The 226,138-nt window shown below is 68.2% G+C and carries 208 protein-coding genes, 3 tRNA genes, 2 pseudogenes and 1 riboswitch (1 of these 214 cut by a window edge); of the genes and pseudogenes, 78 read left to right on the top strand and 135 right to left on the bottom strand.

From position 1 onward, the window contains the following. The first annotated feature begins 12 nt into the window (after window positions 1–12). Window positions 13–453 (top strand): NUDIX hydrolase, encoded by a 441-nt coding sequence (locus tag ACZZZF_RS06740; protein WP_072590905.1) that lies wholly within the window; start codon window positions 13–15, stop codon window positions 451–453. Window positions 454–472: 19 nt separating this feature from the next. Here the strand turns inward: ACZZZF_RS06740 and ACZZZF_RS06745 are convergent, their stop codons facing one another. After that, on the bottom strand, window positions 473–853 hold the full coding sequence (locus ACZZZF_RS06745) for a VOC family protein (protein WP_053095417.1): 381 nt from the start codon (window positions 851–853) through the stop codon (window positions 473–475). A 279-nt stretch (window positions 854–1,132) separates the two neighbouring features. Beyond that, the gene (locus ACZZZF_RS06750; RefSeq protein ID WP_463497685.1) at window positions 1,133–3,004 is read right to left on the bottom strand and encodes an FAD-dependent monooxygenase; all 1,872 of its coding nucleotides are present in this window, start codon (window positions 3,002–3,004) and stop codon (window positions 1,133–1,135) included. Between the two features lie 132 nt (window positions 3,005–3,136). Between ACZZZF_RS06750 and ACZZZF_RS06755 the strand changes: the two genes are divergently transcribed. Continuing rightward, on the top strand, window positions 3,137–3,838 hold the full coding sequence (locus ACZZZF_RS06755; protein ID WP_463497688.1) for an IclR family transcriptional regulator: 702 nt from the start codon (window positions 3,137–3,139) through the stop codon (window positions 3,836–3,838). A gap of 92 nt (window positions 3,839–3,930) precedes the next feature. On the opposite strand, the gene ACZZZF_RS06760 is transcribed toward ACZZZF_RS06755, so the two are convergent. Beyond that, a complete protein-coding gene (locus ACZZZF_RS06760) occupies window positions 3,931–5,310 on the bottom strand; it encodes an MFS transporter (protein WP_053095414.1) in 1,380 nt (459 codons plus the stop codon). A gap of 154 nt (window positions 5,311–5,464) precedes the next feature. Here ACZZZF_RS06760 and ACZZZF_RS06765 point away from each other — a divergent pair, with 154 nt between their 5' ends. Genes ACZZZF_RS06765 through ACZZZF_RS06800 form a run of 8 tightly spaced genes read left to right on the top strand, consistent with a single transcriptional unit; the run spans window position 5,465 to window position 13,947 of the window. Next, window positions 5,465–6,919, top strand: a complete 1,455-nt coding sequence (locus ACZZZF_RS06765) for a fumarylacetoacetate hydrolase family protein (RefSeq protein WP_320491365.1) — start codon at window positions 5,465–5,467, stop codon at window positions 6,917–6,919. Next, window positions 6,916–7,602 carry a GntR family transcriptional regulator gene (locus ACZZZF_RS06770; RefSeq protein ID WP_053095412.1) on the top strand — a complete coding sequence of 229 codons (687 nt, stop codon included), beginning with the start codon at window positions 6,916–6,918 and terminating at the stop codon, window positions 7,600–7,602. Before ACZZZF_RS06765 ends, ACZZZF_RS06770 begins: the two co-directional genes overlap by 4 nt. Further along, window positions 7,599–9,095, top strand: coding sequence for a 5-carboxymethyl-2-hydroxymuconate semialdehyde dehydrogenase (gene hpaE, locus ACZZZF_RS06775; protein WP_463497690.1), 1,497 nt, complete (start codon window positions 7,599–7,601; stop codon window positions 9,093–9,095). Before ACZZZF_RS06770 ends, hpaE begins: the two co-directional genes overlap by 4 nt. 13 nt (window positions 9,096–9,108) lie before the next feature. After that, a complete protein-coding gene (gene hpaD / locus ACZZZF_RS06780) occupies window positions 9,109–10,272 on the top strand; it encodes a 3,4-dihydroxyphenylacetate 2,3-dioxygenase (protein WP_053095410.1) in 1,164 nt (387 codons plus the stop codon). Window positions 10,273–10,322: 50 nt separating this feature from the next. Then, window positions 10,323–11,108 (top strand): fumarylacetoacetate hydrolase family protein, encoded by a 786-nt coding sequence (locus ACZZZF_RS06785; protein ID WP_463497693.1) that lies wholly within the window; start codon window positions 10,323–10,325, stop codon window positions 11,106–11,108. Next, a complete protein-coding gene (locus ACZZZF_RS06790) occupies window positions 11,093–11,896 on the top strand; it encodes an HpcH/HpaI aldolase family protein (protein ID WP_463497696.1) in 804 nt (267 codons plus the stop codon). The genes ACZZZF_RS06785 and ACZZZF_RS06790 overlap by 16 nt, the downstream gene beginning before the upstream one ends. A gap of 58 nt (window positions 11,897–11,954) precedes the next feature. After that, window positions 11,955–13,202 carry an MFS transporter gene (locus ACZZZF_RS06795; protein ID WP_230101191.1) on the top strand — a complete coding sequence of 416 codons (1,248 nt, stop codon included), beginning with the start codon at window positions 11,955–11,957 and terminating at the stop codon, window positions 13,200–13,202. A gap of 22 nt (window positions 13,203–13,224) precedes the next feature. Beyond that, the gene (locus ACZZZF_RS06800) at window positions 13,225–13,947 is read left to right on the top strand and encodes a DUF6882 domain-containing protein (RefSeq protein ID WP_463497699.1); all 723 of its coding nucleotides are present in this window, start codon (window positions 13,225–13,227) and stop codon (window positions 13,945–13,947) included. A gap of 20 nt (window positions 13,948–13,967) precedes the next feature. Here the strand turns inward: ACZZZF_RS06800 and ACZZZF_RS06805 are convergent, their stop codons facing one another. Further along, window positions 13,968–14,444, bottom strand: a complete 477-nt coding sequence (locus ACZZZF_RS06805; protein WP_072590897.1) for a DUF4188 domain-containing protein — start codon at window positions 14,442–14,444, stop codon at window positions 13,968–13,970. A gap of 65 nt (window positions 14,445–14,509) precedes the next feature. Between ACZZZF_RS06805 and ACZZZF_RS06810 the strand changes: the two genes are divergently transcribed. Both ACZZZF_RS06810 and ACZZZF_RS06815 read left to right on the top strand, forming a co-directional pair. Further along, on the top strand, window positions 14,510–15,070 hold the full coding sequence (locus ACZZZF_RS06810; protein WP_261987829.1) for a TetR/AcrR family transcriptional regulator: 561 nt from the start codon (window positions 14,510–14,512) through the stop codon (window positions 15,068–15,070). Between the two features lie 61 nt (window positions 15,071–15,131). After that, window positions 15,132–15,686, top strand: coding sequence for a hypothetical protein (locus ACZZZF_RS06815; protein ID WP_056277411.1), 555 nt, complete (start codon window positions 15,132–15,134; stop codon window positions 15,684–15,686). Window positions 15,687–15,788: 102 nt separating this feature from the next. On the opposite strand, the gene ACZZZF_RS06820 is transcribed toward ACZZZF_RS06815, so the two are convergent. Then, window positions 15,789–16,667, bottom strand: a complete 879-nt coding sequence (locus tag ACZZZF_RS06820) for a bifunctional methylenetetrahydrofolate dehydrogenase/methenyltetrahydrofolate cyclohydrolase (protein ID WP_056277410.1) — start codon at window positions 16,665–16,667, stop codon at window positions 15,789–15,791. After that, window positions 16,664–17,938, bottom strand: coding sequence for a serine hydroxymethyltransferase (glyA, locus tag ACZZZF_RS06825; protein WP_053095402.1), 1,275 nt, complete (start codon window positions 17,936–17,938; stop codon window positions 16,664–16,666). The genes ACZZZF_RS06820 and glyA overlap by 4 nt, the downstream gene beginning before the upstream one ends. Window positions 17,939–17,973: 35 nt before the next feature. After that, window positions 17,974–18,058, bottom strand: a riboswitch (ZMP/ZTP riboswitch). Between the two features lie 52 nt (window positions 18,059–18,110). Between glyA and ACZZZF_RS06830 the strand changes: the two genes are divergently transcribed. The 6 genes from ACZZZF_RS06830 to ACZZZF_RS06855 all read left to right on the top strand — a co-directional run bounded on the left by ACZZZF_RS06830 (window position 18,111) and on the right by ACZZZF_RS06855 (window position 25,674). Next, window positions 18,111–19,640, top strand: a complete 1,530-nt coding sequence (locus ACZZZF_RS06830; protein ID WP_463497701.1) for a family 20 glycosylhydrolase — start codon at window positions 18,111–18,113, stop codon at window positions 19,638–19,640. Further along, entirely contained in the window at window positions 19,637–20,803 is a 1,167-nt protein-coding gene (gene nagA, locus ACZZZF_RS06835) for an N-acetylglucosamine-6-phosphate deacetylase (protein WP_053095400.1), read from the top strand. Before ACZZZF_RS06830 ends, nagA begins: the two co-directional genes overlap by 4 nt. Window positions 20,804–21,231: 428 nt before the next feature. Next, complete coding sequence (locus ACZZZF_RS06840; RefSeq protein ID WP_463497704.1) at window positions 21,232–23,511, top strand: sigma-70 family RNA polymerase sigma factor; 2,280 nt, start codon at window positions 21,232–21,234, stop codon at window positions 23,509–23,511. Window positions 23,512–23,541: 30 nt separating this feature from the next. Continuing rightward, on the top strand, window positions 23,542–23,913 hold the full coding sequence (locus ACZZZF_RS06845) for a YrdB family protein (protein ID WP_053095398.1): 372 nt from the start codon (window positions 23,542–23,544) through the stop codon (window positions 23,911–23,913). Then, window positions 23,910–25,274 (top strand): FAD-binding oxidoreductase, encoded by a 1,365-nt coding sequence (locus tag ACZZZF_RS06850; RefSeq protein WP_463497707.1) that lies wholly within the window; start codon window positions 23,910–23,912, stop codon window positions 25,272–25,274. The genes ACZZZF_RS06845 and ACZZZF_RS06850 overlap by 4 nt, the downstream gene beginning before the upstream one ends. Beyond that, complete coding sequence (locus tag ACZZZF_RS06855; RefSeq protein ID WP_187250104.1) at window positions 25,267–25,674, top strand: NUDIX hydrolase; 408 nt, start codon at window positions 25,267–25,269, stop codon at window positions 25,672–25,674. The genes ACZZZF_RS06850 and ACZZZF_RS06855 overlap by 8 nt, the downstream gene beginning before the upstream one ends. Window positions 25,675–25,686: 12 nt before the next feature. Here the strand turns inward: ACZZZF_RS06855 and nagB are convergent, their stop codons facing one another. The 5 genes from nagB to ACZZZF_RS06880 form a co-directional block, all read right to left on the bottom strand. Beyond that, on the bottom strand, window positions 25,687–26,466 hold the full coding sequence (gene nagB, locus ACZZZF_RS06860) for a glucosamine-6-phosphate deaminase (RefSeq protein ID WP_053095395.1): 780 nt from the start codon (window positions 26,464–26,466) through the stop codon (window positions 25,687–25,689). Then, on the bottom strand, window positions 26,459–27,424 hold the full coding sequence (locus ACZZZF_RS06865) for an ROK family protein (protein ID WP_171821895.1): 966 nt from the start codon (window positions 27,422–27,424) through the stop codon (window positions 26,459–26,461). The genes nagB and ACZZZF_RS06865 overlap by 8 nt, the downstream gene beginning before the upstream one ends. A 58-nt stretch (window positions 27,425–27,482) precedes the next feature. Next, entirely contained in the window at window positions 27,483–28,670 is a 1,188-nt protein-coding gene (locus ACZZZF_RS06870; protein ID WP_056277392.1) for an ROK family transcriptional regulator, read from the bottom strand. 79 nt (window positions 28,671–28,749) lie between these two features. Next, entirely contained in the window at window positions 28,750–32,004 is a 3,255-nt protein-coding gene (locus tag ACZZZF_RS06875) for a family 20 glycosylhydrolase (protein ID WP_463497710.1), read from the bottom strand. After that, window positions 31,995–33,212, bottom strand: coding sequence for a type III PLP-dependent enzyme domain-containing protein (locus tag ACZZZF_RS06880; protein WP_463497712.1), 1,218 nt, complete (start codon window positions 33,210–33,212; stop codon window positions 31,995–31,997). Before ACZZZF_RS06880 ends, ACZZZF_RS06875 begins: the two co-directional genes overlap by 10 nt. Window positions 33,213–33,237: 25 nt before the next feature. On the opposite strand from ACZZZF_RS06880, the gene ACZZZF_RS06885 reads away from it, so the two are divergent. Continuing rightward, on the top strand, window positions 33,238–33,645 hold the full coding sequence (locus ACZZZF_RS06885) for a RidA family protein (protein WP_053095391.1): 408 nt from the start codon (window positions 33,238–33,240) through the stop codon (window positions 33,643–33,645). A gap of 100 nt (window positions 33,646–33,745) precedes the next feature. Continuing rightward, a complete protein-coding gene (locus ACZZZF_RS06890; protein ID WP_230101198.1) occupies window positions 33,746–35,260 on the top strand; it encodes a L,D-transpeptidase family protein in 1,515 nt (504 codons plus the stop codon). A gap of 116 nt (window positions 35,261–35,376) precedes the next feature. On the opposite strand, the gene ACZZZF_RS06895 is transcribed toward ACZZZF_RS06890, so the two are convergent. Next, window positions 35,377–37,596 (bottom strand): NADP-dependent isocitrate dehydrogenase, encoded by a 2,220-nt coding sequence (locus ACZZZF_RS06895; protein WP_372984382.1) that lies wholly within the window; start codon window positions 37,594–37,596, stop codon window positions 35,377–35,379. Between the two features lie 179 nt (window positions 37,597–37,775). Here ACZZZF_RS06895 and ACZZZF_RS06900 point away from each other — a divergent pair, with 179 nt between their 5' ends. The 7 genes from ACZZZF_RS06900 (at window position 37,776) to ACZZZF_RS06930 (ending at window position 46,466) form a co-directional block, all read left to right on the top strand. Further along, window positions 37,776–38,234: a GNAT family N-acetyltransferase gene (locus tag ACZZZF_RS06900; RefSeq protein WP_053099400.1), complete on the top strand. Its 459-nt coding sequence runs from the start codon at window positions 37,776–37,778 to the stop codon at window positions 38,232–38,234. A 212-nt stretch (window positions 38,235–38,446) separates the two neighbouring features. Further along, window positions 38,447–39,460, top strand: coding sequence for a LacI family DNA-binding transcriptional regulator (locus tag ACZZZF_RS06905; protein ID WP_463497715.1), 1,014 nt, complete (start codon window positions 38,447–38,449; stop codon window positions 39,458–39,460). A gap of 123 nt (window positions 39,461–39,583) precedes the next feature. Then, on the top strand, window positions 39,584–40,891 hold the full coding sequence (locus ACZZZF_RS06910; protein ID WP_072590886.1) for an ABC transporter substrate-binding protein: 1,308 nt from the start codon (window positions 39,584–39,586) through the stop codon (window positions 40,889–40,891). Between the two features lie 58 nt (window positions 40,892–40,949). Continuing rightward, entirely contained in the window at window positions 40,950–41,915 is a 966-nt protein-coding gene (locus tag ACZZZF_RS06915) for a carbohydrate ABC transporter permease (RefSeq protein ID WP_157538122.1), read from the top strand. Continuing rightward, window positions 41,915–42,802 (top strand): carbohydrate ABC transporter permease, encoded by an 888-nt coding sequence (locus ACZZZF_RS06920; RefSeq protein ID WP_463497718.1) that lies wholly within the window; start codon window positions 41,915–41,917, stop codon window positions 42,800–42,802. The genes ACZZZF_RS06915 and ACZZZF_RS06920 overlap by 1 nt, the downstream gene beginning before the upstream one ends. Next, window positions 42,802–45,036, top strand: coding sequence for an alpha-xylosidase (yicI, locus tag ACZZZF_RS06925; RefSeq protein ID WP_463497721.1), 2,235 nt, complete (start codon window positions 42,802–42,804; stop codon window positions 45,034–45,036). The genes ACZZZF_RS06920 and yicI overlap by 1 nt, the downstream gene beginning before the upstream one ends. Next, window positions 45,033–46,466: a GH1 family beta-glucosidase gene (locus tag ACZZZF_RS06930; RefSeq protein ID WP_363521970.1), complete on the top strand. Its 1,434-nt coding sequence runs from the start codon at window positions 45,033–45,035 to the stop codon at window positions 46,464–46,466. The genes yicI and ACZZZF_RS06930 overlap by 4 nt, the downstream gene beginning before the upstream one ends. Before the next feature lie 54 nt (window positions 46,467–46,520). On the opposite strand, the gene ACZZZF_RS06935 is transcribed toward ACZZZF_RS06930, so the two are convergent. Next, window positions 46,521–47,324 (bottom strand): hypothetical protein, encoded by an 804-nt coding sequence (locus ACZZZF_RS06935; protein ID WP_056277366.1) that lies wholly within the window; start codon window positions 47,322–47,324, stop codon window positions 46,521–46,523. 300 nt (window positions 47,325–47,624) lie between these two features. Here ACZZZF_RS06935 and ACZZZF_RS06940 point away from each other — a divergent pair, with 300 nt between their 5' ends. After that, window positions 47,625–48,473: an endonuclease domain-containing protein gene (locus ACZZZF_RS06940; protein ID WP_463497723.1), complete on the top strand. Its 849-nt coding sequence runs from the start codon at window positions 47,625–47,627 to the stop codon at window positions 48,471–48,473. A gap of 125 nt (window positions 48,474–48,598) precedes the next feature. Here the strand turns inward: ACZZZF_RS06940 and ACZZZF_RS06945 are convergent, their stop codons facing one another. From ACZZZF_RS06945 to ACZZZF_RS06975, 7 genes are all read right to left on the bottom strand, one after another. After that, window positions 48,599–50,413 carry an ABC transporter ATP-binding protein gene (locus ACZZZF_RS06945; RefSeq protein ID WP_053099015.1) on the bottom strand — a complete coding sequence of 605 codons (1,815 nt, stop codon included), beginning with the start codon at window positions 50,411–50,413 and terminating at the stop codon, window positions 48,599–48,601. After that, window positions 50,410–52,341, bottom strand: a complete 1,932-nt coding sequence (locus ACZZZF_RS06950; protein WP_463497726.1) for an ABC transporter ATP-binding protein — start codon at window positions 52,339–52,341, stop codon at window positions 50,410–50,412. Before ACZZZF_RS06950 ends, ACZZZF_RS06945 begins: the two co-directional genes overlap by 4 nt. A 271-nt stretch (window positions 52,342–52,612) precedes the next feature. Next, window positions 52,613–53,110 (bottom strand): methylated-DNA--[protein]-cysteine S-methyltransferase, encoded by a 498-nt coding sequence (locus ACZZZF_RS06955; RefSeq protein WP_463497729.1) that lies wholly within the window; start codon window positions 53,108–53,110, stop codon window positions 52,613–52,615. Next, window positions 53,107–54,606 carry a DNA-3-methyladenine glycosylase 2 family protein gene (locus tag ACZZZF_RS06960; RefSeq protein WP_463497732.1) on the bottom strand — a complete coding sequence of 500 codons (1,500 nt, stop codon included), beginning with the start codon at window positions 54,604–54,606 and terminating at the stop codon, window positions 53,107–53,109. Before ACZZZF_RS06960 ends, ACZZZF_RS06955 begins: the two co-directional genes overlap by 4 nt. Window positions 54,607–54,760: 154 nt before the next feature. After that, the gene (gene purH / locus ACZZZF_RS06965; protein ID WP_053099011.1) at window positions 54,761–56,368 is read right to left on the bottom strand and encodes a bifunctional phosphoribosylaminoimidazolecarboxamide formyltransferase/IMP cyclohydrolase; all 1,608 of its coding nucleotides are present in this window, start codon (window positions 56,366–56,368) and stop codon (window positions 54,761–54,763) included. A gap of 40 nt (window positions 56,369–56,408) precedes the next feature. After that, window positions 56,409–56,996: a phosphoribosylglycinamide formyltransferase gene (purN, locus tag ACZZZF_RS06970; protein WP_056277354.1), complete on the bottom strand. Its 588-nt coding sequence runs from the start codon at window positions 56,994–56,996 to the stop codon at window positions 56,409–56,411. A gap of 43 nt (window positions 56,997–57,039) precedes the next feature. Continuing rightward, on the bottom strand, window positions 57,040–58,434 hold the full coding sequence (locus ACZZZF_RS06975; RefSeq protein ID WP_400340474.1) for a cell division protein PerM: 1,395 nt from the start codon (window positions 58,432–58,434) through the stop codon (window positions 57,040–57,042). A 91-nt stretch (window positions 58,435–58,525) separates the two neighbouring features. Here ACZZZF_RS06975 and ACZZZF_RS06980 point away from each other — a divergent pair, with 91 nt between their 5' ends. Continuing rightward, complete coding sequence (locus tag ACZZZF_RS06980) at window positions 58,526–59,983, top strand: NCS2 family permease (RefSeq protein WP_053099008.1); 1,458 nt, start codon at window positions 58,526–58,528, stop codon at window positions 59,981–59,983. A gap of 138 nt (window positions 59,984–60,121) precedes the next feature. Here the strand turns inward: ACZZZF_RS06980 and sucD are convergent, their stop codons facing one another. Together sucD and sucC are read right to left on the bottom strand one after the other, a co-directional pair. Continuing rightward, complete coding sequence (gene sucD, locus ACZZZF_RS06985) at window positions 60,122–61,024, bottom strand: succinate--CoA ligase subunit alpha (protein ID WP_056277351.1); 903 nt, start codon at window positions 61,022–61,024, stop codon at window positions 60,122–60,124. Window positions 61,025–61,051: 27 nt separating this feature from the next. After that, window positions 61,052–62,218, bottom strand: a complete 1,167-nt coding sequence (gene sucC / locus ACZZZF_RS06990; protein ID WP_053099006.1) for an ADP-forming succinate--CoA ligase subunit beta — start codon at window positions 62,216–62,218, stop codon at window positions 61,052–61,054. A gap of 164 nt (window positions 62,219–62,382) precedes the next feature. Here sucC and ACZZZF_RS06995 point away from each other — a divergent pair, with 164 nt between their 5' ends. From ACZZZF_RS06995 to ACZZZF_RS07030, 8 genes and pseudogenes are all read left to right on the top strand, one after another. Then, window positions 62,383–62,796 carry a YbaB/EbfC family nucleoid-associated protein gene (locus ACZZZF_RS06995; RefSeq protein WP_056277348.1) on the top strand — a complete coding sequence of 138 codons (414 nt, stop codon included), beginning with the start codon at window positions 62,383–62,385 and terminating at the stop codon, window positions 62,794–62,796. After that, complete coding sequence (locus ACZZZF_RS07000; protein WP_053099004.1) at window positions 62,796–63,125, top strand: type VII secretion target; 330 nt, start codon at window positions 62,796–62,798, stop codon at window positions 63,123–63,125. The genes ACZZZF_RS06995 and ACZZZF_RS07000 overlap by 1 nt, the downstream gene beginning before the upstream one ends. Continuing rightward, window positions 63,122–64,582, top strand: a complete 1,461-nt coding sequence (locus ACZZZF_RS07005) for a glycohydrolase toxin TNT-related protein (protein ID WP_463497735.1) — start codon at window positions 63,122–63,124, stop codon at window positions 64,580–64,582. The genes ACZZZF_RS07000 and ACZZZF_RS07005 overlap by 4 nt, the downstream gene beginning before the upstream one ends. Further along, complete coding sequence (locus ACZZZF_RS07010; protein ID WP_056277343.1) at window positions 64,579–64,863, top strand: hypothetical protein; 285 nt, start codon at window positions 64,579–64,581, stop codon at window positions 64,861–64,863. The genes ACZZZF_RS07005 and ACZZZF_RS07010 overlap by 4 nt, the downstream gene beginning before the upstream one ends. Beyond that, the gene (locus ACZZZF_RS07015) at window positions 64,860–65,303 is read left to right on the top strand and encodes a glycohydrolase toxin TNT-related protein (protein WP_072590867.1); all 444 of its coding nucleotides are present in this window, start codon (window positions 64,860–64,862) and stop codon (window positions 65,301–65,303) included. The genes ACZZZF_RS07010 and ACZZZF_RS07015 overlap by 4 nt, the downstream gene beginning before the upstream one ends. After that, the gene (locus ACZZZF_RS07020; protein WP_053099000.1) at window positions 65,300–65,560 is read left to right on the top strand and encodes a hypothetical protein; all 261 of its coding nucleotides are present in this window, start codon (window positions 65,300–65,302) and stop codon (window positions 65,558–65,560) included. Before ACZZZF_RS07015 ends, ACZZZF_RS07020 begins: the two co-directional genes overlap by 4 nt. 91 nt (window positions 65,561–65,651) lie before the next feature. Then, window positions 65,652–66,314, top strand: coding sequence for a TetR/AcrR family transcriptional regulator (locus tag ACZZZF_RS07025; RefSeq protein ID WP_053098999.1), 663 nt, complete (start codon window positions 65,652–65,654; stop codon window positions 66,312–66,314). Window positions 66,315–66,389: 75 nt separating this feature from the next. Then, window positions 66,390–67,624: pseudogene (locus ACZZZF_RS07030) on the top strand (acyl-CoA dehydrogenase family protein). A 30-nt stretch (window positions 67,625–67,654) separates the two neighbouring features. Here ACZZZF_RS07030 and ACZZZF_RS07035 read toward each other — a convergent pair. Then, entirely contained in the window at window positions 67,655–68,140 is a 486-nt protein-coding gene (locus ACZZZF_RS07035; RefSeq protein WP_053098997.1) for a hypothetical protein, read from the bottom strand. 41 nt (window positions 68,141–68,181) lie between these two features. Between ACZZZF_RS07035 and ACZZZF_RS07040 the strand changes: the two genes are divergently transcribed. Both ACZZZF_RS07040 and ACZZZF_RS07045 read left to right on the top strand, forming a co-directional pair. Then, a complete protein-coding gene (locus ACZZZF_RS07040) occupies window positions 68,182–69,633 on the top strand; it encodes a phytoene desaturase family protein (protein ID WP_463497738.1) in 1,452 nt (483 codons plus the stop codon). A gap of 50 nt (window positions 69,634–69,683) precedes the next feature. Further along, window positions 69,684–70,727: an ATP-dependent DNA ligase gene (locus ACZZZF_RS07045; RefSeq protein WP_463497741.1), complete on the top strand. Its 1,044-nt coding sequence runs from the start codon at window positions 69,684–69,686 to the stop codon at window positions 70,725–70,727. Between the two features lie 3 nt (window positions 70,728–70,730). Here the strand turns inward: ACZZZF_RS07045 and ligD are convergent, their stop codons facing one another. The 4 genes from ligD to ACZZZF_RS07065 form a co-directional block, all read right to left on the bottom strand. Then, a complete protein-coding gene (gene ligD, locus ACZZZF_RS07050) occupies window positions 70,731–71,783 on the bottom strand; it encodes a non-homologous end-joining DNA ligase (RefSeq protein ID WP_056277321.1) in 1,053 nt (350 codons plus the stop codon). Between the two features lie 41 nt (window positions 71,784–71,824). Beyond that, window positions 71,825–72,958 (bottom strand): SseB family protein, encoded by a 1,134-nt coding sequence (locus ACZZZF_RS07055; protein WP_400340464.1) that lies wholly within the window; start codon window positions 72,956–72,958, stop codon window positions 71,825–71,827. 26 nt (window positions 72,959–72,984) lie between these two features. Then, on the bottom strand, window positions 72,985–75,447 hold the full coding sequence (locus tag ACZZZF_RS07060) for an ATP-dependent helicase (RefSeq protein WP_400340462.1): 2,463 nt from the start codon (window positions 75,445–75,447) through the stop codon (window positions 72,985–72,987). Window positions 75,448–75,545: 98 nt separating this feature from the next. Next, window positions 75,546–78,389 (bottom strand): lamin tail domain-containing protein, encoded by a 2,844-nt coding sequence (locus ACZZZF_RS07065; RefSeq protein ID WP_400340460.1) that lies wholly within the window; start codon window positions 78,387–78,389, stop codon window positions 75,546–75,548. Window positions 78,390–78,554: 165 nt separating this feature from the next. On the opposite strand from ACZZZF_RS07065, the gene ACZZZF_RS07070 reads away from it, so the two are divergent. Beyond that, complete coding sequence (locus ACZZZF_RS07070) at window positions 78,555–78,950, top strand: YccF domain-containing protein (protein WP_053098990.1); 396 nt, start codon at window positions 78,555–78,557, stop codon at window positions 78,948–78,950. Between the two features lie 29 nt (window positions 78,951–78,979). Then, window positions 78,980–79,441: a hemerythrin domain-containing protein gene (locus ACZZZF_RS07075; RefSeq protein WP_400340458.1), complete on the top strand. Its 462-nt coding sequence runs from the start codon at window positions 78,980–78,982 to the stop codon at window positions 79,439–79,441. Window positions 79,442–79,447: 6 nt separating this feature from the next. On the opposite strand, the gene ACZZZF_RS07080 is transcribed toward ACZZZF_RS07075, so the two are convergent. Further along, entirely contained in the window at window positions 79,448–80,434 is a 987-nt protein-coding gene (locus ACZZZF_RS07080) for a glycerophosphodiester phosphodiesterase family protein (RefSeq protein ID WP_056277746.1), read from the bottom strand. 87 nt (window positions 80,435–80,521) lie between these two features. Here ACZZZF_RS07080 and ACZZZF_RS07085 point away from each other — a divergent pair, with 87 nt between their 5' ends. Together ACZZZF_RS07085 and ACZZZF_RS07090 are read left to right on the top strand one after the other, a co-directional pair. Continuing rightward, entirely contained in the window at window positions 80,522–81,448 is a 927-nt protein-coding gene (locus ACZZZF_RS07085) for a Bax inhibitor-1/YccA family protein (RefSeq protein WP_053098988.1), read from the top strand. A 159-nt stretch (window positions 81,449–81,607) separates the two neighbouring features. Continuing rightward, window positions 81,608–81,880: a GlsB/YeaQ/YmgE family stress response membrane protein gene (locus tag ACZZZF_RS07090; protein ID WP_053098987.1), complete on the top strand. Its 273-nt coding sequence runs from the start codon at window positions 81,608–81,610 to the stop codon at window positions 81,878–81,880. A gap of 77 nt (window positions 81,881–81,957) precedes the next feature. Here ACZZZF_RS07090 and ACZZZF_RS07095 read toward each other — a convergent pair. The 11 genes and pseudogenes from ACZZZF_RS07095 to ACZZZF_RS07145 form a co-directional block, all read right to left on the bottom strand. Then, window positions 81,958–83,246 (bottom strand): annotated as a pseudogene (locus ACZZZF_RS07095) (RNA polymerase sigma factor). Window position 83,247: 1 nt separating this feature from the next. Next, the gene (locus ACZZZF_RS07100) at window positions 83,248–83,676 is read right to left on the bottom strand and encodes a YciI family protein (RefSeq protein ID WP_053098985.1); all 429 of its coding nucleotides are present in this window, start codon (window positions 83,674–83,676) and stop codon (window positions 83,248–83,250) included. A 113-nt stretch (window positions 83,677–83,789) separates the two neighbouring features. Beyond that, on the bottom strand, window positions 83,790–84,728 hold the full coding sequence (locus ACZZZF_RS07105; protein WP_400340453.1) for an L-lactate dehydrogenase: 939 nt from the start codon (window positions 84,726–84,728) through the stop codon (window positions 83,790–83,792). Window positions 84,729–84,809: 81 nt separating this feature from the next. Further along, entirely contained in the window at window positions 84,810–86,396 is a 1,587-nt protein-coding gene (gene guaA, locus ACZZZF_RS07110; protein WP_072590861.1) for a glutamine-hydrolyzing GMP synthase, read from the bottom strand. Further along, on the bottom strand, window positions 86,393–86,863 hold the full coding sequence (locus ACZZZF_RS07115) for a DUF3817 domain-containing protein (RefSeq protein WP_053098982.1): 471 nt from the start codon (window positions 86,861–86,863) through the stop codon (window positions 86,393–86,395). The genes guaA and ACZZZF_RS07115 overlap by 4 nt, the downstream gene beginning before the upstream one ends. A gap of 40 nt (window positions 86,864–86,903) precedes the next feature. Continuing rightward, window positions 86,904–87,881, bottom strand: a complete 978-nt coding sequence (locus ACZZZF_RS07120) for a class I mannose-6-phosphate isomerase (protein WP_400340451.1) — start codon at window positions 87,879–87,881, stop codon at window positions 86,904–86,906. Continuing rightward, window positions 87,878–89,074, bottom strand: a complete 1,197-nt coding sequence (locus ACZZZF_RS07125; RefSeq protein ID WP_400340450.1) for an ADP-dependent glucokinase/phosphofructokinase — start codon at window positions 89,072–89,074, stop codon at window positions 87,878–87,880. Before ACZZZF_RS07125 ends, ACZZZF_RS07120 begins: the two co-directional genes overlap by 4 nt. A 30-nt stretch (window positions 89,075–89,104) precedes the next feature. Continuing rightward, a complete protein-coding gene (locus ACZZZF_RS07130; RefSeq protein ID WP_053098979.1) occupies window positions 89,105–89,968 on the bottom strand; it encodes a ketose-bisphosphate aldolase in 864 nt (287 codons plus the stop codon). Between the two features lie 46 nt (window positions 89,969–90,014). Continuing rightward, entirely contained in the window at window positions 90,015–90,860 is an 846-nt protein-coding gene (locus ACZZZF_RS07135; protein ID WP_053098978.1) for a carbohydrate ABC transporter permease, read from the bottom strand. Window positions 90,861–90,862: 2 nt separating this feature from the next. Further along, window positions 90,863–91,786: a carbohydrate ABC transporter permease gene (locus tag ACZZZF_RS07140; protein WP_053098977.1), complete on the bottom strand. Its 924-nt coding sequence runs from the start codon at window positions 91,784–91,786 to the stop codon at window positions 90,863–90,865. Window positions 91,787–91,869: 83 nt separating this feature from the next. Beyond that, a complete protein-coding gene (locus ACZZZF_RS07145) occupies window positions 91,870–93,165 on the bottom strand; it encodes an ABC transporter substrate-binding protein (RefSeq protein WP_056277298.1) in 1,296 nt (431 codons plus the stop codon). A 249-nt stretch (window positions 93,166–93,414) separates the two neighbouring features. Between ACZZZF_RS07145 and ACZZZF_RS07150 the strand changes: the two genes are divergently transcribed. After that, window positions 93,415–94,221: a DeoR/GlpR family DNA-binding transcription regulator gene (locus tag ACZZZF_RS07150; protein ID WP_053098975.1), complete on the top strand. Its 807-nt coding sequence runs from the start codon at window positions 93,415–93,417 to the stop codon at window positions 94,219–94,221. 9 nt (window positions 94,222–94,230) lie between these two features. On the opposite strand, the gene ACZZZF_RS07155 is transcribed toward ACZZZF_RS07150, so the two are convergent. The 6 genes from ACZZZF_RS07155 to ACZZZF_RS07180 form a co-directional block, all read right to left on the bottom strand. Next, a complete protein-coding gene (locus ACZZZF_RS07155) occupies window positions 94,231–94,581 on the bottom strand; it encodes a hypothetical protein (RefSeq protein ID WP_463497744.1) in 351 nt (116 codons plus the stop codon). Next, window positions 94,578–94,718 carry a hypothetical protein gene (locus ACZZZF_RS07160; protein WP_162253849.1) on the bottom strand — a complete coding sequence of 47 codons (141 nt, stop codon included), beginning with the start codon at window positions 94,716–94,718 and terminating at the stop codon, window positions 94,578–94,580. The genes ACZZZF_RS07155 and ACZZZF_RS07160 overlap by 4 nt, the downstream gene beginning before the upstream one ends. Further along, window positions 94,715–94,924, bottom strand: coding sequence for a WXG100 family type VII secretion target (locus ACZZZF_RS07165; RefSeq protein WP_400340444.1), 210 nt, complete (start codon window positions 94,922–94,924; stop codon window positions 94,715–94,717). The genes ACZZZF_RS07160 and ACZZZF_RS07165 overlap by 4 nt, the downstream gene beginning before the upstream one ends. A gap of 128 nt (window positions 94,925–95,052) precedes the next feature. Beyond that, entirely contained in the window at window positions 95,053–99,681 is a 4,629-nt protein-coding gene (locus tag ACZZZF_RS07170; RefSeq protein WP_463497747.1) for an ExeM/NucH family extracellular endonuclease, read from the bottom strand. Window positions 99,682–99,926: 245 nt separating this feature from the next. Then, window positions 99,927–100,685, bottom strand: a complete 759-nt coding sequence (locus ACZZZF_RS07175; protein WP_082298004.1) for an SURF1 family protein — start codon at window positions 100,683–100,685, stop codon at window positions 99,927–99,929. A gap of 57 nt (window positions 100,686–100,742) precedes the next feature. Further along, the gene (locus ACZZZF_RS07180; protein ID WP_053098967.1) at window positions 100,743–101,858 is read right to left on the bottom strand and encodes a GuaB3 family IMP dehydrogenase-related protein; all 1,116 of its coding nucleotides are present in this window, start codon (window positions 101,856–101,858) and stop codon (window positions 100,743–100,745) included. 76 nt (window positions 101,859–101,934) lie between these two features. Here ACZZZF_RS07180 and ACZZZF_RS07185 point away from each other — a divergent pair, with 76 nt between their 5' ends. Next, entirely contained in the window at window positions 101,935–103,014 is a 1,080-nt protein-coding gene (locus tag ACZZZF_RS07185; protein ID WP_463497750.1) for an FAD-dependent oxidoreductase, read from the top strand. Between the two features lie 2 nt (window positions 103,015–103,016). Here the strand turns inward: ACZZZF_RS07185 and ACZZZF_RS07190 are convergent, their stop codons facing one another. The 8 genes from ACZZZF_RS07190 to ACZZZF_RS07225 all read right to left on the bottom strand — a co-directional run bounded on the left by ACZZZF_RS07190 (window position 103,017) and on the right by ACZZZF_RS07225 (window position 111,265). Then, entirely contained in the window at window positions 103,017–104,705 is a 1,689-nt protein-coding gene (locus ACZZZF_RS07190; RefSeq protein WP_463497753.1) for an ABC-F family ATP-binding cassette domain-containing protein, read from the bottom strand. 65 nt (window positions 104,706–104,770) lie between these two features. Further along, complete coding sequence (locus ACZZZF_RS07195; protein WP_056277283.1) at window positions 104,771–106,555, bottom strand: sensor histidine kinase; 1,785 nt, start codon at window positions 106,553–106,555, stop codon at window positions 104,771–104,773. Beyond that, on the bottom strand, window positions 106,552–106,899 hold the full coding sequence (locus ACZZZF_RS07200; protein WP_053098963.1) for a response regulator transcription factor: 348 nt from the start codon (window positions 106,897–106,899) through the stop codon (window positions 106,552–106,554). Before ACZZZF_RS07200 ends, ACZZZF_RS07195 begins: the two co-directional genes overlap by 4 nt. Next, complete coding sequence (locus tag ACZZZF_RS07205) at window positions 106,896–107,039, bottom strand: hypothetical protein (protein WP_171821987.1); 144 nt, start codon at window positions 107,037–107,039, stop codon at window positions 106,896–106,898. Before ACZZZF_RS07205 ends, ACZZZF_RS07200 begins: the two co-directional genes overlap by 4 nt. Next, window positions 107,036–108,523, bottom strand: a complete 1,488-nt coding sequence (locus ACZZZF_RS07210) for a glycosyltransferase family 2 protein (RefSeq protein WP_400340435.1) — start codon at window positions 108,521–108,523, stop codon at window positions 107,036–107,038. Before ACZZZF_RS07210 ends, ACZZZF_RS07205 begins: the two co-directional genes overlap by 4 nt. Continuing rightward, window positions 108,523–109,236 carry a PHP domain-containing protein gene (locus ACZZZF_RS07215; RefSeq protein WP_072590852.1) on the bottom strand — a complete coding sequence of 238 codons (714 nt, stop codon included), beginning with the start codon at window positions 109,234–109,236 and terminating at the stop codon, window positions 108,523–108,525. Before ACZZZF_RS07215 ends, ACZZZF_RS07210 begins: the two co-directional genes overlap by 1 nt. After that, window positions 109,233–110,222, bottom strand: a complete 990-nt coding sequence (locus tag ACZZZF_RS07220; RefSeq protein WP_230101012.1) for an ATP-grasp domain-containing protein — start codon at window positions 110,220–110,222, stop codon at window positions 109,233–109,235. Before ACZZZF_RS07220 ends, ACZZZF_RS07215 begins: the two co-directional genes overlap by 4 nt. Then, window positions 110,222–111,265 carry a response regulator gene (locus ACZZZF_RS07225; protein WP_053098960.1) on the bottom strand — a complete coding sequence of 348 codons (1,044 nt, stop codon included), beginning with the start codon at window positions 111,263–111,265 and terminating at the stop codon, window positions 110,222–110,224. The genes ACZZZF_RS07220 and ACZZZF_RS07225 overlap by 1 nt, the downstream gene beginning before the upstream one ends. A 217-nt stretch (window positions 111,266–111,482) precedes the next feature. Here ACZZZF_RS07225 and ACZZZF_RS07230 point away from each other — a divergent pair, with 217 nt between their 5' ends. Then, on the top strand, window positions 111,483–111,896 hold the full coding sequence (locus ACZZZF_RS07230) for a hypothetical protein (RefSeq protein WP_463497755.1): 414 nt from the start codon (window positions 111,483–111,485) through the stop codon (window positions 111,894–111,896). A 61-nt stretch (window positions 111,897–111,957) separates the two neighbouring features. On the opposite strand, the gene guaB is transcribed toward ACZZZF_RS07230, so the two are convergent. Further along, on the bottom strand, window positions 111,958–113,460 hold the full coding sequence (gene guaB, locus ACZZZF_RS07235; RefSeq protein ID WP_053098958.1) for an IMP dehydrogenase: 1,503 nt from the start codon (window positions 113,458–113,460) through the stop codon (window positions 111,958–111,960). 300 nt (window positions 113,461–113,760) lie between these two features. Between guaB and ACZZZF_RS07240 the strand changes: the two genes are divergently transcribed. From ACZZZF_RS07240 to ACZZZF_RS07255, 4 genes are read left to right on the top strand one after another with little or no spacing between them, the layout of a single operon-like run. Next, on the top strand, window positions 113,761–115,077 hold the full coding sequence (locus ACZZZF_RS07240) for a branched-chain amino acid ABC transporter permease (RefSeq protein ID WP_042539449.1): 1,317 nt from the start codon (window positions 113,761–113,763) through the stop codon (window positions 115,075–115,077). A 5-nt stretch (window positions 115,078–115,082) separates the two neighbouring features. Further along, entirely contained in the window at window positions 115,083–116,060 is a 978-nt protein-coding gene (locus ACZZZF_RS07245; RefSeq protein WP_053098957.1) for a branched-chain amino acid ABC transporter permease, read from the top strand. 46 nt (window positions 116,061–116,106) lie between these two features. Then, window positions 116,107–117,072, top strand: a complete 966-nt coding sequence (locus ACZZZF_RS07250) for an ABC transporter ATP-binding protein (protein ID WP_053099395.1) — start codon at window positions 116,107–116,109, stop codon at window positions 117,070–117,072. Further along, entirely contained in the window at window positions 117,069–117,833 is a 765-nt protein-coding gene (locus ACZZZF_RS07255) for an ABC transporter ATP-binding protein (protein WP_463497757.1), read from the top strand. Before ACZZZF_RS07250 ends, ACZZZF_RS07255 begins: the two co-directional genes overlap by 4 nt. Window positions 117,834–117,974: 141 nt before the next feature. On the opposite strand, the gene ACZZZF_RS07260 is transcribed toward ACZZZF_RS07255, so the two are convergent. The 3 genes from ACZZZF_RS07260 to groES form a co-directional block, all read right to left on the bottom strand. Further along, window positions 117,975–119,252 carry an ABC transporter substrate-binding protein gene (locus ACZZZF_RS07260; RefSeq protein ID WP_053098955.1) on the bottom strand — a complete coding sequence of 426 codons (1,278 nt, stop codon included), beginning with the start codon at window positions 119,250–119,252 and terminating at the stop codon, window positions 117,975–117,977. A gap of 144 nt (window positions 119,253–119,396) precedes the next feature. Further along, window positions 119,397–120,335, bottom strand: coding sequence for an EamA family transporter RarD (gene rarD / locus ACZZZF_RS07265; protein WP_295103624.1), 939 nt, complete (start codon window positions 120,333–120,335; stop codon window positions 119,397–119,399). Window positions 120,336–120,478: 143 nt separating this feature from the next. Then, window positions 120,479–120,775 carry a co-chaperone GroES gene (groES, locus tag ACZZZF_RS07270; protein WP_039394204.1) on the bottom strand — a complete coding sequence of 99 codons (297 nt, stop codon included), beginning with the start codon at window positions 120,773–120,775 and terminating at the stop codon, window positions 120,479–120,481. Between the two features lie 143 nt (window positions 120,776–120,918). Between groES and ACZZZF_RS07275 the strand changes: the two genes are divergently transcribed. Beyond that, a complete protein-coding gene (locus tag ACZZZF_RS07275; protein ID WP_463497760.1) occupies window positions 120,919–122,127 on the top strand; it encodes a class I SAM-dependent methyltransferase in 1,209 nt (402 codons plus the stop codon). Window positions 122,128–122,141: 14 nt separating this feature from the next. On the opposite strand, the gene ACZZZF_RS07280 is transcribed toward ACZZZF_RS07275, so the two are convergent. The 11 genes from ACZZZF_RS07280 to coaA form a co-directional block, all read right to left on the bottom strand. Then, window positions 122,142–123,365, bottom strand: coding sequence for a hypothetical protein (locus tag ACZZZF_RS07280; RefSeq protein WP_463497763.1), 1,224 nt, complete (start codon window positions 123,363–123,365; stop codon window positions 122,142–122,144). Then, entirely contained in the window at window positions 123,349–124,410 is a 1,062-nt protein-coding gene (locus ACZZZF_RS07285) for a hypothetical protein (RefSeq protein ID WP_463497766.1), read from the bottom strand. Before ACZZZF_RS07285 ends, ACZZZF_RS07280 begins: the two co-directional genes overlap by 17 nt. 3 nt (window positions 124,411–124,413) lie before the next feature. Then, a complete protein-coding gene (locus ACZZZF_RS07290) occupies window positions 124,414–124,926 on the bottom strand; it encodes a hypothetical protein (protein WP_056277261.1) in 513 nt (170 codons plus the stop codon). After that, complete coding sequence (tsaD, locus tag ACZZZF_RS07295; RefSeq protein ID WP_053098949.1) at window positions 124,926–125,996, bottom strand: tRNA (adenosine(37)-N6)-threonylcarbamoyltransferase complex transferase subunit TsaD; 1,071 nt, start codon at window positions 125,994–125,996, stop codon at window positions 124,926–124,928. The genes ACZZZF_RS07290 and tsaD overlap by 1 nt, the downstream gene beginning before the upstream one ends. After that, on the bottom strand, window positions 125,993–126,499 hold the full coding sequence (gene rimI, locus ACZZZF_RS07300) for a ribosomal protein S18-alanine N-acetyltransferase (protein ID WP_053098948.1): 507 nt from the start codon (window positions 126,497–126,499) through the stop codon (window positions 125,993–125,995). The genes tsaD and rimI overlap by 4 nt, the downstream gene beginning before the upstream one ends. Then, window positions 126,496–127,119, bottom strand: coding sequence for a tRNA (adenosine(37)-N6)-threonylcarbamoyltransferase complex dimerization subunit type 1 TsaB (gene tsaB / locus ACZZZF_RS07305; RefSeq protein ID WP_295104128.1), 624 nt, complete (start codon window positions 127,117–127,119; stop codon window positions 126,496–126,498). The genes rimI and tsaB overlap by 4 nt, the downstream gene beginning before the upstream one ends. 20 nt (window positions 127,120–127,139) lie before the next feature. Further along, window positions 127,140–127,637, bottom strand: a complete 498-nt coding sequence (gene tsaE / locus ACZZZF_RS07310) for a tRNA (adenosine(37)-N6)-threonylcarbamoyltransferase complex ATPase subunit type 1 TsaE (RefSeq protein WP_053098946.1) — start codon at window positions 127,635–127,637, stop codon at window positions 127,140–127,142. Continuing rightward, the gene (alr, locus tag ACZZZF_RS07315; protein WP_056277250.1) at window positions 127,634–128,740 is read right to left on the bottom strand and encodes an alanine racemase; all 1,107 of its coding nucleotides are present in this window, start codon (window positions 128,738–128,740) and stop codon (window positions 127,634–127,636) included. The genes tsaE and alr overlap by 4 nt, the downstream gene beginning before the upstream one ends. After that, window positions 128,737–129,096 carry a holo-ACP synthase gene (locus ACZZZF_RS07320; protein ID WP_053098944.1) on the bottom strand — a complete coding sequence of 120 codons (360 nt, stop codon included), beginning with the start codon at window positions 129,094–129,096 and terminating at the stop codon, window positions 128,737–128,739. Before ACZZZF_RS07320 ends, alr begins: the two co-directional genes overlap by 4 nt. 111 nt (window positions 129,097–129,207) lie before the next feature. Then, window positions 129,208–131,055 (bottom strand): glutamine--fructose-6-phosphate transaminase (isomerizing), encoded by a 1,848-nt coding sequence (gene glmS / locus ACZZZF_RS07325; protein WP_463497768.1) that lies wholly within the window; start codon window positions 131,053–131,055, stop codon window positions 129,208–129,210. A gap of 56 nt (window positions 131,056–131,111) precedes the next feature. Next, on the bottom strand, window positions 131,112–132,056 hold the full coding sequence (coaA, locus tag ACZZZF_RS07330) for a type I pantothenate kinase (protein ID WP_053098942.1): 945 nt from the start codon (window positions 132,054–132,056) through the stop codon (window positions 131,112–131,114). Window positions 132,057–132,092: 36 nt separating this feature from the next. Here coaA and ACZZZF_RS07335 point away from each other — a divergent pair, with 36 nt between their 5' ends. Then, complete coding sequence (locus ACZZZF_RS07335; protein WP_463497771.1) at window positions 132,093–133,037, top strand: Ppx/GppA phosphatase family protein; 945 nt, start codon at window positions 132,093–132,095, stop codon at window positions 133,035–133,037. A gap of 34 nt (window positions 133,038–133,071) precedes the next feature. On the opposite strand, the gene glmM is transcribed toward ACZZZF_RS07335, so the two are convergent. From glmM to ACZZZF_RS07375, 8 genes are all read right to left on the bottom strand, one after another. Next, window positions 133,072–134,430, bottom strand: coding sequence for a phosphoglucosamine mutase (gene glmM / locus ACZZZF_RS07340; RefSeq protein ID WP_053098940.1), 1,359 nt, complete (start codon window positions 134,428–134,430; stop codon window positions 133,072–133,074). 14 nt (window positions 134,431–134,444) lie between these two features. Next, window positions 134,445–134,930, bottom strand: a complete 486-nt coding sequence (gene rpsI, locus ACZZZF_RS07345; protein ID WP_042539158.1) for a 30S ribosomal protein S9 — start codon at window positions 134,928–134,930, stop codon at window positions 134,445–134,447. 27 nt (window positions 134,931–134,957) lie between these two features. Beyond that, window positions 134,958–135,404: a 50S ribosomal protein L13 gene (rplM, locus tag ACZZZF_RS07350; RefSeq protein ID WP_045253410.1), complete on the bottom strand. Its 447-nt coding sequence runs from the start codon at window positions 135,402–135,404 to the stop codon at window positions 134,958–134,960. 177 nt (window positions 135,405–135,581) lie between these two features. Beyond that, window positions 135,582–136,250: an endonuclease/exonuclease/phosphatase family protein gene (locus ACZZZF_RS07355; protein WP_053098939.1), complete on the bottom strand. Its 669-nt coding sequence runs from the start codon at window positions 136,248–136,250 to the stop codon at window positions 135,582–135,584. Between the two features lie 19 nt (window positions 136,251–136,269). After that, window positions 136,270–137,547 (bottom strand): hypothetical protein, encoded by a 1,278-nt coding sequence (locus ACZZZF_RS07360; protein WP_463497774.1) that lies wholly within the window; start codon window positions 137,545–137,547, stop codon window positions 136,270–136,272. 14 nt (window positions 137,548–137,561) lie between these two features. Further along, entirely contained in the window at window positions 137,562–138,410 is an 849-nt protein-coding gene (truA, locus tag ACZZZF_RS07365) for a tRNA pseudouridine(38-40) synthase TruA (protein ID WP_463497777.1), read from the bottom strand. Window positions 138,411–138,465: 55 nt separating this feature from the next. Then, complete coding sequence (locus ACZZZF_RS07370) at window positions 138,466–140,004, bottom strand: APC family permease (RefSeq protein WP_463497780.1); 1,539 nt, start codon at window positions 140,002–140,004, stop codon at window positions 138,466–138,468. Between the two features lie 90 nt (window positions 140,005–140,094). Then, window positions 140,095–140,469, bottom strand: a complete 375-nt coding sequence (locus tag ACZZZF_RS07375) for a winged helix-turn-helix transcriptional regulator (RefSeq protein ID WP_463497781.1) — start codon at window positions 140,467–140,469, stop codon at window positions 140,095–140,097. A 94-nt stretch (window positions 140,470–140,563) separates the two neighbouring features. On the opposite strand from ACZZZF_RS07375, the gene ACZZZF_RS07380 reads away from it, so the two are divergent. Then, window positions 140,564–141,409, top strand: a complete 846-nt coding sequence (locus ACZZZF_RS07380; RefSeq protein WP_056277233.1) for an SDR family oxidoreductase — start codon at window positions 140,564–140,566, stop codon at window positions 141,407–141,409. An 85-nt stretch (window positions 141,410–141,494) separates the two neighbouring features. Here the strand turns inward: ACZZZF_RS07380 and ACZZZF_RS07385 are convergent, their stop codons facing one another. From ACZZZF_RS07385 to ACZZZF_RS07415, 7 genes are all read right to left on the bottom strand, one after another. After that, entirely contained in the window at window positions 141,495–141,848 is a 354-nt protein-coding gene (locus tag ACZZZF_RS07385; protein ID WP_056277230.1) for a hypothetical protein, read from the bottom strand. Beyond that, window positions 141,845–142,468: an Asp23/Gls24 family envelope stress response protein gene (locus ACZZZF_RS07390; RefSeq protein WP_053098932.1), complete on the bottom strand. Its 624-nt coding sequence runs from the start codon at window positions 142,466–142,468 to the stop codon at window positions 141,845–141,847. The genes ACZZZF_RS07385 and ACZZZF_RS07390 overlap by 4 nt, the downstream gene beginning before the upstream one ends. Next, the gene (locus ACZZZF_RS07395) at window positions 142,465–143,031 is read right to left on the bottom strand and encodes an RNA polymerase sigma factor (protein WP_463497783.1); all 567 of its coding nucleotides are present in this window, start codon (window positions 143,029–143,031) and stop codon (window positions 142,465–142,467) included. The genes ACZZZF_RS07390 and ACZZZF_RS07395 overlap by 4 nt, the downstream gene beginning before the upstream one ends. Before the next feature lie 123 nt (window positions 143,032–143,154). Beyond that, complete coding sequence (locus ACZZZF_RS07400; protein ID WP_463497784.1) at window positions 143,155–143,622, bottom strand: Asp23/Gls24 family envelope stress response protein; 468 nt, start codon at window positions 143,620–143,622, stop codon at window positions 143,155–143,157. Window positions 143,623–143,781: 159 nt separating this feature from the next. After that, a complete protein-coding gene (locus ACZZZF_RS07405) occupies window positions 143,782–144,975 on the bottom strand; it encodes a M20 metallopeptidase family protein (protein ID WP_053098930.1) in 1,194 nt (397 codons plus the stop codon). Then, entirely contained in the window at window positions 144,972–146,414 is a 1,443-nt protein-coding gene (locus ACZZZF_RS07410) for an MFS transporter (RefSeq protein ID WP_463497787.1), read from the bottom strand. The genes ACZZZF_RS07405 and ACZZZF_RS07410 overlap by 4 nt, the downstream gene beginning before the upstream one ends. After that, window positions 146,411–147,019, bottom strand: coding sequence for a TetR/AcrR family transcriptional regulator (locus ACZZZF_RS07415; RefSeq protein WP_463497789.1), 609 nt, complete (start codon window positions 147,017–147,019; stop codon window positions 146,411–146,413). The genes ACZZZF_RS07410 and ACZZZF_RS07415 overlap by 4 nt, the downstream gene beginning before the upstream one ends. Before the next feature lie 107 nt (window positions 147,020–147,126). Between ACZZZF_RS07415 and ACZZZF_RS07420 the strand changes: the two genes are divergently transcribed. After that, window positions 147,127–147,738 (top strand): TetR/AcrR family transcriptional regulator, encoded by a 612-nt coding sequence (locus ACZZZF_RS07420; RefSeq protein WP_463497790.1) that lies wholly within the window; start codon window positions 147,127–147,129, stop codon window positions 147,736–147,738. Then, a complete protein-coding gene (locus tag ACZZZF_RS07425) occupies window positions 147,739–149,418 on the top strand; it encodes an MDR family MFS transporter (protein WP_463497792.1) in 1,680 nt (559 codons plus the stop codon). A gap of 60 nt (window positions 149,419–149,478) precedes the next feature. On the opposite strand, the gene ACZZZF_RS07430 is transcribed toward ACZZZF_RS07425, so the two are convergent. The 10 genes from ACZZZF_RS07430 to ACZZZF_RS07475 form a co-directional block, all read right to left on the bottom strand. Further along, a complete protein-coding gene (locus ACZZZF_RS07430) occupies window positions 149,479–149,661 on the bottom strand; it encodes a hypothetical protein (RefSeq protein WP_187250039.1) in 183 nt (60 codons plus the stop codon). Window positions 149,662–149,859: 198 nt separating this feature from the next. Beyond that, window positions 149,860–149,933: transfer RNA gene (locus ACZZZF_RS07435), tRNA-Met, on the bottom strand. A 34-nt stretch (window positions 149,934–149,967) separates the two neighbouring features. Continuing rightward, window positions 149,968–150,039 (bottom strand) — tRNA-Thr (locus ACZZZF_RS07440). A gap of 67 nt (window positions 150,040–150,106) precedes the next feature. Then, complete coding sequence (locus ACZZZF_RS07445) at window positions 150,107–151,390, bottom strand: M23 family metallopeptidase (protein WP_463497794.1); 1,284 nt, start codon at window positions 151,388–151,390, stop codon at window positions 150,107–150,109. 123 nt (window positions 151,391–151,513) lie between these two features. Continuing rightward, on the bottom strand, window positions 151,514–152,290 hold the full coding sequence (locus tag ACZZZF_RS07450; protein WP_463497796.1) for an inositol monophosphatase family protein: 777 nt from the start codon (window positions 152,288–152,290) through the stop codon (window positions 151,514–151,516). 14 nt (window positions 152,291–152,304) lie between these two features. Then, window positions 152,305–153,324, bottom strand: coding sequence for a hypothetical protein (locus ACZZZF_RS07455; protein WP_157538099.1), 1,020 nt, complete (start codon window positions 153,322–153,324; stop codon window positions 152,305–152,307). Between the two features lie 78 nt (window positions 153,325–153,402). After that, the gene (locus tag ACZZZF_RS07460) at window positions 153,403–154,197 is read right to left on the bottom strand and encodes an enoyl-CoA hydratase/isomerase family protein (protein ID WP_463497798.1); all 795 of its coding nucleotides are present in this window, start codon (window positions 154,195–154,197) and stop codon (window positions 153,403–153,405) included. 46 nt (window positions 154,198–154,243) lie between these two features. Then, entirely contained in the window at window positions 154,244–154,735 is a 492-nt protein-coding gene (locus tag ACZZZF_RS07465) for an FBP domain-containing protein (RefSeq protein WP_053098921.1), read from the bottom strand. A gap of 261 nt (window positions 154,736–154,996) precedes the next feature. Next, window positions 154,997–157,639, bottom strand: a complete 2,643-nt coding sequence (locus ACZZZF_RS07470; RefSeq protein ID WP_463497799.1) for a LuxR C-terminal-related transcriptional regulator — start codon at window positions 157,637–157,639, stop codon at window positions 154,997–154,999. Window positions 157,640–157,759: 120 nt separating this feature from the next. Beyond that, window positions 157,760–158,467 carry a FadR/GntR family transcriptional regulator gene (locus ACZZZF_RS07475; RefSeq protein WP_400340394.1) on the bottom strand — a complete coding sequence of 236 codons (708 nt, stop codon included), beginning with the start codon at window positions 158,465–158,467 and terminating at the stop codon, window positions 157,760–157,762. Window positions 158,468–158,605: 138 nt separating this feature from the next. On the opposite strand from ACZZZF_RS07475, the gene ACZZZF_RS07480 reads away from it, so the two are divergent. Genes ACZZZF_RS07480 through ACZZZF_RS07490 form a run of 3 tightly spaced genes read left to right on the top strand, consistent with a single transcriptional unit; the run spans window position 158,606 to window position 161,073 of the window. Then, complete coding sequence (locus tag ACZZZF_RS07480) at window positions 158,606–160,015, top strand: GntP family permease (RefSeq protein ID WP_372984322.1); 1,410 nt, start codon at window positions 158,606–158,608, stop codon at window positions 160,013–160,015. A 10-nt stretch (window positions 160,016–160,025) separates the two neighbouring features. Then, window positions 160,026–160,541, top strand: a complete 516-nt coding sequence (locus tag ACZZZF_RS07485; RefSeq protein WP_372984381.1) for a gluconokinase — start codon at window positions 160,026–160,028, stop codon at window positions 160,539–160,541. Between the two features lie 31 nt (window positions 160,542–160,572). Beyond that, complete coding sequence (locus ACZZZF_RS07490; RefSeq protein ID WP_053098917.1) at window positions 160,573–161,073, top strand: hypothetical protein; 501 nt, start codon at window positions 160,573–160,575, stop codon at window positions 161,071–161,073. Here the strand turns inward: ACZZZF_RS07490 and ACZZZF_RS07495 are convergent. The 3 genes from ACZZZF_RS07495 to ACZZZF_RS07505 are packed head-to-tail and all read right to left on the bottom strand — an operon-like array spanning window position 161,063 to window position 162,704. Further along, window positions 161,063–161,536 (bottom strand): heme-binding protein, encoded by a 474-nt coding sequence (locus ACZZZF_RS07495; RefSeq protein ID WP_400340391.1) that lies wholly within the window; start codon window positions 161,534–161,536, stop codon window positions 161,063–161,065. The genes ACZZZF_RS07490 and ACZZZF_RS07495 overlap by 11 nt on opposite strands. Continuing rightward, window positions 161,529–162,425, bottom strand: a complete 897-nt coding sequence (locus ACZZZF_RS07500) for an FHA domain-containing protein (RefSeq protein WP_463497800.1) — start codon at window positions 162,423–162,425, stop codon at window positions 161,529–161,531. Before ACZZZF_RS07500 ends, ACZZZF_RS07495 begins: the two co-directional genes overlap by 8 nt. Window positions 162,426–162,437: 12 nt before the next feature. Next, window positions 162,438–162,704: a hypothetical protein gene (locus tag ACZZZF_RS07505; protein ID WP_053098914.1), complete on the bottom strand. Its 267-nt coding sequence runs from the start codon at window positions 162,702–162,704 to the stop codon at window positions 162,438–162,440. Between the two features lie 218 nt (window positions 162,705–162,922). On the opposite strand from ACZZZF_RS07505, the gene ACZZZF_RS07510 reads away from it, so the two are divergent. Beyond that, the gene (locus ACZZZF_RS07510; protein ID WP_463497801.1) at window positions 162,923–163,516 is read left to right on the top strand and encodes a fasciclin domain-containing protein; all 594 of its coding nucleotides are present in this window, start codon (window positions 162,923–162,925) and stop codon (window positions 163,514–163,516) included. A 377-nt stretch (window positions 163,517–163,893) separates the two neighbouring features. Here ACZZZF_RS07510 and ACZZZF_RS07515 read toward each other — a convergent pair whose 3' ends face one another. From ACZZZF_RS07515 to ACZZZF_RS07525, 3 genes are read right to left on the bottom strand one after another with little or no spacing between them, the layout of a single operon-like run. Continuing rightward, the gene (locus ACZZZF_RS07515) at window positions 163,894–164,265 is read right to left on the bottom strand and encodes a hypothetical protein (RefSeq protein ID WP_463497802.1); all 372 of its coding nucleotides are present in this window, start codon (window positions 164,263–164,265) and stop codon (window positions 163,894–163,896) included. A 54-nt stretch (window positions 164,266–164,319) separates the two neighbouring features. Beyond that, on the bottom strand, window positions 164,320–165,294 hold the full coding sequence (locus ACZZZF_RS07520; RefSeq protein ID WP_463497803.1) for a hypothetical protein: 975 nt from the start codon (window positions 165,292–165,294) through the stop codon (window positions 164,320–164,322). Further along, window positions 165,291–165,899 carry an RNA polymerase sigma factor gene (locus tag ACZZZF_RS07525; RefSeq protein WP_463497805.1) on the bottom strand — a complete coding sequence of 203 codons (609 nt, stop codon included), beginning with the start codon at window positions 165,897–165,899 and terminating at the stop codon, window positions 165,291–165,293. The genes ACZZZF_RS07520 and ACZZZF_RS07525 overlap by 4 nt, the downstream gene beginning before the upstream one ends. 51 nt (window positions 165,900–165,950) lie before the next feature. On the opposite strand from ACZZZF_RS07525, the gene ACZZZF_RS07530 reads away from it, so the two are divergent. After that, a complete protein-coding gene (locus ACZZZF_RS07530) occupies window positions 165,951–166,445 on the top strand; it encodes a hypothetical protein (RefSeq protein WP_053098909.1) in 495 nt (164 codons plus the stop codon). A gap of 544 nt (window positions 166,446–166,989) precedes the next feature. On the opposite strand, the gene ACZZZF_RS07535 is transcribed toward ACZZZF_RS07530, so the two are convergent. Then, window positions 166,990–167,074 (bottom strand) — tRNA-Tyr (locus tag ACZZZF_RS07535). 86 nt (window positions 167,075–167,160) lie between these two features. After that, the gene (locus ACZZZF_RS07540; RefSeq protein WP_463497807.1) at window positions 167,161–168,090 is read right to left on the bottom strand and encodes a carbohydrate kinase family protein; all 930 of its coding nucleotides are present in this window, start codon (window positions 168,088–168,090) and stop codon (window positions 167,161–167,163) included. Window positions 168,091–168,175: 85 nt separating this feature from the next. Here ACZZZF_RS07540 and ACZZZF_RS07545 point away from each other — a divergent pair, with 85 nt between their 5' ends. After that, entirely contained in the window at window positions 168,176–168,766 is a 591-nt protein-coding gene (locus ACZZZF_RS07545; RefSeq protein ID WP_463497808.1) for a hypothetical protein, read from the top strand. Window positions 168,767–168,858: 92 nt separating this feature from the next. On the opposite strand, the gene rpoC is transcribed toward ACZZZF_RS07545, so the two are convergent. The 6 genes from rpoC to ACZZZF_RS07575 form a co-directional block, all read right to left on the bottom strand. After that, window positions 168,859–172,734: a DNA-directed RNA polymerase subunit beta' gene (gene rpoC / locus ACZZZF_RS07550; protein ID WP_053098902.1), complete on the bottom strand. Its 3,876-nt coding sequence runs from the start codon at window positions 172,732–172,734 to the stop codon at window positions 168,859–168,861. 85 nt (window positions 172,735–172,819) lie between these two features. Beyond that, window positions 172,820–176,323 carry a DNA-directed RNA polymerase subunit beta gene (gene rpoB / locus ACZZZF_RS07555; RefSeq protein ID WP_053098901.1) on the bottom strand — a complete coding sequence of 1,168 codons (3,504 nt, stop codon included), beginning with the start codon at window positions 176,321–176,323 and terminating at the stop codon, window positions 172,820–172,822. A gap of 267 nt (window positions 176,324–176,590) precedes the next feature. Further along, complete coding sequence (locus tag ACZZZF_RS07560; RefSeq protein ID WP_463497809.1) at window positions 176,591–178,291, bottom strand: ABC transporter ATP-binding protein; 1,701 nt, start codon at window positions 178,289–178,291, stop codon at window positions 176,591–176,593. After that, entirely contained in the window at window positions 178,288–179,253 is a 966-nt protein-coding gene (locus tag ACZZZF_RS07565; protein ID WP_463497811.1) for an ABC transporter permease, read from the bottom strand. Before ACZZZF_RS07565 ends, ACZZZF_RS07560 begins: the two co-directional genes overlap by 4 nt. A 34-nt stretch (window positions 179,254–179,287) precedes the next feature. After that, window positions 179,288–180,292 (bottom strand): ABC transporter permease, encoded by a 1,005-nt coding sequence (locus tag ACZZZF_RS07570; RefSeq protein WP_463497813.1) that lies wholly within the window; start codon window positions 180,290–180,292, stop codon window positions 179,288–179,290. 86 nt (window positions 180,293–180,378) lie between these two features. Then, on the bottom strand, window positions 180,379–182,052 hold the full coding sequence (locus ACZZZF_RS07575) for an ABC transporter substrate-binding protein (protein WP_463497815.1): 1,674 nt from the start codon (window positions 182,050–182,052) through the stop codon (window positions 180,379–180,381). Window positions 182,053–182,222: 170 nt separating this feature from the next. On the opposite strand from ACZZZF_RS07575, the gene ACZZZF_RS07580 reads away from it, so the two are divergent. Then, window positions 182,223–183,143 (top strand): sugar kinase, encoded by a 921-nt coding sequence (locus tag ACZZZF_RS07580; RefSeq protein WP_187250014.1) that lies wholly within the window; start codon window positions 182,223–182,225, stop codon window positions 183,141–183,143. A gap of 69 nt (window positions 183,144–183,212) precedes the next feature. On the opposite strand, the gene ACZZZF_RS07585 is transcribed toward ACZZZF_RS07580, so the two are convergent. Genes ACZZZF_RS07585 through ACZZZF_RS07605 form a run of 5 tightly spaced genes read right to left on the bottom strand, consistent with a single transcriptional unit; the run spans window position 183,213 to window position 188,716 of the window. Next, window positions 183,213–184,079 (bottom strand): MurR/RpiR family transcriptional regulator, encoded by an 867-nt coding sequence (locus ACZZZF_RS07585; RefSeq protein ID WP_056277179.1) that lies wholly within the window; start codon window positions 184,077–184,079, stop codon window positions 183,213–183,215. 14 nt (window positions 184,080–184,093) lie between these two features. Beyond that, complete coding sequence (locus ACZZZF_RS07590) at window positions 184,094–185,605, bottom strand: glycoside hydrolase family 3 N-terminal domain-containing protein (protein WP_463497817.1); 1,512 nt, start codon at window positions 185,603–185,605, stop codon at window positions 184,094–184,096. Beyond that, entirely contained in the window at window positions 185,602–186,435 is an 834-nt protein-coding gene (locus tag ACZZZF_RS07595) for a carbohydrate ABC transporter permease (protein ID WP_053098893.1), read from the bottom strand. The genes ACZZZF_RS07590 and ACZZZF_RS07595 overlap by 4 nt, the downstream gene beginning before the upstream one ends. Continuing rightward, window positions 186,432–187,409 carry a carbohydrate ABC transporter permease gene (locus tag ACZZZF_RS07600; RefSeq protein WP_053098892.1) on the bottom strand — a complete coding sequence of 326 codons (978 nt, stop codon included), beginning with the start codon at window positions 187,407–187,409 and terminating at the stop codon, window positions 186,432–186,434. Before ACZZZF_RS07600 ends, ACZZZF_RS07595 begins: the two co-directional genes overlap by 4 nt. Window positions 187,410–187,423: 14 nt before the next feature. Next, window positions 187,424–188,716: a sugar ABC transporter substrate-binding protein gene (locus tag ACZZZF_RS07605; protein ID WP_053098891.1), complete on the bottom strand. Its 1,293-nt coding sequence runs from the start codon at window positions 188,714–188,716 to the stop codon at window positions 187,424–187,426. Window positions 188,717–188,938: 222 nt separating this feature from the next. On the opposite strand from ACZZZF_RS07605, the gene ACZZZF_RS07610 reads away from it, so the two are divergent. The 3 genes from ACZZZF_RS07610 (at window position 188,939) to ACZZZF_RS07620 (ending at window position 190,982) form a co-directional block, all read left to right on the top strand. Beyond that, a complete protein-coding gene (locus ACZZZF_RS07610) occupies window positions 188,939–189,799 on the top strand; it encodes a spermidine synthase (RefSeq protein ID WP_463497819.1) in 861 nt (286 codons plus the stop codon). Between the two features lie 100 nt (window positions 189,800–189,899). Then, complete coding sequence (locus ACZZZF_RS07615) at window positions 189,900–190,427, top strand: hypothetical protein (RefSeq protein ID WP_056277172.1); 528 nt, start codon at window positions 189,900–189,902, stop codon at window positions 190,425–190,427. A 66-nt stretch (window positions 190,428–190,493) separates the two neighbouring features. Next, a complete protein-coding gene (locus ACZZZF_RS07620; protein WP_053098888.1) occupies window positions 190,494–190,982 on the top strand; it encodes a SprT-like domain-containing protein in 489 nt (162 codons plus the stop codon). Window positions 190,983–191,033: 51 nt separating this feature from the next. On the opposite strand, the gene ACZZZF_RS07625 is transcribed toward ACZZZF_RS07620, so the two are convergent. The 11 genes from ACZZZF_RS07625 to ACZZZF_RS07675 all read right to left on the bottom strand — a co-directional run bounded on the left by ACZZZF_RS07625 (window position 191,034) and on the right by ACZZZF_RS07675 (window position 200,918). Continuing rightward, on the bottom strand, window positions 191,034–191,552 hold the full coding sequence (locus ACZZZF_RS07625) for a DUF3054 domain-containing protein (RefSeq protein ID WP_463497821.1): 519 nt from the start codon (window positions 191,550–191,552) through the stop codon (window positions 191,034–191,036). A 137-nt stretch (window positions 191,553–191,689) separates the two neighbouring features. Further along, the gene (locus ACZZZF_RS07630; RefSeq protein ID WP_463497823.1) at window positions 191,690–192,346 is read right to left on the bottom strand and encodes a 2-phosphosulfolactate phosphatase; all 657 of its coding nucleotides are present in this window, start codon (window positions 192,344–192,346) and stop codon (window positions 191,690–191,692) included. 80 nt (window positions 192,347–192,426) lie between these two features. Then, window positions 192,427–193,899 (bottom strand): ABC transporter permease, encoded by a 1,473-nt coding sequence (locus ACZZZF_RS07635; protein WP_463497825.1) that lies wholly within the window; start codon window positions 193,897–193,899, stop codon window positions 192,427–192,429. Continuing rightward, complete coding sequence (locus ACZZZF_RS07640) at window positions 193,896–194,657, bottom strand: ABC transporter ATP-binding protein (RefSeq protein WP_056277163.1); 762 nt, start codon at window positions 194,655–194,657, stop codon at window positions 193,896–193,898. Before ACZZZF_RS07640 ends, ACZZZF_RS07635 begins: the two co-directional genes overlap by 4 nt. A 94-nt stretch (window positions 194,658–194,751) precedes the next feature. After that, window positions 194,752–195,387 (bottom strand): response regulator, encoded by a 636-nt coding sequence (locus tag ACZZZF_RS07645; RefSeq protein ID WP_053098884.1) that lies wholly within the window; start codon window positions 195,385–195,387, stop codon window positions 194,752–194,754. Further along, a complete protein-coding gene (locus ACZZZF_RS07650; RefSeq protein WP_463497827.1) occupies window positions 195,384–196,559 on the bottom strand; it encodes an ATP-binding protein in 1,176 nt (391 codons plus the stop codon). Before ACZZZF_RS07650 ends, ACZZZF_RS07645 begins: the two co-directional genes overlap by 4 nt. Window positions 196,560–196,622: 63 nt before the next feature. Further along, window positions 196,623–197,414 (bottom strand): class I SAM-dependent methyltransferase, encoded by a 792-nt coding sequence (locus tag ACZZZF_RS07655; protein ID WP_463497829.1) that lies wholly within the window; start codon window positions 197,412–197,414, stop codon window positions 196,623–196,625. A gap of 42 nt (window positions 197,415–197,456) precedes the next feature. Next, complete coding sequence (locus ACZZZF_RS07660; protein ID WP_056277153.1) at window positions 197,457–198,617, bottom strand: AMP-binding protein; 1,161 nt, start codon at window positions 198,615–198,617, stop codon at window positions 197,457–197,459. 16 nt (window positions 198,618–198,633) lie between these two features. Then, window positions 198,634–199,545, bottom strand: coding sequence for a 1,4-dihydroxy-2-naphthoyl-CoA synthase (locus ACZZZF_RS07665; protein ID WP_053098880.1), 912 nt, complete (start codon window positions 199,543–199,545; stop codon window positions 198,634–198,636). A 79-nt stretch (window positions 199,546–199,624) separates the two neighbouring features. Beyond that, window positions 199,625–200,584, bottom strand: a complete 960-nt coding sequence (locus ACZZZF_RS07670; protein ID WP_400340359.1) for a permease prefix domain 1-containing protein — start codon at window positions 200,582–200,584, stop codon at window positions 199,625–199,627. Between the two features lies 1 nt (window position 200,585). After that, complete coding sequence (locus tag ACZZZF_RS07675) at window positions 200,586–200,918, bottom strand: PadR family transcriptional regulator (protein ID WP_082586537.1); 333 nt, start codon at window positions 200,916–200,918, stop codon at window positions 200,586–200,588. Window positions 200,919–200,996: 78 nt separating this feature from the next. On the opposite strand from ACZZZF_RS07675, the gene ACZZZF_RS07680 reads away from it, so the two are divergent. Both ACZZZF_RS07680 and ACZZZF_RS07685 read left to right on the top strand, forming a co-directional pair. Beyond that, complete coding sequence (locus ACZZZF_RS07680; RefSeq protein WP_463497831.1) at window positions 200,997–202,016, top strand: GNAT family N-acetyltransferase; 1,020 nt, start codon at window positions 200,997–200,999, stop codon at window positions 202,014–202,016. 58 nt (window positions 202,017–202,074) lie between these two features. Next, window positions 202,075–203,052, top strand: coding sequence for an o-succinylbenzoate synthase (locus ACZZZF_RS07685; RefSeq protein ID WP_463497833.1), 978 nt, complete (start codon window positions 202,075–202,077; stop codon window positions 203,050–203,052). A 19-nt stretch (window positions 203,053–203,071) separates the two neighbouring features. Here ACZZZF_RS07685 and ACZZZF_RS07690 read toward each other — a convergent pair whose 3' ends face one another. Continuing rightward, entirely contained in the window at window positions 203,072–203,695 is a 624-nt protein-coding gene (locus ACZZZF_RS07690) for a TetR/AcrR family transcriptional regulator (protein WP_053098875.1), read from the bottom strand. Between the two features lie 121 nt (window positions 203,696–203,816). On the opposite strand from ACZZZF_RS07690, the gene ACZZZF_RS07695 reads away from it, so the two are divergent. The 3 genes from ACZZZF_RS07695 to ACZZZF_RS07705 all read left to right on the top strand — a co-directional run bounded on the left by ACZZZF_RS07695 (window position 203,817) and on the right by ACZZZF_RS07705 (window position 209,245). Next, the gene (locus ACZZZF_RS07695) at window positions 203,817–206,618 is read left to right on the top strand and encodes an MMPL family transporter (protein WP_463497835.1); all 2,802 of its coding nucleotides are present in this window, start codon (window positions 203,817–203,819) and stop codon (window positions 206,616–206,618) included. Beyond that, entirely contained in the window at window positions 206,615–208,498 is a 1,884-nt protein-coding gene (locus ACZZZF_RS07700) for a YhgE/Pip domain-containing protein (RefSeq protein WP_463497837.1), read from the top strand. The genes ACZZZF_RS07695 and ACZZZF_RS07700 overlap by 4 nt, the downstream gene beginning before the upstream one ends. 165 nt (window positions 208,499–208,663) lie before the next feature. Next, window positions 208,664–209,245, top strand: coding sequence for a 2'-5' RNA ligase family protein (locus ACZZZF_RS07705; protein WP_083569431.1), 582 nt, complete (start codon window positions 208,664–208,666; stop codon window positions 209,243–209,245). 15 nt (window positions 209,246–209,260) lie between these two features. Here ACZZZF_RS07705 and ccsB read toward each other — a convergent pair whose 3' ends face one another. From ccsB to ACZZZF_RS07730, 5 genes are all read right to left on the bottom strand, one after another. After that, window positions 209,261–210,247 (bottom strand): c-type cytochrome biogenesis protein CcsB, encoded by a 987-nt coding sequence (gene ccsB / locus ACZZZF_RS07710; protein WP_053098871.1) that lies wholly within the window; start codon window positions 210,245–210,247, stop codon window positions 209,261–209,263. A 4-nt stretch (window positions 210,248–210,251) separates the two neighbouring features. Then, on the bottom strand, window positions 210,252–212,087 hold the full coding sequence (resB, locus tag ACZZZF_RS07715; RefSeq protein WP_463497838.1) for a cytochrome c biogenesis protein ResB: 1,836 nt from the start codon (window positions 212,085–212,087) through the stop codon (window positions 210,252–210,254). 28 nt (window positions 212,088–212,115) lie between these two features. Then, entirely contained in the window at window positions 212,116–212,895 is a 780-nt protein-coding gene (locus tag ACZZZF_RS07720) for a cytochrome c biogenesis CcdA family protein (protein WP_053098870.1), read from the bottom strand. A gap of 16 nt (window positions 212,896–212,911) precedes the next feature. Then, window positions 212,912–213,565, bottom strand: a complete 654-nt coding sequence (locus ACZZZF_RS07725) for a TlpA family protein disulfide reductase (protein WP_082297998.1) — start codon at window positions 213,563–213,565, stop codon at window positions 212,912–212,914. 64 nt (window positions 213,566–213,629) lie between these two features. Continuing rightward, a complete protein-coding gene (locus tag ACZZZF_RS07730) occupies window positions 213,630–214,034 on the bottom strand; it encodes a MerR family transcriptional regulator (protein ID WP_053098869.1) in 405 nt (134 codons plus the stop codon). Window positions 214,035–214,095: 61 nt separating this feature from the next. Here ACZZZF_RS07730 and ACZZZF_RS07735 point away from each other — a divergent pair, with 61 nt between their 5' ends. Further along, the gene (locus ACZZZF_RS07735; protein ID WP_463497840.1) at window positions 214,096–214,995 is read left to right on the top strand and encodes an NAD(P)/FAD-dependent oxidoreductase; all 900 of its coding nucleotides are present in this window, start codon (window positions 214,096–214,098) and stop codon (window positions 214,993–214,995) included. Between the two features lie 30 nt (window positions 214,996–215,025). On the opposite strand, the gene ACZZZF_RS07740 is transcribed toward ACZZZF_RS07735, so the two are convergent. Both ACZZZF_RS07740 and ACZZZF_RS07745 read right to left on the bottom strand, forming a co-directional pair. Further along, window positions 215,026–215,655 carry a histidine phosphatase family protein gene (locus ACZZZF_RS07740; protein ID WP_394195283.1) on the bottom strand — a complete coding sequence of 210 codons (630 nt, stop codon included), beginning with the start codon at window positions 215,653–215,655 and terminating at the stop codon, window positions 215,026–215,028. A gap of 1 nt (window position 215,656) precedes the next feature. After that, entirely contained in the window at window positions 215,657–216,031 is a 375-nt protein-coding gene (locus tag ACZZZF_RS07745) for a DUF5684 domain-containing protein (RefSeq protein ID WP_053098866.1), read from the bottom strand. Window positions 216,032–216,147: 116 nt separating this feature from the next. On the opposite strand from ACZZZF_RS07745, the gene aspS reads away from it, so the two are divergent. After that, the gene (aspS, locus tag ACZZZF_RS07750; RefSeq protein ID WP_053098865.1) at window positions 216,148–217,929 is read left to right on the top strand and encodes an aspartate--tRNA ligase; all 1,782 of its coding nucleotides are present in this window, start codon (window positions 216,148–216,150) and stop codon (window positions 217,927–217,929) included. A 264-nt stretch (window positions 217,930–218,193) separates the two neighbouring features. Here aspS and ACZZZF_RS07755 read toward each other — a convergent pair whose 3' ends face one another. After that, the gene (locus ACZZZF_RS07755) at window positions 218,194–219,021 is read right to left on the bottom strand and encodes a sulfite exporter TauE/SafE family protein (RefSeq protein WP_056277117.1); all 828 of its coding nucleotides are present in this window, start codon (window positions 219,019–219,021) and stop codon (window positions 218,194–218,196) included. A gap of 169 nt (window positions 219,022–219,190) precedes the next feature. Between ACZZZF_RS07755 and ACZZZF_RS07760 the strand changes: the two genes are divergently transcribed. The 5 genes from ACZZZF_RS07760 to ACZZZF_RS07780 all read left to right on the top strand — a co-directional run bounded on the left by ACZZZF_RS07760 (window position 219,191) and on the right by ACZZZF_RS07780 (window position 223,407). Beyond that, a complete protein-coding gene (locus tag ACZZZF_RS07760; RefSeq protein ID WP_463497842.1) occupies window positions 219,191–220,330 on the top strand; it encodes an ABC transporter substrate-binding protein in 1,140 nt (379 codons plus the stop codon). Beyond that, window positions 220,327–221,277: an ABC transporter permease gene (locus tag ACZZZF_RS07765; protein ID WP_285365078.1), complete on the top strand. Its 951-nt coding sequence runs from the start codon at window positions 220,327–220,329 to the stop codon at window positions 221,275–221,277. The genes ACZZZF_RS07760 and ACZZZF_RS07765 overlap by 4 nt, the downstream gene beginning before the upstream one ends. Beyond that, window positions 221,274–222,068, top strand: a complete 795-nt coding sequence (locus tag ACZZZF_RS07770; protein ID WP_463497844.1) for an ABC transporter permease — start codon at window positions 221,274–221,276, stop codon at window positions 222,066–222,068. The genes ACZZZF_RS07765 and ACZZZF_RS07770 overlap by 4 nt, the downstream gene beginning before the upstream one ends. Beyond that, window positions 222,065–223,144 carry an ABC transporter ATP-binding protein gene (locus ACZZZF_RS07775; RefSeq protein WP_056277111.1) on the top strand — a complete coding sequence of 360 codons (1,080 nt, stop codon included), beginning with the start codon at window positions 222,065–222,067 and terminating at the stop codon, window positions 223,142–223,144. The genes ACZZZF_RS07770 and ACZZZF_RS07775 overlap by 4 nt, the downstream gene beginning before the upstream one ends. Before the next feature lie 86 nt (window positions 223,145–223,230). Next, on the top strand, window positions 223,231–223,407 hold the full coding sequence (locus tag ACZZZF_RS07780) for a YegP family protein (protein WP_072590798.1): 177 nt from the start codon (window positions 223,231–223,233) through the stop codon (window positions 223,405–223,407). A gap of 84 nt (window positions 223,408–223,491) precedes the next feature. Here the strand turns inward: ACZZZF_RS07780 and ACZZZF_RS07785 are convergent, their stop codons facing one another. The 3 genes from ACZZZF_RS07785 to ACZZZF_RS07795 are packed head-to-tail and all read right to left on the bottom strand — an operon-like array spanning window position 223,492 to window position 225,891. Beyond that, entirely contained in the window at window positions 223,492–224,247 is a 756-nt protein-coding gene (locus ACZZZF_RS07785) for an amino acid ABC transporter ATP-binding protein (RefSeq protein WP_053098859.1), read from the bottom strand. Beyond that, the gene (locus ACZZZF_RS07790; RefSeq protein ID WP_053098858.1) at window positions 224,244–225,041 is read right to left on the bottom strand and encodes an amino acid ABC transporter permease; all 798 of its coding nucleotides are present in this window, start codon (window positions 225,039–225,041) and stop codon (window positions 224,244–224,246) included. Before ACZZZF_RS07790 ends, ACZZZF_RS07785 begins: the two co-directional genes overlap by 4 nt. Before the next feature lie 34 nt (window positions 225,042–225,075). Continuing rightward, window positions 225,076–225,891: a transporter substrate-binding domain-containing protein gene (locus ACZZZF_RS07795; protein ID WP_053098857.1), complete on the bottom strand. Its 816-nt coding sequence runs from the start codon at window positions 225,889–225,891 to the stop codon at window positions 225,076–225,078. A gap of 239 nt (window positions 225,892–226,130) precedes the next feature. Here ACZZZF_RS07795 and ACZZZF_RS07800 point away from each other — a divergent pair, with 239 nt between their 5' ends. Next, window positions 226,131–226,138, top strand: the beginning of a protein-coding gene (locus tag ACZZZF_RS07800) for a hypothetical protein (RefSeq protein WP_463497846.1). Its footprint extends 652 nt past the window's final position; only the first 8 of its 660 coding nucleotides appear in the window; the start codon lies at window positions 226,131–226,133; its stop codon lies off the right edge, out of view.

Here is a 226,138-nt window from a genome sequence, read left to right on the forward strand (position 1 = left end):
TAGCCTTCCGAGATGCCTGCCATCCGCAACATCGCCGTCGGCCTGCCCGTCAAGGACGGACACCTGCTCGCGCTCGAAGGGCACGACGCCTCGCGCGGCCTGGACTTCCTCCGGGCGATCGGCGGCGGGATCGAATTCGGTGAGACCGCCGCAGAAGCTCTCGGTCGCGAGTTCATGGAGGAGCTCGGCGTCACTCTCGAGGGCGCCGAGCCACTCGGCGTCTTCGAGAACATCTTCACGTACGAAGGCGCGCCCGGTCACGAGATCGCCCATGTGTTCGCGGTGACATCCGCCGAGCTGGATGCGGTGCCCCTCGACGCCGAGCTTCACATCCTCGACGAGGGCAGCCCGGTGCGCTGGGTGCCGATCGACGACATCCGTGCCGGCACCCGCGTCCTGTTCCCCGAGGGCGCACCGGAAGCGCTGCTCACCCTTGTCGAGCGTGTCCGGTGAGCGTCCGGATCACAGCACGTCAGGACTGCGCGCCGTAGTCGGGAAGCTCCTGCAGTGTCCAGGTGTTGCCGTCGGGGTCGTCGAAGGTGACGAAACGGCCCCACGCCTGCTCATCGACCCCCTGCGCCTCGACGCCGAGGCCCGTCAGGTGCGCCAGCGCCTCATCGGCATCCGGAACGACCACCTGGATCGTGTTCTGCTGCCCAGGGAGCAGTCCCTCGCCCAGGTTGGTGCCGAAGGCGATCGAGCAGGCCGACCCCGGCGGTGTCATCTGCACGAACCTCAGGCCCTCGTAGGGCACCTGATCATGATCGGCGTGGAAGCCGATCCTCTCGTAGAACTCCTTCGACCGGTCGACATCCGAGACCGGGACGAAGATCAATTCGATCTTCCACTCCATCGCGCATTCCTCCTGTCGGGGCGCCTTCGCCCATCGGCCCTCAGAGTACGCGGGGCCTCCGACACCCGCCAGAGGCTCTCGCCGGAAGCAGTCTGCGCTCGTCACTGACGCCCGATGGGGAGGAGATCTGCGATCGGGAGGGCGTCCTGCGCAGGAAGCACCTCCCGATCGCAGATCCCCTCCGGATCGCAAATCCCCTCCCGGATCGCGCCCGCCTGGACCACGACCTCCGGATCGCAAATCCCCTCCCGGATCGCAGATCCCCTCCGGATCGCAGGCTCAGGATGCCGGCAGCAGCGCCCCCTCGAAGAACGACGCCAGCTCTTCCGTCGCGTCGAGGGGCAGTATCGCGGCGACGTACTGATCGGGCCGCACCACGACGATGACGCCGTCGCGCGACAGCTCCCGCGCCTCGAAGATGTCGGTCTCGGTCCACTTCGACGGGCCGGCCGCGTAGACCTTCTCCCAGTCGGTGAGCCCGAGCGGACCGGTCTTCGGCTGGAACAGCGCAGGCGCCGAGGTGACCTCGACCTCCTCGTGCGGCTGCTGGTAGATCGCCTTGACGTCGAAGACGGCATCGGTGTCGGCATCCGCAGGCGTGAACCGGGAGAGCACCGGAGCCGCCGACTCGGCCCACGCGTCGAGCGTCGCCGCATCGCGACCCGCGAACGCGTAGACGCGCCAGCGCCCGTCCGCCTTGGCGTGGTGCCCGAGATGGACCGCGTTGCCGTCGCCCACCCGCACGACCTCGGCCGACTTGAAGCGCTTGCCGAGGGGGAAGCCGCCCGCGAGTGCCTGATGTGCGTCCGAGCCGGTGATCATCGACGAGGTGTACTGCGTCATGAAGCCGGAGGGGAACTCCGCCGTCGCCAGGTAGTACGTCGCGAGGTCCGTGGGGTCGGTGATCTCCGACGGCTTGCGCGCCATCAGGGTCGACCACTCCCGATCGAAGTCGATGAGCTGCTGCGCGACGGGCCGACGCTCGGCGCCGTAGGTCGCGAGCAGCGCCTCGGGCGCCCGACCGGTCAGCACCGATCCGAGTTTCCAGCCGAGGTTGAACCCGTCCTGCATCGACACGTTCATGCCCTGGCCGGCCTTCGCGCTGTGGGTGTGGCAGGCATCGCCTGTGAGGAACACGTGCGGCGTGCGACCCGACCCGTCGATCACGTCGTCGAACCCGTCGGTGACCCGGTGGCCGACCTCGTAGACGCTGTGCCACGCGACCTCCTTCACGTCCAGCGTGTAGGGGCTGAGGATCGCGTTCGCCTTGGCGATGATGTCCTCGATGGGCGTCTGCCGCACTTGGTGGTCGTCGTCCTCGGCGACCTCGCCGAGGTCGATGTACATCCGGCTGAGGTACCCGCCCTCCCGTGGGATGTGCAGGATGTTGCCCGCCTCCGAGTTGATCGCGCACTTGGTGCGCCAGTCGGGGAAGTCGGTGTTCACGAGGACGTCCATGACACCCCAGGCATGCGCGGCGCTGCCACCGACGTGCGTGCGGCCGATCGCCTGGCGCACGCCGCTGCGTGCGCCGTCGCAGCCGACGACGTACTTCGCGCGGATCGTGCGCTCTTCGCCGGTCCGCTCCCCTGCGACGTAGCGCAGGGAGACCTCGACCGGGTGCTCGCCCTCGTCGTGCACGGTGAGTCCGGCGAATTCGATGCCGTAGTCGGGCGCGATGCGGCCGGGACCGTTCGACGCCGCCTCGGCGAAGTAGTCGAGCACGCGTGCCTGGTTGACGATGAGGTGCGGGAACTCGCAGATGTCGTAGGCATAGTCCGCCGTCCGCGACGTGCGGACGATCTCGTCGGGCTTCTCGGGATTCGGACCCCAGAAGTTCATCCAGCCGATGTTGTACGCCTCGGCGATGATGCGCTCGGCGAATCCGAACGCCTGGAACGTCTCGACGCTGCGCGGCTGGATGCCGTCGGCCTGTCCGAGCACCAGACGGCCCTCGCGCTTCTCGATGATGCGCGTGGAGATGTCGGGATACTGCGACATCTGCGCCGCGAGCAGCATGCCGGCGGGACCCGAGCCGACGATCAGCACATCGATCTCGTCGGGGAGGTCGGCGGGCCGGTCCGCGCCGAGCCCCGCGGCGTCCTTCACGCGGGGGTCTCCGGAGACATAGCCGTGGTGGTGGAACTGCATCGTCGTCGATTCCTTCCGGACTTCTCTGTCAGGTATTGCCTTCGAACGGCACGTGTTCTATATTCGAACACTACGTTCTACTATTGAACACAGCTTAGGGACGGTCGTCTCGAAACGCAAGGGAGCGCACGCATGCCCGAAGGCACTCCGGCCTCGCAGACCCTGAGCCGCGGCATCCGCATCCTGGAGGTTCTCGCCGATGCGCGGATCCCCCTCACGATCGACGAGATCGCCGCGCGACTCGACGTGCATCGCTCGGTCGCCTATCGCCTGCTGCGCACCCTGGAAGACCACCGACTCATCGGAAGGGACGCCTCAGGCGCCGTGACCCTGGGACCGCGCATGGCCGCGCTGGCAGCGGGCGTGGCTCACGATCTGCAGGCCGAGGCCATCCCCGAGCTGACCGCGATCGCCAACGAGCTCGGCATGACCTGCTTCCTCGGCGTGCTCGACGGCGATGACTGCATCACGCTCGCGAGCATCGAACCCCGCCACGCGATCGCGAGCGTCGCCCAGCGACCGGGCGCCAGGCACTCCGTCACGGTCGGAGCGCCCGGCAAGGCGATCCTCACGCAGCTCCCGGTGTCCCAGTGGCCCGGAGAACCGGGGGCGACACTGCGCGCAGAGGTCGACCGGGCTCGCGCCCGCGGATATGCGACGAGCCATGACGAGGTCATCCCCACCGTGCAGTCCGTCGCCGTGCCCCTCGTGCTGCGCGGCCAGCGGCCCGCGGCGATCGCGGTCGTCCACGTCGCGACCGCCCTCGACGACGCCGAGATCGCGGACCGCCTGAGGCGCTCGGCATCCGCGATCCGCGACGCGCTCGCCGGCTGAGCGCTCGGCGGCGGAGAACCGGACCGACGCTCTCCTGCACACGCACGAGCGCACGCCCGCCAGGCGGACGTGCGCTCGTGCGTGGATGCGGGTCAGGCCCTGGCGAGCCCGCGGATCGGGCTCACGGACTGCTCCTCCTCGTGATCCGGCCCCAGCGGGATGCCCGAGCGATCACGCAGCAGCAGCGTCGCCACGAGGCCGAGCAGCGTCATGCCGGCGAGGTACCACGTGACGGCCTGCGTCGAGCCGGTCGCCTGCACGATGGCGGTCGCGATGGTCGGCGCGAACGCACCGCCGGCGATGGCGCCGATCGCATACGAGATCGAGACGCCCGAGAAGCGGATGCTGGCGGGGAAGAGCTCGGTGTAGAGCGCCGCCTGCGGCCCGTAGGTGAAGCCGAGACCGATCGTGAGGATCGCGAGGCCGGCGAACAGCAGTCCGACCTGGCCGGTGTTCACGAGCGGGAAGAGCGTGAACACACCGACGAGCTGCATCACCCAGCCGATGATGTAGGTGGTGCGCCGACCGATGCGGTCCGACAGCCACCCGGCGATGAGCGTCGTGATGAGCCAGGTGACGGCCGAGCCGGTGACCGCCCACAGCACCGGTCCGCGCTCGAGACCGATCGGGCCCTCGGGGTTGGTGGCGTAGCCCTGGATGTATCCGCCGGTTGTCATGTACCCGACCGCGTTGTTGCCGGCGAAGACGAGGGCGGCGACGATGACGAGCAGGAGGTGCTTGCGGAACAGCTGCACGATCGGCATGCTCGCCTTCTCCTTGCGCTCGGCGAGCTCGATGAACACCGGGCTCTCCTCGACCTTGCGGCGCACGTAGTAGCCGACCAGGATCAGGACGACGCTGAGCAGGAACGGGATGCGCCAGCCCCACTGGATGAACTGGTCTCCGGGGGCGATCGCCGTCATCAGCGCCATCACTCCCGACGCGAGCAGCAGACCGAGCGGCACACCGATCTGGGGCGATGCGCCGAAGATCCCGCGCTTCTTCTTCGGGGCGTGCTCGACGGCCATCAGCACCGCACCGCCCCACTCGCCTCCGGCCGAGATGCCCTGCAGGATGCGCAGCAGCACCAGCAGGATGGGTGCGGCGATCCCGATGGCGTCGTAGGTCGGCAGGACTCCGATGAGCGCGGTCGCCGCTCCCATCAGGATCAGCGTCCACATGAGAACGGTCTTGCGTCCGAGCTTGTCGCCGTAGTGTCCCGCGAGGAACGCTCCGAGCGGGCGGAAGAGGAAGCTGACGCCGACGGTGGCGAAGGCGATCAACGCGCTGTTCGCGCCGAGCGGCTCGAAGAAGAGCTGCCCGAAGACCAGCCCGACCGCCGTGGCGTAGATGAAGAAGTCGTACCACTCGACCGTGGTGCCGACGACGGTGGCGAACACGACCCGGCGCCGATCGGCCGGTGTCGCGATGGTTCCGGTGGGTGTGAACCCAGCCTGTGACTGCCCGCTCATAGGGGTGTCTCCTTTGATTGTGACCGCATTGTCACGGCTCGCGTCCGAGGTGTGTCGAGTTGCTTGCCGAGGGGTGACACGATGATATATGATTTCGAATACGACGCACAAGGCGTCGACGTGAAGCGCGAGGAGGCGCCCCGTGACGGCATCCATGACCCGCCCCGGCAAGATCATCGCGATCCATCTGAGCTACGCCTCCCGTGCCGACCAGCGCGGCCGGCGCCCCGCAGCTCCCTCCTACTTCTTCAAGCCGGCGAGTTCCGTCGGTGTCTCCGGGGGCACGGTCGAGCGCCCGGCCGGCACCGAGCTGCTCGCCTTCGAGGGCGAGATCGCGCTCGTCATCGGCACCCCTGCCCGCCGCGTCTCGCTCGATGACGCGTGGAGCCATGTCGGCTGGGTCACCGCCTCGAACGACCTCGGCCTCTACGACCTGCGCGCCAACGACAAGGGATCCAACGTGCGATCCAAGGGCGGCGACGGCTACACGCCTCTCGGTCCCGAGCTGATCGACGCCCGCGCGGTCGACCCCGCGGCCCTGCGTGTCCGGGCCTGGGTCAACGGAGACCTGCGTCAGGACGACACCACCGCCGGCCTCATCTTCCCCCTCGCCCAGCTGGTCGCCGACCTCTCTCAGCACTTCACGCTCGAACCCGGCGACGTCATCCTCACCGGCACGCCGGCGGGTTCCTCCGTGATCGTCCCCGGCGATGTGGTCGAGATCGAGGTGGATGCTCCGGATGCCGAGGGCTCCCCCTCCTCGGGACGCCTGGTGACCACCGTCACGCAGGGCGATGTGCCCTTCGACGCCGAGGTCGGCTCGCTTCCCGCCGTCGACGATCTGCAGCGCACCGAGGCATGGGGCTCCCGCGAAGACGCGGGTCTGCCGCCTGAGGCCACGTCCGCGCTGTCCCCCGAGCTCCGCGCCAAGCTGATGGAAGCTCCGACAGCAGGCCTCTCGTCGCAGCTGCGCAAGCGCGGACACCACTCGTGCTTCATCGATGGCGTCTCTGCGAACCTCCCCGGCAGCAAGATCGTCGGCACAGCCAAGACGCTGCGCTTCGTGCCGTTCAGAGAAGACCTGTTCGCGAGCCATGGCGGCGGATACAACGCCCAGAAGCGGGCGTTCGATGCCGTCGGCGAGGGCGAGATCATCGTGATCGAAGCGCGCGGCGACGCGACCACCGGAACACTGGGCGACATCCTCGCGCTCCGCGCCCGCGCCCGCGGCGCCGCCGGAGTCGTGACCGACGGCGGTGTGCGCGACTTCGACGCGGTCGCCGAGATCGGCCTCCCGGTCTTCTCGCAGGGCGCTCATCCCTCCGTCCTCGGACGCAGGCACGTGCCGTGGGACTCCGACGTCACCATCTCGTGCGGCGGCGCCACGGTCCAGCCGGGCGACATCATCGTGGGCGACGGCGACGGCGTCATCGTGATCCCTCCCTCGCTCGCCGAGCAGGTCGCAGACGATGCTCTCGCGCAGGAGATCGAGGACGCGTGGATCGCCGAGCAGGTCGCCGCCGGACATCCGGTCGACGGCCTCTTCCCGCTCAACGCCGCGTGGCGGGAGAAGTACGAAGCCGCCACCGGCACCGGTGCCGGCTCATGACGACGGTGGCGAACTCCAGCAAGTCGGAGCAGGCGTACGCCTGGATCCGCTCACGGATCTCGGGACACGTCTTCGGCCCCGGTTACCGTCTGGTGCTGGGATCGTTGGCGGAAGAGCTCGGGATGAGCGTCGTGCCGGTGCGTGAAGCGATCCGCCGGCTCGAAGCCGAGGGCCTCGTGACGTTCGAGCGCAACGTGGGCGCGCGGGTGACCCTCGTGGACGAGAGCGAATACGCGCACACGATGCAGACGCTCGGGCTGGTCGAAGGCTCGGCCACCGCCCTCTCCGCTCCCTTCCTCGACGCCGAGGCGCTCGACGCCGCGGAGGCGGTGAACGAGCGGATGATCCAGATGCTCGGTCATCTCGACGCCCACGCGTTCACCGAGCTCAACAGGCAGTTCCATTCGCTGCTCTTCGAACCCTGCCCGAATCCGCACCTGCTCGACCTCGTGCACCGCGGCTGGGCGCGGCTGTCCGGCATCCGGGATTCGACCTTCGCCTACGTGCCCGGCCGGGCTCAGCACTCGGTCGAGGAGCACGCGCAGATCCTCGAGCTGATCCGAACAGGCGCCGACCCGCTCGAGATCGAGCTCGCCGCCCGCAACCACCGCCTGCGCACGAGGGACGCCTTCCTCGACGCGCTGCACACCCGTTCTCACCACAACTCAGGAGACGAGTCATGACCGATTCCCGCATCCCCGCAGACCTGCCCGACCACATCCAGCACTACATCGACGGAGCGTTCGTCGACTCCGTCGACGGTGACACGTTCGATGTGCTCGATCCGGTGACGAACAAGACCTACACGACCGCAGCCGCCGGCAAGAAGGCCGACATCGAGCTTGCCGTCGCCGCTGCCACGCGCGCGTTCAACGCCGGCCCCTGGCCTCGGATGCTGCCGCGGGAGCGCTCGCGGGTGCTGCACAGGATCGCCGACATCGTCGAGTCGCGGGATGCCCGCCTCGCCGAGCTCGAGTCGTACGACTCCGGCCTGCCGATCACCCAGGCGCTCGGCCAGGCCCGCCGCGCGGCCGAGAACTTCCGCTTCTTCGCCGACCTGATCGTCGCCCAGTCCGATGACGCTTTCAAGGTCCCCGGCAAGCAGATGAACTACGTCAACCGCAAGCCGATCGGCGTCGCCGGCCTCATCACGCCGTGGAACACGCCGTTCATGCTCGAGTCGTGGAAGCTCGGCCCCGCACTCGCGACCGGCAACACCGTGGTGCTCAAGCCCGCCGAGTTCACGCCGCTCTCCGCCTCGCTCTGGGCGGGCATCTTCGAGGAGGCCGGGCTGCCGCAGGGCGTGTTCAATCTCGTGAACGGCCTCGGCGAAGACGCCGGAGACGCCCTCGTGAAGCACCCCGACGTGCCGCTCATCTCGTTCACGGGCGAGAGCTCGACCGGACAGCTGATCTTCGGCAACGCCGCACCGTTCCTCAAGGGCCTGTCGATGGAGCTCGGCGGCAAGTCCCCCGCCGTCGTCTTCGCCGATGCCGATATCGAGGCCGCGGTCGACGCGACGATCTTCGGCGTGTTCTCCCTCAACGGCGAGCGCTGCACCGCCGGCTCCCGCATCCTCGTCGAGCGCTCCATCTACGAGGAGTTCGTCGAGCGCTACGCCGCCCAGGCGAAGCGCGTGAAGGTCGGCTACCCGCACGACCCGGCCACCGAGGTCGGCGCGCTCGTGCACCCCGAGCACTACGACAAGGTGATGAGCTACGTCGAGATCGGCAAGACCGAGGGCCGCCTCGTCGCCGGCGGCGGCCGCCCCGAGGGCTTCGACGAGGGCAACTTCGTCGCGCCGACGGTGTTCGCCGATGTCTCCCCCGATGCCCGCATCTTCCAGGAGGAGATCTTCGGCCCCGTCGTCGCCATCACCCCGTTCGACTCCGACGACGAGGCGCTCTCGCTCGCGAACAACACGAAGTACGGCCTGGCCGCCTACATCTGGACGAACGACCTGAAGCGCGCCCACAACTTCGCGCAGTCCGTGGAGGCGGGCATGGTGTGGCTGAACAGCAACAACGTGCGCGACCTGCGCACCCCCTTCGGCGGCGTCAAGGCTTCGGGCCTGGGCCACGAGGGCGGCTACCGCTCGATCGACTTCTACACCGACCAGCAGAGCGTGCACATCACGCTCGGCGGCGCGCACAACCCGACCTTCGGCAAGAACTGAGCAAGGACCCGACATGACCGACAAGACTGCGAAGACGCTGACCTCCTCGGGCTACTACGTGAGCCAGGAGGCTCCGATCGAGACCGCCAACCCGATCGCGACGCCCGAGAGCACTCCCCCGGACGTGCTGCGCTGCGCCTACATGGAGCTGGTCGTCACCGACCTCGCGGCCTCGCGGGTGTTCTACGTCGACGTCCTGGGGCTGTATGTCACCGAAGAGGACGACGAGGCGATCTACCTCCGCTCGACCGAGGAGTTCATCCACCACAACCTCGTGCTGCGCAAGGGGCCGATCGCCGCTGTCGCCGCGTTCTCCTACCGCGTGCGCTCGGCTGAGGATCTCGACCTCGCCGTGGCGTTCTACACCGAGCTCGGCTGCGACGTGCGCCGCAACCCGGAGGGCTTCGTCAAGGGCGTCGGCGACTCGGTGCGCGTGGTCGACCCGCTGGGCTTCCCCATCGAGTTCTTCCACCAGTCCGACCACGTCGAGCGCATGTCGTGGCGCTACGACCTGCACATCCCGGGCGAGCTCGTTCGACTCGACCACTTCAACCAGGTCACCCCCGACGTGCCCCGCGCCGTGAAGTTCATGCAGGACCTGGGATTCCGTGTCACGGAGGACATCCAGGACGATGAGGGCACCGTGTATGCGGCATGGATGCGTCGCAAGCCCACCGTGCACGACACCGCGATGACCGGCGGCGACGGTCCGCGCATGCACCACGTCTGCTTCGCGACGCACGAGAAGCACAACATCTTGGCGATCTGCGACAAGCTCGGAGCCCTCCGCCGCTCCGACGCGATCGAGCGCGGCCCGGGCCGTCACGGCGTCTCGAACGCGTTCTACCTCTACCTCCGCGACCCCGACGGTCACCGTGTCGAGGTCTACACGCAGGACTACTACACGGGCGACCCCGACAACCCCGTCATCACCTGGGATGTGCACGACAACCAGCGCCGCGACTGGTGGGGCAACCCGGTCGTCCCGTCCTGGTACACCGAGGCCTCGCTCGTGCTCGACCTCGACGGCAACCCGCAGCCCGTCGTCGCCCGCACCGACGACTCCGAGATGGCCGTCACGATCGGCGCCGACGGCTTCTCCTACACGCGACCCGGCGACGACGAGGCCATGCCGGAGTACAAGCAGGGCGAGTACAAGCTCGGCCACCAGCTCTGATCGATTCATCCGCAGGTTCGCACGCAGGTTCGCACACAGAGGAGAGACGGATGCTGTCAGCAGACATCGTCGCGCAGATCGCCGGAGAACTCGCCGAGGCCGACCGGACCCACTCGGTGATCCCCCGGATCACCGCCCGGTACCCGGACGCGACGGTCGAGGACTCATACGCGATCCAGGGGGTCTGGCGCGACTCGCAGATCGCCGCGGGACGCCGTCTCGTCGGACGCAAGATCGGATTGACGTCGAAGGCGATGCAGCAGGCCACCGGCATCACAGAGCCCGACTACGGGGTGATGTTCGACGACACCGTCTACGAGTCGGGTACCGAGATCCCGGTCGACCACTTCTCGAACGTGCGCATCGAGGTCGAGCTCGCGTTCGTGCTCAAGCATCCGCTCGAGGGACCCGACTGCACGCTCGACGACGCCCTCGCCGCGATCGACTACGCCGTGCCGGCGCTCGAGGTGCTGAACTCGCACATCGAACTCGAGGGCAGGACGATCGTCGACACGATCAGCGACAACGCCGCCTACGGGGCCATGGTCCTCGGCGATGTGCACAGGCGCCCGGACGAGATCGACCTGCGATGGGTGCCCGGCGTGCTCTCGCGCAACGGCGAGATCGAGGAGACCGGAGTCGCCGCCGGCGTGCTGGGCCACCCCGCCACCGGCGTCGCCTGGCTCGCGAACAAGTTCCACCAGCACGGCGCGCGTCTCGAGGCCGGCGAGGTCATCCTGGCAGGATCGTTCACACGCCCGATGTGGGTGTCTCGCGGCGATCAGGTGCTGTGCGACTACGGACCGATGGGAACGATCGAATGCCGCTTCATCTGAGCCCCTCCTTCCGCGAGCATCTCGCCGCCTCCGATCGCCCGCTCATCGGGATGTGGGCGTGCTCCGGCAGTTCTCTCGTCACCGAGGTGGCTGCGGGCTCGGGCCTCGACTGGCTGCTGATCGACATGGAGCATTCGGCCAACACGCTCGAGTCCACGCTGCTGCAGCTGCAGGTCGTCGCCGCCTATCCGATCACCCCGGTGGTGCGCGTGCCGTCCAACGACACCGTGGCGATCAAACAGGTCCTCGACCTCGGAGCACAGAACCTCATCGTCCCGATGGTCTCGTCGGCCGAGGAGGCACGCGCGGCCGTCTCGGCGACCCGCTATCCGCCAGAGGGTGTCCGAGGAGTCGGAAGCGCGCTCGCCCGCAGCGCCCGCTGGAACCGGGTCGACGGCTACCTGCGCGACTCGGCGCGGCACACCTCCCTCATCGTGCAGATCGAGACGGTCGCCGGGGTGGAGGCCGCCTCCGAGATCGCGGCGGTCGAGGGCGTGGACGCCGTGTTCGTGGGCCCGTCCGACCTCTCCGCGTCGATGGGCCTGCTCGGGCAGCAGACGCATCCGGATGTCGTCGCCGCCGTCGAGCAGGTGTTCGCCGCGGTCGCGGCCGCAGGCACGCCCGTCGGTGTGAACGCCTTCGATCCCTCCGCCGCCGATGCGTACACCGCCGCCGGCGCGGACTTCGTGGCGGTCGGTGCCGACGTGGCGATGCTGGCACGCGCATCCGAGGCTCTGGCCGCCCGCTTCATCCCGGCATCCGACGACACGACCCGCTCCAGCTACTGACGCCTGCCGCTGCCCTCGAGTGGCAGGATTGACGGATGCAGAGCAGCGACGAGCCGTCATGATCCGCGCCCTCGCAGCGATGCAGGACCGAGGATTCCGCTGGTTCTTCCTCGCCCGCGCCATCACTCTGATCGCAGGGTCGATGTCGTCGATCGCGCTGGCCTTCGCCGTGCTCGAGATCGACAACGACGCACGCTCGCTCTCCCTGGTCCTGGCCGCCTTCACCGTCAGCAACATCGTCTTCCTGCTCTTCGGCGGCGTGATCGCCGACCGGCTGCCTCGCGCGCTGATCATCCAGTCCTGCTACGTCATCGACATCCTGACGGTGGGCGCGATGGCCGCCCTCCTGTTCAGCGGCACAGCCACGGTTCCCCTGCTCGCTCTGCTGTCGGTCGTGAACGGTGCGTCCACCGCGTTCGTGCTCCCCGCCATGCAGGGGATCATCCCGCAGCTGACCTCCCCCGAGCACCTGCAGCAGGCCAACGCGATGCTGTCGTTCGTGCGCTCGGCGACCACGATCGGCGGCCCGATCATCGCGGGCATCGTCGTGGCCGCGGCCGGCCCCGCCTGGGCCATGGTCGTTCAGGCGATCGGCTGGGTCATCGCGATCCCCGTCCTGGCGATGGTCCGACTGCCTCCGCCTGATCATGCGGGCGGAACCACGATGTTCCACGACCTCAGGATCGGGTGGCAGGAGTTCTGGAGTCGCACGTGGCTGTGGGTCATCGTTCTCGCCTTCATGGTGATGAACGCCATCCACATCGGCGCGTGGGGCGTCGTCGGTCCGTACATCGCCAAGAACGACGAACGGCTCGGCATCGCCGGCTGGGGGTGGGTCGTCAGCGCCGAAGGCGTCGGCATCCTGCTCATGACCCTCGTCCTGATGTGGTTCCCGCTGAAACGCCCCCTGCGCTACGGCATGATCGGCATGGCCGCGTTCGCGATCCCGCTCACCGTCCTCGGCGTGCACCCCGCGGTGGTGCTGCTCGCCATCGCCGCCTTCCTCGCCGGCGCCGGGGCCGAGGTGTTCAGCACCGGGTGGAACCTCGCGATGATGGAGAACATCCCGGGCGACAAGCTGTCCCGCGTCTCGAGCTACGACATGCTCGGCAGCTTCGTCGTGATGCCGATCGGCACCCTCGTCTACGGCTGGCTGATCACCCGCAGCGATGTCGAGACGGTGCTGGTCACCTCGGGGATCCTCTATGCCGTGCTCGCCGCCGTGACACTGGTGGTACCGAGTGTCTGGCGGATGGGCCGCCCCTCCGATGCAGTGTCCCCGCGCTCGGAGTTGGCGGATTCATAGCAATCCGGGCGAGACTGTGGGCATGACCTTCGCCGCGCTCCAGCCGCTCGCAGACCGTGCCGCACTGTTCTCCGCCCTCCGTCAGGACTCCCTGACCACCGCCCTCGAGGACCTCGGTGACAATCGATGGGATGCCGACATGGCGGCGGGCACCCTCACCTTCACCTCGAACGCCGATGCCACGCGCCGGCTCGTGGCCCGCGCCCACCTCGTCGCGACGATCGCCCCCGGTCCCCGCTCGCTGCTCTGGGCGTGGGCGCACCCGCAGGGCGACCCTGCCGGCATCGCCGGCCAGCTGCGCGATTACGGCAGGGAGCACGGCATCCCGGAGCTGAGCGAGCAGGAGCTCCCCTTCCCCGTGGACGCCGCCGGCGACGCCGACTGGATCACCGCAGCCGCCCACACGGTCGGCGCGGTCGCGGTCGAGCTCACCGGTCGAGCGCCCTACTACCTCGCGCCGGTCGGCGGCGGCACGTACGCCGTCTTCCTGCTCGATGCGCCGCTCCCCGCCCTGACCGTCGCCGCAGCCTCCATCGCCCTTCCGCGGATCCTCTCGGGCCTGGCTCTGCCTGATGCCCGGACGGCGGTCTGGGACGCCGCCCGTCTCGCCGGGTGGAACCTCACGTGGACCGACGAGGCGTTCTCGGGGGCCACGGTCGCCGACGGCACGGGCACTGCGACCTTCCGCTTCGACGAGCAGGCTCGCATCACGAACATCGAGAGCAGCCTGCACCCCCAGGGCTGAGCTCTGATGATGCCGGCGCGTCAGCGACCCATCCGCTGGCGCGCCGTCTTCATGCCCGGCCCCACGGGGACGTGCGCGGTCGCCGCCGCGAGTCCGAATGCCGGCATGTCGACGTAGACGGCCTCCAGATCCGCTGTCGGCACCTGATAGGTCTCATGCCACACGCCGACACTCCCCGTTCCCTGCAGCGTGCGCATGAAGTCGCGCCAGGGCTGCAGATGGGGTGCGTCGCGGTCGGCGGCGAACCGCTGCAGATGCTCCGGACTCTCCCAGTACGACAGCAGGATCGTCGTGCGACCGAACCAGCTGTGCACTCCGAGCATCCCCGCCTCCGGGTGCGTCACGAGATGCTGCAGCATCGGGGGCATCTTGCTGGCCGTCCGCCACACCCTGCCGAGCTGCCACCACCGATTGGCTCGCATCCCGATCAGGAAGACCGTCACATCCGATCGTTCCGGAGCGGCGGTGAACCTGCCGGGGAAAACGTGCTGAGTCATGCGCTCTCCTTGGAACATCGTTACGTAACTGCGTTATGCAACAACGTTACGATAAGATCGATCCCATGGCAAGACCTCCCCTGTACGACGACGCCCTGCGCGACCGCCTGCTCGACGCGACGGCCGAGATGGTCGACGACAAGGGACCCGAGCGGATCAGTCTCCGCGACATCGCACAGAACGCCGGCACCTCGACCTCAGCGGTCTACGCGCTGTTCGGCGGGAAGACCGAACTGCTCGTCGCGGTCATCGAGCACGGCTTCGCGTCGTTCGGCGAGGCGCAGGCCACGGCCGAACCGGAAGGGCTCCGCGCACTCGGATTCGCGTATCGGACGTGGGCGATGGAGAATCCCGCGCTCTACCGCCTCATGTTCGGCGGCGCAGTGGCGACCGAGGACTGCCGCCCCGATGACGCGACCATGAGCACGGCGATGGCGCCGCTCGTGCGCGCGCTCGCGGCCCGCGTCGACGAACCGCAGGTCATGGCCGCCGCTCTCACCGTCTGGGCGCAGGTGCATGGAGCCGTGAGCCTCGAACTCGCCGGGGTCACTCCCCCGCTCGTCCCGTGGGACTCCGTCTACGGCACCGTGGTCGATGCGGTCGAACGCGCGTTTCCCGCACGCTGATCCCCACCAGGCTCCGCACGGAGATGCCGCGGCATCCGAGAGTGTGTGGAATTCTGGTCAGATGAAGAACGGAATCGTCCGGTTCGCCGCACTCTACGTGTTCAACGTCGCGGTGCTGCTGCTCATCGGCCTGCTGTCGTCGGGTGTCTCTGTCGGGTTCACCGCGCTGTGGGCGGCCGTCATCCTGACGCTCGCGGCGCTCTTCGTGAAGCCGCTGCTCACCGCGGCGTTCCGCAACGCGGCGGCGAAGTCCGCGGCCGATCGCACGAGGACCGGCGAGAAGGTCGTCCAGTACGTCCTCGTCTATCTCGTCGAGCTGCTCATCTGGGTGGCCGTCGTCTGGCTGAGCGGCGTCCGAGCCTCGGGCTTCTGGAGCTACGCGCTCCCGCCGCTCTTCCTGCTGTTCGGCTGGATGATCTACGACCAGGTCGACGACAGGCTGCGGGCGAAGGCCGGCGAGCTGTACGACGCCGTGCAGGGCAAGGTGTCGCGCCGCAAGCCGGCGCCCGCAGCCTCCACGCCCGCCCCGGAGACGACCGCCGCCGCGGAGGCGCGGGAGGAGCTCCACGACGGTCTGACCCCGGAGCAGCGGCGGATGCTCGACGAGCTGGGCTGAACGCAGACGGTCCCGATCCCGGGCCTCAGACCGATCCGCAAGCGGATCGGAAGGGGAAGTCCACGGATCGGGACCGACGATGCAGATCGAGACCGGCGACGGTCAGACCAGGCGTTCCGCCGCCTCGACGACGTTGGTCATGAGCAGGGCGACGGTCATCGGACCGACTCCGCCCGGGTTCGGCGACACCCAGCCCGCGACCTCGGCGACATCCGGGTGCACGTCTCCGAAGACGAGGTTCTTGCCCGTCTCGGGGTCGGTCTCGCGGGTCACGCCGACGTCGAGCACGGCGGCGCCCGGCTTGACGTCCTCGGCGCGGATGAGGTGCTTGACGCCCGCGGCGGCGACGATGACGTCGGCCTCCCGCAGGTACCGCGGCATGTCGACCGTGCCGGTGTGCGTGAGCGTGACCGTCGCGTTCAGGTCGCGGCGCGTCAGCAGCAGGCCGATCGAGCGACCGATCGTCACGCCTCGTCCGACGACCACGACGTGCTTGCCGGCGAAGTCGTAGCCGTTGCGCAGCAGCAGCTCGATGACACCCCGCGGCGTGCACGGCAGCGGGGTGTGGATCGGGTTGTTGACGTTGAGCACGAGTCGACCGAGGTTGGTCGGGTGCAGTCCGTCCGCATCCTTCGCCGGGTCGATCCGCTCGAGGATCGCGTCCGTGTCGATGTGCTTCGGCAGCGGCAGCTGCACGATGTATCCGTGGCAGTCCGGATCGGCGTTGAGCTCGTCGATCAGCGCCTCGACGTCGGCCTGGGTGGCATCGGCCGGCAGCTCGCGCTGGATCGAGTTCATCCCGATCGCCTCGGACTGACGGTGCTTCATACCGACGTAGAGCTGAGATGCCGGGTCGGCTCCGACGAGAACGGTCGCGATGCCGGGCACCACGCCCTTCGCCTTCAGCGCGGCGACCCGTTCGGTGAGCTCGGCCTTGATCGCGGCCGACGCCGCCTTGCCGTCGAGGATCTTCGCGGTCACTGCTGCAGGTCCGGGTAGAGCGGGAAGCCTGCGGCGAGCGCATCGACACGCGCACGGAGCGCCTCGACGTCGGCGCCGGGGAGCAGCGCGAGTGCGATCACGTCGGCGACCTCGGTGAACTCGGCGTCGCCGAAGCCGCGGGTGGCGAGTGCCGGCGTCCCGATGCGCAGACCCGAGGTGACCATCGGCGGGCGCGGGTCATTCGGCACCGCATTGCGGTTGACGGTGATGTGGATGTCGTGCAGCAGGTCCTCGGCCTGCTTGCCGTCGATCGCGGCGTCACGCAGGTCGACGAGCACCAGGTGCACGTCGGTGCCGCCGGAGCGCACCCCGATGCCGGCATCCTTCACATCCTGCTGCGAGAGACGCTCGGCGAGGATGGACGCTCCGCGCAGCGTGCGCTCCTGGCGCTCCTTGAACTCCGGGGTGCCCGCGAGCTTGAACGCCGTCGCCTTCGCGGCGATCACGTGCATCAGGGGGCCTCCCTGCTGCCCCGGGAACACAGCCGTGTTGAGCTTCTTCGCGAGGTCGGCGTCGTTCGTCAGGATGAAGCCCGAACGGGGGCCGCCGATCGTCTTGTGCACGGTCGACGAGACGACGTGCGCGTGCGGCACCGGGTTCGGGTGGAGGCCGGCGGCGACGAGGCCGGCGAAGTGCGCCATGTCGACCCAGAGCAGCGCGCCGACCTCGTCGGCGATCGCACGGAAGGCGGCGAAGTCGAGCGTGCGCGGGTATGCGGACCAGCCGGCGATGATGACCTTCGGCTTGTGCTCGAGGGCGAGGCGACGCACCTCGTCCATGTCGATGGTCGAGGTCTCGGGGTCGACGCCGTAGGCGACGATGTCGTACAGACGGCCGGAGAAGTTGATCTTCATGCCGTGAGTGAGGTGACCGCCCTGGTCGAGGGCGAGGCCGAGCAGCGTGTCGCCGGGCCGAGCGATCGCGTGCAGCACGGCGGCGTTCGCGGATGCTCCCGAGTGCGGCTGGACGTTCGCGAACTCCGCGCCGAACAGGTCCTTGGCGCGCTGGATCGCGAGCTCCTCCGCGACGTCGACCTCTTCGCAGCCGCCGTAGTAACGACGGCCGGGGTATCCCTCGGCGTACTTGTTCGTCAGCACCGAGCCCTGGGACTGGAGCACGGAGACGGGCACGAAGTTCTCGGATGCGATCATCTCGAGGAACGTCTGCTGCCGTGCGAGCTCTCGGTCGAGGACCTGTGCGATCTCGGGGTCGACCTCGGAGAGTGGGGCGTTGAAGTAACGGTCGGTCATGACATGCTCCTCTGACAACGGATTCGAAGGGTGTACCTATCGGCCCAGGCGCGCGGTCGAATTCCGTGGTCAGTCGCTCCCCGGTGGTAGTCCACCCAGACGCCAGTCGCGACGTGAGAAAGCATAGCGGATTTCCCTGTGCTGCCGACTCTGCGCACGGTAGGTTTTGTTCATGGTCCTTCCCCATTCCATGCCCCTTGTTCCTCTTCCCGCTTCCTCCATCGCCGTGGATGGTCGGCTGCCCGTCTCCGACGGCCTGCGAGTCATCGGCGACTCCCCCGCGGCGGCCCAGCTGATCGACGCCGTCGCGCGCCGCAGCGGCATCCGGCTCTCGCACTCGACGGACAGCGACGGCGCCGGCGACGGCGTCGCGTCGACGATCGTCCTGCGGATCGACCCCACCACGGCGCCCGAAGGATACGGGCTCACAGTCGGCGACTCCGTCGAGATCGTGGGCGGCGACGAGGCAGGACTCTTCTACGGCATGCAGACGCTGCTGCAACTGCTCCGCGAGGACGACGAGGGATGGGCGTTCCTGCGCGCCGAGATCACCGACGCGCCACGATTCACACGTCGCGGCGTCATGCTCGACGTCACGCGTCACTTCTTCGACGTCGATGAGGTCAAGAAGTTCATCGACAGCACCAGTGCCCTGAAGTTCAATCACCTGCACCTGCACCTCAGCGACGACCAGGGCTGGCGCATCCAGATCGACTCGTGGCCGAAGCTCACCGAGCTCGCCTCGTCGACGGCCTCCCTCGGCGACCCCGGCGGCTTCTACACGAAGGACGACTATCGCGAGATCGTCACGTACGCCGCTGAGCGGCACATGGTCGTGATCCCTGAGATCGACCTCCCCGGTCACACGCACGCCATCGGCGTCGCGTATCCGGAGCTCGTCGAGGATCCGGTCATGAACGACAGCCTGATCGCCGAATCGGCGCGCCTGGGGCAGCCGCTCCCCGTCGCAGGCGAGCCCTATCTCGGGTGGGGCGTCGGGCACTCGAGCGTCCGCATCCATGAAGAGCGCACCTACGAGTTCGTCCGTGACGTCGTGCGCGAGCTCGCCGAGATGACCCCGGGTCCGTACATCCACATCGGCGGCGACGAGTCCCTCGGCACCCCGCAGGCGGACTTCGATCTGTTCGTCGAGCGCGCCACCGCGATCGTGTTCGAAGAGGGCAAGATCCCCGTCGCCTGGCACGAGGTGGGCGCAGCGAAGGACATCGCCGAGGGGACGATCGGCCAGTACTGGGGCAAGACGACGCCCGAGGGATCGCACGCTGAGGAGGCGGCGCACTTCGTCGAGCGCGGCGGGGCGCTCATCATGTCGACCGCCGACGTCGCCTACCTCGACATGAAGTACACCGAGGATTTTCCGCTCGGACTCACCTGGGCCGCGATCATCGATGTCCGCAGGGCGTACGAGTGGGAGCCGACCGCTGTGCTCGACGTCCCGGAGTCCGCGATCCTCGGCATCGAGGCTCCGCTGTGGAGCGAGACCACCCGCACCCTGAGCGAGGTCGAGCAGCTGGTCTTCCCGCGTGCCGCCGCTCAGGCGGAGGTCGCGTGGTCACCGCGCGACGCCGACGGCCGGGACTGGGAGTCGTTCCGCGGGCGACTCGGCGCACTCGCCCCGCTGTGGAAGGCTGAGGGCGTGGACTTCCACCCCGCAGACGAGATCCCCTGGAGCGAGCGATGACATCCGTTTCGACAGCGACGGGATCGGTCGTCATCCACTCGGCCCGACTGATCGACCACGGCGTCGAGGTCGCGGACGCCTGGGTTCGCATGGAACACGGGCGGGTCGCCGCTCTCGGCACCGGCCAGACGTGGGCCCCCGCCGATGAGGTCGTCGACGCGACCGTCGTCGCCGGGCCGGATGCCGTGCTCACACCCGGATTCATCGACATCCACTGCCACGGCGGCGCCGGAGCGTCGTTCGACGACGGGCCGGAGGCGATCCGCTCGGCTCGCGCTCTGCACCGCGCTCATGGCACGACACGATCGGTGATCTCCCTCGTCACCGCCCCCGTCGACGCCCTCGCTCGACGCGTGGCGCAGATCGCCGACCTGATGGAGTCGGATGCCGACATCCTGGGTTCGCATCTGGAAGGGCCCTTCCTCGACCCGGCGCACCACGGAGCTCACGAGCCGTCGCTGCTGCGCACTCCGACACGAGACGACGTCGCCCGCCTGCTCGACGCCGGCCGCGGGACGATCCGGCAGGTGACGATCGCACCGGAGCTCCCCGGCGGTCTCGAGGCGATCCGGATGATCGTGGACGCCGGCGCTGTCGCAGCGGTGGGACACACGAGTGCGGATGCCGCGACTGCGGACGCGGCATTCGAAACCGGCGCCTCCGTGCTGACCCACGCCTTCAACGCCATGCCCGGAATCCATCACCGAGCGCCGGGGCCGGTACTGGCGGCGGCGGCCGACCGCCGCGTGGTGCTCGAGGTGATCGCCGACGACATCCACCTCGACCCGCACGTGGTCAAGCTCGTGTTCGACTCGGCACCCGGTCGCGTCGCACTCATCACGGATGCCATGGCGGCTGCCGGCAGCGCCGACGGGCACTACGACCTGGGTGCGGTGAGCGTGACGGTCCTCGACGGCATCGCGCGCGCGGACGACACGGGATCGATCGCGGGGTCGACGCTCACCCTCGACGTGGCGCTGCGCAGGGCGACCGCGGCGGGCGCACCTCTCACGGAAGCCGTCCGGGCGCTCACCGAGACACCGGCGGGAGCGATCGGATACGGCGACCGGATCGGTCGCCTGGCGGTCGGGTTCGTCGCTGACGCGGTGCTGCTGAACGCACAGCTGCAGGTCGCTCGCGTGTGGGTCGGCGACCGGCCGTAGCCCGGTGCGGGTGAGGGGCCGCCGTTCCCCAGATCGGCGACCCCGTCACAATTCCCCCCACGTTGCGAGAGCTGGCGGGCCGAGCGCTCCTCCCCCGAGGTGCCCGACCCACCATGCCGGTGCACTTACCCCTTGCACCAGCGCCTGAGCTCCGCCCCCCGGTGGAGCCCCATGGCTGTCTCTAGTGATGAGACGACGTCGACGCCGATTCATTACGCGATTTCTCAGATCTTTTTTCACGGTTCTTCCGCGCGCCCGACTGATCTGCCCGTGATCAGGTCTTTATTCGCCCCCGGTCTTCTGCGAGCACTTTTCGAGAAGGGGTGGCAAGCCTGAGAGATAGGAGAGAGAATGGAGATGACGCGTGATGAAAATGGGGTTCACGCGTCTCTTCATGTGGAGGCGCACTCGCGCTCCACGACAGATGGATGACAGTGGATCAGGACAGCACTTCACGCGAGGAAACGATCGCCGACGCCGATCTCGTCCTGCGCACCCGCTCGGGTGACGCGGCGGCCTTCGGCGAACTGTGGAGGCGGCACTATCCCTCCGGCATGTCGGTCGCGCGATCGATCACGTCGTCGATCGACCCCGACGACCTCGTGCAGGAGTCCTACACCCGCATCTATCAGGCGATCATCAAGGGCGGCGGACCGAACGGATCGTTCCGCGCCTACCTGTTCACGAGCATCCGCAACACCGCCGCCGCCTGGGGCCGCTCTCGACGCGAGTCCGCCATCGACGAGCTCGACTCCGTCGCCGATCCCGACAGCACCGACCAGGCGGCCAACGAGGCCCTCGATCGCAGCCTGACCGCGCAGGCGTTCCGCAGCCTGCCCTCCCGCTGGCAGGAAGTGCTCTGGTACACAGAGATCGAGCAGATGAAGCCGCAGGAGGCCGCGACCCTGCTCGGCATGAAGTCCGGCGCCGTCTCGCAGCTGGCTTTCAGAGCGCGTGAAGGACTTCGCGAAGCGTGGATCCAGGCTCACCTCCGCAGCGCGGCCGAAGGTTCCGACTGCCGGTGGACCATCGAGCACCTGGGTGCCTACTCGCGCGGCAACCTCAGCACGCGAGACCACAACCGTCTCGAGCAGCACCTCGACCAGTGCGCACGCTGCATGATCGTCGCCGCTGAGGCGAAGGACGTCTCCAAGCGGCTGGCCCTCGTGCTGCTGCCGCTCGTCCTCGGCGTCACGGGTTCCGCAGGCTACCTCGCCACCCTCCAGGGTGGCGGTACGCCCATCGTCGCGCTCGCGGCTATGCCCTCGGGGATCACCGAGGGAGCTGTCGTGGCTGCGGGAGGCGGAGCAGCCGCCGCCGGATCGTCGAGCGGCACCGGTGGAGCCGGCGCGACCGGCGCAGGCACAGCGACCGGTGGCGGAGCCGGTGGCACGGCGACCGGAGGCATCTTCAGCGGAGTCGGTGCGCTCGTCAGCGCAGGATCGGCGGCCCTCGTGGTCGCCGGCGTCGTGGCGGCCGCCACAATCATCCCGAGCCTCACGGGCGCGACGCCCGCGGCATCGATGCCGAGTGCCGGCGACAGCGATTCCTCGTCGATCAGTGCAGACGTCGGGCCCGACGAGTCGATGTCCGACGACAAGACGCCGATCGTCGATGAAGCGGAGACCGAGCCCGAGCCCGTCACCCCGCCCGTCGAAGCACCCGTCACCCCCCAGCCCGCTGAGGACATCGCGCCGGCGATCGTCTCACCCCCGGCGCCGACCGAGTCGACCGCGCCGGCGCTGCCCGAGTCCACGTCCCCTCCCGTGGACGAAGAGCCTGACGACGAGAACCCCGACGGCGAGAACCCCGATGGCGAGGTCCCGGGCGAGAACCCCGGAGAAACCCCCGGCGGAGAGACCCCCGGCGGCGAGACCCCCGGCGAGAACCCCGGAGAAACCCCGGGCGGCGAAACCCCCGGCGAGAACCCCGGAGAGACCCCCGGCGGCGAAACCCCCGGCGAGAACCCCGGAGAGACCCCCGGCGGCGAAACCCCCGGCGAGAACCCCGGAGAAACCCCCGGCGGCGAAACCCCCGGCGAGAACCCCACGGAACCGGCCGCGCCGACGACTCCGATCGAAGTGAGCCTCGCGAGCATCTGCCTCGACGCACGCGCTGTCACCTATGTGACCGTGAATGTGTCCGGCGAACCGGGCGCGGACATCGAAGCGCTGCTCGGCGGACGCCGCGGCGGCGTCGACGGCACATCGCTGAGTGACGCAGGGACCGGCACGATCGAGTTGCGCCCCGGTCTCGTCCAGATTCTCCTCGGCGCGCCCCTCGAGGTCCACTACGTGACGGCGTCCGGTCCGATGCTGCCGACGACCACGAGCCTCTCGGCTCTCGGGGTGACCCTCGGTTCCGTGGCCCTCGCTCCCTCGTGCGGAGGGCCGGCTGCGGATCCCGCCGAGACGGTACCCTCCGAGCCGACTCCGGACGACGCGATCGCGCCGATCCCCGAGCCGACGGACGAGGCAGCACCCGCTGCCCCGACCGAGTCCCCGGACGCCGAGGCGTCCCCTGAGACGCCGGCACCCGAGACGGAGGCCCCGGCCGCTCCCGTCGAGACCGCTCCTCCGGCAGAGCCCGTGACCGAGGACCAGACCGCCCTTCCGGCAGAGCCTGCCCCCGCTGACGACACCGCGCCCGCCGACGAGACCGCGCCGGTCGACCAGGTGGCCGCAGACGAGGCCGCGCCCGCGCTCTGACCCGCCATCGGCGGCGAATAGACTGGATCCATGTCCCAGGATCCCGCCTCCGTTCCCGGCGTCGACCGCCCCACCATCACCGCTCTCGACGTCGTCCGATCGGTCGTCCTCATCGTCGCAGTGGGCACCCTCGCCCTGTGGGGATTCGCCACCTGGCCCTTCCCGTACAACGTCATCCTCGGCATCGGGGCTCCGGTCGTCGTGATCCTGATCTGGGCGCTCTTCCTCTCGCCGCGACCCGTCCTGCGACTGCATCCGTTCCTTCGCGTCGTCGTCGAGCTGCTGATCTACGTCGGCGTCACGATCGCGTGGTGGCTGATGGACCAGCCCCTCATCGGCATCGCGTTCGCCGTGGTCGCCGTCGGCGCAGGCGTCGTGAGCGGCCGGCGTCGCATCCGATGAGCGCCCTCGACCTGCTCGTCGCCGCACTCGGCGACATCGTCGACACCGATGCGACGGTCCTCGAAGAAGCCCGCGCCGACAGATCCGGGCATGCGGCGCCCGGGCGGCCGCTCGCGGTCGTGCACGCCGAGACGGTCGAGCACGTCCAGACGGTGATGCGCATCGCGACCGAGACGGCGACCCCTGTCGTGGTGCGTGGCGCCGGCACCGGTCTCGCCGGGGCGGCGAACGGCGGCGAGGGCGAGATCGTGCTGTCCACTCGCCGGATGACCGCGATCCACGAGATCCGGGCCGACGACCTGCTTGCCGTCGTCGAACCCGGAATCCTCAACGCCGACCTCAACGACGTGCTCGCGGAGCACGGACTCTGGTGGGCACCGGATCCTGCGAGCCGTGCGATCTCGACGGTCGGCGGCAACATCGCCACCGGAGCGGGTGGGCTGCTCTGTGCGAAGTACGGCGTCGTGCGAGACGCGGTCCTCGGTGTCGATCTGGTTCTCGCCGACGGCCGACTGCTGCACCTCGGCCACCGCAGCGTCAAAGGCGTGACAGGACTCGACCTCACCTCGCTCGTGATCGGCTCCGAGGGCACGCTGGGCGTGGTCGTCGGCGCCACCCTCAAGCTGCGCCGACTGGTCGAGGGAACGACCTGCACCGTGACGGCCGTCTTCCCCGATGTGCGTGCCGCAGCGTCCGCCTCGGCCGCGGTCACCGCCTCGGGTGCGCAGCCGGCGATCATGGAGCTGATGGACTCCGCGAGCCTCGCCGCCGTCGCAGCCCTGCTCGACCTCCCCTCGCCCGTGGCCGGGAGCGCTCAGCTGACGATCCAGACCGATGGTCCGGCGGCAGTGGCCGAGGCGACGATGATCTCCGACATCCTGACGGCTCATCAGGGTGTGACCGAGGTCTCCCATGACCGCGAAGAAGGAGAGCGCCTCCTGGCCATCCGGCGTGCCATGCACCCCGCCATGTCGGCGCTCGGCACGACCCTCATCGAAGACGTGTCGGTGCCGCGCAGCGCCATGCCCGCCATGTTCGACGAGATCGCCCGCATCGAGAGGGCCTACTCGATGGCGATCCCCACGGTCGCTCACGCGGGCGACGGCAACCTGCATCCGAACTTCATCTTCGAGGGCGCAGAGCCTCCCGCTGAGGTCTGGGCGGCGGCGGACGAGCTGTTCCGGGCCGCGATCGCGCTCGGCGGCACGCTGACCGGAGAGCACGGGATCGGAACGCTGAAGAGCCGCTGGTTGGCCGACGAGCTCGGAGACGACCAGTGGGAGCTGCAGCGTCAGATCACTCGGGTGTTCGATCCGCTGGGAATCCTCAACCCCGGCAAGGTCTTCGCTCCCGATGCCTGACATCCACGTCAGCGCCGCGGTCATCGTCGATGACGCCGGCAGGGTGCTCGTCGTGCGCAAGCAAGGCACGACGCGCTTCATGCAACCCGGCGGCAAGCCCGAGCCCGGGGAGACCCCGTCGCAGACGCTGATCCGCGAGCTGCACGAAGAGCTCGGCCTTCGCCTGGATGAGGGCGATCTGGAGCCGCTCGGCACGTTCGTCTCCGAGGCGGCCAACGAGCCCGGTCACCGAGTCGTGGCCGACGCGTTCTCGGTGTCCATCGCCGCGGCGGAGGTCGTCGTCCAGGCGGAGCTCGCCGAGCTGCGATGGATCACACCCGCGGATGCCGAGACGCTGCCGCTGGCGCCGCTCAGCATCGAGCACCTGCTGCCGCTGGCGTGGCCGACGATTCGGCCCTGAGAGCCGACCGCGTCAGATCCCCTGCCAGCTCGGCTTGTTCGCGAAGGTGTAGCGGTAGTAGTCGGCGAGCTTCAGCCGGGACGCCGCGGCCTCGTCGACGACGACGGTCGCGTGCGGGTGCAGCTGGATCGCCGAACCCGGGAGGATGGCCGACAGCGGCCCCTCGACGGCATCCGCCACGGCCTGTGCCTTGCCCTCTCCGAAGGCGAGCAGCACGAGGTGCCGAGCGCGAAGGATCGTGCCGAGCCCTTGGGTGATGCAGTGCATGGGCACGTCGTCGATCGAGTCGAAGAAGCGAGCGTTGTCTTCGCGGGTCTGCTCGGTGAGGGTCTTCACGCGCGTGCGCGAGGCGAACGACGAGCCGGGTTCGTTGAAGCCGATGTGTCCGTCGGTGCCGATGCCGAGGATCTGCAGATCCACTCCTCCGGCCGCGTCGATCGCGGTCTCGTAGTCGTCACCTGCGTGCTGGATGGTGGCCTGTGCGCCGTTGGGCACATGGATCCGTCGCGGGTCGAGCCCCAGCGGCTCGACGACCTCGCGGGTGATGACCGAGCGGTAGCTCTCGGGATGAGCGGGGTCGATCCCCACGTACTCGTCCAGGGCGAAACCGCGCACCTGCGAGACATCGCGACCCGCGAGCCTGTCTCGCAGCGCCTTGTAGACGGGGAGGGGCGTCGAACCGGTGGCGAGGCCGAGCACGGCATCCGCACGTCCGTCGATCAGCTCGACGATCTCGGCGGCGACAAGCGCGCCTGCCGCTTCTGCGTTCTCGACGATGACGACTTCAGCCATGGGAAACGGTCTCCTTAGAGGGGGTGGTTGCGCCGACGACCGCGGCCCCGAAGGCCGCGGCGGGAGAGCCGGCAGGGAGCAGTTCGATCCTGTCGTCCAGGTGGAGCGAGCGCATGAAGGGCGAGGCCTCGGCATCGGACCGGAGAGCGTCGCGGATGCCCGTGTAGAGCCTGTCGCCGAGCGAAGTGAGGCCGCCGCCGATGATCACGCGTTCGACGTCGGCGGAGAGCACGAGCGCACGCACCGCCGCGGCCCCGCCGTGGAAGAGATCGGCGCGGAGCGCGAGCGCCCGTTCGTCACCGGTGTCGGCTGCGTCGAAGATGTCGCGCACCGGGAGCGCACCGGGACGATCCCAGGCTCGGGCGAGCGCGCCTCCGCCGCAGAAGGTCTCGATGCAGCCGCGCTGTCCACAGCCGCAGAGACGGCCGTTCGGGTCGACCGAGAGGTGCCCGACCTCGCCGGCCGTGCCTCGGGCGCCACGCCAGATCGTGCCGTCGACGACGATCCCGGCAGCGACCCCGGTGCCGAGATTGAGATAGGCCATCGACCCGTCGACGCCGCGCAGCACCGCAGCCCCGAGGGCGGCCGCTTTCACGTCGTTCTCCACGCGGACGGGGATACCCAGCTGTCGACCGGCGCGCCCGGCGAGATCCAGGGACTCGACGCCGAGATTCACGGCATGGAGCACCCGACCGGTGTCGGCGTCGACCAGCCCGGGGATCCCGACGCCCACCGATCTGACCGACGAGCGAGCGAATCCTCCCTCGTCGGCGAGCGCATCGACCGTCTCGAGGATGCTGACGACGACTGCCTCCTCACCCCAGCCGGTGGGTCGGCGCAGGCGCGCCAGAATGTCTCCGTCCGCGGACACCGCGACGGCATCGATCTTGGTTCCGCCGACGTCCAGGCCCACTCGTATGGGCCGACCGGACAGGTCGACGGCGAGCGCATCCGTCATCGGATGGTGCCCCTGCTCGTCTTCGGCTCGTGGACGCGGTCGCTCCCGCCGGTACGGATCACGAGACGCCCAGCTGGCTGGACAGCACCATCACGGCGGCACCGCGCAGGACGATGTCGTCCTGGTGGGTGCGGCGGATGAGCGCGTCCTCGAAGACGCCCTCGAGCGTGCGCGCGTGCAGGGTCTCGACCGCGGCGTCGATCAACACGCCGTCGAGCAGATCCTCGGGACCCGAGAGCACGACCTCGGACAGATCGAGTGCCGCGACGATCGGGGCGATCGCGATGCCCATGCGGGTGCCCGCATCGCGGAGGATCTCGTCGCGCGATCCGGGGGCGTCTGCGATGGCGGGACGCAGCCGCGTCTCACTCAGCCACGCTTCGAGGCAGCCGTCTTTGCCGCACGCGCAGCGGGGTCCACCGTCGGTGCCCACGACGACGTGGCCGATCTCGCCCGCTGCGAAACGACTGCCGAGCAGCGGCTGGCTGCCGGTGATGACGCCGGCTCCGACTCCGCGACCGATCTTGATGAGCATGAAGTCGGCCTTCGCCTCGCCGAACGTGTACTCGGCGAGCACCGCGGCGTTGGCGTCGTTGCGCACGAGGACCGGCAGATCGAGATCGACGCCCAGCTTCGCCTCGAGAGGGAGATTGCTCCACCCGAGGTTGGGCGAGCTGAGCACGACGCCGTCAGGACGCACGACACCGGGGCTGCCGATCCCGACGCCGAGGATGGGCTGCGTGGCCGTCTCGGCGAGCGCTCGGGCCAGCTCCAGCGTGGCGGCGTAGGCGGCGTCGCCGTCTGCGCTCTCGGGTCGCGGCACCTCACGGCGCTCGAGCACGTCGCCGTCGAGGCTGAGCAGAGCGCCGACGAAGGCATGGGGGCCGGAGAGATCGATCCCGATGATCTGGTGCCCGACTCGGTCGATGTCGATGAGGATCGGAGGCTTGCCCGGTCCGACCGTCTCGCGCACTCCCATCTCGACGACGATGCCGTCGGAGATGAACTCCGCGACGAGGTCGGAGATGGTGACCCGAGTGAGGCCGGTCTCGCGAGAGAGGTCCGCTCGACTCATCGCTCCCGAGTGATAGAGCGTCTGCAGCACGAGCGCGCGGTTGTGACCGCGAGCGTGTTCCGGGAGCACCTTCGAGCGAGAGCGCAGGTGGCGCCCCGGGCCGAAGGCGTGCGCGCTCGCGGCGACGTAATCTGGCGACGTCGAAGGACGCGATCCATCCGATACGGACATGTTTGTTAGTAGACCTTACGAACAAAAATTTCGCAACCCCTGCCACAGTTAGCACAGGGAGGGTTACGGAAACGTTACATTATGCCGAGAGTACTCCGGCGGCGGTGCCCGACGAGTCCGCCAGGCCTTCGACGAGGCCCGCGACTATCGCCTGCCGCGCCTCGCGTGTCAGAGGCTTCCCCGGCACTCCAGGACGCCTCTGCACGGGCGTCGGACCGTCGAGAGGACGATACCGCACACCGGACTCGGCGAGGCGTCTGAGATGGACGGGAAGACGTCGCGCGAACCCCTCATACGAGGGTGGTTCGCCGCCGTCCCACAGCCGTTCGGCGATCGCTGCGAGACGAGGGAACATCGCGAAGTCGACCCGATCTCTCGTCGGGAGGTGCTCGGTCCACACGTTGGCCTGTCCGCCGACCGCGCCGTCCTCGATGCGCAGCGTGTAGGCCTGCTCGATCGGCAGCGGCGGGCCGACCCGGATCGGCTCCTCCGCCGACTCCGACTGGGGGTAGTCGAGATACACCTCGAGGTCGGGGCACGCGATCACGGGGATGCCGCGCCTCAGCGCCTCGCGCATCGCGACGGGACCCCGCCACGCGAGGATCCGCACGCCCTCGGGGACATCGCCCTCGAGCACCTCGTCCCATGCCAGGGCGAGGCGCCCACGGCTGCGGAGGTGGGCGACGAAATGATCGGTGAACCAGGGCTGCACGTCGTGGGGAGTCGCGAGACCGAGCTCGCCCATCCGCTCGCGCGCAGCGGCGCTCTGCGCCCACTCGGTGACCGGCACCTCATCGCCGCCGATGCCGATCCACGGAGAGTCGAAGAGGTCGCACAGGGCGTCGATCGCCGCGCGCCCGAACGCGAGGGCGTCATCCGTCAGCGCGAGGGTGCGAGGGTTCACGCCGAAGCGCGACCACGGCGCGACAGCGCGCTCGCTCGCATCCGTGTTGCCGAGCGCGGGGTACGCGGCGAGCGCCGCCTGGATGTGCCCGGGCAGTTCGACTTCCGGCACGACCGTCACGAATCGCTCCGCGGCGTAGGCGACCAGGTCGCGCAGCTCCGCATCCGTGTAATGACCCTCGTGCAGCCCCGGCACCACTGTGGCGTGCGGCCCGTGGCCCCGCTGTGTCTCCTCGCGGCGCGCGCCCACCTCTGTGAGCAGCGGATAACCCGGCACCTCGAAGCGCCAGCCCTGATCGTCGGTGAGGTGGAGGTGCAGCACCGTGAGATGGTGGTCGGCCATCAGATCGACGAGTCGCTTCAGGTCCTCGACCGGGCGGAAGTGCCGCGCGACATCGAGCATGACCCCCCGCCAGGTGTGAGCCGGAGCAGACTGCCATGTTCCTGCGGGGATCCGAGCGCGATCGGAGCCGGGCTCGCGCAGCTGCCGGAGCAGCGTGACGCCCCGGAACACGCCCGCCGCACTCGCCCCCACGACGTCGATTCCCTCGGCGGTCACCGTCACGCGGAATGCCTCGGCGCCGACACGCGCTCGGGCGAACGGCTCCCCCGCGAGGGACTCGTCGATTCTCAACGTGATCGCGGGTGCCGCCTTCGCGGTTTCGAGATGCTCGCCGAGACGGGATGCGCTCGCGACGAGGGCTTCCGGAGCCGACACCGAGGTGTGAACCGTCCACTCGAACGGCTCGGCAGCGGGATCGATCACCGACGGGATGTTCGGGACCGGGGCACGATGCGCGGCGGGCGTCATTCGCAGCGCTCGACCCGGGGTCGCGCCGGACGCGTGCCCCGCCAGCACCACCGGCACACCGCCGACGAGCACCTCGTCGACGCCGATCGGCGCCTCGTGGGGAGCATCGAAGGTCGCCCCCGCCGTGATGGTCTCGGGATCGAACAGCACGAGGTCGGCCGTGGCTCCCTCGCGGATCACACCCCGCGGCGCATCACCCCGGTCGAGGCCCAGCCGCATCGCCGGCGTGCCGGACAGGTGCTGCACAGCCTGTTCGAGGGAGAGCACCCCGAGTTCTCGCACGTAGTGCCCGAGGTAGCGCGGGAAGGTCCCTCGGCCCCGCGGGTGCGGTCTCGCGCCGATCAGGATCCCGTCGCTGCCGCCGCTGTGCCGCGGGTGCCGCATGATCGTGCGGACGTTCTCCTCGTCGCCGATGTGCATCAGGATGCCGGTGGCCCCCGCATCCTCGAGGATCGTGTCCAACACCACGTCGACGGAGCGCCTGCCGGACGACTCGGCGATCTCCGCGACGGTCCGTCCGACGAGGTCCGCGAGTTCGGGCGACGAGGTGCCGGAGATCTGGATGGCCGACCAGTCGGCACGCTCCCCGTGGAAACCGTCGCAGCCGATCTCCTCGAGCTCGACGCGGACGGTCTCGCGTCCGCTCTCATCGAGCGCAGCGAGGGTCGCGAGCAGGTCGCCGCTCTCGGCCAGTCGGCTCGGAAGCAGCGCCGCGAGCGTGGTGGCACCGGGAAGATAAGGGTAGGTGTCGAGGGTCACGTCGACGCCGTCGTCGAGGGCCTCATCGACCAGAGCGAGCAGCTCTGCCGCACGCCCGCGGTTCGGAGCGAAGTTCATGGTCGCATGCGTGAGATGGATCGGACACCCGGTGCGACGGCCGATGTCGAGCGCCTCCCGATAGGCGTCCAGGGCTCCCCCGCCGTAGCTTCGGGTGTGGGGCGCCCAGTAGCCGCCGCGTTCGGCGACGACTCGGCAGAGCGCTTCCAGCTCCGCCGTGTCGGCGTACATCCCCGGGGTGTAGGTCAATCCGCTCGACATGCCGAACGCGCCTGCGTCGAGCGCCGCGCCGAGGATGCCGGACATCGCTGCGATCTCCGCAGGTGTGGCCGCCCGGTTCTCGTGACCGACCACCATCATGCGCAGATTGCCCTGCGGCACCAGGACCGCGGCGTTGCCCACCGCGGCCGAGTCGATCGCAGCGAGCAGGTCATCCATCGAACGCCAGGGGACGGCGGGCGGCATGCCGTTCCAGCCCGCGATCTGAGCCGGGATCACCGCCGCCGTCGCGTCGTCGAGCGGGGCATAGCCGAGCCCGTCCTGGCCGAGCACCTCCGTCGTGACGCCCTGGAGGATCTTCGCGTCGTGGGCTGCTCCCTGCAGCACGGCCAGCTCGCTGTGCGCGTGCATGTCGATGAACCCGGGAGCCAGCACCCGCCCCGCCCCCGCGACCTCCACCGCATCCGCCGGCAGTTCCAGGACCCTCTCATCTCCGTCGCGGATCACCGCGACGATGCGGGCTCCTTCGACCGCGACGTCGGCCGCGAACCTCTCGGCTCCGGTGCCGTCGACCACGGTGACGCCTCGGTACACCCGCACGGGCTTCTCGGTGCTCAGAAGCATGTCGCGACCGCTCCGATCACCCGGGGGTCCGCCGCATCCGGGTCGTCGATGACCGCCACCACGCGCCATTTGTCGAAAGCCGTGCAGGGATGCGACAGCCCGAGACGCACGACGTCGCCGACGGAGACATCCGCCCCGTCTGCAAGAGCGAGGAAGGCGTGCTGGTCGTTCAGGGCCGTGATCCGCCCCTCGACCGATTGCGGGACCGGCAGGTCGAGGTCGAACGGCACATCTCGACGGCCCGCGTCCAGCAGTGCGAGTCCCTCTTCGGGCTGCGAGACGACGCGCGACCACGCGTGCATGGCGGAACGCAGTGGCGCCGTCGATGTCAGGGCGCCGAACGGCGACATGCGCGAGTAGAAGCCGTCGTCGTGGATCTGGAACGCACCCGACCGCAGCACGATGTCGGCATCCGCTCCGTGAGGGGCCAGGATCGCCGCTGCCCGGTCGGGGAAGGCGCTGCCTCCTGCGCTGAGCACGGGCCGAACGCCGGGCGGATACTCGAGGCGACGGTGCAGGTCGACGAGTGTGGACAGATAGGCGTCGACGGCGGCGACAGACGCCTCCGACCGGTCGGGACCGAACGGTCCTTCGTAGCCGGCGACTCCGGCGAGCCGCAGACCGGGGGCCGCGACGATCGCCTGGGAGATGCGCTCCCCCTCTTCCACGCTGCGCGCGCCCGTGCGCCCGCCCCGGCCACCGAGTTCGACGAGCACGTCGAGAGGACGCTCGGCGTCGTGAAGCGCGTCGGCGAGGATGCCGACGGCCTCGACGGAGTCCGCCCAGCAGAGGATCCGGAGATCGCCCGCCGCAGCTTGCAGAGCGCCGAGGTGGTGCGCGGCGCCACGATCCGTGACGGCGTTCGCGATGAGCACGGGGGAGACCCCTGCCTCCACCGCGACTTCGGCCTGCCACGGCGTCGCGACGGAGATCCCCCATGCGCCGGCATCGAGCAGCCGCTGCCAGAGCGCCGGCGCCATCGTCGTCTTGCCGTGCGGTGCGAGGACGACTCCCTGTTCCGCCGCCCAGGCGAAGACGGTCGATTCGTTGTGGGAGAGCGCCGCCTCGTGGACCGTCAGCACCGGCGTCACGAGATCGGACAGATGCAGGCCCGCGTCGGGTACCTCCGACAGCCGCAGCCCCGCGGAACGCGGAGGGAAACCCTTCGCCCAGGTGCCGAGAACAGGATCCGGGATTTGTAGAGGCATCTAACAAGGCTACTAGGCTGGTCGCATGACCGCGAAGATCCGAGTGTCGACCGACGCCGCCCCCGCTCCCGCTCACACCTTCTCGCAGGGGATCCGAAAGGGCCCGATCGTGCAGGTCTCCGGCCAGGGCCCTGTCGACCCCCAGACGAGCGAATACCTCTTCCCCGGCGATGTCGCGGCTCAGACCACGCGCACGCTCGAGAACGTCAAGGCGATCGTCGAGGCATCCGGCGCGACATTCGACGATGTCGTGATGCTGCGCGTCTACCTGACCAAGCGGGAGGACTTCGCGATCATGAACGACGCGTATGGCGCGTTCGTGACAGCGCACACCACCAGCGGGGTCCTGCCTTCGCGCACGACCGTCTTCACGGGCCTCCCCCGCGAGGAGATGCTGGTCGAGATCGACGGCCTCGCCGTCATCAGCGACTGACGCATCGGGAATTTCCGCGGTCCACGGACCGTTGCCTCCTCGTTATCAGCGATCGCGTAGCATATCGCTAAGGACACGTGAGAAACCGGGGGGTGAGTTCGTGACCGATCTGATCTCAGCGCAGGATGCGAAGACCGAGAAGCTGACCGAGGCGACCGCCTCCGGCGACCAGCCGAATCCTGTCGCGCCCGCCGACTCCGGCGACGCACCCACCGACTCCCAGCCGCCGCGCAGCGGCGACCAGGAACTCGCCTGGGCGCCGATCGAACCGGCTCCGAAGAAGAAGCGCCTCGGCCTGTGGATCGGCCTCGGCGTGGGCGCGCTGGCCCTGGGCACGGCCGCCGCCTCGATGATCCTGATCGCGCCGGGCACCACGGTCGCCGGGATTCCCGTCGGCTGGCTCACGCCCGGTGCCGCGGCCGACACGATCCAGGCCCACGTCGCCGATGCAGAGGTCACTCTGACCGGAGCAGGCGGCGACACCGTGCTGACGGGAGCGGATCTCGGCGCCGAGATCGACGCGACCGCACTCGCGGACGCCGCTTTCGCGGAGCGTCCGCTCTGGAACGTGACCGCCTGGATGGGTGAACCCGTCGCCGGCGAGATCACTCTCGATCCCGCGACGGCCGAGGCCGCGTTGCGTGAGGCCGTGCCGTCGAGTTTCGAAGACGCGGTCGATGCCGGCGTCGTCTTCGACGCCGCAGGCGGTGGCTACGCGATCACCCCCTCAGCCACCGGGACGGCCGTCGACCTCGACGGTCTCACCGCCGCCATCGTCGACACGATCGCGGACGGTGGCACGAGCCTCGAGTTCTCCGGCGACCCGGCCGAAGCCGCGCCGGCGATCACTGATGAAGACGCCACGGCTTTCGCGACCTCACTGAACACGATGCTCGGCTCGATCGGCTTCTACATCGGCGAAGAGCGCACGGTGCCCGTCGACGCGGCGACCGCCTCGACCTGGATCTCCGTCGTCGACGACGGTGGCGAGCTCAGCGTGGTCGCCGACGAGGCTTCGATCCAGGCGACGATCGACGCCCTCCCGGCAGCCGTCGACCGGGCCCCGGTCAACGCGACGAACATCGTCGATTCGGCCGGCAAGATCCTCCGCACCGAGGCCGAAGGAGTGAGTGGTCGCGCGATCGGCGACACCTCTGCTCTCGCATCCGACGTCGCGACGAAGCTCGAGGCCGGCGAGGGCATCTTCCCCATCGAGGTCACCGAGACGCCGTTCGAGTCCGTCAACCTCGTGCGCAAGATCGATGTCGACCTCGGGTCGCAGACCGCGACCCTCATCGAGAACGGCGCGGTCGTGCGCTCCTGGGCGATCTCCTCGGGCAAGAGCGCGACACCCACCGACACCGGCAACTTCCGCGTCTACGCGCACGTGCGCGAGCAGACCATGAAGAGCCGCGAGCCGGACGGCTCGATCACCGAGACGCCCAACGTCCCCTGGGTCACCTACTTCAACGGCGACGAGGGCTTCCACGGCACCTACTGGCACAACGACTTCGGCAATCCCCGCAGCCACGGTTGCGTGAACATGCCGATCGATGTCGCCCGGTACGTCTACGAATGGTCGCCCGTGGGCCTCGAGGTCGCGGTCCACTACTGATCCCCGCTCTCACCGAGCAGATCCCCCGCACGCGACGCGTCGTCGATTCCGCGGAGGGATCACGCGAAGAAGGGGCCGGATGCTCTCGCATCCGGCCCCTTCTTCTGTGATCTGCGTCAGCTCAGCGCGTCGACGATGCCGTTCAGCGTGGTGGACGGGCGCATGACTGCGGTGACGAGCGCGTCGTCGGGGCGGTAGTAGCCGCCGATCTCGACGGGCTTGCCCTGCACGGCGTTGAGCTCGGAGACGATCTTCTCCTCGTTCTCGGCGAGCGTGGCGGCGATCGGTGCGAAGGACGCGGCGAGCTCGGCATCCTTCGTCTGCTTCGCCAGCTCCTGCGCCCAGTACAGACCCAGGTAGAAGTGGCTGCCGCGGTTGTCGATCGTGCCGAGAGCGCGGCCCGGGGAGCGGTCCTCTTCGAGGAACGTTCCGGTCGCCGCATCGAGGGTCTCCGCGAGGACCCGGGCCTTCTCGTTCCCGGTGCGGTCGGCGAAGTGCTCGAGCGACGCGGCCAGCGCGAAGAACTCGCCCAGCGAGTCCCACCGCAGGTAGTTCTCCTCGACGAGCTGCTGCACGTGCTTGGGGGCCGATCCGCCGGCGCCCGTCTCGAAGAGGCCACCGCCGGCGAGCAGCGGGACGATCGACAGCATCTTCGCGCTGGTGCCGACCTCGAGGATCGGGAACAGGTCGGTCAGGTAGTCGCGCAGCACGTTGCCCGTCACCGAGATGGTGTCGAGGCCGTGGCGCATCCGCGCCAGCGTGTAGCGAGTGGCTTCCTCGGGCGCGAGGATCGTGATCGTGAGGCCCTTGGTGTCGAGCGTCGCGAGACCCTGGTGAACCTTGGCGATGATCTGCGCGTCGTGCGAGCGGTTGGCATCGAGCCAGAACACCGCGGGCACGCCCGTGGCGCGAGCGCGGGAGACGGCGAGCTTGACCCAGTCCATCACCGGGATGTGCTTCGTCTGCGTCGCACGCCAGATGTCACCCGCGCCGACCTCGTGCTCGATCAGCACGGTGCCCTCGCTGTCGAGCACCTGAACAGTGCCTGCGGCGGCGATCTCGAACGTCTTGTCGTGGCTGCCGTACTCCTCAGCCGCCTGAGCCATGAGGCCCACGTTCGGCACGGTGCCGATCGTGGCGGGGTCGAGCGGGCCGTTGGCGATCACATCGTCGATGACCGCCTGATAGACGCTCGCATACGAGGAGTCCGGGATCACCGCGAGCGTGTCGGCCTCGCCGCCGTCCTTGCCCCACAGCTTGCCGCCGTTGCGGACGAGCGCGGGCATGGAGGCATCGACGATGACGTCGCTCGGGACGTGCAGGTTCGTGGTCCCCTTGTCGGAGTTCACGTACGAGAGACGCGGCCCCTCGGCGATGGCCCTGTCGAACGCTGCGGCGATCTCGTCGCCGTCGGCGATGTCACCGAGGCCCGAGAGGATCGAGCCGAGACCGTCGTTGGGGTTGAGTCCCGCGGCGGCCAGCTTGTCGCCGTACTGCGCGAACACGTCCTTGAAGAACACCCTCACGACGTGACCGAAGATGATCGGGTCGCTGACCTTCATCATGGTGGCCTTGAGGTGCACCGAGTAGAGGACGTCGTCGTTCTTCGCCGTCTCGAGCGTCTCGGCGAGGAAGGCGTCGAGGTGCGCGGCCGAGAGGAACGTCGCGTCGATGATCTCGCGCGGAAGGACCTTCAGCCCCTCCTTGAGGATCGTCACAGTGCCGTCTGCGGCGGTGTGGCGGAAGGTCAGGACGTCGTCATGGGCGGCGACCCAGGAGCGCTCGTTGTGCTTGAAGTCGTCGTGACCGAGCGTCGCGACGCGGGTCTTCGATCCCTCGGCGAACGGCTTGTTGCGGTGCGGGTGCTTCTTCGCGTAGTTCTTCACGGCCAGAGGTGCCCGACGGTCGCTGTTCCCCTCGCGGAGCACGGGGTTCACCGCTGAGCCCTTGATGCGGTCGTAGCGGGCGCGGACATCCTTCTCCTCGAGAGAGGTCGGCTCGTCCGGGAAGTCGGGGATGTCGTAGCCCTGGGCCTGCAGCTCGGCGATCGCGCCCTTGAGCTGCGGGATCGAGGCCGAGATGTTCGGCAGCTTGATGATGTTCGCCTCGGGGAGCGTGGCGAGGCCACCGAGCTCGGCGAGGGAATCACCGACCTGCTGCTCCGGGGTGAGCTTCTGCGGGAATGCCGCGAGGATGCGTCCGCCGAGCGAGATGTCGCGGGTCTCGACCTCGATGCCCGCCTGCCCCGTGTAGGCCTTGATGATCGGCAGGAAGGAAGCGGTGGCGAGAGCCGGAGCCTCGTCCGTGTAGGTGTAGATGATGGCGTCGTCGGTCACCAGGAGGTTCTCCGTTCGCGAGGGCATATTTGTCTCGATACCAAGATACCTGAGCCGCTCCCGACGCACGTTCGCCGGGAGGCGGGGTACACATCGACTTCCGGCATTCCGCAGAGCTGCACCCCTGACGAAAGTCGAGGTTTCTGCGCGGCGACCCGATGAGGGGCTAGCCTGTGATCATGTCCGAACTGCGCATGGTCGAACTCTCCGCTGCGACGATCGTCGCCGTGAACAACATGTCGCTCAAGCCCGGACAGGAGCAGTTCCTCGCTCCGGTGTCCTATGGCATCGCCGCGACCGTCATCAACCCCCAGACCTCCTGGCAGCGAGTCGTCCTCGACGACGACCAGGTCGTCGGTTTCGTCAGTGCGAACTTCGACGCCGATGCCCCGGAAGAGCACTTCCGCTCCGTGCTGTGGCGCATCAACGTCGACGCCGACGACCAGGGCAAGGGCGTCGGTCGCTTCGCGGTCGAGCAGCTCATCGAAGAGGCGCGAGTCCGCGGATTCGACCACGTCAACGTCATCTACGAGGCCGGAGAAGACGGTCCCGAGGCGTTCTTCCTGCGTGTCGGCTTCACCCCTGTCGGCGAGACCGAGTACTCCGAAGTCATCGCTCAGATCCGCATCCCTTCGTAGACCGGCGGCGGGGTCTCGAATCCCCTCCCCCATCGAGGCCCCGTCGCCCTGTCCGGTGAATCGATGGGACCGCTCCCGCGTTCTCCGCGATCGATTTGTTGCGAGTGACCACAAAAAGGTTGCGCGCAGCGTCGAACCGTGCCTATCATCGCTGTCAGAGGCGAGAGCGAAACGCTTCGACGATGTGACCGAAACACGACGATGGAGTCCTGATGACGACGATCCACGAGGTGGCAGAAGCCGCCGGAGTGTCGATCAGCACGGTCTCCTACGCTCTGAGCGGCAAGCGCCCCGTCTCCGAGAAGACGCGCCGCCGCATCGAGGACGCGGTGCACACGCTCGGTTACGAACCCGACGCCGGAGCACGGATGCTCGCCGGGCGCCGCACTCAGATCTTCGGGCTCACCGAGCCCCTCCGCGCCGACACGCACGCCCCGACCCACATGGCGTTCGTGCTCGCGACCGCGGTCGCCGCGCGGCGCCGCGGTTACGACATCCTCCTCCTGACCGACGAGCAGGCGTCAGAGGGCATGAACCGCGTCGCCGCGAGCAATCTGGTCGATGCCATCCTCGTGCTCGACGTCGCCCCCGACGACGAGCGCGCGGACATCGCCCGCTCCCTGCGCTCCCCCACCGTGTTCATCGGCATCCCCGACGACGCCCGGGATCTGACCTGCGTCGACCTCGACTTCGAGGCGACGGGGCATCTCGCGGTGGATCGACTGGCCGATGCCGGTCACACCTCGGTCACGCTGTTCGGCCAGACCGAGGTCTCCTACCGGAAGTCGAACTTCCCTCGTCGCCTGCTCCTCGGCGTGCAGAAGCGAGCGGCCGAGCGGGGCGTCGACCTCGACTGGGTGACGACGGGCGTCACGACCACCGACGCCTCCTCCGTGCGCGCGGCCGCAGAGCTGGCGCTGGAGCGCGGCGTCCGCGCCTTCATCGTCCACGCCGTCGGCGACGTCCACGACGTCCTCCTCGAGACGATCTCGTCCCAGGGGCTGACGGTGGGAGAAGACGTCTCCGTCATCTCGGCGGCCGCATCGTTCGACACGTCCGCGCTCGTCGTCCCGATCGACACGATCCCGCTCGTACCCCAGAGGTCGTGCGAGCTCGCCGTCGACCTCGCGGTGCAACGCCTGGAGGAACCGGGCCTGCCCGCGCAGATCCACCTGATCCCACCTGAGTACCAGTCCGCCGGCTCCGTCGCTCCCGCTCGGGAGTGACGGGCGTCGACCGCGCAGCCGCATCGCGATCATCGAAACGCTTCGACGATCGCCTCATCACAACTGAACACCCGACCCACTGAAGTGTCCGGCCCCAGGGCCACCGAGAAAGGAGTGCCGACGATGGCACGCACCACCCGCAGGACGAAGACGTTGGCGGCTCTCGCCGCTCTCACCGCGACAGGCATCGCCCTGAGCGGATGCACCGCCGGTTCCGGCGACGAGGGGGGCGGCGGCGACACCCTCAAGCTCTGGCACTACGAGGGCGCCGACAGCGCGATGGGCAAGGCGTGGGCCGAGGCGATCGCGATCTTCGAGGAGGAGACCGGCGCGAAGGTCGAGTTCGAGGAGAAGTCCTTCGAGCAGATCCAGAAGACCGCCAGCCAGGTGCTCGACACGGACGCCGCCCCCGACCTCATGGAGTTCAACAAGGGCAACGCGACGGCCGGCTTCCTCGCCTCCACCGGCCTGATCGCCGACATCTCCGACGCCGTCGAGGAGTACGGGTGGGACGAGAAGCTCGCACCCTCTCTCCAGACCACCGCGAAGTACTCCGAAGACGGTGTGATGGGCGGTGACACGTGGTTCGGCGTCCCGAACTACGGCGAGTTCGTCGGCGTCTACTACAACCAGGACGCGTTCGCCGCGGCAGGGCTCGAGATCCCCACCACCTACGAGGAGTTCGTCGACGTGCTCGACGCGTTCGTCGCACAGGGAGTCACCCCTCTCGCCGAGGCCGGCGCGGAGTACCCGCTCGGACAGCTGTGGTATCAGCTCGCGCTGCTCGAGGGAGACCGCGACTTCGTCGACTCCTATCAGCTCTACGACGGAGAGGTCGATTGGCAGGGCCCGGAGGTCACCGCCGCCTCCGAGACGCTCCAGGACTACGTCGACAAGGGCTACATCGCCTCGGACGTCTCATCGGTCAAGGCCGAGGACGCCGGTGTCTCGTTCATCAACGGCACCTCGCCGATCTTCGTCTCGGGCTCCTGGTGGTTCGGACGCTTCGTCTCGGAGGCCACCGGCTTCGATTGGACGATGACGGCGTTCCCTGGAGCGGATCTCTCGCTCGGCTCGTCCGGCAACCTGTGGGTCGTCCCCGAGAACGCCGCGAACAAGGAGCTCGCGTACGAGTTCATCGACATCACGATGCGGCCCGAGATCCAGGCGATCATCGGCAACAACGGCGGCCTCCCCGTCGCGGCAGACACCGCTGACATCACCGATGAGAAGAGCGCGGCCCTGATCGAGACGTTCAACGGCGTGCTCGACGCCGACGGACTCTCGTTCTACCCCGACTGGCCCGCCCCCGGCTTCTACGACGTGATCGTCCAGGAGCTCCAGGGTCTGATCACCGGCACGCAGGACGCCGAGACGACCAACACCAACCTCGGCGAGCAGTACGACGAGGGCACGGCCGAATTCCGTTGATCCACCTGCGGGGGCGGCGACCGCACGTCGCCGCCCCCGCATCCTCCTGGAGATGAACATGTCACTCGTCACCCGCCGCGAGGGCCGCACGAAGCTGCCGCCCGAAGAGCCGTCGATCCCGCAGCGCAGCGGTGGGACCGGCGCCTACTGGATGTACCTGCTCCCGGGCTTCGTCCTGCTCCTCGTCGTCGTCATCGTCCCGCTGATCTGGAACGTGTATCTGACCTTCACGAAGTGGAAGGGCGTCCGCACACCGGAGTTCATCGGTCTCGAGAACTGGCAGAAGATCCTCACCGACAGCGACTTCTGGACCTCGTTCACGAACTCGGTGTGGATGATCATCGCCATGGTCGTGGTGCCCACGATCGTCGGTCTCATCGTCGCCGCCCTTCTCTTCGACGTCGTCGGACGCAAGTTCGGCGGCAAGGTGGGCAGCTTCCTGCGGGCGACGTACTACCTTCCCCAGATCCTCCCGATCGCCGTCGCCGGCATCGTGATCGGCTGGATCGTCCGGCCGGGTGGCGACGGTGCACTGAACCAGATCCTCGGATGGTTCGGCATCCCCGCCTACGACTGGCTCGGCCAGATGCCCTCGGCCCTCATCGTGCTGATGGTCGTCATGGTGTGGGTGCAGCTCGGCTACCCCGTGGTCGTCTTCATGGCTGCGCTGCAGCGCGTCGACCCTGAGCTCTACGAAGCCGCCGAACTCGACGGGGCGAACTGGTTCCAGCGATTCTCGGCGATCACGATGAGCATCATCCGCCCGGAGATCTTCGTCGTCACTCTGACCTGCACGATCGCGGCGCTCAAGGTCTTCGGCCCCGTCTACATCATCACCCGCGGCGGCCCCGCCGGCGCCACCCTGGTGCCCGCGTACTACGCCTACCAGGAGTTCTTCACGAAGCGGAACGTCGGCTACGGCGCGACCATCGCCACCGTGCTGACCATCGTCGTGGTGATCGTGTCGATCATCTTCATCCGCGTGCAGAACTCGCTCGAGCGCAAGGAAAGGGCGGGTCTCTGATGCACGCCACCACCGCCATCGTCACCGGCAAGCCGGCCACCAGCCGTCCGCGCGGCGGCATGACCAAGAAGCGTCCGATCGACTGGCTCATGCTCACCCTCGTCGTGATCGGCGCGCTGCTGATCATCGCGCCGTTCTACCTCGTGCTGGTCAACTCGTTCAAGTCGCCGGTCGACTACGCGACGTCGGGTCCGCTGGCGTTCCCCGAGACCCTCGACTTCGGCGGGATCATCAAGTTCTGGGAGAGGGTGAACTTCCCCGAGAAGGTCTGGAACTCGCTCTTCATCGCTGGCGTGGTCTCCGTCCTCGCCGTGGTCATCTCGATGCTCAACGCCTTCGCGATCGGCATCGGGCGAGTCCGCGGACGCAGCTGGATCGTGCTGCTCTTCCTGCTCGCGAACCTGCTGCCCCAGGAGGCCCTCCTCTACCCGCTCTACTACATGTTCAAGTCCGTCGGCCTGTACGACAACGTGTGGTCGGTGATCATCGTCTTCACCGTGATCCAGGCGGCGTTCGGCACGTATCTGCTGTCGTCGGTCTACGGGACGTTCCCGAAGGAGATCCTCGAGGCGGCGTCCCTCGACGGCGCGAGCCGCTGGCAGATCCTGTGGCGGGTCGTCTTCCCGATCAGCCGTCCGACCCTGTCGGTGCTGCTCATCTTCTTCTTCATCTGGACGTGGAACGAGTTCCTGATCCCGCTGACCTTCCTCGCGTCGAACGCCAACCAGACGGTCCCCGTGGCGATCAGCGTGCTGCAGGGCGACCGGCTCATGGACGTCACGACGACGAGCGCGTCCGCGCTGCTCGGCATCATCCCCACGCTCATCTTCTTCCTCATCTTCCAGCGCACCCTCACGCGCGGCATCACGGCAGGAGCAGTCAAGTAATGAAGTTCACCGACGGGTTCTGGCAACTGCGTCCAGGGGTCACCGCGCTGTACGCGCAGGAGGCCTATGACATCGCCGAGACCACCGACACCCCCGACGGGCGAGGGATCGTCATCACGGCGCCCACCATGGTGATCGCCAAGCGCGGCGACACCCTGAACCGTCCCGTGCTCACGACCACGCTCTCCTCTCCCGCCGAAGGGGTGGTGCGCGTGCGCATCGCGCACCACGAAGGCGGCCGCTGGCACGGCGGATTCGGCCTCCCCGGCGCAGGAGCGGGGGCCGCCTCCGTGTCCGTGAGCGAGGCGGGCGGCGTCCTGGATGCCGGTTCGCTCGTGGCGCGGATCACCCACGGTGCGCCGTGGGGCCTGTCCTTCGAGGTCGACGGCAGGCGTGTGACCGGAAGCGGGCACAAGGCCCAGGGCTACGTCCGGCTCGCTCCGGACGCGCAGGTGGATGCCGGAATCGTCGACAACGCCCGCCAGGGCGGCTCGACCCCCGGCGGATCCGTCTTCGTGCACGAGCAGCTCGACCTCGGAGTGGGCGAGCTCATCTACGGACTCGGCGAGCGCTTCGGCCCGCTGGTGAAGAACGGCCAGTCGGTCGACATCTGGAACGCCGACGGCGGGACCTCGAGCGAGCAGGCGTACAAGAGCATCCCGTTCCATGTGTCGAACCGCGGGTACGGGGTTCTCGTGAACGATCCGGGTCACGTGTCGTACGAGATCGGCTCGGAATCGGTCGAGCGCGTGCAGTTCTCGGTCTCGGGCGAGGTGCTCGAGTACTTCGTCATCGCCGGTCCGACGCCGAAGGAGGTGCTCTCGCGCTACACCGCTCTCACCGGACGGCCGCCGGTGGTTCCCGCCTGGTCATACGGGCTCTGGCTGTCGACGAGCTTCACGACCGACTACGACGAGCAGACCGTCAACTCGTTCATCGACGAGATGGCGGCGCGGGAGCTGCCGGTGTCGGTGTTCCATTTCGACTGCTTCTGGATGCGGGAGTTCAACTGGACCGACTTCGTCTGGGATTCGCGGGTGTTCCCCGATCCCGAGGGCATGCTGTCGCGACTGCACGACAAGGACCTGCGCGTCTGCGTCTGGATCAACCCCTACATCGCCCAGCGCTCCCCGCTGTTCCGCGAGGCCGCCGATCAGGGCTTCCTCGTGCAGCGCCCCGACGGATCGGTCTGGCAGTGGGACCTGTGGCAGGCGGGTATGGGTCTCGTGGACTTCACGAACCCCGAGGCCACCGCCTGGTACCAGTCGAAGCTCCGCGGGTTGATCGACCAGGGCGTGGACTGCTTCAAGACCGACTTCGGCGAGCGCATCCCGACCGAGGTCGTCTGGGCCGACGGCTCCGACCCCGAGCGCATGCACAACCTGTACACCGATCTCTACAATCGCGCGGTGCACGATGTGCTCGTCGACGCCCGCGGCGCGGATGACGCCGTGCTGTTCGCGCGCTCTGCCACGGCGGGCGGACAGAGCATGCCGGTGCACTGGGGCGGGGATTCCACCTCGACCTATGCGTCGATGGCCGAGACCCTGCGCGGAGGGCTGTCGCTGGCGCTCAGCGGCTTCGCCTTCTGGAGTCACGACATCGGGGGCTTCGAGGGCACTCCGGATGCCGGGGTCTTCAAACGCTGGACGGCGTTCGGCCTGCTCGGCTCGCACTCCCGCTTCCACGGCTCGAGTTCGTACCGGGTGCCGTGGGCCTTCGACGAGGAGGCCGTCGACGTGACGAGGCGCTTCACCCACCTCAAGATGCAGCTCATGCCCTACCTCTATCAGCAGGGCATCATCGCCTCGAGGACCGGGCTGCCGGTGATGCGTCCGATGCAGCTGGAGTTCCCGGACGACCCGGCCGTCGGCTACCTCGACCGGCAGTACATGCTGGGCTCTGACCTGCTCGTCGCGCCGGTCTTCTCGGAGGACGGAACGGTGGAGTTCTATCTCCCGGAGGGCGAGTGGACGTCGCTGCTGACCGGAGAGACGGTCGCGGGCGGCGGATGGCGCCGGGAGACCCATGCCTTCGATTCACTGCCGCTGTACGTGCGCCCCGGCACCGCGCTCCCCTGGGGCGCCCGCACCGATCGGCCGGACTACGACTATCACGACGGCCTGCGACTGCGCGTGTTCCCCGGCGGATCGGGGTCGACGACGGTGACGGTCACGAGCCCCGACGGCCGTGAGAAGATCTACGAAACCGACCTGACGGAGGTGACCCGGTGACTCTCTCCCCCGCCGATGACTACCGCGGATCCGGACTCGTCCTCCCCGAGGGCTTCACGTTCGGATCGGCGACCGCCGCGTACCAGATCGAGGGTGCGGCAGACGAGGACGGCAGGACGCCGTCGATCTGGGACACGTTCAGCCGAACGCCGGGCAAGGTGTGGAACGGCGACACCGGCGATGTGGCCTGCGATCACTACCATCGCGTCGATGAGGACCTCGACCTGATGTCGGATCTCGGACTGCAGGCCTACCGATTCTCGATCGCCTGGCCGCGCATCGTCCCTGCGGCAGACGGACGAGTCAATCAGGCGGGCATCGACTTCTACTCGCGTCTCGTCGACGGACTCCTCGAGCGCGGCATCCGCCCCGTGGCGACGCTCTACCACTGGGATCTTCCGCAGTACCTCGAGGATGCGGGCGGGTGGACCTCTCGCGCCACGACCGATGCCTTCGAGCGATACGCGTCGATCGTGGGCGCAGCACTGGGCGACCGGGTGCACACCTGGACCACGCTCAACGAGCCCTGGTGCTCCGCCTATCTGGGCTACGGTCAGGGCGGTCACGCGCCGGGTCGGCACGAGCCCGCCTCCGCGCTGTCGGCCGTGCACCACCTGAACCTCGCGCACGGGCGCGCCATCCAGGCGCTCCGGGCGACGTCGACCGGTGACCCGGACTACTCGGTGACGTTGAACTTCCATGTCCTGCGGGGCGTCGGCGACGGCGCTGACGAGGCCATGCGCCGGATCGACGGTCTCGCGAATCGCGCCTTCACCCACCCGATGCTGCGCGGCGAGTACCCCGCAGACCTCCTCGACGACACGGCATCGGTCACCGACTGGTCGTTCGTGCAGGATGGCGACCTCGCCACGATCAACCAGCCGATCGACGTCCTCGGGGTCAACTACTACTCGACGGCGACCGTCCGCCTGTGGGACGGGGTGTCGGAGAAGCAGCAGAACGACGGGCACAAGGGCACGGCCGGAGGCACGGCGTGGCCGGGCAGCGATCAGCTGGTCGAGTTCGTCGAGCAGCCGGGGCCGTACACGGCGATGGGATGGAACATCGCGCCCGAGGGACTGGAGGAGCTGCTCGTCTCGCTGTCGGAGCAGTTCCCGTCGCAGCCGCTCATGGTCACCGAGAACGGGGCGGCGTTCGACGACGAGGTGGCTGAGGACGGCTCCGTCCCCGATCCCGAGCGCACCGACTACCTGCGCAGGCACTTCACGGCCGCTCATCGTGCGATCCAGCGCGGTGTCGACCTGCGCGGCTACTTCGTGTGGTCGCTCCTCGACAACTTCGAGTGGGGCTACGGCTATGCCAAGAGATTCGGCATCGTGCGCGTGGACTTCGACTCGCTCGAACGCACCGTCAAGGACTCGGGGCACTGGTATCGACAGCTGATCGCCTCACGGACGATCGGCGCCTGAGGCACCGCACTCACGTGAGCATCGAGCGCCGTCTTCGCCCTGCGGAGGCGGCGCTCAGCGCTTGTCCGGGCGTTTGCGTTCGTTCCACGCGGCGAACGCCGATGCGGCGGCACCGGCGGCACGGTCGATCGCCTCGGCCGACCGACTGATCACATCCTGCGCGGCATCCTGCCAGGTGGACGATGCCGAGGACGCCTCTCCCGCGTGCACCCGAGCGGCGTGCTCGGCCGCTTCGAAGGCCCGCTCGAGATCGGCGACGGCGTCGCGGTACGCGGCGAAGTCCGCCGCGCTGACCCTTCCGGTGGCGGCGCGGCGCATCTCGACCGCGTGCGCTGCCGCGCGCAGATACGCCGCGGTCGCCGGCTGTCGGACGTCGGTCATCTCCGGGTAGGCGATCTGCAGCCCCGGATCGGTCTCGTAGCTCATCCAGCGCGCGACGATCGCCTCGTGCTGCGCCTGAAGCCTCTCCAGGGGGCGTGGTGCGGATGCCGGCGGAATCGCCGCACGGGCGGCGTTCAGGCGCACCTGCTTGGCGCGGACGTCGGCGGACGCGGCTTTGGCGTCGTTCTCCTTCGCCCGCAGCATCCGTTTGGCACCCGCGACCTGCTCCGGGGTCGCACGCCGCGCGCTGCGTTCGGCCGAGATGCGTGCGACGTCGGCGCGCGCCAGCTTGACGGCCATCCGCCTCTCGACCGCCGTCTGCCTGGCGGCTTTGAGATCATGCCGAGCCGCGTCGTACTCGAGTCGGCGTCCGCTCTTGATGCTGCGGCGACGCAGCCCGACCGCGCCGGCTGCGACACCCCCGGCTGCGGCGGGCGCGATCCACCACAACTCGACGGCGAGCAGCAGCGGATCCATACCTCGATGGTACCCAGAGCCAAGGCTCGTGTCCCTTCCCCCTCTCCCCCTTTCCCCTCCTCCTGTCCCCCTCCTCCTGTCCCTCTCCCCCCTCCCCTCCTCCCTCGTGTCTCCCTCCCCACATCTGCGGCTTTGGTCATCTTCTGCGGCCAGGGCCGAAGCTCACGGCCGCAGAAGCTCACCCGAGCCGCCGAAGTGGAGGGCGTGACTGCCCCTCCACATCCCGCTTCGGCAGTCGGTTCTCCTCAGGATGCGGGTAGCCGGCTTTCGAGGAGGTGGGCGGGGCGGCATCCTGAGGCGATGGACCTGAGGGAATGGCTCACTGCGCGAGGCGGCATCGCCCACCGATCGGACGCTGCCGAACACGGTTTCGCCCCGAGACAGGTTCGTGGGGCGATCCGCTCCGGAGCAGTGCGCCGCCTGCGCGCTCAGTGGGTGGCCCTGGCATCGGCGCCCGACGACCTGGTGGCGGCTGCCGCGGCATCCGCGCGGCTGACCTGCGTGTCGCTCGCACGTCGTCGCGGGTGGTGGGTGCCGGATCGAGCGCCGGGCGGTCTGCACCTGCAGGTCGGGCCCAATGCGCACCGCCACCGAGATGACGCGACCCTGCATTGGGGCGCGCCGCTCGTCGACTGCGGCCCGCGGCGACTCACGGCGTCCGTCGAAGACGCTTTGGCGCACATCGCCGGCTGCTGCCTCCACGAGGACGCACGGGTGATCTGGGAGTCGGCCGTCCGCATCGAGCGGCTCGACGTCGAAGCTCTTCGACTGGTGGAATGGCGTGAGCCGCGGTCGCGCGCACTGGCCGCGGAGGTCATCGGACTGTCGGACTCCGGCCTGGAGACGATGGTGGTCGTACGGCTCAGTGGTTGGGGTGTGCCCCTGCGCCAGCAGGTCCGGCTCGCGGGTCGCCGGGTCGACATCGTGATCGGCTCGCACCTGGTCGTGCAGATCGACGGATACGCACATCACTCCTCGTCGGCGCAGCGGGGATCCGATGTCGCCCATGATGCCGAGCTGCGCCTGCGCGGGTACACCGTGTTGCGCCTGTCCTATGCGCAGATCGTGCACGGGTGGGAAGACGTCGAGCGCACTCTGCAGGCCGCGATCGCGCGGGGGTTGCATCTTCCACCCCGTCAGCGCCGATGATGGCCAACGGTTCGTGCGGCCACAGTGACCTTCTGCGGCCACGACTTCTCGTCGTGGCCGCAGAAGTGCGCCCTGGCCGCAGAAGACGCGGAGGGCGACAGCAGTCGCGCTCGCTCAGGCGACGGTCACACCAGCGTCTGCTGCCAGGCGGCGTGCAACTGAGCGAACTTGCCCGTGCCGCTGATGAGGGTCTCCGGGGTGTCGTCCTCGATGATCTTGCCGTGCTCCATCACGAGCACCCGGTCGGCGATCGCGACCGTCGACAGCCGGTGCGCGATGATGATCGCCGTGCGGTCCTTGAGGAGCGTCTGCAGCGCATCCTGGATCAGACGTTCCGAGGGGATGTCGAGCGACGCGGTCGCCTCGTCGAGGATCAGCACCGCAGGGTCCGCGAGGAATGCCCGCGCGAACGAGATCAGCTGACGCTGCCCCGCCGACACCCGGCCACCCCGCTTGTTGACGTCGGTGCCGTATCCGTCGGGCAGCGACGAGATGAACTCGTCTGCCCCGACCGCGCGGGCAGCCGCACGGATCTCATCCAGCGAGGCATCGGGCTTTCCGAGAGCGATGTTGTCGGCGACCGTGCCGCTGAACAGGTAGGCCTCCTGCGTGACCATCACGATGGCGCGACGCAGGTCCTTCGGATGCAGGCTGCGCAGGTCGACTCCATCGAGCGTGACCGTGCCGATCGACGGGTCGTAGAACCGGGAGATCAGCTTCGCCAGAGTGGACTTCCCCGCGCCCGTGGTACCCACCAGCGCGATCGTCTGCCCGGCAGGGATGTCGAGCGAGAAGTTCGGCAGGATGGTCTTCTCGCCGTTGTATCCGAACGTGACCTCGTCGAACCGCACGTGTCCGCGCGACTCCCACAGGTCGACCGGCTTCTCGGGATCCGGAACCGTCGGCACCTCTTCGAGCACTCCAGACACCTTCTCCAGGGCCGCGGTGGCGGACTGGTAGGAGTTCAGGAACATCGCGATCTCCTGCATCGGCGCGAAGAAGTTGCGCACGTACAGCACGGCCGACAGCAGCACGCCGACGGTGAGGGTCTCGTTCGAGACCCTGATGCCGCCCCACAGCACGACGATTCCGAGCACGAGCGCCGCGACGCCCATCAGGCCGGGCTCGAACGTGCCGAACAGCAGCATCGAGCGTCGGTTGACGTCCCGGTAGTCGCCGGCGATCTTCTGGAAGGTCACGTCGTTGCGAGGCTCCTTGCGGAAGGCCTTGACGGCACGGATGCCGGTCATGGTCTCGACGAACTGCACGATGACCTTCGCGCTGATGACGCGCGACTCACGGTAGACGAGCTGCGAGCGCGAGTAGAACCAGCGCATCAGGAAGAACAGGGGTACGCCGCCGATCGCGAGGATGAGCCCGGACTGCCAGTCCCACACGCACAGCGCGATGAAGGTGAACAGGCCGAACAGCACGCCGGAGACGAGCTCGTTCAGCCCGCCGTCGAGCAGCTCCTTGATCGAGTCGAGGTCGCTCGTCTGACGCGAGATGATGCGACCGGAGGTGTAGGACTCGTGGAACTCCAGGCTGAGGCGCTGGGTGTGCAGGAAGATCCGCTTGCGGAGGTCGAGCAGCACCGCCTGCGTGAGCTTGGCCGCGATGATCACGTACCAGGCGATCATCGCCGCCGCGACGGCGCCGGCGAGGAGGTAGATCCCGCCGATCATGAAGGTCGGCATCCAATCGGCGCGCTCGAGCACGGCGGGCAGGGCACGGTCGAGACCGATGCTGATGAGGATCGGTCCCGCGACCTGGAGCGCCGTCGAGATGACGAGAACGATGGCCGCCAGAGTGATCTGCGGCTTCAGCGGACGCACGAGCGATCCCAGCAGTCGGAGCGACCGGCGACGGATGGCCCGGCTCTCCTCCTTGGTGTAGCTGGAGCGGTCTTCGTCCTGGGTTCCGGTGATCGCGGAGCTCATCGCTGCACCTCCTTCTCGGTGATGATGTCTTCGTCGGCGGCGTCCTGGCGGATCCCGTCCTGCACGACGGCGTCGATCTCGTCTTCCTCATCGCGGATGATCGGGATCGCGCCGGTGCGCGCCGCCTCCTCAGCCTCGAGGCTGGAGATGACGTGACGGTAGTGACGACTCGTCTTCAGCAGCTCGCTGTGCGTCCCGACGGCGGTGACTCGGCCCGATTCGAGCAGCGCGACCCGGTCGGCCAGAGCCACGGTCGAGGGCCTGTGCGCCACGATCATGGCGGTTGTATCGGCCAGCACGTGCCGCAGCGCCTCTTCGACGAGAGCCTCGGTGTCGACGTCGAGCGCCGACAACGGGTCATCGAGCACGAGCACCTTCGGCTTGGCGGCGACCGCCCTGGCCAGTGCGAGACGCTGACGCTGTCCGCCGGACAGGCTCAACCCTTCCTCGCCGATGACGGTCTCGACCCCCTCGGGGAGCGAGTCCACGAAAGAGGCCTGTGCCACGTCGAGCGCTTCGCGCAGCACTCGTTCGGCTTCGTCGCTGTGCACGTCGAGATCGGCCCGTCCGAGCAGGACGTTCTCGCGCACGGTGGCCGAGAACAGCGTGGCGTCCTCGAACGCCATCGCGATGTGCTGACGCAGCTCGGCGAGCGGCAGGTCGCGCACGTCGACGCCGTCGAGCGTCACGCGCCCGCCGGTGACGTCGTAGAGGCGCGTGGGCAGGGTGGTCAGGGTGGTCTTGCCGCTGCCGGTCAGCCCCACGAGCGCCATGGTCTCGCCCGGGCGCAGCACGAGATCGATGCCGTCGAGCAGATCGCGCTCGTTCGCGCCCGCGTCCTGGTACCGGAAGTGCGCCTTGTCGAATGCGAGCTCGCCACGGGGTTCCGCGATGTGCACGGGGTTCTCGGGGTCGGTGATGCTGTTCGTCTCGGAGTAGATGTCGAACACGCGATCGGTCGCCGTGCGGGCGTCGAGCATGAACGAGAACAGGAACCCGATCGATTCGATCGGCCAGCGGAGCACGACGGCCATGGCGAAGAACGCGAACAGCTGAGCCTCGTCGATCTGTCCCTGCGAGATCAGCCAGATGCCGGACATCAAGCTCAGCCCGAACGCGATCTGCGGCATGAGATCGAGCCAGAACCAGATCGACGCGATCGCGCCGGCCTTGCTCATCTCGGTCTCACGCAGCGTCTCGGCCTGGCGGCTGAAGCGGCTCAGAGCGTGCTTGCCCCGACCGAACGCCTTGAGCACGCGGATGCCGTGCACGCTCTCCTCGACGCTGGTGGCGAGGTCGCCGGCCTGGTCCTGGCTGCGGCGAGTGAGCGCGCCGTAACGCTTCTCGAAGAGGTAGCCGCGGATCCAGAGCGGAATGGCGGTGACGATGAAGATCACTCCCAGCAGCCAGTGCCAGCGGAACAGGAGCACGGATCCGATGATGATGGTCAGGACGTTGACCACCAGCAGGACGAGGCCGAAGGCCAGCCACCGGCGGATCAGGCCGATGTCCTGCATCATCCGGCTCAGCAGCTGCCCCGACTGCCAGCGGTCATGGAAGGAGACCGGCAGCGTCTGCAGGCGCGAGTAGAGCTCGGTGCGCATCTTGTACTCGACCTGTGTTGCGGGGTTGAGCACGAACTGGCGGCGCAGCCAGACCATGAGCGCCTCACCCAGCGCGAGGCCGAAGACCGCGAGCGCACCCCAGGCGATCGCATCGATCGCGCCCGTCCGCACAGGACCGCGGATGATCTGCTCGAGGACGATGGGAATCATCAGTGCGATGATCGCGGCGACGAGCGCGCTCGCAGCGCCTCCCGCGAGCCGCCAGATGACGGGCTCGACGAAAGGCTTCAGGCGCCACAGTGCGGCCGGTGTGGAAAGGGAGGAGGAAGGGGAGGCGTTCTGCGATGAAGGCGAGGAAGACATGTCTCTCAGACGAGTTTCGTATGGGGAAGCGGTTGCTGAAGGCGGCAGACGCAGCGAAGGACTCTCGGAGTCCGGCATCCGGTGGTCGTGCGTGTCGGAAAGTGGCTCTAGCGGAGCGGGCGCACCGGGGTCGAGCCGAGAGCGGCGATCTGCACAGCGGCGATCGATGTCATGGTGTCCTCCTCAGGGGCTCGGCTATGTCGTCCCGGTCGGTGCGACAGCCCACCAGCCTATTCCTGTGAACAAGCTGAGCACAAGAGAGATTCCCGATTCATGCCCGCGCGGCTTCTCGCTCCAGCAGGCTCGCCTTGACGTCGAGGCCCCAGGCGAACCCGCCGAGGGTGCCATCCGATCGCAGCACACGGTGGCACGGCACGAACAGCGCGGGGGCGTTGCGGGCGCAGATCGATGCCGCGGCGCGCACCGCACGGGGGTTGCCGAGCCGCGCTGCGAACGAGGTGTAGGTCAGCGGCTCCCCCGGCTCGATCGACCTCAGCGCCGACCATCCTGTGAGCTGGAGCGCCGTGCCCGTCTGCTTCACGGCGACCGCGTCGATCGCCGAGAGGTCCCCGGCATAGAACGAGAGCGCAGCGGCAGCCGCGTCCGTCTCGCCCTCGCGCACCTCCGTCGGCCGCACCGGGACAGCGAGCCGTGCGAGGACCGTCGCCTGGTCGGCCGTCCATCCAGAGGCGAGCACCCGCTGACGATCGTCGGCGAGGATGGTGAACGGTCCGTCAAGCGTCTCGACGGTCTGGATGATGGCGTTCATGAGGTCTCCTTCACAAGGGCGGTGGTCTGTCTCGCGCTCGGCCGTCGAACCGGACGTGCGGGCGCTGCGCGCCAGAGGTGAGCACTGAGATAACTGCGCCACGGGGCAGCCCGCTCGGCCCACGCGACCAGCGGCAGCGGATCCGCCGGCAGTCCGGACGCGGCGGCCCCCGCACGAAGTGCGACGTCGCCGGGGAGCAGCACGTCGGGGTCGCCCAGCACCCGCATCCGCACGTAGTCGGCCGTCCAGGGGCCGATGCCGGGCATCGCGAGCAGGGCAGAGCGCTGCTCGACTCCGTCGTCGCCGACCGTGAGAGCGAGGCTGCCGTCGGCGAGGGCCGTGGCTGCGCCGACGATCGCCCTGATGCGGGCGGCCGGTCCGCGCAGCACCGAGGCCCCGTGCTCGGCGATCGCCGCCATCGTCGGGAAGAGCAGCCCCTGCTCCGTGCGCTCCCCCAGCGCGTCGGCGAGCGCGGTGAGGGCAGTGCGCGCGGCGACGACGGTGATCTGCTGACCGACCATGGCACGGATCAGCATCTCGTGCGGATCCGCCGAGCCCGGCACGCGGATGCCCGGAGTGCGCGCGACCAGCGGAGCGATCTCGGGGTGGGCGCTCAGCGCCTCGTCGACCGCGAGAGGGTCGGCGTCGAGGTCGAAGATCCGTCGCACGGTCGACACCAGCGGAGCGAGGTCGCCGAGCTGAGCGACGCGCGCCCGAAGGTGCAGTCGCTGCGTCGAGTCCTGATGCACTTCGAACCACGCGGGCCCGCCCGCCATACGCAGGTGCCGAGAGAAAGATGTGGTCGCGGCCTCTTCGACCCCCGATACCGCACGCGCAGCCATCCACTGGAAGATTCCGGACGCATCGAGCGGCCCGCGGTACGGGAGGACGAGGTCGATCGCACCGGGAGCAGCGGACGCCGGGGTCTTCCGTCGAGCCCTGAGCTCGCCCGGAGTCAGAGTGAACACCTCGCGGATCGTGTCGTTGCACTGCCGAATGCTCGCGAAACCGGCCGAGAAAGCGACATCCGAGATCTGCATGTCCGTGCCCACCAGCAGCATGCGCGCCGTGTGCGCGCGATGCGCCCGCGCGAGGGCGAGCGGACCTGCCCCCAGCTCGGTCGAGAGCAGTCGGGTCAGGTGCCGTGTCGAATAGCCGAGACGCACGGCGAGACCCGACACTCCCTCGCGCTCGACGACGCCCGAGGCGATGAGACGCATCGCCCGCGCCGCGACGTCACTGCGCAGGTCCCACGCAGGCGAGCCCGGGGCAGCTTCGGGCAGACAGCGCTTGCACGCCCGGAAGCCCGCCTCGTGCGCCGCTGCGCTGGTGGGATAGAAGGTGACGTTCTGCGGCTTGGGCGTGCGCGCGGGGCAGCTCGGACGGCAGTAGATCCCGGTAGAGCGCACGGCGGTCACGAACTGCCCGTCGAAGCGGGTGTCACGCGCGCTGATCGCACGGTATCGCTCATCGAAGTCGGTCACGGGGAAGCTCATGCCTCCACTCTGCCACCGCCCTCCGACATCGACTGGCGGAAATCGGACATCACGGTGGACATCGGGATCGGCCGCATCATCCGACGACGAGACCCCTCGCACCTGCATCGGCGCGAGGGGTCTCGGATGTGCCTGGGCCTCAGGGCCGCCGCACTCAGTGGAAGAAGTGACGCTCCCCGGTGAAGAACATCGTGACGCCGGCCTTGCGTGCGGCGTCGACGACCTCTTCATCGCGCACCGAGCCACCGGGCTGCACGATCGCGGTGACGCCCGCGTCGATGAGCACCTGCGCACCGTCGGCGAACGGGAAGAAGGCATCGGAGGCAGCGACAGAACCGGCTGCACGATCACCGGCTCGCTCGACCGCGAGGCGGCACGAGTCGACACGGTTGACCTGACCCATGCCGACACCGACCGTGGCGTTGTCCTTCGCGAGCACGATCGCGTTCGACTTGACGGCGCGGCACGCCTTCCACGCGAAGATGAGGTTCTCCATCTCCTCGTCGCTGGGGCGCTCGCCCGAGACGAGCTCCCAGTTCTTGGCGACCGAGACGATGTCGTCGGGGAAGCGATCGGCATCCTGCAGCAGAAGTCCTCCCGAGACGAGGCGCACATCCATGCGCTCCTGCTGCCAGTCCTCCGGCAGCTGCAGCAGACGCAGGTTCTTCTTCGCCTTGAACACCTCGAGGGCTGCGGGTTCGAACGACGGCGCGACGATGACCTCGGTGAAGATGTCCTTCAGATTCTCGGCCATCTTGAGGGTGACGGTGCCGTTCGCGGCGATCACTCCCCCGTAGGCCGACACCGGATCGCACTCGTGGGCGCGGATGTGCGCGCTCGCGATCGGGTCGAGGGCGTTCGGTGCGGTCGTGGCGATGCCGCACGGGTTCGCGTGCTTGATGATCGCGACGGCCGGCTTCACCATGTCGTAGGCGGCGCGCAGCGCGGCATCCGCGTCGACGTAGTTGTTGTACGACATCTCCTTGCCCTGCAGCTGCGTCGCCTGGGCGATGCCGTGGCCGCCGACACGGGTGTAGATCGCGCCGCGCTGGTGCGAGTTCTCGCCGTAGCGCAGCGTCGCCAGCAGCTCGGCCTGGATCGTCAGGTGCGTCGGCAGGTCCTCGCCCTCGCCGAGCGTGCCCTCCGCGAACCATGAGGCCACCGCGGTGTCGTAGGCGGCGGTGTGGGCGAAGGCGCGGGCCGCAAGCTCGCGGCGCTGGGTCAGCGTGGTGCCGCCGTTCTCGATGGCGCTGATGATGCCCGGGTACGACTGCGGCGAGACGACGATCGCGACGTTCGCGTGGTTCTTGGCCGCGGCGCGCACCATGGCGGGGCCGCCGATGTCGATCTGCTCGACCACGTCGTCGCCCTCAGCACCGGAGGCGACCGTCTCGACGAAGGGATACAGGTTCACGACGACGAGCTCGAACGGCGCGATGTCGAGATCCGCGAGCTGACGTTCGTGATCCTCGAGGCGCAGGTCCGCGAGCAGACCGCCGTGGATCTTCGGGTGCAGCGTCTTCACACGACCGTCGAGCATCTCGGCGACTCCCGTGACGGCGGCGACGTCGGTGACCTCGAAGCCCGCCTCGCGGATCGTGGAGGCCGTCGAGCCGGTCGAGACGATCTGCACGCCCGCGCCGGCGAGAGCGGCGGCGAGATCGAGCAGACCGGACTTGTCGCTCACCGAGACGAGTGCGCGGCGAACCGGGACGGTGTCGCGATCGCGGTACAGCGAGTGGTCGTGGCGGGGGCCGGCCATGATGGGCTCCTTCGTGCGAGGGGGGCGTGCGTGGATCGGTTCAGGATGCTGAGGTCAGCGAGAGCTCACCGGTCGCGATGCGGCGCACCACGTCGATGAGAAGTCGGCGCTCGACGGGCTTGATGCGCTCGTGGAGGCTGTGCTCGGTGTCACCGGCGACGACCGGCACGCGCTCCTGCGCGAGGATCGGGCCGGTGTCGACGCCGTCGTCGACGACGATCACGCTCGCGCCGGTCTCCGAGACGCCCGCGGCGAGCGCGTCGCGCACTCCGTGTGCGCCGGGGAACTCGGGCAGGTATGCGGGATGCGTGTTGATCAGTCGTGGCGAGAGGTCGGCGACGAGGGCGGCAGGAAGCAGACGCATCAGGCCGCTGAGCACGACGAGGTCTGCGTTCCAGACGGCGAGCTGGCGGCCGAGCTCTTCGCCCCAGGCTTCGCGCGATTCGTGCTCGTGCCACGGAACCGTGAAGCTCGGGATGCCGAACTCCTCGGCGTGAGCCAGGCCGTCGGCTTCGCGGTCGGCGCCGACGACCACCACCCGCGCAGGGAAATCGGGGTGGCGAGCAGCCTCGAGGAGGGCGCGAAGGTTCGAGCCGGTGCCCGAGATGAGAACGGCGACCGTGAGCACGCGCCCAGTCTACCGGGGCCGATGGGAGGCCCCGAGCCGCATGTCAGCCGACGGGATCGCGCGGATCGCGCCGCGGGAGCCGGAATCCGCCCGCGTCATCCAGCGGCGCCGTGTCATAGGTCGACGGTCCGTCCGGCCAGCCGACCGTTCCGTCGCTGGGATCCGTGCGTGCGTTCGACACCGCATCGGATGCCGTCATCTCGGCGACCCAGCGGTCGGTGCGCTCTTCCGCGAGCTCATCGCGATTGCGGGGCGACAGGAGCAGGATCGCTGCGCCGAGCAGGACCTCTCCCCCCAGCGCGAGAGCGAACGGCAGCGGGGCAGGCCCGGCTTCGGAGAGCCGCCCCGGCCCCATCGACCCTCCGGCGAACAGGGCGGCGATCGCGGCGACAGCGGCGGTCAGCACGCCGATCCCGATGGCGATCGTCGCACGGGGGGCGAGGCCGAGCGGCGTGCCCTCCCAGACGAGGCGGGACCGGACCGCCCATCCGGCGAAGGCACCGGCGCCGATCGGGAGGATGATGACGATGAGCATCCAGATCGACGTGCTCTCGGGAAGCAGCCCGAGCACGGGGATTCCGGGGACCACGCCGAGCTGGGTGCCCGCCGGGGACACCGCTGTGCCGACCCCCACGGCGAATCCGGGTCCGGCGAGCCAGGAGGCCGCCCAGACGATGATGGTGGGCAGATAGGCGAGATGCCCGAGAGTGATGACTCCGGCGCCGAGCGCATCGACCCGCGCCGCCTGGAAGAGGGCCACCATCTCGCCGCCTCGTGCCGCCGTGAGCACGGCGACAGCAACTGCGGAGACCGCGGTGGTCCCCACGACGGCGAAGGCCGCTCCGCGCACGGCCGCACTCGGAACCGGCCCCCAATCGCCCCACGAGTCGACGACGTCGTGGATCCGGTCGAGGAAGCCGCCGTCACCGTCCTCCCAGGCGATGCGGACGGCACCGCACACGGCGCCCACGAGATAGACGGCTGTCGGAAGCAGGATCGCCTCGACGACGGGCGTCTCGACGGCTCCGAGATGGGCGGTCAGTGCGACTCCGGTCGCGATCGCCGCGAACGTGAGGGAGCCGGAGAGCGAGCCGAGGAGCCAGGCCCCCGCGCGCGCGGCGCGGGTGCCGGAGCGGGCTGCGAAGAGCAGCGTGAAGATCAGGAACGCGAGCGGTGTCACCGAGAGCGTGAAGGCGGCGGCCGCCGGTGCGATGCCCGTCGTGCGGAGCACCTCGGTCGATACGTCGATGCTCAGCGGCACGCCGTGGCCGAACTGCCACAGGGTGCCGGTGAGCGGCCAGAGCGCTCCCCAGTCGGCCGTGACGCCGAACGAGAGCGTCCAGAGCAGGGTGAGCGGCGCCAGCAGGACCACGAGACCGACCGCCGCAGCGATTGCGGCATCGAAGGCGGCGAGGAGCGCGACGAGGAGGCGTTGCATATCGAATCGAGACTACGACGAGAACCCTGTCGTCGCCTGTGGGCGCGCGCGACTCGGGCGACACGATATCGTCTCCAGCGGAGGTTTCCCGATGACAACTGCCCCGTCCCCCACCCGCTCAGAGGCCCAACCCAAGAACGCCCTCGACCGCTTCTTCGAGATCAGCAAGCGCGGATCCACGATCGGCACCGAGATCCGAGGGGGCCTGGTGACCTTCGTCACGATGGCCTACATCGTGATCCTCAACCCGATCATCCTGTCCGGCTCGGCCGACGTCGCCGGCGACACGCTCGATTTCAGCGCCGTCGGCGCCGCCACCGCGTTGACCGCCGGCATCATGACGATCCTGTTCGGTCTCATCACCCGCCTGCCGTTCGGCTTCGCCGCCGGCCTCGGCATCAACGCCTTCGTGGCCTTCTCGGTCGTCGGTCAGGTCACCTGGCCCGAGGCGATGGCTCTCGTGATGATCAACGGTCTCGTCATCGTGCTTCTCGCGGCGACCGGCCTGCGCAAGATGATCTTCGACGCGGTTCCGTTCCAGCTGAAGATCGCGATCACGGTCGGAATCGGCCTGTTCATCGCCTTCATCGGGTTCGTGAACTCCGGCTTCGTCACCGCGACCGGCAGCGCATCTCCGCCGGTCGGTCTCGGCGTCGGCGGATCGGTCGCGACCGTGCCCACCGTGCTGTTCATCGTCACGCTCATCGTCACCGGCATCCTGGTCGCGCGCAAGGTCAAGGGCGGGCTGCTCATCGGCCTCGTCACCGGCACCGTCCTCGCGGTGATCGTCGAGGCGATCTGGCATCTCGGAGCCGCATCCGACGACAACGCGGGCGGCTGGGGGCTCACGGTTCCGACTCTCACGGGATCGCCGTTCGGTCTGCCCGACCTGAGCCTGGTCGGCGCGGTCGACTTCAGCTTTGACTTCAGCAAGGTGAGCCTGGTCGCGATCGTGATGATCGTCTTCACCCTCGTCTTCTCGAACTTCTTCGACGCCATGGGCACCATGACCGGTCTCGCCAAGGAGGCCGACCTCGCGAACGAGAACGGCGACTTCCCGCGCATCAAGTCGGCGCTGGTCGTCGAAGGTGTCGGCGCGATCGTCGGTGGTGGTACGTCCTCGTCGTCGAGCACCGTTTTCATCGAGTCCGGAGCGGGTATCGGCGAGGGTGCGCGCACCGGATTCGCCAACCTGATCACGGGTGGCATGTTCCTGCTCGCGATGTTCCTCACGCCGCTCACCTCGATCGTCCCGACCGAGATCGCGGCCGCCGCGCTCGTGATCGTCGGCGCGATGATGATGGCGCAGATCAAGTACATCGACCTCACGGAGTTCGACGTGCTGCTGCCCGTGTTCCTGACCGTGACCGTGATGCCGCTGACCTACTCGATCGCCAACGGAATCGGCGCCGGCTTCGTCAGTTGGGTGCTCATCCAGGCGTTCTCCGGTAAGGCCCGCAAGATCAGCCCGCTGCTGTGGATCGTCGCCGTCGGCTTCGTGATCTTCTTCGCCCGAGGTCCCATCGAGGCGCTCTTCGGCGTCGCCTGAGCGACGACGAACAACACGAAGGGCGGATGCTGCGGCATCCGCCCTTCGTCGTCCCTACGCACATGGCGTGTCGAAAGCGTCCGGGCATAGAAGAAGGCCCCGGAGTGGAGTCCAGGGCCTTCTCCTACAGTCTAGCGCTTACAGCGACTCGACGATCTCACGCATGAGTGCGGCCGTCTCGGACGGCGTCTTGCCGACCTTGACCCCGGCGGCCTCGAGGGCCTCCTTCTTCGCCTGGGCGGTGCCCGCGGAGCCCGACACGATCGCGCCGGCGTGGCCCATGGTCTTGCCCTCGGGAGCCGTGAAGCCCGCGACGTAGCCGACGACCGGCTTGGTGACGTGCGCCTTGATGTAGTCGGCCGCGCGCTCTTCGGCGTCGCCGCCGATCTCACCGATCATCACGATCGCCTTGGTCTCGGGGTCGGCCTCGAACGCGGCGAGCGCGTCGATGTGCGTCGTGCCGATGACGGGGTCGCCGCCGATGCCGATGGCCGTCGAGAAGCCCAGGTCGCGCAGCTCGAACATCATCTGGTACGTCAGTGTGCCCGACTTCGACACGAGCCCGATCGGTCCCTTTCCGGTGATGTTCGCCGGCGTGATGCCGACGAGCGCCTCACCGGGGGTGATGATCCCGGGGCAGTTCGGTCCGATGATGCGAGTCGTGTTGCCCTTGCTCTGGGCGTAAGCCCAGGCCTCTGCCGAGTCGCCGACGGGGACACCCTCGGTGATCACGACGAGCAGCGGGATCTCGGCATCGATGGCCTCGATCATCGCGTCCTTGGTGAAGGCGCCGGGCACGAAGGCGATCGACACATCGGCGCCGGTCTCCTTCATGGCCTCGGCGACCGAGCCGAAGACGGGGAGCTCGACGGCGTTGCCGTCCTTGTCGGTGTGCGCGACCGTGGTGCCGGCCTTGCGTGCGTTCACGCCGCCGACGACCTGGGTGCCGGCCTTCAGCATGAGCGCCGTGTGCTTGGTGCCCTCGCCGCCGGTGATGCCCTGGACGATGACCTTGGAATCCTTGTTGAGGTAGATCGACATTTCTCTAGTCCTTGTGTCTCTCTGCGATCAGGCGTTGGCGAGTTCGGCGGCCTTGTCGGCGCCTTCGTCCATGGTGCTGGCGAGCGTGACGAGCGGGTGCGCGTACTCGGCGAGGATCGCACGACCCTCGTCGACGCGGTTGCCGTCGAGGCGCACGACCAGCGGCTTGGACGCCGTGGAGCCGAGCGTCTCGAGTGCGCCCTTGATGCCGTTGGCGACGGCGTCGCACGCCGTGATGCCGCCGAAGACATTGACGAACACGCTCTTGACCTGCGGGTCGCCCAGGATGACGTCGAGGCCTGCGGCCATGACCTCTGCCGAGGCGCCGCCGCCGATGTCGAGGAAGTTCGCGGGCTTGACGCCGTTGTGGTTCTCGCCGGCGTAGGCGACCACGTCGAGCGTCGACATGACGAGACCTGCGCCGTTGCCGATGATGCCGACCTCGCCGTCGAGCTTGACGTAGTTCAGACCGCTCTTCTTGGCCTTCGCCTCGAGCGGGTCCGCTGCGTCCTTGTCCTCGAGCGCCTCGTGCTCGGGGTGGCGGATCTCGGAGGCGTTGTCGTCGAGCGTGACCTTGCCGTCGAGGGCGATGATGTCGCCCTCTTCGGTGCGGACCAGCGGGTTGACCTCGACGAGAGTCGCGTCCTCGCCCTTGTAGACGTCGAAGAGCTTGACGAACACGTCGGAGACCTTCTCGATGAGGTCCTCCGGGAAGTTGGCGGCGCGAGCGATCTCGACGGCCTTCTCCTTGTCGATGCCGGTCAGCGGGTTGACCTCGACGCGCGCGAGCGCCTCGGGACGCTCGACCGCGAGCTCCTCGATCTCCATGCCGCCCTCGACCGAGCAGAGGCTCAGGTACGAGCGGTTGGCACGGTCGAGCAGCACGGAGAAGTAGAACTCCTCAGCGATGCGGGCACCCTGCGCGACCATGACGCGCTTGACGATGTGGCCCTTGATGTCGAGACCGAGGATGGCCTTGGCCGCCTCGTACGCCTCGTCGGGGGTCTTGGCGACCTTGACGCCGCCGGCCTTGCCACGACCACCGGTCTTGACCTGGGCCTTGACGACGACGACGCCGCCGATCTTCTCAGCGGCTGCCTTCACCTCCTCAGGGGTGTCGGCGACGATGCCGGCGAGGACCGGCACTCCGTACTTCTCGAAAACGTCTCGTGCCTGGTACTCGTACAGATCCACTGTGCTTCCTTCACTGGGCTGCGGCCTGGAATTCTCTCGATGTCGAGACATCGATCAATCCCCCAGCCTACTACCGCCGCCTGAGCGCCCCTACGTCCGCAGAGCGCGGGCGACGAGCCGATGTCGTCCGGTAGCATTCTTGTGCGTTGAATCAGGGGGAGACAATGACGGACACGTTCGACTGGTCGGATCCGATCGCCACACGGGCCCGCATCGAGCAGCAGGTCAGAGACGCAGAGCGCCGCGCGGCACAGGCCGAGCAGGTGCGCGACGACATCGCTGCCGTGCGTGAGCGGGCGACGTCGCCTGGCCGTGATGTCGCGGTCACGGTGGACTCCTCCGGTCGGCTCGCCGAGGTCACGCTCACGGATGCCGCATACGACCGATCCCCCGCAGCGCTGGGCGCTCTGATCGTCTCCCTCGCCGGAGATGCGCAGCGCGCGGCCGGCGCGAAGGCCGTCGAGATCGCCGCCGAGGCGTTCGGCGCGGACGACGCAGCCGTCGAGCACCTGCGTGAAGAGATCGCTCAGCTCCCCGACCCGAGTCAGGACGGCCAGCCACGGATCGAGTACCGCTGATGGCGGAGCTGATCGCGGTAGACACCGAGACGGTGCGCAGGCACGCGCAGCGCGTCGGCCAGATCGCGTCGGATGTGAGGCTCGCCGAGAACGCCGCCGGGTCGATGAACGTCGGCGGCGGGGCGTTCGGGGTGATGTGCGCATTCCTGGTTCCGCCTGCGCAACTCGTCTCGTCGATCGCCATCGGCGCGATCTCCGCCGCGGCGACCATGCTCGAGCAGTCCGAGGAACAGCTCAAAGGTCTCGCCGATGACTTCGATGAGGGCGAGCAGCGACAGCTCGACACGATCAGCGGTCTGATGGCATCGGTCGAGGGCGGCGTCCGATGACGCCGCCGAACCCGCTGGTGGCCGGACCGATCGATCCGACGACGCCGTTCAGCGGCGCAGGGCTGCTCGAGGACGGCTATGAGCTCGTCAACGCCATCGAGAGCGGAGACTGGGTGGCCGGAGGCCTCGCATCGTTCTCCGCCCTGGCGAACACCGTCGCGACGGCGATGGATCCGCTCGGATCGCTGATCGCGGCGGGTCTGGGCTGGCTCATGGACCATCTCGAGCCGCTCAAAGGCTGGCTCAACGACCTGACCGGCGACGCCGGTGAAGTCGCCGGATTCGCCGCGACGTGGGGCAACATCGCCCAGCATCTGCAGCAGGCGGGCGAGACCCTCGATTCCCGACTCGCCGACGTGAGCTCGATGTCGGGCGAGGCGATCGCCGCGTACCTCCGACTCCAGGCGGACGTCGCCGCTCATATCTCCGCCGCGGGCGCGTGGGCGGGCGGCATGAAGACCGGCATGGAAGCGGCATCCATGCTCGTCCAGGTCGTTCATGAGCTCGTGCGCGACACGCTCTCGCAGCTCGTGGGCTCGCTGATCTCCTACGCGAGCACGCTGGTCATCTCACTCGGCACCGCCACCCCATATGTCATCGCGCAGGCGACGAGCCGCGTCTCGGCGATGACCGCCCGGATCTCCGGCACGGTGCTCAAGCTCGTCGACGCCGTCACGGCTCTCGCCAAGCACCTGGACGAACTCAAGGCGCTCTTCCAGCGCCTCGGAGACCTCTTCTCGCGCGGTCCGGGCGGCGGAAACGCTCCCTCCGGTCCCGGAGCACCGCACAGCCCGAACGGCACACCTCCCCACACCCCGCCCGACGGCACGACGCCGGACGGGCCCGCCTCGCCCGGTCCCAGCGTGCGCGACCAGAGCATGCTCACCGACGAGCAGCTCCAGACATATCTCGAGCGCAACTACCCGCAGTACGCCGACGACTTCGCCGACACCGGCACGCTCCCACCCGACGTGCAGATCCCCAAGGGGCCTGAGGTCCTTCAGCCGGATGGCAGCATCGACTGGAGCCAGGTGCCCGGCGGCGGGTACGTGCTGGATGCCAACGACAATCCGATCCGACAGCCGCACACGCCGCAGCCCGGTGACGTGCTCGACCGCTACGGTCCCCCCGACGGTCGATACACCTCACCGGTGCCGGATGACGGGCCGTACACGTACGACCAGCGTTCCCTGCCCTACGTCGAGAATCCCGCGCATTACCACCGCTACGAGGTCATCGGCGATCTGTCCGATCTGCGTGGTGCGTTCGACAGCGCCCCTCAGCACGTCAAGGACGAACTCCTGGCGGGCGGTCTCAAGCCCGAATACCTCGGTTCACAGGGGTACCAGGGAGACATCGCGCCCGGATTCGGCTCGCCGGGCGGCGGCTCCCAGGTGCAGCTTCCGCTCACCGCGGAGCAGCTCATCGCGCTAGGCCTGCTTAAGGAGATCCCATGACGAACCTCACCGCCGCCGACGCACAGCGCATCATCCAGGACGAACAGCTCACCGCCACCGCGAACTGGTTCGGGCGCACCGGCCGTCGCGAACGGTCGGCATGGATCGATCGCGACGGCGATGAGTGGATCGTGTGGGACACCGACGAGCGCGGCGACCGGTTCTTCGGCCCGTCGCGCTTCTCCTCCGAAGCCGAGGCTCTCGACCAGTTCCTGCGGATGGCACGGTCGCACAAGGCAGCGGATTCCACCGCTGTGCGACGGATCGGGGACTCCGCATGACCGAGGTCTGGATCGGCCCCGACGGCCGCGCCCTCACTCGCGAGCCCGTGCCGGCCGGCGCGGAGGTCTGGGACATGTACGGCCCCGTGAACACCCGCTACGTCTACCTCGTCGAGAACGGGCAGCCCGCTGCGTATCCTGAGCGCTCGCTCCCCTGGGTCGAGAATCCGTCGGCGTACCACCAGTTCATCGTCATCGGCGATTGCGTACACGTCCGTGCCGCATACGAGCGATCCGGCGATGCCGCGCTTCGCCGCGACCTGGATGATCTCGTGGACATCGGCTACTACCGCTGGGACGAGCCCATCTACAGCGGCAGGGTGGCTCCCGCATTCGGCGAACCCGGCGGCGCCACCCAGCTCGTGCTGCCCCTGCCGCTCTCGTTCTATCTGCGACTCGGACTCGTGCGCGAACTGAGCGTCCCTGGAGGACTGGCATGAACCGTGACACCGTGCTCGCCGACCTCCGCGCACGCGGCCATGCCGGGTACTCGCTCTTCGAGGACCCGCGCGGCAAGCCGAACGTCATCGTCCTGACCTTCGGCAGGAACGGTTTCCAGACCTGGATCCAAGACGAACGCGCACAACCCATCGCCGGTTCGCTCCGCGCCTTCGACGCGGAATCCGAGGCCCTCGCCGACTTCACCCACCGGGTGGAGATCTGGAACCGCGTCAGCGGCGTCCGTCCGACGGCATAGACGGCCACGCCTCCGTCCGGTCGCAACGGCCTCACGCCCTACGGCGACCGCCCATGATCGTCGACGACATCGACAGGTCTAGGCTCATTCCATGCACGAATCCGCAGAACTGCGCACCGGCGTCGTGGCCGCTGCACTCGAGCTCTTCGCGTCACAGGGCTTCGACCAGACCTCCGTCGAGCAGATCGCGAAGGCCGCAGGCGTCTCACGCTCGACCTTCTTCCGCCAGTTCGGCGGCAAAGAGGATGTGGTCTTCGCGGACCATGAGGTGCTGCTCGACCAGTTGCGGACCTTCCTCGCGGAAGGGCATGACGATCCCTGGCGTGCGGTCTGCGCGGCATCCGAGTCGGTCTTCGCCCACTTCGCGCACGATCCCGAACTCGCGCGTCGCCGCTATCAGATCGTCCGCCAGGTGCCGGTGCTCCGTGAGCGCGAGATCATCACGGTGTTCCGCTACGAGCGGCTGTTCGACGACTATCTGCGCAGCTCGCTCCCCGGGATCGATCCTCTCGATGCCGTCGGGTTCTCCGCCCTCGTCACCGCCGTGCACAACCATGTGCTGCGGCAGCTGCTGCGCGGCAAGAAGAAGGTGCCGCTCTCGACGCTGCAGACGGCGCTCGCCGACGTCCGCCGCCGCTACGGGGTGCCTTCCGACGCGGTCTCCGAGGCTCCGGATGACGTGGTCGTCGCCGTGTTCCCTCGCTCGATGCCGATCGCCGAGGTCACCCGGCGCCTGCGCTCTCAACTCGACTGAACCAGGACTCTCTCCACCGGAGTCGTGAAACCGAGTTTCACAGCGTACGATACTTGGTGTCACGAAGGAGTCACCATGAGCACCGCAGCCTCTCCCCTGCCCGGCGAGCGCGTCTCGTCGTACGACATCACCGGGCGACAGGACAGCGATTACTACGCCGTCTTCGCCGACATCCCCGACGCCGACCGGTCGGCCTGGGATCGCGCCAAGGCCTACATCGACGAGGTCGGGCCTCAGATGGCGGACGCCTGGGATCGCGCGGAGTATCCGCTCGAGGCCGCGCGCCGAATGGGCGAGATGGATCTCGTCGTCGATGGCATCGAGCATCCTGCCCTCACCCGGCTCTCCCCCTCGCTGCCGGGCTCGTGAACATGGAGATCTCGCGCGGCGACGGGTCGCTCGGCACCGTGCTCGCCGTCCAAGGCGGGCTCGCGCTGCGCACCCTGGCGCTCTTCGGATCCCCCGCTCAGCAGGAGAAGTGGCTCACGGCTCTGGCAGACGGCTCGGTCTTCGGATCCTTCGCCCTCACCGAGCCCGACCACGGGTCTGACTCGGTATCGCTGGAGACCGTGGCCCGCCGCGATGGCGACGAGTGGGTCATCCGCGGCGCGAAGAAGTGGATCGGCAACGGCGCCTCGGGCGGCATCACTTTCGTCTGGGCCCGCGTCGACGACGAGAGGGCGCCCGAACACGGTGCGGTCCGGTGCTTCCTCGTCGAACAGGACACCCCTGGATACTCAGGGACCCCGATCCGCGGCAAGGCCTCGCTGAGGGCGATCCACCAGGCTCACATCGTGCTCGACGACGTCCGGGTGCCGCTCGACTCCGTGCTCCCTGGCACCAAGAGCTTCAAGGACGCGTCGGTCGTCCTCTACGCCACCCGCTCAGGGGTCGCGTGGTCGGCCCTCGGCCACGCGACGGCCTGCTACGAGGCGGCGCTGGCCTACTCGACCCAGCGCATCCAGTTCGGCAAGCCGCTCGCCAAGTTCCAGATGGTGCAGGAGCGCCTCACGCACATGCTCGAGGACCTCACGGCCATGCAGCTGTACTGCCGTCGCCTCGCAGACCTCGAGACCGCGGGTGAGCTTCGCCCCACGCAGGCCTCGCTGGCGAAGTTCCACAACACGCGAGCAGCTCGACGCGTGGCATCCGTCGCCCGTGACCTCCTCGGCGGCAACGGCATCCTGCTCGAGAACGGTGTGATGCAGCACATGGCCGACATCGAGGCGATCCACACCTATGAGGGCACCGAGAGCGTGCAGGCGCTGCTGCTCGGGCGCGACATCACGGGGATGAGCGCCTTCACCTGAGCGCTCACCACCGCGGTGCCGACGAGGACGTCAGTCGCAGCCGCAGCCGCCGGCCGGCGTCTTCACCATGAAGCAGACGTCGCACACGCCGTAGTCGCGCTCTTCCGTCTTGGTCGCGCGCTCGGCCTTCGGCGCAGCCGCGACACGAGGGGTCGTCGATCTCTTCGCCTTGACAGGCGCGATCGGGCGGAACTCGCTCGGGTGCGTCACGTAGAAGTACGGTGCGCGGCCCTCGCTCGGCTGCAGTCGCAGGGGCGTCGAGCCGATGACGATCGTCTCGTCCTCGGTGAAGCCGTTGGTGTAGGTCTTGCCGATGTGCAGCGGGGCGCCGTCGCCGCGGCGGATAGCCTCGATGTAGCGACCGCGGTCGATATAGGAGGAGATGCCGACGGCGTCGGTGATCGCGGAGATGAACTCGTGGTTCTCCTCGGCGATGCGATGCGCGCGGAGCGCCTCCGCGAGGGTTCGGTACGGACGGGAGTTGCCTGTGGGGGTCGGGCCCTGAACTTCATTCATTTCCTCAAGGATCTCACGCCCGGGCATGGAAGACTGGCCGAATGGCACGCGCGACGATCATCGGCTCCGGACCGAACGGCCTGGCGGCGGCTGTGTCCCTCGCGCGCGCCGGCTACGAGGTGCACGTGCTCGAAGCTGCCGACACGATCGGCGGCGGAGTCCGCACGACGGAATCGACCCTCTCGGGCTTCCGGCACGACGTCTGCGCCGCCGTGCACCCGGCCGCGCTCTCTTCGTCGTTCTTCCAGGCGTTCGGCCTCGCCGAACGGGTGGACTGGATCCTCCCCGACATCTCGTACGCGCACCCGCTAGACGGCGGCAGAGCCGGAATCGCATGGCGCGACATCGAACGCACCGCGGCAGGGCTCGGCGTCGACGAGCGGGCCTGGCTGTCGCTCCTGCGCCCGCTCAGCACTCACGTCGAGGGTGTCGTCGACTTCACCGGCAATCAGATGCTCAGGGTGCCTCGCGAGCCGATCACGGCTCTCCGGTTCGCCCTGCGGATGCTCGACCAGGGCACGCCGCTCGCCCGGCGCAGCTTCCGCACCGAAGAGGCCGCCGCGCTGATGGCCGGTGTCCTGGCGCACGCGAACACCCCGCTCCCCTCGCTCGCCGGTGCCGCAGCCGGGCTGCTGCTCGCCGCGCAGGCGCACGCCGGCGGATGGATGTACCCGCGAGGCGGCGCGCAGCGCATCGCCGACAGCATGGTCGCCGATATCGAGGCCCATGGCGGATCCGTCGAATCGGGCATCCACGTCACCGACCTGGGATCGCTCGACTGGGGCGACCCCGCCCGTGGTGATCTGCTGATGCTGAACACATCGCCCCGCCTCACCCTCACCCATCCGGACATCCCCGCGGCCTACGCGCGGGCGATCCGCAACTACCGATACGGCCCCGCCGCTGCGAAGGTGGATTTCGCTCTCGACGGGCCGATTCCCTGGGCGAATCCCGACGTCGCCCAGTCGCCCACCGTCCACATCGGCGGATCGGCCGCGGAGACGTGGGCGAGTGAGAACGCTGTCGCCCGGGGACGGATCAGCGACCGACCGTACGTCCTGACGGTCCAGCCCTCGGTCTTCGACCCCAGCAGGGCGCCGGAGGGCAAGGCGGTGCTGTGGGCGTACATCCATGTTCCCCAGGACTCCGATCTCGACGCCACCGAACTCATCACGCGTCAGGTCGAGCGATTCGCACCGGGATTCCGGGACCTCATCCTCGCGCACCACTCGGTGCCGGCGTCGTCGCGCGAGGCGGTCAACCCGTCGGAGATCGGCGGCGACATCCTCGGCGGGGCGTTCACGATCCCGCAGGCGCTGCGGCGCCCGGTCCTCGGCGTCGCGCCCTGGCGCACTCCGATGCACGGGGTGTACCTCGCGTCGGCGTCGACACCGCCCGGCCCGGGCGTCAACGGCATGGCGGGATGGCATGCCGCCCGCACGGCGCTCAAGGATGCCGGCATGCGCGTCTCCCTCGACGACCTCTTCTCCTGACGGGCGAAATCACCCTTCTGCCACGACGCGACCGACGCCAGGATGGATCCATGCGCTACGAGATCCCGTCCCCGATGCTGGCGAAGGCGGCAGCATCCGTCCCCGATCCCGCGAAGACCGCCGGAGGGCTGCTGTTCGAGCCCAAGTGGGACGGATTCCGCGGGCTGATCGCCTGGGACGGCGAGACCGTCGAGATCGGCTCCCGCGGCGCGAAACCGCTGACGAGATACTTCCCCGAGCTCGTCGAGGCGATCCCGCGACTGCTTCCGAGGTCGTGCCTGCTCGACGGAGAGATCGTCGTGGCCACGGGACACGAGGGGGCGCAGCGACTCGATTGGGAGGCGCTGAGTCAGCGCATCCATCCCGCGGCCTCACGAGTGGCGAAGCTCGCCGCGGAGACGCCTGCGATGTTCATCGCCTTCGATCTACTGGCCGTCGACGACGAAGACCTCCTGAGCACTCCGTTCGCCGAACGCCGCGCGCGCCTGGAGACCCTGATGGAAGGGGTCGAGCATCCCCTGCACATCACGCGCACCACCCGCGATCGGGACGCCGCCGTGCGCTGGCTCGCCGAGTTCGAGGGCGCAGGGCTCGACGGGGTCGTCGCCAAGCCACTCGATCAGCCGTACGCGCCCGGAAAGCGCACCCTCATCAAGATCAAGCATGCCCGCACCGCTGACGTGGTCGCGCTCGGCTACCGCGTGCACAAGTCCGGGTCGGGCGTCGGGTCTCTGCTCGTCGGCCTCTACGACTCCGACGGCACCCTGCGGCAGGTCGGCGGCGTGGCCGCATGGAGTGATGTGCGCCGCCGGGAGCTCGTCGAGGAACTCGCCCCGCTCGTGCAGCGCGACGACTCCGGCGAGGCCCTCACCGGCGAGGGTGAGCGTTCGCGCTTCAGCGGGTCCAAGGATGTCTCGTTCGTCCGGCTGCGCCCCGAGCTCGTGCTCGAGGTGCGCTACGACCAGCTCGAGGGTTCGCGGTTCCGCCATACGGTGCAGTTCGACCGCTGGCGTCCGGACCGGGATGCGCGGTCGTGCACCTACGACCAGCTCGACACCGTGGCCGGGTACGACCTGGCCGAGGTCATCGGCTGAGGCTCACTCCTCGACGGGATCACCGTTCGCATCCCAGTGGGCGTCGACCTTCTTGCTGGGCTGCACGCGTGGGGGCTCTCCGGGCATCTTGGGAAACTCGGGCGGGAACGACAACTCGCCGAGGCCCGCCGCCTTGTCCCGCTCCCACCACTCGAGAAGCGTGTCGATGCGCCCCGGCTCGTCCTGCTTGCCCGCCCAGGGATCACCGACCTCGGCGAGTCTCTTCGGGATGCTGCGGACGGTGAAGACCGCGGGGTCGAGACCGTCCAGCTCGTCCCAGTACACGGGCGTCGAGACCGTGGCCCCGGGAAGCGCGCGGGGGCTGTAGGCACCGGCCATCGTGCGGTCGCGGTTCGCCTGGTTGAAGTCGATGAAGACCCGCTGACCACGCTCCTCCTTCCACCAGCTCATCGTGACCTGCTCCGGCATCCGTCGCTCCAGCTCGCGGCCGGCTGCGATCACGGCGTGCCGCACATCGAGGAACTCATGAGTCGGTTCGATGGGCGCGAACACGTGCAGTCCACGGTTGCCGCTGGTCTTCACGAACGCGGTGAGACCGACCTCTTCGAGCACCTCTCTCAGCGCGTGTGCGGCGGGGATGGCATCCGCGAACCCCGTGCCGGGCTGCGGGTCGAGGTCGATCCGCAACTCGACGGGATTGTCCGGGTCGGTGGCGAGGGACGCCCAGGGGTGGAAGACGATCGTGTTCATCTGCGCCGCCCAGACGATCGCGCTCGGGCGATTCAGGACGATCTGCGGATGCCGACGCGCACTGTTGTAGGTCACGGTGACGGCGTCGACATAGTCGGGCGTTCCCTTGGGCGGGTTCTTCGAGAAGAACCCGTCGCTTCCCACGCCGTCGCGGAAGCGCTCGAGCGAGACGGGACGATTCCCGTTCGCCTCGAGGAACGGCACGCTGACGAGCTGGAAGTACTCCGCGAGCTCGGCCTTCGTGATGCCGTCCTTCGGCCAGACGACCCTGTTCGGGCTCGAGAGCGCGACCTCGCGCTCTCCATCGGGATCGATGACTGTCAGGGTCACGCGTTCTGAGGCCATGCTCCGACCCTAGAGGGCCGGTGCGACGCGGGGGAAGCCCGTCAGTCGTCGATGTCGATCGCGAGGATCAGCACCGAGGTGAGAGCGTCGCGCTCGACCACGATGCTGGGGCCGGCCGGATCGATGATGACCCCGGCCATATCGATGTGGCTGGAGAGGATCTTGGCCAGCTGCAGCGGCTCGAACGGCAGCGGTCGGTCGCCCCGACCGAGCGCGAGCACCTCGAGCGGGTGCGAGAAGAGCTGGAGGAACCGCTTGCCGTCGGGAGTCTGCGCTTCGGCGATCCCGACCTGTCCGCCGGGATTTCCCTCGTTGACGGCGACCCACATGCGCTTCGTCGCGAGCGCCTCACCGACCTTCGATTCGGTGTCCTGCTCACGCGGCGCGGCGATCAGCGACTTGACCGTCATGTCGACGTCTGCCTGCTCGAGCGCCTTCTGCAGGAGCTCGGACGGGAACACCACGCGGTGCGGCGCAGAGGCGTTGTCGACGATGAGGCCGGCGAAGTCACCCGAGACGACCTGCTGCAGAACGGACGTGACGGGCTGGGCGACGGCAGATGTCGCCGTCGGGTCCTTCTCGAGCTGCACGGAGTCTCGGACAGCGGCGGCCGAACTGAACGCGAGCATGAACTGACGATCGCCATCACGCACGACCGCGACAGCGAGAGGCTTGCCCTCACTGATCTGCGCGCGTGCGTCACCGTTGACGCGGATGTACATGTGCCCCTGCAGCGCCTGGCGGAGCACTCCGAGCAGCTGCTCGTTCGTGGCGCCCTGCTCGACCTCTTTCAGGGATTCACGCAGCAGGACGTTGTCCTTCATGCCCGGGACGGTCTCGGTCTGCTCGGGCGGCATCGCGGGCGCCAGCGGCAGTCGACGCTCGGGCTCGGCCACGGGGGCGGGTGCCGGCGCAGCGGGAACAGGGGCGGGTGCTGTCGCAGGCGCCGATGCTGCCGGCGCGTCAGGACCGGGCAGCTCGACCTCCGGTCCGGCCTGAGCACCGACCCCACGGAACGCCTGGACGGAGATACCGATGGTGGGCGTGGCCTCGGCGGCGTCCGCCGGCGCCTCCGCACCGTCCGGAGTCTCGTCGGCGGACTCCCCGGTCTCGGTGTCGAACTGGTCGGCGACGACGTCGTCGGCGGACTTCTTGCGGCGGGAGAACAGGGCCATATCAGCCAGCCTAACCCGCCAGAGGGCTAGATCTTCTCGATCGGCGCGACCTTGATCAGGAGCTTCTTCTGGCCGGCGGAATCGAAGCGCACGTGCGCGATGCGCTTGGCACCCTCGCCCGTCACCGCGTCGACCCGTCCGTCGCCGAAGTCCGTGTGGCGGATGCGATCCCCGGCGGCGAGTTCGAGGTCGCCGTTGTCACGCATCTTCGCCGTCACGCGGTTGGGGAACTTGTCCATCGCGGTCGAGAGCGGCTTGAGAGAGTCGCGCCCCGGCAGCTGCTTCACCGCGAAACGGTCGCCGGAACCGGAGCCGCCGGAGCCGCCGAATCCGCCTGCCCGGCGCGCATTGAGCGCACGGGACTGCATGCCTCCCCGGGAGTTGACGTCGCCGGGCGACTGGCGCCAGTCGATGAGTCCGGCGGGGATCTCCTGCAGGAAGCGGCTGGGCATCGCGACCGAGACCTCGCCGAACTGGGCCCTGGTCATCGCGAGCGACAGGTGCAGGCGCTTCCGCGCGCGCGTGATGCCGACGTAGAAGAGCCTCCGCTCCTCCTGAGGACCGCCCGGCTCCCCCGCCGAGATGCGGTGCGGGATCAGATCCTCTTCGACGCCGGTCACGAAGACCGCATCGTACTCGAGCCCCTTCGCGGTGTGCATCGTCATCATCGACACCGACCCTGATTCGTCATCGAGGTCATCGGCATCCGAGACCAGGGCGACCTCTGTGAGGAAGTCCACGATCGTCCCGTCAGGATTGTTGCGCGCGAAGTCCCGCGCGACGGCGACGAACTCGTCGAGGTTCTCGACGCGCGCCTCATCCTGTGGGTCGCGGCTCGCCCGCAGGGCGTCGAGGTAGCCGCTCTTCGACAGCAGCACGCTGAGCCCGTCGGCGACGGTCGTCGGAGCGGGAACCTCGCCGGACGCGGGGAGCATGATCTCCGTCGCCTCGGTCAGCACGGCGTCGAGCTGGGCGATGCCGGCCTGGATCTTCGGACCGAAGCCCAGCTGCTCGGGCACGGACAGGGCCTGCCGGAACGTGATGTCGTGGTCTTCGGCGAACCGGGCGATCGCCGTCTCGGTCACATCGCCGATGCCGCGCCTGGGCTTGTTCAGGATGCGGCGGACAGCCATCTCGTCGGCCGGGTTCGCGACGGCGACCAGGTAGGCGAGGGCGTCCTTGATCTCGGCACGCTCGTAGAACTTCGTGCCGCCCATGATCTTGTAGGGCACGGCGGAGCGGATGAAGATCTCCTCCAGCGCACGCGATTGCGAGTTCGTGCGGTAGAAGACGGCCATCTCGGAGTACGGCATGCCGGCGCGGTGCAGCGCCTCGACCTCGTCGGCGACGAATTGGGCCTCATCGTGCTGGGAGTACCCGGTGAAGCCGACGATCATGTCGCCGTCGCCCTTGTCGCTCCAGAGCTTCTTGTCCTTGCGGTCGAAGTTGTTGCCGATCACCGCGTTCGCCGCCGAGAGGATGTTCTGCGTCGAACGGTAGTTCTGCTCGAGCAGCACGACGCGAGCGCCGGGGAAGTCGCGCTCGAACTCGCTGATGTTGCGGATGTCGGCGCCGCGGAAGGCGTAGATCGACTGGTCGGAATCACCCACCACGGTGAGTGACGCGCCTTCGAGCTCCGGCGTGGTCTCCGGCTCGAAGATCATCATGCCGTCGGAGGCATACGGATCGGGCGAATCGCCCGAGACCGGACGCGTCAGCTCGTGGATGAGGGCGTACTGAGCGTGGTTCGTGTCCTGGTACTCGTCGACCAGCACATGACGGAACCTGCGCCGATAGGTGTCGGCGACCTGCGGGAAGGCGCGGAACAGATAGACGGTCTGGCCGATCAGGTCGTCGAAGTCGAACGCGTTCGCCTTCTGCAGCTGCCGCTGGTAGTCGGCGAAAAGCTCGACGAAGATCCGCTCGGCCGGGTCGTTCATGTTCGCCTGTCGCGCATACGCGTCGGCATCCGACAGCTCGTTCTTGAGCTTGGAGATGCGCGACTGCACGGCCCCGGGCGTGAGACCGTAGGCATCGGCCTCGTGCTGCTTGACCAGCCGCTTGATGAGCGCCCGCGAATCACCGGAGTCGTAGATCGTGAATGACTTGGTGAACCCGAACTGCTGAGCCTCACGCCGGAGGATCCGCACGCAGGCGGAGTGGAACGTCGAGATCCACATGCCCCGCGCCGCGTCGCCCACGATCGCCTCGACGCGCTCGCGCATCTCACCGGCGGCCTTGTTGGTGAAGGTGATCGCGAGGATCTGGCTGGGCCATGCCTCGCGTGACCTCAGCAGAGAGGCGATGCGCCGTGTCAGCACGCTGGTCTTGCCGGAGCCTGCGCCCGCGACGATCAGCAGCGCGGGTCCGCGGTAGGTCACCGCTTCGAGCTGCTGCGGGTTGAGGCCGGCGAGGAGGTCGTCCTGTCCCTGCGCTCCGGTGGAGCGAGGGCCGACGGATCCGGGGACGATGAGGGGGGCTTCGGTCATGGCTCTACGAGTCTAGGCCGCGCCACCGACACTGCCGGCGGATGGGGCGGATGCACGGGATCCCGTGCATCCGCCCCATCCTCGTCACGTCGCTCGTGTCAGCTGACGCGCCGGCGCCGACCGGCGACGAGCGCACCGCCGACGACGAGCATCAGGGCCAGAGCGATCAGGGCCACGGGCACCTCCGCGCCGGTCGCAGCGAGGCCGGCGGCACCGTCACGGTCGTCACCGGAAGGCGCGCCGCCGGGCTGGCTCGAGACCGGGCCCTCGCCAGGAGTCTGCCCCGGGTTCTCCCCGGGCCCTTCGCCGGGCGTCTCTCCGGTCACTCCGGGAAGGGTGCCGACTCGCAGCGCCTCGGCGGCGAAACCGTCGGCGAACCACCAGACCGGACGCTCACCGTCGACCGACAGCGAGGCCGGGGCGGTCGCGAATCCCTCGTTGTTGATGTCGGGCATGCCGGCAGGGCGGGCGAAGTGCGCGATGCCGGGCTGTTCGGTGCCGTTCAGCGTGATCTGGGCCGACTGCCCCTGGCAGCCGTCGTCGCAGACCGCCCACAGCACGTCGAGCACGCTGTCGTAGTCGAGCGCCATGACGCCGGGCAGACCGGGTGCGATCTCCGACACCAGCGTGGCCCGGCCGTCGGCGCCGAGCGCGAACGCGTAGACGTGACCGTTGTCCTCGACCGCGACGAAGAACAGGCCGCCGCCGTGTCCGGCGTAGTCTGCCGAGTCGTACGGGGCCGCGGTGTTGACGTCGAAGAGTGCGCCGTCAAGAGCGCTGTCCGGCACCCACTGCACCGCCTCCATGCCGAGGTTCGCTCCCACGGCGGGGAGCGACGAGGTCAGATCCCACTCCTGCTCGGCGACGAGGTCGTCGGCGGAGGCTTCAGGGTCGACCTTCAGGATGGTGTTCTGGTTCACGCCCTTGGCGCTGTTGTCACGCTCGGAGGCGACGTAGACCGATCCCTCGCCGTCGACGGTGATGCCCTCGGTGTCGGGGCCTGCGGCGTTCGGGTCGCCGGCATCCTTCTGGAATCGCACGCGCTTGCCCGACTCCCACCCGGCGATCTGCGAGAACGAGCCGTCGGCGTGGGCCTCGAGCTTCCAGATGCGCCCCTCGCCGTTGTCCACGGCCCAGAGGAACGATCCGTCCGACGTCTCCTGCACGTCGAGACCCGAGCTGTCCTCGAGGAACGTCGGCGCGGTGTCGAGCACCCGGACGTCGGCCGAACCCGGCCATGGCGAGACGGGGATCTCGCCGGCGCAGATGTTCGCCGCACCCTTCGTGCTCTCCGCGGTCGCCGCGAAGGTGCCGGCGATGTCCGGGCAGCGCCCCCACGTGGTGGCCGCGTGCCCTGCGCCCCACGTGGTGGAGTCGATGAGCAGATCTCCGTCGAAGACGCGCACGGAGTCGCCGTCACCCAGACCGAAGCCGAGGTCCGTGCCCTCGATGACGAGGTATCCGCCCGCGGCGATGGTGGTCGCGGCCGGAATGACGTAGGAGTGGGTGTCGTCGTCGTCCTTCACGACGACGCCGGAGACGTCGAGGGCGGATGCGGTCGGGTTGACGAGTTCGATCCAGTCACCGGGCGATCCGCCGTCGGACTCGACCTCGTTGATCCGCACCGGGTTGCCGCACGCGTTGCGCTGGCCCTTGGTCGAGACCGCGATGTCGGCGAACTCTCCAGCTCCGTCCGCGCATCGCGCGAGGACGCCCGCCGCATGCGCCGCGTAGACGTGCTCGTCGACGATGTTGAGGTTCGCGTCGCGCAGCGTGACGGTGTCGCCGTTGCCCAGACCGAACACGAAGTCCTTCGGCTGGTCGAAGACGAGGTACGCGCCGGGTTCGAGCACGGTGCCCGCGGGCAGCGGCGTCGTCTCCGCCGCGTGGCCGACCGGGTCGCCGTCCATGACGGTCCAGCCGGAGAGGTCGACCGGTGTGCTGCCCGAGTTGACGACCTCGACCCAGTCGGTCGCGTCGCCGTCGGACTCGATCTCGTTGATCACGACGTCCGGCATGACGCACGTGTTCGTCGCCCCCGGGGTCGCATATGCGAGCACGAAGGCGCCCTCTCCGTCGGGGCAGCGAGCGAGGGTCGCGGCGATGGCGTCGCCGTCGATGGCGGCATGGCCGCTCCATGCCTGCGTATCGTCGACCAGCACGCCAGCCGTGTCGAACAGGCGGATGCGGTCGGCGCTGCCGATTCCGATCGGATCGCGGAAGGCCGTCTCGACGCCACCGACGAGACCGATGGTGCCCTCCTCGACGACGAGGAACTCGCCCGCGGCGATCTCCGTGCCCGGCAGGAACTGCCAGCGGTGGTCGTCGGAGTTGTCGCGGATCTCGTAGCCCGAGATGTCGAGAGGGGCATCGCCCGCGTTGTGGAACTCCACCCAGTCCGCCGGCTGCGAGTCGACCTCATTGATCGCGATGGTGCCGCCCAGAGGTTCGTCGGATGCGAAGACGTTCGCCGCGCCCTTCGTGGACTCGGACGTCTCCGCCCATTCGACGATGCCGTCGACCTCCCGCGCTCCCCAGGTCACTGCAGCGTGAGCCGCCCACGATGTCTCGTCCACGAGCACGGCGCTCGGGTCGAACAGTCGCACCTGGTCTTCTTTGCCGAGGCCGAAGGCGAAGTCGCCCGCTCCGGCATCGGCCTGGTCGAGAACGAGATGCGCGCCGGGCTCGATCACCGATCCGTCCGGGAACGTGTACGCCTCATCTTCGCCGTCGTCCTTGACGACGAAACCGCTCAGGTCGACCGCGACGGCGGACGTGTTGACGAACTCGATCCAGTCGCCGGGTGCTCCCCCGCTCGACTCGACTTCGTTGATGCGGACACCGGGTTCGGCTCCGGTGGCGGCGAGCGGCACGGCGAGCAGGGCGGCAGCGCTGAGTGCGCAGACCGTCGTGACCGCAGCCGCAGAGTGCAGGCGGGACATAGGGCTCCTGAGGGAATCAGTCGGGTAGGACTCCACATCAGCGATTCCGCATGGCCGAACGACGGCGTGCAGGTGCACGGATGGTGAACGACCGGTGGCGGTTCGCCATCGGCCCGGGAGGCCGCGAACAGGCGGATGCTCAGACGTCGATGCGAGAATCGGCCCGTGCGCACGATCCTCAACATCATCTGGCTGGTCTTCGCCGGACTCGCTCTCTTCCTCGGCTACATGCTGGCCGGCATCCTGCTGTGCATTCCGATCGTGACGATCCCCTGGGCCATCGCCTCGTTCCGCATCGCCCGCTACGCGATCTGGCCGTTCGGGCGTGAGATCGTCAGCAAGCCGACCTCCGGAGTCGGCTCGTTCCTCGGCAACGTGCTCTGGGTCATCCTCGCCGGCTGGTGGCTGGCGATCGGACACATCGTCTCCGGCCTCGCGCTCTGCATCACGATCATCGGCATCCCGATGGGCATCGCCGACTTCAAGATGGTGCCCGTCTCGCTGATGCCTCTCGGCAAGGAGATCGTGTCGCGCCGCGGCGCCTTCGACCGCACGCTCTGACCGCGGATGCCGGCTCTAGAATTGCCGGGATGGATGCCGATCGCCTGATCGCCTGGGACGCAGAGCTGCGCCAGGCGCACACGAGACTCCGCGCCGCCCTCAAGGCCACGAGGGAGGCGGTGCAGGACGGTTCGGATGCTCCGGATGCCGCGCGCGAGCTCGCGCTGTTCTGCATCGGCTTCTGCTCGGCCCTCGATGGGCATCATCTGAGCGAGGACCGCGCCCTGTTCCCCGCGCTGCGCGACCAGCACCCGGAACTCGGCGACGTGATCGCCAAGCTGATGCAGGATCACTCGATGCTGGCCCACCTGCTCGGAGGACTCCGCACGGCCGTCGAGAGCGGAGAGGGCAGCGAGACGCTGAAGCGCCACCTCGACGGCATCGGCGCGATCATGGAGTCGCACTTCCGCTTCGAGGAGCGCGAGATCCTCGAGCCGCTGCGAGCGCTCCACCTCGATCGCCCCGTTCCGGACGTGCTCGGCCCGTTCTGATCGAGGTCAGCCGCGAAAGAATCCGACCCCGAGGTCGGGGTGATCGACGAAGACCCCGTCGACTCCCGTGCGAGCGATGACGCCCCATTCGGCCTCGTAGTCCCCGTAGGCGCTCTTGCCTCCGTGGCCGCGGAACTCCGCCGAGAGGAAGGCGTTCTCCGGCCGACAGGTCCATGTGAAGACCGTGAGCCCGCGCGCGTGCGCATCGGGGACGATCGAGTTGCCTGCGGCGAGCAGCATGCGCTTGTCGACGCTGATTCCGTCGACCCGGCCGACGAGCGCATCGAGTCCCTGCGGGGTGACGGTGGCCGCATACGTGGGCGCCTGCGTGCCCTGAGCGACGACCAGATCGTACGCGCGTCCCGACGCCTCGATCAGATAGACGTACGACGCCGCGATGCCTCGGGCCCTCAGCTGTCCGAGGATCGTCGACTCGAAGGACTCCACGATCAGCGGCAGCTCGCCCTCGGCCCACCCCGCCGCACGCAGGTCGCGTTCGATCAGCGGCGCGAGGTCGAGGCCGATGCTCGCGAAGTATGTGGCGTGCTTGACCTCGAGCACCACGCCGATCTCGCGTCCGTACTCGACCGAGCCGGCCCGGACGATGTCGAGCACGTCGGTCAACCGCAGGATCGCCTGCGAACCGTCGAAGCTCGCGCTCGACACGCGCACCTTCGGAAGGCGCTCCCGGCTGCGCAACGTCGTGAGCTCATCCCAGGTGAAGTCCTCGGTGAACCAGCCGGTGAGGGCCTCGCCGTCGACGCGCTTGGTCGTCTTCCGGTCGGCGAACTCCCGGTGCTCGGCCACATCCGTGGTGCCGGAGATCTCGTTCTCGTGCCGCACGATGAGCACGCCGTCCTTCGTGGCGACGACGTCGGGTTCGACCGCATCGACTCCCATCGCGAGGGCGAGCTCGTATGACGAGCGACTGTGTTCCGGACGATAGCCGGGCGCACCGCGATGCCCGATCACGAGAGGCGATTTCCTGGGCACGCTCTCAGCGTAGAACACCCTGATGACCTGCCCTTCCGGGTATCGTGGAGGAAAGCGACCTACAACCCACTTTGGAGTGAGGCCCACATGAGCAACTTCGCCTTCAACAACCCGGCGTTCCAGCAGCAGGATCCGCGCAACGTCGCGACCTACCCGGGTGCCCCGCAGGGAGCGCAGGGGGCGCAAGCCGCGTCGTTCCAGCACGGCACCATGGACGCCGCGGCGAACGCACAGCTGGAGGGCATGTACGCGGCTCCCCCGGCCGGCGCGATCGAGACCGACCGCATGTCCGTCGAGGACACCGTCTGGAAGACCGCCGGACTCTTCGCCATCCTGCTCGTCACCGCCGCCGTCGGCTGGTTCCTGACTCTGGGCGGCGTCGCCGCTCCCGAGCTGAACCCCTACAACCGCTTCGAGCCGAACCTCATGCCGTGGATCGTCGGCGCACTCGGCGGCTTCGTGCTCGCGATGGTCATCACGTTCACCTCGCGCAAGAAGGTCCGCCCCGCGCTGATCTTCGCCTACGCCGCATTCGAGGGCCTCTTCGTCGGCGGCATCTCGGCGTTCTTCGAGGTCATGTGGCCCGGCATCGTCGTGCAGGCCACGCTCGCCACGGTCTCGGTCGTCGGCGTGACCCTCGCTCTCTTCGCCAGCGGCAAGATTCGCGCGTCGAAGAAGGCCACCAAGATCTTCATGATCGCCATGGTCGGCTACCTCGTGTTCTCGCTGCTGAACCTCGTGCTCATGTGGACCGGCGTCCTCCCCCAGGGTCAGGCGTTCGGCCTCTACAGCCAGCCCATCTTCGGCATCCCGCTCGGTCTGATCATCGGCGTCCTGGTCGTCATCATGGCGGCCTACTCGCTGGTCCTCGACTTCGACCAGATCCAGCAGGGCGTGCGCAACGGCGCTCCCCGCAAGTACGGCTGGCTCGGCGCCTTCGGCATCATGGTCACGGTCGTCTGGCTCTACGTCGAGATCCTGCGCATCATCGCGATCGTCCGCGGCAACAACTGACCGCGAACCGCCTCACTCAGAGGCCCGTCCCTTCGGGGGCGGGCCTCTTGGCATATCCGAGGCCTCCAGCGCAAGGGGTTGGCTGATAATCAGCTGAGAGGGCACAGTGGATCACACGAGCCCTGGCACCCCAGGGCTCACGAAACAAAGGAGCTGAACATGAGCTTTCTCGGATTCCTTCTTCTCGGCCTCATCGCCGGAGCCATCGCGAAGCTGATCCTTCCCGGCAAGCAGGGTGGCGGATGGTTCATCACCCTCCTGCTCGGCGTCGTCGGCGCCCTCCTCGGCGGCTGGCTCGGAAGCCTGATCCTGAACCGTCCTCTCACGGAGTTCTGGGACCTGGGCACGTGGCTCCTCGCCATCGGCGGCTCGATCATCGTGCTGCTGATCTACGGCCTGATCGTCAACCGCGGCAGCAAGGCCCGCAGCTGACCTCATAGCAACACAGGAAACCGCCCTCTTCCCCAGCGACGCTGGTGAAGAGGGCGGTTTCTCTGTGTGCCGTCTGCTCAGCGCGCGTCGGCCTTGGCCTGCAGCAGCGCCCGCTCCCTGTCGTTGCCTGCGAGCGCTGCGGCGACGGCGAACTCGCTGCGCGCCTCCTCCGCGCGACCGAGTCGCAGCAGCAGTTCCCCCGCGTCGCGGGCAGCAGGTGGTAACCGGCCAGCGCACCCGAGGCGCCGAGCCGGTCGATGATCTGCAGAGCGGATGCCGGGCCCGTCGCCATCGCGACGGCAGCCGCCCGGTTGAGCTCCACGACCGGCGAGGGAGCGATCCGACCGAGCGCCTCGTACAGGAGCACGATCCGCTCCCAGTCGGTGTCGTCGACGCCCGCGGCTGTCGCATGGCATTCCGCGATCCCCGCCTGAAGGCCGTAGGGGCCGCGACCCGAGCCGAGTGCGTCAGCGGCCGCGAGCGCAGCACGTCCCCGCGCGATGCGGCTGCGATCCCAGCGACGACGGTCCTGGTCGGACAGGAGCACCGGTTCGCCGTGGGCATCGATCCGGGCGGGGAACCGCGCGGCGGTGAGCTCCATCAGGGCCAGCAGGCTGTGCACGTCGCGCTCGCGCGGCATCAGCGCGGCCAGCACCCGCGTGAGTCTGATCGCCTCGAGACTCAGCTCGGGGCGCATCCAGTCGGGACCGCTGCTCGCGGCGTGCCCCTCGTTGAAGATCAGGTAGAGCACGCCCAGGATCGCTCCCAGGCGCTCTGCGTGCTCCTCCCGTGGTGGCATCTCGAACGGGACCTGCGCCGCACCGAGAGTCTTCTTGGCCCGCACGATGCGCTGCTGCACGGTCGCCGTCGGCACGAGGAACGCCCGGGCGATCTCTTCGCTCGACAGGCCGCCCACCACGCGGAGGGTGAGCGCCACCTGCGCCTCGCGCGAGAGCACCGGGTGGCACGAGATGAAGATCAGCCGCAGCACGTCGTCGTCGACCGCATCCGGGTCCCAGGGCGGCGCGTCTGCGGCATCCGCCTGCTCTCGCTCGAGGTCGTGGGCGAGCACGGCCATCCGGTCGTCGAGACGTTCGCGGCGCCGCCAGCCGTCGATCGCCTTGCGCTTCGCGACCGCCGTGAGCCAGGCGGCGCCGTTGCGCGGCACGCCCTCGACCGGCCACTGCCGCAGGGCATCGAGCAGCGCCTCCTGCGCGAGGTCCTCGGCGAGGCCGAAGTCGCCGACCACACGCGTCAGGGTCGCGACGATCTTCGCCGACTCGATGCGCCACACGGCGGCGACGGCCCGCCGCACGTCCTCGTCGGGTGCGTGGCGGACCGTCTCGCGGTGTGCGGAGTCGGTCATCTCACTGCTGGGCGCGACGCGCCTCTTCCTCTTCGCGCCAGCCCTTCTCCTTCTCGATCCACTCGTTGTCGGCCGGGAAGTCGGACTCGTCGGTCACACGCCGCACCTCGAGGAACGACCCCTTGCCGAGGGGAGCCCTGCTCGCCCACTCCGCCGCCTCTTCACGACTGGAGACCTCGAGGATCCAGAAGCCGTTGAACAGCTCCTTCGTCTCTCCGTAGGGGCCGTCGGTGATGAGAGGCTTCTCGGCGCTGAAGTCGACGACGAATCCCTCCGCCGCGTCGCTGAGGCCCTCGCCCGCAGCCAGCACGCCGGCCTTGATCATCGACTCGTTGTACTTGCCCATCGCCTCGATGACCTGCTCGAACGGCATCTCCTTGTACGCCTCGACCGCTTCGTCGTTCGAGCGCATGATCAGCATGTACTTCATGGTGTTCTCCTCGGTGGTGGGGCCGCCTGTCGACCCTCTCATTGAAGACGTCGAACGAAGGTGCCGCAGATCGACATCTCCGCGAAAAAACTCTGGGATTCTCCGGTGGCCGTTCAGTCGAGCTCGTCGACCGCAGCCCGGATCGCGTCGGCCGAGGCCCGCAGCAGTGCGAGTTCGTGCTCGCTCATGGGCGTCTCGGCCAACGGCACGGCCCCGGCAGCGCCCACCACCGAGGGCACCGACAGCGCGACACCGCGAAGCCCGTATTCGCCGTCGAGCACCGTCGCGACCGGAAGCACCGCCCGCTCGTCGTGCAGCACTGCCTCGGCGATGCGGGCGCAGCTGACGCCGATCGCGAGATTCGTGGCTCCCTTGCCGCGGATGACGGCATAGGCCGCATCGCGCACCTCGACGGCGATGCGGTCGAGCTCGTCGACGGTGAACGGCTCATCGGCGGGCCAGTCGAGAATCGGCACCGAGCCGATGGTCGCGTTCGACCAGAGCGGGAACTCCGTGTCGCCGTGCTCGCCCACGATGTCGGCGTGCACGCTCGCGGTGCTCACATTCGCGCGATGCGCGAGCCGCCAGCGCAGACGCGACGTGTCGAGCACGGTTCCGGATCCGAAGACGCGATGCGGCGGCAGGCCCGAGACACGCTGGGCGACGACCGTCATCACATCGGCCGGATTCGTGACGATGATGAAGACGGCGTTCGGCGCGCGCTCGACGAGCTGGGGCATGAGCTTCTCGAGCAGACGAGCGTTGATGCCCGAGAGCTCCATGCGGGTCTGTCCCGGCTGCTGCTTCGCTCCGGCGGTGACGACGATCACGTCGCTGCCCTCGACGACGGCGAGGTCGGAGCCGCCGCTCACGGCCGCGGAGGTGAACTGCGTCCCGTGCGCGAGATCGAGCACCTCGGCATCCACCTTGTCGGTGGCGATGTCGTAGAGCGCGAGCTCGGCCGCACTCCCCCGGATCAGCGCCGCATACGCGACGCTGACGCCCACACTGCCTGCACCGATCACCGTGATCTTCGTCCGCGCCTTGGTCATACGCTCATCCTGCCCGAAATAACGCGAACGGGCACGGACCGTGATGGTCCGTGCCCGTTCGAGATCAGGTGAGCGAGACGCTCACTCCCATTCGATGGTCCCCGGCGGCTTCGACGTCACGTCGAGCACGACGCGGTTGACGTCGCGCACGCCGTTGGTGATCCGGTTGGAGATCTTGGCCAGCACGTCATAGGGCAGGCGTGTCCAGTCGGCGGTCATGGCGTCTTCACTCGACACCGGACGCAGCACGATCGGGTGGCCGTAGGTGCGTCCGTCGCCCTGCACGCCGACCGAGCGGACGTCGGCGAGGAGAACGACCGGGCACTGCCAGATGTCCTGGTCGAGTCCGGCCTTGGTGAGCTCCTCGCGAGCGATGGCATCGGCCTCGCGGAGGATCTCGAGGCGGTCCTGCGTGACCTCGCCGATGATACGGATTCCGAGGCCGGGGCCGGGGAACGGCTGGCGCCCGACGATGGCCTCGGGGATGCCGAGCTCGCGGCCGATCGCACGGACCTCGTCCTTGAACAGCGCGCGCAGCGGCTCGATGAGCTCGAAGTCGAGGTCATCGGGAAGTCCGCCGACGTTGTGATGCGACTTGATGTTCGCGGTGCCTGCACCGCCGCCCGACTCGACGACGTCGGGGTAGAGCGTGCCCTGCACGAGGAACTTGACCGGGGCGCCGCCCGAGGCCTTCGCCTCGGCGACGAGGTCGAGCTGCACCTTCTCGAAAGCGCGGATGAACTCGCGCCCGATGATCTTGCGCTTCTCCTCGGGGTCGGTGACGCCCTTGAGATGACCGAGGAAGACATCTGCCGCGTCGACCGTGATCAGACGCACGCCGGTCGACTCGACGTAGTCCTTCTCGACCTGCTCGCGCTCGCCCTTGCGGAGAAGGCCGTGGTCGACGAACACCGCGGTCAGCTGGTCGCCGATCGCCTTGTGCACGAGCGCGGTCGAGACCGCCGAGTCGACACCGCCGGAGAGGGCGGAGATGACGCGGGCGTCACCGACCTGCTCGCGGATGCGCTCGACCTGCTCGGCGATCACGTTGTCGCTGTTCCAGTCGGAGGCGAGCCCGGCTCCCTTGTGCAGGAAGTTCTCGAGCACCTGCTGTCCGTGGTCGGAGTGCTTGACCTCGGGATGCCACTGCACACCGTAGAAGCCGCGCTCCTCGTTCGCGAACGCCGCGACCTTCGTCGCGTCGGTCGTGGCGAGCACGTCGAACCCCTCGGGCGCCTTGGCGACCTGGTCGCCGTGGCTCATCCAGACGTTCTGCGCTGCCGGCTGGCCGCCGAGCAGCGTGCCGCCGTCGCCGGAGATGACGGCATCCGTCGCGCCGTACTCGCGAAGCCCGGTGTTCGCGACCTCGCCGCCGAGCGTCTGCGCCATGTACTGGAAGCCATAGCAGATGCCCAGCGTGGGCACTCCGAGGTCGAACACGGCCGGGTCGAGGCGCGGGGCGCCCTCTTCGTAGACCGACGACGGACCACCCGAGAGGATGATGGCGACGGGGTTCTTCTCGGCGATCTCGGCGGCCGTGGCGGTGTGCGGCACGATCTCGCTGTAGACACCCGCCTCACGCACTCGGCGGGCGATCAGCTGCGCGTACTGCGCGCCGAAGTCGACGACGAGCGCGGGGCGCTGCTGGGTCTCGGACTGTTCGGTCACCGGACACCTTCCGTGGCAGGGGCGGGGGCCGCGGCGGCCTCCCGGGAAGCGAGGTAGGCCTTGACGTCGCGGGCGACGATGGCCTCCATGAAGAACGACAGCAGCGGGATGACGCCGCCGAGCGCGAGCAGGATGAAGCGCAGGAACGGCCAGCGCATCAGGCTCCACATCCGGAAGCACGCGAAGAGGTAGACGACGTAGAACCAGCCGTGCGCGACGAGGATCGAGAGCGAGATGTTGAGTCCGTCGCCGGTCGATTCGAGGCCCTCGGGTCCCTCGACCACGGGTGCGAACCACAGCAGACCGCCGGATCCCCCTGCGAAGAGCTCGAGTCGGATCGGCGTGTACTTCAGCACCATCTCGGCGACCAGCAGGAGCAGCATGACTCCGGTGATGATCGACGCGATCTGGTAGAACTTCAGCGCACCACGGATCGCCGGAAAGCTGGCGACTTTCGGTTCGGGCATGGCTCCAGTCTAGCCGGGGAGAGTCCGCGTCGATTCCGAGTCAGGGCGCGGGCGGGCGGGCGACGAGAAGCTCGCCCGCGCCCGTCGCCTCGAGCGCCCCGGCCGCATCCGGCACGAGCAGCGAGGAACCGATGCGGAGTCTCCGTCCGTCGATCTCGATGTCACCGCCGCTCACGATCACGATCGAGAAGCCGCGACCGACGACGGTCGAGCCGTCGACGGGGATCCGCTCGAGTCGGAAGTACTCGTCCGCGGCGGCTGGAAAGACGGAACCGGAATCGGGGGCGGTTCCGATCAGCGCATCCAGGTCGGCCGCCGAACGCCCACGGGTGTTCACCGCGGCGAGCGCCAGCTCAAAGCCGAGGCCGAGATGCCCGGCCTCCGCACCGTCGATCGCGAAGCCGTCCCACTCGAGAAGGATCGACAGATCTTCGGGCTGCTGGAGTTCGAGCAGCAGGATTCCGGCGCCGATCGCGTGCAGTTCGCCCGGCGGCACCCAGACGACGTCGCCCGCAGCGACCTCCACCTCGTGCAGCAGACCGAGCAGTGCGTCCACGTCCTGCCGATCCACGAGGTCGGCGAGCGCCGCGGCATCGACGTCCTGCCGCAGTCCGACATGCACCGTGCCGCCCTGCAGCATGTACCACGCCTCTGCCTTGCCGTGTGCTCGACCGAGATGCGTCGCTGCGAAGTCGTCGTGCGGGTGCGCATGCACCGGCAGTCGCTGCCCCGCGTCCAACAGCTTCACGAGCAGTCGTGTGTCCGCACCCCACCGTGCGACGTGGGCATCGCCCAGCCAGGCCGTCGGATCGTGCTCGATCACGTCACGCAGCACGCGGCCGTCCGGGAGCGTGGTGAGCCCGAGCAGGGGCTCGCCGTTGACCGTGGTCGTCGAGCCGATCCAGTCCTCCGGCTCGCGGGGAGCGTCACTGGCTTCGCCGCGGAAGGCGCTGATGCGCGCACCGCCGCGGTAGAAGCGCTCGGCGGGCCGGTTGGACGACAGCAGGATCGGGTTCACACGTTCTCCTTCGATCGCACGGCTCCGGCGAGGAAGCCGCCGACGAACGTGTCGCCGAGTCCGACGGTCGTCGGTGTGGCGACGTCGAGCGAGAATGCGGCGACCCCGACGGAACCGGGCAGACCGGCCTCGACAGCGGCGACGAGCGCCTCCCCTCCCCCGTGGCGGGGCATCGCATCGGTGTCGTCGACGTCCGCGGCGGTCAGGGCGTCGCCCACGCGGTAGCGGGTGGCGGCGACGCGGACGGCGGAGTCGAGGGCGGCACCGTGCCGGGCGGCATCCGGTCCGATGGCGATCGCCCAGTAGCGGGTGTGTACGACGAGTGCCCGCGCAGGGATGATCGCGTGCACCGCGCGGAGGGCGCGGATGACGTCGTCGGTGTCGAGGAGGTTCACCGCGCGTCCGAGGTACTCCTGCAGCTCATCCTCGTTCATGCCGTAGACATGGATCTGCGGCAGCAGATGGCGGCGCACGGTGTCGGCGAAATCGCGCGTGTAGAAGCCCGCGTCCTCGTAGTAGACGAGCGCGTCGTCGGGGAGGCTGCGCATCGCGCCCTGCACCTCGGCGAGCCGGAGCTCCAGCAGGTCGTGATCCTGCATCGTGTTGAATCCCGAGACGAGGAAGACGCCCGCGTCCGACAGCGTCGTCGGCAGATCGGTGGCGAGCAACATCCTCCGGTTCGGCGGATCGTTCGCGAAGATCAGCCGATTGGGCGCGGGCGACAGGACGTCGCCGTCCGTGAGGCGCACGTGCGCGCCGACCGGATACTGCACGATCAGATGCGGGTCGAGGGTGTCCTCGGTCGCCGAGCAGATGTACGAGATCGTGTCCGGCAGCAGACGACGGACGTTGTCGTCGATGCTGACGAGGTGCTGCACGCTCGGCATGCCGAGGGCGTCGAGCACGAGCCCCGCTCGCACACCGGTGCCCCCGAGCGTGATCGCGTGCTCGAAGTGCGATACGAAGTCCTCGATCACCTCGGACGAGGCGACGAAACGCTCCGCCCCGGTCCCCGAGGCGACGAACGCGAGCACCGCCACCAGCAACGACCGTTCGTCGGTGATCGGCGCCGTGGTGGTGAGCTCGTGCCGCCGCACTCCGTGCGCGTGCGCCAGCCTGTCGAACACCGACGAATCCCACTTCAGCTCGTAGTCGACGGTGCCGCCGAGTCCGAGTACGAGAGTTCTGCCCACGTCGCCGATCATCCTTCCGAGATCCGGGGTTCAGTACAGCGACGCCTTGCCGTCCGCACCGAACAGCTCGATCTTCTCAGCAGCGGTGGCTTTCATGGCCTCGAGCGCCGCCGGCTGGATCGCGTTCGGCTCGCGCAGACGCTGATCGGTGCCGAGGATCTCGCGCATGCGGTTGTGGTACGAGACCTTGATGTCGCTCGAGATGTTGATCTTGTTCACACCCAGCTCGACGGCGCGGCGGAGTTCCGCATCCGGGTTCGAGGATCCGCCATGCAGCACGAGCGGGATGCCGACCGCGGCCTTGATCTGCTCGAGCAGGTCGTGACGCAGCTCGGGGTTCTTGTCGCTCGGGTACAGGCCGTGCGACGTGCCGATCGCGATGGCTAGACTGTCGACGCCTGTCTCCTCGACGAAGCGCACCGCGTCTTCCGGGTTCGTGTAGATGATCTCGGCCGCTCCCGACTCGCCGTAGCTGTCGTTGGCGCCGATCGTGCCGAGTTCGCCCTCGACCTGGATGCCGACGGCGTGCGCCGCGTCGACCACCTTGCGCGTGAGCGCGACGTTCTCGTCGAACGGCAGCAGCGATGCGTCGATCATGACCGAGGTGAAGCCGGCCTTGATGGCCGAGATGATCTCCTCGTAGCTTCCGCCGTGGTCCCAGTGGATCGCGACGGGCACGCTCGACCGGTGGGCGCGGGCGTGCATCGCGGGGATGAGGTCGGTGGTGATGTGCGACACCTCGTCGGGGTGGATCGCGATGATGACCGGAGCGGCCTTCTCCTCGCTGATGTCCATGATTCCGTTGAACATCGCCCAGTCGCTGATGTTGAACGCCGGGATGGCGAAGTTGTTGGCATTGGCGACATCGAGGATGGATTTGCCGGTGTAGAGCACGTGATTTCTCCTGTTTCGTGGTGGTCGTGGATCCGTCGGGACGACGTCAGCTCTTCACGGACCCCGCCGTGAGACCGCTGATGAAGTACCGCTGGAAGATGAGGAAGAGGATGAGGACCGGGATCGAGCCGAGCACGCTCATCGCCATGATCTGGTTCCACTCGTACGAGTGCTGCCCCATGAGCAGCTGGATGCCGATGGGCACTGTGCGCATGTCGATCGTGCGGGTGAGGGTGAGAGCGAAGAGGTACTCGTTCCACGCGATCATGAACGTGTAGATGCCGACGGACACGATCCCGGGGATCGAGATCGGCACGAGGATGCGCCACAGGGCGGTCATGGATCCGGCGCCGTCGACGCGGACGGCCTCGTCGAGCTCCTTGGGGAGGGTGTTGAAGTAGCCGGTCATCATGATGATCGCGTAGGGCAGCGTGAACACCATGTAGGTGAGGATCAGCCCGAGGTACGAGTTGTACAGCCCGAGCGCCACCATCAGACCGAAGTACGGGATCAGCAGGGTGATGGGTGGTACGGCCTGCACGCTGACGATGACGACGTTGAGGATGCGCTTGCCCCGGAAGTCGAACCGGCTGAACGCGTACGCCGCCTGGATCGCGACCAGGAGGGTGAGGATCGTGACGGAGCCCGCGACGACGTAGCTGTTGAAGAAGAACCGCATCGTCTCGGGGTTCGTGAAGATCGCGATGTAGGCGTCGAACGAGAACGTGTCGGTGACCAGACGAGGAGGCAGTTCGAAGATCTGCGTGTTCGACTTGAACGAGCTCGACAGCATCCACAGCACGGGCCCTGCGGCGAACACCGCTCCGAGGATGAGGCCGATCATGACCCCGGTCTTGGCGACGCGGCGCTGGTTCTGCACGGTGAGAGCCATGGTCAGTCCCTCGCTTTCTGGTGACGGACGTAGAAGACGGCGAGCACCATCGACATGAGCAGGACCAGCACAGCGGAGGTCGCCGCGAGCGAGAAGTCGTACTTCGCGAAGGCGAGCTTGTAGGTGAAGGTGCTGAGCACCTCGGTCACGTCGATCGGTCCGCCACCCGTGGTCATCCAGATGAGCGCGAACTGCTGCGACGTCCAGATCAGGTCGAGCAGCACGAGGCTGACGATGATGGGACGCAGCTGCGGGATGGTGACGTTCCAGAAGCGCTGCACGGCACCCGCGCCATCGACGGTGGCAGCCTCGTTCAGCTCATTCGGGATGCCCTGGAGGCCGGCCAGCAGGCTGACCATGAAGAAGGGGTATCCCGCCCAGATGTTGATGAAGATGATGGTGCCGAGCGCGAGCTGCGGCGATGCGAGCCATTCGATGTCGGTGTTGAGCAGGAAGTTCACCACACCGTTCGGGGCCAGGAGCATCCGCCACAGCACGGCGATCACGGCGACCGTGAACAGCCACGGCAGCACGTACAGGGCCCGGAAGAAGGACCGTGAGAACCGACCGAGCAGCGGGCTGTTGAGCATCATCGCGAAGGCGAGACCGAGCACCAGGTGCGCCACCACGCTGGTCACCGTGAAGAGGATGGTGTTGCCCGTCGCCTTCCAGAAGCGCGGATCCGACAGGATCTCGACGTAGTTGCCGATGCCGACGAACTCGGGCGACTTGTTCAGGATCACGTTGTCCTGGAACGAATAGCCGATCACCATGACGATCGGCACGATCATCAGCACGAACAGCAGGATGATGGTCGGCGAGAGGAAGGCGTACGACTCGGTCGTCTTGCGCAGCTGCCGTCGGCGACGCGACAGCGCGACTCCGGTGACGATCACCTCGGTGTCGTCGGACGTTCTCAGGCTCATGGGAAGCGTGGCTCCTTGGTTGGTCGGGTGCCGCATCGCATCGGGAGCGATGCGGCACCCCGTTCAATGCGGGTCGTGGGAGATCAGAACTCCGCGACCCACGCGTCCTGCGCCTTCTTGAGCGCGTCGTCGATCGACTGCTGACCGTCGAAGGCCGACTGCAGCTGCTCGCCGAGCTGACGCATCAGCTCCTCCGCCACGGGGAGCCCGGTGAACTCGTTCGCCGGGTAGCCCGCCTGGTAGATCTCGAACGCCGTCTTGAACAGCTCATCGTCCTCGACGAACCCGGGGACCGACTTCGAGTTGCCGGGGAACGCGTTCGCCATCGTCGAGAGCTCCGAGTTGGTCTGCTCGCTCATGAGGAACTCGACCAGCTTGAATGCCGCCTCCTTGTGCTCCGAGTTCTCGGCGACGCCGATGCCCCAGGATGCGTAGGGGATGCCGCGCTCGCCGTCGTATCCGTCCTCGGCCGGCAGCGCCGAGATCGAGAACTTCAGATCGGGGTTCGTCTCGCGGATCAGGTTGATGTGCGCGAGCGAGTCGATCATCATGCCGACACGACCGTTGGTGAACTCCTCGACCTTGTCCTGCTCCTTCATCGTGAAGGAACCGGAGGCGATCGAGCCGTCATCCCACATGCCGCCGATGAAGTCGACCGCCGACGTCACATCGTCGTTCGTCAGATCGGGCTGACCGTCTTCGAGCATCGAGCCTCCGGAGGCCCACACCCACGACATGACGTCGTTCTGCACGCCGTTCGGCGCTTCCAGGGAGAGCGGGAGCACCCAGCCCGACACGTCGCCGCCGAGCGCCGAGACCTTCGATGCCGCGTCGGCGAACTCCGTGCGCGTGGCCGGCGGGGCGGTGACGCCCGCATCTGCCAGCAGCGTGTCGTTGGTGAACATCGGGTAGACGAAGTTCACCACCGGGATCATGTATGTGCTGTCGTCGACCTGGATCTGGCTCGCCAGCTCGCTGTCGTCGTAGTCGTACTCCTCCATGAGTGCGGTGAGGTCTGCGATCACTCCCTGAGAGGCGAAGTCGTTGACCCACGCGCCGTCGAGGCCGACGACGTCCGGCATGGTGCCGGAGGCCGCTCCCGCGAACAGCTGCTCCTTGGTCGATGCGTACGGTCCGCTCACGAGCTTGACCGTGACGCCCGGGTTGGCGTCCTCGAATTCGTCGATGAGCGCCCGGAACTCACCGTCGGGGAGCTCGGGCTCCCACCACTGGGCGAACTCGATGGTGACGTCTCCGCCATCCCCTCCATCGGTTCCGCTGTCGCCTGCCGCGCACCCTGCCACGGCCAGGACTGTCACGGCTGCTGTCGCTGCGCCGGCGAGCTTCAGAATGCGTCGCCCTCGCCCCACTGTGATCATCACTTCTCCTCTTCGAGATCGTGCCGCATTCGCGCTTCAATGCTTGTTCATGCGGTTTTGAGCAATGTTATGCCGTAGTTTGCGAGATGGTCAAGCATTCTCTGCATCTATTTCGACTTGTAACTACAGATTTCACGACTGTACCCGCATTGTCACGGCGAAAACCAAGTTGGTCGCGTGGATACGTCGGATGCCGATCTCTGCCGAAGTCTGCCGGTTTATCTGCGCACCTGTGCTAGAGATGTCTGCATGGAAGCAACTCCGTCGCCCAAGCGTCGACTCCCCGCCGGCCGCAAAGCCGACCTCGCCGCCTACGTCGAACAGGTCGGCGAAGTGACCGTCGGAGGTCTCGCAGAGCACTTCCACGTCTCGATCGACACGATCCGTCGGGACCTCGATCAGCTCGACCGAGAGGGCGTCGTCATCCGCACCCACGGCGGAGCGGTCAGCGCCGAGGGGCAGCTCAAGGACCGGGCGCTCGACGTCCGTCTCCGGCTGCAGACGGAGGAGAAGGAGACGATCGCGCGTCTCGCGGCGGGACTCATCGACGACGGAGCGGTCGTGATGCTCAACGCCGGAACGACGACGCTGGCTCTCGCTCGGGCGCTTCGCAACCATCGCGACCTGACGATCGCCACGAACAACCTGCGGATCCCCGCGGAGATCTCGCCCTCCGCCTTCCGCGACCTCTACGTGTTCGGCGGGGCCGTGCGGGCGATCACCCAGGCCACCACCGGACCCGTCGCGTTCATGATGACCCCGGGCGGCCCGGAAGTGGACATCCGCTGCGATCTGGCACTGATCGCCGTGGGCGCCATCGACGAGGCCGGGTTCTCGACGTCGAACATGGGGGACGCGAACATGATGGCCGAGATGATCCAGCGGGCCGAGCGCACCGCGATCCTCGCCGACTCGTCGAAGTTCGGCCGACGACTGTTCGCTCAGGTCACCACGCTCGACCGAGCCGACTACCTGGTGACGGATTCGTCTCCGGCGCCGGCGTTCGCCGCCGCTCTCGCGCAGGCAGAGGTCGAGGTCATCAGCCCCTCAGCCTGACCGCTCTCGTCATCGGGAGGCGACCGGGCCACCGGGGGTGGGGGGAACAGCCACGATCAGGCGCGACCCGGTGATCGCGGCGGCGACGATCGCCGCCGTGCCGGCGACCGGCAGCAGGGCGAGCGCGAACGCCGCGCTCGGACCGAAGGCGAACGCGAAGACCAGGAACGCCGCCCAGGCGACCACGCCGACTCCGACCCACGTCCACTGCATCCTGGTCGTCGCTGTGCGAAGTGCCGTGGCCGTGATCGGTCGCCCGTGATGGATGACGTTCTCCGTCCATTGGCGACCGTTCCACCACCTCTGGGTGCGTCGATGGACGTCGTACCAGCCCGGTGCAACGGGTCTGCCGCCGCTCATGAGGCGAACGAGGGCTGGGGCCACGAGGGCAGGGCGGTGCACGAGAGAACCCCCGAGAGCACGGATGCGCGAGACTCCGAGTCGCCTCGTCCGATGACAGCGTCGATGCGGGCGGTCAGGTCGTCTGAGGGAGTCATGCGTCGAGACTGTAGGCATGGTCCGCTTGCCACTGGTCGTGCCGACTCTCGTAGGCGTCTGCAGCTTCGCCGTCCCAACCTGCGAGCACCACCTGCGAAGCGCTGTCGAGAGCGGCACCCTCGGCCCGCAGATCGGAAAGCGACCCGAGCAGGACATCGATCATGGTCTGGATCTGGTCGAAATCGACCTCGACTGCTACCCCCATGCCAGCACCATAACATCCCTCCTCCGCGCTGCACGCGGCACCCTGACGAACCACGGGAACGACGAAGGCCGCCGGGATCACTCCCGACGGCCTTCGTGCGTGTCAGGCGGGCGTGCCGCCTATCGAGGTCAGAACCAGCCGGAGATGAGATCCCACAGCCAGTCGATGATGCCGCCGATGATGCCGCCCGCGCGGTTGACGGTGACGGTGGCCGTCGCCTCATCGCCGTCGGCCTGAGCGACCGCGACCGTGTACTTGCCCGGCTGCGTGCTCTTCGGCACCGTGACGGTGGTCGAGAACGTGCCGTCGGCGGTGACCTGAACGGTGCCGACGTCGAGGGCCCCGCCCTTCTTCGGTCGCAGCTGCACGGTCACCGTCTCACCCGGCTGGTAGCCCTCGCCGGTGATCGTGAGCTTCTTGCCCGCTGCCACCTTCGACGAGCCGAGGTCGATCGATCCTGCGAACTCGACCGGCTCCTCCCCCGCGATCGAGAACGGCACCTGCACGGTGGTCCCGGTACCGGCGACGGCGACGGTGAGCAGCTGCTCACCGAAGACACCCGCCGGAACCGTGAAGCCGAGCGACGCGCGCCCTGCCTCATCGGTCGTGTCGACGATCGTGGGATCGACGGCGCTCGCAGCGAGCTGGGTGCCGCCGAGCGACAGGGTCACCTCGCCGGGCGCCTGCTCCCCCGCACTGAACGCCAGCGACGAGAGAGCGACCGTCACCTGGTCGCCGGCGCTGTAGCCGTCGGCATCCGGTGCACTGACCGAGACTCCCACCGCGCGCTGCGCGAGGTCGGGGGTCGCCGTCTTGTTCGCATCGAACCAGTCGACCATCGACTGCAGGTCGATCTTGCCGGTGTCACGCTTGCTCGAGCCCTCCTTGAAGGTGAAGAAGTTGTCTCCACCCCCGGCGAGGAACGAGTTCGCTGCGACCGTGTAGTTCGCCGCAGGGTCGATCGGCGTGCCGTTGAGCGTGATCGACGTGATCCTCGATCCCTGAGCCGCGGCCGGATCGTAGGTGTAGACGAGACCCTCCGATACGCCGAGCTTCAGGAACGGACGGGCCGAGCCTGCCGGCTGCCACTGCTCTTCGAGCACGCCCTTGAGCTGCACGCCGCTCAGTGACAGGGTCACCAGCGTGTTGGCGAACGGCTGCACCGTGGCCGCCTCGCGGTAGGTGACATTGCCGTTCGGGTCGTTGGCGTTCGACGAGGCGTACGTCAGGTTGGCGCGGATGCCTCCCGGGTTCATCAGCGCGATGTCCGCACCGGTGGACCACTTCTGCACGTCGGCGACGAAGTTGCCGATGGTGGACTCCCCACCGCGGTTCTCCGAGCCGTTCGTCTGACGAGCGCGGTTGAAGTCGGCGGTGATGTCTCCGACCTTGACCGCGCCGAGCACGTCGGCCTCAGCCTTCGCCTTCGCGACGATGTCGGCGACCTCCGGGACGGCCGGGTAGAGCGCCTTCCCTGCCGAGGTGAGGGGCTTGATCTCGTTGGTGATCGAGATCAGGTCCTTCGTCTTCGGGTCGACCTGGATGTTCATCAGTCCGAGGTTCTCGCCGTACTGCCCGGCCGAGATGACCGGACGCCCGTCGATCACGTGGTTGTAGGCGAGGTGCGTGTGTGCCGAGACGATCGCGTTCACGTCATCGTCCACGCCGTAGACGATCTCGCCCAGGGGCGAATCCGGCGTGATGCTCGACAGCTCGACGCTCGATGCTCCCTCGTGAACGAGAAGGATGACGACATCCGCTTCGCCGTTGGACGCGTCTCCGTCACGCAGGTCGTCGGCCACGGCGTTCACCGAATCGACGATGCTGCGCACCTCGAGATCCGCGATGCCCTCAGGCGACACGAGCGAGTCGAGGTCCTCGGTGACGGCGCCGACGAAGCCGACGCGCACGCCGTCGAGCTCCTTCACCCAGGCCGGTGCGAGCGCGGGCTCGCCCGTCTCGGTGACGAACACGTTCGACGAGATGTACTCCCAGTCCGCGCGGTCCTGCACGCGGTCGCGCAGGTCCTCCCAGCCCTGGTCGAACTCGTGGTTGCCCGCGGCACTGACGTCGAGGCCGGCGGCGTTGAGCGCGTCGATCGTCGGGTTGTCATCGTTGATGAAGGAGGTGAACGTCGATGCGCCGATCAGATCGCCGACACCGGCGAAGATCGTGTTCGGGTTCTCGGAACGGAACTGCTGCACGGCTCCGGCGACGACCGCCGCGCCTGCGGCAGCGCCGTCGGCCTCGATGCGACCGTGGAAGTCGTTCATGGTGACGACGTCGATGCTCACCGGCGGGACCTCGGAGGAGACGCCGACGATGATCGGGTCGTGGTCGCTGGAGCGGAACGGTGTTCCCGCCTCGGTGGCGCCGAACGCGTAGCCGCGGTCGCTCCACTCCGGAGAGTTGATGCTCCACACACCCGCGCCCGTGATGGATGCGGCGAGCGACGGCGACGCGAGCACGTGGTCGAGCGAGCCGAGCTCGCCGTCGAACGTGTACGTGTGCTGTTCCGGAGCCTTCTCGCGTGCGACGTCGCTCCACCCCTCGCTCGTGAAGACCTCGATCGGGTCCTCCTTCGCATAGGCGTTGAAGTCACCGATCAGCAGGATGTCGCTGCTGCCGGTCGTCTCCTCGATCTCGGTGGTGAAGGTCTTGAGCGAGTTCGCCTGCTTCACGCGGTCGGCGTTGAAGAAGCCCTGGCCGTCTGCCGGCTCGGCGCCCCCGCCCTCGGGTGCCGACTTCGACTTGAAGTGGTTCGCCACCACCGTGACGACGCGTCCGTCGATGTCGAACGCCTGCGCGATCGGCTCGCGGGCGTTGCCCCAGACGCTCTCGTCCGTCACGGTCAGGCTGTCGCCGACCGTCTCGACCGCGTCCTTCTTGTAGATGATCGCGCTCGTGATGAAGTCGGTCGTCGCCGAGTCGTTCAGCTCATCGGGAGTGCGGACGTAGTCCCACTCCGCGCTGCCGAGTGCGTCGTTGAGCCCGTCGACCAGATCGGCCAGCGCCTCGTCGAGCGAGCCGCCGAGCTTGATCGAGTTCTCGATCTCCATCAGCGACACGATCTCGGCGTCGAGGCCGTTGATCGCCGCGACGATCTTCGACTTCTGGATCTCGAACTGGGCAGCATTCGCCGCGCCTCGTGCGTTCGAGTTCTCGCTCTTCAGCGTGGTGAAGTAGTTGAAGACGTTGAACGACGCCACCTGCACGTCGCCGCCGACTGTCGGGGCGGTGTCCGTGCGAGGGTTCGCGGGCTGGAAGCCGACCTTCAGGTCGGCGGACGACGTGCTGTCGATCGGCACGACCGGCTGAAGACGCCAGTCGTCGAAGCCGTACTGGAGCACGTACCCGTTCTCGCTGAAGTCGACCGTGTCGCCGTTGCGGACGACGAGGTCCTTCGTGAAGTACGGCTGGTCGTTGGGGTGCCCGCTGTTCGAGACCTGGATCGACCACCCGTCGTCGAGCAGGATCCGGTTGGCGCGGTTCGCCGCGGTGATCGCCGCCGCCTCGGCTCCCGGGCGCACAAGCTCCGTGCTCTTGACGTTGAGATCCGCCCCGGCGTTCAGCCAGAGGGTTCCGAAGTTGAAGAGCTGGTGGCTGGAAGCCAGGCGATAGGTGCCCGCCGGGGCCACGTACATGTTCTCGTACTGCTCACGGTCGCCGCCGACGGCAGCGTCGGGAAGCGGGGTGACCTCGGGAACGCCCACCCCTGCCTGCAGGACCGAGATGCCGGTCAGCGCCGCCGGGTTGATCTGCGTCTGGCCGAAGTACTCGCTGACCGAGCCGGTGACCGAGACGCGATCGCCAATCGCGAGCGTGGGAGCGAGCGCGTTGAGGAAGACGAAGACGCCGTCCGATGCGCCGGGGGTCGCGTCGACCGCGCCGCCGGAGCCCTCCGTCTGGATCACGATGCCCTTGTAGCCGCCGGTCCGATAGTCGGCGGTGACGATGCCCTCGACCGTGACCGTCTGGCCGTTCAGCGGCGAGACATCGGTCGTTCCCTGGACGTCGGCGATCGACACGTCGGTCGGCTCGGGCTCAGGCTCAGGATCGGGGTCGGGAACCGTGCCCGCATTCTGCGGCGTGATGGTGGCCGAAAGGCTGAAGTCCGCCTTGTTGTCGTCGGTGTCCTTGCCGTCCGTGCGGTTGAGCGATTTGACGTCGGTGTTGCCCGTGGGAGGAGTCGCGGCGGCAGTCTCGAATGTGTTCGAGGTGCCGTAGCCGAGCACGTCGATGACGCCGTCGACACCCGTGACCGAGCCGGGGGTCAGTGTGACCGCCGCGGTGCCCTCGACCAGCGCGAGAGTGCCGTTCGTTCCGCTCGGGTTGAGGGTGCTGACGACGTCGGCCGTCGGCAGTGCTGCGCCGTTGGCTCCGTTGCTGCCCGCCTGCACGAGATAGTGGCCGCCGGCGGGGATGACGCCGGTCAGCGGCGCGACGCCGTTCGAACCGCCCGTTCCTGTCGCGGATCGATACTGCAGCGAGAGCCCGTCGAGGGTGACGGGTGCCGCCGTGGGGTTGTAGAGCTCGACGAACTTGTTGGTGAACGCCGCCCCGGCACTGCCCCCGGAGAGGTAGGCCTCGTTGATCACCACCCCCGTTCCCGAGACGTCTGCGGAGGCTGGCGCGGCGATCAGGGCGCTGGCGCCCAGTGCGGCGACGCAGGTGGCGGCGAGAACGCCGAGACGCCCCCGACTTCTGCGGTCTGACCCGGGAACCTGATGGTTCGCGGCGTCGGGAGCGGACATCATCTGTGTTGTCTCCTCGGGTGTGTTCTGGCGACGGCTCTCGTGAAACCGGGCGGTGCGGGCTCTCAGCCGACGCACATGTGAGCGAGCATACGGAGGCCCTCCGACAACCTCAACGGAGTTTTCCGATTGGTAACCAAGCCCTCACCGAACGTCCGGACCCGACCCTGACGAAGGTGGAATATCGGACCGCGAACCGCTCACATGCGCGCGATGCGCCGCGCGGATGCGGGTCGGGTCAGGCGGAATCAGACGGAGTCGCCGGCGGCGGTCGCTGCGTCCTCGAACTCCTCGACCTCACGCTCCCAGGCGTCCTTGGCGAGTCGATACCAGAGGTAGAAGGCGAACCCGGCGAAGATCGCCCACTCCGCGGCATAGAAGATGTTGAGCCAGTTCACCGGCGACTGCTCCTCGGGTGCAGGCGAGGAGATGTCCGTGAGACCTGCCGTCGCCGTGATCGAGGCGAGGTACGGCCGATACACGTCGAGCTCGTCGACGTCGTGCCAGTGGCTGAGCAGCGCAGCGGTCGACATGCGGTCCATGCGCTGGGGATCGTCCTTCGGCGGCACCGATGGCCCCTCGTCCGAGATCACCCGACCGACGAGGGATACGTCCTCTGCGCTCTCGTCGAGCTTCTCGACGGCCGCCTCGGCGACGGCACGGTCGGCGGTCCAGCCGATCGCGACCGCGATCGACGTGCGCTCCGCGACCCGCAGCTGACCGGTCACCCAGTAGCCCTCGACGCCGTCGTTGAACCGACTCGACACGATGAGGAAGTCATCGCGGATCCAGGTCCCCGACGTCTCGACCTTCTGCCCGACCAGCGGCTCGGGGAGGTACGCACCCGGCTCGACCACATCGGTCAGCGGTCGCACCTGCTCGGTCGCTCCTGCGGGCGGCGGATCGGTCTCGATCGCGCGCTCGAGCTGCCACTGCCCCAGCCACGCGAACACGCCGGCCACCACGAGGCACAGCACGAGCATCCCGATCCAGCGTCCCCGGAGCATGACCTCGCGGAGAGTCGGGGGGAACAGAGCAGCAGAAGTCACGGCGTGGTGCGGGCCTCAGGCCTCGTACGGTGCGAGGACGACCTCGACCCGCTGGAATTCCTTGAGGTCGGAGTATCCGGTGGTGGCCATCGACTTGCGCAGCGCCCCGATGAGGTTCGCCGTGCCGTCGACGACGGGCGCCGGACCGTAGAGGATCTCCTCGAGCGTGCCGATGCCGCCGACCTCGACGCGACGACCGCGCGGGAGCTTGGGGTGATGCGCCTCGGGACCCCAGTGGAAGCCGCGACCCGGTGCATCGGTGGCGCGTGCGAGGGCGACGCCGAGCATGACCGCGTCGGCACCCATCGCGAGTGCCTTGACGATGTCACCGGACGTGCCGACGCCACCGTCTGCGATGACGTGCACGTAGCGTCCGCCGGACTCGTCGAGGTAGTCACGGCGGGCCGCGGCCACGTCCGAGACGGCCGTGGCCATCGGAGCATGGATGCCGAGGGTCGCGCGCGTGGTCGACGCCGCTCCCCCGCCGAAGCCGACGAGGACACCGGCCGCACCCGTGCGCATCAGATGCAGGGCCGCGGTGTAGGTGGCTGCGCCTCCGACGATGACGGGCACGTCGAGGTCATAGATGAACTTCTTGAGATTCAGTGGCTCGTCGACGCTCGAGACGTGCTCGGCCGACACGGTGGTGCCGCGGATGACGAACAGGTCGACCCCTGCGGCGGCGACCGTGTCGTAGAACTCCTGCGTACGCTGGGGCGTCAGCGATCCGGCGACGGTCACTCCGGCTTCACGGATCTCGGCGAGACGCTGCGTGATGAGCGCGGGCTTGATCGGCTCGGAGTAGAGCTGCTGCATGCGCGCGGTCGCCTCTCCCTCGCCGAGGGATGCGATCTCCGCAAGAAGGGGCTCGGGGTTCTCGTAACGGGTCCACAGTCCTTCGAGGTCGAGGACGCCGAGTCCGCCGAGCTGCCCGAGCATGATCGCCGTCTGAGGGCTCACGACGGAGTCCATCGGTGCGCCGAGCACCGGGATCCCGAAGCCGAAGGCGTCGATCGTCCAGGCGGTCGACACGTCCTCCGGGTTGCGGGTGCGCCGCGAGGGCACCACCGCGATGTCGTCGAACGTGTACGCGCGACGCGCACGCTTGCCTCGGCCGAGCTCGATCTCCATGGTCACCACCCCAGACTACCGGGCGTACGCGATGACACCGACGGCTGGGAGACTGAGAGCGAGGTCGGGAGGCAATATGTCGGATTCGGTGGAGGTCGCCGTCGTCGGTGGCGGCGTGATGGGCCTTGCGACCGCGTGGGAGCTCACCCGACGGGGGATGAAGCCCGTCGTCTTCGAGCGCTTCGCCCGTGGCCACCACCAGGGCGCCTCGCACGGCGCCACGCGCAACTTCAACAACGCCTACGACGAGGAGCACTATCTCGACCTGCTCGTCCGCGCACGCGCCGGATGGGACACCCTCGGGCAGGTGGGCGGCGAGCCGCTGCTGCGTCTGCACGGCCTGGTCACCCACGGAGATGTCGACGTCGCCGCGATCGAACGGCGGCTGACCGAGCGCGGCATCCACGCCGAGATGCTGACGGCGCACGAGGCATCGTCGCGATGGTCGGGCATGCGCTTCGGCGACGATGTGCTCTTCTCCCGCGACGCGGGCGTCGCCCGCGCATCCGCCGCGCTGGGCGAGTTCGAGCGACGGATCGTCGCCGCGGGAGGCGAGGTGCGCTGGGAGACCCCCGTGACGCGGATCGACGAGACCGACGAGGGCGTCGACATCGTGCTGCCTGACGCCCTCGTGCGGGCAGACGTCGTCGTCGTCGCGGCCGGCGCCTGGACCGAGCGGATGCTTCCCGGCATCCCTCTGCCGCGCCTGGAGGTCACCGAGGAGTTCCCCGCGCACTTCCGCCCCGCCGCCGACTCGGTATGGCCCTCGTTCAATCACTACGTCGATCCCGGCCGCTACCCGGCGACGGTCTACGGGATGCCGACGCCCGGCGAGGGCGTCAAGGTCGGGTTCCATCGCGTGGGCGACGTCGTCGACCCGGATGCCCGCCCGCACGCGGTGACGCACGCGCAGGCTCTCGCCGACTATGTGGGCGAGTGGATGCCGGGCCTCGACCCGGCATCCGCGGAGCCGATCAGCTGCACCTACACCTCGACCGATGACAGCGCCTTCGTGCTCGACCGATCGGGGCGGATCGTCGTCGGCGCCGGCTTCTCCGGCCACGGCTTCAAGTTCGCCCCTGGCGTGGGCGCGACCCTCGCCGATCTGGCCCTCGATCCCTCCGCTCTCGCGGCGGAGCCGTTCCGACTGCGCTGAACTCAGCGGGCTCGCACCACGCGGCGCTCGTCCCACACGGGGGCATCGGCTTCGTACACCTCGCCGTCCGAGCCGAACACGAGGTACCGGTCGAACGAGCGGGCGAACCAGCGATCATGCGTGACCGCGAGCACGGTCCCCTCGAAACGACGCAGAGCGTCTTCGAGCGCCTCGGCCGACTCGATGTCCAGGTTGTCCGTCGGCTCGTCGAGCAGCAGCAGCGTCGCACCGGAGAGCTCGAGCAGCAGCACCTGGAACCGGGCCTGCTGGCCGCCCGACAGCGATTCGAAGGTCTGCTGCGCCTGCCGCACGAGTCCGTACCGGTCGAGCGCCGAGCTCGCGGCATCCCGCGGCATGCCGGCCCGTCGTTCGTCTCCCCTGTGGAGGATCTCGAGCAGCGTTCTGCCGACGAACTCGGGATGCGCATGCGTCTGCGCGAACAGCCCCGGCACGACGCGCGCTCCCAGCACGGCCTGCCCACGGTGCTCGACCGTCGCGAGCTGCTCCCCGGTGGACGTCACGTGACCCAGCGTCGGGTCCGGATCGCTGCCCCCGCGTGCGAGGAGGCGAAGGAAGTGTGACTTCCCCGATCCGTTCGACCCGAGCACGGCGACCCGATCGCCGTACCAGACCTCGGCGTCGAACGGCCTCATCAGCCCGGAGAGCTCGAGCCCGTGTGCGACCACCGCGCGCTTGCCCGTGCGTGACCCTCGCAGCCTCATGTCGAAGTCCTGAGCCGGGGGTCGCTCCTCCGGCGGTCCGGCCTCCTCGAATTTGCGCAGTCGCGTCTGCGCCGCCTGGTACCGCGACGCGAATCCGTCGTTCGCCGACGCCTTCACCTTGAGGTTCGCGACGAGGGTCCGCAGCTTCTCGTGCTGCTCGTCCCACCGGCGGCGCAGCTCGTCGAGTCTGTCCATGCGGTCGCTGCGCGCCTGGTGGTAGGTCGCGAATCCGCCGCCGTGCACCCACGCCGAGGCCCCCGCGCCGCCGGGCTCGAGGGTGATCAGCCGATCGACCGCACGGGCCAGCAGCTCCCGGTCGTGCGATACCAGCAGCACGGTCTTCGGCGTCTGCCTGAGCTGCTCCTCGAGCCAGCGCTTGGTGGGAACGTCCAGATAGTTGTCCGGCTCGTCGAGCAGCAGCACCTCGTCGGGTCCGCGCAGCAGCGCCTCCAGAGCGAGTCGCTTCTGCTCGCCACCCGACAGCGTCGTGAGATCGCGGAAGCGGGCACGCTCGAAGGGCACTCCCAACGCGGCGACCGTGCACTGGTCCCAGACCGTCTCGTGCTCGTAGCCGCCGGCATCCGCGTACTCCGCGATCGCCGTCGCATACGCCATCTGCGTGTCGTGCTCATCGCGCTCGATCAGCGCGTCCTCCGCAGCCTCGAGAGCCTGCGCCGCCTGCCGGATGCGATGGGGCGCGACCCGCACCAGCAGCTCGTGAACGGTCTGACCGGACTCGCCGTGGCCGACGAACTGGTCCATCACGCCGAGGCCGCCGTCGATCGTCACGACGCCGTCATCGGCGGGCTGGTCGCCTCGGATGATGCGGAGCAGCGTCGTCTTGCCGGCCCCGTTGGGCCCGATGAGGGCGCTCGTCGACCCGGCTCCGACGCGAAAGCTCGTCTCGTCCAACAGCGGTCTGCCGTCGGGAAGGGTCAGTGAGACCCCCGCAACATCTATGTATCCCACCGTGCGTGGCCGTCCTTCCGCCCGCGTGGCGAGCCGACCAGGCTATCAGCAATCGGGCCGACCGGTCAGCGAGTGCGGCCGACCACCTGGATCGCCTCGGTGCGCGGCGCCGCCGGGAGCAGCATCCGGAACTCGGTGCCGACGCCCTCTCTGCTCGTCACGTCCATCGTGCCGCCGTGGGCGAGCACGATCGCCCGGGTGATCGTGAGGCCGAGACCGACGCCGGGCACGGCGTTGCGGGTCGCTGTCGACGCGCGGAAGAACCGGGTGAACAGCATGCCCTGCTCGTCTTCGGGGATGCCCACACCGGTGTCGCGGACGGAGAGCTCGACGCCTCCGTCGACGAGACGCACGCCCGCGGTGACGCGCCCGCCCGCAGCGGTGAACTTGATCGCATTCGAGAGCAGGTTGTCGAGGGCCTGTCCGATACGTCCCGAGTCGACCGAGAGCACGACGGGAGTCGCCGGGATCTCGGCCACGATCTCGATGCCCTCGCGCTGCGCATGCGGGCCGGACGATGCGACGGCGCTGCGCACCAGCTCGGTGACGTCGGCGTCTCGGCGCTCGAGCGGGAAGCGGCCCGATTCCACCTGGGCGGTGAACAGCAGGTCCCCGACGAGGTTGAGCAGGCGCTGGGCGTTGCGCTCGATGATGTCGACGAACTCCTGCTGGTCGGTCGTCAGAGGCTGCGCGGGATCGTTCTGCAGCAGGTCGAGGAAGCCGATGATGGCGCTGAGCGGTGTCCGCAGCTCGTGCGAGATCATGCCGACGAACTCGTCCTTCATGCGCGCGACCTCCACCGCCCTGGTTTCGTCGGTGATCACCAGCAGGTAACCGTGTCGGGAGCCGTCGGAGTCCTGGTAGGGAGTGACGGTGACGCGCGCGGGAACCGTCGATCCGCCGACGGTCGCCACGTCGATGTGCGAGTCCACCGGCAGACCGGCGTCGGCATCGTCGAACAGCGCACGCAGGCCGGGGTGCAGCCCGTCGTCAGCGTGGGCGGCGGCCTCGGTCGCGAACGGGGCGAGAGCGTGCGAAGGGAAGAACCGGTCGACCGGAACGGCGGCGAGCGCGTCCGGCACCGCCATGCCGAGCAGGCGCACCGCACCCGGATTCCATGCCGTGATCACCCCGCAGTTGTCGGTGGCGATGACCGCCTGGCCGGTGATGGAGTTCCACAGGCTCGTGAAGGACTCGGAGAGCGCGCGGTACTGCTGCTCGCTCGACTTCAGCTGCTCGAGCATCGCCTCGTTCGCGGCGAGAGCGGCCGTGCGCTCGACGACATGCGCCTCGGCCTGGGCCGTGCGCAGTCTCTGCAGTCGGGAGAGCTCGTTCACGATCGCACCGACGGTGGCGAACACCAGCGGGCCGATGACACCGCGAAGCCAGGCCACGGGGTCTTCCGGCGGATCGATGATGTTCGGCATGAGCAGCGCGATCGATGAGAACACACCGACGATCACGACCTGGCGGCGACCGGGGGCTGCGGCGATCCAGATGACCGGGAGGAGCACGAATGAGGAGAAGAGGGATGCCGGCCCGCCGGTACCCGCCCTGATCGCCCCCAATCCGAGGATGTCGATCATCGGAATGAGCATCACGACCCAGCCGTCGTACACCCCGCGCACCGAGAGCACCGCCGCGAGTGCCGTCACCACCGCGATGGTGGCGAGGCCGAAGATCGCGACGCCGGTGTCGGTCACCGGGATGCCGGGGATCGTGAACATGAGGACGGAGGCGACCGCAACGGCGATCGCCGTGGGACCCTGCTTCATCAGCGGCGTCGGATTGTCGAAGTACCGGCGCCAGCTGCGCTCCATCGTCTGCTGGACGGTGCTGGTCGGAGTCATCGTGCCACTTCTCTGAGGAGTGCCCGCAGTTCGGCCCCGATGATCGGCTTGGGCAGTGCCGCGTCGGCGTCGGGGTAGTCGGCGACGTCGAGCACGGAACTCACGATCAGGAAGCACTCCGGGAAGCGGGTCTTGATGAGTCTCGCCAGCTCCGAGCCGCTGATGCCGGGCAGCAGCAGGTCGAGCACGGCGACGACCGGTGAGATCGTCGAGAATGCGGCGATCGCCGATTCGGCGTCCACCGCGGCGAACACGTCGAAGCCCTCGCGGTCGAGATAGCGCTTCAGGAGCGCCGTCTGGTCTGCGCTGTCCTCGACCACGAGGGCCAGCGGCCGCGCGGTCATCGCAGGAACAGCTCTCGCACGATCACGATGACGACGACGATGCCCAGGGCGAGGAGGGCCTGCGGGATCAGGAGCTTCTCCCGACGGGCGTCCGCGGCGATCTCCTCCTCCTCGGCGCTTCTCGAAGGTGCTTCGGTCATGAGTCGACCCGTCCGATCTTCTCGGTCTTGATCCATGCGGCGTCGGCGTGGCGCCACTCTTTGATATAGGAGTCCACCGTGATGGCGCAGAGCAGCGAGCCGTACCCGCAGACGTAGAGCAGCAGCCCGGCGAAGAACCGTCCTACCGGCAGGGGCTCGACGACACGGGCGAGCCAGATCCCGAGCATCGAGATCGGTCCCCAGAGGTAGAAGACGACAGCCCACATCAACCGCGTCTCGTCGGTGAGCGCGAGCCCGAGGTCGTTCAGGCCCGATTCGAACAGCCAGGGGAACAGGGCGATCGCCATCAGGATGAGGGCGCCGAGCCCGGGGAACATCAGCGCCTCACGCCACGACTGTCGGCCGATCCGCCCATCGAGCTGCACGGCGTAGAGCATCGAGAACAGATAGATGCACGCGGCGGCGATCCACATGAATCGGAACACGAACTCGGCGATGTCGCTGTGCAGGACCAGCAGCACGAGCAGCGCGGTGGCTGCGAGGATCATGAAGGCCGGCAGCAGCAGGATGGTGAACCACGCGAGCCCGAAGGCGAAGCTGCCGAGGTTGTGCACTCGGCTCGGGCGGAACCACAGATGCCGGTAGATCGACGTCAGCTGCACATTGCCGCGGGCCCACCGGAGGCGCTGCTTCCACAGACTGTCGATGGTGCGCGGCTCTTCGGCCAAAACGACCGCGTGCGGCTCGAACACCATCCTGCGCCCGGCCAGCTGCCCTTCGAAGGTCGTCATGGTGTCCTCGGCGAGCGTTCCCGTCGGGATCCGGCCGCCGATCGCCTCGAGATTCGCGCGTGAATGCAGCTGCGCACCTCCGGCGAGGCACGCGATCGCTCCCCCGACGTTCTGCGTCCGCCGGGCCGAGAGCTGCCCGATGACGTACTCGATCGCGATGAACCGGGTGAGGTAGTTGCGGTCGCGACTGCCCTCGGCGATATACGCGGTGACGGCGCCGACCTTCTCATCGGCGAGATGCCGGCTCATCTTGCGCAGCGAATCCCGCGCGAAGATCACATCGGCGTCCATGATCAGCACCGCTTCGGTCCACTCGTCCGCGAGCACGATGTCGAGTCCGTGGTTGAGCGTGTGCGCCTTGCCCTCGCCGCCCTTGTCCCGACGCAGATGCACGACCCGTCCGGGGAATGCCGCCGCCTTCGCGGCGACCACCTCGGGGGTGTCATCGGTCGATGCATCGTCGATGACGAAGATGCGCAGGCGGTCGGCCGGGTACTCGAGCTGCATCAGGCGTTCGATCGCCTGGCCGAGCACGAGGCCCTCGTTCCACGCCGGGATCAGCACCGCGACGCGGGGATGGTGCGGTGCCGCCTTGCCGTAGTGGTTGCGGAACGCGTGCACGGGCAGGGCGAGGAACTGCAGCCCGGTGTTGATCACCGGCAGGGTGCCGACCAGCACGCAGAGCAGGAGGATGACGACGACGACGGTCTCGACCCAGTTCAGTTCGGCCATCAGCTCGCCCTCCATCGGTCGAGGATCTCTGTCACGCGCGCGTAGCGTCCGACGTCGGACGCGATGTGGCTGTCCGTGGACGCGACGATCTCGGCGCCGGCGCTGCGCAGCGCGTCGAGCAGGGGGATGCCGGGGCAGCCCCACTTCTCGTTCACCTCGACCTGCGTGTCGGTCTCGGCCGCCGTCGTCGCCCACGCGGTGATGCGATCGGCACCGAGTTCCGCTTCGGAGAGACCGATCTTGGGCAGGATCGAGAAGCAGTGGGCGAGCTGATTGCCGGGGTGACGTCGCATCGCCGCGATCAGTGCCGACACGAGCTGATCGAGCGCGTCCTCGGCGGCCCAGCCGGCGTCGAGCCGTTCGCGGACGGCGCTCGGACCGAGGGGTCCGTCGATTCCGGGGAACTGGTGGTCGGCGATCAGGATGCGATCGATCCCGCTCGGCAGCTCGGGGATGTCCAGTTCTCCCGAGGCATCGAGGATCTTCGCCTCGACTCCCGTCAGTACCGTCAGATCCTCGGGCACGCGCAGCGCCCTCACCGCCGCGAGGTACTCGGGCACCCAGGGCGTCGACTGCCGCACGTGGTCGACCAGGCGCACGGTCGTGAGACCGGCAGCGGATGCCGCGGCGACGTTCTCGGCGAGAGTGGAGACCGCGTCATCCGAGAACGTCGAATGCACGTGGTGGTCGCCTCGCAGCAGCGCGTGACTCACAGTTCCTCCTGATGTCCCGCGTGCGCGGAGACGAGGATCTCGTCGACCTCGACGATCACGTCCTCGAGGAAGCGCACCGACGCGATCTCGCGGAAGGCGACCGTCGACGGGATCCCGCGGCCCAGGAACAGGTCGGCGACGAGCGAGGGGATGTCGACTCCCGCGGCGATCGTGAGCGGCAGCGCGCCAGGGAACCGGGGATTCACCTCGAGGAGCACCGCTCGGCCGTCGCGGTCGCGCCGGAGCTGGACGTTGGCGACGCCGACGAGTCCGATCGCCCGGGCGATGGATGCCGCCGCGTTCTCGAGTTCGTCGTCGTGCACCGTGCGCCCCGCGATGGCCACACCGGAGTCGACCCTGGCTCGGGTCCGCGGCACCGCCGCGACGACCGAGCCGGAGGCATCTGCGATCACATCGACCGAGTACTCCTCGCCCGGGAGGAAGTCCTGCACGATGAGTCCTTCGTCCTGCGGCAGCGCTTCGAGCGCCGCCCGGTCGGGGACGAGCCGTACGCCGCGGCTGCCGGCTCCCTGACGAGGCTTGGCGAAGACGGGGAACTCCCAATCGACCGCCAGCGCATCGGGGCCTGCGAGGACAGTACGCGGCGTGAGACCGGTCGACTCGCACCGCTCGGCGAGCAGCAGCTTGTCGAGGGCGACGGCGAGCGTGTCCTGCGAGGGCGCGGCGAGCACAGCCGGAGCCAGCTCCTCGCGCCTGCCGGCGAGCGCGATCAGCTCGACATCGACGGTGGAGATCACGAGATCGAGCCGGTCATCCTCGACCATGCGGGCTATCGCCGAGACGAAGTCGACATCGCGCCCCGGCGGCACGAGACGGCGGTGCGTCGGCGGCACGAGGTAGATGCCGCTCGCCCAGCCGTCCATGTCCGCGGCGAAGACCTCGAGGTCTTCACGACGAAGCAGCGAGCGGATGACGGCGACGCCCGCCGGGCCACCGGCGCCCGTCACCAGTACGCGCGCGCTCATCAGCTCTCCCGTCGTGTGAGTTCGTGGGCGCCGATGAACTCGGCGGTCTCACGGACGACCTCGAGCGGCTCGACCGCCGATCCTCCGCCGAAGCGCGACCAGTAGCGAGCGGTGGCCGTCACGAACTCGGGTTCGAGGTAGTCCCGGGTCGCCGTCTGCGAGCCGAAGCATTCGAGCAGCCGCAGCTTCTGACCGATGTACTGGTCGATGCGGACGAAACGCGTCGGGCGGAAGTCGATCGTCGCCGAGGGGCTCTGGTAGCAGGCGACCGTTCCGACCCGCCGGGTCGCGGCGATCGTCGCCTCGCTCACCGCTCGGTGATCCTGGTGCCGATCGTTCGACGAGTGCGTGTAGACGATCGTCGGCTGGACCTCCTGCACGACCTCCTCGATCAACCGGACCGTGGCTCCGCCGCCGGAGATCTCGGTGTCGATGAGGTCTTTGACGAACAGTCGCGCACCGAGCATCTCCGCCGAGGCGAGCGATTCGTGCTGCCTGCTGTCAGCGTCTCCCCCGCGCGCACCGCGCGAGAGGGTGAGGATCGTGATCGAGTCGCCCGCCTGGGAGTGCGCGGCGAGGAGTCCTCCGACGCCGATCTCGACATCGTCGGGGTGCGCGCCGATGGCGAGCACCACCTCTTTGGTGCGGTTGGCCTCGCGGCGCGTGCGGCCCTCCGTCACGAGCCGGGTGACCGCCTCGACGAGCTTCACGTTGTCGAGCGGCTTGGTGAGGAACTCGTCGGCCTGCGCGCGCAGAGCCGAGACGGCGTACTCGACCGAGACGTGCGCGGTCATGACGACCACCGGCAGGAGCGGGTCGTTCCGACGCAGCTGCGCGAGCAGCTCCAGCCCGTCGAGTCCGGGCATCTCGATGTCCGTGACGACCACGTCCGGCGTGAAGGTCTCGAGCCGCGCGACGGCGGACTCGCCATCGTGAGCGACCACGACCTCGCAGCCGGCCCGCCTCTCGAGCACGGTCTTGACGAGCAGGGCGACGTCTGGGTCGTCGTCGACGACGAGGACGCGGGGAGCATCCTGGGGCATATCTGCAGCTCTCAGTGGGGAAGTCCCCCTGCCGGTCAGCGGCCGGCGTAGCACTCCCTGCGCCCTTCGCGCCGGGAGCTCGAGGGGAAGTCGAGCGGGTGTCTCTAAATACTGGCATATCAACAGACCGCCCCGATGGCGGCCACGGCTGCTCCCTCAGTACTCTCGAGGATGAAAGCGGTCTGCGGACGGCCGCCCCTCTCGAAACGGAGCGACCATGACCGACTCGACGCGGCCCGAAGACCGGCAGTACAGCCCTCCCGCGTGGGACGGAGCGCGACCGGCGGATGCCGCCGTGGATCCTGCCGCCTACCCGATGGCCGGCCCGGGACAGCCCACGCCGTACACCTCCCCCGCCGGGCAGGGGCTGGCGGTCGCGGGACTCGTCCTGGCCTTCGTCATCGCTCCGCTCGGACTGATCCTGAGCATCGTCGCCGCCGTCAGGCTCGGCAAGGCCGGGGCACCGCGCGGCCTCGCCATCGCGGGAATCGCGGTCGGCGCCGTCATCACCGTCATCTGGATCATCGGCATCATCGTGCTCGTGAGCGTCTTCGCGAACCTGTTCGCGATGTGCGCCGACCTCGGTCCGGGCGTGTGGCAGGTCGGCGGAGTCACCTACACCTGCAGCTGAGTTCGCAGCCGAACGAGAAAGGGGCCGGATGCGATCGCATCCGGCCCCTTCTCGATTCGTCTCAGCGCTTGTAGTTCGGCGCCTCGACCACGATCTGCACGTCGTGCGGGTGCGACTCCTTGAGACCCGCCGCGGTGATGCGCACGAACTTGCCGCGCTGCTTGAGCTCTTCGATGGTGCGGGCTCCGACGTAGAACATCGACTGCCGCAGTCCGCCGACCAGCTGATACGCGACGGCCGACACGGGGCCGCGGTACGGCACCTGGCCCTCGATGCCCTCGGGGATCAGCTTGTCGTCGCTGGGCACGTCGGCCTGGAAGTAGCGGTCCTTCGAGTACGAGGTCTGCTTGCCGCGGGTCTGCATGGCCCCGAGGGAGCCCATGCCGCGGTACTGCTTGAACTGCTTGCCCGACTGGAAGACGATCTCGCCCGGCGACTCGTCGGTGCCGGCGAGCAGCGAGCCGAGCATCACGGCGTCAGCACCCGCGACGAGCGCCTTGGCGATGTCGCCGGAGTACTGCAGACCACCGTCGGCGATCACAGGGACGCCGGCCGGACGTGCGGCGAGCGACGCCTCGTAGACGGCCGTGACCTGGGGAACGCCGACGCCGGCGACGACGCGCGTCGTGCAGATGGAGCCTGGCCCCACGCCCACCTTGACCGCGTCGACACCTGCGTCGATGAGCGCCTGAGCGCCCTCGCGGGTGGCGACGTTGCCGCCGATGACGTCGATGTGCGCGAAGCTCTCGTCCGCCTTGAGCCGCGTGACGAGGTCGATCACGCCCTGTGACTGGCCGTTGGCCGTGTCGACGACGAGGACGTCGACTCCGGCGTCACGCAGCGCCTCTGCGCGCTCCCAGGCATCGCCGAAGAAGCCGATGGCCGCGCCGACGCGCAGACGACCCTGGTCGTCCTTCGTGGCGAGGGGGTACTTCTCGCTCTTGTCGAAGTCCTTGATGGTGATGAGACCGGCCAGCTTGCCGTCCTCATCGATGAGCGGCAGCTTCTCGACACGGTGATGCGCGAACAGGGCGATGACCTCGCCGGCGGCGACGCCCACCGGTGCGGTGACGAGACCCTCCGACGTCATGACGTCCTTCACGAAGGTGGTCTGACGCTCGAAGCCCGAGACGAAGCGCATGTCGCGGTTGGTGATGATGCCGACGAGGCGGCCGTCGGGGTCGACGACCGGCAGACCGGAGATGCGGTACTTGGCGCAGAGCGCGTCGACCTCTTCGACAGTCGCGTCGGGCGACGTCGTGATCGGGTCGGTGATCATGCCCGACTCGCTGCGCTTGACGCGGTCGACGTGGGCCGCCTGATCGGCGATGGAGAGGTTGCGGTGCAGGATGCCGATGCCGCCCTCTCGCGCCATCGCGATGGCCATGCGGGATTCGGTGACAGTGTCCATGGCGCTGGAGAGCAGCGGAGTCGCGACCGAGATACGGCGAGTGATCCGCGACGAGGTGTCTGCCTCGCTGGGGATGACGTCGGTGTGCCCGGGAAGGAGCAGCACATCGTCGTACGTGAGTCCGACGAAGCCGAAGGGGTCGTGCTGGTCCATGGATAGTCCTCCTGCGGGCGCGATCTGGGGCGAGGGTGTACCAATTCTAAGTGCGGAGCGGCTGAGGAAATTCCCTGCGCCCGCTGACATCGCGCGCACGACGCCCCGGATGACCTATCGGTATTTCGCAACTTCGTGATGGGATCGTTCTCACCGTGAGCAGATCGTGCCTTGGTCGAAACAGAGCCGACACATTACGCTCATACCGTCGTACATCAGGGCCGATGAACAACTCCGTCATGGCCTGTGTACTGGGCTGGAGGTTCTGTGCGTCCGACGATCTCGGCGAATCGAAGCGGAATGCGGTGGGTCATCATCCTGCTCGCGTCGCTCCTCGCCATCGCTTTCCTGTGGTTGCAGCCTCCGGCTGCGGCTTCCGCCGAAGAAACGGACGACGGCCAGGAGATCACAGACTTCTACTTCGCCGGTGTCATCACCTTCGATGACGACCCCGTCGAAGGCGTCGTGATGACGATCGAGGGCGGCGGCTTCGAAGGCGAGACCGAGACCGACGCCGAGGGCAAGTGGCGCCTGTACGTGCCCGAGAAGGACACGTACACGCTCACGGTCGACGAGGAGACCCTCCCCGACGGCGTGATCGTCGATGCGGCGCAGCTGCCCGAGGGCACTCAGCCCATCGCCGGCACGACGGCGTCGTTCGAGGTCGAGTTCGGCCTGACCGGCACGAAGATCCTCAACCTCTTCCTCGGTGAGGGCGAGAGGATGACGACGTCCTTCATCGACCAGCTCCTCTCACGTCTCGTGGGCGGCCTGAACTTCGGTCTGCTGCTGGCGCTCGCCTCCATGGGCGCGGCGCTCATCTACGGCACGACGCGGCTGTCGAACTTCGCTCACGCCGAGATGGTCACCTGGGGCGGCCTGGTCGCCCTCGTGACGACGAGCTTCTGGCATCTGCCGCTGTGGCTCGGCATCATCGCCGCCGTGATCGGGGGCGGTCTCTTCGGCTGGGCCCTGGATGCCGGCATCTGGCGTCCGCTGCGACGACGAGGCCTCGGTGTCGTGCAGCTGATGATCGTCAGCATCGGTCTGTCTCTCGCCCTGCGCTATGCGTTCCAGTACATGATCGGTGGTGGCACTCGCCAGCTCCCCGGGGCCAGCCCCGAGCCGTTCCGGTTCGGTCCGATCTCGCTGTCCTACATCGACCTGATCGGCATCGTGGTCAGCATCGTCGTGATCGTGGGCGTCGCGTTCTTCCTCACCCGCACCCGCATCGGCAAGGCGACCCGCGCCATCTCCGACAACCCGCAGCTCGCCGCAGCATCCGGCATCGACGTCGACAAGGTCGTGCGCTACGTCTGGATCCTGTCCGGCACGCTCGCCGCCATCTCCGGCATCCTCTGGGCCTACTTCCGCCCCGGCGTGAAGTGGGACATGGGCATGCAGATGCTGTTGCTCATCTTCGCCGCCATCACCCTCGGCGGGCTCGGCACGGCGTTCGGTGCGCTCGTCGGCTCCCTCATCGTCGGCATCGCGGTCGAGGTCTCCACCCTCTGGATCCCCTCGGATCTGAAGTATGCGAGCGCCCTGGTCGTGCTCATCGTGATCCTCCTCGTCAGACCGCAGGGCCTGCTGGGACGCAGGGAAAGGTTGGGCTGATCGCCATGGACTTCGGAAGCATCTTCTCGAACACAGCCGTCTATCTGTTCAGCCCCGTCACCCTCGCCTACGCGCTGGCGGCGACCGGTCTGGCCGTGCACTTCGGCTATGCGGGCCTGCTCAACTTCGGCATGGCCGCCTTCATGGCGGTCGGCGGATACGGATACGCGATCTCCGTGCTGACCTTCGGGCTCCCCTGGTGGGTCGGCATGCTCATCGGTCTCCTGGGGGGCGCGTTCTTCGCAGTCCTCCTCGGCATCCCGACGCTGCGGCTCCGTGCCGACTATCTCGCCATCGCGACGATCGCCGCGGGTGAGATCGTACGACTGCTCTTCACCACCCAGATCTTCGACGAGTACACCAACTCGGCCGACGGTCTCGCGCAGTTCAACGGCGGGTTCCGCGACGCCAATCCGTTCCCGCCGGGCACCTACGGCTTCGGACCGTGGACCTACAGCGCGAACGACCTGTGGAACCGGGTGTTCGGACTCATCGTGCTGCTCGTCGCGATCCTGCTGGTCTGGTCGCTCATGCGCAGCCCGTGGGGGCGCGTCCTCAAGGGAATCCGCGAGGATGAGGATGCCGTGCGCTCGCTCGGCAAGAACGTCTTCGCGTACAAGATGCAGGCGCTCGTCGTCGGTGGTGTGATCGGCGCAGCCGGAGGAATCGTCTTCGTCCTCCCCTCGGCTGTCGTGCCGGGCAGCTACACGACCTCGCTCACGTTCTTCCTGTGGACGATCCTGCTGCTGGGCGGCGCGGCCACCGTGTTCGGCCCGACACTCGGGGCCATCCTCTTCTGGGTCGTCTTCGCGTTCATGGCAAACCTGCTCCCGGCGATGGCGCGGTCCGGAATCCTGCCCATGTCCGACAGCCAGGCCTCGACCCTGGTGTTCATCTTCGTCGGTATCGCCCTGATGCTGCTCGTGATCTTCCGACCTCAGGGCATCCTCGGAGACAAGAGGGAGATGACCTTTGTCAAATGAACTGACCCCCGACGAGAGCGCCCAGACGGCGCCCGCGACCGGGAGCATCCGCCGACCGAAGACCACCGGACTCGCCAAGGGCCCTGCGGCCCCCGGCGTGCCGAAGGTCGATCCCATCCTGATCGCGGATGCCGTGCAGCGGCGCTTCGGCGGTCTGACGGCCGTCGACGTCGACCACGTCGAGATCCCTCGCGGCGCCATCACCGCTCTGATCGGCCCGAACGGAGCAGGGAAGACGACCCTGTTCAACCTGCTCTGCGGTTTCGACAAGCCGAACAGCGGGACCTGGTCGTTCGACGGCACGAGCCTCTCGGGCGTCCCCTCCTTCAAGGTGGCGCGCATGGGACAGGTGCGCACGTTCCAGCTGACCAAGTCGCTGTCGCTGCTCACCGTGCTCGAGAACATGAAGCTCGGTGCTCCGGGACAGCGCGGCGAGGGCTTCTGGTCGAGCCTGTTCCCGTTCCTGTGGCGCAAGCAGGATCAGGAGATCGAGGTCAAGGCCCGCGAGCTGCTGGCCCGCTTCAAGCTCGACGCCAAGGAGAAGGACTTCGCCGCGGCGCTCTCCGGCGGCCAGCGCAAGCTCCTCGAGATGGCGCGAGCGCTCATGAGCGATCCGACCCTGGTGATGCTCGACGAGCCGATGGCCGGCGTCAATCCGGCGCTGACCCAGTCGCTCCTCGATCACATCCTCGACCTCAAGGGCCTGGGCATGACGGTGCTGTTCGTCGAGCACGACATGCACATGGTCCGCCACATCGCCGACTGGGTCGTGGTCATGGCCGAGGGCAAGGTCGTCGCCGAGGGCCCGCCCGACGAGGTCATGGAGGACCCGGCCGTGGTCGACGCCTATCTCGGCGCCCACCAGGACCTCGATCTCGGTGCCGTGACCGGTCGCATCCCCGTGATCGAGAACGCCACCGCCGCCAAGCTCCGCGAGCAGATCGAAGCAGAAGCCGAGGCGGAGCTCGAAGCGACGAGCACGCCGGATCACGACCAGAAGGACAACGCATGAGCGCCGAGACCTCCGCTGCGGCACCGCCAACGGACGACATCGTCGTCGAGCTGAAGGACGTGCACGCCGGCTACCTGCCCGGTGTGAACATCCTCAACGGCGCCAACCTCGTCGCCCGACAGGGCGAGCTGATCGGCATCATCGGCCCCAACGGCGCCGGCAAGTCGACCCTGCTGAAGGCGATCTTCGGGATGGTGAACGTCCGCAGCGGCGAGATCACCGTGAACGGAGAGAGCATCATCGGGTTGAAGGCCGACAAGCTCGTCAAGCGGGGCGTCGCCTTCGTGCCGCAGACGAACAACGTGTTCCCCTCGCTCTCCATCGAGGAGAACCTGCAGATGGGGCTGTATCAGAACCCCAAGATCTACGCCGAGCGCCTCGAGTTCGTCACCGGCATCTTCGCCGAACTCGGCAAGCGCCTCAAGCAGCGCGCCGGTTCGCTCTCGGGCGGCGAGCGGCAGATGGTGGCGATGTCGAGGGCACTCATGATGGACCCGTCGGTGCTGCTTCTCGACGAGCCCTCCGCCGGCCTCTCCCCCGTGCGTCAGGACGATGCGTTCATCCGCGTCTCCGACATCAACAAGGCGGGCGTGACGACGATCATGGTCGAGCAGAACGCGCGGCGCTGCCTGCAGATCTGCGACCGCGGCTACGTGCTCGACCAGGGCAAGGATGCGTACGAGGGCACCGGACGCGACCTGCTGAACGATCCGAAGGTCATCGGCCTCTACCTCGGAACTCTCGGCACAGACGCCGCCTGAGGGCTCCCACGACAGAGGGGCGGATGCGACTCGCATCCGCCCCTCTTCTGTCCCCCCGCGCAGCTCCGGACACGCGGCCGCAGCTCGGGGCACGCACACGACGAAGGCCCCGGATCGAGGATCCGGGGCCTTCGCTCGTGATCAGTTGGTGCGGGAGATCAGGTTGTCGGCGCCGTACTCGTACGTGCCGATCGATGCACCCTGCGGGTCGCCGTTCTCATCGAACGTGATCTCGCCGGAGTAGCCGTCGTAGTCGGCGGTTCCACCGTCGTTGATGATCGCCGCGCAGTCCTCGAAGCTGGTGCACTTCTCACCGTCTCCGCTGCCGCCCGAGACCTCGGCCATCTTCGCAGCGATGTCCGCGCCCTCGGTCGAACCGGCGGCGAGAGACGCGAGTGCGACGAGCACGACCGCGTCGTAGGCCTCGGCCGCGTAGGTGAAGTCGTTGACCTCGGGGTTGCCCTCACCGGTCCAGAACGTCTGCAGACGGTCGGTGAAGTCGTCCTCGAGCGCCGGTCCCGGCTTCGTGCCCTGTGCGCCCTCGAGCGAGAACGGGAAGTTCGTGTCGGGCGAGGAGCCGTAGTCCGACAGGTTTCCGTCGACGAGGTAGAACTTGTCGGGCGAGATGCCGGCGTTGACCAGCAGCGGGGCGATGGTCTTGAACTGGTCGAACGACACGATCGCGACGGCGTCGGGGTTCTGAGCCTTGATCGTCTCGACCTGTGCGTCGAACTGACCGTCACCGACGTTGTACGACGCGTCAGCGACGACCTCGCCACCCGCGTTCTCGAACGTCGACTTGATGTTGTCGAACAGTCCGGTTCCGTACGCGTCGTTCTGGTAGATCACGCCGAGGGTCTTGTGTCCGTCTTCGGCGATCAGGTTGCCGAGGACCTCACCCTGCAGAAGGTCGCTGGGCGCGGTGCGGAAGTAGAGACCGTTGTCGTCCCAGTCGGTGAAGTCCGGGCCGGTGTTCGAGGCCGAGATCTGCAGGATGCCGGCGCTGACGTTTCCGTCGAGGATCAGGCGGGAGACGCCCGACGCCGCGGCACCGACGATGGCGGTGACGCCCGCGCCCTGGAGCTTGCTGATCGACGTCTCGTAGGCCTTGGTGTCGGTGTCGCCTTCGTCTTCCGCCGTCAGGTTGATCGTGACGCCGGCAGCAGCATCGTTGACCTCCTTGACCGCGAGGCCGACGCCGGATTCCATGGGCGGGCCGAGGAACGACAGCGAACCGGTCTGCGGCAGCAGCGAGCCGAGCTCGAGCGTGAGGTCGGCCGACGATCCGCCGCCGCCGCCACCGTCGGACGGCTCCTCAGAGGGCGTGCCGCTGCAGCCCGCGACGACGATCGCCGAGACGCTCAGCAGCGCGACTCCGGCGAGAATCTTGGCGCTGCGCGAGCGCGTGAATGAGGTCATGATGCTCCCTTGCGTGACTGGCCGTGGATTGTGACCACGGTCGGGTGCTCTAACACTAGGACTGAAAGGCTTCGCGTAGGGGTCGCCGATGTTTCGGTGCGTTAACGATCCGACACCGAGTTTCCGGACGGGTGAACCGGGAGTTCAGACGAGTGTCGGCTGATCGATCCGGCGTCCGCGACGCGCGGCGAGCAGCAGGTCGATCAGGAACACGAGGATCGCGACCCAGACGATGATGAAGCCCGCCCACCGCTCGGGCGGCATCGGCTCGCCGAGCACGACCGCGCCGATGATGAACTGCATGACGGGGGTGATGAACTGGATCATCCCGATGACGGTGAGGTTGATGCGCCGGGTGCCCGCGGCGAAGAGCAGCAGGGGCACCGCCGTGGCCACACCGGCGAACGCGAGAAGCACCGCATGCCACACACCCTGGGAGCCCATCGTGATCCCGGCGGGGGTGGCGGCGACGAGGATCAGCTGCACGATGGCGATCGGGATCAGCCAGAACGACTCGAGCGTGAGTCCGCTGACCGCATCGACCGCGGGGCCGATCTTCTTCTTGATGAGTCCGTAGACGCCGAACGAGGCGGTCAGCGACAGGGCGATCCACGGGAACTCGCCGTAGAAGAGGACGATCACGATCACGGCGACCGCCGCGATGCCGATCGCCGCCCACTGGAGCCTGCGGATGCGCTCCTTGAGCACGAACACCCCCAGCAGCACGGTGGTGATCGGGTTGATGAAGTACCCGAGGCTGGTCTCCACGATGTTCCCGGAGAGGGTTCCGATGAGGAACACCTGCCAGTTGACGTAGATCAGGACACCCGCCAGAGCCGTCCATCCCAGCAGCCTCGGCTGCCGGACGATGACGCCGAAGGCGGCCCAGCCGCGCATCACGGTGAGGAGGAGCAGGCAGAAGACGAACGACAGCAGCACGCGCCACGCGACGACCTCCCACGGACCGGTGGGCACGAGCAGCAGGAAGTAGAGGGGCAGCACGCCCCAGAGCAGATACGCTCCCCCCGCGTACGCGACTCCCGCCGTCTGAGTGGCTCGGGAGGCGGCGTTCGTCGGGGTCACCGCACAACCCTATGCCCGTCGCCGCGCCGCCTCCGCCCCACGAGACCCGCCATCCGGACATTGGCAGGAATCGATGCACCGGTGGCCGAACACGCAGGAAGGCCCGGATGCGTGATGCATCCGGGCCTTCCGAAGACGTTGTCTCAGCGGACGACGACTGCGAGCACGTCGCGAGCCGACAGGACGAGGTACTCGTCTGCGCCGAACTTCACCTCGGTGCCGCCGTACTTGCTGTAGAGCACACGGTCGCCCACGGCGACGTCGAGCGGAACGCGGTTGCCGTTGTCATCGATGCGGCCGGGGCCCACGGCCACGACCTCGCCCTCCTGGGGCTTCTCCTTGGCGGTGTCGGGGATGACCAGGCCACTCGCGGTGGTCTGCTCGGCCTCGACCTGCTTGATGACGATGCGGTCCTCGAGCGGCTTGATGGAAACCGACACGGTCTACCTCTTCTTTCTTGACGCTGACAGGAAGACTTTTCGCACTCTCAACCCGAGAGTGCTAATCCAGTCTAGGCGTTCCGCTGGCACTCACGCAATGCGAGTGCCAATGCGGCGAACAGCCCGCCGCCTAAGCTGGGGCAGTGGAGATCTCCGAGCTGCGCGCACTGCTCACCCCCGAGGGCCTGAAGGCGCTGGACGAACTCGGCCCCGTCGACGAGGTCGCCGACGTCGCTCGGATCGTATCCCGGCTGCGTGCGGCCGGCCACTCGCCCGAGCTCGTCTCGGCCGTGGTCGGACAGGCACGACTTCGCACCAAGGCGAAAGGCAAGTTCGGCGACTTCGCGGCCCGGATGCTGTTCACCCGGGCCGGACTCGAGCAGGCGACGCGGTTGGGCGTGGCCGCCCGGCATGCCCAGCGGATGCGCCGCGCCGGCGTCACTCGCGTCGCGGATCTCGGCTGCGGCATCGGCGGGGATTCTCTTGCCTTCGCCGGCGCAGGGCTCGACGTCGTCGCCGTCGACGCCGACGAGGTGACCTCGGCGATCGCGGCCTACAACCTGGCGCCCCTCGGAGACAGCGCGAGGGTGATCCACGGCACGGCCGAGGCGCACGTGCCCGTCGAGGGCGACGAGAACCAGGCGATCTGGATGGATCCGGCCCGCCGCACCGCCGGGCACAGCGAGACGCGCCGGGTCTCGTCCGATGACTACTCTCCGCCGCTGGACTGGGCCTTCGACGTGGCCTCGCGCACATCGACGGGCATCAAGCTCGGTCCCGGTCACGACCGCGATTCACTTCCCGTCGACGCCGAGGCGCAGTGGGTGAGCGCAGACGGCAGCGTGGTCGAGCTCGTGCTCTGGACGCGCGCACTCGCCCGCGACGGCATCCGCCGTTCCGCCCTCGTGATCCGCGGCGAGCGCTCACATGAACTCACCGCAGGCGCCGACGCCGTCGACGAGCCCGTGCGCGAACTCGGCGCGTTCCTGCACGAGCCGGACGGCGCGGTGATCCGGGCGCGTCTGATCGGCGATGTCGCGCGCAGCCTCGACGCGGGAATGCTCGACGAGCGCATCGCGTATCTCACCTCCGACGCCGCTGTCACCAGTCCGTTCGTGCAGTCGTTCCGGGTGCGCGAGACGATGCCGGCGAACCCGAAGGCGATCAGCGCCGTCCTCAAGGCGAACGACATCGGCTCTCTCGAGATCAAGAAGCGCGGCATGGACATCGACCCTGCGGCCTTCCGCAAGAAGCTGGCGCTGCGGGGCGAGCAGACCGCGACGCTGATCCTCACTCGCGTGGGTGATCAGCGACGAGCGATCCTCGCCGATCGGGTGCCGACAGCGGGCTGACGTCTCCCCGGCGCCTAGCCCTCGGAGTCGTCGGACGGGATGTCGACCTGGATCGGATCCTGGAATTCGCCGCCGAGCTCGAGCGTCTCACCGGGCCTCACCGTCTGCTCTGCCGTCGCCGTCGTGCTGTCTCCGGACACCACGAGGTAGGGCATTCCGTTCAACGTGTACGCGAGACGCACGCTCCAGTCGGAGATCATCCCTCCGGCCTCGTCCACGATGGTTCCGGCGACCTCGATGACGTCCGCCGACGATTGTCCCTCGCTCGCCGGGCGGCATTCGACGGCCTGGACGGCATCGACGATGAGGCAGTCCTGGATGTCGTCGCTCTCGACGCGCTGTGCGCGCCAGACCGGGGCATCGCGGAAGTACCCGACGACCGAGAAGGAGAACTCTTCGAAACCCTCCTCGACCAGCTGCTCGGCGCGTTCCCGCTCGTCGCCCTGGAACTGCGACAGCCAGGAGTTCTCGTCCGAACGCCATCGCTGGATGATGCCGACGACCTCCCCGTTCATCGCTCGCGCGGCGGACGCCCAGATCTCCTCGAGGCCCTCGTCCCCCTCCCCCGGCACCGCGACGCTCGCGTTCAGGCCGATGCCGTTCCCGTTGTCGAGATCGGCCGCGGGCTGGCACTGATCCGCCGACTTGTCGGCGGCGTCGAGCGTCAGGCACACCGTCTCGCCGTCGTCCTTCGTCGCGTACCAGACGAGGGCGTCCTCGTCCTGTCCGATCGCGCGCAGACTGCCCGGGTCGAACCCGCCCTCGGCCTGCAATTCCGCACGCCGCTCCTGCTGCGCGGAAGTCAACGCGACGGCATCGCCGGAACGCCCGAAGAGCGCCCAGCCGGTGCCGAGACCGATCACGAGCAGAAGTGCGGATGCCGCGGCGACCGCCTTCCAGTGCTGACGGAATGCGGCGCGGAGGCCTCCGGTCTCGGCAGACCGGCGTCCGTCGTCCGCGTGTTCGCCGGGCGCGCTGGGGGAAGCGTCGGCGACGGGTGCCTGACCGTCACGGAACGGCTTCTCCGACGTCGGCGGCTCGTGGGCCGGTCCCTGCCCGACCGGCGCGTCGACCCGGTCACGCGGGCCAGGGTCGACCCGGTCAGGCCTGCCAGGCTCGCCGCGCAGCGATTCGAGCTCTCTCAGCCTCGCCGCCTCGGCCTCGGTCAGGCCACCGTCGCGGCCGTACGCTTTGACCTGCAGCCCGCGCAGCTCGGCAGAGTCACTCTCCTGCAGCATCGTCGCCCTCCCAGCCCTTCGTCACGGTCAGGTACTGCTGACCGTAGCCGAACCGGTACTCGTAGCGGGTCGTCTTCCCCTCACCCACGACGTCGAGCACGAGCGTCCTGTCCGCGTCGGCGAGCATGATGCTGTCATCGCAGGCCATCGGAGGGTCGGGCATCGACCCGTCGTAGACGAGACAGTACCTCTGCGTGGACATGTCGATCCCCGTCCAGATCGGCACGTCGTCGTCGTAGCCGGCGACCAGGATCGTCCGCCGGTCCAGTCCCGTCCGCTCGGCGAGGGCGGTCACCGCCTCCGCCTCGTCGGGGCTGGCGAACATCGCCGTGGACTGCGGCGAGGTGATATAGCTGCGGGTGACGACCGCCGGCTCGCCGGCCGGCGTGAGGAACATCTGCGCCTCGACGTCATAACTCTGACTCTGGCTCACGGGTTTCGTGAGAGTGGCATTCACGCCCTGGACCACGGCCTGCTCCCGCGTCGTGCACGCGGGAGCCGTCGCATCCTCGTGTCCGAGCACCAGGCACACGTCAGCGCGCTCGTTCTTCGTCGCGAACCAGATCACGACGCCTTCTTCCTCCGCCATCGCCCGCACCGACCCCGGATCGAAGTCCCCCGATGCGACGATCGCGCTCTGCCACTCCTCCTGCTGGGCGCTGAGCTGCATCGGCGCGGGACCCCGGTCGGTGAAGAGAAGCCAGCCCAGCGCGAGGCCGATGACCGCGAAGGCCGTGGCGACCGCGACCGCGAGACGCCGATGGTGTCGCAGCGCGATGAGCGGGGACCCGCCCTGGCGCTCGATGTCCACGGCCGGGTCGGCAGGTGACGCGCTCCCCTCCTCCTCGGCAACGCCCCGCGGAGCCTGCGCAGGGTCCGGCGCACGCGTCTCCGGACTTCTCGTCGCCGGCGGCCCCGCCAGACGCGTCTTCGCGGATTCCAGCTCGCGCAGCCGCGCTGCATCCGCCGCGCTCAACGCCCCCGCACGGCCGTACGCCCGCGCCTGGAGCGCGCGCAGCTCGACGGATCGGTCCGCGTCGAGCATCGGCTATCCGAGTCTCTCGAACTGCATCCCGGCCCAGACGAGCCAACCGAGGCTGTAGACGGTCGCACACAGACCGAGAACGAGCGCCCAACGAGCGATGGCGCGGCTCTCGACCGGTCGGCGCAGCGACATGATCGACGCGATCACGGCGACGATGGCGATCGGGATGCCCCAACCGACGAAGAACGACGCGGCCAAGGCGACGACCGCCGCCATCAGCGCCCAGGGAGCGAGGCGGGTGTCGTCCACGGCGGACGTGCCCGTCGCCGGCTCCCAGTCGCCCTCCCGACCGATGTCCTCGGCGACTGGCCCCGTGACGACCACCGGCTCGACTCCGACCGGGCCGGTGGGGAGCTTCGTGTATCCCTCGCGGCGCGACCCGGGTATGCGTGCCGACCCCGCCGGATGCTCGACCTCGCCGCTCGGACGCTCGATCCTGGTCGGCGGCACCGCGGCACTCGAGGCGGGCCCCGGTTCTGCACCCGCCCGATCCGGAGTGCGAGGCACGTCGCTCATCACATCACCGCGACGCGCTCGTCGACCTGGATCTCGGTGACGGGAAGCGTCGAGTCGGCTCCGAACGCCAGCGTCGACGGGCGACGGCCGGACGCGATGAGCTCCGCGGCGAGCGCCGCGATCATCGCGCCGTTGTCGGTGCACAGCGACAACGGCGGGATGCGCACCGTCACGCCGGCCTTCTCCGCCCTCGCGAGGGCGACCTCGCGGAGTCGTCGGTTGGCGATCACTCCTCCACCGAGCAGCAGGCGGGGCACGCCGAGGTCTGCGCACGCGGCGAGCGCCTTCGTCACGAGCACATCGACGACCGCCTCACGGAAGCTCGCGGCGACGTCGGCGACGGGCACGGGAACGCCGTCTGCCTCGCAGCGCTCGACCCAGCGCGCGACAGCGGTCTTGAGCCCGGAGAAGGAGAAGTCGTAACGGTGCTTCGCGAGGTCGGAGGCGCGCGAAAGCCCTCGAGGGAAGCGGATCGCGTTCGGATCTCCGTCGAGTGCCGCTCGATCGATCTCGGGTCCGCCGGGGTACGGCAGCGACAGCAGTCGGGCGACCTTGTCGAATGCCTCCCCCGCGGCATCGTCCATGGTCTCGCCCAGCATCTCGACGTCGGTCGTGAGATCGCGCACGTGCAGCAGCGAGGTGTGCCCGCCCGATACCAGCAGCGCGATCGTCGGGTACTCCAGCGGCTCGGAGTCGGGAGTCAGGATGTCCGCGGCGATGTGTCCGACCAGGTGATTGACCGCGTACAGCGGCTTGTCGAGCGACACCGCCAGACCCTTGGCGGCGCCGACGCCGACCATGAGCGCTCCCGCGAGGCCGGGTCCGCTCGTGACGGCCACCGCGTCGAGGTCGCCGAGCCGCACCCCGGCCTCGGCCAGGGCGGCGTCGATCGAGGGTTGCAGGGCCTCGAGATGGGCACGGGCGGCGACCTCGGGAACCACTCCGCCGTAGCGGGCGTGCTCGTCCATGCTCGACGCGATCGTGTTCGAGAGCAGCCTGCGTCCGCGGACGATCCCGATGCCGGTCTCGTCGCAGCTCGTCTCGATGCCCAGCACCAGCGGCTCGGTCATGAGGTCGCCTCCTTCGCGGCATCCGACGCCGTCTCATCTCGATGCTCGGAGCGCGGATGCTGCAGGGCGAGGCGCATCACGATCGCGTCGACGTCGTCGGGCTGGTAGTAGCGGGGGCGACGTCCGATCTCCTCGAACCCCTCCGAGCGGTACAGCCCCTCGGCACCGGGGTTGTCTGCCCGCACCTCGAGGAAGACCTCTCTGGCTCCGCGTTCCACCGCGGCATCGAGAAGGGACCGCAGAAGCGCCCGGCCGCGGCCGCGACCGCGGTGCTCGACGTCGAACGCGATGGTCTGGATGTCGGCGTCACTCGACCCCTGCAGTGCACGGACTCCGCCGTAGCCGATGATCGCGCCGTCCTGCTCGTCGACCAGATAGCGTCCATGCGGGCTCGCGAGCTCCAGGGCCATCGCCTCCGAGCTCCACGCGTCGGTGGGGAACGAGCGGTGCTCTATCGCCATGATGGCGTCGAGATCGTCGGGCGTCGCGTCGCGCAGCGTCATGACCCCACCTTCTTGGGCGCTCCCGGCACGGTGACGTCGGGCTGACGCAGATAGATCGGCTCGGTGCCCGCGAGTGTGCGCCCGGCAGCCAACGCCCTCGCGCCCACGCGAGCCAGATCGACGCCCGACAGCGTCTCCACATCGATACGACGGATCCCCTGGAGGTGCTCGTCGGCGTCGACCCGTGCGACCAGCACGGTGTCCGTGATGACGTGCGGGATGCCGTCGGCATCCGTTCCGTCGAAGACGGTGATGGCGACCTCTCGGCGGCGGGCGTCCGTCACGATGGCGAACGGCCCGGTCACGGCGTGATGCTCGACGGCCGTGAGCGCTGCGGCGAAGTGGCTCGGCACGGGGACGACGGGGATGCCACGCCCCAGCGCGAACGTGCGTGCCGTCGCGATGCCGATGCGGAGTCCGGTGAACGGCCCCGGGCCCATACCGGCCACCACATGATCGATCGGGCCTGATCCGGGCGCGTCGAGGGCCCGCACGAGCAGCTCGCCGATGACCTCCGCGTGACGGAGCGGATCGGCGGCCGAGGCATCTGACAGACGCGTGCCGTCATCGTCGATGAGGGCGACGGCGGTGCCCAGGGAGGTGTCGACGGCGAGGATCACCTCTCCAGGGTAGTCGTCGTTCAGCCGGTGATCGCTGAGCGTCCGCCACGCGTGATCGACACGTGCCGCGGTGCGTCGGCGTCGAGCTCCGAGGGGTCGAGCTCGTCGTCGCCGCCGACTGGACGCTCCAGCTCGATGTCCCACCAGGTCTCGGCCAGGTCCTCGGCCATCCCGCGTCCCCACTCGATCACCACGACCGATCGTGCGAGGTCGAGATCGAGATCGTCGAGCTCTGCCCCTGAACCGAGCCGGTAGGCGTCGACGTGCACGAGCGGCGCGCGTCCGACGAGCGACGGGTGCGTGCGGGCGATCACGAAGGTGGGGCTCTGCACCGGGCCGCGTACGCCCAGACCCTCCGCGAGTCCGCGGGTGAACGTCGTCTTGCCTGCGCCGAGCGGGCCGGTGAGGATCAGCAGGTCGCCCGCTTCGAGCTGCTCGCCGATGCGGAAGCCGAGCTGCTCCATCGCGTCCGAGGTCTCGATCTCGCGGCGCCCCAGGAAGGACGGGTCGACGCTCATGCCGACCGCCGGGGAACACGGGCGCCGATGCGCGTCACGATCTCGTAGTCGATGGTCGATGCGGCGTTCGCCCACTCCGATGCCGAGGGCACGCCGAGCGTCGGGTCGCCGAACAGCACGACCTCGTCGCCGATCGACACCGGGGCGTCCCCGACGTCCACGACGAACTGATCCATGGCGATGCGGCCGACGTTCGTGTATCGGCGCCCGGCGATCGATACGGGCAGGCGCCCGGATGCGTGGCGCGGCACGCCGTCGGCGTATCCCAGCGGGACGAGCACCAGCGTCGTGTCACGGGAGGTGCGGTGGTCGTATCCGTACGACACCCCGGCGCCGGCCGGCACGCGGCGGACGGCGGCGATCGCCCCCCGCAGCGTCATGGCCGGGCGAAGCCCCAGCTCCGCAGAAGAGCGGTCGTCGAACGGCGAGAGGCCGTAGATACCGATGCCGATGCGCACGGCGTCCAGACGCATCTCCGGCAGGTCGATCGCGGCCGCTGTCGCCGCGATGTGCCGGATCTCGGGATGGATGCCGAACGACGCCGCCGCCGTGACCGCCTCCTCGAACTTCGCGAGTGCCTCACGGTCGTCCTGGGGCGACGTGTTCGAGAGGTGGCTGAAGAGCCCGACGATGCGCAGCCGCCCGATGCGTTCGAGGCGCGCGGCTTCGGCGAGCACACGACGCCAGTCCGCCGGGGCGATGCCGTTGCGCGACAGCCCGGTCTCGAACTTGAGGTGCACGCCGACCGGGCGGTCGACCGAGGCGACCGCTCCCGCCGCTTCGAGCTGGTCGAACGACGAGATTCCCACCTCGATGTCGTGCGCCGCAGCCTGGTCGAAACGCTCGCCCGGCGCGTGCAGCCAGGCGACGATCGGAGCGGTGATGCCCTGACGACGAAGTTCGAGCGCCTCAGGGATCTCGGCGACCCCCAGACGAGTGGCACCCCCGGCGAGGGCGGCGACGGCAGTCGCGGCAGCCCCGTGGCCGTAGGCGTTCGCCTTCACAACGGCGATGACCTGCACGCCGGTGAGTCTGCGGAAATGGCGGACATTGTCGCTGATGGCATCCAGCTCGATGCGGGCTTCGCGGAACGGAACGGTCACAGCGGCTCTCCTTCGGCGACCACGAACGCTGCGGCGAGCCCCGCGTCATGGGTGAGGGTCAGGTGCAATCGGGTGATCCCGCGCTCTGCGACGACGTCGGCGGTGGAACCGGAGAGCACGAAATGCGGGCGGCCGGATGCCTCGGAGGCGATCTCGATCTCGATCCAGTGCACGCCGTCAGAGCCGCCGAGCGTCTTGATCAGGGCTTCCTTCGCGGCATAGCGCGCGGCGAGCGACGGCAGTCTGAGACCCCGCTCCCCCGGCGCGAACAGCCGCTCCCGAAGCCGCGGCGTGCGCTCCATCGTCCGCTCGAACCGCGGGATGTCCACGAGGTCGATGCCGGTCCCGATGATCACCAGTTCAGCCTAGTCGCGGCATCCCGAATCGGTCGGCCCAGCCTTTGCACGGTGCCCGTGCCCCGGATGGGTGACGTGTCTCGATGAGCGGCCACTGGAGGCCGACGACGCTTACTCGACGGTGACGGACTTGGCGAGGTTGCGCGGCTGGTCGACGTCGAGCCCCTTGGCCGTGGCGAGCGCCATCGCGAAGATCTGCAGCGGGACGACAGCGAGCAGCGGCTCGAACATCGCGCCGGCGAGCGGGATGCGGATGACCTCGTCGGCGAACGGCAGCACGGCCGCATCGCCCTCTTCCGCCACCACGATCACCCGAGCTCCGCGAGCGCGGATCTCCTGGATGTTCGAGACGACCTTGGAGTGGACCACAGCCGAGTGTCGAGGCGACGGCACCAGCACGAAGACGGGCTGTCCGGGCTCGATCAGCGCGATCGGGCCGTGCTTCAGCTCGCCGGCGGCGAACCCCTCCGCGTGGATGTACGAGATCTCCTTGAGCTTCAGCGCGCCTTCGAGTGCGATCGGGAAGCCCACGTGGCGACCGAGGAACAGCACCGAACGGGTGTCGGCCATCCAGCTCGCGAGCTGGGTGACATGTTCCTGCTCGCTCTCGAGAACCTTGGCGATCTTCTCGGGAAGGGCGGTGAGCTCGGCCACGTCGACCGACGCGTCCTGGACGGAGCCGCGCACGCGCCCCACGTGCAGGCCGAGCAGCAGCAGAGCGGTGATCTGCGCGGAGAAGGCTTTCGTCGACGCCACTGCGACCTCAGGGCCGGCGTGGGTGTAGACCACCGCATCGGACTCGCGAGGGATCGTCGCACCCTGCGTGTTGCAGATGGAGAGGGTGCGCGCGCCGCGCTCCCTCGCGTACTTGACGGCCATCAACGTGTCCATCGTCTCGCCGGACTGGCTGATCGAGATCACGAGGGTGTCGTCGCCGATCACCGGGTCGCGGTAGCGGAACTCGTGCGCGAGCTCGACGTCGACGGGGACCCGCGCCCACTGCTCGATCGCGTACTTGCCGACGAGCGCCGAGTACGCGGCCGTACCGCAGGCGGTGATGATGATGCGGTTGATGCCGAGGAACAGGTCGTCGAGCCCGTCGAGCTCGGGGATCACGACCTGGTCGCCCTGGATGCGGCCACGGATCGTGTTGGCGACCGCCTCGGGCTGCTCGGCGACCTCCTTGGCCATGAAGCTCGACCAGCCGCCCTTCTCGGCGGCGGCGGCGTCCCACGAGACGTCGAACGGCTCGGCCTCGACAGGCGTGCCGGCGAAGTCGGTGACGGTGACGGCGTCCGGGGTGATCGAGACGATCTGGTCCTGGCCGATGGCCAGTGCCTTGCGGGTGTGCTCGATGAACGCGGCGACGTCGGAGCCGAGGAAGTTCTCACCCTCGCCGAGGCCGATCACCAGGGGCGAGTTGCGGCGAGCGCCCACGACCAGGCCCGGGTGGTCCTGATGCATCGCGAGCAGGGTGAAAGCGCCCTCGAGGCGGTTGACGACGGCGCGGAACGCGCCCTGCAGGTCTCCGCCGTTGTTGCGGTACTCGCGGCCGAGCAGCGCGGCAGCGACCTCGGTGTCGGTCTCGCTGCGGAAGCTGACGCCATCGGCGAGCAGCGAGTCGCGGAGCGAGGCGAAGTTCTCGATGATGCCGTTGTGGATCACGGCGAGCTTGTCGTCATCGGCGAGATGCGGGTGCGCATTCTCGTCGGTGGGCCCACCGTGGGTGGCCCAGCGGGTGTGCCCGATGCCCGTGTTGCCGTCCGACAGCTCGGCATCCTTCAGCGAATCGCGCAGCATGGCGAGCTTTCCCGCCTTCTTGCGCATCCCGAGGGAACCGTCGCCGTCGATGACGGCGACACCCGCGGAGTCATACCCGCGGTACTCGAGACGGGCGAGGCCTGCGAGCAGGATGTCCTGGCTGGGCCGCGGGCCCACGTATCCGACGATTCCACACATGTCGTCAAGAGTAAGGCGGGCTTTTTGCGAAGGTTCCGAACGAAATAGCCGACCGGTCAGAGCTTCCGCAGGAGCACGCTCTCGACGCTGTGGTCGACGCCCTTGTTGAGCACGAGACGCGCGCGATGCTTGGTCGGCATCACGTTCTCGACCAGGTTCGGCATGTTGATCTCGTTCCAATAGCCGAGAGCCGTCGTGATCGCCTCGTCATCGGTCAGGTGGGCGAAGACGTTGAAGTAGGACGAGGGATTCGAGAACGCGCCCTGGCGCAGTGCGAGGAACCGATCGACGTACCACTTCTCGATGTGCGAGGTGTCGGCGTCGACGAAGATCGAGAAGTCGAAGAGGTCGCTGACGGCCACGTCATTGGGGGCGGGCGGCGGCTGGAGGACGTTCAGGCCCTCGACGATCACGACGTCGGGGCGACGGACGACCACATGGGCGTCGGGGACGATGTCGTAGCGCATGTGCGAGTAGAACGGCGCCCGCACCTCTGCCGCACCGCTCTTCACCTCGGTGAGGAACTCGAGCAGCGCCCTCCGGTCGTAGGACTCCGGAAAACCCTTGCGCTCCATCAGCCCCCTGCGCTCGAGCTCGGCATTCGAATACAGGAACCCGTCCGTCGTCACGAGCTCGACGCGAGGGGTGCCCGGCCAGCGGCTCATCAGCTCGCGCAGCAGACGGGCGATCGTCGACTTTCCGACGGCGACGGAGCCGGCGACGCCGACCACGAACGGGGTCGTGGAATCGTCCTCCTGAAGGAACGAGCTGGTCGCGGCACCCAGACGCTTGGTGGCCGTCGCGTAGAGGCTCAGCAGTCGACTGAGCGGCAGATAGACCTCGCGCACCTCGGCGAGGTCGAGCCGGTCGCCGATGCCCCGGAGTTCGACGACCTCGGTCTCGGTGAGCGGCTGGTCGAGTCCCGCCGCCAATCGCGCCCATTCATCGCGCCCGATCTCGCGATACGGAGACAGCGGCAGCGTGGGGTCGGCGGTGGTCACGGATACATCGTAACGGCGCACGAGTGGTCTCTATCCGTGCGCCTGGGAGTACTCGACATCGGTTCCAACACCGTCCACATGCTCGCCGCCGATGTCCGGCCCGGCGGCAGGCCGCTGGCGACCACCAGCGACCGCACCGTCCTGCGCCTGATGCGCTACCTCACCGATGACGGATCGATCTCGGAAGAGGGGGTGCGCGCACTCGAAGCGGCCGTGGCCCGAGCGCGCGCGGTCGCGGAAGCCGAGCGGGTCGATGAGCTGCTCGCCACCGCGACGAGTGCGGTGCGCGACGCCCGGAACGGCGCCGACGTGATCGCCCGCATCGAAGCCGCCCTCGGCCAGCCTCTGCAGGTGCTCGATGGAGAGACCGAGGCCGAACTCACCTTCCTCGCCGTTCGGCGCTGGTTCGGCTGGTCGGCCGGCCAGCTCCTTCTCCTCGACATCGGCGGCGGATCGCTCGAGGTCGCGGCGGGCGGTGACGAGCTTCCCGACGCCGCGGCATCCGTCCCACTCGGAGCCGGTCGGATGACCGTGCAGTTCCTTCCGCAGGACCCGCCGGGCGAAGACGACGTCGAGCGCCTTCGCGAGCACGCGAGCGCCACCCTTGCCGAGGTGCTTCCCCGATTCACCGCGCTCCCGCGGCCCGATCACGTCGTCGGCTCCTCGAAGGCGATCCGATCTCTGGCTCGACTGGCCGGCTATCCGGTTCCCGGCTGGTCGGGGATCCAGCGCATGGTGCTGCCGCGAGCAGCGCTGGGATCGTGGATCCCTCGACTCGCTCGCCTGCCCGCATCCGCGAGGCAGGAGCTGCCCGGGATCACGGCGGATCGCACGTTCCAGATCGTCGCCGCCGCGGTATCGCTGCACACGGCCATGACGGCGCTCGACGTCGATGAGCTCGAAGTGTCGCCGTGGGCTCTGCGCGAGGGCGTGCTGCTGAGATACATCGAGCAGTTGAACTGGAGCGCGCCGCGCGACTGACCAGGGGTCGGTGCCGCACGGCGCGCTCGACGGTTCAGAGGGAGAGGCGCTCCCGCACCACATCGACGAGGCGGTCCGCGTACGACTGCGCGGATTCCGCATCCGGTGCCTCGACCATGACTCGGACGAGAGCCTCGGTGCCCGACTTGCGCAGGAGCACCCGGCCCGTCTCGCCGAGTTCGGCTGCGACCTCGCGAACGGCCTGCTGCACGACGGCATCGGACTCGAGCGCGTCCTTGTCGACGTCGCGGACGTTGATCAGCACCTGCGGGTAGACGGTCATCACGCTCGCGAGCTCGGCGATCGTCTTGTTCTGGCGCGCCATCTCGGCGACGAGGTGGAGCCCTGTGAGCAGACCGTCACCGGTGGTCGCGAACTCGCTCATGATGACGTGTCCGGACTGCTCTCCGCCCAGGGCGTAGCCGCCCCGGTTCATGTCCTCGAGGACGTAGCGGTCGCCCACCGCGGTCTGTCGAACCGTGATCCCCTGCTCGCGCATGGCGATGTGCAGACCGAGATTGCTCATCACGGTGGCGACGAGGGTGTCGTCGGTGAGGTGACCGCGTTCCTTCATCGCGACCGCGAGGATCGCCATGATCTGGTCGCCGTCGATGACGTTGCCCTGAGCGTCGACAGCCAGGCATCGATCGGCATCGCCGTCATGTGCGATCCCGATGTCGGCACCGAGACGGACGACAGCCTCGGCGAGCTGGTCGAGGTGCGTCGAACCGACGCCGTCGTTGATGTTCCAGCCGTCCGGATCGGCACCGATCACGGTGACATCGGCCCCGGCATCGCGGAAGGTCTCCGGCGAGACGCCGGATGCGGCGCCGTGGGCGCAGTCGAGCACGACCTTGATGCCGTTGAGCCGGTTCGGCAGCGAGCCGAGCAGGTGGACGACGTAGCGGTCTTCGGCGTCGGAGAATCGGATGATCCTGCCCACGCCGGCACCGGTCGGACGCAGCTTCTCGCCGGCCATGGCCTCTTCGATCCGCTGCTCGACGACATCGGGCAGTTTCACGCCGCCGCGGGCGAAGATCTTGATCCCGTTGTCGGGTGCCGCGTTGTGCGAGGCCGAGATCATCACACCGAAGTCGGCGTCGCGGTCGGCGACGAGGAACGCGAGAGCCGGCGTCGGGATCACTCCGGCCTCGAGCACGTCGACGCCGGAGGATGCGAGTCCTGCGGAGACGGCAGCGGTCAGGAAGTGACCGGAGACGCGGGGGTCGCGGGCCACGACTGCAGTGAGTCGCTTGCCTTCGGCTTTACGAGCCTCCGCAGTACGGCCCTGGCCCAGGACGACAGCAGTCGCCTGGGCCAGGGTGAGCGCGAGGTCGGCGGTGAGGATGCCATTGGCAAGCCCTCGCACGCCGTCCGTGCCAAAGATCGGCATCGGAGCGGTGGACCTTAACGCTTCGAGTACTGAGGCGCCTTGCGGGCCTTCTTGAGTCCAGCCTTCTTGCGCTCCTTGACGCGAGCGTCGCGCGACAGGAAGCCGGCCTTCTTCAGGGTCGGACGGTTGTTCTCCTCGTCGATGCCGTTGAGCGAACGAGCGATGCCGAGACGCAGTGCACCGGCCTGGCCCGAGGGGCCACCGCCCGAGATGCGCGCGATGACGTCGTAGCCGCCGGCGAGGTTGAGGATGGTGAACGGGTCGTTGATCAGCTGCTGGTGCAGCTTGTTCGGGAAGTAGTCCTCGAGCGTGCGGCCGTTGACCGTGATCGTTCCCGAGCCGGGGACGAGACGCACGCGGGCGATGGCCTGCTTGCGACGGCCGACAGCGGCACCCGGGACGCTCAGCACGGGGCGGGGAGCCGCCTCGACTGCGTCGGTCTCGGGAGTCGACGTCGAGAAGTTCTGGGGGTTTTCGGTGGTGTCCTGGATGTCAGCCACGAGTATGTCCTTAAGTCTTTACGGCGCTTACTGGGCGACCTGGTCGAGGGTGTACGTCTTCGGCTGCTGAGCGGCGTGCGGGTGCTCTCCACCGACGTAGACCTTGAGCTTCGACAGCTGCTGACGGCCGATGCTGTTCTTGGGGAGCATGCCACGGATGGCCTTCTCGACAGCACGGACCGGGTTCTTCTCCATGAGCTCGGCGTAGGTGACCGACTTCAGGCCGCCCGGGTAACCCGAGTGGCGGTAGGCCAGCTTCTTCTGGAGCTTCTGACCGGTGAGCGCGACCTTGTCGGCGTTCACGATGATGACGAAGTCACCCGAGTCGATGTGGTTGGCGAAGGTGGGCTTGTGCTTGCCACGCAGGAGCGTAGCGGCGTGCGAGGCCAGACGGCCGAGAACGACGTCAGTGGCGTCGATGACGACCCAGTCACGCTGGACCTCGCCGGCCTTCGGGGTGTAAGTGCGCGTCACGATAGTGCTGCTTTCTTGTTCGAACGGAGAAGTTCGTGAATCCCACTCCGGGGTGGTTCTTCCCTACAGGGAGGAACACGCCAGTGGAGGGCTCACGTTCGTGGCACTCGGCAGTCGAGTACCAAAGTGACAGCTTACGTCATTCCGAGCGTTCTCCCAAACCGGGCCGGTCGGCGATCAGTCGAAGCGGGTGGTCACCAGGATCGGACGGTGGTCGCTCATCCCCTGCGGGAGCGTGGTGACCCGCTGGATCTCGAAGCCGACAGAGGTGGCGAAGTCGTAGTGGCCGCGGAACACGCGGTACCGGGTGTAGGTGTGATCGTCGCTCAGTGTCAGCGCGTATCCGTGTTCGCGGATCGTCTGACCGAGGTTCTCCTTGAACACGGGGTAGTTGTAGTCGCCGACCATCAGCTGCGGCAGTCCCTCGCCGAGCGTCGCCAGCTCGGTGAGCGCCGCCCGGATCTGATGCCGCCGCAGGGAGTTCAGGGCGGTGAGCGGCGCCGCATGGAACGACGCGGCGATGAACTCGCGCCCCGCGTCGATGTCCCGCAGCCGTGCGCCCAGGACCCGCTCGTGCGCGGGCTTGGCGATGCGGTCGTGCAGCGACTTCTTCAGCTCGATCGTGCGGATGCCCTGCAGGTGGAACTCGCTCGCGCGATAGAACATCGCGAGTCCCAGCCGGTTGCCCTGTGTCGCATCCGCGAGGGTGAGGTCTCCGATGGTCTCCGGCAAGTCCGCGACATCGCACTCCTGCAGGCACAGGATGTCAGGATCGTGCGTCGAGGCCAGCGCCGCGAGCTCTCCTGCGGCGCGGTGCTTCTGCAAGTTGTACGAGATGACCTTCATCGCACTTCACGGTAGTGCGTCAGTCTTGGATTCCGGTGGCAATCGCCCGCCCTCGCGTCGTCGCGTCGCCGCGGCGTCCGACGTCGCCGGGGAACAGTGCATCCCGCGCGAGCTGGCGCTCTCTGCGACGTCGGCGCGAATCCGCCCAGCCGATGACGAAGCCCGAGGCGATCAGCACGACGGCGGCGACGAGGGGCCACCGTGCGTCCATCGCCGTCCAGTCCGCCCAGATCGCGCCGGTGCCCACGATGAGAGCCCCCGCCCCGACCACGGACAGACCGATCTGCAGCCGGACCATCGACCGATTGCCCGAGAGCAGGGACTCGACCAGGCTCGTGTCGACGCGACGCGGCACGCCGTCCGAGACCCACCGCACCAGCGCGCGCTCGCGCGAGAACTGCAGGACGACTCCCCCGAGCCAGGCGACGATGCCGAGGGCGGCGCACATCGCGATCGCTGCGCCGCTGGTCAGGCTCAGCACATCGATGCCGTTCTCGATGGGCTCGTCCCAGTAGACCGGGTCGCAGGTGCGGCACTGCTGTCGCATGAACACCGACAGCATGAAGGCCGCGAGCGAGAGGAGCGTCGCCGTCAGCAGGATCTTCGCGATCCGGCCGACGGTCCGCGCGCTCGGCACCGCGAGCCAGCGGGGCACGACGGTGCGCATCACCGCGTCCCTGCGGTCGGCGTCGCGCCTTTCCGCGAGCGGCACCAGCCGCTTCCACCGGCTCCACTGCGTGCTCATCCGCGGCCCAACGCGCTCGACGGCTCGTCGCCCGAGTCGTCGCACCGCCGCGGCGCCGGCGGCCAGCACGGCGATGACGAGGAGCGCGACCCAGCTCACCGCATCCTCACGGAGATCTTCCGTGAAGAGCACCCCCAGCGCGAAGAGGGCGCCGAGTCCCACCACGCACCAGAACACCACCGTGCCGGTCTTCTGCAGGAGTGCGGCCGGCGACGCCTGCAGCGTCTGGCGCAGGGAGTGCTGCGGCACGGCATCCGGGTTCTCGAGCGCTGCGGCTTCGACGGCGCGCAGTGCCGCGAAGCGTTCGGCGACCACGACGACGGGGACGAGAGCTGCCAGCAGCGCAGCCGCGAGCAGGAAGACGCCCATGCTCGCTCGGAACAGAGGGTCGAGGTCGATCTGCCAGTACAGGGACGACAGCGCCTCCTCCCCCACGATGCCGACCACGATGATGCCGACGAACGTGTAGAGCGTGCCGACGATCAGCCCGATGCAGGTGTCGACCAGCGCTCGCCAGAACGCCCAGCCCGGGGAGGTGACTTCGACGAACATCGCAGCCAGCCGACTCATGCGCTCGTGCCGTCACGACGGGCGCGCGTCTGCTCCGCCCTGGTCGACAGCAGATCGTCGGCGGGATAGCCGACCTCGGTGAGCGTGAGTCCCCGCGCCGCCAGGACCTTGAACTCGCTGGTGCGGGTGAGCGCGTCGCGCAGCACGACCAGATCGTCGATGTCGAGACGCCCTTCCCCCACGGCGACACACGCGCCGACGAGGGCCCGCACCATGCTGTGGCAGAACGCGTCGGCCTTCACCTCGGCGACCAGCACACCCTCGGCGTCCCTCGACCAGCGGTAGTCGAGGAGCGTCCGGACCGTCGTGGCCTCCTCACGAGGTTTGCAGTAGGCCGCGAAATCGTGGAGTCCGATGAGCGTCCGCGCCGCGGCATCCATCGCCTGGTCGTCGAGAACGCCGCGGTGCGCGGTCGTGTCGTGGCGTCGAAGAGGGTCGTACCCCGCCGTCGAGTCGGCGAGACGGTAGCGGTAACGCCGCCAGACCGCAGAGAATCGGGCGTCGAATCCATCGGGAGCGATGGACGAGCGCGTGACGGTCGCATCGGGGTAGGCGCCGAGCACTCCCCTCATCCGTCGCGCGATCGACGCCGCAGGGTCCTGCGGCGCACGACCCTGACGCGACTCGATGCGGGCCCACTGCTCCTCGTCGAGGTCGACGTGCGCGACCTGACCCAGGGCGTGGACCCCGGCATCCGTCCGTCCTGCGACGACGAACTGCACCTCGGAGCCGACGATGCGAGCAAGCGCGGCCTCGAGAGTCCCCTGCACTGTGCGCAGGGTGGGCTGCTTGGCCCACCCGCGGAAGTGGGTGCCGTCGTAGGCGATGTCGAGCCGGATGCGCACGGATAAAGCCTAGGGCGTACCCGCGCGCGATCCGGCTCGGACAGGATGCCGCAGCTCAGATGCCGCCGTCGATCGAGCGGATCAGGCCCGGCTCGTCGGGCACCATCACCTGGGTGTCGCGGTTGAGGCTCTCGCCGCGGAAGAACCTCTTCGACCGCGGGAACAGGTACCAGACGAACATGAGCACGAGGCCGAACGCGAGCGCTCCGATGCCGATCACGAAGGTGCCGCCGATGCCGAAGAGCACCGTGTAGCCGTAGTCCACGTCCCACATGTCGATCGCCGACTGCACGAAGGCCCAGGTGAGCATGGCCGCGCCCAGCACCGGGAACAGCCCCTTGAAGAGGAAGTCGCGCGCCGAGCGGGTGAGATCCTTGCGGAAGTACCAGGCGCAGGCGAACCCGGTGATGGCGTAGTAGAACGCGATCGCCAGACCGAGCGACAGGATCGAGTCCTGGAGGATGTCGTCGCTGATCAGGGTCATGCCGATGTAGTACGCGATGGCCACGACCCCCATGACGATGGTCGAGAAGGACGGAGTCTTGTAGGTCGGGTGCACGTCCTTGAACTTCGCCGGCAGAGCGCGGTACACGCCCATCGCGAGGGTGCCGCGGGCGGTGGGGAGGATCGTGGTCTGCGTCGACGAGATGGCCGAGAGCACGACGGCGACCACGAGCACCCAGCCGAACGGGCCGAGCAGGCCGTCCTTGATCCCCAGGAAGAAGTCGTCGGCGTTGGCCTCGTTGCCGAGCCCGGTGCCCTCCGACCCGAGACCGGCGTACATCATCGCGGCGATCGTGACGCCGACGTAGGTGACGAGGAGGATGACGGTCGTCAGCAGCGCCGCGCGGCCGGGGATCTTCTTGGGATCCTTGGTCTCCTCGTTGAGCGCGAGGCACGTGTCCCAGCCCCAGTAGATGAAGAGAGCGAGCAGGATCGACTCGGTGAATCCGGGCCAGCTGGTGAACGCGAACGGGTTCAGCCATTCCATCTCGAACGGCGTCGGGTTCGGGGCGGTACCCGCGAAGAACTGCCAGAGAGCGGCGACGACGAAGATCGCCAGGGCGAGGTACTGGATGCCCAGCAGAACGTTCTGGATGCGCTCACCGATCTCGACGCCGCGCCAGCTGACCCAGGTCATCGCGGCGATGAACAGCACAGCGACGAGGACGATCCGCCAGTCGTTGTTCTCGAGATCGAACCCGATCAGGGACCAGAAGTAGACCGATGCGATCTGGGCGAGGTTGGCGAGCACCACCATGCCGGCGACTGCGACACCCCAGCCGCCCATCCAGCCGACCCAGGGACCGAACGCCTTCGTCCCCCACGTGAACGTGGTGCCGCAGTCGGGGACGGCGTTGTTCAGCTCACGGTAGGCGAAGGCGATCAGCAGCATCGGCACGAACGCGATGATGAACGCGATCGGTGCCTGAGCTCCGACGGCCAGCACCACATAGCCGAGCGTCGCGACGAGTGAGTAGACGGGGGCCGTCGAGGCCAGGCCGATGACGGTCGAGCCCCACAGACCGAGGGTGCCGGCGGCCAGGCCCTTGCCGTCGGGGCGTTCGAGATGGATCGGCGTCGTAGCTGACATGCTCAGAACATACGGGTACCGCGTATATCGCGTCAATCCTTTTCTTATACCGACGGATTCCGTGGGCGTCTGCGCTACTGAGCGACGGAATCAGTCGAGTGAGTCACGATCGATCATTCCGTCGGCGTGGTCGGCGACCCACTCGACGAGCGGCAGCATCCGCCCCATGAGATCCCGCCCGAGAGGAGTCAGGCTGTACTCGACGTGCGGAGGCACCGTCGGGAAGGACTCCCGACGCACCAGCCCGTCGTCGGCGAGGGTTCGCAGGGTCGAGGCGAGCATCTTCTCGCTGATGCCGCCGACCTCGCGGCGCAGCTCGCCCCAGCGATGGGTGCCGTCGGAGAGGGACGAGAGCACGAGCACGCCCCACTTGCTCATCACGTGGTCGAGGATGACGCGGGTGCTGCATCCCGGCTCGAAGATCTGCGGAGTCGACTCGCGGATCTGTGCATAACTAACCGTCATGTATGTACCTTACTTCAAAGTGGGTACCCGCAGTATGGAATGTTCCGACACGGTGGCCAGGTTATCGCCTCTGTCACCTACGAAAGGACACCCCATGACCATCCTCGTCACCGGTGCGACCGGCAACCTCGGACGCCTCGTCATCGCCAGCCTCCTCGAGCGCGGCGCCGACCCGCAGTCGATCATCGCCGGCGCCCGCGATGTCGCGAAGGCCGAGGATCTCGGCGTGCGGGTCGCGCGGCTCGACTACACCGACCCCTCCTCCGTCACCTCCGCCCTCGAGGGCGTGGACAGCGTCCTGCTGATCTCGGGTTCCGAGGTCGGGCAGCGCGTCGCGCAGCACCAGGCGGTCATCGACGCCGCCCGGTCCGCCGGTGTCACGAAGTTCGTCTACACCAGCGCTCCGAAGGCCACGACGAGCGATCTCGTGCTCGCCCCCGAACACAAGGCCACCGAGGAGCTCATCACGGCGTCCGGTCTCCCGGCAGTCATCCTGCGCAACAACTGGTACACCGAGAACTACGCCGCTGACCTCGCCCGTGCAGCCGAGACCGGAGTGCTCGCCTCCGGAGCCGGCGACGGCCGCGTCGCGTCGGCCAGCCGCAAGGACTTCGCCGAGGCCGCAGCCGTCGTGCTGCTCGAAGACGGTCACATCGGGCAGGTGTATGAACTCGGCGGCGACGTCGCGTGGGACTACACCCAGCTCGCAGCCGCGATCGCGGAGGTCTCCGGCCGCGACGTGACCTATCAGCCGCTCACGGCCGACGAGCAGCTCGCCGGACTCCAGGCGGCCGGTCTCGACGAGGGCACGGCGGGCTTCGTCGTCGCTCTGGATGCCGGCATCGCGTCGGGCGCGCTCTCCGAGTCGGACGGCACGCTCGCGCGCCTCATCGGCCGTCCCACGACGCCTCTCGTCGAGGGCCTGCGCGCCATCGCCTGATCCGCCGTTCGGCATCAGGCCGGCCGCCCCACCAGGAGGCGCCGATCCTCACCCAGGACCGGCGCCTCAGCGCGCTCACGCGGACTCAGTCCGACGATGCCTCCCGAGGATGGACATACGCGATCGTGAGCACGATCTCGACGGGCCCCAGCCCGTCCTCCGCCAGGACCTTCCCCAAGGCCGCGCGGACGTCCTGCAGCAGCTCGACGGCACTCGCCGAGTACTCGATGCCGAGCGATGCCTCGACCACGACGCCCTCGTCGGCGACGCGAACCGCCACGAGCGGCTCGTCGACCCGGCTGATGCCGATCGCGACCGCACCTTCTCCGACGAGATTCGACACCAGTGAGCCCGCCCGGTAGACGCTGCGCACACCCGGGGTGGCCAGCACGGCCGCCTCGAACCTCTCAGCGAGTCCCGTGGGATCGGTAACGCTCATGGTGTCTCCTCCGCCGCGCTGCTGATTCTCTGGATGTCCCGCACGGTGACGTCGATCGCGGTCACCGTGAGGGACGTCTGCCGCCGCAGACGCTCGGCGACCTCTTCGCGGAGCCGGTCCACCGCCTGCGGGATCGACTCGCCGTAGACGGCGTTGACCTCGATCGCGATGCGGATCGGCTCGCCCACGGCGGTGACGTCGCCGTCGAGTGTCGACCGCCCGACCAGAATGCCGGGCACAGCGTTCTCCGCCGAGCGGATGAGGCCCCGGACGGCACCCTCGGTGATTCCGAAGTCGACCGCGGGGTCGGTCTCTGCGAACGGGATCCGACGCCCGGCGCGGGCGTCCAGGGCGATGCCCGAGAGGATGCGATCGACCCAGCTGTCATCGACCTCGGGCATGGCGGCGGCATCGGCGTCGATCAGCTGACCGCCGAGGCCGTGCAGCCGCTCGAGTGCGTCGAGAGCGAGCTGGCATCCCGGCGAGCCCTCGATCGACGGGTCGAGGGGAACCCTCCCTGCTTCGAGATAGTCGCTCAGCTCTTCGAGCGTGTGCCCGTCGAGATCGCCCGGTTCGAGACCGAGCTGACGGACGTCGGGGGTCGCCTGATCATCGCTCATCGCCAGGCCTCCATTCGCACGATCATGAATTTGCGGGCTCTGGCGAGAAGGCCACGCGCCGTCGACACCGATATGTCGAGCTCGGCGGCGATCTCGTCGTACGAGTACCCGCCCATCTCCCTGAGCACCCAGCACTCCCGCTGGGCGGCCGGCAGCTCCTGCAACGCCGTCCCCAGCGCCTCGATCCCCGCGCGGGCCTCGACGACGCGCGCCGGAGCACCCTGCGGCGGCGCGGCCTGCTCCACGTCGTCGACGTCGATCATCGGTCGCAGTGCGCGGATGCGATCCACCGCCTTGCGGCTCACGATGCGCATCAGCCAGCTCTTGACCTTCGCGGGGTCGTCTAGTTCGGAGAACCGCTGCCACGCGGTCACGAACGTCTCCTGGACGATGTCGTCGACATCGGCCGAGGCGTTCAGCATCCGCTGCGTGTACGCGCGCATCATCGGCGTGTACCTGCGCACCAGCACCGCGAATGCGGCGACGTCCCCATCCATCGCCCGACCGGCGACGATCCGGTCGTCGGCCTGCTCGAGTGCAGAGCGAAAGCGTTCCCCAGCCATGCGTCGACTCCCTTTTCCATTCCCCCGAATAGATTCGGAGCGGACCCGTGATCGGATCGGATCATCGACCCGATCACGAGGTCACGAGATGCTGATCCGATCACTCGTTCGCATCTCGATGGATCACAGGACACGCGTCTCCACGGCGTCGTCGGCGGCGGCGCCGTCGTCGTCCGACGCGTCATCGGAGGGGATGTGGACGTCGTTGATGGTGACGTTGACCTCGACCGCCTGCTTGCCGACGAACTCGCTCATCGCGACGGAGATCGCCGCGCGGACATCGTCCGCGACCTTCTGCAACGATGCCGGGTACTCGGCGACGATCGTCACGTCGATCGCGACCTGCGTCTCGCCCACTTCGACGCTGACACCCTGGGTCAGGTCGGTGGAGTTGAGAGCATCACGGATGGCTCCGACGGCGCGAGCGGCTCCGCCACCGAGCGCGTACACACCGGGAACCTCGCGAGCCGCGATTCCCGCGATCTTCGCGACCACGCCGTTCTCGATGATCGTCGCACCCGTCGAGGCGACGGTCGAACCTGCCGGGGCGACCTGGACCTTGGGCTGCTGTGCGTTCGAGACGTTCGCCATCATGTGCTCCTTCGTCAGTGTGTTCCGATCCCCTGCGGGGAGGGCCGCAGTGCAGCGACACCACTAAGACGGATGCTACGAACGATTCGTCACAAATTGGTCGTCATTCATGACGGAGGCCGCTCCCCGACGGGGAGCGGCCTCCGCTGAGAGGGGACGTCAGCGAGCCGTGCGGGCGAATGCGACGGATGCCAGCGCCGCAGCCTGGTCGCCGAGCACCGCGTCGTCGAACAGCACCCTCGGCGAGTGGTTCCACTCGATCGTGCTCGGGTCCGCGTCGGGCGGCGAGGTCATCAGCGCGATGAACGTGCCGGGCACCTCGTCGAGGACGAAGGCGAAGTCCTCTGATCCCATCATCGGCGTCGGCATGATGACGACGCGCTGCTCGCCGAAGACACCCTGCAGCACGTCGACGGTCTCGGCCGTCTCTGCGGGGTCGTTCACGGTCACCGGATACATCGTGTCGAAGCGCACGTCGGCGGTGAGGCCGTGCGCGGCCGCCACCCCCTCGATCACCCGAGGCAGCCCCTCCTGGAGGGTCGCGAGCGACGCGGGCGACATGTTGCGGACGGTCGCAGCGAGCTCGACCTGCTCGGGGATGACGTTGACCGCTCCCTCACCCGTCGAGAGCCGGGTCACCGACAGCACCACGGGATCGAAGGCATCGAACCGCCGCGTCACGAAGCTCTGGAGCGCCAGCACGATCTCGGCCGCGGCGGGCACCGGATCGAGCGTCTGATGAGGCTGCGAACCGTGCCCTCCCCTGCCGTCGACCGTGACGAAGAGCTGGTTGGATCCTGCGGCCACCGCTCCGCTCCTCGTCGCGAAGAGGCCGCGCGGACCGGGTGCGACATGGATCGCGTACGCGGCGACCGGACGTTCACCGGCCGCGTCGAGCAGCCCCTCCTCGATCATGACCTTCGCGCCCCCGTGTCCCTCCTCCCCCGGCTGGAACATGAAGATCACCGAGCCGTGCAGCTCGTCGCGTCTCTCCGAGAGAAGCCTCGCCGCGCCCACGAGGCCCGCGGTGTGCAGGTCGTGCCCGCACGCGTGCATGGTGCCGTTGGTCGAGGCGAACTCCAGACCGGTCGTCTCCTCGATCGGCAGGGCGTCCATGTCACCGCGCAGCAGCACCGCGGGCCCCGGCCGCCCTCCGCGCAGAACCGCCACGACCGAGGTGGTGCGCGTGCCGGTGGTGATCTCGAGGGGCAGTCCTTCGAGCGCGTCGAGAACCTTCTGCTGCGTGCGCGGCAGGTCGAGTCCGAGCTCGGGGTCGGCGTGCAGAGCTCGTCGCAGGGCGACCAGGTCGGGCAGGATCGCGACGGCATCGGCCGCGAAATCGGGGGCGCTCACGAGTGGGCCTTTCGTGCGGAGGAGTCGGTGAGGCGCGGCATCCGCATGAATGCGAGCGCGAGGGCGGAGATGATGAACGCGCCGGCGCAGACGCTCCAGATGGTGATGTAACCGCCGATCGACGAGCTGAGGGATCCGGATGCGGTGAAGCCCGCGAGCAGCACGGCGAACACCGCGCCGGCAGCCGACCCTCCGAGGGTGCGCAGCGAGTTGTAGACCCCGGCCGCGATCCCGGTCGAATCGCTCGGGGCCAGTTCGGCGACGAGCGCGGGGAGAGCTCCGAGGAGGAAGCCCATACCGATCCCGTTGATCGCCGAGATCATGAAGATCTGCCACAGCTCCTCGTGGAACGCGATCTGGATGAGCGATCCCGATGCGGCCAGGACCGCACCGGTGACCAGGACCGCGCGGATGCCGATTCTGCGAGCGATCGGCGCGAAGGTGGCGGCGCCGACCGTGGCGAGGATCGTCACGACCGCCGTCACGGCCGACGCTGTGCCGGCCGTCGCCGCGAAGCCGTAGCCCGAGACGTCAGGGTCGGCGGTGAGGAACGTCGTCGACGGCGCCTGCGCGCCGAACATGACCATGCCGAACAGGAATGCGGTCAGGTAGACAGGTCCGAGCCGGGGCGAGACGATCAGCCGCACGTCGATGGCCGGAGATGCCACGCGCAGCTCCCACAGCACCCACGACGCGAAGATCACGACCGCCGCGACCAGGGTGACGATGGTCGACATCGATCCGAAGCCCTCGCTGGACGCGAGACGCAGACCGAAGAGCAGCACGACCATCGCGAGACCGATGCCGATGAATCCGAGGACGTCGATCTTCGCACCGGTGCGCGACGTGGATTCGGGGACTTTGAAGAACACCGCGTAGACGCTGACCGCGACGAACACCACGGGCACGAGCAGGGTGAGGGTCAGCGAGGGCAGCACGGAGGAGAACACGCCCGCCGAGATCGTGCCGAGAATCGCGCCACCTGTCAGGCAGGACACGAGCAGGCCGATCGAGGTCCGCGCGGTTTCGCCCTTGATGCGGTTGTGCACGAGAGCGATCTCGAGCGGGAGCCAGACGGCGAGCGGCCCGACGAGGATCCGGGCGGCGAGCACCAGCGGATAGCTCGGCAGGAACGCGGTGACGAGGGTGCCGATCAGCACCGCGACCACGGCGATCCGCAGCATCCGGCGATGCCCGAAGATGTCTCCGAGCTTCGAGAGCAGCGGCACGCAGACTGCGGCCGCCAGAGTCTGGACCGTGAGGAACCAGGTGATGTCGGCGTCCGACACCTGGAGGTGTCCTGCGATCTCGCCGAGCAGAGGGGCGTAGAACCCCTGGACGAATCCGCTCGCGAGTTCGCAGAAGACGAGGAAGCCGACGACGGCGCGGGCGCTCACCTTCGGCAGGGATGCGGTCAGGGGTGGAGTGTCAGTGGTCAAGGGGAAGCCTGTTCATCAGCGTCTGCAATGCGACGCGGCGGGGTGCTGACGAGAGCGTCGATGATGTCGACGTAGTGGCGCTCATCGATGCGGATGCGCTTGACGGACTGCCGGTACAGGGTGAGCCCGGCGATCGTGTCGAGAAGGATGTCGTGGTGGACGTCCTCCGGGAGTTCGCCGCGGGAGATGGCGCGATCGATGATCTCGACACCCTGCCGACGGCGGTGCTGGAAGAAGGAGTCCCACAGGGTGGGAAAGACATCCGGCTCGAACATCGCACGGAGTCCGTGACTCTGCTCCGGGGACAGCTCCTGGTTGCGCTGGTTCTGCAGCACGTGTTCGAGCAGATCGGCGCGGACGCTGCCCCGGTCGGGCATCGCCCCGATCTCGACCTGCGATCGGAGCACCGCGGCGACGAGCGCGCCCTTGTCCGCGTATCGGCGGTAGATCGCGGTCTTGCCGCAGCCCACGGCCTTGGCCACCTGCTCTACGCTCAGCGCCTGGTAGCCGCGCCGCCCGAGCATCTCGCCGGCGGTCGTGAGGATCCGTCGCGTGAGGTCCTCGTCAGTGGGGCGGCCGGGCTTCTCGGTCGAGTCGGATGTCATGGCCCAACGATACGATACGGAGTGTTTCGTAAATATTACGGATTCGACACGATCGGAGCACGGAGCTCACAGTGCACTCTTAGGTTCAGAGTGCAAGATTGCACTTCATGAGCGAGAGTGCAGATTCATTGCGAGAGCAGCGCAAGAGGGAGACGTCCCGCGCACTCACCGACGAGGCTCGCCGACTGACGACCGAGCACGGTTTCGCCGGCTTCACCGTCGAGGAGCTCTGCTCTGCGGTCGGCGTCTCGCGGCGTACGTTCTTCAACTACTTCGAGAGCAAGGAGAACGCCGTCTTCGGGTTCGCCGCGATCGACTCGCGACAGGAAGCGCTCGAGGCCGCCTTCGTCGCGCAGGACGGCGAGCTGCTCGACGACTTCATCGGGTTGACGATCGCGCGATTCGAGCTCTTCAATCCCCTCGACGACGCACCGGCCCTGTTCGCGGTGATCGAGCAGGAGCCTCGACTGCTCAAGGCCGCATTCGAGCAGCTGGCGAAGAACGAGAGGCGCGACGGCGGGCTCGTCGTTCAGCGAAGCGGTGGAGGCGACGATGCCGCGCTGCGCGCCGAGGTCATGGTCCACACTGTCGGCGCCCTGGTGCGCCTGTGCATGGACCAGCTGCTGCACCACCACTCGACCGACTCCTTCAGCGACCTCGTCAGCCGACGCCTCGAGATCGCTCGCTCCGTGTTCGCACCATCACAGAAAGCCCACTGAATGTCCGCCACCGCCACCAAGGATGCGCCCTTCCTGCTCACGAAGCGCCGCATCTGGATCATCTTCAGCGCCCTGATAGCGGGCATGCTGCTCTCGAGCCTCGACCAGACGATCGTTTCGACCGCCATGCCGACCATCGTCGGACAGCTCGGCGGCGTCGACCACCAGGTCTGGATCACCACGGCCTATCTGCTCGCGACCACCATCGTCATGCCCATCTACGGCAAGTTCGGTGACGTCCTGGGCCGACGCAACCTCTTCCTCGTCGCGATCGCGCTGTTCACGCTCGCGTCCGTCGGCTGCGCCTTCGCCACCGACTTCTGGATGTTCGTGATCTTCCGCGCACTGCAGGGCCTCGGCGGCGGCGGTCTGATGATCCTGTCGCAGGCGATCATCGCCGACATCGTCCCCGCGAACGAGCGCGGCAAGTACATGGGTCCCCTGGGCGCCGTCTTCGGTCTGTCGGCCGTCGCCGGCCCCCTGCTCGGCGGGTTCTTCGTCGACCACCTCACCTGGCAGTGGGCGTTCTACATCAACATCCCGGTCGGAATCGCCGCCTTCATCATCGCCCTCGTCGCGTTGAAGCTGCCCAGCAAGAAGGCCCAGAAGCCGATCGACATCTTCGGCGTCATCTTCCTCTCGATGGCGACAACCTGTCTGATCTTCTTCACCGACTTCGGCGGCGACAAGGAGTTCGGCTGGGATTCGCTCGCCACATGGGCCTGGGGAGCCGGGCTCATCGTTGCCGCGACCGCGTTCGTCATCACCGAGGCCAAGGTGCAGGACCCGATCATCCCGCTGAGCCTTTTCCGCAATCCGATCTTCGTCAACGCGACCGCGATCGGTCTCGTGCTCGGCATCGGGATGTTCGCGGCGATCGGGTTCGTCCCGACGTTCCTGCAGATGTCGTCGGGCACGTCGGCCGCCGCATCCGGTCTGCTGATGATCCCGATGATGGTGGGACTGATCGGAACGTCGATCTTCTCGGGCATCGCGATCTCGAAGACGGGGAAGTACAAGATCTACCCGATCGTCGGAACGATCCTGACGGGCATCGCGATGATCTCGATGACCACCCTCTCGGCCGAGACGCCGATCTGGCTGATCTGCGCCTTCCTCTTCGTGTTCGGCGCCGGTCTGGGCCTGATCATGCAGGTCGTCGTGCTGGTCGTGCAGAACGCCGTCCCCGCCGGCGAGATCGGCACAGCTACGAGCACGAACAACTACTTCCGCGAAGTGGGTGCATCACTCGGAACCGCCGTCTTCGGCACGATCTTCACGACCCGCCTGACCGAGAACCTGCTCGGCGTCTTCGCCGACGCCGGAGCATCACCGGATGCCGCCTCGCAGGCGGCCTCGACGATCGACCCCGCGACGTTGAACTCGCTGCCGGACGAGGTCAGGGACGGCATCGTCACGGCCTACGCGGATGCCCTCGCACCGGTCTTCTGGTACCTGGTGCCCTTCATCGCTCTCGCTCTGGTGCTCTCGCTGTTCCTCAAGCAGATCCCGCTGTCGGATCAGGCGGGACTCGTCGCTCGGGGCGAGGCCATCAGCGGCGAGGAGGCGGAGCGTCTCGAGGCGGAGCAGCGCGGCGGCTCCGGTCGAAATGACGCCGCTCCCGGCGACGAGGACCGCATCGCAGCCGGTCGGCGCGACATCCCGCCCGCCGGTCGCTGACCTTTTCACGAACGACGGGCCCGCTCCTCAGATGAGGAGCGGGCCCGTCTTCGTGCGTGGTCAGGGGAGGTCGCCGACCTCGAGCTCGTCCGGGTGATCCGCATTGTCGCCGTCGGCCTTCTGGCTCTCACCCGGGGTGGCGGGGTCGACCTCGGGGTCCGGGTCGTTCGTCACGAAGTCGGCGTCCACGCCGGTCGCGTCGATCTCGGCGCCTTCGTCCGGTGCTGCGTGGGGGTCTGACATGAGTCGCTCCTATCGTCCGGGTACTGGACGACCAGTGTGACCGCCGCAGGCCTCGCCAGGGCATCCCCTTGACATCGCGCACGCCGAACCTCACCCGATCGGGTGGGCACCGTGCGAACATCGTGCCCGCAGTGCGTCTCGGTCGATCCTGAGCCCGGGTACGCAAAAACCCCCGGGAATCCCGGGGGTTTTCATCTGTAGCAGGAGCGGGGCTTGAACCCGCGACCTCACGATTATGAGTCGTGCGCTCTGACCAGCTGAGCTACCCTGCCACACCGCATCCGCATCGCAGATACAAACGCTGTGAGCCCCGAGTCAGGATTGAACTGACGACCCCTTCCTTACCATGGAAGTGCTCTGCCACTGAGCTATCGGGGCGTGCTGCCCCTCGCGGGGCAACCACACGAGAATACCATCACTGTGGCGTCCTCATGAAATCGAGGTGTCAGTACGAGGTACGACCCGCGTTCTCGCGCAACCACGGCAACGGATCGATCGTGCCGCCGTTGATGATGATCTCGAAGTGCAGGTGCGCTCCGTAGGAACGACCGGTGTTTCCGGTGTGGCCGACGACGTCGCCGACCTTCACGGTCTGCCCAGGCTTGACCTGCAGCGAGCCGTACTGCATGTGCGAGTAGTGGCTCGTGACGATCTGTCCGTCGATCACGTGGTCGATGTACACGGTGACGCCGTAGGCGCCGCCCTGCTCGGTGGCGATGCGCACCACGCCGTCGGCGATCGCCTGGATGGGCGCTCCCTCACCGGGGACGAAGTCGATTCCCTCGTGCAGACGACCCCAGCGCATGCCGTATCCCGAGCTCATACCCACGCCGACCTTGAACGGCCACTGGATGGCAGCCTCGGCGTCGTTGGTGAAGACCTCGTTCGAGTAGTTGATGCCCTCTTCCGATGCCACCTGGATGAGAGACACGCTCGAGAAGCTGTCGGAGCGCGCGAGCGGCTCGTTCTGCACGTCGGAAGACGTGACGAACGCCTGGATCTCGTCGTCGGATGCAGCCTTCGACGCCGTACCCGATGCAGCGACGAGGGACGTCGCCGCGAGCGACGGCGTTCCCTGCACTGCGGCGACGGCTTCGGCAGGAAGGGTCATGCCGACGGCGAGGAGACCGGCAAGGCTCATCACGCCGACGGTCGCACCGACGGCGAGGAACTTGCGTGCAGACGGGCGACGGCGCACGACATGCTCGACCGGAGTCTCGTCAGCCTCGGCGGCCTCCGTCGGGTCCTCGGCGGGCTCGGCCGCGGCCTCGGGTGCCACGCGACGGAATGCACGGGCAGCCGTCTCGAAGGCATCCTCGTCGCTCGAACGGTGGCTTGCGTCGTCCGCGCGCTCCGAGTCGGGCTGATCGTGCTCGGCTGCTGCGGGCATCGAACTCGGCTCGGCGACGATCGGCTCGATGACGATCGGCTCGGCGACGTCCGCGGGAGCCTCAGCGGTCTCGCTCACGACGACGTCGGCGGAGTCGGATGCTGCTGACGCCGCCGCGACCGCGGTCGCGGCGATGAAGACCTCTGCGGTGTTCAGTCGCTGGCGGGCGGCACGACGAGACAGGGGAGCCTCGGAGGGGACGGCCGTGGCTTCGGAGACGGGCGCGGCTTCGGAGACGGCTTCCGTCACTCCTGCCGCGGAGGCCTCGAAGGCCGCAGTGCGGGGACGGCTGGAGCGGCGCGTGGGCGCAGAGGCAGCCTGGGGATTCTCGAAGGGCAAATCAGATTCTCTCGGGTTCAAACGTCAAGCTCGGGGGCGCTTACGACCTTCACCGATTCGGGCCGATGAAAGTAACGATCGGATAAACCCTAGCCTGATCCACCTGTGAATGCCATGAATCGTTCACGTTTCATCTCGAAGAATATCGAGGACGCGCTGATGGACCTCAGTGCCACCCGCGATGAGCATGGGTCTCGCGGAGGCACGGTCGATCAGCGAGACATCGCCCCCCGCCTCGGTGACCAGCAGCGCGCCTGCCGCGTGATCCCACGGCTTCAGGCCGCGCTCGAAGTAGCCGTCCAGCCGCCCGGAGGCCACGAAAGCGAGGTCGAGGGCGGCAGAGCCTGCGCGGCGGAGGTCTCTCGCGATCGGCATGATCCTGCGCACGGTCGCGAGGTCGCCGTCATGCGTCGCGGGGTCGTAGCCGAATCCGGTGGCGAGCAGCGCTCCCGCCGGCGTCTCGGTCGTGACCGACAGCCGCACGTCGCCCAGGAAGGCGCCATGACCTCGAGCGGCGGTGAACATCTCGGCGGTTGCGGGCGCGTAGACGGCAGCGGCGAGCGCCTCCCACTCCCCCGCGACTGCGCTGCCCCTCACTGCCGCGATGCTCACGGCATAGGAGGGGATTCCGTAGGCGTAGTTCACCGTGCCGTCGATCGGATCGACAACCCAGGTGATGCCGGTCACGCCGGGTTCAGCCTCCGACTCTTCGCCCAGGAAGCCGTCGCCGGGTCGAGCGACCCTCAGCCGGTCGCGGACGAGCGCTTCGACTTCGCGATCGGCATCGGTGACGATGTCCGCCAGCGTCGACTTCGTGGCGGCGAGGTGCACGCCCTCGTCGCGACGGCGCCGCGCCAGGTCGCCCGCCTCGCGTGCGATCCGGCGGGCGAGGTCAGCCATTTCGAGTTCGATGCTCACTGGGGAGGCAGCGGCGGAGCCGGCGGGTAGGCGTCGTGAGCAGTGGGAGCCGGCGGGTACGCGTCGTGAGCCGCGGGCGCGGGCGGAGCCGGAGGCGTCGCCGGGCCCTGCGAGTACGGCTCAGGCGCGGTCGGGAACGGCGCCACGGGGAACCCCTGCGGCGCGGGAGCGACAGGGAGCGCCTGCTGCGGCTGCGGCGACGGGTGGCCGGTGTAGTAGGCATTCCAGTCCGGCGAGCCGTCGGGCAGCACCGGCAGGGGCGTCACACCGTCTGCGTAGGTCGGCCATGCCGGAGCGGCTGCGACACTCTGCGCCGCGGCGGCGGCACGAGCGCCGGCCGGCTTGCGAGGAGCGAACAGGGCGTTGAGCAGCGGGATCAACGTGGTTCCGACCGCGGCCAGGATCGTGAGTGCGACGACGATTCGCCAGTACAGCTCGCCGTAGTCGAAGGTGTGCGGGAAGGTGAGGAAGAAGATCAGCATGGCCACGAGGCCGCCGAGGAACACGATCGTCGCGATGTAGATGATGCGGGTGAACGTCGTCACGTGACGCTGCGCGGCCGGAGTGAACAGCCTCACATGCAGCAGGGCGAGCTGCAGGATTCCCACCACGAGCAGCAGCTGGAAGAAGCGCTCTGCACCGGTGAAGAACGCGTCGTCCTCGGGCAGCCAGATCTTGACCGCTCCGACCAGCAGAGCCACGATCCAGCTGACCATGCTCGACAGCGCGAGCCAGTCGGGACGGTTGGGGGCGAGTCCCGCCTCGAGGATCGCGATCCCTGCGAACGCGGCGAGCAGGAGGATCGTGAGGAATGCCCGCCCGATCAGCCCGTCCTGATCACCGATCAGAACCCAGACGACGCAGACGAGCGCCGCGGCGATGAGTGCACCGATGGCGATCCAGATCGCCCCTCTGATGAGAAGGGACATGTTCTTCTTCTCGACCAGCGCGGGGGGCTGCTGGGTGATCTCCGGCTGCGACATCGCGTTCCTCTCGTTGAGCGGCGTTGCGTTCATCCTTGCATGCGTCGGCGCGGAGGCAGGAGCCTCGACATGATCCGTGGATACATCGAGGCGAACCGGCTCCCGCGGGAATCAGCCCTTGCGTGCGGATGCCGCGGCGAACGCGGCGATCCGGGCGTGAGCGTCCGGGGTCGCCAGGGAGGCGCCGATCGAGCGCGCCTCCTCGCTCAGCTGCTCGGCGAACGTCCGCTCGGGCTGAGAGCGGACGAGGCGCTTCGCGTGACCGTACGCTTCAGCGGCACCGGCGAGCCAGGAGCGGGCGATCTCCTCCGCACGCGCCCTCACCCGGCCGGCTTCGTCCGCAGAGTCGGCCCCGTCGACGGCCTCTGCGACGAGGCCCCATTCCACGGCTTCCGCGGCCGTCAGGAGGCGGTCCTGCAGCACCAGCTGCAGCGCGCGGCGCTGTCCGACCGCTCGAGCGAGCTGAGCCGAGACCGACAGGTCGGGTGTCAGCCCGATGTTCGCATAGAGGCTGCCCAGCCGAGAGCGTGAGCCGACCACGGCGTAGTCGCTGCTGAGCAGGATGCCGAGCCCGCCGCCGGCGGTCGTCCCGTGGGCTGCGGCGACGACCGGCACCGCAGACTCGGTCAGCGACCGGATCCCGGCGTTGATGACTTCGGCCAGGGCCGTGATCTCGTCACCCGATCCCATCGTCGTCGCCATCTCGATGACATCACCGCCGGCGCAGAACGCGGGGCCCGCCGCATCGATCAGGATCGCCTTCACATCCATGCGCGACGTCGCCTCGGCCGTCGCGTCGCGCCACGCGTGCGCCAGATCGGAGTTGAAGGCATTGAGCCGTGAGGGACGGTTCAGTGTGAGCCGGGCCAGCCCCTCATCGACGGTGAACAGGATGGCATCGTTCATGGCTTCTCCTTCGAGCGCAGGACGTATGCGACCAGGCTAACCGTGATCAGGCCTGCTGCCTCACGCGGCCCACGAAGGCCTCCATTCGCCGCCTCGTGCCGTCGAGACGGACGTCCACCTGTCCGGGGGCGAGGATCTCGTTCGGGGCGAGCGGGTGGGCGAGTCTCACGTTCTCGTGACAGGAGAGATCGGCGCACATGTAGGTGCCGACGGAGTCGCCCCGCTCACCGGCCTCGCCTGCGAGCCGTGCTGAGAAGAGCGCCACCTGGTTTCCCGGCTGCATGGTGTGGCAGATGTTGCACATGCCCGAACGACCTCGGCCGGGGTCCGAGACTCGCAGCACGAACCCCGAGACCTCACCGTCGTGCTGAGTGAGCACGTAGCCGCGCCGACCCGCACTCGGGTCTCGCCACGCGAAGAAGTCCAGGTAGTCCCAGTCGATCAGGACGAAGTCGTGGGGCATCTCCATGACCCGCAGCTCGTCGGCATCCGCATTGACGAACGAGGCACGGACGTCTGCTTCGGTGAGCGCTCGCATCGCTCCAGTCTATGAACACCGGTGCGCATGGGGTCGCGGCCAGGCGTCCGAGATCGCGGCGAGGCGCGGCCAGGGTGAGTTCCAGGGCGAAATACCGCGTGTTCGATGCGCTCCCTCACGACCCCGACGCGCCCGCACCTATCGTGAACACAGGTCGACGAGAGCACGAACCCCCAGGTTCACCCCTCCCACGCTCCCGACTCTGAGGCGCACCGCGCGTCACCCGAACTCGGGGTGCGCCTCGATCGACCGGTCAGTCGCTCATTCCTCGAGCAGCCCCAGCTCTGCGGCGCGCAGAAGAGCCTCCTCCCTGTTCGACGCACCGAGCTTGCGATACGCGCTGCGACGTTGGACCTTCACCGTGTTCGGTGAGACGAAGAGTGCCGCGGCGAGCGCGTCGGTGGACGACGTCGTCCGCAGCTCTCGCATCACCGCGAGTTCTCTCGACGTGAGCCTGACCGGGGGCGGCAGCGCCGGGAACGGGCATCCGTCCGAGGCGCGCGCAAGATAGGAGTCGAGGAATTCCTGCTCGGTCGGCGCGCACAGTTCGCGCACCTCGCTCAGCACGTCACCGGCGAAGAGCGCGAGCGGAGCCTGAGAGCGCTGCTCTCGCATCACGGCGACGGCGCGAGACATCGCGCGAGCAGACGCCTCACGCCTGCCCAACCGTGCTGCCGCGGCTGAGGACGTGATGGCTGCGAGGCAGAGCCGGTCGAGGTCCGGGTCGCGTTCGGCCTGGGCGACCTCGGCCGCGGCGTAGGAACGCGCGTCGTCACCGGTGAGGAGCGCGACGAACGCCTCGACGGCGAGCCGAGCCGGATCATCGCCCGGGAGCCCTGCCGCAGTCCGTCGGGCCGCCGTCTGGTCGCCGAGCGCCAGCGACGCCATCGCCTGCGCGACGGTCAGCCGGGACGATCCGTAGTCGGAGACCGCCGAGTTCACGCCCCGTCCGAGCGAATGGGCGATGGCCAGCGATGCCTCGGCCGCGCGCCCCTCGCGCACCTCGATCTCGCTCTGAACGCAGACGAGGTAGGGCCAGAGCTCCGTCGTTCCCAGGTGGTGTGCGATCGAATCCGTACGACGTCTGGCCTCGTCGAGATCGAGCGCCGCGATGGCGATGACGGCGTGGGCGATCTGCTCCAGTATCCCGAACTGCTCCGATCGCCAGGCGGGCGGCGGATCGACGCCGTCGATCTCGTCGAGGACCCGCCGCGCATCGGACAGCCGTCCCCGCAGGGCGTATACGCCGGCGAGAGTCGCAGCGCAGTGATACCAGCCGCCGTCGTCATCGGGCATCCGCAGACCGACACCGTCTTCGAGGATCATGACGGTATGCGCGACCTGAATCGTCATTCCGAGCTCCAGGACCTCGATGGCATCCGAGATCCGACCCAGCTGAAAGAAGCTGAGCCCGCAGTTGCTGAGCAGCAGCGCCGCGAATCCGGTGCACTCCGCACGCTGCTCGGCATCCATCGTGTGGAAGACCTGAACAACCAGATCGGCGGACATCCCGGATCGCCGGAACTGCCCGGCGAACCGCTCGGCCAGCGCCTTCGCGCTGAGCATCCAGAACCGCTCGACGGGGTCATCGTCGACGCCCCGGCGGCCGAGTGACAGCGCGGCGCCCTGGAAATAGGCGAACGCGCGCAGCCGTTGACCGAGACGCAGCAGGACCAAAGCCAGCAGCATGCCGAGCAGCGGATGACGCGCGAGCACGAGAGGATTCTCGCGACGCAGCAGCGTCTCGACTTCGCGCGGACTCGACCGCGAGAGGATGAACCAGGACTTGCGCCCGAGGCGCACCGCGAGGACGTAGTCCCTCGCTCTCATCGCGTTGGTCAGCGCCTCGAGATGGCGGCCGTGCTCGGAAGCCCACAGCGCGACTGTTCGGCGGATCGGTGCCACGGCGTCGAGTGGCCGCTGATCGAGTCGGCGCGCGAGCGCTTCGCGCAGCAGCGGGGTGTAGACGAACCCGAGACCGTCATCCGCCGGTTCCCACATGCCCAGTCCGTAGAGCTCGGCCCGATCGAGGTGCTCGTCCCCGCCATCCGGCCAGCCGAGACGCCGGACGATCTCGCGCGTCACTCTCCCCGGCACCGAAGTCCGAAGCAGGAACTCCTGGAAGTCGGCCGGAGCATCCGGACCGATCAGGCTGGCCATCAGAGCATCAGCGAGCCCTTGCACCTCGACGGCGGCGATCTCGACCGGTTCCCGATGGGTCGCGAGAGCAAGCCCCAACGCTCGGGCTGCGAGGGGCAGTGCGCTCTCCTCACCGAGCGGATGCGGGGGGAGCGCCTGACCGGATACGCGTTCCACCACCGCCCGAGCCTCGTCACACGTGAAGAAGAGATGCGCGGGTCCGACGACGCACACGTCCGCGGACGCGAGCATCTGCAGCGTCCGCGTCACCGTCGAGCGGCGCGTCGCCACGACGATGCGCAGGAGCGGTGCGGCGTCGAGAAGATCGAGAGCCCGCCCGAGAAGCGACCGCTCATCGGCCCGCTCCGCATTGTCGATCAGTAGGACGCACGGTCGATTCAGGTCGCCGAGCAGGCGCCCGAGTTCGCCGCCCGGATCCCGGACGCTGTCGAACCCACGCAGCGCCGAGCGAGCGGTGCTCCGATCAGCGATCAAGTCCTGGACGATGACCTTGGTCAGGATCTCGCGAAGCATGAGGTGCTCGTTCGTGACGCTCTCGTCGAACCCGAGTCGCACCGCAGCAGCCGCTCGTTCTTTCTGCATCGTCGCCCACTGGCTCAGCAGAACCGACTTCCCACCTCCGGCGGGGCCGCTGATGACCGTCAGGGCATGCCCTCGATCGAAGATCTCCGTCAGCCGCGGACGATCGAGCATGTGCAGGGGAAGACGCGCGCCGCGCGCACGTCCGCCTGTCCCCTGCTCCATCGCCGGCCTCCCCCGAGAACGCGAAACTCTCCGCGATCCGATCGTAGGTCTGCGAACGATTCCGGAATACTGCGAAAGCCGACGTATACCGAGATATCGGCTGAGTATGCGGCTCTTCGGCTATTCGGCAGCGCGCTGCATCGCCTCGTCGGCCTCCATGACGATGCTCCGCATCGCTGACGCGGCGGCATCGGCATCTCCGCCCGCAACCGCGAACGCGACATCCCGATGCCACTGCACAGCGCTCTGATTGGCCACGTGCGGCATGAGGTCATGCGCCGTGCGCCCCCTGAGCACTGCCTCGACCATGCCGCCCAGAGCGGCGAGCATCCGATTGCCGGACGAATCCAGCAGAAGACGGTGAAGCCTGATGTCCGCGCTGAGGTAGCGCTCTCGGTCGGCCTCGTGGTCCTCCTCGCTCATCGCGACGACGAGTGAGACGAGCTCGACCTTCTGTTCCGACGTCGCGTTCACCGCAGCGAGTCGTGCAGCGAGCGGTTCGATCACGGAACGGAGCTGGCTGAGCTCCCGAAGCTGCTCATCGCGACCGGGGCCCGCGAGTCGCCACGCGATCACCTCGGGCGCGTAGACGTTCCAATCGGCGCGCGGCCGCACCTCGACACCCGATTTCCGCCGCACCCAGACAAGACCGAAGGACTCGAGGACCCGCACCGCCTCACGGGCGGCGGAGCGGGACACTCCCCGCTCCTGAGCGAGCTCCACCGTCAGCATCCGCGAGCCCGGGGGGTGCTCGCCGTCGACGATCGCGCGACCGAGCTCGGCGACGAGCGAGTCGTGGACAGGGCTTGCAGGGCCGGCGACGGTCATATGTCGAGTATGCCCGCCACAGGGTCGTTGACGTGGGACGTCTCAGGCGATTGTTTCGGTTATGTTGCGCATGACGTGGTATGCGTGCTTATTATGTACGGCATAAGGTCGTAAACCACGCCCGGATCAAGGAAGCTCATGGCACTCTTCACCCCCGCCGCCGACGCGCTCATGACGGCAGTCGCCGACACGGCAGCCCCTGACCGCCCCGCCGGTCAGCTGATCACCGCCGCAGTGCTCGGGATCGCGATCATCATCGTCCTCATCACGTGGGTGAAGCTGCATCCCTTCCTGTCGCTCACCATCGGCGCGCTCGCCACCGGCGCGATCGCCGGCATGGACATCGCGGCATCGGTCACCAGCTTCTCGACCGGATTCGGCACCACGATGGGCGGGGTGGGAATCCTGATCGCCCTCGGTGCCATCTACGGAAAGCTCCTCGCCGACTCGGGTGGTGCCGACCGCATCGTCGATACGCTCGTCAGCCGTGCCAGCGCACGGTCGCTGCCGTGGGTCATGGGACTCATCGGTGCGGTCATCGGTCTCCCGATGTTCTTCGAGGTCGGCCTCGTGCTCCTCGTGCCGGTCATCATCCTCGTCGCACGGCGCTCCGGGGCGCCACTCATGCGCATCGCGATCCCGACGCTCGCCGGCCTCTCGGCCATGCACGGCCTCGTGCCGCCGCACCCGGGCCCGCTCGCCGCGATCGACGCGCTCGGAGCCAACCTCGGCCTCACCCTCGCCTTCGGTGTGATCGTCGCGATCCCCGCCGTGATCATCTCTGGGCCGCTGTTCGCCCGCTTCGCCGAGCGCTGGGTCGACGTCCCGGTCCCCGAGCTGTTCGTGACGGACGAGGACGAGGGCATCGAGCAGCGTCGCCGCCCGTCGTTCGGCGCGACGCTCTTCAGCATCCTGCTCCCCGTGTTCCTCATGCTCGCCAAGGCCGTCGCCGACATCTCGGCCGCAGGCTCCGACGCCCCGTGGAAGGTCGCGCTCGACTTCCTCGGCACGCCGGTCATCGCCCTGCTCATCGCCGTGCTCGCCGGATTCTTCATCCTCGGCCGCGGCGCCGGATTCGACCGCACGAAGATCAACGACATCGTCGGCTCGTCGCTCGGCCCGATCGCCGGCATCCTGCTGATCGTCGGCGCGGGTGGCGGATTCAAGCAGGTGCTGGTCGACACCGGCATCGGCAACGTGATCGCCCAGTTCGTCTCCGGGTCGTCCGTCTCCGTGCTGATCCTCGCGTGGCTGGTCGCCGTGGTCATCCGCATCGCCACGGGATCCGCGACCGTCGCGACGATCACCGCCGCCGGCATCCTGCAGCCGCTCACCGAGACCCTCGACTCCCCCATGGTCGCGCTGCTGGTGCTGGCGATCGGCTCGGGCTCGGTGTTCCTGTCGCATGTCAATGATGCGGGTTTCTGGCTCATCAAGGAGTACTTCGGCCTCAGCATCCCGCAGACTCTGAAGTCATGGACAGTACTCGAATGCCTCATCTCCGTCACCGGTCTCGCCGGCGTCCTCGTCCTGAGCATGTTCGTCTGAACGCGCCATGATGTCCGTCAACGCACCCGTCCTCGTCTTCATGGGCGTCGCCAGCACCGGAAAGTCGACCGTGGCAGCGATGCTCGCCGGCCGTCTCGGCTGGGCGTTCGAAGAGGGCGACGACCTGCATCCCGAGGCGAACGTCGCCAAGATGGCTGCCGGCCACGCTCTGAACGACGAGGACCGCTGGCCCTGGCTCGACCGCATCGCCGAGTGGATCGATGAGCGCATCGACGCCGGCGAGCCCGGCATCGTGACCTGCTCCGCCCTGCGACGCAGCTACCGCGACGTGCTTCGCCGGGATGCGGTCACGTTCGTGCACTTCGCCGGCGAGCGCGAGCTGATCCTCGAGCGGATGCTGCGCCGCCAGGGGCACTTCATGCCCGCCACACTGCTCGACTCGCAGTTCGCGACGCTCGAGCCCCTGGAGGCGGACGAGCGGGCCATCGAGATCGACATCGCTCTGACGCCGGCTGAGCAGGCCGCTCAGATCGCGTCACGGCTGCGGTTGCACCCGGACTACTGAGACGATGCCTCGGCCCGCGACACTCTGAGTCATGAAGAACTCGATGCGGCGCGCTGTGCGGATCCTGGTCGCGGCGACGACGCTCAGCGTCGGGCTGACTGGCTGCTCGCCCTCCTCCGGCGGAACTCAGCCTGCGAACGATGCGTCGACTGCGGAGACGACCCTTGGCGCCGGTTCGGTCAGCGACGCCCCTCGTGCGAGCCCTCTCAGCTGTGATGGCGTGGCTGTGATGTTGACGGTCGATCCGCTGTCAGCCACCGCCGGGCAGACGGTCTCCGTGTCAGTGCATCCCCCCGAGTGCCTCGACGAGCTCTGGGCGGGCGAGGTGATCATCCGCTCCCCCGAGGGCGATCTGCGCACCGGTTCACGTCTCGAGGTCGGAGCGACCTCGGTGTCGGTCGAGGTGCCGCCCGATCTCACGGGGACGCCGATGCTGATGCTCGTACCCGATCTCGATTGCGAGCGATCAGGTGCGACCGGCGACTGCCACTATCCATACGCGGAGATCGAGATCCGCGCCGCTACTCCGTGAGCAGACCCAGCCCTGCGATCCCCTCGACGACCAGGTCGTGGTCGTCCGATGACGCAAGTCCCGACACCGTCGCGACCGCGACGACACCCACACCGTCGACGCGGATCGGCACCGACCCACCCGCGACCGCGTAGACGACCGGATCGAGCCATCCCGGCTCGTACATGTCCCGGCCGCCATTCTCGATGCGCGCTTCGAGCAGGGCAGTGCTGGTCTCGAACCTGAGAGCGGTCGCCGCCTTCTTCGCCGCCCATGCGTCGTTGTCGGCCGTCGCGCCCGGCAGAGATGCGTGGAAGAGGACCCCTGACGGGGTGCGCACGTCCACCGCGACCGGGTGACCCTCGGCCAATGCCCGTTCTGCGATCGAGCGACCCAGCTCCCATGCGTCCCTGCGGTCGAAGCGGCGCAGGACGAGTTCGACGTGCTCCTTCTCGAGCTGCGCGATCCGTGTCTGGTCACTCATGTCCGGTACCTCTCGTGTGCGTCTGTTCAGCCGAGTTCCCCGACCCGTACGGTCGAATCGGCTGCTGCCTCTGGAAGGCGTACTCGCCACCCTGACGCCCTCCGAAGGGGCGTCCGTGATCGGCGAACTCCTCACGATAGAACGCCAGCCGCCAGGATCCGATCTCGATCCGCGATCCGGTGCGCAGAATCCGGGCATCCTCCGAGCTGTGCGGCAGATTGGGCCGCCCGCCGCCGGTGGGGGCGTACGAATACAGGACGTACTCGTCGTCCTCGTTGTGGCGGACTTCGGCGTGCAGCGCCTCCACTCCCTCGAGCCGCAGGTCGGCGTCCTTGCCCGAGCCGATCGTCGTCCGTCCGGGAAGGAGATCGAACTCACGCGGCCTGGTGCTGTTCCAGTCGCCGTTCCCGACCGCGAAGATCAGCCGTGGTCGACCGGATCCGGGAAGGTAGTGGGTGGTCGTCACCCGCCGCGGCACCCGACGTGCCACCGTGGGAACGAGGGGGAAGAGAGTGGGCGGCGGGGCGGGGAGGCGGAACCGGCTGCCATCGTCCCGGTGCTTCACCTCCGAGAGCAGCGCCGACAGATGTCCGAGCCTGATGTGCGACGACCCGGCGATCGCACGGCCGACAGGCCCTGACCTGACGTCGCCGAGCTGGAGCAGAGTCCCCTTCGGCCCTTCCACACGCACGCTGAGGCCTCGTCGCGACAAGGCATCGGCGAGAGGTGCCAGCTGCGTGAGCTCGCGGCGACCCATGCCGGTGAGGCCCGCAGTGGACTCGAACGAGATGACGACCTCCCGACCCGCGGCACGCACCGTGAAGCGAGTCGGAGATGCGCCGTCCGAAGCGACGTGCTCGACCTTCAGGTCGATATCGAGACGGATCATGGTGGCAGGCAGTCAGGCCGGCCGGCTCTCGCCGGACTCGCTGTCGCTGGTCGTCACGCGCAGCGTGCCGTTGAACTTCCACGTCGCGCGAGGCGCATCCGGCCCGATGTCCCGAGGGACTTCCACGGTCATGTCCTCGAACGTGTAGTTGACCGCCGCTCCGCGACCGGTCAGATAGGCCCACATCTCTCGGCCGAGATCCGTCCAGTCCGTGATCGATGCTCCACTCGGCCCCGAGGCCTCGGAGAACAGTTCGGACGTTTCCTTCTCATCACTCATGGGGTGCTCCTTCGCTGGTGCCCGGTGGTGTTGAAGCGATTATGCGCGCCCCCGATCACTCTGTCCATATGTTTTTGAATACAGTCCAGAAACTCTCTTCCGCTCTCCGAGGCAGCTCAGAGAAACTTCGCGGCCGGTGCATCCAAACGGCGGTGACCAGCGGAATAACCCTGTGTCACGACACTCGCCGTGACCCCGATCGACAATGGAGTTGAACGATGACTGGAAAGATCCGCGCCTCCCTCGCAGGGGTGGCCGCACTCGCCCTCGTCCTGACCGCCGCGCCCGCTCAGGCAGCCGAGACAGCACGCCCCTCGGGGAGCATCGTCGATGTTCTCGTCACCGCCTCAGAAGGAGGCGCTCCAGACCGAAACGCCAACGACTACGACCTGCTCGTCCAGGCGGTGCTCGCCACCGGCCTCGACAGCACGCTCGCAGATCCGGCGGGAACGTTCACCGTCTTCGCTCCGAACGATCGAGCCTTCCTGCGGCTGGTGTCCGACCTGACGGGCACCGCACCCGCATCCGAGGCGGCGGCACTGACCACGCTCACGACCGCCTTCACCACCGACCAGATCGCCGACATCCTGCTGTACCACGTCGTCGCAGGCAAGAAGCTGGGCCCGATCAAGGTCATCACGTCGAAGTCGCTCACCATGGCCAACGGCGGGGTCGTCCGGCCGCGCGGCGTCTTCTTGCGTGACGAGAGCCCCACCCTGCGGGACCCGGCCCTGGTGCTGTGGCGCGTGAACATCACCGCGAACAATGGAGTGATCCACACGATCGATCGCGTCCTGGTTCCTGCGATGTGAGCACGCCGTGAAAAGGAAACGCCCCCGAGGACGGGGGCGTTTCTCCGGCTCGTGGATCTCGTGATCGAGAACGACGGACAGAGGGTGGGGTTTTCCCGTATCTCCCCGAGTCCTACCCTTTACAGGGATCGGGGCCCGCGATTCCTACGCGTTCCCACGCGTTCCTTTCGCGATTCCCACGGATACCCCCGACTGCCCTACTCCTGCTTGAGGTGCCAGCGGGCGAAACTCAGGATTCGGCCGCGGTGCCGTCGTCCTCAGGTTCTGGCTCTCCCCAGGGCTGCAGCGCGAGGGCCGCAGCGATGGCACGGTCTCGGGCGGCCGTCCACCTCGCCGCTTCTTGCGACCCGAACGATGTCGCGACATCGCGGAGCTTGTCACCGACCAGAACGCAGGCCGCGCTCAGCGCGGTCTTCGTCGGACAAGGAACGCAGCGCGGTCTCGATGACTGAGGCCATGTGTTGGCTCTGCTGCTCCAGGTTGTCGAAATGCAATTCTGTTCCCCGGGCACCGCGGAGGATCGCAGCTTGGATGACAGGGTCGTTGAATCGGTCGAAGTTCGCCGGCGACAGGACATGGCCGAACCCGGGCTGTTCGAACAGTGAGAACTTGGCGTCTTTTGAGTGACGTGCGCGATGCAGCACCGACGAGATGGTGAAGTACACCTCCGCGTGACTGGCGGTCGTCATGTCGCCGATCTCGGGCTCCCAGAACGCGAAGTTCGGATTGAGAGTCATCGGCAGCACCATGCCCGAAGTCCCGTAGTTGCTCGGTAGGAAACCGGACCGGTCACCGAGAGGCGCCTAATTGGCGTCCCAGAGTGTGTATCCAATGACGCCAGCGGGGATGAAATCCTGAGCAGCCGTCAGCTCGTTCTCCATGCCGACGATCCGGCCGGTGTCGCGGGAGATGAGAACCGTGTCATGGTAGGTCGTTGCCGGGTCCGCGACGCGCAATCCGATGACATCGCGCCCCAGTCGGTCCGTTGACTCGCCCAGGACGGTGACACCACCGGCCTCGACCAGCCGGTCGATGAGGATGTTGTGCTGCTCATTCGTCAAGGTCCAATAGCTCAACAGCCGGCCGATGACGACGAGGACCTCGCCCGATGATGAGGACTCCGTCGCGCCGAGGCTGGTGAGTGCCTTGTCCATCGACTCGCGAGACCCGTCATTCAGGTTCATCACATCGGCGGGGATCTTCAGATCCTGTGGTGCCGTCACCAGCTGTGTGATGGTGTCACCCGGTTGATACGGGCTCTCCTCGATGCCTTCGGGTCGCACACCGGCTGGCCAGTGAGAGTCCCCGGCGATGATGGTGCTGCGGGACCCGGTCTCGGGCGCCCACTCGAATGTGACCCTCTGGGGCACAGACTCGACGCGTTCTTTCGCCAGGTCGATACTCCACCCCCACACGAGCGAGGAGACTCGACGTTCCTGGACCACGCTCGCCGTCGACCCGAGGCGCTCCTTCGCCTCCTGCACGACTGTCGCAAGCGGCTGAGCGTTGTCATACTGCAACGGCGGAGGTGTGAGCGCTGTGGCCCGCTGGGCCGGTGCGAGAACGTTGGTCGCGACGATCACAATGGCCACGATGGCCGCCACTGCGACGGCAAAGCGCCCCCACGCCCATCCTCGCCGTTGTCGCGCGGGGGCGTACGTGCCTCGGATGATGCTCTCGCGCACAGCGATGGCCTGAACACTGAGCTCGTCAGCGGACGCCGCGGCGGGGTTGACAGCACGGAGCAGGCGGTCGATCTCGTCGTCAGGAATGTTCACGATCTCCGCTCCCTCGGTTCAAGCTGTGCCCGCAGTTTCGCTCGTGCGCGAGTGAGGGTCGTCCACACAGCCGCCTGACTGGAACGAAGGACATCGGCGATCTCTCCGGCGCTGAGCTCATCCCAGTAGGTGAGGACAACGACCTGTCGCTCTCGGGCGCTGAGCGACTTCATCGCCTGTTGCAGCGCCAACGCGTCCAGCGGATGGATGGTGTCAGCTGCGCTGCGCAGTCCGCGGGTGAGAGCTTCCATCGCCCGCGCGCGAGAGTGAGCCTTTCGGTCGACGTCACGTAGCTTGTTGTCGGCGGTGCGGATGAACCATCGCAAGCCCATCGGCTTCACCGCGTCCAACTTCCGCCATGCGATGACGAACACCTCAGCTGCGATCTCGTTGACCTCGTCGGAGTTGTCGAGGTAGCACTCGAGATGCCGGTGCACCTTCGGCCAGTACTCGTTGAACAGCGACCGGAAGACCACGGCCTTGTTCGGGGCCGGTGCACCTGCAGCAATATGTGTCGGGCCGAATGGGAACTCTTCAGCGACAGCGAAGACGACACGGAGTCCGTCCCCGAACCCCCATCGCATCACTGCAGCCGCCTCACTCATCGCACGTACCTTTCAGGCTAACCCGACTAAAGAGTGCAGAGGAGGTTCGTCGTGCCGGTTCCCACATCGGTTGAACTGTTCGGACCGGCGGTCCCGAGGACGGTCGCGGCGGAGTTGCGCGCGCGAACCAAACCAGAACTGCGCCCGTTAGCGATAGACCCGACCGACCGAAGCGCCGAGGTGTTCACGTTCGTGCAGATGGTGAACGTCAGTTTCGATCCACTCATCCCGCTCCCGCTGTACGCGCAGTACGTGCCCGTGGCGCAGTTTCCCACTGCGCGGGCTGAGGTCGACTCGGTGGTGAGCGTCATCCCTAGTTCGGGCCACACCACCGTGGTGTCGCTGAGGGCGATACCGCCCGGCACCGCCTCCAGCGCATACTCGACATCGGGATGGAAGTCGTCGGACGCGTGCGCGACGGCGGGGCTCAAAGTCGCGGCGACGAGCACTGCGACAGCGACGCTGAGGATTCGTTTCATGATGCCTCCGAGGCAGGCGGGCGTGGACCGCGTACACACACGGGTCAGGGCGTGGGTGCGCCCGTAATTCAGTATCTGCCGAGGCGTGTTCGCAGCCGGTGGCTAGGAGGCGCCCTTGCAGCTGCCGCAGAATCCTTACAAACATTTTCGGAGGGTGTCACCCCGGACAACGGTCCAGAGAAGACCTGGGACGCTAAAACCTCCCGTCGCGATTCAGTCTGCCTATGCTCGCGAACGAGGGTTTCGGGGGGCTTTTGCACGACACGCGAATTCCTCACCTCCCGCTTCGAGGTGCGAATCACGTCGGCGCACGCGTAATGACCGCGCCCCGGGGATCGCCTACCTGAGGGCCTGCTACGTCGAGACTGAGCTCGCCCTGCGACGCTCTCGTCGCGCTTGTTGTCTCATCGGGTGAGCTGCCACTGCCCGACGGTCGCGCACAGTGCGACCCAGCCAGCCCAGGGACCTCTGGGCGGCCTGCCGACAGCTCACGCAAGAAGCAGAACTGGCACCGAAACGAGGAAAGCCCCCGGTATTCCCGGGGGCTTTCCTCGTTTGACCTGGCATTCTGAGATACGAGAACAAAATCCTCGAGATCCGGGAATACCCCATGGTGGCGAGTGAGGGATTCGAACCCCCGAATGCTGAGCAGTCTGATTTACAGTCAGATCCCTTTGGCCGCTTGGGTAACTCGCCAGAGCGCACCCGTCCGACTTCGACAGCCAACCGGGGGCACGATAGATAATCATACCTGCCGAGGGCAAGCGTGAGAAATCGAACGCTCAGCTGCCGAACACGCCGCGATCGGCGTCAGCGATCGACTCCGGAGTCCGCAGCAGGCCGCCCTCGGCTCGGCACGTCGCAGCGGCCACATCCATGGCTCGATCGAGCAGGTGCTGCCAGCCTTCCGCATCGGAGGGTGTCCCCTGAGCAAGGCCGGCCGCCACGGCCGCGAGAGTCGCATCTCCGGCTCCCACGGTGTCGACGACGCGACCGGGCAGCGTCGAGATGGGCGCCGTGACGATGCCGGCATCCGACTCGAGGGCTGCACCATCGGCGCCTGCGGTCGCGAGCACCGCGCTCACCCCGAGCGCGCGCAGCCGCGCCCTCAGCGCATCGAGATCGCCGTCATAGAGGAGAGCCGCATCATCGGCGCCGATCTTGACGATCGACGCTCCTGCGGCGGCGCGCTCGAAGCCCTGCACGAACTCGGCACGGTCGCTCAGCATCCCCGACCGTGGGTTCGGGTCGACAGCGAGGCGAGTGTCGCCGACGGCGTCGAGCAGGGCGTCGACCTCACCGGGCACGTCGAAGGGGAAGCAGCTGACGGCCACGAGATCCGAATCGGCGATCGCACGGACAGCCTCGTCGGAATAGCGGATGCTGCGCCGCTGCGCGGCCTCGTTGAACACGTAGACGGGCTCGCCGTCGGGACCACGCTGCACGATCGCCCGGGACGAGCCCAGCGGCGCCTCGCCGGCGATCAGCCGCACGTCGTGATCGTCGAGGTATTCGCGAATGTGCGCCCCCGCTTCGTCGTCCCCGACCATCGCGATCAGGGTGGTCGGCACACCGAGCCTGCGAAGACCGACGGCGACGTTCAGTGCCGCGCCGCCGACCAGCTCACGCACCCCGCCGACGTCGTGGATCTCGTCGATCAGCGCGTCTCCGACGACGACTGCACCGGGCATACGGGAGGAATCATCACTCATTCCGCCGACACTACCGCGAGAGCGGCTTCTTCGGCGGTTCGGTCAGCCTCCCTGCGCGGGCTGGGCACAGCGCTACGGTGAGCGCATGAACGCTCGAATCGCCGCCGGCGCTGCGGCTCTCCTGCTCCTCGCCGTGCTCACCGGCTGCGATCCGACCGGTTCGGGCACCACTCCGTCGAACGATTCCGCTGAACCGTCGTCGAGTCCGGGACCGGACGAATCGGAGAGCCCGTCGCCCTCCCCCACACCGACAGAGACTCCGATCGCTCTGCCGACCGACTGCAGGGCGATCCTCTCGGACGACGTGCTCGCACAGCTCGAGGGAGTGCCACTCAATGACGCGGCGTTCGGACCGTCCGGGGTCGGAGACGACGGCGAGCTCACCTGCATCTGGGCGGATCCGAAGGCGGACACCACCCGGCTGGTCACCACCATCTCCCTGATGAGCCGAGGGCCGGCCCTCGACATGCTGAACGCTCTCGTGGCCGACGAGGGCTACACGTGCTTCACTCCCGACGGCGGCACGCGCTGCGAGAAGACCTGGCAGAACGAGCAGTACCCTGTCACCGACGGTCGCACCCTCTTCTGGCGGGACGACGTGCTGATCGACTCCCAGTACTCGAATCTCGCGCCCGAGGGATACACCTCGAGCATCGTGGCGCACCTCTTCGACTGATCCGTCGCCCTGTCCACGGCAGGACACCCCGGATCCGGGCACGAAGAAGGCCCCGGGCGAATCGCCCGGGGCCTTCTCACTCACTCACTCGATCAGTTGTACGTACCCGGCGTGATGTCGTCCGTCGAGAACGCGTCGAAGTCGACGTAACCGAAGTCGCCGTCGGCGTACGCACCGTCGGATGCGAAGATCCGGTTCGGGTAGCGCTCGCTCTTGGCTTCCTCCGTCGCCTCGACCGTGACGTCGCGGTACTTCGAGAGACCGGTTCCGGCGGGGATGAGCTTTCCGATGATGACGTTCTCCTTGAGACCGACCAGCGGGTCGCGCTTGCCCTCCATGGCGGCCTGCGTGAGAACGCGGGTCGTCTCCTGGAAGGAAGCGGCCGACAGCCACGACTCGGTCGCGAGCGACGCCTTCGTGATACCCATCAGCTCCGGACGGCCGGACGCGGGGCGCTTGCCCTCTGCCACAGCCTCGCGGTTGATCGCCTGGTAGCGCTTGAGGTCGACCATCTCACCCGGGAGCAGGGTCGTGTCGGCGTGATCGACGACGGTGACCTTGCGGAGCATCTGACGGACGATGACCTCGATGTGCTTGTCGTGGATCGGCACACCCTGCGAGCGGTAGACGCCCTGGACGCCGCCGACGAGGTAACGCTGCACCTCGCGGGCACCCATGACGCGCATGACCTCCTTGGGGTCGAGCGTTCCGACCAGGAGAGGCTGACCGACCGTGACGTGCTGACCGTCCTCGACCAGAAGCGTCGCACGCTTCAGGACCGGGTAGATCACTTCCTCGTCACCGTTGTCGGGCGTCAGGATGACCTTCTTGGCCTTGTCCGTCTCGTCGATCGTGATGCGGCCATCGGCCTCGGCGATCGGCGATGCGGCCTTCGGGGTGCGAGCCTCGAAGAGCTCCTGCACGCGGGGCAGACCCTGCGTGATGTCATCTGCCGATGCCGAACCACCGGTGTGGAACGTACGCATCGTCAGCTGGGTACCGGGCTCACCGATCGACTGTGCCGCGATGATGCCGACGGCCTCGCCGATGTCGACGGTCTTACCCGTCGCGAGCGAACGGCCGTAGCACTGCGCGCAGACACCGACGGCGGAGTCGCAGGTGAGGACCGAGCGCACCTTGATGCTCTCGACACCGAGACCGACCAGCTTGTCGATGAGAACGTCACCCACGTCGTCGCCGGCAGAGGCGAGGACCTCGCCCTTGCTGTCGACCACGTCGGAGGCCAGCGTACGAGCGAACACCGAGTTCTCGACGTTCGCGTCGCGCACGAGCTCACCCTGCGAGTTCGGAGCGGCGATCGGGAGCTCGAGGCCCTTCGACGTGCCGCAGTCCTCTTCGCGGATGATGACGTCCTGCGAGACATCCACCAGACGACGGGTCAGGTAACCCGAGTCGGCGGTACGCAGAGCGGTGTCGGCGAGACCCTTACGGGTACCGTGCGTCGCGATGAAGTACTCCGCAACCGACAGACCCTCGCGGTACGAGGAGATGATCGGACGCGGGATGATCTCACCCTTGGGGTTGTTCACCAGACCACGCATACCGGCGATGTTCCGGATCTGCAGCCAGTTACCACGAGCACCCGACGACACCATGCGGTTGATGGTGTTGTCCTCGGGGAAGTTGGCCTTCATCGCAGCCTGGACCTCGTCGGTCGCCTCGGTCCAGATCTTGATGAGCTCCTGACGACGCTCGACGTCGGTCGTGAGGCCCTTCTCGTACTGGGACTGGACCTTCGCGGCCTGCTTCTCGTAGCCCGCGACGATCTCAGCCTTGTTCGGCGGCGTGAGGATGTCGCTCAGGGCGACGGTCACACCCGAGCGCGTGGCCCAGTAGAAACCTGCGTCCTTGATGCGGTCCAGCGACGCGGCCGTCTCGACCTTGGGGTACTCCTCGGCCAGCTTGTTGACGATCTGCGACAGCTTGTTCTTGTCAGCCTGCTCGCGGACGAACGGGTATCCCTTGGGCAGCGTGTCGTTGAAGATCGCCTGACCGAGCGATGCGTCGACGAGACCGTGACGCTCGTAGCCCTCGGGAGCTTCGCCCTCGAGGAACGTGAGACCCGGGATGCGGATGCGGACCTTGGCCTGCAGGTCGAGGGTTCCCTCGTCCTTCGCCAGGATCGCCTCGCCCACCGAACCGAATGCACGGCCCTCACCGGCTGCGCCCGCCTTGACCGTGGTCAAGTGGTGCAGACCGATGATCATGTCCTGCGAAGGCAGGGTGACCGGGCGTCCGTCGGACGGCTTCAGGATGTTGTTCGACGCGAGCATGAGCACGCGGGCCTCGGCCTGAGCCTCGACCGACAGCGGCAGGTGGACAGCCATCTGGTCACCGTCGAAGTCGGCGTTGAACGCCGCGCAGACGAGCGGGTGCAGCTGGATGGCCTTGCCCTCGACGAGCTGAGGCTCGAAGGCCTGGATGCCGAGACGGTGCAGCGTGGGCGCACGGTTGAGCAGCACCGGACGCTCGCGGATGATCTCCTCGAGCACGTCCCAGACCTCGGGACGCGTGCGCTCGACGGCGCGCTTGGCCGCCTTGATGTTCTGCGAGTGACCGAGGTCGATCAGGCGCTTGATGACGAACGGCTTGAAGAGCTCCAGAGCCATCTGCTTGGGCAGACCGCACTGGTGCAGCTTCAGCTGCGGGCCGACGATGATGACCGAACGGCCCGAGTAGTCGACGCGCTTGCCGAGCAGGTTCTGGCGGAAACGACCCTGCTTACCCTTCAGCATGTCGCTGAGGGACTTCAGGGCACGGTTACCGGTACCGGTGACGGGACGACCACGGCGACCGTTGTCGAACAGTGCGTCGACGGCCTCCTGCAGCATCCGCTTCTCGTTGTTGACGATGATCTCGGGAGCACCGAGGTCGATCAGACGACGAAGACGGTTGTTGCGGTTGATCACACGACGGTAGAGGTCGTTGAGGTCGGAGGTCGCGAAGCGGCCACCGTCGAGCTGCACCATCGGGCGCAGCTCCGGCGGGATCACCGGAACGACGTCGAGGACCATGGCGGCCGGGCTCATGCCGGTCTCCAGGAACGAGTTGACGACCTTCAGACGCTTGATCGCGCGGATCTTGCGCTGGCCCTTGCCCTCGGAGATCTGCAGGTGCAGGCTCTCCGCCTCGGCTGCCAGGTCGAACGCCGCGAGGCGACGCTGGATCGACTCGGCGCCCATGTAGGCCTCGAAGTACTGACCGAAGCGGTCCTGCAGCTCGTGGAAGACGTCGTCCTCGGGACGCAGTGCGCCGACCTCGAGCGTGCGGAAGTCCTCCCACACGCGCTCGAGCTTGGCGATCGCCTCGTCGGCACCCTTGCGGATGAGCGACATCTCCTTCTCGGCGGCGTCCTTGACCTTCTTCTTCGCGTCGGCCTTGGCGCCCTCCGCCTCGAGGGAAGCGAGCTCCTCCTCCAGGCGAGCCAGGCGCTCGGCGATCTTCGCGTCGCGGCGGTCTCCGAGCGTCTTCAGCTCGAGACGGATGTTGTTCTCCTGCGTGCCCAGGTCGCGGTGACGAGCATCCTCGTCGACCGAGATGACCATGTAGGCGGCGAAGTAGATGACCTTCTCGAGGTCCTTCGGCGCCATGTCGAGCAGGTACCCGAGACGCGAGGGAACACCCTTGAAGTACCAGATGTGGGTGACGGGAGCGGCGAGCTCGATGTGACCCATGCGCTCACGACGGACCGAGGACTTGGTGACCTCGACGCCGCAGCGCTCGCAGACGATGCCCTTGAAGCGGACACGCTTGTACTTGCCGCAGGCGCACTCCCAGTCGCGGGACGGGCCGAAGATCTGCTCTCCGAAGAGACCGTCCTTCTCCGGCTTCAGGGTGCGGTAGTTGATGGTTTCAGGCTTCTTGACCTCGCCGTAGGACCAGGCGCGGATGTGGTCCGCGGTGGCCAGGCCGATGCGAAGCTCATCGAAAGTGTTTGACTCGAGCACAAATTCTCCTGTGTAGGAATTCTTCTGAAGAAATCGGGGAGGTGGGCCGCCGACCGGGCGTGACGCGCGGTCGGCGGCCTGGACCTTAGATCTCGTCGATCGAGGCGGCCTCGAAGCGGCTGGAGATGTTGATGCCGAGTTCCTCCGCAGCGCGGAAGGCCTCGTCGTCGGTGTCACGCAGGTTGACGAGCGTGCCGTCTGCCGAGAGGACCTCGACGTTCAGGCAGAGCGACTGCATCTCCTTCATGAGCACCTTGAAGGACTCGGGGATGCCGGGCTCCTGGATGTTCTCACCCTTGACGATCGCCTCGTACACCTTGACGCGGCCGAGGATGTCGTCGGACTTGATCGTGAGGAGCTCCTGGAGCGCGTATGCGGCGCCGTAGGCCTCGAGGGCCCACACCTCCATCTCACCGAATCGCTGGCCACCGAACTGCGCCTTACCACCGAGCGGCTGCTGGGTGATCATCGAGTACGGACCCGTCGAACGTGCGTGGATCTTGTCGTCGACCAGGTGGTGCAGCTTCAGGATGTACATGTAGCCCACCGAGATCGGCGCCGGGAACGGCTCACCGGAGCGGCCGTCGAACAGCTGCGTCTTTCCGGTCGAGTCGATCAGGCGGATGCCGTCACGGGTCGGGGTGGTCGCGTCGAGGAGACCGGAGATCTCCTCCTCGCTCGCACCGTCGAACACCGGGGTCGCGACCTTGGTGCCGGGGGCAGCCTCGAACGCGTCCTTGGGGAGTCGCGCAGCCCACTCCGGGGTGCCTTCGACCTTCCAGCCCTGCTTCGCGATCCACCCGAGGTGGGTCTCGAGCACCTGGCCGAAGTTCATTCGACCGGGGATGCCCAGCGGGTTCAGGACGATGTCGACCGGGGTTCCGTCCGCGAGGAACGGCATGTCCTCGATCGGGAGGATCTTGGCGATGACACCCTTGTTGCCGTGACGACCGGCGAGCTTGTCACCCTCGGTGATCTTGCGCTTCTGGGCGATGTAGACCACGACGCGGCGGTTGACACCGGAGCCGAGCTCGTCGTCGCCGTCCTCGGCGTTGAACTCCTTGACGGCGATGATCGTGCCCTGCTCGCCGTGGGGCACCTTGAGAGAGGTGTCACGGACTTCGCGGCTCTTCTCGTTGAAGATCGCGCGGAGCAGACGCTCTTCCGCCGACAGCTCGGTCTCGCCCTTCGGCGTGACCTTGCCGACGAGGATGTCGCCGGGGCGGACCTCGGCACCGATGCGGATGATGCCGCGCTCGTCGAGATCCTTCAGGAGCTCGGGGCTGACGTTGGGGAGGTCACGGGTGATCTCCTCCTTGCCGAGCTTCGTGTCGCGCGCGTCGACCTCGTACTCCTCGATGTGGATCGAGGAGAGGGTGTCGTCCTTGACCAGGTCCTGGCTCAGGATGATCGCGTCCTCGAAGTTGTAGCCCTCCCACGTCATGAACGCGACGAGGAGGTTCTTTCCGAGTGCCAGTTCGCCGTTCTCGGTGGCGGGGCCATCGGCGATGACCTCTCCGACCTCGACGCGGTCGCCCTCGTTGACGACGACCTTCTGGTTGTACGACGTGCCCTGGTTCGAGCGGTCGAACTTGCGCAGGTGGTAGTCCTGCGTTCCACCCTCGTCGAGCATGACGGTGACGCGGTCTGCGGAGACCTCGGTGACGACACCCGGCTTCTCAGCCGTGAGCACGTCGCCGGCGTCGATGGCCGTGTAGCCCTCCATACCGGTTCCGACGAGCGGCGAGTCGCTGCGGAGCAGCGGCACAGCCTGACGCTGCATGTTGGCGCCCATGAGTGCGCGCTGTGCGTCGTCGTGCTCGAGGAAGGGCACGAGCGAGGTCGCGACCGACACCATCTGGCGCGGCGAGACGTCGATGTAGCCGATCTCCTCCGGAAGGAAGAGGTCCACCTCACCGCTACCGCCCTTGGGGCGCGCGAGGACGTGGCTCTCGCGGAAGCGACCGTTCTTGTCGAGCGGGGCGTTCGCCTGCGCGATGTTGAAGTCGACCTCTTCGGAAGCGGTCAGGTAATCGATGTGCTCGGTGACGACGCCACCCTCGACCTTGCGGTACGGGGTCTCGATGAAACCGAACGAGTTGATGCGCGCGAACGTCGCGAGAGCACCGATCAGACCGATGTTCGGGCCTTCAGGGGTCTCGATGGGGCACATGCGGCCGTAGTGCGACGGGTGGACGTCACGGACCTCGACGCCTGCGCGGTCACGGCTCAGACCACCGGGGCCGAGAGCCGAGAGGCGGCGCTTGTTGGTCAGACCCGCGAGCGGGTTGTTCTGGTCCATGAACTGCGACAGCTGCGAGGTTCCGAAGAACTCCTTGATCGCGGCGACGACGGGGCGCACGTTGATCAGGGTCTGCGGCGTGATCGCCTCGATGTCCTGCGTGGTCATGCGCTCGCGGACGACGCGCTCCATGCGGGACAGACCGGTGCGGACCTGGTTCTGGATCAGCTCGCCGACCGCGCGGATGCGACGGTTGCCGAAGTTGTCGATGTCATCGGTCGCGATGCGGATGTCGGCCTTCTTGCCCGAGCGGATGCCGGGGAAGGTCTCTTCCGTGCCTGCGTGCAGACGCACGAGGTACTTGATCGTCGCGACGATGTCCTGAACCGTGAGGACCGAGTCGGTCAGCGGAGCGTCGAGACCGAGCTTGTGGTTGATCTTGTAACGACCCACCTTCGCGAGGTCGTAGCGCTTCGGGTTGAAGTAGAAGTTGTCGAGGAGCGCGCGGGCGGCCTCGGCGGCGACCTGCTCGCCCGGACGCAGCTTGCGGTAGATGTCGCGGAGCGCATCTTCCTTCGTGACGATCGTGTCCTTCGCGAGCGTCTCCTCGATCGAGGTGTAGCCGGCGAACTCCGTGAGGATCTCCTCGCTGGTCATGCCCAGCGCCTTGAGGAACACGGTGACCGACTGCTTGCGCTTGCGGTCGACGCGCACGCCGACCTGGTCGCGCTTGTCGATCTCGAACTCGAGCCATGCACCACGGCTCGGGATGACGCGAGCCGACACGATGTCCTTGTCGGACGTCTTGTCGGGGGTCTTGTCGAAGTACACACCGGGCGAACGCACGAGCTGCGAGACGACGACGCGCTCGGAGCCGTTGATGATGAACGTTCCCTTGTCGGTCTGCAGCGGGAAGTCGCCCATGAAGACCGTCTGGGTCTTGATCTCACCCGTGAGGTGGTTCATGAACTCGGCCTCGACGTACAGCGGAGCGGCGTACGTCTTGCCGCGCTCCTTGCACTCCTCGATCGAGTACTTCTCCGGCTCGAGGTAAGGGTTGGTGAACGACAGCTGCATCGTCTCGCCGAGGTCCTCGATCGGAGAGATCTCCTCGAAGATCTCGCCGAGACCGCTGTTCTCGTTCACGTCGGTGCGGCCGGCCTTCTTGGCCTCTGCGACTCGAGCCTTCCAGGCGTCGTTGCCGACGAGCCATCCGAAGGATTCCGTCTGCAGAGCGAGAAGGTCAGGGACCGTCAGCGTGTCGGAGATCTTGGCGAACGAAAGACGGGAAGCTCCGCGTCCGTTCTTGGTGGTGGTGGATGTGGATGCGTTGCGAGCAGCAGCCAAGGGAATAACCTCCGTGAGCCCCGCAGGGCTTCTCGATTCCTTTGTCGTCAGGTGGAGTGTGCGCTCAAAGACTCAACGAAATGCCGACCACCATATGAGGGCACGGAGAAGCGAGCGCAACTACCAACTATACGCGCGATCTTGCGACATGGCAAGCGCAATCCTTGACCTTCTTCAGATGCTGCGGTAATGGCACCCGGAAGCGTCGTCCGTCGACCCGTGCGCCCGCCCCGGAGCTCGCGCTCGGGGCGGGACGCATCGTCGTCGTCAGGAGGCGATGTTGAGTTCGTTCCCCGGGATCGACGCCAGCAGACGTCGCGTGTACGGGTCTCGAGGATTCGTGAAGATCTCCTCCGAGGATGCCGCCTCGACGAGCGAGCCGTCCTTCATCACGCACACGTAGTCGCTGATCAGGCGGACCACGGCGAGGTCGTGGGAGATGAAGAGATAGCTGAGTCCGTACTCGGTCTGCAGGTCGCCCAGCAGGTTCAGGATCTGATCCTGCACGAGGACGTCGAGCGCTGACACGGGTTCGTCGCACACGATCAGCTCGGGCGAGAGCGCGAGCGCACGGGCGATCGCGACACGCTGACGCTGACCGCCGGACAGCTCGGACGGATACCGGCGCAGCATCGACTGCGGCAGCGCCACGTCGTCGAGCAGCTGCCGGACGCGCTTGCGCCGATCAGCGCCGCTCCCCCGCTTGTAGAAGTCCAGCGGCTCGGAGATGAGGCGCTCGATGGTGAACATCGGATTCAGGCTCGAGTACGGATCCTGGAAGATCGGCTGCACCTTCTGCCGGAAGTCCCGGGTCTCCGCGCGGGTGAGCGAGGAGACGTCCTTTCCCTCGTAGCGGATGAGACCGCTCGTCGGCTCGATGATCTTCAGCAGCATCCGCGCGGTCGTCGTCTTGCCCGAACCGGACTCGCCGACGATCGCCACCGTCTCGCCGCGCGGGATGGCGAGCGACACGTCGTTCACGGCGACGAAGTCCTCTTTCTGCCCACGGACCGGATAGACCTTGGTGAGGTTCTCGATCTCGACGATGTTGTCCGCTGTCGGCAGGGCGAGCGCGCTCGAGGCGTCCTCGGCTGCGTTCGGATCGGACGGACGCTCCTCGGCGTGGAACGCCTCCGGGCGCAGACGCGCGGCGGCCACCGACGGCGCCGCCTGCACGAGCGACTGCGTGTAGGGGTGCTGCGGATTCTCGAGGATCTGCTTCGCCGGCCCCTGCTCGACCACCTTGCCGCGGTGCATCACGATGACGCGCTCGGCACGCTCGGCCGCGAGTCCCAGATCGTGCGTGATGAGCAGCACGGCGGTGCCGAGCTCGCGCGTCATGTCGCCGATCTGGTCGAGGATCGTCTGCTGCACCGTCACGTCGAGCGCGCTCGTCGGCTCGTCCGCGATCAGCAGGCGCGGTTTGCACGCCAGGCCGATCGCGATCAGCGCGCGCTGGCGCATGCCGCCGGAGAACTCGTGCGGGTACTGCTTCGCGCGCTTCTCGGGATCCGGCAGTCCGGCGGCTGTCAGCGCCTCGACGACCTTCTGCTGCACGTTCTGCCTGGTGGCGAGTCCGTGGGCGAGCAGGGTCTCGGCGACCTGGGTGCCGATCTTCGCGACCGGATTCAGGTTCGACATGGGGTCCTGCGGCACGAGGCCGATGTCGCGCCCGCGGATGGTGCGCAGCTCGCTCTCGGGAGCGCGGGTGATGTCCTTGCCGTCGAGGCGGATGCTGCCGCCGGCCACGCGCCCGCCACCGGAGAGCAGGCCGATGATGGCCATGGCAGTCGTCGACTTGCCCGACCCCGACTCCCCCACGATCGCGACGGTCTGGCCCGGCGCGATCTCGAGGTCGACTCCCTCGACGGCGTGCACGACGCCGTCCATGGTGGCGAAGTCGACCGCCAGCCCTTCGACGGACAGCAGCGGAGCGTCCGTGGTCCGTGTCTCTTTCGCAGCGTTCATCGTGCTCTCGTCCTCGGGTCCATGGCCTCGCGCAGGGCTTCACCGAACAGGGTGAAGCCGAGCGCGGTGACCGCGATGCAGATGCCGGGCAGGAATGCCAGCCATGGCGCGATGGCCAGCTCGGCCTGCGCATAGGTGAGCATGCGGCCCCACTCGGCCGTCTCGGGGCGACCGCCGCCGAGACCGAGGAACGACAGCGCCGCCGCATCGATCACCGCCGTCGCGAGCGTGAGCGTGCCCTGCACGATGACAGGTCCGATGGCGTTCGGCAGCACGTGCGACATGGTGATCTGCCCGCGACCGAGCCCCAGCGCCTGGGCGGAGAGCACGTAGTCGCTCGATCGCTGCTGCAGCATCGACGCCCGCAGGAGGCGGGCGAAGATCGGAACCTGGGATGCTCCGATGGCGATCATCACCGCGAAGGGCGTCTGGCCCAGGATCGCGGCGATGGATACCGCCAGCAGCAGGTTCGGCACCGACAGGATGATGTCGACGATGCGCATGATAAGGGTGTCGACCCATCCGCCGAACGTGCCGGCGAGGAGTCCGAGGATCATTCCGCCGACCAGACCGAGCGCGGTCGAGATCACACCGATCAGCAGCGACGCCTGCGCACCCCAGATGAGCTTGGAGAGCACATCGCCACCGAAGCGGTCGAGCCCGAGGGGGAACTCCGGCAGCTCCCCCGGACCGGGGATGTGCGTCGGCGTGATGTACTTCGCGCCGGGCAACGCCGTCTCAGGGTAAGGAGCGAGCAGTGGCGCGAGCACCGAGACGAGGACGAAGACCAGCACGATGCCGGCGCCGATCCAGGCCGTCGGGTTGCGGCGCAGGCGGCGGAACACGTCGCGCCAGAACCCCCCGGGCCCTTCTTTGAGGCCGGCCTGATTCACGGCGACCGTGTCGACGACCGAGCCGCTCGCCGCGGACGGACCCTGCGCGGGTGGGAGCGAGATGGTCATGACGCCACCCCCTTTCGGAGAACGAGACGGATCATCACTGCACCCGCACTCTCGGATCGATGAAGCTGTACGACACGTCGACGGCCAGGTTGATCAGCGCGTAGGCGATCGCGATGAAGATGATGAACCCCTGCAGCACGGGGAAGTCCCGTGTGAAGATCGCCCTCGCGAGGAAGGACCCGATGCCGGGGAACGCGAAGACGGTCTCGGTGAGCACTGCCCCCGAGATCAGGAGCCCGGTCTGCAGACCGATCGTCGTGATCACCGGCAGCATCGCGTTGCGGAGGATGAAGCGACTGCGCAGCGTCGACGAGCCGACGCCCTTCGCCCGCCCCGTCCGCACGTAGTCCGCGTTCTGCACTTCGAGCACGCTCGCCCTGGTGATGCGGACGATGATCGCGAGCGGGGTGGTGCCGAGCGCGAGTGCCGGGAGCACCAGGTGCATGAGGGCATCCCACGAGGCGTCGAACTCGCCGGTGATGATGCCGTCCCACACATAGAACCCGGTCGGATGGGTGGCGTCTATTCGTGGGTTCTGCCTGCCGTCCGACGGCAGCCAGCCGAGCTGCACGGCGAACACGTACTTGAGGATGAAGGCGAGGAAGAACACCGGGATGGTGATGCCGATGAGACTCAGCACGACCGACGCGTGGTCGGTGAACTTGCCGTGGCGGCGAGCGGCCCAGTATCCGAGCGGGATGCCCACGCCGACCGCGAAGATGAGCGCGACGACGCTCAGCTCGATCGTGGCCGGGAATCGGCGGAAGAACTCCTCCGTGACCGGCCGGTTGGTCTGGATCGATGTGCCGAAGTCGCCCTGCAGCAGGCGGCCGACCCAGATGAAGTACTGCTCGATGATGGGCTTGTTGAAGCCGTAGAGCTCGTTGACCCTCGCGATGGCCTCGGGTGTCGCCTTCTCGCCGAGAAGCGCGACGGCCGGGCCGCCGGGGAGGGCCCTGACCCAGGCGAACAGCAGGATGCTGAGGCCGATCAGGGTGGGGATGAGGAAAAGCAGTCGTCTGCCGATGGTGCGCAGCAAGAGGTCTCCGTTGATCAGAAGGTACGCCGGGCCCGGGTCCCCGCGGCGAGCGCGGGGACCCGGGTGGGCAACTCAGTCGGTCAGACCTACTCGGTGAGGACGATGTCCGTGAAGACCTCGTCGTTCACCGGGCTGGCGGGGTAGCTCTCGACACGCGGGTCGAACGCCAGTGTGGGCGCCGGGTGCGCGAGCGGGACACCGGGGATGAACTGCGCGACCATCTCGTTGATCTCCTCGTAGAGGGCCGTCTGGTCCTCGAGGTTGGAGACGCCGCGAGCCTCGTTGAGCTTCTGGAACAGCTCCGGGTTGTCGAAGCCCCACTCGGAGCTCTGCTGCCCGAAGAAGACGCCGACGAAGTTGTCCGTGTCGTTGTAGTCACCGGTCCAGCCGAGCAGGTGGATGCCGTGGTCCGACGTGCCGGTGGTGCGGTCGAGGTACTCGACCCACTCCTCCGAGACCGGGGTGGTCTCGACGCCGACCTCGGCGAGCTGCGACGAGAGGACCGTGAAGATCTGCTCGGGGTCCGGCATGTAGGGACGCGAGACGTTGACCGGGTAGTTGAAGGTCAGCTTCAGCGGGTTGGCCTCGTCGTAGCCGGCCTCTGCCAGCAGCTCCTTGGCCTTCTCGGGGTCGTAGTCGTAGGTCGTGACATCGGGGTTGTAGCCGTTGACGGTGTCGGGCACGAACTCGATCGCCTTCTCGGTGCCCTCGGGCAGGACCTGGCTGATCAGGGCATCCTTGTCGACCGCGTACGAGAGCGCCTCGCGGACCTTCGGGTCCTGCAGCTCAGGGAGCGCCTGGTTGAACGCGAGGTACAGGATCGTGAACGGAGGACGGGAGACCATGGTGAAGCCGTCGTCCTCGAGTGCCTGCGTGTCGGCCGGACCGACGAGGTCGTAGCCGTCGATGGAGCCGGACTCGAGAGCCTGACGACGCGCGGTCGGGTCGTCGATCGTGCGGAAGATGATCTCGTCGATCTGACCCGCCTCGCCCCAGTAGTCGTCGTACGCCTTGAGCGAGACCTGCTCGCCCGGCGCCCACTCGTCGAACTGGTACGGGCCGGTGCCGACCGGGTGCCCCATCGCGTACTCCGAGAGGACGGGTGCCTCGGCCGAGCCGCTGACCTCGTCAGCACCGAACTCCTGCAGGGCCGAAGGGCTCTGCATGGAGAAGGACGGCAGCGACAGCGACGCCACGAACCCTGCGAACGGCTTGTTCAGGTCGATCGTCACGGAGTAGTCGCCGTCGGGGGTGCAGGACTTGTAGACGGCGTCAGCCGGGTTCTCCGCGTAGCCCTTGAAGAGCTTGTTGTAGTAGTAGCCGAACGCCTCGGAGGCCGCGAGGCCGGTCCAGTTGAACCAGCGGTCGAAGTTCGCGCATACGGCTTCGGCGTTGAACGGCGTGCCGTCGTGGAAGGTGACGTCCTCCTTCAGCGTGAAGGTGTGGCTCATGCCGTCTTCGGACAATTCCCATGACTCGGCCAGCAGCGGTGCCGGGTCGGCCGTGCCGGGCTCGGTGCCGACGAGGCCCTCGAAGATCTGACGCGAGACGCGGAAGCTCTCGCCGTCCTGGGCGAAGGCCGGGTCGAGGCTCGCGGGGTCGGAGGACGCCGCGAACACGAAGGTTCCGTCGACATCGCCGGACGCCTCTCCGCCGTCGTCGCCGCGCTCGCTGGCGACGCATCCTGAGAGGACCATCGCGGCGACTGCCGCTCCGGTGACGGCGATGAGACCTCGCCGACGCATGACTGAGTGGTGCATTGTGTGACCTTCCTGTCGAGCGCTGCTGTGCGCGTTTCCGAAGACATCGTCGACTTCGGAAACGGTGATTCCTTGAAACTACCCAGTGCGCAGACCGATGCCAAACACCTGCAGGTTTCATTCCTGTTACGGATGTCCGGGGGTGTGGCCGATCCGGTAATCTCCAGAGCGTGCCCGACACGTCTCCCCTCGCCGTCTGCGTCGGCGAGGGCCTCGTCTCCTTCGTCCCGGCCATCGCCGCGCCCCTCGAGGACGTGCGGACGTTCCACCGCTCGCTCGCCGGGGCGGAGTGGAACACGGCGATCGCACTGGCCTCGGCCGGCATCCGCACCGCCGTCGTCTCCCGTGTGGGCGACGACGGGTTCGGGCGCTTCCTCACCGCCGAGCTGCGCCGGCACGAGGTCGACGACTCCGCCGTGGAGATCGACGCCGAGGCGCCCACCGGCCTCTACGTCAAGGAGCTGTCACCGCGTCCGGACGGCTCCGTCGACGGGACCATGCACTACTACCGCTCGGGCTCCGCGGCCGCGGCCCTGTCGCCGGCGACGCTCGACTCCCCCGCGGCATCCGCGCTGCTGTCACAGGCCGCCCTCGTGCACACCTCGGGGATCACGCCTGCTCTCTCGGACACCGCCCACGCAGCGCAGAACGCCCTCTTCGATGCGCCGCGCGACGGGCGGCTGCTCAGCTTCGACGTGAACTGGCGACCTGCGCTGTGGCGCGGGCGACAGGAGGAGGGGCGCGCGGTGATCGCGGACTACGTCCGCCGCGCCGACATCGCGTTCTGCACACGCCCCGACGCCGAGGCGGTCTTCGGCACCGGCGAGCCCGATCGACTGCGCGAGCTGTTCCCCGAACCGAGGTATCTGCTGGCCACGAGTCCAGACGGCGCTGTGGCCTTCGACGGCGCCGAGCGCACCGACAGCAGGTCGCTCGATGTCCCCGTCGTGGAGTCCATCGGCGCCGGAGATGCGTTCGCCGCCGGATTCCTGGCCGGCGTCCTGTCGGGACTCTCGCTCACCGGCAGCCTCGCTCGCGCGCACCGGATCGCGACCAGGGCACTGGTCAGCACCCGAGACCACATCGACTGATCAGCGGCGCTGTTCCTGCCGGTCGCCACGGGCACCGGTGACGGTCGACGGGTATCTCATCGCCTGCTTCTAGCGACGTCGACGTGGCGCCGCAGCGTCGTGCGTCAGCTGGAGCGGGATGACCACGGGTTCGCCCCGGTGCTGGACGACCCGGACGAAGAGGATGTCGACCAGCGCCAGCTGCGCGATGCGGCTCGACATCGCGGCCATGCGGAACGGCGACTCCTGCGCGTAGGTGATCAGCGAGACGTCTGCGGCGAGCGCGAGCGTCGAGTCGGGCGCGCTGGTGATGGCCACCGACAAGGCGCCCGCATCTCTGGCGATCTCGACAGCCCGGACGACCTCCTGCGTCTCGCCCCCGTGGGAGAACGCGATGACGACGTCCTCCGGGGTCCGCAGCGACGCCGTCGTGAGGGCGAGGTGCGGATCGGCGGAGTGCGCGACCGAGCACCCGATGCGCGCGAGCTTCTGCTGAAGGTCCTGAGCGGTCAACGACGATGCGGCCTGCCCGAACAGATCCACGTGGCGCGCCGCCACGACGGCCCTGGCGACGCGGTCGAGCGCGTCGGCGTCCAGTCCGAGCGCCGTCTTCTCGATCGCGTCGATCTCCTGTGCCGCGAGCTTCGCAGCGATGGCGGACGGCTCGTCATCGGGATCGATCGCCGTGGTGTCGAGGCCGAAGCGCGCCTGCTGCGCCTGGGCGAGCGTGATCGTGCGGGCGACCGCGACCCGCAGCTCCCGGTATCCGCTGAAGCCGAGCGACTGCGCGAAGCGAGCCACGGTCGACAGCGATGTGTGACAGAGCTGGGCGAGGTCGTTGATGGCGAGGTCGACGACGAGCGTGGGGTCTCCGAGGATCGTCTCCGCGACCCGTGCTTCTGCAGCACTCAGTCGGGGAACGGATCGGCGCACCAGCGCGAGAACATCGGCGTCCACGGTGTCATCCTGCCTCAGTCGGCGGCACCTGCGCTGTCGGGCGACGGATCGGCGCGGCGCGACGAGCCCCCGATCAGTCGATCTCTGGCGGCCTGGGCTCCGATCCGGCTCGCGGATCCGACCTCCACGAGCGCGAGGGGCAGAGGCTGCCGTGCCGCGAGTCCGACGTTGACCACGACCGCGTCGGGATCACGCAGAGCGGCGCGCTCGACGAGCGCACGCTGCCCGTCGTCGGTGTCTGGACGATCCAGGAGGACGACCGTCAGTCCGTCTGCGGCGATAGCCGCGTCGAGAGCCCCATCCTGCTCGTCGATCGTCGTCCGTGCGACGTCGACGCGCACGCGATGACCGTCTGCCGCCAGAGTCTCAGCCACGTACGCCGACGCGCTGTCGACCGCGAGCGTCGAACGTCGACGAGCATCGACGACGGCGAGCGCCTCGGCATCGCGCGCCACTCCTGTGATCGCGCGTCGGACGATGTCCGATCCGTCGTAGTCGACGGGAGTCGCAGTCTCGGCACGGACGCTCAGGGTCTGAGCCAGGCGGGAGACCCTCCCGGCCGCTTCGGCGAGTCGCTCGCGAGAGAGTGAGCCGTCGTCCACCGCCGCGAGGATCCCGTCGCGCGCGGCGAGGAAGTCTCGACGGTCCTGGTCGGGGAGCGTGGCCTCACCGCGGTTCGTCGGGTTGCCGATGCACAGCAGATCCGCTCCGGCCGCGAGGGCCCGCGCGGCGCCTTCGCCGATGCCGACGGTCTCGCGGATGGCCGCCATGTCGAGGGCATCCGTGATGATCACGCCGTCGAAGCCCCAGCCACGGAGCAGCCCGAGCACTCGGGGGTTCAGCGTCGCCGGCTCGGCGCCCCAGGCGGGAACGACGATGTGCGCGGTCATGACGGCGTCGACACCTGCGGCCACCGCCGCGCGGAACGGCTCGAGGTGCACGCGCTCGAACTCCTCGATCCCCAGCGAGATCTCGGGCAGTGCGTGGTGCGAGTCGGTGTGCGTGTCACCGTGCCCCGGGAAGTGCTTGACGCACGCCGCGACCGCCGTGCTCTGTAGTCCCTCCACCGCCGCCTGCACGTGTCGGGCGACGAGCTTCTGGTCGCTGCCGAAGGAACGGACGCCGATCACAGGATTCCGCGGATCGGTGTTCACATCCGCGACGGGACCGAGCACGACGTTGCCGCCGATCGCGGCCACTCGTCGAGCCAGCTCGGCACCCGATGCCCGCGTCGCCTCGACGTCGTCGACGATGCCCAGCTGAGCCGCCCCCGGAAGCGTGGAGCCGGCTGCGGACTCGAGGCGTGTGACGTTGCCGCCCTCCTCGTCGATCCCGATCAGCGCGTCCGGATTGGCCCGGAGGATCTCGTCGCTCAGAGCCGGAAGTCCCTCGCCGACGTTCTGACTGAAGTACACGACACCCGCGAGGCCGTCGCGCAGCTCGTCGAGAAGCCATTCGGGGGCCTCCGTGCCGAGGAACCCCGGCCAGAGCACCCCGTTGGCGAGGTGGACGAGGTCGTCGGTCATCCCTTCACCGCTCCCGCGACCATGCCGGCCGAGAGACGACGCTGCACGATCACGAAGAACACCATCACCGGGATCGTGATGATCGTCGACGCGGCCATGATGCTGCCCCAGTCGTTGGAGTGCAGGCCGAAGAACGACTTCAGTCCGATCGAGACCGTGTACTGGTCGGTCGCGCTGCCGAGGATCGTCATGGCGAAGATGAACTCGTTCCAGGCCGTGATGAAGCTGAAGATGCTGGTCGCGACGAGACCGGGCATCACCAGCGGCAGCAGGATCGAGCGGAACATCCGCCACCAGCTGGCGCCGTCGATGTACGCGGCCTCCTCGAGCTCGACGGGCACGGCGGCGACGAACCCGCGCAGCATCCAGATCCCGAACGCCAGCGAGAGCGCGACGTACACGACCATCAGGCCGAGGATGCTGTTGAGCAGCCCGAGGCTCTTGACCTGCAGGAAGAGCGGGATGACGAGGGCCTCGAGCGGAACCATCTGCACGACGAGGATCATCATCAGGATGGTCGTGCGGAACTTGAAGCGGAACCGGGCGACCGCGACAGCCGCGAGCAGACACACCAGGGCGCTGACCAGGACGGTGACGAGAGCCACGATCGCGGAGTTGCGGAGGTAGGTGCCGAAACCGCCGTCGGTGAGGACGAAGGCGAAGTTGTCGAACGTGAACTCCTGAGGCAGCAGCGACTGCCCTCCGCTGGACGCCTTGGCGTCGAGCGCACTGGACACCATCCAGTAGACGGGGAACAGCGTGAAGATCAGGACGGCGGCGATCGCGATGCCGGTGCCGACGCGCGACATGACAGACGGGCGGGGGTTCACAGCTCGTCCTCCTTCATGAGGGAGCGGATGTACACGATCGTGATGCCGATCAGCACGAGGGTGAGCAGCACGGCGAGCGCGGCACCGAAGCCGTAGCGGTTCTGGCCGAAGGATTCGACGTACGACCAGACGCCGAGGTTCAGCACCGACCGGTTGCCGCCGCCTCCACCGGGCATCAGGTAGACCTGCGCGAAGACCTTGAAGTCCCAGATCGTCGACAGGATGATCACGACCGAGAAGACGGGCTTGAGAGTGGGGAAGATGATCTTCCAGAACCGCATCCACGCGTTCGCGCCGTCGAGCGCGGCCGCCTCGAGCATCTCCTTCGAGACGCCGAGCAGGCCCGCGAGCACCGTGATGGCGACGAACGGGAAGCCGTGGTGCACGACGTTGAGCAGCACGATCGCGTAGAACGACCACTGATTGGTGAACCAGTTCACCGGGTCGTCCATCAGGCCGAGATCCTGCAGGACGGTGTTGAAGATGCCGCGGTCGGCATCGAAGATGAACGTCCAGACGTAGGTTCCGGTGACGGCCGGCATCGCCCAGGCCACCATGATGCAGCTCGAGACGATGGTGCGCCACACCGTGCCCAGCTTCGCGAGCAGCAGCGCCACGAGCGTGCCGACCGCGACCGTGACGAACACGGCGACGGCGGCGAAGCCGACGGTGTTCGGCAGGACGACGGTCCACAGGGTCGGGTTGGTGAGCGCCTCGACGTAGTTGTCGACGCCGATCCAGTTGTTCTCGCCGGTGTTGATCTCGCGAAGACCGTAGTCCTGCAGCGAGAAGATGACGACCTGGATGAGCGGCCAGAGCATGAGCACCGCGAGGATGACCAGCCCGGGGGCGAGAAGAAGCCAGGGGCGGGCCGTGATCAGCGAGAAACCCCGCTTGGGCGGCCGGCCGCCGGCCACGGAGGCGGAGGTGGACTCCGCCTTCGTGACCGGCAGTGGCGCTTGCACCATCGACATGAAGGGATACAGCCTTACTGGTTGAGCAGATCGGTCATCTCAGCGGCGGCGTCCTTCGTCGCCGTGGCGACGTCCTTCTGCCCGCTGAGGATCGCCTGGATCATCGAGTTGGTGGTCTTCTTCGCCTGAACGGCACCGAAGTTCGGGGTGACCGGCACGGATGCGCCGCCCTCGACCATCTGCTGCGCGAACGGAGCGACGAGCGGGTCGGTCGAGGCCAGGGCCTCCTCCATCGCGGACTGCACTCCCGGGAAGTATCCGGTCTCGTCAGCCCACTTCTCGGCGAACTCGCCCGTGGTCATCAGCTTGACGAACTCCCATGCGAGGTCGGCGTTCTCGGTCGTGTTGAAGACCGACAGGTGCGAGCCGCCGAGCACGGACGGAGCGATGCCGCCGTCCTCGCCGGGGATCACGGCGGCGCCGATCTTGCCCTCGAGCTCGGGGTTGGCCTCGATCAGAGCCTTCGGGGTCCAGGAGCCCGAGAGCATCATGGCGACGTTGCCCTGCGTGAACGAGTCACGGAGGTCCGTCTCCTTCCAGGTCGTGGCCCCGGCGGAGGAGAAGCCGTGCTCGGTCGCGAGTCCGGTGTAGAACTCGATGCCGGCCTGCGACTCCTTGCTGTCGAGTTCGCTCGTCCAGGTCTTGCCGTCGAGGGTCGCGACCTCGCCGCCGGCGCCCCAGACCCAGGGGTACACCTGGAACTCCGCGTCACCCGCGACGGGGAACGGCAGCATGTCGGGCTTGGCGGCCTTGATGGCCTCGCCAGCGGTGACGATGTCGTCCCACGTCTTCGGGGCCTCGAGACCGAGCTCCTCGAACACGTCGGTGCGGTAGACGATGGAGCGGACTCCGGCGTACCAGGGCATGCCGTACAGCTCGTCTTCGTAGGTGCCGGCGACCGCGAGGCCCTCGACGAGGTCGTCACGCAGGCCGTCTTCGGCGTCGACGTACTCGTCGAGCGGCTCGAGGGCACCCGCGTCCGCGAACTCCGCGGTCCAGGTGGTTCCGGTCTCGGCGATGTCGGGCGTGGTGCCGCCGGCGATCGACGTGACGAAGCGATCGTGAGCGTCCGCCCACTGGATCTCCTCGATCTTGACCGTGGCGCCGGTCTCGTCTTCGAAGGCGCTCGAGACCTCGTCGTAGAACGCGCTCGCGTCCGGGTTCGTGCCCTTCATGATCCAGACGGTGAGCTCCTGGCCCTCTCCGTCGACGGCTCCGCCGGTGTCGGCTCCGCCGCCGGCACAGGCCGCCAGGCCCAGGGTGGCCACGGCGCCCAGCGCCACGACCGGAAGAATGCGCTTGTGCATCAGGGATCTCCTCTTTGAACGTCCTGGCGGCATCGGGTGCCTACCACGTAGGAAAAAGTATTCATCACTAACTAATTCCCTGCAAGTTATTCTCGGAAACGTCATGCGGCCGTAACATCGAGCCTCCGCGGCAGACTCGCGGCGAGCCAGCAGCCCTCAATCCTCCCATCGCGTGAGCCGGCCACACGATGTCGAGGCGGAGTGAGCGCGTAGTCTCGGAGGATGGGCAGGACGCGAGCGAAGGACACCGAGCACCCGCAGGTCCGTCTCGACCACGGAGGCATCGCCCGCATCGTGCCGTCGGAGTTCACCAGCGGATTCGAGCTCATCGTCGACGACACCCCGCAGTCGCACGTCGACCTGGATGACCCCACGCACCTGCACTTCGAGTACATCGTGCGGATGGGCGCCGTGATCGACCAGCTCGCCGCCGGTCCCCTGACGGCGGTGCACCTCGGCGCGGGCGCACTGACGATCCCCCGCTACATCGAGGCGACCCGCCCCGGTTCCCGGCAGCAGGTGATCGAGCTCGAGGCACCGCTGGCCACCCTCGTGCGCGAGCGCCTCCCCCTGCCGCGAGGCGCGGCCATCCGACTCCGGATCGGAGATGCCCGCGAGGGCGTCCGCCGCCTCCCCCCGGCGATCGTCGGCACCTGCGATCTGGTGGTGTCCGACGTCTACTCCGGAGCCCAGACGCCGGCCCACCTCACCAGCATCGAGTTCTACCGCGAACTCGCCGAACTGCTCGCGCCCGCCGGCGTGCTGCTCGTCAACGTCGCCGACGGGCCGGGCCTCGCGTTCGCCCGGCGACAGGTCGCGACGATCGCGGAGGTTCTGCCCGAGATCGGCGTCCTCGCCGACACCCAGGTGCTGAAGGGGCGCAGGTTCGGCAACCTCGTGATCGCCGCATCGGCGGCTCCCCTGCCCACCGAATGGCTGCCCAGGATGCTCGCCGCGGGGCCACATCCCGCCAAGATCGCGCAGGGTGCCGAGGTGACCGCCTTCGTGCAGGGTGCGCGCGTGGTGACCGATGCGGATGCCGTCGCCTCCCCCCGTCCGGACGCCTCGCTGTTCCTCCGCTGAGGCCTCGATCGAGATCGGATGCGGGGCCGTGGGGCGTGCCGCCCCGACGACTGCGCCGACGCGAGGCACACTTGACGGGGGACGCTGCGGAAGGAGAGCAATGAGTTTCATCCAGGGATACGACCCGGAGAGCCTTCGCGAGCTGGTCGACCTCGGTGAATGCGCCGCACGGCTGGAGGAGATCGAGAGCCAGCGGAGCCTTCCGGCACTGCTGGAGCGGGTCTGGCTGCTGAAGGTCCTCGACCGTCTGGACGAAGCGCTCCCCCTCGCCGATGAGGCCGTGCGCCAGTCGCGCATGGCGGGCACACGCAAGGACGTCCTGCGCTCGAGGGTGCTGCACGCCACGATCCTGCAGCACCGCGGCGCCCACGCCGCCGCCGAGCAGGAGCTCGCGACGTGCGCCGCCGAGGCCGAGGGACAGCGCTGGCTGTCGATCGCCGCGTTCGCGCACCACCATCACGGCAGGAACGCCTACGAGGCCGGCGACTACGAGACCGCTCGCGAGAGCTTCAAGCAGTCCCTCTTCCTGCGCCGCGAGGCCGGGGCCGAGGACCGAGAGCTCGAGACGGTGCTGCTCGCCATCGAAGCCGCCGAGCGGCGCCGCACGACGCAGCTCGTCGCCGGCTGACGGCAGCACACGCCCGCCGGTGCCCCGCTGAGGGGCGATGTCAGCGGTATGGCTTAGCCTGATCGCATGGCGGAACTTGACCGGGTGCGCGTCTGGGGCGAGGCACTGATCACGCTGCACCTCGACGACAGCTGGTCATTCGGCTTCGACCACGCGAAGCGTCGGGCGGGGCAGTGCGACTACACGAAGAAGCGCATCACCGTGTCGCGGTATCTGGCTGCGCGGTTCGAGGACGACGAGATCCATCAGGTGCTGCTGCACGAGGTGGCGCATGCCCTCGCGGGTCATGAAGCGGCCCACGGCCCGACCTGGAAGCGCGTGGCCCGAGACCTGGGCTACGTCGGCGGAACCACCCACCATGGCGAGACGGCGGTCGAACTCGCGCCGTGGGTCGGCCAGTGCCCCGCTGGTCACGTGACCTACCGCCACCGGCGTCCGTCACGCGCCACATCGTGCGCGCGGTGCTCCCGCTCGTACGACGCGCGCTACCTGTTCGACTGGACTCGGCGCGAGATCACGGCCGACACGAGGCTCGCGGCGCAGATGTCGCGCTGATCCGCGCACGACGTCGACCCGCCCCGAGCGCCGCGAACGGCCAGAGTGCGGTCAGCGCGCGTGAGGACCTGATTCCGGATCGGCCTCGGGCGAGGGTTCCTCCTGCGCTCGATCCGTGGCTGCCGCGTCGGCGGGTGCGTCCCGGTCGACGGGAATGTCGTCATCCTCCCGCTCCTCAGGCCGCCCGCGCGCCGCACCGACGTCGCTCGCACGCCCCGCACGCCGACGCAGGAGCGCTGCCACGGCTCGCCACCCGACGAGGAAGACGCCGAGCACGAGGGTCGTGACGATGATGAACGCGATCTGCGCGGTGTCCCCCGCCATGACGCGCAGCAGCAGCCCGCCGACCACGGTGACGAGCCAGACGACGGCACCCCAGGCCAGCGACCACGGTCGACGCGGCCTCGCCGGCAGAAGTGCCGCCACGACGTGACCCAGCAGGAGGGCGACGATGAACGGCCAGGCGGTGAGCAGGAACCCGCCGGGATCTTCTCCGTGCGAGGCACGGCCGATCACGGCGAAGACGAGCACCAGGACGGCATCGACGATGAAAGCGGGGACGAACCTCATGCCATGACCCTACGTCGCGGAACACGAAACCCGTGCCGGATGCACGGCCTGTTGCCGAGCGCGTGCAGGGACGAGATCCACAGGCGCCTCACCCCCGAGCGGGGATGGCCTGCGCGCCGGGGACGACCGCAGACCGCTCAGCCGAAGGCGACGAAGAGCCCGTCACGCAGCACGGGGACGACATCCAGGGCGTCGAGCTCGGCGGCGTCCGACACCGTCGTCGGCGCAGCACCGGATGCCCGCATCCGCTCGGTCGCGGCGACCCCGTCCGCGAGCTCACGCGCCGAACCGCTCGCGCTGACCATGTGGCGCAGCGCCCTCTTCAGCGCGCGGAATCCCTCGGCGGCCACGGCCGCATCGGGCGCCGTGTGGTCTATGCCGAGTTCGGTGAGCGCGGCGATGATCGCGCCGGCTCCCAGGTGGTCTTCGACCGCGAAGCGCACGGCGCCCGCGGCGTCGGCTTCGCCCGCGGCGATCACGCTCACGGAAGTGCGTGACTGGTTGCGCTCCTGCAGCGTCGCGATCGCTCGTGCCACTGCCGCCGCGTTGCGGAGACTTCCGATCAGCACGACCGCGTCGCCGGCGCGGGCGGCGACCGCGGCGCCGTTGCGGGACCGTTCACGCGCGTCGTCGAGCGAGACCGCGGAGCCCGACGCGACAGCGTCTGCCACCGTCGACGAGAAACGGAGCACGTCGACCACCACGACGACATCGGCGGTCGCGAGGCGATCGAGCCCGTCGACGCCCCACTCGAGACGCACCTGATACGTGGACTGGTCGAACGGAGACGGCATCCGTCCAGCCTAGAACGACCGCCCGGGTGCCGATGCCCCGATGACGGATTCGGTCATCGGGGCATCCCCGGGCGTCGTCGTCAGTCGGCGGCCAGTGCCTCGACGGGCGCCACGCGGGTGGCGAGGCGGGTCGGCGTCGCGGCAGCCACCAGGGTCAGCACAGCGGTCGCCGCGACGATGATGACCACGGGCAGCCAGGGCACGTGCGGTGCGACGAGCCCGGCGGCCTCGAAGTCGGGCAGGGTCGGCACGGAGCCGAGCAGCGACTGCGCCGCGATCCATCCGTAGGCGATGCCCAGGATCAACCCGGTCAGCGTGGCGGCCACCGTGATGTGCGCCGCCTCGAGCAGCACCATGCGGCGCACCTGCCCATTGGACAGGCCGATGGACCGGAGGAGTCCGAGCTCGCGACGACGCTGCACGACGCCGATCGTCAGAAGGTTGACGAGACCGACCGCGGCGATCACCGCCGACACCGCCACGAGCACCATCATCACCGATGCGAAGGCGTCGAACGGGGTGAAGAACTCCGCGGGCGTCTCACCCTCGACCTGACCGATCAGCATCTGCTTGACCGATTCGAGCGCGACCGCGAACATCGTGACCAATGTGACCCCCATCACGACGCCGATCGCCATGCGCGACGAGCGCTCGGGATAGCGGAGGGCGTTCTCGGCCGCGAGTCGTGCCGTGGCACTCGATCCGAACATCCGCCCGACCAGACGCAGCACGGGAGGCATGAACAGCACCGATCCGAGCGCGAGTCCGGTGAAGGAGAGCAGTCCGCCGACGAAGGCGACGACCACCCCGAGCGGGTGCACGAGGCCGACGACGACCCCTGCCGCCAGCAGCACGGTGCCGGAAACCAGCAGGATCCATGCGCCGATGTGCCGCCCGGGGCGGGACAGCTCGTCGTGAGTGCGCTCGACCGACCCGCCGATCGCCTGCAGCGGCGTGACGGCGAGGACGCGTCTGGAGCCCACCCATGCCGCCGCCCAGGTCGTGAGCGCGACGCCGACGACCGGCAAGGCGATGAACGGCTGGGCGAGAGACAACCCCTGCGGCACGTTCTCGATCAGTCCGGAACCGATCTGCACGCCGACCGCGGCGATCACGAGGCCGGCGAGAAGCCCGAGTGCCGCGCCGATGACGCCCACCGCGAAGCCCTGCCGGCCGACCACGGCCCGCTGGGACCTCGCGGTCGCGCCGATGAGCCGCATCAGGGCGATCTGACGCGTGCGCCCGGCGATGATCGTCGAGAACGTGTTCGCGGTGACGATCGCGGCGACGTACATCGCGACGCCCGTGAGCAGCACCGAGAGCAGCCCCACGATGAACGCGAGCGTCTCGCTGTCGCCGATGAAGGGGTCGGCCTGCAGCACGGCTCCGAGGTAGGCCGTGGTCTCGACCAGCACCACTCCGAAAGCGGCCGAGAGCGCTGCGACCAGGATGCTGGCACCCATGCCCCGGTCGCGCAGCCAGGCGAGGCGCGGACCGGTCGCGGACGTCTGCGGTACGACGGCGAGAGTCGGAGACTCGATGACGGCGCTCATGCCGCGACCTCGGCGGCGAGCATGTAGGCCGAGATCTCCTCGGCGCTCTGGCGCGGGTGGTCGGCGACGATCCGGCCGTCTCCGAGGAACAGCACCCGGTCGGCATGGCTCGCCGCGATCGCGTCGTGGGTGACCATGGCGATGGACTGTCCATGCTCGCGGCTCGCGGTGGCCAGCAGCTGCAGCACCTCGCGCCCCGTGCGGGAATCGAGATTGCCCGTGGGCTCGTCGGCGAACACGAGATCGGGCGCCGTGGCGAGCGCACGGGCGATGGCGACGCGCTGCTGCTGACCCCCAGAGAGCTGATGCGGTCGGTGCTGCAGACGGGATCCGAGCCCGAGCGTCTGGATCAGTCCGTCGATGCGCGCCTTCTCGATCGCGCTGGGTCGCCGCCCGTCGAGCTCGAACGGCAGCATGATGTTGCCGAGGGCGGTGAGCGTCGGCACGAGGTTGAACGCCTGGAAGATGAAGCCGACCCGGCGGCGGCGCAGGATCGTGAGATCGAGGTCTCCGAGCTCCGTGATCTCGGTGTCGCCGATCCAGCTCCTCCCCTGCGTCGGGGTGTCGAGGCCGGCCATGATGTGCATGAGCGTGGACTTGCCCGAACCGGACGGTCCCATGATGGCGGTGAACTGTCCGCGGCGGATGCCGACGCTGACGTCGTCCAGCGCGTGGACGGTGCCCTCGCCGGCGCCGTAGGTCTTCTTGAGGTGCTGGACGCGGGCTGCGAGCCCGAGGTCGGTGGTCGTGATCTCCATGCCTTCGACGCTACGGACGCCGGCTGCTCCGCCGCGTCGGCCTGACGGCGCATCCGCCTACATCGCAAGGATGATCCCGCGGACAGGAATCGGGTCAGGCGAGTCCGTGCTCGAACGCGAAGACCACCAGCTGCACCCGGTCGCGGAGGGTGAGCTTCGTCAGGATGCGGCTGATGTGGGTCTTGACGGTCGCCTCGCTGAGATATTCGCGAGCGGCGATCTCGGAGTTCGAGAGCCCCCGGGCGGCGAGCGCGAAGATCTCGCGCTCACGCTCGGTCAGCGCGGAGAACTGCACCGGCACCGGCTTCGGCTCCTCGGCGAAGTGCTCGAACAGCTCGCGAGTCGCCGACGCGGCGATGACGCTCGAACCCGCGTGGACGGTGCGGATCGCGGCGAGGAGGAACTCGGGGTCGGCGTCCTTCAGGAGGAATCCGCTCGCCCCCTGACGGATCGCGCGAGCGGCGGCCTCGTCGAGGTCGAAGGTCGTCAGCATGACGATGCGCGGCGGGTCGGGCTGAGCGAGGATCTCGGCGGTCGCAGCGAGCCCGTCCATGACCGGCATCCTGATGTCCATCAGCACCACGTCCGGTCGAGTCGCGTGCACGAGAGCGACGGCTTCGCGGCCATCTCCCGCTTCTCCGACGACGTCGAGGTCGGGCTGCGAGGCGAGCAGCATGCGGACTCCGGCGCGGAACAGCGCCTGATCATCGACGAGGACGACCCTGATCATGCGACTTCTCCGATCGGGAGCGAGGCGCGGACGACGAACTGCGCTCCCTGGCGCTCCGCCTGAAGGCTACCGCCGACGAGCTGCGCCCGTTCACGCATGCCGATCACCCCGTGACCGCCGCCGATCTGCGGCTGATCCCGTCCCACGGTGTTGCGCACCTGGATGTCGACACGGTCGGGAAGCCACGCGAGGTGCACGTCGACCGCGCCGTCGCCGTGACGGATGGCGTTCGTGAGCGCCTCCTGGAGGATCCGGTACACCGCGAGTTGGATGGCTCCCGGCGGCTCCCCCGGCGGCATCGGATCGACGGTGATCCGGGGCTCGACTCCCGCCTGACGCACCTGCGCGAACAGCGACTCGAGGTCTGCGAGCGTCGGCTGGGGACCGTCCCCCTGTCGGTGGCGCAGCTGCGTGAGCAGCAGACGCACGTCGCTCAACGCGCTGCGAGCGGTCTGGGCGATGGTCCCGAGGGCCTCGGTGGCCATCTCGGGCTTCGCGGCGGCCGCATACCTGGCGCCGTCGGCCTGCGCGATCACCACGGCCAGCGAGTGCGCGACGATGTCGTGCATGTCGCGGGCGATCCGCACACGCTCCTGCTCCTCCGCCGCGAGCGACTCCGCCTTCAGCTGCGCCGAACGGGTGCTCCGTGCGCGCAGCACCACCCGCCACAGCAGACCGCAGACCCACGCGAATCCGAGCGCGAGCACCGACACGACCAGGAGCAGCGTGCCGGTCGTCAGCTGATCCCAGCCGCTGGCGCCGGAGGTGACGCCCGTGACGACGACCAGGTAGACCGCCGAGACCAGAGCACCGAGCAGCGCCGAGCCGAAGCCCCACCACAGCACCGCGCGGGACCCCCAGGCGGCGGTCGCGTAGAGCACCAGGAGGATCGCCACATCGATCGGCAGCGGACCGAATCCGGACAGCATCTGCACGATCGCGCCCGCCCAGGCCGCGGCGAGCGCGAGTCCGGGGGCGAGCCTGCCGATCGCGACTCCGCCGAACATCAGGATGCCCGCGGTGACGATCGCCGCGACCGCCGCACCGCTGATCCCCTCGCCGACCGCCCCCGGGCCGTAGAAGACGACGGAGAACGGCGTGAGGATGACGAAGAGCAGCGCCGCCCCGACGATGTCGAGCACGAGCGCCGTGCGGGAGAGCGGGCGGATCACTCCCCCACGCTACGCGGCACGGCATCCGCCTCGCATCCGCCTGCAGATGTATCCGCGGTCCGGTCAGGCGCGGGCGATGATCTCGCCGTGCGGCACGAGGTACCAGCCGTCGCCGTCGTCGGCCCAGCGCTTCCACGCGTCGCTGATCTCCTGCAGGTCGCGCCGCGTCGCCATCTCGCCGTCGACCAGCTGCCGGGCGAGCGCGGACTCGAGGATGCGATCGGCCCACATGCCGCCCCACCATGCACGGTCCTCGGGGGTCGCGTATGTCCACGTGGAGGACGTCGCCGTGATGTCGTCGAATCCGGCGGCCCGCGCCCAGGCGAGCAGTCGACGCCCCGCATCGGGCTCGCCGCCGTTCGCTCGGGCAGCGCGACGATAGAGGTCGAGCCATCGATCGAGCTCGGGCAGGATCGGGAACCAGAGGAAGCCCGCATAGTCGGCGTCGCGCACCCCCACGACACCACCCGGCGCCGTCACCCGACGCATCTCCCGGAGCGCCTGCACGGGGTCGCCGACGTGCTGCAGCACCTGGTGCGCGTGCACGACGTCGAAGCTGTCGTCGGCGAAGGTGAGTGCGTGCACGTCCTCGACCGCGAAGTCGAGGTTGTGCAGTCCCCTGCGCGATGCGAGATCGCGCGACAGCGAGAGTGCGTTCTCATCGATCTCGGTCGCCGTGACATGAGCGACGGTGCCGGCGAAGTCGATCGTGATGCTGCCTGGCCCCGCTCCGACATCGAGAAGCCGGGTGGTCTCTGTCAGGTGCGGGCGGAGGTACTCCGCCGAGTTGGAGATGTCGCGACTGCTGTGCGAGCGGAGGACGGTCTCGTGATGCCCGTGCGTGTAGGTGGCCATGGCTCAGTCTGGCAGTGCTCTTCTCGCCGCTGAAATCCGCCGTCAGTGCAGTTCGGCGACGGCCCGCCTGATCGACTCGCGGTCCGGCTTCCCTGAGGCCAGCACGGCCAGTTCGTCGACCATGATCAGCCGAGCCGGTCTCGCGTGCCTGCCGAGCTCGGCGGCGACGAGATCCCTCGCGTGCGCGAGCTGCTCGGCCTCGCTGCGCCGCAGCGCCTCGCCTCTCGGGGCGACGATGACCGAGGCCTCGCCCCATCGCTCGTCCGGCACGCCGACCACGACGGCATCGGTGAGACCCGGAACGCCGCGCACCAACCGCTCGACCCGATCGAGCGAGATGTTGATGCCGCCGGAGACGATCACGTTGTCGGCACGACCGTGCACCCGCACGACGCCGTCGTCGTAGAGCCCGAGATCGCCGGTGTGATACCAGCGGATGCCGTGCTCGTCGCGCGAGAAGTTCTTCGCCGTGAGCTCCCCGTCGCCGAGATAGCCGTCAGCGAGCATCGGACCGGCGATGCGCAGCTCTCCGTCCACCGTGCGCACGGCGACGGTGTCGAGGGGGACGCCGTCGTAGACGCATCCCCCGCTCGTCTCGGTGGAGCCATAGGTGCGGACGAGTCGGATGCCGAGATCGGCGGCGCGGTCGCGCAGCGGTTCCGGCAGCGCCTGGCCACCCACGAGGATCGCCCGGTACGCCTGAAGGGCCGCACGCACAGGTCGGTCGTCTGCCGCATCGAGCAGCGTCGACAGCTGCGCGGGGACGAGCGAGGTGTACAGCTCGGGGATGCCGGCGGAACCGCCCGGCAGCGGGCGGAGCATCGACAGCGTCGCGTCGGCGAACGAATCGGGTGAGAACCGACCGCTCAGCGCGACAGGGTGCGTGCCTGCCATCAGAGACCGAACGATGACCTGGAGTCCGGCCACGTATCCGGCAGGCAGGGCGAGCAGCCAGCGCCCGCCGCCCACTCTCGACGCCGTCGCCTCGGCACTCGCCCGCAGCGCCTCGCCGCTCAACGCGACCCGCTTGGGGACCCCGCTGGAGCCCGAGGTGGCGATCACGACGGCCGTGCCGTCCGGCACCCATTTCGGGGCGTCTCCGAGCATCCCGAATCCGAGCGCCGGCCCGCCGTCGAGCGCGCGCGCCAGAGCGGCCCGCAGTTCGGCCGGATCCTCGGCATCCGTCGGTGTCAGCGCGACCATGTGCGTCTCGATCCGCTCAGTAGTGCCAGGGGAACGAGGTCCAGTCGGCGTCCCGCTTCTCGAGGAACGAGTCGCGACCCTCGACCGCTTCATCGGTGCCGTAGGCGAGACGCGTGGCCTCGCCCGCGAACACCTGCTGCCCCACGAGCCCGTCGTCCACCGCGTTGAAGGCGAACTTCAGCATGCGGATCGCCGTGGGCGACTTGGTGAGCACGGTGCGCGCCATCTTCAGCGCCTCGCGCTCGAGGTCGGCATGGGGCACGACCCGGTTGACCGCCCCGGCCTCGTACGCCCGCTGCGCCGAGTACTCCTCGGCGAGGAAGAACACCTCGCGCGCGAACTTCTGCCCGGTCTGCCTCGCCATGTACGCCGATCCGTACCCCGCGTCGAAGCTGCCGACATCGGCGTCGGTCTGCTTGAACCGCGCCTCCTCGGCGGAGGCGATCGTGAGGTCGCACACCACGTGCAGCGAGTGCCCTCCGCCGGCCGCCCAGCCCGGCACGACGGCGATGACGACCTTCGGCATGAAGCGGATGAGGCGCTGGACCTCGAGGATGTGCAGGCGACCGGCGCGAGCCGGATCGTGCACGGTCGTCTCGTCATCGGAGTACTTGTATCCGTCGCGGCCGCGGATGCGCTGGTCGCCGCCCGAGCAGAACGCCCACCCGCCGTCCTTCGGACTCGGTCCGTTGCCGGTGAGGAGGACCGCGCCGATGCGGGGGTTCTGCCGTGCGTCGTCGAGTGCCCGGTAGAGCTCGTCGACCGTGTGCGGGCGGAAGGCGTTGCGCACCTCGGGGCGGTTGAACGCGATGCGCGCGACTCCGCCGTCCGTGCTCACGTGGGCGGTGATGTCGGTGTAGTCCTCGGCACCGGGCGCGAGCACCCATTCGTCCGGGTCGAACAGGTCTGAGACGAATGCGCTGGTCACAGCATCCAGCCTATTCCCGCCCGGGTTGCACACGGAGACGGCGTCGCCCCGAAGAGGCGACGCCGTCTGCGTGCGGTGATCAGCCGCGGCGAGCGCGAGCGGTCTTGATCCAGCCGTCGACGATGTCCCAGATCGGGAACGCGATGAGGGCGAACCCGGTGATCACGGTCAGGATGCGCATCGTCTCATCGGTCACGCCGTTGTCGGTGAAGACGAAGCGGAGGAACTCGGGGTTGAGCAGCTCGCCCTGCACCAGCAGCGTCAGCGACCAGACGGCGAACACCGCCGCGAGCACGGTGTTGACCACAGCGGCACCGATCGTCCAGCGGCGGCGAGCGTAGACCACCACCGTCAGCAGCGCCTCGGCGACGAAGAGCCCGAGGAAGAACGTGATCCCCCAGGGCCACAGACCCGGGTTCAGGATCGCGATCGGATCTCCTTCCGTCGGGAAGAAGCCGATGAATGCGTCCCAGAAGACCGCGCCCACCCCCAGCACGAGGAACACGAGCGACGCGATCGCATCCGCCCTGCCGGCTCCGTTCTGGGTCGGCTCGGGCAGCTGGTCGACGTCCCACTTCACCCCGGTGTCCGCTCCGGTGCGCTCGAGTATGAAGAAGACCAGGGTCACCCAGAAGCAGACGTGCACGATGACCGAGATGCCGACCGTGACGGCGGCGCCGATCATCGTTCCGATGGGTGCGCGCTCGATCGCCTGCGCGATCGCGACACCGCCCATCGCGCACACCGGCACGATGATGAGCAGCAGCTTGAGCAGCCGCCACCACACGAGGTAGTACCGGGGTCCGATCAGGTGCAGCGGCCGGTCGGCGTAGCCGGCGGCGAGGACGCCGGGGTCGCCCAGCTCTGTGAGGACCGCCCGTTCGGCCTCGGCCGGGTCGTCCCCCTGTTCGAGTCTCGCGTCGATCGCGTCGGCGATGGATCCTTCGAGCTCGGCGCGGACGTCGTCCTGCACCTCGGGTGTGAGGCTGCGGATCGTGGCGCTGATGTATCGCTCGGTGAGCGTGGCTGTCGAGGGCATGTCAGTTCTCCTCAGCTGTGAGGGTCGCGATCGCCGTCGTGAGCGATCGCCATTCTTCGGTCAGGGTGTCGGCGAGCCGGATGCCGGCTTCCGATGTGCGGTAGAACTTGCGGGGCCGCGCCTCGTCGGTGTTCCACTCGCTCGTCAGGTACTCCTGCTTCTCGAGACGCCGAAGCAGCGGGTACAGCGTGTTCGCATCGGTGGCGAAGCCGCGGCGCTCGAGGTCTTCGAGCAGCCCGTAGCCGTACCCCGCCGTGCGCAGCAGCTGCAGGCACGCCAGCACCACGGTGCCGCGGCGCAGTTCCTGCAGATGCGTGTCGAGGGTCTCGTTCATGTCAATCACATTACTGTGCGTCACACACCATTGTCAATCACACATTTATGTGAGGGACAAGGCGCGTACGGTGGTCGCATGGCGATCGAGATCCTCCGCATCTACGCGACCGATGACCGGTCCGTCGATGCGTGGTGGGATGCGTACGCCACCGCCGAACGCGCGGATCGCGGCGCGGATGCCGTCGTGTGGTCGCTCGAGGAGTCGCGCAGCGAGCTGCAGCAGGAGTCGGCCGTCGTCGATCGACGCGCCTATCTGCTGCGCCACGCCGACCGGATCGTCGGCTCCGCGAGCCTCGCGCTCCCCCTGAAGGACAACACCCACGTCGCCCATCTCGCGATCAGCGTGCCGCCCGAGCACCGACGGCGCGGCATCGGCTCCGAGGCCCTCGCGTTCCTCGAGGCAGAGGTCACGGCGTCCGGTCGGACGATCGCGCAGGGGGCGACGTCGTGGCGCCACGCACTCGGTTCGGAAGGTGCCGGATCGCCGGGGCGTGAGTTCGCACGCGCCCGCGGCTACAGCCTGGCCCTCGGCGACGTGCAGAGCAGGCTCGACCTCCCGGTCGACCCCGCACTGCTCGACCGGATCGAGAGCGACATCGCATCGGCGGTCGCTCCGTACGAGATCCGCAGCTGGGTCGGCCGCATCCCCGATGAGGTCGTGGAACGCTGGACGATCCTCGACGCCGCCCTCGAGACCGAAGCCCCGACCGGCGAACTCGCCATCGAACCCCAGAGACCCGATGTCGACAGCATCCGCGAGAGTGAGGAACTGCTCGACCGACAGAGGCGCGTGTCGTTCGGGGCCATCGCCCTCGCGGCCGACGGCGAGGCCGCGGCGTATTCGCAGCTCGTCGTGTCGACCGACGACGGCAACGCCTATCAGTGGGGCACGCTCGTGCGCACCGCGGACCGGGGGCACCGGCTCGGCATCGCGGTCAAGGCAGCCAATCTCCGGATGCTGCAGAGGGAGGCGCCGCAGACCCGCGCCGTCTACACCTACAACGCCGAGTCGAACGCGCACATGCTCGCCGTCAACACCGCGCTCGGGTTCCGCCCCAGCGAGCGGATGGGCGAACTGCAGAAGCGCCTGCGCTGAGGCGGACCCGTCGGCACGGCGGATCCCCGACGAGGCGTCGACAGAGCAGAATAAGCACATGCTCCCACCGCTCGCAGATCTGCTCGGCTCGGCCAGGGTCGTCTCGCTTCCGATGCACACCCGCTTCCGCGGGGTCGACAAGAGAGAGGCGCTGCTCGTCGAAGGGCCGGAGGGATGGGCGGAATTCTCTCCGTTCGTCGAGTACGACGAACTCGAGTCGGCCACCTGGCTCGCGGCGGCGATCGACTTCGCCTGGAGGACGCAGCCCGAACCTCTCCGCGAGCGCATCGGCGTGAACGCCACCATCCCGGCTGTCGAGGCGGCGCAGGTCGCCGAAGTGCTGGCCCGCTTCGCCGGCTGCCGCACCGCCAAGGTCAAGGTCGCGGAACCCGGGCAGACGCTCGCAGACGACATCGCCCGTGTGCGGGCCGTGCGCGAGGCCATGGGGCCGGAGGGTCGCATCCGCGTCGATGCCAACGGCCTGTGGAACGTCGACGAGGCCGAGCACGCCGTGCATGCGCTCAACGAGTTCGATCTCGAGTACGTCGAGCAGCCGTGCGCGACAGTGCCGGAGCTCGCCGAACTGCGCACCCGGGTGAAGTACATGGGCATTCCGGTGGCCGCCGACGAGAGCATCCGCAAGTCCTCCGACCCGCTCGCGGTCGCGCGCGAGAAGGCCGCCGACCTGCTCGTCATCAAGGCGCAGCCGCTCGGGGGCATCACGCATGCGCTGCAGATCATCACCGCCGCGGGCCTGCCCGTCGTGGTCTCCAGCGCGCTCGACACCGCGATCGGACTCTCCCAGGGTGCGGCGCTCGCCGCCGCCCTGCCGACTCTCGACTACGACTGCGGGCTCGGCACGGCATCCCTGTTCCTCGACGATGTCGCCGACCTGCGCCCGGTGGACGGCTCGATCCCGGCAGCTCGGGTCACCCCGGATCCCGACGCGTTGGCGCGGCTCGCCGCCTCGGACGACCGACGGGACTGGTGGCTCGATCGCCTCACGCGATGCTACGCCGTGCTCGACGCGCGCTGAGCGCCGCTCGTCTGCGAGGTCACTCCGCGAGCAGCAGCTGCACGAGCCGCCCGAGCTCCTCGCCGCTGGAATGCCGCAGCTGGTCGGAGTCCTGACCGGCCATCGCTCCGCGAACGGTCATGCCCTCCCAGATGATCATGAGCATGCGCGCGGCCTCTTCGGCGGGAACCTTCAGCTCGAGCGAGCTCACCGAGACGATGTCCGTGATGATCACGGCGATGCTCGACACCATCTCGCGCTCCTGCACGAGGTAGGCAGCGCCGAACTGATGGTCACGCAGAGCACGGATCCGGATCTCGCTCATCAGCATGACGCCCAGGCGGTCATCGCCGCCCGCGTCCATGATCCGCTGGACGAGCTCGACCGGGTCGCATCCCTCTGACAGACCGCCCTCGGCGGCGATCTCGTCGACGCGGTCACGCACCGCATTGACGCGCTGCTCGCCGACGCTGCCGGCGAGCACGAGGAAGAGCTCGTCCTTCGACTCGAAATTCGAATAGAACGCGCCGCGGGTGAACCCGGCGCGATCGCAGACCGCTTCGACGGAGGCGCCGTCGAGGCCAACCTCGGCGAAGACCTGCGCGGCCGCATCGAGAAGCCGGGCTCGCGTGTTCTCCCGGCTGCGGGTGGCGGGTGTCGTCATCGAATCCTCCTGCCTCCCATTCTCACACCCCGCACACAGACTCCGGGGCTCGGACCACCTTACGATACAGGTATGTATTGGATACACCTGTGTATCCAGCCCGTATTCCCTGAGGAGCCTCGTGTCCACACTCCTGTCCTCGCTCGGTCGCTGGTCCTACCGGCACCCGTGGCGCGTTCTCGTCTCCTGGCTGCTCGCCCTCGGCATCGCGGGGGCCGGCGCCCTCGTCCTCGGGGCTGGCACGGACAACTCCTTCTCGATCCCGGGCACCGAGTCCCAGGCCGGCCTCGAGCAGCTCAACCGCTCGTTCCCCGCGGTCAGCGGCACCAGCGCGCAGATCATCGTGGTCGCCGCCGACGGCGACTCGATCACGGATGACGCATATAAGACCGACATCGAGGATGCCGTCGACCAGCTCGCCGACCTCGACGACTCGGTGCTCTCGGCGACCTCCCCGTTCGACGAGATGGTCAGCGGCATGATCAACGACGACGAGACGGCCGGTATCATCCGCCTGCAGTTCGACGGCCAGGCCAGCGATGTCTCGGAGGAGACGCAGGATGACCTGCGAGCCGTCGTGGCCGAACTCGCCGACGAGCTGCCGGACGGATCACAGACCTCCCTCGGCGGAGAGCTCTTCGCCACCTCCATCCCCGGCGTCACGCTCACCGAGGCCGTGGGTCTGCTGATCGCGCTGCTGGTGCTGATCGTCACGTTCCGCTCGTTCGTCGTCGCAGGACTCCCGCTGCTCACGGCCGTGCTCGGTGTGGGCATCTCGATGGCCGGCATCTTCGCCGCCACCGCCTTCGCCACGGTCTCGTCGACCACTCCCCTCCTCGCCCTGATGCTCGGGCTCGCCGTCGGAATCGACTACGCACTGTTCATCATGGCCAGGCACCAGGATCAGGTCCGCGAGGGAGTCGACCCCGAGGAGTCGACAGCGCGGGCTGTGGGCACGGCAGGCTCGGCGGTGGTGTTCGCGGGCGTGACCGTGCTGATCGCCCTGATCGGACTCGGGTTCGCGGGCATCCCGTTCCTGACGACGATGGGCATCGCGGCCTCCGCCGCCGTCGCGGTCGCCGTCGCCATCGCCGTGACGCTCACCCCCGCTCTGCTCGGCTTCATGAAGGGCCGCGTCGCCGGTCGACCGCGCCGGGCTCCGAAGGCGAAGAAGGGCAAGGCAGCCCCCGCGCAGCGCCGTCGCTTCAGCGAGCGCTGGGTGACCGGCGTCACCCGGCGTCCGATCCTCGTGTCCCTGGCCGTCGTCCTCGGGCTCGGCATCGTCGCCGTGCCCGCCCTCAGCCTGAATCTCGCGCTGCCCAATGCGGGCGTGCTGCCGCAGGACTCCGAAGCGCGGCAGAGCTACGACCTGGTCGGCGAGCAGTTCGGTCCCGGGTTCAACGGACCGCTGATCCTGACGGGCACGATCGTCACGTCGACCGATCCGCTGACCCTGATGGAGGATCTCGGCGACGAGGTCGCCCAGATCGACGGGGTCAAGGAGGTCGCCCTCGCCACCCCGAACGAGACCGCAGACACCGGCATCGTGCAGATCATCCCCGAGACCGCACCCGATGACCCCGCGACGGCCGATCTCGTGCGAGAGCTGCGCTCGCACCACGACGAGTGGCTCGACGAGTTCGGCATCGACCTGAAGGTGACCGGGTTCACCGCGGTGGGCATCGACATCTCCGACCAGCTGGGCAACGCCCTTCTCCCGTTCGGCATCTTCGTCATCGGCCTGTCCCTGATCCTGCTCACGATCGTGTTCCGCTCACTCTGGGTGCCGGTCACGGCAGCCGCCGGCTATCTGCTCTCGATCGTCGCCGCGTTCGGCATCGTGGGAGCCGTGTTCGAGTGGGGCTGGTTCGCCGACGCCCTCCATGTCGCGAAGGTCGGTCCGATCATCAGCTTCATGCCGATCATCCTGATGGGTGTGCTGTTCGGGCTCGCGATGGATTACCAGGTGTTCCTGGTGTCTCGGATGCGCGAGGACTTCGTGCACGATCCCGACGGCAGGAGCCCCGATCGCGCGACTCGCCGAGCCGCGGCACTGCGTGCCGTGCGCAGCGGCTTCACGGGATCGGCGAAGGTCGTCACCGCTGCCGGCCTCATCATGTTCGCCGTCTTCGTGGCGTTCGTCCCCGAAGGCGACTCGTCGCTCAAGCCGATCGCGCTGGGCCTCGCGGCCGGCATCGCGATCGACGCGTTCCTGGTGAGGATGACGCTGATCCCTGCACTCATGGCCATCCTCGGGGAGCGCGCGTGGGAGATCCCGGCCTGGCTGGAGCGGGTCCTCCCGAGCGTCGACATCGAAGGAGAGGCGGTCGAACGCGAGCGTCACCTGGCGGGCTGGCCGGGCGACGACTCGATCGTCGCCGCCGACGACCTCACGATGACGGATGCCGGCATCGACGGCCTCCACCTGCGCCTCGCACCCGGGGCCTCCGCCGTGCTCACCGGATCGTCAGCCGGCGCATTGCGCGCGCTCGCTCTGACGATCGCCGGGCGGGCGACTGCGGACGACGGCCGCCTCCGGGTCGCAGGCCATCTTCTGCCCGGTCGATCCGCGTGGGTGCGGGCGCATGTCGGAGCGGTCATGGCCGTGGATGCCGCGAGCCTGTCGGCCGACCTCGCCGAGGCACTGCGCGGACGGCCGGCTCTCGTGGTGATCGACGGAGCCGACCGGCTCTCCCGCCCCGAACGCGATCAGCTCGCGGCGCGACTTCGCGACTCCCGCAGCACGACGGCGATGCTGCTCACCGCGCTCGATCCCCAGGCGGCCCTGGAGATCCTGGCCGATGCCGGCCGTTCATCGGCTGACACGATCGACATCGACGCGCCAGCCGCACAGTCGCAATCCGAGTCCCCGGTGCCCCGCATCGTCGACGGCACCACCGAATCGACCGAGGTGAACGCATGACCCTCCCCATCGAACGCGCCCGTTCGCGCAAGCCCATCACGTGGCTGACGATCCTCGGCGTCCTGCTGCTTCCCGCGGCAGTGGGCGGCATCCTGGTCGCTGCCCTGCAGAATCCCACCGAGCGTCTCGAGTCGATGACCGCGGCGATCGTCAACCTCGACGAGCCCGTCGAGATCGACGGGCAGCTCACTCCGCTCGGTCGACAGCTCGCCTCGGGGCTCGTCGAAGGATCGGACGAGCTCGATTCCAACCTCACCTGGGTGATCTCGAACGAGGACGACGCCGCCGACGGTCTCGCCGACGGCTCGTATCAGGCCGTCATCACGATCCCCGAGGAGTTCTCGGCCGCAGCGACCTCGGCGGGGCAGGCGATCTCGGACGGCGGCGGCGACGCGGAGCAGGCCACGATCCAGGTCACCACCCCGGAGGACGGGCTCGTCGCCGATGACCTGATCACGAGTCAGATCGCGAACGTGGCGGCCTCGAGCATGGGCACACTGCTGTCGGAGGCGACGACGGAGAACATCCTCGTCGGCTTCACCACGATCGGAGACCAGATCGGCGAGGCCGCGGACGGCGCCGCCGAACTCGCCACCGGCGCTCGGGATGCGGCCACGGGAGCCGCGGCGATCCCCGACGGCGCGACTCAGCTCGCCTCGGGTGCCACGGAGCTCGGAAACGGCGCATCCTCCTTGGCATCCGGGCTCGACACACTCGCGTCGAAGACCCGCGAGGCCGCGAACGGCGCGAGCCAGATCGGCACCGGGCTGACCGCAGGCGCGACGGAGCTGCAGAATCAGGCCGGTGGCGCCCAGCAGCTCGCCGCCGGGTCAGCGCAGCTGGCGACAGGCCTGCAGCAGCTCGCGGAAACCTGCGTGCCCAGCGGGTTCCCTCAGGAGTACTGCGATCAGATCGCCGCGCTCTCGGCCGGTGCCACGCAGACGGACGCCGGGGTCCAGCAGCTGGCCACGCTGCCCGCCACGCTCGCGGCCCAGCTCGGCGCGGCGGGTGCGGGGGCGACGGGTCTCGCGGACGGTCTGAACCAGTTGGCGTCGCAGGGTCTCGACGAATCGGCGAGCGGTGCACGAGCACTGGCGACGGGCGCATCCCAGCTGTCGGACGGAGCGACCGAGCTCGCGACCGGTGCCGACGAGCTCGCGACCGGCCTCGACACCCTCGCCACGGGAACCGGCGATCTCGCGAGCGGCCTGCGCACCGCATCCGATTCGCTCCCCTCGTTCAGCGACTCCGAGTCGACCTCGCTCGCGTCGGTGATCGCCGATCCGGTGGCGTCCAAGGGCGCCGACGGCGCCACGATCTTCGGCCCGACCGCGATTCCGCTGCTCGCCGCCGTGGTGCTGTGGTTCGGTTCGCTCGCCTCGTTCCTGGTCATGCGGGCCTACACGGCGCGCACCCTGACCTCCCGGCGCTCGTCGGCCGGACTCGCCCTGCGCGCCTTCGCCCCGGCTGCCGCCATCGGTGCAGCCCAGGGTCTGCTGGTGTCGCTCATCGTGCAGATCGTCGCCGGATACGACGCTGCGGCCTGGTGGGCCTTCGCAGGAATCGCCGTGCTCGCCGGGGTCGCCTTCGCGGCCGTGAACCAGGCACTCGTCGCGGTCTTCGGCGGCGTCGGCCGCTGGGTCAGCGCGCTCGTCGGCGTGCTCGCGATCGCGACCGGTCTGATCTCGACCGTGCCCGGATGGCTGGCGGATCTCGGCGCATCGCTGCCGACCTCCCCCGCGTTCGCCGGGCTGATCACCGCGAACGGAGGCGCAGCCGCAGGCCTCATCGTCTGGGGCGTGCTGTCGCTCGTCGCGACCACCGTCGCGGTGGCGCTGCGGCGCACCACCTCCGTGAAGGCGGCCCTCGCGACGGCGTGAACCACCTCGCCGAGCACCGCTTCGGACCACGACGCAGGACGCGCCGCGCATCGATCACGATGCGCGGCGCGTCCTGTATCCGCTCCGAATCCGTGCCCGCTCGCGATCGAACGGTATTCGGACGTGTGCCCGCGCACGTACGATCAGAGGATGCGTCGCCCCTTCATGACCTCTCCCGCCCAGCTCGAGTCACTCGAGGGACAGCAGTATCTCGTGCTGCGGCCCACGCGGGCCGTGTCGGACGTGTACCGGGCCGAGCAGAGGTCGGCGCTCGGCCGGATGGATGCTCCGCACCCGCACACCGAGCACGTCACCCTGCGCGCGTTCCATGAGCCCGAGCGCCGCGAAGAGCTGCTTGCGCTGATCCGCGAGTGGGCGGTGGCGCAGCGTCCGATCGAGGTCGTCGCCGAGGCCGTCGACGTCTTCCCCGCACCCTGGCAGGTCGTCATCCTGCGGCTGCGGCGCACCGCATCCATCGTGTCGGCGTACTCCACGCTCAGCGAAGCGCTCGAGGGAACGGACTTCCGCCGTCTCGACGAGCGCAGCACGGACGACTGGACGTTCCACCTGTCGGTGATCTATGCGAAGACGCTCGCGCCCGCGGCGTGGACGGAACTGTCGCACAAGTCGCGGCGCTCGCTCAGCTCGCGCCCCGCCGAGACCATCAGCGAAGTCGAGCTCGTCTGGTACGAAGACGGAGCCGAGCACTCCGAGGTCATCCCCTTCGGACTGCGCTCGTTCAGATGAGCCGCGCTCGGGCGCTCAGCTGAGGCCCGAGTATGCGTGCAGACCCTTGAAGAAGACGTTGACGATCGTGAAGTTGAAGAGCACGGCCGAGAAGCCGACGATCGCCAGCCACGCCGAGGGGTTGCCGCGCCAGCCGCGCGTCGCGCGAGCGTGGATGTATCCGGCGTAGAGAACCCAGATGACGAAGGTCCAGGTCTCCTTGACGTCGAAGCCCCAGAAGCGGCTCCAGGCGTAGTAGGCCCAGATGGAGCCGGCGATCAGCGTGAACGTCCAGAGGATGAAGCCGATGATCGTGAAGCGGTAGGCCATGCTCTCGAGCCGCTCGGACCCGGGGAACGTGCGCAGGAATCCGGGGCCGGTCTTCTCCGCGCCCTCGGAGATGAGGCGCTCGCGACGCGACTGCATCAGCTGGATCACCGAGAGGGCGAAGGCCAGAGCGAAGAACGCGGTGCCGAGCGAGGCCACGAAGACGTGGATCACCAGCCACACGCTCTTCAGCGGGTCCATCAGGGGCGAGACGTCGACGTAGAAGTTCGTGGCGGAGAGACCCAGCAGCACGACGACCAGACCGGTGATGAACGTGCCGAGGAAGCGCAGATCGATGCGCGTCAGCACCACCAGGAACACGGCGACGATCAGCAGCGTTCCCATCATCGCGAATTCGTAGAGGTTGGCCCACGGCACTCGCCCGGCCGCGAGACCACGGGTGAGCGTGGCGGCGAGATGGAAGATGAACGCGAGCACGGTCAGCGAGGTCCCGATGCGGGCCATCACGAAGCGCTGCGGGGCGACCTCGGATCCGGATGCCGCGGCAGCCGTCGCCGCCTTGCCGCCGCGCGAACGGGTTCCGGCTCCGACGAGTTCGAACTCCTGCACGGTCGCCGCGTCCGCGGACAGCTGCGACCGACGGGCGAGGTCGAAGGCATAGGCCACGAAGGCCGCCGCATAGATCGCGATCGCCGTCCACAGCAGGATCGGCGAGATCACTTCGAGATCGAACATGGTGTCAGTCTACTTTCGGGGTGTCGGATGCGGGGCGCGCGGAGTCGCGGTCGGCGGGCGTCTCGGGTGCCGTCGCCGCCTGGTCGGAGCCATCTGCGTCGGAGCCGTCAGCCTCAGGGTCTTCAGCCTCTGAGGCGTCCGTGTCGGTGTCGGGCTCCTCGACCTCGACCGCCGTCGTGACCCCGGCCGCGTCCATCAGACGCGCATGACCTGCCACGAGGTCGTCGACGGCCGTCGCGAGCGTCGGGTCCTCGCCGCGAGCGAGACCGGCGTACTCGAGAGAGACGGTGCCGTCCTGTGCCGTCGCCTTGACCCACACGCGGCGTCGCGGGATGAACAGGGCGAGCATCAGACCGCCGAGAGCGAGAAGCGCGAAGCCGAGCACCCAGGGGCCAGACGCGTCGCGGTGGATCTGCAACGAGGCGAAGCGCTTGACCGACTGCGACGCGTCTGTCGCACCCGCCGGGGACTCGTCTTCGAAGGTCACGGTTCCCATGCCGTTCGGCAGGTCGGCTGTCTGTCCGGGTGCCAGCTCGATCGATTCGAGGTCCGTCGTGCGCCCGGTGACCTTGGTCATACCGGTGGTGTCGAGCACGTAGACCGACCGCGGGATGCCCTCGTTGATGCCCAGGTCGCCGGTGTAGACGTCGAGCGTGAGGGTCGGGTTGGTGAGGTCGCCGAATCCCGAGAAGAACGCGCCGGTGTCGAGCACCCCCGTCGTCGGGTAGAAGAAGCCGACGAGGCCGACCTGCTCGCTGAGGCCGTCGGGGATCTTGATGACGCCCAGCGAGGTCATGTTGTTGTCCTGCGGCAGGAACGGCGTGCTGTTCGTGAACACCACGTCCCCATCGGGGTTGCGCACGGTGATCGTCGGCGCGTAGCCGTTGCCGAGCAGGAAGACGTTGTCGTCGGCGACGCCGAGGGGTTCGTTGACCTTGACCGATCCGGTGCGCTCCTCGCCGTTCTCCTGCACGGTGACGTTGGCCGAGAAGTCGCCGGCCTGGCCCGAGCCCGGCTCGCCGAACGGCTGGTACGTGACGTCGAAGCTGTCGAGACGCATCGAGTAGGGCGCGAGTGCTCCGTCGCTCACGAAGCGGCCGCGGTTCATCGAGTCGTAGTCGAGCAGGGTGTTCGCGAACGTCTCGCCCTCGACCAGGACGCGCTGTCCGGTGTACGCGAACCCTCCCCCGACGCCCACCGTGATCAGGACGCCGACGAGAGCGAGGTGGAAGAGCAGGTTGCCCGATTCACGCCAGTAGCCGCGCTCGGCCGAGACCGACGACGATCGTTTGTCGTCGTACCGCTCGACCCGGTAGCCCAGGGCTTTGAGCTGCTTCTGCGCGATGTCGATCGATGCGGCGGCCTCCGCCGGAGCGTCCGTCGAGGTGCGCTCGACCGCGCGGAAGTCGGCGAGGCGCTTCAGACGTGCAGGGGTGCGCGGGGGGCGTGCCTGCAGGGCCTTCGCATGGTGGCGGATGCGCGGGATCACACAGCCGACGAGCGAGGCGAACAGCAGCAGGTAGATCGCCGAGAACCACGGCGAGAGGTATACGTCGAACATCTTCAGCCCGTCGAGCACGGGGAAGAGATCGGGATTGTCGCGCTCCCACTGCGTGACGCCGTTGGGGTCGGCCATCCGCTGGGGGAAGATCGAGCCGGGGATCGCCGCGATCGCGAGCACGAGGAGCAGGATCAGCGCGGTGCGCATCGAGGTCAGCTGACGCCATCCCCAGCGCAGCCAGCCCACGAATCCGAGGCGGGGCTGGGTGATCGACTCTTCGCCGTCGACGTGGTCGGACGGCCGGAGCGGATCGCTCGACCTCTCGGTTGTACTGCTCACGTCATCCTTCCGATGCGTCTTCTTCTGATCAGATCGGGAGGTCGACACTGCTCATCACCGCCGTCAGTCGGGACATGATGTCCGTCCAGAGCCCCGTGACCATCAGCAGCCCGAGGAGGATGAGCAGCACGCCGCCGATCACGTTCACGACGCGGATGTGCCGGCGCAGGAATCCGATCGCCTTCGTCGCCCATCCGAAGCCGAGCGCGACCAGCAGGAACGGGATGCCGAGGCCGAGCGAGTACGCCAGCCCGAGCAGGCCCGCCCGCACCGGGTCGCCGGCGTTGAACGAGAGGGCGAAGATCGCGGTGAGCGTGGGTCCGAGGCACGGCGCCCATCCGATGCCGAGGGCGATGCCGAGCAGCGGTGCGCCGATCAGGCCGGCCTTCGAGTCGACGTGGAATCGCAGCTCGCGCTGGGCGAACCCGAACAGACCGAGGAACACGAGGCCCATCAGGATGATCACGCCGCCGAGGATGCGAGTGATCAGCTCGCCCCACTGCAGCAGGAAGACGTTGGCGAGCCCGCCGAGCGCGGTGAGGGACACGAACACGAGGCTGAAGCCGAGGATGAAGAGCAGCACGCCCACGACGAGTCGGCCGCGAGCGGGGGCCTCGACCGTCGACACCGCCGAGCCGTCCGTCGGGTTCGGGACGCGGCGGGGGGCGACCGCTCCCCCGAGGAATCCGAGGTAGCCCGGCACCAGGGGCAGCACGCACGGCGACAGGAACGACACGAGGCCCGCGAGCAGCGCGACGGGGATCGCGAGCCAGAGGGCTCCCGATCCGATGATGACTTCGGGGTTCACGCCGCTCCCGGGAGACTCACGAGTCCTCCGCGAGCGCGTCCTTGACGAGCGTCGAGAGGATCGAGGTGCCGTCGATGGGCCCGATGATGCGGGCGGCCACGCGACCCTGCTTGTCGAGCACGAGAGTGGTGGGGGTCGCCTGGATCGGCACCGACGACGCGAAGGCGAGCTTCGCCTCGGCCGTGTCGACGTCGATGAGGCTCGGGTAGGTCACACCGAACTCGGCGGAGAACGCCTTCGCGGTGTCGGCCTGATCGCGCGTGTTGATGCCCAGGAAGGCGACGTCGTCGCCGCCATGCTCCTGCCAGACGCTCTCGAGGTCTTCCGCCTCGAGGCGGCACGGGGCGCATCCGGCGTACCAGAAGTTGACGACCGTGACCTTGCCCGCGAGGTCAGAGCTGGAGAAGTCCTCGCCGTCCTCGGTGAGTCCGCCGAAATCGGTGACGGGTTCGCCGCGTTCGGCGACCGGAATCTCGACGATCGCTCCGTCTGCCGCGACATAGCCCGGGTTGTCACCGCTGAGGAACGAGTCGTTCACGGGATCGGGAGCGCAGGCGCTCAGACCGATGGCGAGCACCGCGGCGAGCGCGGCCCCGACCGCGCGGCGAGATGGCCGGATGCGGGAGGAGCGGCCGCTGCGGATCGGACGAACCGTCGAGGCGAGTGGCACGATTCCCAGTTTACGCGGGGGTTCCTATGCATGGGCCGGATGCCCCGGGGGTGCTCGCCCGCCGTCAGAGACGCGCGAGGACGTCCTCCACGCTGGCCCGGAAGCGCGGGCAGGTGGCGATGTCGTGCGACCGGCATCCCATCGCGTGCTCGGTCATCTCCCGCGAACGGCGCATGTCCTCCATGCGCCGATCGAGATCGTCGAGGTGCCGCTGCAGCACCTCGTGACGCCCCGCGCTGCCGTCGTCGAGGAGCACGGCGATCTGATCGAGGGTCATCCCGGCTGCCTTGCTGCGCTGGATGACGGCGATGCGCACGACGTCGTCCTGGCCGTAGCGGCGCCTCCCTGCGGTGTCCCGCGCGGGGCGCAGCAGGCCGACCGACTCCCAGTGCCTGAGCACGTTCGTGGGCAGCTCGAAGCGTTCGGCGACCTCTCCCACGGACCACGGACTCTCGATGCTTGACTTCATGTTGACATGAAGTCACAGACTGAGGACGAACGCAAGCGAGCACCCCTCGGAAGGACCCCACATGTATGACGCGATCGTGATCGGCGCAGGCCCCGCCGGCCTCCAGGCGGCATTGACCCTCGGGCGGATGCACCGCCCCACGCTGCTTCTGGATTCGGGCGAATACCGCAACGGCACCGTGCTGCACATGCACAACGTCATCGCGAACGACGGAACTCCCCCGGCGGAGTTCCGCGCGACGGCGCGAGCGCAGCTCGCCGAGTACTCCGATATCGATGTCCGCGACGTCGGAGCGCAGACGGTGACCGGCTCAGAGGGCAGCTTCGTCGTACGACTCGCCGACGGCGAGACGGTCGAGACCCGACATGTCATCCTCGCGACCGGCGTCGCCGACGATCTCCCCGACATCCCCGGACTTCAGGACCTCTGGGGCACGAAGGCCTTCAGCTGCCCGTTCTGCGACGGTCACGAGCACGCCGGTCGCTCGATCGGCATCCTCGGGCCCGCTCCTCGCGCCGAGCACCTGATCGGGCTGCTCGGGCGCATCGTCGGCGACATCACGGTGTTCCCTGTCGAGCAGCCGTTCGCGGCCGACGAGACGCGGACTCTCGAAGGGCTGGGCGTTCGGGTCAGCGCGGAACCGGTCGCCGCCGTCGCGCCGGAGGCGGCTGATGTGCGCATCACCACGGCGTCGACCGCGCACACCGTGGCCGGCGTGTTCGTGGCATCCGGTTCACTGCGCCACCGTGCGCCGTTCGCCGATCAGCTCGGCCTGGAACTGCTGCCCTCCGGCTCGATCGAGATCGAGGACTTCGGGCGCACATCGCAGCCCGGGGTCTTCGCGGCGGGCGACCTCGCGCACCGGGCGTCGCTTCCCGGACCCATGGCATCGGTGCTGCTCGCGTCCGCTGCCGGTCAGATGGCGGCGGTCGGCGTCATCCAGTCGCTGATGGCGCACTGACCGCAGCGGAAGGGAGACCGAGGCGAGGGGTCAGACTGCTCCCACGTCCACCGCACCGCCGGTCGCCGCAGGTTCGGCGTAATCGACCTCACGCCACACGTCGCCCACCAGCTCGAACGAGGTGACGCTCGACAGTGCGCAGCGCCGGGTGCGCGGGTCGTGCTGCAGGGGCAGACCCGCCACCCGGAGGTGGGTGATCCAGATCGGCGCCTGATGGGACACCATCACCAGATCGCCGTCGTCGACCGACCGCCACGCCTCGGCCATCATGCCCAGCATCCGCTCGGCGATCGACGCGTAGGGCTCACCCCAGCTGGGCAGCGACGGCTGCCGCAGGTGCCACCACTTGAGCGGGTTCAGAAGCGAGCGGCGCATCTGCGTGCCCTCGAACACGTTGGTCGGCTCGATCAGACGGATGTCGATCTCGGGCGAGAGGCCGAAGCGCTCGGCGAACGGCTCAGCAGACTCCTGCGCCCGCTCGAGCGGAGAGGAGTAGAGCCCCCCGACCGGACGATCGAGCCCGGCGATGTGATCGGCGGCGGCTCGCGCCATCTTCCGTCCCGCCCTGCTCAGGTGATAGTCGGGGAGCCGACCGTAGAGCACGCGCTTGGGGTTGTGCACCTCGCCGTGGCGGACGAGGTGCAGTCGCGATGCCACCACGTCACGCCCTGCTGTAGCGGGAGTCGCCGAAGCCGAGGATGAGATACCCGATATAGGGGAAGACGAAGAGCAGGAAGAAGGAGAAGAGCCCTCCCTTGCCGAACCGCTCGCCGAGTCGGACCGCCACGATGATCCCGAAGACGAAGCCGACGATGGGGATGAGATAGAGCAGTGCGAGCCAGCCGGACATCCCGGCGATCTTCACGAGGAACACCACGTTCACGATCGGGATGACGGCGAGGATGCCGGGGTACCCCGCCTTGGTGAACACCTTCCACAGACCGACCGCGACGAGGACGTAGAAGACGAGCACGATGAGTCCGGTCGTGCCGGAGAAGATCGACGCGTACAGGTCGGAGATGCCGTTGGAGTCCATGGTGACCCTTTCTGTCGTGGCGATCCTACTGACCGATATGCCGCGGGCAGAGGAGGCGACACCCGCCCACGTAGAATGGGCGGGTTCATCATTTCCCAGATCAGGAGGAATCCTCCGTGCTTCGCACCCACTCGGCAGGCTCACTGCGAGCCGAGCATATCGGTCAGACCGTCACCCTCTCGGGTTGGGTCGATCGCCGTCGTGATCACGGAGGCGTCGCGTTCATCGATCTTCGGGATGCGTCCGGCATCGCGCAGGTCGTCATCCGCGATGAGGAGATCGCGCACCCGCTGCGCAACGAGTTCGTCCTCAAGGTCACCGGCGAGGTCTCGCGTCGCCCCGAGGGCAACGCGAACCCCAACCTGCCCACCGGCGAGATCGAGCTCATCGCGACCGACGTCGAGGTGCTGAACGAGTCCGCTCCGTTGCCGTTCCAGGTGTCGACCGCCGTCGCCGACACCGAGACGGTCGGCGAGGAGGCGCGCCTCAAGTACCGCTATCTCGACCTGCGTCGCCCCGCCGCGGCATCCGCTCTGCGTCTGCGCTCGAACGTCTACAAGGCCGTCCGCGATGTGCTGCACGGCGAGGACTTCACCGAGGTCGAGACGCCGACCCTCACGCGCTCGACGCCCGAGGGCGCCCGCGACTTCGTCGTGCCCGCCCGTCTACACCCGGGCAGCTGGTACGCCCTGCCGCAGTCGCCGCAGCTGTTCAAGCAGCTACTCATGGTCGGCGGCGTCGAGAAGTACTACCAGATCGCCCGCTGCTACCGCGACGAGGACTTCCGCGCCGACCGCCAGCCGGAGTTCACGCAGCTCGACATCGAGATGAGCTTCGTCGACCAGGAAGACGTCATCACGCTGATGGAGTCGCTCATCGTCGCGATGTGGAAGACCATCGGCGTCGACGTGCAGACCCCTCTGCCCCGCATGACCTACGCCGAGGCGATGGCCAAGTACGGCTCCGACAAGCCCGACCTGCGCTTCGGACTCGAGCTGGTCGAGGCGACCGAGTACTTCGCCGAGACCCCGTTCCGGGTGTTCCAGGCCGAGTACGTCGGCGCGGTCGTCATGCCCGGCGGTGCGAGCCAGCCCCGCAAGCAGCTCGACGCGTGGCAGGACTGGGCCAAGCAGCGCGGTGCGCGTGGCCTCGCGTACGTCCTCTTCAACGAGGACGGCTCGCTCGGCGGCCCCGCCGCCAAGAACCTGTCCGAGGCGGAGCAGGCGGGCCTCGCCGAGTTCGTCGGCGCATCCGCGGGTGACTGCGTGTTCTTCGCCGCCGGATCGACGAAGGAGAGCCGTGCACTGCTCGGCGCCGCCCGCGTCGAGATCGGACGTCGTCTCGGCTTCCTGAACCCCGACGAGTTCGCGTTCACGTGGGTCGTCGACGCTCCGATGTTCGAGCCGGCAGCGGATGCCGTGGCGTCGGGTGACGTCGCCGTCGGCGCCGGAGCCTGGACGGCCGTGCACCACGCGTTCACGGGGCCGAAGCCGGAGTTCCAGGACACGTTCGACACCGACCCCGGTTCGGCTCTCGCCTATGCATACGACATCGTGTGCAACGGCTCCGAGCTCGGCGGCGGATCGATCCGCATCCACCGCGAAGACGTGCAGAAGCGCGTGTTCGAGGTCATGGGCATCAGCGACGAGGTCGCGCAGGAGCAGTTCGGCTTCCTGCTGGACGCTTTCAAGTTCGGCGCCCCGCCGCACGGTGGAATCGCCCTCGGCATGGACCGCGTGCTGCAGCACCTGTCGAAGACCGAGTCGATCCGCGACGTCATCGCCTTCCCGAAGTCGGGCAACGGGTTCGACCCGCTGACAGCCGCTCCGGCACCGATCACGGCCGAGCAGCGCGCCGAGGCCGGCGTCGACTTCGAGCCCGAGGACGACGAGGCCTGACGCCACATCGCCCGTCGCACCGAGACCCCGTTCCGCTCAGCGGAGCGGGGTCTCTGCGTATGCGCCAGGCCGGATCCCGGACGCATGCACCGCGCATCCCCCGCTCGGCCGAATGCGTCAGGATCGGCCGGACTCGCCGAATCCGGCCGTGACACGCGCAGAATACCGCGCGGACGGCGAGCGGATGCCGGAGCGCGAGCGGATGCCGGAGCGCGAGCGGATGCCGGAGCGCAGGCGGAGGCGGAGGTGCGCCAGGGCGGATGCTCAGTGCAGCTGCGCGAGCGCCGGAACGATGTTCTCGTTCCACACGTCGACGCCGAGCTTGGCGATGAGGGCGACCACCACGACGAGGAACACGACGCGGATGAAGGTCGTGCCGCGCGAGATGGCCATGCGGGATCCGAGGTAGCTGCCTGCGACGTTCGCGACCGCGAGGATGCCGCCGAGCAGCCACAGCACGGCGCCGTGCGGGATGAAGAGCAGCAGGGCGCCGGTGTTCGTGGCCAGGTTGACGATCTTCGCCTTCGCGCTCGCCTGCAGGAAGTCGTAGCCGAGCAGCGCGACGAGCGAGATCACCAGGAACGTGCCGGTGCCCGGTCCGATCAGACCGTCGTAGAAGCCGATCACGAGCCCTGAGAGACCCGCCATGATGTGGTGCTTGTGCCCGCTGAAGCGCAGCCGCGTCGCGGCGCCCATCTGCGGGCGGAAGGCGGTGAAGAGCGCGACGGCGAGCAGCGCGACCACGATGATCGGCTTGAAGGCGGCCGCCGGCAGAACGGTCGCGACGGCAGCTCCCCCGAACGATCCGACCAGGGCGATCGCGGCCATCGGCAGAGCCGTGCGGATATCGGGTTTCGCACGACGGTAGTAGGTGACGCTGCTCGTGGCCGTGCCGAACACGGAGGCGAGCTTGTTGGTCGCGAGAGCCTGGATCGGCGAGATTCCGGGGATCAGCAGCAGGGCGGGGAGCTGCAGCAGACCGCCGCCGCCCACCACCGCATCGATCCACCCGGCAGCGAAGGCCGCGACGACGACGAGGATCAGCGTGCCCCAGGTGAGCTGTTCGAGCCCGAGCACACTGCCGATGTCCATCCGTCCAGGATGTCAGACCACGCGGCACCTCGAACGCCACTGCAGTCCGACCCGTCACACCCTCGACACCTGTCGTTCACCCGAGCCGCGATCATCGGCAACCCTCGGCTCATAGTGTCCTCTCGCAACCCGAATCCGGCTCACAGCGCCGGGCACCGAGAGGACCCTGATGACCAACTTCCACCGCCGCGCACGAATCGGCGCCGGCATCGCCCTGTTCACGACCGCCGCGCTGGGTCTCACCGCCTGCGCCACGGGCTCGGAGGCCCCGGCCGCAGGCAGCGACGCTGTCGACTCCGCATCCGCGACCTCGGTCGAGGACTTCGGTTCCTTCGCCGACCTCGAAGAGGCCGCGAAGGCCGAGGGCCAGCTCAATGTCATCGCGCTTCCGCGTGACTGGGCGAACTACGGCGAGATCCTCGACCTCTTCGCCGAGAAGTACCCCGAGATCACGATCAACGAGGCCTCTCCCGACGTGTCGAGCGCCGAGGAGATCCAGGCTGCGAAGACGAACGAGGGCCTCGACACCGCGCCCGACGTGTTCGACCTGGGTCTGACCGTCGCATTGCAGAACACCGACGTCTTCGCGCCGTACCAGGTGCAGACGTGGGACGAGATCCCCGACGCTCTCAAGGAGCCGACCGGCCTCTTCGTCGGCGACTACGGCGGATACATGTCGATCGGCTACGACTCCTCGAAGTTCGACGCTCCCGAGTCGCTCGACGATCTGAAGGATGCCGCCTACAAGGGCGCCGTCGCCATCAACGGAGACCCGACGCAGGCCGGCGCGGCCTTCGCCGCCGTGGGCCTCGCGACCGTGCAGTCCGACGGCACCCTCGACGACTTCCAGCCCGGCATCGACTTCTTCTCCGACCTCCAGAAGGCCGGCAACCTGCTCAAGGTCGATGTGACCACCGCCACCGTGGCCAGCGGCGAGACCCCTGTCGTCTTCGACTGGGACTACCTGAACGCGGCGCACGCCACCGACAACAAGGACTGGAAGGTCGTCGTCCTCGACGGCACGGGCTACGCGGGCTACTACAACCAGGCGATCAACAAGGATGCTCCGAACCCGGCCGCCGCACGCCTGTGGCAGGAGTTCCTCTACAGCGACGAGGTGCAGAACCTGTGGCTCAAGGGCGGCGCACGCCCGGCCCGCATGGAGGCCATGACCGAGGCCGGCACCATCGACGCCGACCTGGCTGCTGCTCTTCCCGAGGTCCCCAGCGAGACGGTCGTCCCGACCGAGGAGCAGTCGACGAACGCCGGCACGCTGCTCGGCGAGAAGTGGGCCGCGGCGGTCCAGTGACGACTGCCACCGCAGCGGGGGCGGATGCCACGGCATCCGCCCCCGTCTCCCCCGCAGCGCACAGCGCTGGGCCTGCGACCTCGTCGCGGGCCCAGCGCTCCGCGCCGTCCGTCGCCTGGCTCGGTCTCGTGCCGTTCGCCGCTTACGTCGTGCTCTTCCTCGCCGTTCCCACCCTCCTCGCGATCGGCTCCGGCTTCTTCACGAAGGACGGGTCGTTCACCTGGTCGAACCTGTCGGCCCTGGCAGACCCCGTCGTCCTCACCACGTTCGCCAACTCCGCCGGCCTGTCGCTGCTGACCGCCGTCGTCGGCGCGATCGCGGGTGCTCTGGTCTGCTATGCCCTGCTCGGCATGAACCCGGACGGCGCCGTGCGCTCGACCGTGGATGCTGCGGCCGGCGTCCTCGCCCAGTTCGGCGGCGTGATGCTCGCCTTCGCCTTCATCGCCACGATCGGCATCCAGGGGGTCGTCACCCTCTTCCTCAAGAACGACCTCGGCATCGACATCTTCGCGAACGGCACGTGGCTTTACGAGCTTCCCGGGCTGATCCTCCCGTACATCTACTTCCAGATCCCGCTCATGGTGATCACCTTCATGCCCGCCCTCGCAGCCCTCAAGCCGCAGTGGGCCGAGGCGAACCTCACGCTCGGCGGCACGCGCGCGAGCTTCTGGCTGCGCATCGGCGTCCCCGTGCTCGCACCCTCGTTCCTCGCGAGCCTCCTGCTGCTCTTCGCGAACGCCTTCTCGTCGTACGCCACCGCCGCCGCCCTCGCCAGTCAGGGTTCGCAGATCGTGCCGCTGCAGATCCGCGCCGCCCTCACGAGCGAGACCCTTCTCGGCCGTGAGAATCTCGCCGGCGCGCTCGCGCTCGGCATGATCGTCATCGTGGGAGTGGTGATGGCCCTGTACTCGCTCATCCAGCGTCGGGCAGCGAGGTGGCAGTCATGAACCGCCTCGGCCCGTCACTCGCGACCCGCTGGATCATCGGCGTGGTCGTCGGCGCATTCTTCGCGATCCCGCTCGTCTCGACCCTGCTCTACACGCTGCGCCAGACCGACGGCAGTCTCGGCCTCGAGCGGTGGGCCGCGCTCTTCGATCCCGCGAAGTCGGCGGCGATCAGGCCGATCTGGATGGGCCTGGGCAACTCCCTGGTCCTCGCGGTCGTGACCGTCGCGATCGTGCTCCTGCTGCTCGCACCGACCATGATCCTGGTGAACCTGCGCTTCGCGAAGCTCACACCCGTCTTCGAGTTCGCCGTGCTGCTGCCGATCTCGATCCCCGCGATCGTGCTGGTCGTGGGTCTCGCACCGATCTACCTGCAGATCGGACGCACCCTCGGCACCGGCACGTGGGCGCTGGCCTTCGCCTACGGCATCACCGTGCTGCCGTTCGCGTACCGCTCGATCCAGGCCTCCATCGACGCCGCCGACCTGCGCACGCTCGCCGAAGCCGCCCGATCCCTCGGCGCCGGCTGGCCTACCGTCGTGCTGAAGGTGCTCGCTCCCAACCTGCGTCAGGGACTCCTCGCGGCGTCTCTCATCTCGATCGCCGTCGTGCTCGGCGAGTTCACGATCGCCTCGCTCCTCAACCGCCAGGTGTTCCAGACGGCCATGGTCGTCGTGCAGAAGCAGGATCCGTACGCTCCGGCGATCTTCACCCTGCTGGCGCTGCTGTTCGTCTTCCTGCTTCTGCTTCTCATCGGCCGCGTCGCCCGCGGCACCGGAAAGGCCCGCTCATGACCCTCCCCCAGACCGCCGACAACATGCTGCTCGCCGAAGCCGGAGAGGGCACGCGCGTGCAACTGCAGGGCATCGTGAAGAGCTACTCGGGCAACACGGTGCTGCACGGCGTCGATCTCGACATCGCCCCCGGTGAGTTCGTCTCGCTGCTCGGCCCCTCCGGCTGCGGCAAGACGACGCTGCTTCGCGTGCTCGCGGGACTCGAGGGGCTCGACAGCGGTGCGGTGCTGCTCGGCGGCAACGATGTCTCGCGGGTGCCCACGAACAAGCGGGACATCGGCATGGTGTTCCAGTCGTACTCCCTGTTCCCGCACCTGCGGGTCGCGGAGAACACGGCGTTCGGGCTGCGTCGCCGCGGCGTCGGCAAGGCCGAGGCGGCAACGCGCGCCCTCGATGCCCTCGCGCTCGTGGGGCTCTCGGACTTCGCCGATCGCTACCCGCATCAGCTCTCCGGAGGTCAGCAGCAGCGCGTCGCGCTCGCCCGCGCTCTGGTCACCGAGCCGAAGGTCCTGCTTCTCGACGAGCCGCTCTCTGCCCTCGATGCGAAGGTGCGGGTGCAGCTGCGCGATGAGATCCGGCGCATCCAGCTGCGGCTCGGCATCACCACAGTGTTCGTCACGCACGACCAGGAGGAGGCCCTCGCGGTCTCCGACCGGATCGCCGTGATGAACGCCGGCACCATCGAGCAGATCGGAACCCCGGAGCAGCTCTACACGACGCCGTCCACGGCGGGCGTCGCCGCCTTCGTCGGGCTCTCGAGCGTCGTCTCGGGTGTCGCCGAGGGTGATCACGTGGTCGTGTGGGGTCAGAAGCTTCCCCTGCAGTCGCCGGCCGACGGGCCCGTCGACGTGTATCTGCGCCCGGAGAACGTGCACTTCGCATCCGAGGCCGATGCCGCGACCGATGCGCTGGTGCAGGAGAGCACGTTCCTCGGCAGCATGCGCCGCACGCTCGTGCGCACCGAATCAGGCGAGCTGGTGCGCCTCCAGCACGCTCCGGGCATCCACCCGGCCTTCGGCGATCGCGTGCGGATCGCCGTCGCTCCCGAGCCCGTCGCCGTGCATCCGCGCGGCTGACCGAGCCCTATCGCTGGCGCAGTACTCCGAGATACCGTGACACTCGAGGGCCTCGTTCCCTCCTCACCGTCGAGAAAGGACACCTCATGGCAGGCACGTTCGAGCTGTACACCGACAAGTCCGGCGAGTACCGGTTCCGCCTCAAGTCCGGCAACGGCGAGGTGATCGCGATCAGCGAGGGCTACTCGTCGAAATCGTCCGCGCTGAACGGCATCGACTCGGTGCGCCGCAATGCCGCGGATGCCGAGGTCGTGGAGGCCTGACCTCGCACAGCACTCTCCGCACACGAGACCCCCTCGCGCTGACTCAGCGGGAGGGGGTCTCGTCGTGACAGGTGAGACGCGAACTCAGAGGACGCGAGCCAGGAAGTCCTGCGTACGCGGATGCTGCGGGTTCGCGAGCACCTCGCGCGGGTCGCCCTCTTCGACGATGTAGCCGCCGTCCATGAAGATCAGACGTGATCCGACCTCGCGGGCGAAGCCCATCTCGTGCGTGACGACGAGCATCGTCATGCCCTCGTCCGCGAGCGAGCGCATGACCTGCAGCACCTCGCCGACGAGCTCGGGGTCGAGCGCCGACGTCGGCTCGTCGAACAGCATCATGTCCGGGTTCATGCACAGCGCCCGCGCGATCGCGACACGCTGCTGCTGACCGCCCGACAGGTGTCCGGGAAAGGCGTCCGCCTTCTCGGCGAGCCCGACGCGTCCGAGCATCTCCTTCGCGACCCGCTCAGCCTCAGCCTTGGACCGCTTCTTCACGCGCTGCTGCGCGATCATGAGGTTGCCCATCACGTCGAGGTGGGGGAAGAGGTTGAAGCTCTGGAACACCATGCCGATGCGGGTGCGCACCCGGTCGATGTCGACATCGGGATCAGTGATGTCGATCCCCTCGATGAGCACCTTGCCGCCGGTCGGCTCCTCGAGCAGGTTCACCGAGCGCAGCAGCGTCGACTTGCCCGAGCCCGACGGGCCGATGATGCAGACGACCTCTCCGGCGGTGACGGTGAGGTCGATGCCCTTGAGCACCTCGTTGTCGCCGAAGCTCTTCACGAGCCCCTGCAGGTCGATCGCGGGGGCGTGGACGTCAATCAGATCGGTGATCATCGCTGCCTCGACATCCTTCGTTCCAGGTACGCGCTGAAGCGCGTGAGGGGGATCGTCACGATCAGGTAGAGGGCCGCCGCCATGATGAGCGGCGTTCCGTTCGCGTTCTGCGTGCTCGCGTCACGGGCGAAGTTCGTCAGCTCCTTCGACCAGATGAAGGAACCTGCCACGAAGAGCAGCGACGTGTCCTTCAGCAGCAGGACGAACTCGTTGGTCAGCGGCGGGATGATGATGCGGAACCCCTGCGGGACCACGATCCAGAACGTCGTCTTCATGGGCGACATGCCGAGCGAACGTGCCGCCTCGGTCTGCCCCTTGGGAACGGCCTGGATGCCGGCGCGGATCGTCTCGGCCATGTACGCCGATGCGACCAGGATGAGACCGATCAGGCCGAGCACGACCGGTCCGCCGAGCTTCGTGCCCGGCACGCCGAGTCCGATCGGCAGGATGAACGCGATGGCGAAGATCGTGAGGATCGCGGGAAGCCCGCGGAAGAGCTCGATCCACGCCGTCGCGATCCATCGGAAGGGTCCGATGGACGACAGCTTCAGCAGTGCGAGCACGACGCCGAGCAGCAGACCGCCGGCGAACGCGACGGCCGTGAACCACAGAGTGTTCACGAGCGCCGTGGTGATGATGCCCGGAAGCATCTTCGCCGCGACCTCCGGGTTGAAATACAGCTGCGCGATGCGGGCCCAGTCGGTGCTGACGATCAGCCAGACGGCGACCGCGATCAGCACCGCATAGACGGTGTACCGATACAGCTTGCTCTTCGTGGTGCGCCTCAACGCCATTGTCAAGGTCTCCCTGTCCTACGTCGCTCGCCGATTACTTCGCGGTGAAGTAGGTGTCGTAGATCGTCTGGTAGTCGCCGCTGTCGCGGAGATCCTGCAGCGCGCCGTCGATCGCCTCGCGCAGAGCGTCCTTCTCGCCCTTCGCGTATGCGAAGCCGTACGACTCGCCGGTCTCGTACTCCTCGACGATCTTGTACGCGCTGTCGGCCTTCTCGTGCTCGAGGTTCACCGGCTGGTCCTGGAGGATCGCGTCGATCTGTCCGGCCTGCATCGCGGGCCACAGCTCTCCGTCGGAGGGGTACTGGACGAGTTCTGCGCCCTCGGCGTTCTCGGTCGCGTAGGCCTCTCCGGTGGTGCCCTGCTGCACTCCGACGTTCTTGCCCGAGAGGTCGTCGATCGACTCGATGCCCGAGTCGGTGCGCACGAGCAGCGACTGCAGCGACTCGTAGTACGGCTCGGAGAAGTCGATGTTCGCCTTGCGCTCGTCGGTGATCGTCATGGCCGAGGCGCCGACGTCGCACTGTCCGGCGGCGAGCGTGGTGCCCGACTGCAGCGCATCGAATCCGACGTCCTGCACCGAGAGCTTCAGGTCGAGCTCCTTCGCGATCGCGTCGAGCAGGTCGATGTCGAAGCCGGTGTAACCCGTGCCGTTGTCGCCGCCCTCGAACTCGAACGGTGCGTAAGGGATGTCGGAGCAGACCGTCAGGGTGCCCGCCTCGATGAGGTCGTACTCGTCGCCGGCCGCAGGCTCACCCGATCCCGCGTCACTGCCGCCGGTCGCGCATCCGGCGAGGGCGAGGGTGGCGGTCGCGGCGAGCGCGATCCCGGCGATGATGTTGCGACGCTGCATGTCAGCTCCTGAAGGACGAGGGTGTGGTTCCCCACGGACGGGTAGGAGAACATCTAAACATGCACCACCGGGCCGAACCCGCCGTCGGCCGCCTTCTGCGGATCACATTTGTGTTGCAAGTGTGACCGAATATGACGGGCGTGTTACGCACGATGCGGCACCGATTGTTCACCTTGCCTGAGTATCCTCTGTGCCGACAGCCCGAGCCGACACGCTCCGGACTCAGAGGAGACCCGATCATGGCAAA

It is taken from the genome of Microbacterium sp. AC215, assembly GCF_979258645.1.

What these genes read in the sequence shown, in the direction of transcription:
- nagA (WP_053095400.1), top strand. Translation starts at nt 19,637, where the DNA reads ATGACATCCGTTTCGACAGCGACGGGATCGGTCGTCATCCACTCGGCC.
- ACZZZF_RS07370 (WP_463497780.1), bottom strand. Translation starts at nt 140,004, where the DNA reads ATGTCAGCTACGACGCCGATCCATCTCGAACGCCCCGACGGCAAGGGC.
- ACZZZF_RS07195 (WP_056277283.1), bottom strand. Translation starts at nt 106,555, where the DNA reads ATGACTCCGACCAGCACCGTCCAGCAGACGATGGAGCGCAGCTGGCGC.
- ACZZZF_RS07045 (WP_463497741.1), top strand. Translation starts at nt 69,684, where the DNA reads ATGCGCTACGAGATCCCGTCCCCGATGCTGGCGAAGGCGGCAGCATCC.
- ACZZZF_RS07060 (WP_400340462.1), bottom strand. Translation starts at nt 75,447, where the DNA reads ATGACCGAAGCCCCCCTCATCGTCCCCGGATCCGTCGGCCCTCGCTCC.
- ACZZZF_RS07600 (WP_053098892.1), bottom strand. Translation starts at nt 187,409, where the DNA reads ATGTCGATGGTGCAAGCGCCACTGCCGGTCACGAAGGCGGAGTCCACC.
- ACZZZF_RS06960 (WP_463497732.1), bottom strand. Translation starts at nt 54,606, where the DNA reads ATGAGCTTCCCCGTGACCGACTTCGATGAGCGATACCGTGCGATCAGC.
- ACZZZF_RS07115 (WP_053098982.1), bottom strand. Translation starts at nt 86,863, where the DNA reads ATGCCCGAACCGAAAGTCGCCAGCTTTCCGGCGATCCGTGGTGCGCTG.
- ACZZZF_RS07245 (WP_053098957.1), top strand. Translation starts at nt 115,083, where the DNA reads ATGGACTTCGGAAGCATCTTCTCGAACACAGCCGTCTATCTGTTCAGC.
- ACZZZF_RS06900 (WP_053099400.1), top strand. Translation starts at nt 37,776, where the DNA reads ATGTCCGAACTGCGCATGGTCGAACTCTCCGCTGCGACGATCGTCGCC.
- ACZZZF_RS07505 (WP_053098914.1), bottom strand. Translation starts at nt 162,704, where the DNA reads ATGAGTGATGAGAAGGAAACGTCCGAACTGTTCTCCGAGGCCTCGGGG.
- ACZZZF_RS07105 (WP_400340453.1), bottom strand. Translation starts at nt 84,728, where the DNA reads ATGACCAAGGCGCGGACGAAGATCACGGTGATCGGTGCAGGCAGTGTG.
- ACZZZF_RS07160 (WP_162253849.1), bottom strand. Translation starts at nt 94,718, where the DNA reads ATGACTCCCTCAGACGACCTGACCGCCCGCATCGACGCTGTCATCGGA.
- ACZZZF_RS07360 (WP_463497774.1), bottom strand. Translation starts at nt 137,547, where the DNA reads ATGTTCGTCGAAGTCACCTCCCCGGGCTGGGCGTTCTGGCGAGCGCTG.
- ACZZZF_RS06975 (WP_400340474.1), bottom strand. Translation starts at nt 58,434, where the DNA reads ATGCAACGCCTCCTCGTCGCGCTCCTCGCCGCCTTCGATGCCGCAATC.
- ACZZZF_RS06800 (WP_463497699.1), top strand. Translation starts at nt 13,225, where the DNA reads ATGACCTTCGCCGCGCTCCAGCCGCTCGCAGACCGTGCCGCACTGTTC.
- ACZZZF_RS06905 (WP_463497715.1), top strand. Translation starts at nt 38,447, where the DNA reads ATGACGACGATCCACGAGGTGGCAGAAGCCGCCGGAGTGTCGATCAGC.
- ACZZZF_RS07630 (WP_463497823.1), bottom strand. Translation starts at nt 192,346, where the DNA reads ATGCCGTCTCCGTTCGACCAGTCCACGTATCAGGTGCGTCTCGAGTGG.
- ACZZZF_RS06950 (WP_463497726.1), bottom strand. Translation starts at nt 52,341, where the DNA reads ATGTCTTCCTCGCCTTCATCGCAGAACGCCTCCCCTTCCTCCTCCCTT.
- glyA (WP_053095402.1), bottom strand. Translation starts at nt 17,938, where the DNA reads ATGACCGACCGTTACTTCAACGCCCCACTCTCCGAGGTCGACCCCGAG.
- ACZZZF_RS07470 (WP_463497799.1), bottom strand. Translation starts at nt 157,639, where the DNA reads ATGGAGCAGGGGACAGGCGGACGTGCGCGCGGCGCGCGTCTTCCCCTG.
- ACZZZF_RS06770 (WP_053095412.1), top strand. Translation starts at nt 6,916, where the DNA reads ATGACGACGGTGGCGAACTCCAGCAAGTCGGAGCAGGCGTACGCCTGG.
- ACZZZF_RS07755 (WP_056277117.1), bottom strand. Translation starts at nt 219,021, where the DNA reads ATGGACATCGGCAGTGTGCTCGGGCTCGAACAGCTCACCTGGGGCACG.
- ACZZZF_RS07170 (WP_463497747.1), bottom strand. Translation starts at nt 99,681, where the DNA reads ATGATGTCCGCTCCCGACGCCGCGAACCATCAGGTTCCCGGGTCAGAC.
- rimI (WP_053098948.1), bottom strand. Translation starts at nt 126,499, where the DNA reads ATGACGCTGCGCGACGCGACGCCCGACGATCTCGACGCCATCATGGCG.
- ACZZZF_RS07065 (WP_400340460.1), bottom strand. Translation starts at nt 78,389, where the DNA reads ATGTCCCGCCTGCACTCTGCGGCTGCGGTCACGACGGTCTGCGCACTC.
- ACZZZF_RS07430 (WP_187250039.1), bottom strand. Translation starts at nt 149,661, where the DNA reads ATGTCAGACCCCCACGCAGCACCGGACGAAGGCGCCGAGATCGACGCG.
- ACZZZF_RS07420 (WP_463497790.1), top strand. Translation starts at nt 147,127, where the DNA reads ATGAGCGAGAGTGCAGATTCATTGCGAGAGCAGCGCAAGAGGGAGACG.
- ACZZZF_RS07020 (WP_053099000.1), top strand. Translation starts at nt 65,300, where the DNA reads ATGAACCGTGACACCGTGCTCGCCGACCTCCGCGCACGCGGCCATGCC.
- ACZZZF_RS07700 (WP_463497837.1), top strand. Translation starts at nt 206,615, where the DNA reads ATGACCCTCCCCATCGAACGCGCCCGTTCGCGCAAGCCCATCACGTGG.
- ACZZZF_RS07670 (WP_400340359.1), bottom strand. Translation starts at nt 200,584, where the DNA reads ATGCCCTCGACAGCCACGCTCACCGAGCGATACATCAGCGCCACGATC.
- ACZZZF_RS06885 (WP_053095391.1), top strand. Translation starts at nt 33,238, where the DNA reads ATGACCGCGAAGATCCGAGTGTCGACCGACGCCGCCCCCGCTCCCGCT.
- ligD (WP_056277321.1), bottom strand. Translation starts at nt 71,783, where the DNA reads ATGGCCTCAGAACGCGTGACCCTGACAGTCATCGATCCCGATGGAGAG.
- ACZZZF_RS07290 (WP_056277261.1), bottom strand. Translation starts at nt 124,926, where the DNA reads ATGAGCGACGTGCCTCGCACTCCGGATCGGGCGGGTGCAGAACCGGGG.
- ACZZZF_RS07605 (WP_053098891.1), bottom strand. Translation starts at nt 188,716, where the DNA reads ATGCACAAGCGCATTCTTCCGGTCGTGGCGCTGGGCGCCGTGGCCACC.
- ACZZZF_RS06785 (WP_463497693.1), top strand. Translation starts at nt 10,323, where the DNA reads ATGCTGTCAGCAGACATCGTCGCGCAGATCGCCGGAGAACTCGCCGAG.
- purH (WP_053099011.1), bottom strand. Translation starts at nt 56,368, where the DNA reads ATGGCCGGCCCCCGCCACGACCACTCGCTGTACCGCGATCGCGACACC.
- ACZZZF_RS07075 (WP_400340458.1), top strand. Translation starts at nt 78,980, where the DNA reads ATGGATGCCGATCGCCTGATCGCCTGGGACGCAGAGCTGCGCCAGGCG.
- ACZZZF_RS07560 (WP_463497809.1), bottom strand. Translation starts at nt 178,291, where the DNA reads ATGAACGCTGCGAAAGAGACACGGACCACGGACGCTCCGCTGCTGTCC.
- ACZZZF_RS06815 (WP_056277411.1), top strand. Translation starts at nt 15,132, where the DNA reads ATGAAGAACGGAATCGTCCGGTTCGCCGCACTCTACGTGTTCAACGTC.
- nagB (WP_053095395.1), bottom strand. Translation starts at nt 26,466, where the DNA reads ATGGCTGAAGTCGTCATCGTCGAGAACGCAGAAGCGGCAGGCGCGCTT.
- ACZZZF_RS07165 (WP_400340444.1), bottom strand. Translation starts at nt 94,924, where the DNA reads ATGGGGGTAGCAGTCGAGGTCGATTTCGACCAGATCCAGACCATGATC.
- ACZZZF_RS07490 (WP_053098917.1), top strand. Translation starts at nt 160,573, where the DNA reads ATGAAGAACTCGATGCGGCGCGCTGTGCGGATCCTGGTCGCGGCGACG.
- ACZZZF_RS06755 (WP_463497688.1), top strand. Translation starts at nt 3,137, where the DNA reads ATGCCCGAAGGCACTCCGGCCTCGCAGACCCTGAGCCGCGGCATCCGC.
- ACZZZF_RS07655 (WP_463497829.1), bottom strand. Translation starts at nt 197,414, where the DNA reads ATGGCCACCTACACGCACGGGCATCACGAGACCGTCCTCCGCTCGCAC.
- ACZZZF_RS07390 (WP_053098932.1), bottom strand. Translation starts at nt 142,468, where the DNA reads ATGAGCGATGATCAGGCGACCCCCGACGTCCGTCAGCTCGGTCTCGAA.
- ACZZZF_RS07680 (WP_463497831.1), top strand. Translation starts at nt 200,997, where the DNA reads ATGGCGATCGAGATCCTCCGCATCTACGCGACCGATGACCGGTCCGTC.
- ACZZZF_RS07785 (WP_053098859.1), bottom strand. Translation starts at nt 224,247, where the DNA reads ATGATCACCGATCTGATTGACGTCCACGCCCCCGCGATCGACCTGCAG.
- ACZZZF_RS07525 (WP_463497805.1), bottom strand. Translation starts at nt 165,899, where the DNA reads ATGAGTGAGGCGGCTGCAGTGATGCGATGGGGGTTCGGGGACGGACTC.
- ACZZZF_RS07140 (WP_053098977.1), bottom strand. Translation starts at nt 91,786, where the DNA reads ATGAGCCTGAGAACGTCCGACGACACCGAGGTGATCGTCACCGGAGTC.
- ACZZZF_RS07200 (WP_053098963.1), bottom strand. Translation starts at nt 106,899, where the DNA reads ATGACCGCGCGGCCGCTGGCCCTCGTGGTCGAGGACAGCGCAGACCAG.
- yicI (WP_463497721.1), top strand. Translation starts at nt 42,802, where the DNA reads ATGAAGTTCACCGACGGGTTCTGGCAACTGCGTCCAGGGGTCACCGCG.
- ACZZZF_RS07425 (WP_463497792.1), top strand. Translation starts at nt 147,739, where the DNA reads ATGTCCGCCACCGCCACCAAGGATGCGCCCTTCCTGCTCACGAAGCGC.
- ACZZZF_RS07515 (WP_463497802.1), bottom strand. Translation starts at nt 164,265, where the DNA reads ATGGTGCTGCCGATGACTCTCAATCCGAACTTCGCGTTCTGGGAGCCC.
- ACZZZF_RS07085 (WP_053098988.1), top strand. Translation starts at nt 80,522, where the DNA reads ATGAGCAACTTCGCCTTCAACAACCCGGCGTTCCAGCAGCAGGATCCG.
- ACZZZF_RS07745 (WP_053098866.1), bottom strand. Translation starts at nt 216,031, where the DNA reads ATGGACTCCAACGGCATCTCCGACCTGTACGCGTCGATCTTCTCCGGC.
- ACZZZF_RS07175 (WP_082298004.1), bottom strand. Translation starts at nt 100,685, where the DNA reads ATGCTCCGGGGACGCTGGATCGGGATGCTCGTGCTGTGCCTCGTGGTG.
- ACZZZF_RS07795 (WP_053098857.1), bottom strand. Translation starts at nt 225,891, where the DNA reads ATGCAGCGTCGCAACATCATCGCCGGGATCGCGCTCGCCGCGACCGCC.
- ACZZZF_RS07460 (WP_463497798.1), bottom strand. Translation starts at nt 154,197, where the DNA reads ATGAACGATGCCATCCTGTTCACCGTCGATGAGGGGCTGGCCCGGCTC.
- ACZZZF_RS06790 (WP_463497696.1), top strand. Translation starts at nt 11,093, where the DNA reads ATGCCGCTTCATCTGAGCCCCTCCTTCCGCGAGCATCTCGCCGCCTCC.
- glmM (WP_053098940.1), bottom strand. Translation starts at nt 134,430, where the DNA reads ATGCCGATCTTTGGCACGGACGGCGTGCGAGGGCTTGCCAATGGCATC.
- ACZZZF_RS06845 (WP_053095398.1), top strand. Translation starts at nt 23,542, where the DNA reads ATGTCCCAGGATCCCGCCTCCGTTCCCGGCGTCGACCGCCCCACCATC.
- ACZZZF_RS06875 (WP_463497710.1), bottom strand. Translation starts at nt 32,004, where the DNA reads ATGCTTCTGAGCACCGAGAAGCCCGTGCGGGTGTACCGAGGCGTCACC.
- ACZZZF_RS07660 (WP_056277153.1), bottom strand. Translation starts at nt 198,617, where the DNA reads ATGGTCGCGCTGACACCGACGGATGCCGAGGATCCGGCCGAACTGCGG.
- ACZZZF_RS07185 (WP_463497750.1), top strand. Translation starts at nt 101,935, where the DNA reads ATGTCGGATTCGGTGGAGGTCGCCGTCGTCGGTGGCGGCGTGATGGGC.
- ACZZZF_RS07690 (WP_053098875.1), bottom strand. Translation starts at nt 203,695, where the DNA reads ATGACGACACCCGCCACCCGCAGCCGGGAGAACACGCGAGCCCGGCTT.
- ACZZZF_RS06760 (WP_053095414.1), bottom strand. Translation starts at nt 5,310, where the DNA reads ATGAGCGGGCAGTCACAGGCTGGGTTCACACCCACCGGAACCATCGCG.
- ACZZZF_RS07730 (WP_053098869.1), bottom strand. Translation starts at nt 214,034, where the DNA reads ATGAAGTCAAGCATCGAGAGTCCGTGGTCCGTGGGAGAGGTCGCCGAA.
- ACZZZF_RS07645 (WP_053098884.1), bottom strand. Translation starts at nt 195,387, where the DNA reads ATGATCAGGGTCGTCCTCGTCGATGATCAGGCGCTGTTCCGCGCCGGA.
- ACZZZF_RS07285 (WP_463497766.1), bottom strand. Translation starts at nt 124,410, where the DNA reads ATGCTCGACGCGGACCGATCCGTCGAGCTGCGCGCGCTCCAGGCGCGG.
- glmS (WP_463497768.1), bottom strand. Translation starts at nt 131,055, where the DNA reads ATGTGTGGAATCGTCGGATACGTGGGCCCGCGGCCCAGCCAGGACATC.
- ACZZZF_RS07590 (WP_463497817.1), bottom strand. Translation starts at nt 185,605, where the DNA reads ATGACCGACGACCTCGTCCACCTCGCCAACGGGGTGCTCTGGCCGGGG.
- ACZZZF_RS06865 (WP_171821895.1), bottom strand. Translation starts at nt 27,424, where the DNA reads ATGACGGATGCGCTCGCCGTCGACCTGTCCGGTCGGCCCATACGAGTG.
- ACZZZF_RS06995 (WP_056277348.1), top strand. Translation starts at nt 62,383, where the DNA reads ATGACGGACACGTTCGACTGGTCGGATCCGATCGCCACACGGGCCCGC.
- ACZZZF_RS07180 (WP_053098967.1), bottom strand. Translation starts at nt 101,858, where the DNA reads ATGGAGATCGAGCTCGGCCGAGGCAAGCGTGCGCGTCGCGCGTACACG.
- ACZZZF_RS07775 (WP_056277111.1), top strand. Translation starts at nt 222,065, where the DNA reads ATGACCCTCCCCCAGACCGCCGACAACATGCTGCTCGCCGAAGCCGGA.
- ACZZZF_RS07260 (WP_053098955.1), bottom strand. Translation starts at nt 119,252, where the DNA reads ATGACCTCATTCACGCGCTCGCGCAGCGCCAAGATTCTCGCCGGAGTC.
- hpaE (WP_463497690.1), top strand. Translation starts at nt 7,599, where the DNA reads ATGACCGATTCCCGCATCCCCGCAGACCTGCCCGACCACATCCAGCAC.
- ACZZZF_RS06870 (WP_056277392.1), bottom strand. Translation starts at nt 28,670, where the DNA reads ATGTCCGTATCGGATGGATCGCGTCCTTCGACGTCGCCAGATTACGTC.
- ACZZZF_RS06920 (WP_463497718.1), top strand. Translation starts at nt 41,915, where the DNA reads ATGCACGCCACCACCGCCATCGTCACCGGCAAGCCGGCCACCAGCCGT.
- ACZZZF_RS07685 (WP_463497833.1), top strand. Translation starts at nt 202,075, where the DNA reads ATGCTCCCACCGCTCGCAGATCTGCTCGGCTCGGCCAGGGTCGTCTCG.
- ACZZZF_RS07090 (WP_053098987.1), top strand. Translation starts at nt 81,608, where the DNA reads ATGAGCTTTCTCGGATTCCTTCTTCTCGGCCTCATCGCCGGAGCCATC.
- ACZZZF_RS06740 (WP_072590905.1), top strand. Translation starts at nt 13, where the DNA reads ATGCCTGCCATCCGCAACATCGCCGTCGGCCTGCCCGTCAAGGACGGA.
- ACZZZF_RS07455 (WP_157538099.1), bottom strand. Translation starts at nt 153,324, where the DNA reads ATGAACGCAACGCCGCTCAACGAGAGGAACGCGATGTCGCAGCCGGAG.
- ACZZZF_RS06945 (WP_053099015.1), bottom strand. Translation starts at nt 50,413, where the DNA reads ATGAGCTCCGCGATCACCGGAACCCAGGACGAAGACCGCTCCAGCTAC.
- ACZZZF_RS07010 (WP_056277343.1), top strand. Translation starts at nt 64,579, where the DNA reads ATGACGAACCTCACCGCCGCCGACGCACAGCGCATCATCCAGGACGAA.
- ACZZZF_RS07615 (WP_056277172.1), top strand. Translation starts at nt 189,900, where the DNA reads ATGAGTTTCATCCAGGGATACGACCCGGAGAGCCTTCGCGAGCTGGTC.
- ACZZZF_RS06745 (WP_053095417.1), bottom strand. Translation starts at nt 853, where the DNA reads ATGGAGTGGAAGATCGAATTGATCTTCGTCCCGGTCTCGGATGTCGAC.
- ACZZZF_RS07500 (WP_463497800.1), bottom strand. Translation starts at nt 162,425, where the DNA reads ATGATCCGTCTCGATATCGACCTGAAGGTCGAGCACGTCGCTTCGGAC.
- ACZZZF_RS07485 (WP_372984381.1), top strand. Translation starts at nt 160,026, where the DNA reads ATGTCCGTCAACGCACCCGTCCTCGTCTTCATGGGCGTCGCCAGCACC.
- ACZZZF_RS07620 (WP_053098888.1), top strand. Translation starts at nt 190,494, where the DNA reads ATGGCGGAACTTGACCGGGTGCGCGTCTGGGGCGAGGCACTGATCACG.
- ACZZZF_RS07220 (WP_230101012.1), bottom strand. Translation starts at nt 110,222, where the DNA reads ATGAGCGCGCGCGTACTGGTGACGGGCGCCGGTGGCCCGGCGGGCGTC.
- ACZZZF_RS07385 (WP_056277230.1), bottom strand. Translation starts at nt 141,848, where the DNA reads ATGAGCGTTACCGATCCCACGGGACTCGCTGAGAGGTTCGAGGCGGCC.
- guaB (WP_053098958.1), bottom strand. Translation starts at nt 113,460, where the DNA reads ATGGACCAGCACGACCCCTTCGGCTTCGTCGGACTCACGTACGACGAT.
- ACZZZF_RS06750 (WP_463497685.1), bottom strand. Translation starts at nt 3,004, where the DNA reads ATGCAGTTCCACCACCACGGCTATGTCTCCGGAGACCCCCGCGTGAAG.
- ACZZZF_RS07675 (WP_082586537.1), bottom strand. Translation starts at nt 200,918, where the DNA reads ATGAACGAGACCCTCGACACGCATCTGCAGGAACTGCGCCGCGGCACC.
- ACZZZF_RS07400 (WP_463497784.1), bottom strand. Translation starts at nt 143,622, where the DNA reads ATGGCGAACGTCTCGAACGCACAGCAGCCCAAGGTCCAGGTCGCCCCG.
- ACZZZF_RS07280 (WP_463497763.1), bottom strand. Translation starts at nt 123,365, where the DNA reads ATGCTGCAGGAGAGTGACTCTGCCGAGCTGCGCGGGCTGCAGGTCAAA.
- ACZZZF_RS07705 (WP_083569431.1), top strand. Translation starts at nt 208,664, where the DNA reads ATGACCTCTCCCGCCCAGCTCGAGTCACTCGAGGGACAGCAGTATCTC.
- ACZZZF_RS07625 (WP_463497821.1), bottom strand. Translation starts at nt 191,552, where the DNA reads ATGAGGTTCGTCCCCGCTTTCATCGTCGATGCCGTCCTGGTGCTCGTC.
- ACZZZF_RS07545 (WP_463497808.1), top strand. Translation starts at nt 168,176, where the DNA reads ATGAACGCTCGAATCGCCGCCGGCGCTGCGGCTCTCCTGCTCCTCGCC.
- ACZZZF_RS06955 (WP_463497729.1), bottom strand. Translation starts at nt 53,110, where the DNA reads ATGAACGCCATCATCCAGACCGTCGAGACGCTTGACGGACCGTTCACC.
- ACZZZF_RS07790 (WP_053098858.1), bottom strand. Translation starts at nt 225,041, where the DNA reads ATGGCGTTGAGGCGCACCACGAAGAGCAAGCTGTATCGGTACACCGTC.
- ACZZZF_RS07465 (WP_053098921.1), bottom strand. Translation starts at nt 154,735, where the DNA reads ATGCGAGCGCTCACCGAAGCAGACGTCCGTGCCTCGTTCGTCAATGCG.
- ACZZZF_RS07495 (WP_400340391.1), bottom strand. Translation starts at nt 161,536, where the DNA reads ATGAGTGACCAGACACGGATCGCGCAGCTCGAGAAGGAGCACGTCGAA.
- ACZZZF_RS07055 (WP_400340464.1), bottom strand. Translation starts at nt 72,958, where the DNA reads ATGGCCCTGTTCTCCCGCCGCAAGAAGTCCGCCGACGACGTCGTCGCC.
- ACZZZF_RS07000 (WP_053099004.1), top strand. Translation starts at nt 62,796, where the DNA reads ATGGCGGAGCTGATCGCGGTAGACACCGAGACGGTGCGCAGGCACGCG.
- ACZZZF_RS07375 (WP_463497781.1), bottom strand. Translation starts at nt 140,469, where the DNA reads ATGACGGTTAGTTATGCACAGATCCGCGAGTCGACTCCGCAGATCTTC.
- ACZZZF_RS07225 (WP_053098960.1), bottom strand. Translation starts at nt 111,265, where the DNA reads ATGCCCCAGGATGCTCCCCGCGTCCTCGTCGTCGACGACGACCCAGAC.
- ACZZZF_RS07635 (WP_463497825.1), bottom strand. Translation starts at nt 193,899, where the DNA reads ATGAGCGCCGTCATCGAGTCTCCGACTCTCGCCGTCGTACCGCAGACG.
- hpaD (WP_053095410.1), top strand. Translation starts at nt 9,109, where the DNA reads ATGACCGACAAGACTGCGAAGACGCTGACCTCCTCGGGCTACTACGTG.
- ACZZZF_RS07150 (WP_053098975.1), top strand. Translation starts at nt 93,415, where the DNA reads ATGGAAGCAACTCCGTCGCCCAAGCGTCGACTCCCCGCCGGCCGCAAA.
- ACZZZF_RS06805 (WP_072590897.1), bottom strand. Translation starts at nt 14,444, where the DNA reads ATGACTCAGCACGTTTTCCCCGGCAGGTTCACCGCCGCTCCGGAACGA.
- ACZZZF_RS07255 (WP_463497757.1), top strand. Translation starts at nt 117,069, where the DNA reads ATGAGCGCCGAGACCTCCGCTGCGGCACCGCCAACGGACGACATCGTC.
- ACZZZF_RS07240 (WP_042539449.1), top strand. Translation starts at nt 113,761, where the DNA reads ATGCGGTGGGTCATCATCCTGCTCGCGTCGCTCCTCGCCATCGCTTTC.
- ACZZZF_RS07450 (WP_463497796.1), bottom strand. Translation starts at nt 152,290, where the DNA reads ATGGCTGACCTCGCCCGCCGGATCGCACGCGAGGCGGGCGACCTGGCG.
- ACZZZF_RS07760 (WP_463497842.1), top strand. Translation starts at nt 219,191, where the DNA reads ATGACCAACTTCCACCGCCGCGCACGAATCGGCGCCGGCATCGCCCTG.
- ACZZZF_RS07040 (WP_463497738.1), top strand. Translation starts at nt 68,182, where the DNA reads ATGGCACGCGCGACGATCATCGGCTCCGGACCGAACGGCCTGGCGGCG.
- ACZZZF_RS07380 (WP_056277233.1), top strand. Translation starts at nt 140,564, where the DNA reads ATGACCATCCTCGTCACCGGTGCGACCGGCAACCTCGGACGCCTCGTC.
- ACZZZF_RS07210 (WP_400340435.1), bottom strand. Translation starts at nt 108,523, where the DNA reads ATGGCCGAACTGAACTGGGTCGAGACCGTCGTCGTCGTCATCCTCCTG.
- ACZZZF_RS07025 (WP_053098999.1), top strand. Translation starts at nt 65,652, where the DNA reads ATGCACGAATCCGCAGAACTGCGCACCGGCGTCGTGGCCGCTGCACTC.
- ACZZZF_RS07780 (WP_072590798.1), top strand. Translation starts at nt 223,231, where the DNA reads ATGGCAGGCACGTTCGAGCTGTACACCGACAAGTCCGGCGAGTACCGG.
- ACZZZF_RS07415 (WP_463497789.1), bottom strand. Translation starts at nt 147,019, where the DNA reads ATGACATCCGACTCGACCGAGAAGCCCGGCCGCCCCACTGACGAGGAC.
- ACZZZF_RS06765 (WP_320491365.1), top strand. Translation starts at nt 5,465, where the DNA reads ATGACCCGCCCCGGCAAGATCATCGCGATCCATCTGAGCTACGCCTCC.
- tsaD (WP_053098949.1), bottom strand. Translation starts at nt 125,996, where the DNA reads ATGACCGAGCCGCTGGTGCTGGGCATCGAGACGAGCTGCGACGAGACC.
- ACZZZF_RS07640 (WP_056277163.1), bottom strand. Translation starts at nt 194,657, where the DNA reads ATGGAGATCACGACCACCGACCTCGGGCTCGCAGCCCGCGTCCAGCAC.
- ACZZZF_RS07510 (WP_463497801.1), top strand. Translation starts at nt 162,923, where the DNA reads ATGACTGGAAAGATCCGCGCCTCCCTCGCAGGGGTGGCCGCACTCGCC.
- ACZZZF_RS06855 (WP_187250104.1), top strand. Translation starts at nt 25,267, where the DNA reads ATGCCTGACATCCACGTCAGCGCCGCGGTCATCGTCGATGACGCCGGC.
- ACZZZF_RS06795 (WP_230101191.1), top strand. Translation starts at nt 11,955, where the DNA reads ATGATCCGCGCCCTCGCAGCGATGCAGGACCGAGGATTCCGCTGGTTC.
- ACZZZF_RS07610 (WP_463497819.1), top strand. Translation starts at nt 188,939, where the DNA reads ATGGGCAGGACGCGAGCGAAGGACACCGAGCACCCGCAGGTCCGTCTC.
- ACZZZF_RS07145 (WP_056277298.1), bottom strand. Translation starts at nt 93,165, where the DNA reads ATGATCACAGTGGGGCGAGGGCGACGCATTCTGAAGCTCGCCGGCGCA.
- ACZZZF_RS06980 (WP_053099008.1), top strand. Translation starts at nt 58,526, where the DNA reads ATGACAACTGCCCCGTCCCCCACCCGCTCAGAGGCCCAACCCAAGAAC.
- ACZZZF_RS07005 (WP_463497735.1), top strand. Translation starts at nt 63,122, where the DNA reads ATGACGCCGCCGAACCCGCTGGTGGCCGGACCGATCGATCCGACGACG.
- ACZZZF_RS06940 (WP_463497723.1), top strand. Translation starts at nt 47,625, where the DNA reads ATGGACCTGAGGGAATGGCTCACTGCGCGAGGCGGCATCGCCCACCGA.
- ACZZZF_RS07540 (WP_463497807.1), bottom strand. Translation starts at nt 168,090, where the DNA reads ATGAGTGATGATTCCTCCCGTATGCCCGGTGCAGTCGTCGTCGGAGAC.
- ACZZZF_RS06830 (WP_463497701.1), top strand. Translation starts at nt 18,111, where the DNA reads ATGGTCCTTCCCCATTCCATGCCCCTTGTTCCTCTTCCCGCTTCCTCC.
- ACZZZF_RS07480 (WP_372984322.1), top strand. Translation starts at nt 158,606, where the DNA reads ATGGCACTCTTCACCCCCGCCGCCGACGCGCTCATGACGGCAGTCGCC.
- ACZZZF_RS07735 (WP_463497840.1), top strand. Translation starts at nt 214,096, where the DNA reads ATGTATGACGCGATCGTGATCGGCGCAGGCCCCGCCGGCCTCCAGGCG.
- ACZZZF_RS06850 (WP_463497707.1), top strand. Translation starts at nt 23,910, where the DNA reads ATGAGCGCCCTCGACCTGCTCGTCGCCGCACTCGGCGACATCGTCGAC.
- ACZZZF_RS07015 (WP_072590867.1), top strand. Translation starts at nt 64,860, where the DNA reads ATGACCGAGGTCTGGATCGGCCCCGACGGCCGCGCCCTCACTCGCGAG.
- ACZZZF_RS07395 (WP_463497783.1), bottom strand. Translation starts at nt 143,031, where the DNA reads ATGGCTGGGGAACGCTTTCGCTCTGCACTCGAGCAGGCCGACGACCGG.
- ACZZZF_RS06880 (WP_463497712.1), bottom strand. Translation starts at nt 33,212, where the DNA reads ATGCCTCTACAAATCCCGGATCCTGTTCTCGGCACCTGGGCGAAGGGT.
- ACZZZF_RS07100 (WP_053098985.1), bottom strand. Translation starts at nt 83,676, where the DNA reads ATGAAGTACATGCTGATCATGCGCTCGAACGACGAAGCGGTCGAGGCG.
- ACZZZF_RS06915 (WP_157538122.1), top strand. Translation starts at nt 40,950, where the DNA reads ATGTCACTCGTCACCCGCCGCGAGGGCCGCACGAAGCTGCCGCCCGAA.
- tsaE (WP_053098946.1), bottom strand. Translation starts at nt 127,637, where the DNA reads ATGAGCGTCGACCCGTCCTTCCTGGGGCGCCGCGAGATCGAGACCTCG.
- ACZZZF_RS06810 (WP_261987829.1), top strand. Translation starts at nt 14,510, where the DNA reads ATGGCAAGACCTCCCCTGTACGACGACGCCCTGCGCGACCGCCTGCTC.
- ACZZZF_RS07770 (WP_463497844.1), top strand. Translation starts at nt 221,274, where the DNA reads ATGAACCGCCTCGGCCCGTCACTCGCGACCCGCTGGATCATCGGCGTG.
- sucD (WP_056277351.1), bottom strand. Translation starts at nt 61,024, where the DNA reads ATGTCGATCTACCTCAACAAGGATTCCAAGGTCATCGTCCAGGGCATC.
- ACZZZF_RS06840 (WP_463497704.1), top strand. Translation starts at nt 21,232, where the DNA reads ATGACAGTGGATCAGGACAGCACTTCACGCGAGGAAACGATCGCCGAC.
- ACZZZF_RS06910 (WP_072590886.1), top strand. Translation starts at nt 39,584, where the DNA reads ATGGCACGCACCACCCGCAGGACGAAGACGTTGGCGGCTCTCGCCGCT.
- ccsB (WP_053098871.1), bottom strand. Translation starts at nt 210,247, where the DNA reads ATGTTCGATCTCGAAGTGATCTCGCCGATCCTGCTGTGGACGGCGATC.
- ACZZZF_RS07575 (WP_463497815.1), bottom strand. Translation starts at nt 182,052, where the DNA reads ATGCACCACTCAGTCATGCGTCGGCGAGGTCTCATCGCCGTCACCGGA.
- ACZZZF_RS07205 (WP_171821987.1), bottom strand. Translation starts at nt 107,039, where the DNA reads ATGACCGAAGCACCTTCGAGAAGCGCCGAGGAGGAGGAGATCGCCGCG.
- ACZZZF_RS07230 (WP_463497755.1), top strand. Translation starts at nt 111,483, where the DNA reads ATGACCGACTCGACGCGGCCCGAAGACCGGCAGTACAGCCCTCCCGCG.
- ACZZZF_RS07155 (WP_463497744.1), bottom strand. Translation starts at nt 94,581, where the DNA reads ATGAGCGGCGGCAGACCCGTTGCACCGGGCTGGTACGACGTCCATCGA.
- ACZZZF_RS07035 (WP_053098997.1), bottom strand. Translation starts at nt 68,140, where the DNA reads ATGAATGAAGTTCAGGGCCCGACCCCCACAGGCAACTCCCGTCCGTAC.
- ACZZZF_RS07565 (WP_463497811.1), bottom strand. Translation starts at nt 179,253, where the DNA reads ATGACCATCTCGCTCCCACCCGCGCAGGGTCCGTCCGCGGCGAGCGGC.
- ACZZZF_RS07355 (WP_053098939.1), bottom strand. Translation starts at nt 136,250, where the DNA reads ATGAAGGTCATCTCGTACAACTTGCAGAAGCACCGCGCCGCAGGAGAG.
- ACZZZF_RS07135 (WP_053098978.1), bottom strand. Translation starts at nt 90,860, where the DNA reads ATGGCTCTCACCGTGCAGAACCAGCGCCGCGTCGCCAAGACCGGGGTC.
- ACZZZF_RS07475 (WP_400340394.1), bottom strand. Translation starts at nt 158,467, where the DNA reads ATGACCGTCGCCGGCCCTGCAAGCCCTGTCCACGACTCGCTCGTCGCC.
- ACZZZF_RS06935 (WP_056277366.1), bottom strand. Translation starts at nt 47,324, where the DNA reads ATGGATCCGCTGCTGCTCGCCGTCGAGTTGTGGTGGATCGCGCCCGCC.